This window comes from Microbacterium sp. WCS2018Hpa-9, from assembly GCF_031843745.1.
GTDB lineage: Bacteria > Actinomycetota > Actinomycetes > Actinomycetales > Microbacteriaceae > Microbacterium.
In genome coordinates, this window is the sequence record NZ_JAVTIY010000003.1 from 57,441 (window position 1) to 286,007 (window position 228,567).

Sequence of the window (228,567 nt, forward strand, 5' to 3'; positions counted from 1 at the left end):
TGCCCGATCTGTTGAATTCTGTATTCTGAATGCAGAGCGATGAGGCTTGCACGCGCGGGACTCGGATACTCCACTGCCTGGGACTACGCCCAGCGGCCTGACGGGACGAGCGCGCCATGAGTATGACGATCTATGAAAACTGCGTCATTGGACGCGGGGGAGGAGCCTCAGACGCCGAGGCAATCCTTCTTGCTGATGGACGCATGCGCGTCGTAGGGACACTCGAGCAATGCATCAACGCGGCTACCGGCGCAACTGAGCGGGTGGACTTGCAGGGAGGCTTCCTTTCGCCGGGTTTCATCGACGCGCACGTCCATACCGTCCAGCTCGCTACACGATCCATGGAGCTCGACGTATCCGAAGCCGACGGGTTCGCCGAACTCGCACTACGAGTTGGGCAGGCTATGCCTGGCCCCGACGCCGTAGGGCTGACGAAGTCAGGCTGGATGCTTGGCGCAGGATGGAACGAAGGCGGCTGGGACGATCGACGCCCAGCGTCCCTCGCCGCTCTAGATCTCGCCACAGGCGAGTGTCCGACCGCGCTACACTCGGGTGACTTGCATGCCTACTGGCTGAATTCCGCCGCGATCAGGTGTCTTGGCCTCAACCCGGATGAGGTACCCGACGGGCTCGTACGCGAAGAAACCGCTTTCGCCGTCCAGCACGAGATTGAGCGCACAGTGCAAGACGAGCTTCAGTCGCGCATTGCGGACGTGCTCACACGGTTCCTGGCGGTTGGCGTAACGGGCGTACATGACATCGACAACCACATCGCGCTCGATGCTTTCCGCCATCTCGCCGACCAGCAGGCGCTGCCGCTACGCGTGCATAAACTCACCATCGCTGATGAGCTGGAGCGGGTGGTGGGGAGCGGAATCTTCACCGGGGCAGGCAACGAATGGCTCGACTATGGAGGCATCAAACTCTTCTCGGATGGATCTCTCGGATCGCACACCTGCTACCTGACTGAACCTTTCGCCGACCGGCCCGACACCCGGGGGCACGAAGCTCTCGATGTGTCCCAGCTGCGCCACGCGATCCACAGTTGCGCGAAATGGGGATTCTCGGTCGCCATCCATGCCATCGGAGATGGCGCGGTGCGAAACGCGCTTGAAGCACTCACTACCGCCCCACGCATGGTCGTTCCCAATCGGATTGAGCATGCACAACATATCCGAAGAGAGGATCTCGTCCGCTTCGAGCGGAGCGGAGCGACCGCGGTAATGCAGCCGGCATCGTGCGTTTCAGATATCGCAATGGTTCAGCGCCGCCTCGGCGGCCGAGACCTGTTCTCGTACCCGTGGCGGAGCCTACGCAATCGGGGCGTGGAAGTCGCTTTTAGCTCGGATGCCCCGGTAGAAAATATCAATCCGCTCGCGGGCATAGCTTCTGCTGTGACCAGACAGCGAGTCGATGGCACTCCTACCGGTGGATGGCAACCCCAAGAGAGATTGAGCCTCGCCGAAGCATGGCGCGCTTACACCCTGGCGCCCGCGCTCGCCGGGGGGCACAAAGACCGCGGGCGCATAGCGCCCGGCATGTTGGCGGATCTGGTCGTGCTCGACCGCGACCCACGAACCGTCGATGATACTGCATTAAACCAGACGCAGGTGCTTCGTACCATCGTTGGCGGAGTCACCCGCTGGACCACCGCGGCATAGTCCGCGTAGACCAAATCACAAAGAAATGAGGCAATGAGATGAACACCAAAAAGGCCAAAGCCGTCCTGACAAGCGCTGTTCTCGTCGGGGCACTGATGCTCAGCGGGTGCGGAGGCCAGCCTATTGGAGGATCGCAGACCTCCTCGCCGGAGAACTCAGGATCCGCGTCCCGCGTGGAGGTCCCCGCGGGCGATCTGGCATCCGACGTGCTTGCGAATCTCGAAACGGACCCAGAGCTGGCGGAGCGGGTTCCCGAATCAATCAAGTCGAAGGGGCTCATTGTCGCGACGGCAGACGGGTACCCACCTATGGAGATGTTCGACACCGATGGTGAGACGATGATCGGCGTCGACATGTCCCTCGCCCGTGCGCTTGCGGCAATGTGGGGCGTGAAAGTTGTCATCGAAAACTCAGATCAGAACGCCATGGTGCCCGGCGTAGCTTCTGGTCGTTTCGACATGGTGATCTCGGGTCTGAACGACACTGAAGCACGCCGGGAAAAGGTAGCCTTCGTCGACTATGCGAAGTCTGCAGGGGCATTCGTGGTCGCTAGTGGCAACCCCAAGAACATCGAAACTCCGGCCGATCTCTGCGGCAAAACCCTCGCGGTGCTCGACAACGGCTTCTATATGCAGCTAGCCCAGACGTACAGTAGCGACTGCGCGGCTAAAGGCGAGCCTGAAGTGACGATCATGGGTTTCGCGAACGATCCCGAAGCGTTGCTGCAACTGAAAAACGGGCGAGCGGACGCTGGCATGAATGACTTCCCGGTTGCGCAATACCGTGTCACCCAGTCAGAGGGGGCTCTTGAAGCTATCGAAATCTCGGGGGAGGCTCTGTTCGGTATCGGCATCGCTCCCACCGACGATGAACTCATCAGCCTCACCCAAGACACGCTGAACCAGATGATGACCGACGGCACCTACGCAGACATTCTCGAGGCGTGGGATCTTGGCGACATGGCCGTCGACGAAGCTACCGTGAACAAGGGGAACTGATGACCCTGCGTTCGGCATCCAATTCGGCGCAGGAACCTAAAGACCCGCGTGTAGTGCGATGGCCGCACCCGGGCAACACCACACCGCTGCGACATCCTGGGCGCATAGTCATCGCACTGGTCTGTTTGGCCGCACTAGGAGGATTCGCCTACGCGCTGGCCACGAACCCAAACCTCTCGTGGCCAGCCGTAGCGCAGTACATCTTCTTCCCCAAAATCCTATCTGGGGTCGGCGTCACCATCGCGCTATCGATCATCGCTACCGTGATCGGGATCGTAATCGGCGTGGTGCTGGCGGTGATGAAGCTATCTGCCAATCCGCTCGCCAGGTGGCTCAGCACCCTGTACATCTGGTTTTTCCGAGGGACCCCGGTACTCGTACAGCTCATCTTCTGGTTCAACCTTGCGTTTCTATTCCCCACACTTACCATTGCGATTCCCGGAACGAACCTCGGATACGAGTGGGACACCAACTCTTTGATGACTGGATTCAACGCCGCCGTGCTCGGGCTGGCGCTCAATCTTGGAGCCTACGCGGCGGAGATTGTTCGAGCAGGCATCCAGGCCATCGACATCGGTCAGTCCGAAGCCGCCAGCTCACTAGGAATGACCTCCGCACAACGACTGCGTATCGTCGTGCTGCCGCAGGCTCTGCGCATCATCATCCCTCCGTTTGGGAACGAGTTCATCGGGATGTTGAAAACGACATCCCTCGTTTACGTGGTTGCAGGCAACGACCTCATGACCAACGCAAGCCAGATCTACAAGGAGAACAGCAAGATCATGGAACTGCTGATCGTGGCAAGCATCTGGTACATGCTGCTCACAGCGATCGCGACGTACCTGCAAAGCAAGCTGGAGAAGAAGTTCGGCTACTCCAACCTCCCTCCCTCTCCCGGTAGGCGGCGACCTGCGCCCCCTGCCGACACCGGCGGCTTGTTCCGCACTGGGGTTATCCGCGTGCCGTCGGAGGACTTGACATGAGCGCCATGGAACCAGTTATCCGCGCAGAAGGGGTGCGTAAGTCCTTCGGTGACGCCCAGGTGCTACGTGGAATCGACTTCGAGGTCGCGCGCGGAGAGGTTGCGTGCATCATCGGCCCCTCCGGATCGGGAAAGTCAACTTTCTTGCGGTGTCTGAACGCTCTTGAGCTGATCGACTCCGGGCTCATACGTGTGAACGGCGAAAGCGTCGGTTATACCGCTCGCGGCGACCAATTCATCGAGTGGCGGCCCAGCCAGTTCGCTCAGTTCCGACGCAACATCGGCATGGTGTTCCAGCGGTTCAACCTATTCGGCAACATGAACACCTTGGAGAATGTGGTCTGCGCGCAGGTAAAAGTGAAGGGCGTATCGAAGACAGAAGCGATCGCTAACGCGACCTACCAGCTACAGAGGGTCGGGATGGGCGCGCACACCCAAAAGTATCCGAATCAACTCTCGGGAGGGCAGCAACAGCGCGTGGCGATCGCCCGTTCTCTTGCGATGGACCCGGCTGTGATGCTCTTCGACGAGCCGACCTCCGGTCTGGACCCTGAACTCGTCGACGAGGTACTTGAGGTCATGAAATCTCTGGCCGTAGCAGGGATGACGATGGTCCTCGTAACGCACGAAATCGCCTTCGCCCGGGAAGTTGCAGACTCCCTGACTTTCATTGATGGGGGAGTGGTGGTGGAGCGGGGGATCCCCCGTGAAGTGCTCTCGAACCCATCTAACGAACGCACTCAGAGGTTCCTCTCGAAGGTGCTCTGAGAGAGACGAGTAGCAGTAGGGCTTGACATGATGTCATTCTGTATACAGAATACGAGATGCCCCTCGAGGGCTTCAAGACGACCTTCCAATGATGAAAGAGGTAGCGAGATGGCACGTGCGAACCTGACGCGGTATCTGGCACTGGGTGCCGCCGGCGCTCTGACCCTGGGACTCGCCGCGTGCAGCGGGGGCGGCGGCGGCGGCGGCGGAGGGGTTGACGCCGATGGCAACGCCACGGTCGTCTGGTCGACCTGGGGCACCGCCGACGAACTCACCCGCTACGAGGAGTTCAACAAGGACTTCATGGAGCGCCACCCCGACATCAAGGTCAAGCTGCAGCCGGTCGCAGACTACGGCGATTACCACTCGAAGCTGCTCGCGCAGCTGACCAGCAACACCGCCCCTGACGTGTTCTACGTGGGCGACGACAAGATCGGGCAGTTCGTCGACTCGAAGCGCCTCATGCCGCTGAACGAGCTGATGGACTCGAAGGAGAGCCAGACCAAGAAGGACGACTTCTTCCCCGGCCTCTTCGGCGCTGCCGAGAACGACGGAGAGGTGTACGCCGCCCCCAACGACTCGAACCCCGACGTGTTCTGGTACGACAAGCAGGCACTGGCCGCCGCCAGCATCACCGAGGATCCCGCGACCCTGGCCGAGAGCGGCGAGTGGACCACCGACAAGTTCCTCGAGATGAACGCGAAGCTCCACGACGCGGGCCTCACCGGCACCATGTACTGGAACTACTGGGCGACCCACTGGAGCTGGCTGTCGTCGCAGGGTCTCGAGGCTCCCTACGACGATTCCGGCGCCTTCGTCGCGAACGAGGATGCCGACACGGTCGAGGCCGTGCAGCAGCTCGGCGACCTCTTCCAGGACGGCACCTTCGTCGTCGCCGACTCGCTCCCGGACGGCGCCGGCGCCGACAGCGTCTTCGTCACGCACAAGGCCGGCTTCTTCGTGCAGGGCCGCTACACGATCGGCACGGTCGACGCGACCGGAGAGCAGGACAGCTACGACATCGTCCCCTGGCCGACCCCCGACGGCGAGGCCGCCCCGACGGGCGTCGCGACCAGCTTCCTCGCGATCAACGGCAAGACGAAGGTGAAGGATGCGGCCTTCACCTTCTGGACCGAGTTCCTCTCCGCTGAAGGCCAGACGTTCCGACTCGAGGGCGGCGGCAACGCCGTGCCCTCGATCAAGGGCGCCGACGAAGTCGTGCTCGAGGGCGACTACCCCGCGCACGCGCAGACCTTCCTCGACATGCGCGACATCGGCTACGAGGACTACCCCGCCGAGGCCATGATCTCGGGCCTGCCGACCGCGGTGGCCGACGAGTTCCTGAAACTCTACCAGGGCAAGGCCGACGCTCAGGCGACGCTCGACACCATCGCCGACGTGGTCAAGGAACGGTCGGAGTAAGACGAGTGACCGCTCTCATCGAGAACGGGCGGATGCCGCAGGCAGCACCTGCGGCGTCCGCCCCGCCCCTGCGCAAGGAGGCGCTCTGGCGTCGTCGCGATCGCCTGTGGGGGTACGTCTTCGTCGGCCCGCAGATGATCGGCATGGGATTGTTCGTGGTGCTGCCGTTCGCCGCCAGCCTGGTGTTGGCGTTCGCGGACTGGGACGGCCTGAGCGACCTCACCTGGGTGGGGTTCGCCAACTTCGCCGATCAGTTGCAGGATCCGCTGCTCGGTCGCGCCATCCTCAACACGCTGATCATCGCGATCGTCACGGTGCCGATCGGTCTCGGCCTCTCGGTGATCGTCGCGGTCGCGCTGGAGAAGCTGAAGACGCGCACGCTGTATCTGGTCCTCTTCTTCGCCCCGGTCGTGACCTCGACGGTCGCGGTGGCGATGATCTGGCAGCAGATGTTCCGCGCCGACGGCCTGCTCTCCACCACGATCTCAAAGGTCTTCGGGATCACCCCGCCGGACTGGCTGCAGGACCCGAAGCTCGCTCTCCTCGCGGTCTGCATCGTCACCATCTGGTCGTCGATGGGCCTGAACGTCGTGATCTTCCTCGCCGGGCTGCAGAACATCTCGCCCTCGGTGATCGAGGCCGCGCGCATCGACGGTGCCGGTCCCTGGCGGCTGTTCACGGGTATCCGCCTGCCGCTGCTCTCGCCGATCGTGTTCTTCTCGTCGGTCGTGGCGTTCATCTCATCGCTGCAGACCTTCGACACCGTCTACGTGCTCGTGCAGAACGCCGGACCGGACAACGCCACGCGCACGATCGTTTATCACATCTTCGATCTGGGCTTCGGGCGCTTCGAGTTCGGTCCGTCCAGCGCCGCGAGCATCATCCTGCTCGCCCTCACCCTCGTCATCACGGCGATCCAGTTCGGCGCGCAGAAGAAGTTCGTCCACTACGAGGATGACCCCGCATGAGCCTCCAGACCCCTCCGCTGACCGGTCCCGCTCCGGCCACCGACTCGACCATCGCGATCACCGCTCCCGGCTATCGGCAACGCGGCCGCGGCGGTGCCGGTGCCGGTGCCGGTCGTGCCCGCCGCCGCGTCGGCGCGACAGCCCTGCACATCGTGCTCGTGATCGCCGGCATCGCGATGGTGTTCCCGTTCATCTGGATGCTGCTCACCTCCTTCAAGACGCTGCCGCAGCTGCTGAAGAATCCGCTGGAGTTCCTGCCGAGCCCGTGGACCTTCGACAACTACGCGGAGGCGTGGAATGCGGTGCCGTTCGCGCAGGCCTATCTGAACAGCGGATACATCGCGCTGCTCGTCGTCGTTGGCACGCTGATCACCGCGTCGATGGCCGGCTACGCGTTCGCACGCATCCGCTTCGGGGGCAGTCGCGTGCTGTTCATCGTGTTCCTCGCGACGCAGATGATCCCCAAGCAGGTCACGCTCATCCCGTTCTACCTGCTGATGTCGAACCTCGGCTGGGTCGACTCGCATCTCGCGTTGATCATCCCCGGAATCATCGCGAACCCGTTCGCCGTGTTCCTCATGCGCCAGTTCGTTCTCGCGCTGCCGCGGGAGCTCGAGGAAGCGGCCATCGTCGACGGCGCCGGTCGCTGGCGCATCTTCTGGAGCGTCGTGCTGCCGAACCTGAAGCCGGGCCTCGCGGCGCTCAGCATCATCGTCGCGCTCGACGTGTGGAACGCGTTCCTCTTCCCGCTCGTGCTGCTGAACTCGCCCGACCTGTTCACGGTGCCGCTGCTGCTGAACGCGTTCGAGAGTCAGCAGGGCTCCGTGAACTACGGCCTCGTGATGGCGGCATCCGCGATCGCGACCGTGCCGATGCTGATCGTGTTCGTGATCGGGCAGCGCAAGATCCTGAACAGCATGGCCGCCTCGGGGCTCGGAGGTCGTTGATGACGGATGCCGCGGCGCTCGCCGGCCGCCACCTCGACCTGGTCTCCGCGCCGTTCACTCTCCCGCGCTCGCGCGTGCTCGTGTTCCGCGAGGGCGACGGTCTCCGCGTGCACACCTCGGAGTACGAGCGGCGGCTCTCGGAATGCCGGGTGCTCGACGGGCTGACGGTGCTGGATGCCGCAGGGCATGCGCTTCCGGTGGCGGATGTGCTGCCGGGCAGGGTCACGTTCGGCCCTTCGACAAGCTCAGGGACCCAGGGTGGCTGGGAGAGCGTTTCGTCTCGCTCCGCTCGCTCAACGACCGAGGCGACGCTCACCTTCGCTGACCCCACGACATTGAGCATCGGCGGGAGCCCCGACGTCACGGTGCGGCTCGAACTGCCGGACGGTTCGATGCAGCAGCATCCGCTCGGTGACGGCATCCGCATCCGTATCGACGCGGACCGCAGCGTGACCGTCGGACCCGGTGACCACGACGCGGCGCTCGCCGCGACGGACCGCATCTGGTCCGACTGGTTCGCGAAGTGCCCGGTCGTGCGCGACGACCTGCAGGAGATGGCTGCGTTCTGCTGGTGGGTGCTCGGAGCGAACATCGTCGAGCTGCCGTCGCTGGGCGATTCGAGGGCGATCGTGCCCTCGAAGATCGGCTACGTCGGCCTCTGGCAGTGGGACGCCTACTTCATCGCGGTCGGCGTGCGTCACGGCGATCCTGGGCTCGCTCGCGAGCAGCTCGACATCGCCTTCCGGTTCCCGCAGCCCGACGGACAGCTGCCCGATGTCGTGCATGAGCTCGGAGTTCTCGCGACGAGCGACGACCTGCCCGAGAGCGACCGCGCGACCCTCCGCCGCGCCGGCTCGCAGATCGCCGACCCGAGCGCGCCCGTGCCGCTCACCAAACCGCCGCTCGCGGCGTGGGCGCTGCGCAAGGTGCTCGAAGTCGAGGATGCGCCCGACTGGGCGCGCGAGCAGTTGGCCCGTGTCATCCGCTCGCAGGATTGGTGGTTCGCGGGGAGCGACCTCGATCACGACGGGATGCCGGAGTACGGGCATCCGTACTCCTCCGGGCTCGATGACAGTCCGATCTTCGACGGACCGCTGCCGACCGCCGCCCCCGACCTCGGCGCGTATCTGGTGCGGCAGGACCGCGAGATCGCCGATCTCCTTGATCGCTACGAGCCGGACGCCGACGTCTCACGGTTCCGCGAGCGAGCTGCTCGCACGCAGGAGCTGCTGTGGACGATGTGGGATGCCGAACGCGGCCGCTTCCTCGCCCACGGGGGAGGGGAGCCGCAATTCAGCGACACGATCGTCGGGCTCATGCCCCTTCTGACCGGCACCCTGCCGGAACCGATCGTGGAGGCGCTGCGCGCGGCCGTCGACGACCCCGAGCGCTTCGGTCTGGAGTGGGGACTGCCCACCGTCGCGGCATCCGATCCCGACTTCTCCGACGAAAGGATGTGGCGCGGACCGGTCTGGGTGAACACGAATTCTCTCGTCGCAGAGGGACTCGAGGCCTCCGGGTACCCCGAGCGCGCGCGGGAGCTGCGCGAGCAGACCGTCGCCCTCGTCATCCACGGCGGCGGGCCTCACGAGTACTTCAACCCGCGCACCGGGCAGAAGGCGTGCACCGCCACGACCGCGTTCGGGTGGTCGGCAGCGCTCTTCATCGACCTCGCGGTCGAACTCTCCTAGACGCCCACCATCTCGAATGACTTGAGAAGTCTCACCGACTGTATGCAGTATTTAGCACGACGAAGGAGTCAGACATGAAGAATATGAGATTCGCTGGGATGGCCGTGTTCGCGGCGGTCGGGCTCGGCCTTGCCGGCTGCGCCACCGGGGGTGTGCCAAATGGGGGATCAGTCACCGTCCTAGACCCCGACGCGAAGCTTGACGGCGAAATCACGGTCTGGTCGTGGGACGTCGGGGCCGTGGCGCTCGAGCGCCTTGCCGCCGAGTTTGAGGATGCGCACGACGGCGCGACGGTGAACGTCGTCGACGTGGGCTACGACAACGCCTACGACAAGATGTCGGTCGGGTTCCAGGCCGGAACGGGACTTCCCGACGTCGTCACGATCGAGACGGATGCGGCCCCCGGCTACATCACGCAGTTCCCGAAGGGGATGCTCGACCTGAACCCGATCCTCGGCGGTGACGAGGCCGACTTCGACCCGTTCAAATGGTCGGCCGGATCGGATGCCGGTGGATCATTGCGCATCGCGCCCTGGGACTCCGGCACCGTGGGACTCTACTACCGTACCGACATCATTGAGGAAGCGGGCGTCGACCTCGAGACGATCGAAACCTGGGATGACCTAATTGCGGCGGGTATGACAATCAAAGAGAAGACCGGTCACACGCTGCTGTCCACCGACATCGCCGCGGGTGGCGGTTTCCAGATGTTGCTGCAGCAGCTCGGTCAGGGGCTCTTCAACGACGACGGTGAAATCACACTCGACTCCCCGGAAGCGGTGCGTGTGCTCACGATGCTGCAGGAGATGAACGCAGCCGGCCTCATCAAGAACGTCACCGGATGGGACGGCCGGGTCACCTCTGCGAAGGACGGCGATTCCGCCGTGACCGCCGAGGCTGTTTGGTGGATCGGCACGCTGCAGGGTGACGCTTCAGAACTATCCGGCAAGTACGCGGTCCTGCCGCTACCGGCCTTCGACGAAGGCGGCACCCGAACTTCGAACAACGGCGGCTCGGGGCTGGCGGTACCCACGCAGGCGAAGAACCCGCAGCTCGCCGCCGCGTTCGTCAACTTCGTCCTTGCTGATGCCGACAACCAGTTGTCGATGATGGCTGAAGAGGGCCTATTCCCGTCCTACCTGACCGCCCTGGAATCGGACTACTTCTCTGAGCCGGTCGAGTACTTCGGCGGCCAGCCGGTGTACGAGACGTTCGCCGAGCTCACCAGTCAGATCCCCCCGATCGTGTACACATCCGACAGCGCGGAGGCCACTGACATCGTCGCCAATGCCGTGTCCGCTGCGGTGCTGAACGGCGGCGATCCGGCGACGGTGCTCGCTGACGCGGCGAAGCAGCTCGCGACCTCGACAGGGCGAGAGGTCGCGGCGCAGCCATGACTTCCGCCACCTCGCCCGGGTCCAACCGCCGACGGCTGGATCCGGGCAGGGCGGGGCGATGGTTCGTGCTGCCGGCTGCCGCCCTGCTCCTGTTGTTCTTTGCCTACCCGCTGGGTGCGTCGCTCTGGCAGAGCCTGTTCCGCACTGAGGGCGGTGTCACGAGCTTCGTCGGCTTCGGGCAGTACGTCCGTCTGTTCTCCGATCCGCTGATCGCAAAGAGCCTTTTCAATGCAGGCCTGATTCTCGTGATCCAGGTGCCGCTGATGATGGCGCTCGCGGTGGGCCTCGCATATCTGCTGAATCAGTCGTGGCTGCGGTGGCGATCGGGTTTTCGCTTGCTCACGTTCCTCCCTGCGGTGACCACGCTCGTCGCGTACGCGGTGGTGTTCCGCGTGCTGCTCGCCACTGACGGCGGGGCCGTGAATCAGGTGATCGGCGTGATCGGCATCGCTCCGGTCGACTGGCTGAACAGCGAGTGGTGGGCGCGTGTCTCGGTCATCGCCGCAGTGACCTGGCGGTGGACCGGCTACAACATGGTCATTATCCTCGCGGGCCTGCAGTCGATCCCGCCGGAGCTGTACGAGGCGGCGAAGGTCGACGGGGCTGGACGTTGGCAGACGTTCTGGAGCGTCGTGATGCCGCAGCTGCGGCCGGTGCTGATCTTCACCGGAATCACCTCGACGATCGGTGCGCTGCAGCTCTTCGACGAGAACTTCATCCTCACCGGAGGCGGTCCCAACGATGCCACGCTCACCCCGGTGCTCTATCTGTACAAGGTCGGGTTTCGGCAGTTCGACTTCGGCTACGCATCCGCGATCGCATGGATGCTGGTGCTGATCACCGCGATCATCGCTGTGGTGCAATTCCGGGTCATGAGGGAGAAGCCATGACAGACCTCGATACCCAAACAGCGGTGACCTTAGGCCGACACAAAGGCAGCCTTGGCGCAGGGAAGCGCGGCGCCCGATCGAGGATGCTGCGGTTGCCGCTGTATCTTCTGCTAATCGGGGCCTCCGTGGTGTCGATCATTCCGTTCCTGTGGATGGTCATCGCGTCGTCGCATCCGTCATCCGAGCTGTTTGGCACTCCGCTGCCGGTGCTTCCCGGCGGCGCACTGTGGGAGAACCTCGCGCGACTGGAGGAGAGCATCGGCTTCAGCCGGGTAATGCTCAACAGTCTGCTGATCGCGGTGATCTACACGGTGTTCAGTTCGATCGTGAGCATTATGTGCGGTTACGGTCTAGCTACCTTCCGGTTCCGCGGTCGCGGCGTGCTGCTCGCGCTCGTGCTCGTGACGATGATGATCCCAATGCAGGTACTGCTCGTCCCGCTGTTCCAGATCATGGCGGGCATGGGATGGATCGACACCTACCAGGCCGTCATACTGCCGTTCCTGGCGAACGCGTTCGGAATCTTCCTCATGCGGCAGGGTTTCCTCGACTTCCCGCCGAGCCTGATCGAGGCGGCGCGGATCGATGGCGCGAGCGAGTTGCGCACGTTCTACCGGATCGTGCTGCCGGTCGCGAAGCCGCAGATCGCAGCGCTCGTGATTTACACGTTCATCAGTCAATGGAACGCGTTCATCTGGCCGCTGCTCATGCTGAACACCGAAGCGAACTACACGGTACCGGTCGCGCTGAACACGATGATCGGCATGAGCCGCGTAGATTACTCCGGTCTCATGCTGGGGTCACTGCTGGCGACGCTTCCCCTGCTGCTGCTGTTCTTGATCTTCCAGAAGCAATTCGTCGCGGGTCTGCTGGGCGGGGCCGTAAAAGGGTGAGAGCAGGCTCGTTTGACAGATTCTTTCATGACGCGGTGCGCTGGCCGCGAAGGGCGCGTTCTTCCGGAGCAGTTCGGTGTTCTCCCGTTCTCACTTCGCGAGCGTGCGTCCCCGTATGCTCGGGAGCCGCAACAGGGTGTGGGCCCGGAGATCGAATAGGATTTGGGCTCGGGCGTGTTGCTAAAGGGACAAGGGCGGCGTGCGGGCGACGCTTGCAGTTTGGCGTGTACCGAGATCTCCGATGAGGCCTGGGCTGTGATCGGCCCGCTGTTCCCAGTCGCGAGGACGATAGGGTGTCCACCTGTGGATCGTCGGATGGTGGTCGAGGCGACCGCGTGGCGGTACCGAACCGGCGCGCCATGGCGGGACGTCCCGGAGCGGTTCGGAAACTGGAACACGATCTACAGGAACTTGAATCGGTGGTCCGCGCAGGGTGGCTGGGCGGGGGTTCTCGAGAAGGTCCAGTCGCTCGTGCATCAGCGCGGCGAGCTGGACTGGGTCACGTCGATCGACTCGACGATCGTGCGCGTGCACCAGCATGGCGCGACCCTGAAGGGGGACATAGGGGTCTCTGTCGAACTACAAGAAGTTCGGCACGGAGTCCCCTGATCACGCGATCGGCCGCTCTCGCGGCGGGTTGACCACGAAGAACCACCTCGTCTGCGACGGGAAAGGTAGAGCACTCGCGTTCGTGCTGACGCCAGGGCAGACAGCAGACACGAGCATGCTGATCGACACGCTCTCCGAGATCCGCGTCCTCGGCCGCACGGGCAGGCCGAGGACCCGACCAGACCGGTTGCTCGCGCACAAGGGCTACCCATCGAAAGCGAACCGGGCCTGGCTGCGCGAGTTAGATATCGCCGCCACGATCCCCGAGCGCGACGATCAGATCGCCACCGCCGCAGGCGCCCCGGCCGACCCATCGACTTTGGGAGTGAACAGAGGGAGCGCTACAAGGGCCGCAACGTTGTCGAACGCTGCTTCACCAAGCTCAGGCAGTGGCGCGGCATCGCGATGCGCTCAGACAAGACTGCCCGCAACTACCACGCCGGTATCTGCCTCGCCGCGACTCTCCAATGGGCCACGTCGAGTGAACATCACTCATCAGTGACTATGACCTCCCACTCACCAAACTGCGTGAATCCCGCCGCTCGAGCGAGTGCGACAGAGGAAGCGTTATCGAGCTGACAGCGATACTGCGGCTCATATCCCCGCCCGAGCGCCTCGGCGCTAATCGCCCGAACGGTCTCGCGTCCCAGGCCTTGGCCGCGGAACGCTGGGAGCGTGATCACCCCCAGATCAGCGAGCTGGGTTCCGCTCCACGGATACATGCTGGCAACGCAGACCAGCTTGTCGCCGACAAAGGTGCCGAAGACGAGCCAGTGATCGAGCTCGACAAACGCCTCGTCGAGATCGACCTCGGGAGCTTCACCCGTGAACTCCTCGAACAACGCTGCATCGACGGTGGTGAGCTGGCGCGTCGCAGAGCCCTGAGCCGCGTCTCGCAGCGCCACCTGGTCGGGGAGAGTCACGTAGAAGAGGTGGTCGGGGTCGTTAAGTGAGATCCCTGCTCCCCTGAGCCGAGCGGCGACTTCCCCACCGTCAACACGTTCCCCATCGGTGAATCCGAGTTCATTCGCCCGTGCTGTCGAGAGTGAGAGCACCAAAGCTCCACTTTTGACTCGCAGCAGCGACACCGACCGATTTGCCGAGAGGGTCGGATCGACCGAGACCACCACCTCGCCCTCTGGCGAACCACCGAGAGAACCCGGAGCCCAATGCGAGAGCACAAGAGAAGAGAACACGACGGACGACCTTCCGAGCAGGTGGCGACTACCAGCAAGAGCCTAACCGTGCGCCAGGCCAACCGTCGAGCCGTTGCAACACCCTAGTAGTCCTCCGTTTTCGGCACGATATTGAACCTATCTCGACCGCGTACTGAGACTCGCTACGTCCACCGTCGAAAGTGTCAGCTCCTACGCGGTGAAGTAGCTACTCGACGCGTTGTCGAGGATGCGCTGCATGCCGTGCAGCCAGTTGAGCTTGAGCGCTTCAACGGCTCCGGAGATGTCACCGTCGGCGAGGTGACGCGCGATCTCGACGTGCTCTGCGGCGACGCGCTCGACCTTGACGTCTTCCGGCACGAGCAGAGACTCATACCGGTGGAACGAGCTGCGCACGTTTTCGATCACGGCCAGAAGTCGTGCGTTCGGGCAAGCCGACAGCATAACGCTGTGCCACTCGTCGTCTTTTGTGATGACGAGCTGGTGCTCGACGAGCTCGTCTGCGAAAGCGTCCGCCATTTCCTTCAGCCGAAGGCCGATTGCACGCAACGAATCCGGCGGGCTGAGCTCGAGGGCAAGGCTCTCAAGCGCGGCCATGACGGGCGCGAGATCGTGGAACTCGGAGGCGCTGAGTGGGACGAAGCGGAAGCCTTTGCCGTTCTCGCTCTCGATTTGACCCTCGGACTCCAGGGCTATCAGGGCCTCGCGCAGGGGAGTTCGGCTGACGCCCAGTTCTGTGGCGAGCTGCACCTCGTTGATGCCCTCGCCTGGCTCTACAAGACCCGCGCGCATGCGGTTGAGCAACTCCTGTCGAACCTGTGAGCGCAAGTTTTTGCGTTCGATTGCCATACGTCCCCTCTTCTGTCGCCTTGGCCGCCAGCCTATGGGTTGACCAAACTTGAGCAACGCCCTAATGTGTTGTATACAGAATACAACCAATCGTGACTTCCGCCAGTATTTCGTAGGGATTTGGCCGAGACAACTATGAGAGGAGCCGTCGTGCCCGTACCCGAATCAGCTGTCGGATCGCCCGAACAGCAGATCCGCCGCGTCCGACTCGACGCGCTCGCCTTCGGCGGCGACTACAACCCCGATCAGTGGTCGGAGGAGACCTGGCACGACGACATCCGTCTGATGCGCGAGGCCGGCGTGAACATGGTGAGCCTGCCGATCTTCAGCTGGCCCCAGCTGGAGCCCGCCCCCGGCGTCTACGACTGGGCGTGGCTCGATCGCATCATCGATCTGCTCTGGGATGCCGGTATCGCGATCGACCTGGCCACCGCCACCGCGACCCCGCCCTCCTGGCTGCTGCGTGCGCACCCGGAGATGGCGCCGTGGGATGCCGAGGGGCACCGGCTCGAGTTCGGATCGCGCCAGACCTATTGCCCGTCATCACCGGTGTGGCGCGAGAACGTCGCCCGCATGGCTCGCGCCATGGCGGAGCGGTACGGCCAGCATCCCGGACTCGCGATGTGGCACATCTCGAACGAGTACGGCGACCACGTCTCCCGCTGCTGGTGCCCCGAATCCGCGCGGCACTTCCGGCGCTGGCTGCAGGCTCGCTACGGCGATCTCGACGGGCTCAACGAGGCGTGGGGAGTGAACGTCTGGGGTCAGCGATACACCTCGTGGGAGCACATCGAGACGCCGAAGAAGGCGCCCGGTCCCGTCAACCCCACCAAGCTCCTCGACTTCGAGAGGTTCTCGTCCGACGCGATGCTGGAGCTCTTTCAGCTCGAGATCGACGTGCTCCGCGAGGTCACGCCGGACATCGCGGTGACCACGAACTTCATGAGCATGTTCCGTGACCTGGACTACTGGGACTTCGCGGCCGTCGAAGACGTCGTGACCGACGACGCCTACCCCGAGCCTGCCGATCCCACCTCGCACGTCGGCGCCGCGCTGAACTACGGGCTGATGCGCTCGCTCAAGGGCGGACAGCCGTGGCTGCTGCTCGAATCGTCGGCGAGCGCCACCAGCTGGCGCGACGTGAACGTGCCGAAGGCCCCGGGCAAGATCCGGGTGGAGAGCCTGCAGGCCGTCGCCCACGGGTCGGATGCCGTGATGTTCTTCCAGTGGAGGCAGGCGAAGTACGGGCAGGAGAAGTTCCACTCGTCGATGCTCGGCCACCGCGGCGAGCGGTCGCGCAGCTTCCGGGAGACCAAGGCGCTCGGCCTCGAGCTGAAGAAGCTCGAGCCGGTGCGCGGCACGCGCGTGCGCTCCCGTGTCGCACTGGTCGTCGACTGGGATTCGTGGTGGGGGACCAGCGCCGCCGAGTCGCTCCCCTCGCAGCGGCTGCAGTGGGCGCCGCAGGCGCGCGCCTGGCATCGCGCCCTCTACACGCTCGGTCAGCCGACGGATGCCGTGCGCGCGACCGGTCCGTTCGACGCGTATGACGTGGTCGTGGTGCCGAACCTCTACATCGTCGAGCAGCCGCAGGCCGACGCGCTCCGTGCGTTCGTCGAACGCGGCGGACACCTCGTGGTCGGTCCGTTCTCCGGCGTGGTGGATGCCACCGAGAAGGTGCACGACGGCGGTGCTCCCGGACTGCTGCGCGAGCTTCTCGGCGTCGAGGTCGACGAGCAGTGGCCGATCGCCGACGGCCTCACCTCGCGCATCGACTACGCCGGCTCGGCCCTGGCGGTGCCGCACTGGAGCGAGTGGATCGAGACGGATGCCGACGTCGAGGTGCACGGCTCGTACGCGGGCGGCGAGCTCGACGGTCTGCCCGCGGTCACCCGCCGCGCCGTGGGCGAGGGCTCGGCCTGGTACCTCAGCGCGATGGTGGAGCCCGACGGGATGCTGGCCATCTTCCGCGACGTCCTGCGAGGCGCGGGGCTGCCGGCCCGGGACGACACCGACGTCGACGTCGAGGTGGTCACCCGATCCGACGACACCACCGACTACACGTTCTACCTGAATCACGGCCGGACACCGGTCGCGTTCGCCCTGCCCGGCGCCGGAACCGATCTGCTCACCGGCATCCGTCATGAGGGCCGGCTGGAACTCGAGCGCTTCGGCGCAGCGGTGCTCGCGGCGCCGCGCTCCGGGTCCGCCCCCTTCGCCACCCTGACCACCCCGCTGCGCGTCGACGATCCGCGGCGCGACAACGATCTGAAGGAGGAAGCATGACGACGTTCGTGCATCCGTACATCCCCAACACGGCCCCGGAATCGCGCGACGCGATGCTCGAGGCTGTCGGCGCGGCATCCGTCGAGGAGTTCTACGCCGACGTCCCCGACGAGCTGCGTCTGCAGCGCGCGCTCGACCTGCCCGAGCCGCTGATCGCCGAGCAGGATCTCGCGCGTCACGTGCGCGGCATCCTCGCGACGAACCGCTCCACGGAGGAGCGGCTGAGCTTCCTCGGCGCGGGCACGTACAACCACTACGTGCCGGCGGTCGTCGACGAGGTGATCCGCCGCAGCGAGTTCCTCACCGCGTATGCCGGCGAACCCTACGAGGACCACGGGCGCTTCCAGGCGCTGTTCGAGTATCAGTCGATGATGGCCGAGCTGCTCGCGATGGACGTCGTGAACGTGCCGACCTACGACGGGTACCAGGCCACCGCGACGGGGCTTGCGATGGCCGGCCGACTCACGGGGCGCCGTCGCGTGCTCGCCCTCAGCGATGTGCTGCCCGAGAAGCACTCCAAGGTGCACGACTACATCCGTACGCATCTCGAGATCGAGCGCGTCGTCCCCGCCGACGGCACCGCCGACCTCGACGCGCTGATCGGGCGGCTCGACGAGAGTGTCGCCGCTGTGTGGATCGAGACGCCGAGCGCTACCGGTGCCGTCGAGACGCGGTTGGCCGAGATCGCCGCGGCTGCGCACGCGGTTGGCGCGATCATCGTGGTCGGCACCGACCCGATCGGCTACGGCGTCTTGACCCCGCCGTCGATGCAGGGCGCCGACATCGTCACCGGCGACATCCAGTCGCTCGGGCTGCATCAGTGGTTCGGCGGTGCGCACGCCGGCTTCATCGCGGTGCACGACGACGAGCGCTTCGTCATGGAGATGCCCTCGCGCCTGTTCGGACTCGAGTCCACCGACGTGGCCGGGGAGTACGGATTCGGCGACGTCGCCTACGAGCGCACCTCCTTCGCGCAGCGCGAAGAGGGCAAGGAATGGGTCGGTACGGCCGCCGCGCTGTGGGGCATCGCCTCCGGCGTCTACCTCTCGCTCATGGGGCCGGCCGGGATGGCAGAGCTGGGCGAACTGCTGCTGGCTCGTACGCGGTATGCGCAGCAGAAGCTCGCGGCGATCCCGGGGGTCGCGCTCGGCGACACTGCGCTGCATCTGCGCGAGTTCACGGTGACGTTCTCGTCGGTGCGTGCCGCCGATGTGGTGGCCGCACTGCGCGCGGAGGGGATCGAGCCTGGTGTCGTCCTCGGCGAGCGGACGCTGCTGGTGTGCGTGACCGAGGCCGTCTCCGCCGCGGACATCGATCGCCTCGCAACGGCTGTTTCCGCTTTCGTTTCCGATGACACCAAGGAGCACGGCGCATGAGCCTCCCCATCGCCCCGACCACCGGCCCCCGCCGCTTCCACCAGGCGAGCTGGAACGAGCCGATCATCTTCGAGCTGTCCACGCCGGGCGAGCGCGGGGTGTCGATCACGCCGGTCGAGCCGACCGTGCGTGAGGCGGTCGGTGATGTCCTCGCCGATCTGCCCGAGGGCATGCGGCGCCCTGCTCCGCCGGCGCTGCCCGAGATCGCGCAGATGCGCGTGCTCAAGCACTTCCTGCGGCTGTCTCAGGAGAACCTCGGCTCCGACCTGAACGTCGACATCGGCCAGGGCACGTGCACGATCAAGTACTCGCCGAAGATCAACGATCAGCTCATCGAGGTGCCACAGCTGCGTGCGCTGCATCCGGCTCAGGACCCCGCCGACACGCAGGGCGCGCTGGAGCTGATCTGGCGGCTCGAGCAGATGATGCAGGAGATCTCCGGAATGGATGCCGTCTCGCTGGCGTCGCCCGGCGGTTCGGCCGGCATCTGGACCAACATCGCGATGATCCGGGCGTACCACGAGTCCCGCGGCGAGGGAGATCAGCGGGACGAGGTCATCACGACGATCTTCAGCCACCCGTCCAACGCGGCCGCCGCGAAGGTGGCCGGGTACAAGATCATCACGATCTACCCGGATGCCGACGGCTACCCCGACCTGGATGCCTTGAAGGCCGCGCTGTCCGAGCGGACCGCTGCGATCATGGTGACGAACCCCGAGGACACCGGCATCTACAACCCGGCCATCAAGGAGTGGGTCGATGCCGCGCATGCGGTGGGCGCTCTCGCCTCGTACGACCAGGCCAATGCTGCCGGCATCCTCGGGATCACCCGTGCCCGCGACGCCGGGTTCGATGTCTGCCAGTTCAATCTGCACAAGACGTTCTCGGCGCCGCACGGCAGCGGTGGGCCCGGCGCTGCGGCGAACGCGGTGTCCGCGGCGCTCGCGCCCTTCCTTCCCGGGCAGCGGGTCGAGAAGGTCGACGGCCGCTTCGTGGTCCGCGAACCCGGTGAGCTCTCGATCGGGCACGTTGCACCGGCACACGGCGTCATCCTGCACGTGGTGCGTGCGTACGCGTGGATCATGGCGCTCGGTGCGGAAGGCCTGCTGACCGCGTCGCAGATCGCCGTGCTGAACAACAACTACCTGCTCTCTCGCGTGCTCGAGATCCCGGGCGCCTCGGCGCCCTACGCGACCGGCCGACGCCGCATCGAGCAGGTGCGGTACTCCTGGCAGGAGCTGTTCGAGGACACCGGCATCACGTCGGAGGAGATCGGCATCCGGATGGCCGACTACGGGTTCCACTACTGGACGAGCCATCACCCCTACGTGGTGCCGCAGCCGTTCACGCTGGAGCCCACCGAGTGCTACTCGAAGACCGAGATCGACGAATACGTCACGGCACTGGCCCGGGTGGCGCAGGAGGCTCGCGAAGACCCGGAGCTCGTCCGCACGGCTCCGCACAATCAGACCGTGCACCACACCCATCACGACTCCCTGGATGACCCGGAGTTGTGGGCGGTCACCTGGCGCGCGTACCGCCGGAAGTATTTCAACGAGGTGCCGGCGGACGACGTCGCGCGCTCGCTCGAGGAGTCCGTCGCCTCGTGATCGGACTGGTCGTCAACCCTGTCGCCGGAGTCGGCGGGCCTGCGGGTCTCGCCGGCTCCGACGGTGCGGACGTGCAGCGCCTCGCGGCTTCGCGTGGTGCGCGTTCGCACGTGCAGGAGCGGGCGGCCTTGGCGTTGACGGTGCTGGCCGCGCGGCATCCAGGACTTGAGGTTGTGACAGCTGCCGGGGCGATGGGGGCTGATGCCGTTCGAGCGGCGGGCCTCGTGCCTCGCGTCGTGTACGAGCCTTCCCTGTCGTCTCGAGGTCTCGCGGAATCAGGCGGACGCGCGGAATCAGGCGATTCCCCGCTGAATCGGCCTGACCTCGCACGAGTGCCTGATCCGACGCGCTCCACGGAAGCCGCCGACACGGCGCGCGCCGTCGCTGCGCTCGTTGAGGCAGGAGCCGATCTCGTGCTGGTCGTCGGTGGCGACGGGACCCTGCGGGACGCAGCGGCCGGACTCGGTGCGGTCGCTTCCGCGTTCACAATTCAGTCAGAACGTGGAGGTAGGCCCGTTCCGGGCCCTGAATCGGACCATGCGATGCCGTCCTTGCTGAATTATGAACGCCGAACCGGCGAGCCCGAGGCTCGGATGCCGGCTGTGCTCGGCGTTCCGGCGGGCGTGAAGATGTACTCACCCGTGTTCGCGGTCAGTCCTCGCGCGGCGGGAGCGCTCGCCGCCGACTGGGTGACCCGCGGCGGTCTGCCCACCGCCGACCGCGAGGTGCTCGACATCGACGAGGCCGCGATGCGCCGCTCACGGGTCGAACCCACCCTTTACGCGATGCTGCGGGTGCCGTACCTCGCCGGTCGCACGCAGGCGCGGAAGGCGGCGACCCCGGCGTCGGAAGCCGCGGCTGTCGCGGCGGCCGCCCGTGGCGCCGTGGCCCGGATGCGTCGCGGCATCCGGTATCTCCTCGGCCCCGGCGGCACGACCGCTGAGATCGCCAGGCAGCTCGGCGTCGAAGGCAGTCCGCTCGGCGTCGACGTGGTGCTCGACGGTGCGGTCGTCGTGCGTGCCGCGAGCGAGCAGCGGCTGCTCGCCGAGATCGCGCTCGGCCCGGCGCAGGCGGTCGTCACCGTGATCGGCGGCCAGGGGTTTCTGTTGGGGCGCGGCAACCAGCAGCTCTCGGCATCCGTTCTCCGTGCTCTCGGCGACGACCCGCTTCTCGTCGTCGCGTCGGAGCAGAAACTCCTCGATCTGCACGGCAGTCCCCTCCTCGTCGACACCGGCGATCTCGAGCTCGACGCCCGTCTGGCCGGGCACGTCCGCATCGTCACCGGCGTGGGCACGAGCAGCCTGTATGCCGTGACCGCCCCTGAACTCACCCCCGTCTGAAAGCACTCGAAAGGAACCCCATGCGTCTCGAGAACAAGAAGGCCATCGTCACCGGCGGAGCCGGCGGCATCGGTCGCGCCACGTCGATCGCGCTCGCCGCGGAAGGCGCCGCCGTCGCGGTCGTGGACCTGAACGCCGAGGCCGCCGAGGCCGTCGCGGCAGAGATCCGCGAGACCGGCGGTACGGCGGTCGCCATCGCCGCCGATGTGTCCAGCGAAGCCGACATCGAGCGCGTCGTTGCGACCGCGGTCGCCGAGCTGGGCGGGGTGGACGTCGTCTTCAACAACGCCGGCATCATCCGGCGCACGACCGCGGTCGAGACCACCGTCGAGGAGTGGGACCGTGTATTCGGCGTGAACGTGCGGTCGATCTTCCTCATGTGCAAGCACATCGTGCCGATCATGGAGGCCGCAGGCGGCGGCTCGATCATCAACACCGGCTCCGGCTGGGGGCTGAAGGGTGGGGGTCAGGCGATCTCGTACTGCGCCTCGAAGGGCGCCGTGGTGAACATGACCCGCGCGTTGGCGATCGACCACGGGCCCGCCGGCATCCGGGTGAACTCGGTCAACCCTGGCGACGTGAACACCGGGATGCTGCGCGAAGAGGCACGTCAGCTCGCGCAGGACACGAACGCGTTCCTCGCCGAGGCTGCTGACCGCCCGCTGCGCCGTATGGGCGAGCCGCATGAGGTCGCCCAGGCCGTGGTCTGGCTCGCGAGCGACGACTCGTCGTACGTTACCGGTACGGCGTTGGTGGTCGATGGAGGAGGAATCGCCTAGCGATCTCAGCACGCAGGCTGAACCTACCGTGCGCAACGATCAACAAGTCTCGGAAAGCGTGACGCTCGACCGCCGATTGAAATGGCCGACACGGCCAAGCGCTCTTAGCACGAATGGAAGGAAGACCGCGGCGCTAACGGCTTCACGTCCTCTCGTAGCAATCTAACAGGCTGTGAATCCGACTAAAGGTCGTGCGTAACCTTCCCGGCCGCCCGATGAAGACTTGACTGACGTGCGCCGTCCAGCCGGAGTGCTGATTCGAGCTGTCTGGGTGGGCCCGCGGCGAGTAAACTTGGGGGAGTGCGCCTGGTCCACGACTGCGGCCAGAGCGGTAGACAGCCGCGAGTGGCACGCAGAAGGCACGAGCAGACAGCAACTTGGCAGAAACCGCATGATTCCGCCCCTCCGATCCTCCGCCGGCAAGAACTGGGACTTCTGAGTCACTGGATGCGCGCCTACGAATCTCTTTCTTCCTACGACTTTGAATGTCTGATTCGCGACCTGTTGCAAGAGGAATGGGGTGAGCGGCTAGAGTCTTTTTCCCCCGGCCCGGATGGCGGGGTGGATGTCCGTCTGCTGACGGCCAACGCGTTACGCACAGTGCAATGTAAGCATTCGCCTTCAAAGACTCTCTCGCAGTTGAAGTCGAGTCTGGCGCGCGAAGCGGCGAAGCTATCCGGTAAGAAATTCGGGGAGTACTGGCTGGCGACCACCGCGACCGCAACGCCTGCCTCCAAGAGGTCGACTTCAGAGGTGTTCGCAAAGCAGGGGTTGAGGGACGAGCGAATCCTTGCTCGCGAAGACCTGGAGAATCTGCTGACGCGGCACCCAAGAGTTGAGCGCGCGCACGTAAAGCTCTACGTATCGAGTCTTGCGGTCCTCGAAGGCGTAATTAACCATGCTCTGTTTGAGCGGCAGCGTTACTTCCTGGACCGAGCGTCGGCGCGAGCGCGACTATTCGTGACAAGCAGCGCGACGCGGCGGGTCCAGGAGACCCTCGACCGATACGGTCTGTGCATCGTTACGGGCCCGCCGGGGGTGGGGAAAACGACGCTCGCGGAGTCTATCGGGCTCACTTATGCCGCCGACGGATACGAGGTCTTCGACGTCCGAAACGCGAGCGAGATTGAGGGAGCTTGGCGTCCGGGCGAGCGGCAAATTTTCCTCTATGACGATTTTCTTGGCCAGACGTCGCTGATGGAGAAGCTATCCCGCGGCGAAGATCACTCACTGGATGTGCTTGCTCGGCGCCTCGCTGAATCACCGTCGCACCGCATGATTTTGACTACTCGCGAGTACATACTCACAGCGGCTCAATCGACGTACAGCAAGCTGCGGAAAGCGGATGTGCTCGAGACAAAAGTAGTCGTCGACATCTCGGCTTACAGTCAGTTCCAGCGCGCTCACATTCTGTTGAATCATGTGTACTACTCGAAGCTGGGTAAGCGCGCTCGAGCGAGTTTGGTTAGCGGGTCATTGTACCGAGCGGTTATACGGCACAAGAACTATAACCCTCGTTTGATCGAGTCGGTAATTAATGCTGCCACGGCCAAAGGCGGAATCCCGGCGCAATCAGGGTTTGCCAAGTTTATGCTTGAAACGTTCGAAAATCCGGACGCATTGTGGCGTGACGTATTTGCCGTTGAGCTGACTCCCGCGCAACGAGCCCTCGCGGTCATGGCCGGGACCGGCGCTACCAGCATCGAGAGGAGCAAAGCCGTCGATTGTGCCGAGCGTATGTTGCGCGGCCGAGGTCGTGTCGACCTTCCGGTAGATCGCGACATTGATGTCCTGGAGGGAATCTTCTTGACCTCCACACATCGCCCTGACGGGGCGATCGCATTGGGGCCGAAGAACCCAAGTATCCGTGACTTCCTCTTGGGGCGTTTGCTCGAGTCGCCCCGCGACCTGGAAATCTACCTTCGCGAAGCGCCAGAATCATCGATTGTTGCTGTGCTCGTGATGGTCTCGGGGTCGGGAAGGAACGCGTCCAGGCCGTGGCGCACACTTTCTGGAGAAGATCAGTACGCAGCCTTGATGATGCTCCGGGCTGCGCTCGACGAAGTCCTGGAGCGAATAAGAGATCCGGACAACGTTGTGCGAGTCGTTTCTGCGTTGGCCGATGCCTTCTCCCAACGACAGAGTGTCCTCGTGACCGCTATTCCCTCTCTTCGTGACACCCTTTCCGCTGCGGCGAAGAGCGCGACCGACATCGATGCCCTCGTTGCAGCCTTTGATCGGTTGGAGCCATTGCTCGATGAGAAGGAGCTTGAGCAGCTAGCCCAATGTGTTCGAACGGCTTGGGATAACGAGTATCTTGATGTCTCTCAGTTTCCAGCTGCTCTCGATTTCGAGAGGAGACAGGAATCCGGTCTCGATATAGAACTCGAAGGCAGGATGGTCGGACAGATTGAAGTGGTGCTGGACAACCCCTCCAACTATGGGTATGACTCAACTTTCGAGATGCTCAGCTCGATGCAGAATCTGATGACATACGTCTCTGGTGACTACTCCGATCTCGAAGACCGAATTCGAGGTGAGCTGGAGGAAGTCTGGGAACCTGATGACGATGACGACAGGGGTCGCGGTTCCTGGGGGCAATCGGGGGTATCCATGGATGCAGAGGTTGACAGTCTCTTTCAACACTTGTGAGTGGACGAAGGGGGCGGATGCCGCAGCATCCGCCCCCTTCGTCGTACCGCCGGTCACGCCGGAGCGTCGTCCGGGTTGAGCGTGCGAAGCGAGTCGCGCTCGATCTCGTTGTCGGCGGTCAGCTGGTCCTCGGTGTGCTCGTCTCCCCCGAGCGCGGCGTCGCGGTCGGGGCTGGCATCACCCTGGATCGCTCCGCGAGGCGATTCGCCGTGCGAGCTGTCACCCTGGATCGCGCCACCCTGGGCTGCGCCCTGAGCGTTCGCTTCGTCGGCGTCGCCCTGGATGGCTCCGCGAGGGGAGTCGCCGTGTGAGCTGTCGCCCTGGATCGCGCCGCCCTGGTTCGCACCCTGCGCGTTCCCGCGGAGTTCGTCACGCTCGACGGACGACTGCCCATCGGGCGCGGTGTTGTGCTCCGGGTTCTGCGCGGTGGTGCCCTCGGCGGGCTCTTCGGCGTGCGGTGTGCGTCCTGTGTTCTGGTCCATGCGGCGAACGTATGTCTGCCCCGCCTGCACGTGGAGGGCATTGACAAATCGCTGCCACGCGCTCAGAAAGAGGGTCACTCCTTCTTCGATGTGCGGATCGGCGTCGTGACGGCCGCTTCGTCGCTGAACTCGACGGGGTCTGCCTTCTCGAGGATGTCGGCTTCATCGACGACGTTCAGAGGCCGCGTCTCGTCGAGAGTCATCAGGAATCGGCTGTCCTCCGAGCGGTGCAGTCGACCCGAGGTGAAGATCCAGATCGCGCCGATCGCACAGGCGACGAAGCCGGCGGTGCCTCCGAGCATGATCGCCGTGCGCGGGCCGAACGTGTCGGCCACCCACCCGGCGATCGGGGCGCCGACCGGCGTCGAGCCCATGATCACCGCCATGTAGAGCGCGAGCACGCGCCCACGCAGCGCCGGGGCCGTGGTCATCTGCACGTATCCGTTGGCGGTCGTGAGCAGCGTCACGATCATGAACCCGGTGAATGTCAGCGTGATCGCATAGGTCAGATAGGTCGGCATCGCCGAAGAGATGAAGGCGGCGACACCGAATCCGCCCGCCGCGAAGACCACGACCCGCACGCGAGCGCGGTCGCGCCTGGCAGCCAGCAGCGCCCCGGCGAGCGAGCCGATCGCGAGCACCGAGCTCAGCACTCCGTAGCCGTCGGCTCCAGCCCCGAACTCGATCGCCATGGTCGAGGCGAAGATCGGGAAGTTCATGCCGAACGCGCCGATCAGGAACACGGTCACGAAGACGACCCGCAGGTCGCTGCGACCCCACACGTAGCGGAAGCCCTCGGCGAGGCCGCCAGGACGGCGGTTCTTCAGTCGAGGGGCGAGCTGGCCGGTGCGCAGCAGCATGAGCGCGACGAGCATCGCGAGGAACGTCACGGCGTTCGCGATGAACACCCATCCAGAGCCGATCGCGACGATCAGCAGACCGCCGACGGCCGGGCCGATCATGCGGGCCAGGTTGAAGGATGCCGAGTTGAGGGCGACCGCGTTCGATGTGTCGCCGGCCGAGACCATGTCGGAGACGAACGCCTGCCGCGCGGGTGCGTCGAACGCGTTGACGACACCGAACGCGGCGGCGAAGCAGAACATCATCGGCAGTGTCATCACGCCGTTCAGCAGCAGCACACCGACGGCGATCGCGAGCAGCAGCAGGGCGCTCTGGGTGGCGAGCAGGATGCGGCGGCGCTCGAAGCGGTCGGCGACCCATCCGGTGAGGCTCACGAGCACGAGCGGCGGACCGAACTGCAGCGCCATGGTGAACCCCATGGCCGCGGCGTCGTTGTCGGTGAGCTCAGTGAGCACGACCCAGTCCTGCGCCGTCGCCTGCATCCAGCCACCGATGTTCGAGACCAGGGCCCCGGCGAACCAGATGCGGTAGTTGATGTTCGAGAACGAACGGAACATCGCGCTCATCGGTCGACCACCTTGCGCATCAGGGCGCTCGCTTCTCGCAGCGTCGTCAGCTCCTCTTCGGTGAAGTCGAGTTCGCCGAGCATCTCGGCCAGCAGCTCGTCGCGCCGACGGATGGTCTGCGCGACGATCTCGGTGCCCGCCTCGGTGATGTCGACCTGCACGCGTCGCCGGTCTTCGGCATCCGGAGTGCGGAACACGAAACCCTGCTCTTCGAGGCCGTTGATCATGTTCGTCATCGACGGCGCGGTGACCCGCTCTCGTTCGGCCAGGGAGGTGATCGTGCGGCGGCCGTGCATGCGCAGCGTCGCGAGCACCGCGAGCTGCGCGTCGCTCATCGCGTCGACGGCGCGGGCCGAGCGGAGGCGCCGTGCGAGTCGGAACGTCGCCATGCGCAGGTCTGTCGCGGTGAGCTGGAGGGAATCATCGGTCGCAGACATTACTTAGACAGTCTAAGTAATTTCCCTCCCGATGGGAAGCGTGCGTCGGATCGGCCGCCGCCGACAGGCCAGAATGGACGGATGACCCGACCCGTTGCTCTCGAGATCGCCGTGCAGGACCCCACCGGAGTGCGCATCGCCGGGGCCATCGGCGCCGCGCGCGTCGAACTCGCTCAGGCGCTCGCTCTCGGCGGCCTCACCCCGTCGTCGGCGACCCTCGACCTGTCGATCGATGCGGCACGGGCCGTCGGGGTCGAGGTGCATGTGCTCGTCCGCCCTCGGGCCGGCGGTTTCCGCTACACCGCCGACGAGATCATGATCGCCGAGAGCGACGTCCGCCGTGCGATCGAGGCGGGCGCCGACGGTGTCGTGATCGGTGCGCTCGACGACGAGGGGCTGCTCGACATCCCCGCCATGCGGCGACTGCGCGACGCCGCCGACGGATCATCCGTCACCCTGCATCGCGCGATCGACGTGACCCCCGACCCCGTCGCGACGCTCGTCGCCGCCCGGGATCTCGGTCTTCGTCGCGTGCTCACCTCGGGTGGCGCCTCGGTCGCGATCGACGGCATCGACACCTTGCGCGCGCTCGTCGCCGAGGCAGCCGGAGAGATCGAGATCATGGCGGGCAGCGGAGTGGATGCCGCCAGTGCTCCCGCCCTCGTCGCAGCCGGCGTCGATGCCCTGCACTTCTCCGCGAAGCGCATCGTGCACGAAGACGGCGGTGTGCGCATGGGGTCGGCGTCCGACGGCGTCGGGGGGTACGAGGTCACCGACCTCGAGATCGCGCAGGGCGTCATCGCCGCGCTCTCGAGCTGAGGCATCTCGGGCCTTCGGCCTGACGCACGTCGTGCACTCTCAGTAGGGTGGGGGCGTGACCGATACGCGTGAATTCACGGATGCCGACGGCATCGCCATCGTCTACGACGTGCACCCGCCGGTGGGCGATGCGCGGGGAGTCGTGCAGCTGCTGCACGGCGTGGGTGAGCATGCCGGTCGCTACGGGGCGCTGATCGCCGCGCTGACCGGGGCGGGGTTCATCGTCTACGCGGACGATCATCGCGGGCACGGTCGCACCGGCATCCGTCAGCACGGCGGACCTGAGAAGCTCGGCCGCCTCGGCAAGGGCGGACTGCGCGCGGCGCAGGCGGCGGTCTGGCAGCTCACCGGAATCATCAAAGACGAGCATCCCGACCTGCCGCTCGTGCTGCTCGGGCACTCATGGGGCTCGTTCCTCGCGCAGATGCTCGTGAACGACCACCCCGAGGCGTGGGATGCCGTGATCCTGTCGGGGTCGGCTCTGCGCACACCAGGGTCGCTCAACGCCGCACCGCTCAACGCCCGCTGGGCGGCGGACGACGCCACCGGCCTCGAATGGCTGAGTCGCGACTCCGCGGTGTGGACCTCGTTCGACGAGGATCCGCTCACCACCGACGTCCCTCTGCTGAAGCTGTTCGGACCCGTCGAAGCGGCCAAGCTCTACGGACGACCGCGCAAGGACCTCGGCCGCGACATCCCGCTGCTGCTGCTCGTCGGCCGCGACGACCCGGTCGGCGGCCCCCGCAGCGTGCACAAGCTCGCCGACGAATACCGCACGCGATCGGGGCTCACCGACATCACGACGCTCGTCTACCCCGATGCGCGTCACGAGATCTTCAACGAGCTGCAGCAGGACGAGGTCAGGGCCGACATCCTGTCGTGGCTCGACACCCGCATCCCCCCGCGCTGATCCACTCGCGCCGCGAGCGTCGCGCCGCGCACGTCGCGCGTCGGCGTGTTACGCCCCGTGAACCCGCGTTACAGCGGGTGAATCCGCGTGACGTCATCTCGGCATGTCTGCCACTCCTCCGCATAGATTCGCGGCGAGAGGCAGGTGCGGGGTGGGTTTCGAAGACGAGTGGCGTGCATGGCATGACTCGCGAGAGCGCTATGCCGGTGCCGAGTACGGCCCGGCCGCGCTCGAGTCGACGAACTGGCTCATCACCGAGCCCGCTGCCGTCGAGGGGGTGCCCGGACTCTGGGCGCTGACGGGAGACGGAGGGATCCGCGGCAGCGATCTCGGCACCGCAGGATCGGTGGTCACGCTGAGGGGCCGTGACACGCTGCGACTCGGACGCCGCGAGCTGCGCGTGTTCGACAGGCGAGGCGAGGTGGCGCTGCGGGTGTTCAACCCGAGGCGGCCGGAGCGGGAGCGATTCAGCGCGATCGACGCGTATCCGCCTCGGAAGGGATGGCGCATCGCCGCGGTGTTCGAGCCGACGCCGGGCGAGACGATCACCGTGACCTCTGTCGACGGTCGCTCGCACGAGTCCGACCTCGCCGGACGGCTGCGGTTCACGCTCGACGGCGTCGCGGTGACGCTCGCCGCGACGCGCACGCCCCAGGGCGGCCTGAGCGCGGTCTTCGCAGACGGCACCAACGGCACCGAGACCTATCGCTTCCGCTTCCTGCCCGTCGAAGAACCGGCATCCGACGGCTCCGTGATCATCGACTTCAATCGCGCCTACCTGCCTCCGTGCGCCTTCTCCGATCAATACGTGTGCCCCCAGCCGCCCCCGGGCAATCGCTTCTCGGCACCGATCCGCGCGGGTGAGCGGGCGGTCGTGCTCGGGCGGTGAATCCGCGGCGCACCGCGCCTGGGCGACGGCCTCGCCTTAAGCTGTAACCGTGCACGGTGAATTCAAGGTTCCAGGAGGAAAGCTCGTCGTCGTCGACCTCGAGGTCGAAGACGGCAGGATCGCCCGCTTCCGGCTCGCCGGCGACTTCTTCCTCGAGCCGGACACGGCACTCGACGACATCGACCAGGCGGTCACCGGGCTGCCGGTCGAGACGGATGCCACGGCCATCGCTGCGGCTGTGCGCGGCGCTCTGCCCGAGGGTGCGCAGCTGCTCGGATTCACTCCCGAAGCCGTCGGCACCGCCGTGCGGCGAGCACTCGTCACGGCTCCCGGATGGAACGACTTCGACTGGGAGATCGTGCACGAGAAGGCGGTCTCGCCGCGCATGAACCTCGCGCTCGACGAGGTGCTCACCTCTCGGGTCGGTGAGGGGCGGCGACGTCCGACGCTGCGCATCTGGGAGTGGGACCAGTCGGCCGTCGTGATCGGATCGTTCCAGTCGTACCGCAACGAGGTCGACCCCGAGGGCGCTGCCCGGCACGGCTTCGACGTCGTGCGCCGCATCTCCGGCGGTGGTGCGATGCTCATGGCCGCGGGGCAGATCATCACGTACTCGCTCTACGTGCCGGCGTCGCTCGTGCAGGGCATGACCTTCGCCGACTCCTATGCCTTCCTCGACGACTGGGTGCTGCAGGCGCTGCGCTCGCTCGGCATCGACGCGATCTACCAGCCGCTCAACGACATCGCGAGCTCGTCGGGCAAGATCGGCGGAGCAGCGCAGAAGCGCCTCGCCAACGGGGGAGTGCTGCACCACGCGACCCTCTCGTACGACATCGACGGTCAGATGATGACAGAGGTGCTGCGCATCGGCCGCGAGAAGCTCAGCGACAAGGGCACGACCTCGGCTGCGAAGCGGGTGGACCCGCTGCGCAGTCAGACCGGCCTCGCGCGGGCCGAGATCATCGAGCGCTTCAAGGACACGTTCCGCTCGCTCACCTCGGCCGAGGACGGCGCGATCACCGCCGACGAGTACGCGGACGCCGAGGCTCTGGTCGAGTCGAAGTTCGCCACCGACACCTGGCTGCATCGGGTTCCGTGACCGACCCCTCGCCTGCTCCGGCGGATCCTGCTCCCGTCGTCCGTGGGGATGTCTCGATCATCCAGGGCGACAACCTGGCGGTCACGGCGACGCTGCCGTCGGCATCCTTCACGCTCGTCTACCTCGACCCGCCGTTCAACACGGGTCGGACCCAGGAGCGGCAGGTCGTCACCGCCCGTCGCACGTTCACGACTCCTTCTGAATCCGATGCCGACGATGCCGCGTCGCCGGAATCCCGCGGGTCGGATGCTGCGGCCGATCCGATCCTGCTGACTACCGAACCGGTGGCCCCCGGGGCAGAGGTGCGGCACGGGTTCCACGGCCATGCGTACGAGCGGGTGCGCGGAATGCTGCGCACCTACGACGACCGCTTCGACGACTACGGCGCTTTTCTGATGCCGCGGCTCGAGGAGGCCTGGCGGCTGCTCGCCGACGACGGCACGCTGTACCTGCACCTCGACTACCGCGAGGCGCACTACGCCAAGGTCATGCTCGATGCGGTGTTCGGGCGCGACTGCTTTCTCAACGAGCTCATCTGGGCCTACGACTACGGCGCGAAGTCACGCCGCCGCTGGCCCACCAAGCACGACACGATCCTCGTGTACGTCAAGAACCCGCGCGAGTACGTGTTCAACGCCGACGACATCGACCGCGAGCCCTACATGGCGCCGGGTCTCGTCACGCCCGAGAAGGCGGCGCGCGGCAAGCTGCCCACCGACGTGTGGTGGCACACGATCGTGCCGACGACTGGCCGCGAGAAGACCGGATACCCGACGCAGAAGCCCGAAGGCATCCTGCGACGCATCGTCAGAGCGTCCAGCCGCCCCGGTGACCGGGTGCTCGACCTCTTCGCCGGCAGCGGCACGACCGGCGCCGTGGCCTCGGCGCTCGGACGCGACGCTGTGCTCGTCGACGACAACCCCGAGGCGGTGCGCGTCATGACAGAGCGGATACCGCACGCCGTGGTGTCGCGCGTCGGGGAGTAGGCGGGCATCTTCCGACGCGACCGCGAATGTCGGATGCTCTGACTGCTCTCGCAGTATGACCAGTTATACTCTTCCCATGAAGACGGCGATCTCAGTACCCGATGGCGACTTCGCTCGTTTCGAACGCGTGGCTGCGCGACACGGGATGAACCGGTCGGAGTTCTTCCAGCTCGCCGGGCGACGACTGGCCGATGAGTTGGAAGGCTCTTCGGACCTGACCCGTATCGCGAACCAGATCTTGGCTCAGGCCGATACCGATGCGGACGATGAGTTGTTCGTGCGTGGCAACGAGCAGCGGCTGCGCGAGAGCACCGACTGGTGATCCGCAGAGGCGACATCGTCTGGGTCGACTTCGGGATTCCGCGAGGTTCGGAACCGGCGAAAGCGCGTCCGTCCGTCGTGGTGCAAGAGGACTGGCTGCTCGATGCGAACATCAATACCGTCCTCGTTGTGCCGCTGACCTCGAACACCGCTCTCGAGGGGTTTCCCGGCAACGTGCTGGTGCCGGCCGCAGCATCAGGGCTCGATCGCGACTCGGTGGCGAACGTCAGCCAGATCGGTCCGGTCACACGCGAGTTCGTCGACACCTACCCGGCCGGCCATCTCGCGCCCTATCTGATGGCGCAGATCGGGACCGGCATCCGACTCGTCTTGGGGGTCTGAGGCGCCCGTCGTCTCGGTCACGCCGATCTCGTGGGCCGGGTCGCGGACGGATGGTCGCCCCTCGGGGCGGGCGTCGGCCGGTTGTCACAGGCGTCAGCGCGATCCGTGGTCGTTCGTGTACGCGTGGCAACGCGCGAGAAGGTCGGCGCGGCGTCTGATGGCGGCTTGGGCGCTCTCGGTGACGCTCCGTCCCACGCTGCTCGAGGTGGTCACATCGAGTTCGGGGCGGGCGAACAGGACGTCGTAGAACGGAGCGAGAGTCTCGTCGGAGAACTTGAGCGTGCGGCAGAGTGTCTGCAGCGGCGTGCCCCATCGACTGCCGCTGTCGGCATTGATGTCCGCGCCTTCATCGAGCAGGCGGGCGAGCAGAGCTGCTTCAGCGATGAAGTCGTGGGTCGTCGCGCTCAGCAACACGTGCAACGCGTTCACATGGCTCTCGGTCGCTGCGCCGGCATCAGCGCCGTCGTCGAGCAGTCGCGTGGCGATCGCGACCCGGCTGGCGGGGTCGCTGTTGCGCAGAGCCCGCATCAGCAGCGTCAATCCGTCCTCGTCGGCCCACGTCGCGAGCGATGGTTCGTAGTCGGCAAGGAACTCGGCCTCGTTCTGGATCGCGGAGAAGTAGACGCGGGGGTAGACCATGGTCTCGACATTAGGCGACGAGCTGGAGCAGGCCGGAGACGTGGGGCCGAGGATCGTCGTCACCGCGCGGCGCGCGCCGTAGTTTCGGCGAGGGAGAGTGTCGGCAGGAGAGAGTCTCGGCGTGAGAGTGTGAGGGTCATGACCGAGTACGTCGAGGTGCAGACCGCCGCAGGGCGGGTCCGAGGGTGCTGGCGCCCGACCACGGGAGGGCGAGGGACCCCGCGGTCGGCGGCCTTTCTCGGCATCCCGTTCGCAGAGGCGCCGATCGGTGACCTGCGGTTCCAGGCGCCGGTGCCGAATGCGCCGTGGGAGGGCGTGCGCGATGCGCTCGAGTTCGCCGCCACCGCGCAGCGCGGAGACCCCGGGGTGACCCTGATCCCGGAGCCGAGCGTCGAGGGCGATTCGACGCTGAACGTCAACGTCTTCACGCCCGACCCCACGGCATCCGGCATGCCTGTGCTGGTGTGGATCCACGGCGGAGGTTACTTCGCAGGGTCCCCGGCGAGTCCCTGGTACGACGGTCGCAACTTCAATCGAGACGGCGTCGTCACCGTCTCGATCTCGTACCGGCTCGGCTTCGACGGGTTCGGCTGGATCGAGGATGCGCCCTCGAACCGTGGTGTGCGCGACTGGCTGCTCGCGCTCGAATGGGTGCAGCAGAACATCGCCGCCTTCGGTGGAGACCCCGGTCGCGTGACGATCGCCGGGCAGTCCGCCGGAGGCGGAGCCGTGCTCACCCTGCTCGGCATGGAGGCGGCACAGCACCTGTTCCACAGTGTCTACGCGATCTCGGGCGCTCTCGGAGATGTCTCGGCGCCGCGGGCCGAGGCGTTCGGGCGAGCGCTCGCCGTGACGGCGGGCGTCGAGCCCACCGTGGCCGGTCTTTCGACCGTGAGCGAGGATCGTCTGCTTGCGCTGCAGAAGAAGGCGACCCAGCTCGGACCGTCGTCGATGACCGCCATGATCGATGAGGGCCTGCCGCTCGGGCCCGCGATCGACGGCGACCTTCTTACACGTCCGACCCCTGAATCGCTGCGAGCCGGAGTCGGTGCCGACAAGCCCCTCGTGATCGGTGCAGCGGACGACGAGTTCACGATGGCGTTCACCGGCAGTGCCGCGAAGGCGCTGCGATGGGTGCCGCAGGGAGTGCTGTTGACCCGGCTCGGGCTGCCCAAGAGCATTCGCGCCGAGTATCTCGCCGCGAACGCCGATGTCGCGCGCCTCGGCAAGGCGCGGCTCGCGGGACGGGTGCTCACAGACCGCATGTTCCGCAGTGGGGTTCCCCGCATCGCGGCGGTCCGTGGCGACGCGCCCACCTGGCTCTACCGCTTCTCGTGGCCGTCAGGGCACTTCGGCTTCGCCGAGCACTGCCTTGACGTCCCGTTCTTCTTCGATTGCCTCGACGGCCCCGCGATGGAGCCGCTGGCCGGGCCGAACCCGCCGCAGGAGCTCGCGGACGAGGTGCACGGCGCCGCCGTCTCCTTCATCACCGCGGGCGACCCAGGGTGGACGAGACACGAGGGGGATGCGGGGATCGTGCGGGTCTACGACAGGCCGACGCACGAGGTCGGCGACGCGTATGCGTCGGTGCGGTCGTTGCTCTGAGCACTGTCTCGCGTGACGGTGGCGCCCTCCGGGTGGCCTGCCGCTTTCACGTCACCCGGTAGGCGCGGTAGCGCACGGCATCCGCCTGTCGCTGCGCAGCCGAGAGGAACAGTGAGCGTTGCAGGTGGGCGAGCGCGGGAGCCTCGGCCTCGATCTGCACCGTGGTGCGGAAGTAGTACGAGCCGGGGTCGACGTCTTCACCACGGCGCAGCTGCTCGAGCACGTCGGGGGTGCCGGTGCGCAGTCCCTTGGCGTGCAGCAGCAGGAGGTCGCCGTCGGACGTGCGGGCGGAGTAGCGGCCGTCGATCTCGATCGTGCCGTCGGGGCGGACGATCTGCCAGTCGGCGCCTCCTGGGAGGATCACGGCGTCGACGGAGCCGGTGATACGGCCGCCGAGGATGGGCACGACGCGTCGGTGACCGACACTCGTGCCGCCGTGGTCTTCGAGCGGACCGAGATCGACGGTCACATCGAAGGCGAACTCGAACGTGGGCAGCGGGAGTGCGTCGTGCAGGGTCATCGTGTCTTCTCCGGGACGGTGGCGCGGCTCTCTGCGGTGGTCGGCTGCTTGGGGTCAGCGCCGCCGAGCAGGGCGCAGAGTCGTTCGAGGACGGGAAGGGCGGCATCGAGGGTGGCGAGCTCGTCGTGGCGGAGCTGCGCCGTCGCTTGAGCGACGAGCGCGGAGTTCGCGGCGTCGAAGCGGTCGAACAGGTCGAGCGCTGTGGCGGACGCGCGCACCACCACCCGGCGTCCGTCGGACGGTGCCGGTGTGCGCTCCACGAGGCCGTCGCCCTCCATCGCGGTGAGGAGGTTGCTCACCGTGGGCCTGCTCAGCCGCAGACGCTCGGCGATCTCTGCCGGGCCGCGGGAGGTTCCGCGAGGCAGCGCACGGATCACGCCGATCTGCGCATCCGGCAGCTCTGGCAGTCGGGCCTCGGCGCGTGTGGCGGCGAGCAGCGCCCGTCGCAGCGGAGAGATGACGGCGGCGAGGCGCGCGGCGTCGAACTCGCTCATCGCGCGACACCCGAGGGAGGGGTGAGCGAGGGGCGGTCGTTGAGGATTTCGGGCAAGAACCCGGCTGCGGTCTTGTAGTCGGCCGCGATCTGCGCACGCTCGGCATGCGGAATCACCTCGTCGATGTCGGAGAACCCCTGCGGCGCGCGTTCCCGGGCCAGCTGCATGACCCGTTCCGGCCCGGTCGCCCGAGTGCCGGCGAGCAGCGCGGTCATCGCGGGGCGTCGGGCCTGCTCGTAGGCGGCGAGACCCGCGTCGATGCCGTCGGCTGTCGCGAGATGGAAGGCGAGGGTGCGGGCATCGAGGATCGCCTGGGACCCGCCGTTCGATCCGTTCGGGTACATCGCGTGCGCGGCGTCACCGAGCAGCGTGGTGCGCCCGAACGTCCACTGGGGCAGGGCGTCGCGGTCGACCATGGGGTATTCGAGGATCTCATCGGCCGTCGCGATCGCGATCGGCACGTCGAGCCAGTCGAAGTTCCAGTCGCGGAAGAGCTCGGCGATCGGTGCGGGGTCGATGGCCCTGTTCCAGTCGGCGTCTCCCGTGCCGCCGACGCGGCGTTCGGCGATGAAGTTCACCAGCATCCGTCCGTCTGCATCTGCGGGGGCGAGGGGGTAGGCGACGAACTTCTGGTCGGCGTCTCCGGCCATGATCATGGTGCTCCCGTCGAGGAACGCGGGGATGCGGGTCACGCCCCGCCACAGGGTGAGGCCGCTCCAGGGCGGTGCGCCTTCGGCGGGGTACCGCAGCGCCCGCAGTGCAGAGTGGATGCCGTCGGCGCCGATGATCACGTCGGCAGTGGCCTCGACCGTGCCGTCGGCTGTGGCGAAGCTCGCCGTCTCGGTGCCATCGTCGTTCGTCGCGACCCCGATGAGCCGGTGGTCGAGGCGGATGGGTTCGGCGAGGCGCGCCTCGGCGAGGTCGCGGAGAGCGAGCTGCAGGCGCCCCCGGTGCACCGACAGCTGCGGCCAGCGGTATCCGGCCTCGCGACCACGCGGCTCGCTCCAGATCGGCTGCCCGAGGCGGTTGTAGTACGCCAGCGTGCGCGGTTCGACGCCCAGCTCGGCGATGGTGTCGGCGATGCCGAGCTCAGTCAGCTCGCGCAGTGCGTGCGGCAGCAGGTTGATGCCCACGCCGAGCCCGCGGATCGCGGTGCTGCGCTCGTAGACGGTGACGTCGTGCAGTCCTGCCTCATTCAGGCTGATCGCTGCGGCGAGTCCGCCGATGCCTGCGCCGATGATGATGATCTTCATTGATCTCTCCTGATCTGTGCTGCTGATTTCTGCTGTGAATGGGTGATGAGTGCGGGGCCCTCAGCCGCGCGTGTGCACGACGGTGCCGCCGACGACCGTGACGGCGGTGCCGACGCTGATGAGCGCCTCTGCCGGGATCGCGAACGGGTCGACGGTCGACACGGCGATGTCGGCGCGGGCGCCGACGCGCAGCATCCCTCCTCCGCCCAGGACGAGCTCTGCGGAGCCGCTGGTGTACGCGGTGAGAGCCTCGGTGAGGGTGAGGCGCTGAGTGGCATCGAGTGGTTCGCTCGGCTGCCCGTCTGGGCCGGGGAGCGTGCGATTGACGGCGACGTGGATCGCGAGCCAGGGGTCGGCGGGCGACACGGGCCAGTCCGATCCCATGGCGATCGCGGCGCCGCTGTCGGCGATCGCACGGAACGGATACCCGGCGCGCATGCGGGCGTCGCCGATCATCGGCACGACGGCCGGGTCGACCGATGCCCACAGCCCCTGGATGTTCGCGGTGATGCCGAGCGGGCCGAAGCGGCGGGCGTCGTCGGGGTGCACCATCGACAGGTGCGCGAAGTGGTGGCGCTGACCGGTGCCGTTGGCGCGGCGAGCGGCTTCGACGGCGGCCAGCGCGACGCGCACACCGCGGTCGCCCATGATGTGCAGGTGCATCGCGAAGCCCTCGGCGTCGAGTGAGACGACGAGCGCCTCCAATGCCTCGGCATCGATGTGCAGCTCTCCGCTGCCCGCATGGCTGCAGTATGGCTCGAGCAGTGCGGCGGTCTCGCCGTGGGGCACGCCGTCGACCATCGCCTTCGCAGTCGACGTGTCGAAGCCCGTCGCGGCGTTCTCGGCGCGCAGCGCGATGAAGCGCTCGACCAGTGCCGGCACCTGCGCGGCCGTCGTGCCAGGGGGCACCCACAGCGCGCCCGAGGTGCGACTGCGCAAAGTGCCGTCGGCGATCGTCGCGAGGTAGCCCGCAGTGCAGTCGGCCTTGCCGTTGTACTCACCGAGGATCGCCTCATGCCAGCCCGTGATGCCGAGGGTCCACAGGAACTCCTGCGCGTTGAGCAGACCGGCCGCGATCTCGGCATCCGTCGAAGGCGGAATCACCCGGCCGACGAGCTCTGCGGCCGTCTCGTTGAGGTACCCGGTGGGGTGGCCCTGCTCGTCGTGGTGGATGTGCCCGTTCGGAGGTGCGGGCGTCTCGCGGTCGACCCCGGCGAGCTCCAGCGCGCGCGAGTTGACCCACAGCGTGTGGTGCCCGGCATCGCTCAGCGCGACCGGTCGGTCGGGCACGATCGCGTCGAGCATCTGCCTGGTCGGGTGCGGCAACAGCTCATGGCTCCAGCCGCCGCCGGTGATCCATTCGGCATCCGTCGCGTCGGCCGCGGCCACGATCAGCGACAGTGTCTCGTCGATGCTCGTGGCCTTGGTCAGGTCGCAGCTGAGTCGTTCGACGCCGGCGAAGGCCGCGTGGATGTGCGCGTCCACGAACCCGGGCAGGATGCCGCCTCCCGCCGCCTCGATGATGCGGGTGTCGGCGCCGGCGAGCGCGCGGATCTCGGCATCCGTGCCGATCGCGATGATGCGCTCGCCGCGGATGGCGACGGCCGTGTCGGCGGTGCCCACCCGGCCGTCGAACACGCGGCCGTCGACGATGCACACGTCGGCGAGGAAAGTGCGGGTCATGGTCGTGCCTCTCGTCGTGCGGCTGCGCCGCTCGGGTTCTGCTCGTCGATCATCTCGTCACACCACTCGGAACACGCGGATGACGACCTGGTCGTCTCCGGGGCGCGCGTAGCCGACGAACTGCGACTCGGCGAGCCAGCGCAAAGGCTCTGCATCCGTCTGGAAGACGAAGGCCGTGCGGTAGTACAGATCCTGCTCGGAGGGGTGTCCGCCCGCCTCGAACTGGGCGATGGCAGCCTCGTTCGCTCGCCAGTAGCCGCGGTTCACGACGTCGACGAGGTGCCCGTCGATCTCGATCAGATAGTGCGCGTCGAGCTGGGTGGTCACGCCGTGGTCGACCCACCAGTCGCCGCCGCCGGACACCACACGTCCCTCGGCGCGGGGGCCGGAGAGCGCGCCACCCGTGATGGCGGTGAAATGCAGCCCGCCGCCCTCGCCGCGACCGATCCGCTGCGGCGGGGTCACGTCGACCCGCAGCTCGAAGCAGTACTCGAACGCGGGGGTCATCAGCTCGGTGTCGGTCATCGCCGTCTCCTCTTGGTGGGTCGGTCGAGCCCGATCGTGGGGATCGGGGTGGTGCGCACGGGAATGCGCCGCTGCGGCACCCAGCCGTCGCCGGGAATCGAGTCGAGCAGCAGGCGGGTGTATTCAGCCTGGGGGTTGTCGAGCACGGATCCCGTAGCGCCGCGTTCTTCGATGCGACCGTCGCGCATCACGACCACCTCGTCGCACAGGCGGCGGATCACGGTGAGATCGTGGGTGATCATCAGCAGGGCGACGCCGGTGTCGAGACGGATGCGCTCGAGCAGCGACAGGATCTCGACCTGCGTGGTGACATCGAGCGCCGACACGGCCTCGTCGAGCACGAGGATGCGCGGCTCGGCGGCGAGCGCTCGGGCGATGGCGACGCGCTGCCGCTGGCCGCCCGAGAGCGATCGGGGGCGTGCGTCGAGCAGGGCGACGTCGAGGTGCACCGACTCCATGAGCGCCGACACCCGCGCCGAGAGTGCCGCGCGGTCGTCGTCGCGGCGGTGCACCCGGATCGCCTCGACGAGGCACTGCCGCACGGTCTGGCGTCGATCGAGCGACTGGTACGGATCCTGGAACACCATCTGGGCGGTCTTCGCGCGAGTGCGTCGTTCGGCACCGGATGCAGCGGGCGTGCTCCAGTCGGCGCCGTCGACTCGCACGGTGCCGGCGTCGGCGCGCTCGAGGCCGCAGATCACGCGGGCGGTGGTCGACTTGCCGGATCCCGATTCGCCGACGATGCCGAGAGAGCCACCCGCCGCGAGCGCGAAGGACACGTCGTCGACCGCGGTGAGGATGTCCTGGCCTCGGCCGTGCGCGGCGCGCACCCGGAACGACTTCTTCAGGCCATCCACACGCAGCAGCGGCTCTGGGGCTGTGTCCGATTCTGCGGGCGCAACCGCGGGAGCCATCGGCACGGCGTCGAGCGAGGCCGACATCAGGATGCGGGTGTAGTCCTCGGTGGCATCCGCGCGCATGCTCGACCCGCGCAGCGTCTCGATCGTGCGGCCCTGCTTCATGACGACCACTCGATCACACACCGCTCCGGCCAGAGCCAGGTCGTGCGTGATGAACAGCAGCGACAGGTCGCGGTGGCGGCGCAGATCGCCGATCACGGCCATGACCTCCTCTTGCGTCGTGACGTCGAGTGCCGTGGTGATCTCGTCGGCGAGCAGCAGCCGAGGGTCCATCGCCAGGGTCGAGGCGATCATCACCCGCTGCAGCAGCCCGCCCGAGAGCTCGGCGGGGCGCTGCCGAAGACGTCGGGCGGGGGAGGGCACGCCCACCTCGTCGAGCAGCTCGATCGCGCGGCGCTCAGCGGCATCCGGGGTGAACCCGGCGACCGTGACCAGCGCCTCGGTGAGAAAGTCGCCGATCGTCCGCAGGGGGTTCAGGTGCGCTCTCGGCGTCTGAAACGCCATGCCGATGCGCAGCGCTCGCAGCTCGCGACGGCCTCGCGCGTCGAGAGCCGCGAGGTCTTGACCCTCGACGCGGATCGTGCCGCCCGTCGTGAAGCTCTCGGGCAGCAGGCCTGCGATCGCGCGGACGCTCAGGGTCTTGCCCGAGCCCGACTCCCCGACCAGGCCGACCGATTCGCCGAGGGCCACATCGAGCGTGCAGTCGTGCACCAGGGTGCGGGGGCCGTCGGGCGCCGGCATCCCGATCTCGAGACCCTGCAGTTCGAGCACGGGTGCCGTCATCGTTCCTTCTCCTCAGCCCAGGTGGTGGTGCGGGCGCCGATGATGCCGACGGCGAGCACGGTGATGACGATCAGCAGAGCAGGGAACAGCGACTGCTCGGGAGCACCTGCGAGGATCGCGGCCTGCCCGCCGGCGATCATCGAGCCCCAGTCGGCAGCGGGCGGCTGCTCGCCGAGGCCGAGGAACGAGATCGCCGCGAGGTCGAGCATCGCGTAGCCGAATCCGATGGTGGCTTGGGCGGCGACCACCGGGATCAGGGCGGGAATCAGATGGCGGAAGCAGATCGCGGCGCTCGAGACGCCCTGAACTCGGAGCGCCGCGATGTACGGACGCCCCAGTTCCCGCGAGGCGGCCGTCTGGGTCAGGCGCGCCACGACCGGGATGTAGGCGATCGACAGAGCCGCCACCGGGGCGACGAGGCCCTTGCCGAACATGGCGACCGCGAGCACCGCGAGCACGAGGCCGGGGATCGCGAAGATCACATCGATCATGCGGGCGATCGTTCCGCGCACGAATCCACCGAACCAGGCCGCGGTGATCGCGAGCGCCATGCCCAGCGACGTGGAGAGGGCCACGACGATCACCGGCGCCGCGACGCTGGCGGCCCCGCCGACCAGCACACGCGAGAGGATGTCGCGGCCGAGGTCGTCGGTGCCGAACAGATGGTCGAGCGACGCGGGGCCGTTGGTGGGCCCCGCGTAGAGCTGATCGGGGGAGTAGGGTGCGAGCCACCGGCCGGCGATCGCGATCACCGCGATGACCGCGAGCACGACGACCGCGACGACCACGAGCGGATCGCGTCGGGCCAACCGACGTGTGGCGGCGGGGATTCGCCCCGCGGCGAGCTGACCGACGCTCATGCGTTCCTCCGGGTTCCCGCGCTGTCGGGGTCGATGGCGGCGGCCAGCAGGTCGGCGATCGCATTGAGCACGACGAACAGGGCGACGAGCAGCAGTGAGACGACCTGCACGACCGGCAGGTCTTTGCGGGCAGCGGCCTCGGTGAGCAGCGATCCGATGCCGCCGAGCCCGAAGGCCTGTTCGGCGATCGCCGATGCGGCGAACAGCCCCGCGATCGTGGTGCCCGAGATCGCCAGGATCTGCGGGGCCGCGTTGTGGAACACGTGCCGGCGGAACACCCGCCCCCACGGGATCCCTCGTACCCTGGCGGTCTCGACGTGCTCGGAGTGCAGCTGGGCGACCAGGGCGCTGCGGGTCACCCGGCTGATGTACGCGATGAACATCAGGGCGAGTGACACCGCGGGGAGCACCAGATGCCAGAGCCGATCGAGTCCTTCCTCGCCCGCGCCGAACGTGGGGAACCACCCGAGAGAGGTGGCGAAGATCCAGATCAGCAGGATCGCGACGATGAAAGTCGGCAGCGCCATGCCGAGTGAGGTCGTGACCGAGACCACCATGTCGGTGCGACGGCTGCTGATGGCGGCGAGGATGCCGGAGCCGAGGCCGAACACCGCGATGAGGGCGGTGGTCAGCAGCACCAGCTGGAAGGTCACCCCGAACCGTGCCCCCACGAGCTCGGCGACGTCCGTCTTGTAGACGAACGACCGCCCGAAGTCGCCGGTGATGACCCCGCCGAGCCAGTGGAGGTACTGCAGCCACACCGGGTCGTCCAGCCGGTATTCGGCGCGGATCGCCGCGATCAGCTCAGGGGTCGGACGGGCCCCGCCCGCCAGCGCCGTCACCGGGTCTCCCGGCGTGAGCAGCAGCGCCGAGAAGATGATGACGCTGGCGAGGAAGAGCGTGAGCGCGAGTCCGCCCAGCTTGCCGAGCACCGTCCTGATCATGAGAGGATCCGTTCCGTCGTCGCAGACGACTCACTCGCCGCCGAGGTGCAGCGCCCAGGGGGAGCTGTAGATCGCGACAGAGGTGGTGATGCCGGTGAGGTCGTCGGACAGATAGGTGAGCTGGTAGGCGCCGGCGAGCGTGACCTGCAGCTGATCGGGAGCGAAGATCTCCTGGGCGCTGACGAACGCGTCGGCTGCGGTCGTGGCATCCGTCGCGGTGCGTGCCGTCTGGAGATCGGCCGTCACCTCGTCGTTCGCGTAGCCCGACCAGTTGAAGATGCCGCCGATCTCGGCCGGCAGCATGAACAACTGCGGGTAGCCGAGCACGCCGGGGACCTCGAGGTAGCCGGTCGTGGCGACGAAGTCGACGCCGTCGCGCAGCTCGGGCGTGTAGAACAGCGCCCCGAAGTCGGCCGGCTGACGCTCGTCGATCGTGACGGTGAGGCCGATGTCCTTCGCCGCGCTCTGGACGATGGATGCCGTCTGCGAGAACTCCTTGGCTCCGGCCGGCACGGCGAGCACCAGCGGCACCGAGGTGTCGATGCCGGATTCGGCGATCAGCTCTTTGGCTTTGTCGAGATCGACCTCGGGTGCGGGCAGCGCGTCGTAGGCATCCTGGTAGATCTCCTTCGCCTCCATGCCGCTCCACACGAACGGCGGGACGATCGTCTTCTGCACCTCGCCGAGGCCCTGCAGGACGGTGTCGATATAGACGTCGCGGTCGATCGCGAGGCTCAGCGCCTGCCGCACCCGCGGGTCGGCGGCCGCGCTGTCTGCCGACGCAGGCCCGAAGCTGTACGACGCGGTGGAGGGCCCGGCGATCAGCCGACCCTCGCCGCCGTCGGCCTCGAAGCTCTGGCGCGAACCGGGCGGCACGGTGAAGGCGCCGTCGATCTCACCGGCCGTCAAGGCCGAGGTGAGCGTGGGGCCGTCGGTGACGAACACGAAGCGGATGCGCTCGGTCAGCGGCGCGCCGTTCCAGTAGTCGGGGTTCGCGGTGACCGAGATCTCGGTGCCGGGCTTCCAGTCGTCGAGCTGATAGGGGCCTGCGCACATCAGGCCACCGCCGGAGGTGCCGAGATCCTGACCGACGGTGTCGCCGAAGGCCTTGCTCATCACGGCGCCGCCGCCGCCGCCGAGGGCATCGCGGAACGTGGTGTCTGGGGCCGTGAAGTGCACGATCACGGTGTCGTCGCCCGAGGTCTCAATGCTCGAGATCAGCGCGAACGCGGCGTACCACTGCGAGGCAGGCGTGCGGTTGCGCTCGAGGCTGTAGGCGACATCCGCGGCCGTGACGGGGGTGCCGTCCCAGAACGTGACGCCGTCTCTGACCGTGATCTCGAAGGTCACCGGGTCGATCCACTCGGCCTTCTCGGCGATGCCTGCTTCGAGGGTGAAGTCCGGTTCGACCGTGAGGAGGCTGTCGCAGAGGTTCGGGATGATGATGTTGGCCGATGACGAGGGGTCGAGCGTCTGGGGTTCGCCCTCGACGACCGCCCACGTGACCTCGTCGACGGCGGTGGTGGCAGCCGGCAGCGCGGTGACGAGTGACGAGGCGTCGATCTTGTCGGGCGAGGAGTCGGTCGTCGCGGTGCGCGGAGCGCAGGCGGTGGCGGCGAGAACGGTCACTGTCGCCAGTGCGGCGGCGACCGTGAGCCGGCGTCGGGTGGTGCGGGTCATGTCGGGTCCTCTCAGGTGCATGCGGCGGGGGCGTCGTCGACCCCGCCGGGAGTGGTGGTGCAGGCAGTGCTGGTGGAGCAGGTGATGCGAACAAGCGGGTGGTTCAGGCAGTGCGAGTGCTGCGGCTCATCGCACGACGTAGACGCGGATGCAGATCTGTTCGTCCTCATCGCGGGCGAGGCCGATGAACTGATTGCGACTCAGCCAGCTGTGCGCCGGTGCGTCGGTCTGGAAGACGGGGGCGGTGCGGAAGTACGACGTGCCGTCGGGCTCTTCGCGGTAGTAGCCGCGGTTGAGGATGTCGATGGCCGCGCCGTCGTCGGCCCGCAGCAGGTAGCGCGCTTCGAGCTGGAAGGTGCCGTCGCGCTCGACCGACCAGTCGCCACCTCCGGCGATCACGGTGCCGCGCAGCAGCGGACCGTCGACGGTGCCGCCGGTGATCGGTGTGAACGCGAGCACCTCGTGCGGGCCGCGGCCGAGATGGATGTCGGTGTCGACGTCGACGCGGATCTCGAAGGCGTACTCGAGGATCGGCTCGGGCAGAGCAGTGGGTGCGGTCATGACGGTTCTCCATCCAGAACGGGCAGGTGGATCGTGAGGCCCTCGGATCCGCCGATGATGAGGTGTTGCTGATTGGTCGCGGTCGACCCCCAGGCCCAGGGGTCGGCGCCGGTGCCGGGTTGTGGGATGAATTCGGGATAGTCGCTGCTCGACACGTGCACGCGCAGGCAGTGCCCGGCGTGCAGCCGGTATCCGATCTGACCGAGGTCGACGTCGAGAGTCGCAGGCGTGGTGGCGTCGGCCACTTGGCGCTGCCCGCGGGCGATGCGCAGCGCGGTGCCATCTGGTGCGACATCGAGCAGCCGGACGAACAGATCCATCACGGGGCCGTCCGAGCGGACGGTCGCGGTGGCGCGCACGGGGCCGGCGAGGTCGACATCGCTCGCGAGCGCAGAAGACGTGAAGACGAGCACGTCGTCGCGGGCGCCGATCGGCGCCTCGTCGGGAAGTTCGAGGAGGAACGAGAAGGCATCCTCGGCGCTCGACGGCACGAGGTCGTCGGGGTCGTGGGTCCACGTCAGCTCCGTCGGCTGCGCTGCAGCATCCGTCGTCAGTGCTCCGTCGGCGGTCGCGACGAGCATGACGGTGCGGACGCCGGTGGGCGGCCACGCCGCATCCGTCCGCTCCTCGGTGGTGCCGCCGAGGTTCCATCGCACGGCGGGGATGTCGGACGGAGCACCGTTTCCGCGCAGGTAGACGTCGAAGAATGCGAGGGCAGGATCGAGAGTGCGGGGGAGGAGCGCGCGGACCTGCTCGTCGGTGCGCTCGGCGACGCGGTCGGCGGGGTCGCTCAGCAGCTCGTAGCCCTCGTGGTCGATCGGCTCGATGCGCAGGTGATGATGCGCGGCCCAGGCCGGGCTCTTCGCGATGTCGGCGACGTCAGCCCACGACAGGGGAGAGCAGTTGTCCCACCAGCCGATCGTGTGCAGCGCCGGCACTGAGCGGGCAGCGAACGGATTGCCGAGTGGGAAGCGGGGCAGGTGCACCGGGCGCGGGTACCACTGGTCGTACGAGATCGAGCGCTCGCCTGCCTCGGCGAGGAACTCCTCTACCTGGGCCGCGAAATCGCGGCGAGTCCAGTCCGGCTCCCACATGTAGGTGTCGTTGCCGTGGAAGTGACTGACCGGGTACAGATAGGTGATCGCCCATTCGACATCGGAGGTGCGCTCGCCGGGAGTCTTGCGCACCGGCTCGCCGAGGCGGGTGCCGGTGACGCGGGGGGCGATCGCCTTGAGGGCGGGGTGCCCGCTCGCCGCGGCCGCCCACTGTGTGTAGCCGTAGTAGCTGTCGCCCCACATCGCCACCCGGCCGTTCGACCAGGGCTGCTGCACGATCCAGTCGAGGGTGTCCTCGCCGTCTCGCACCTCGTTGACGAAAAGCAGCGCCTCGCCCTCGGAGCGGAACTTGCCCCGTACGTCCTGGGCTACCACGCGGTAGCCGTGAGCCATCAGGTATTCGGCGATCAGCGGGATGTAGGTGTAGCTGCCGCTCTTGTCGTAGGGGAGGCGGATGAGGATGGTGTCGCCTGCGCTCTCGCCGCCATCCGAGGGGAGGTACACGTCCGCCGCGAGCAGCACGCCGTCGCGCATCCGGACACGGGCAGGGCGTGCCAGATCGCTCTCGGGAGCCGCGGGGATGCGGATGAAGCTGGTCATGACTCTCCTTCGGGACCTCGGCGCCGGGGAGACCGCGGTGCTCGATGAATCACAACGTAAGTCCGCAGAAGTTAATAGTCAAGTCTGACTAGACTAAAAACTTGTAACATCTATGTATCCTGCTGGTGCAGGGGAAAGGGGGCACCCATGGCACGTCCGACCGTGGCCGCACAACGCCGCGACCAGATCATCGAGGCCACATTGCAGACCGTGGCGGAGCACGGCATCGCAGGAACGTCTCTCGACCGCATCGCGGAGGCCGCAGGGATGTCACGTGGGCATGTGCGCCATTTCGTAGGCAACCGCGATCAGCTGCTCGCCGACACCGCGCGGCATGTGTTCGCCGACGAGGCGGGTACGCTGACGATCCTTCCGTCGACATTGGTGACGTTCACCGACGCACTCGACTACCTGTTCGGCGAGGAGTTCACTCGATCCGACACTGAGAACGCGGTCGTCCTGGGGTTCGTCGAGCTCTCCCGCACCAACCCGCCTATCGCCGAGGTGCTCACTGAGGCTTATGGCCACGCACGCACCACGCTGGCCGAACTCGCCGCAGCGGAGTATCCGAACGCCGATGCGGCGACCTGCGAGCTCGTCGCCGACGGCACACTCTCGGCCGCGCTCGGCAACGTCTTCATGGGCGATTTCAACCCTGACGAGGTGCGCACCGCACGGGTGCGCCGAGCCGTCGAGACCCTGCTCGCCGCGCTCTGATTCCGCGCGCTCGCTCACCATCGGGGTCATGGCGAGTCGAACGATCCACCCCGCCTGTCTTCCTCGACCTCGATCGTCGAAAGCGTGGACGGTTACGTGGCGGGTGTCCGCAGCTGCCGTTCAGCGCTCATCACGTGGCCCGTTCTACTGCGGTCTCGGTGAGGTTCGCCAACAGTTGGAGACGCTCCTGGGTGGCGGAGCCTGGTTCGCGGTCGGGTTCGCCCCGCTCGGCACGGCCTGGGCCGCGTTCCTGAGCCCGGTGATCGGCATCCTCGCGGTCGCCGTCGTCTACTGGGTGATCAAGGGCGCCGATGAGAAGCCGGCCGCGGCGAGGGCGGCAGCGCCCGCGCGCGCCTGAAGGGCAGCGCCTGCGCGACCCTGACACGCGTCAGGCGATATAGATCTTCCGCAGCGTCTCGGTGACGGTCCACACGGTGCGCTGGCCCTCGGCCAGGCGCACGACCGACCCGGGGTCGACCTCGATCGAGGGCAGCGCCGGTTCGACGAACTCGATGCGGGCGTGACCTGAGAGCACGACGAACACCTCGTCGACCTCGGTGTCGGATGCCGTGCCGGGCGTCATCTCCCAGATGCCGATCTCGACCTCACCGAGCGTCGCCAGCTCGTGCACCGCCGCTGTGGGCTTTCCGATCAGCACCTCGTCGGCCGGCAACGGCTCATGCACGAGGGGCACCGCACTGGCATCCACTCCCTCGCCGGGCGCGAGCCCGCTCACGAGTCGAATCCCATGCCGACGGCATCCAGCGTCTTGAGGAACAAGTTGCGCTTGCCCTCGTTGTGATCGGCTCGGTTCATCGCGGCGCGCACGAGGTTGACGCCGATCGAGGCGACGGGCTCGGGCGGGAAGGGGATCGGCTTCTCACGGACCATCGCGAGCTCGGTGCGCTCGGTCGGCTCGCCCGACAGCTTGTCGAGCATCACGTCGGCGGCGAAGCGGGCGGCGCCGACGCCGAGCCCGGTGAAACCGGTCGCGTACGCGACCCGACCCTTGCGGGCGGTGCCGAAGAACGCGCAGAAGCGGCTCGACGAGTCGATCGCTCCTGCCCAGCGGTGCGTGAAGCGCAGCCCCTCGAGCTGCGGGAAGGTCGTGAAGAAGTGCGAGGCGAGCTTGCGGTGGCTCTCGGCGCGGTCCTCGTATTCGGGGCGCACCTTGCCGCCGAAGTGGTACACCGCGTCGTAGCCGCCGAAGAGGATGCGGTTGTCGGCTGTGAGTCGGTAGTAGTGGAACTGGTTGGCGCTGTCGGCCAGGCCCTGACGGTTCGACCATCCGATCGACTCGAGCTGCTCGTCGGTCAGCGGCTCGGTCATCAGCACGTAGTCGTAGACGGGAACGGTCATCAGACGGTTGCGCTTGAGCAGCGAGGGGAAGACGTTGGTGGCGAGTGCCACGGCATCCGCTCTGACCCGTCCGCCGTCGCGCGTGACGAGCGTGATCGCACTCGACCCGTCGCCGATCACTTCGCGCACGAGCGAGTGCTCGTAGATCTCGACCCCGAGCTCGACCGCGACGCGGGCCAGCTCGAGACCGAGCTTCGCCGGATGCACGAGAGCGCAGGCATCGCGCTCCCAGGCGCCGGCGAGGAACGTGTCGGAGTGCACCTCGGCCTGCACGGCCTCGCGGTCGAGAAAGCCCTCCTCCTCGCGCAGCCACTCGACCTGGTGCGGCTCGACGGCCACGGCGAGCTGGCCGGTGCGCTCGAAGTCGACGTCCATGCCATAGCGCTTCACGGTCTCTTCGATGCCGTCGAGGTTCTCGATCCCCAGCTCTTCGAGGCGATCGATCTCATCGGGCCAGCGGGTCAGACCGTTCTCATGACCGTGGGTGAGGCTCGCCTCGCAGAATCCGCCGTTTCGCCCAGAGGCGGCCCAGGCGATGCGTGACGCCTCGAGCAGCACCACGCGACGCCCGGGGTCGCGCTCCTTCGCGCGTACGGCGGTCCAGAGCCCGGCATACCCGCCGCCGACGATGGCGAGGTCGGCCGTGATGCTCTCGGTGAGCGCCGGGTGCGCGACGCGCTCGACGTCGTCGAGCCAGAAGACGCTGAAGGCGGTGTCGCGCAGCGAGGCGTCGATCACGGCATCCGCGGGGCGGCGACGTTCGAAGACCGTGGTTCCCATGATGTGCTCCTGATTTCCAGACCCGCGCCTCAGCGCGTGCCCCAGTTGTAGAGGTCTTTATAGAGGCCGGCGTAGAGCAGGCTCTCGGTGTGCGTGATGCCGGGGATCGTGCGGATGCGGGTGGCGATCAGGTCGAGCAGATGGGTGTCGCTCTCGCACACGGCCTCGACGAGGATGTCGAAGGTGCCCAGCGTCACGACGACGTAGGCGAGCTCGGTGATCTTCGTCAGCTCCTCGGCGATGAGCCGCGGGTCGCCGGTGACGCGGATGCCGATCATCGACATGCGGTTGAAGCCGAGCTGCATCGGGTCGGTCACGGCGACGATCTGGATGATGCCGGCCTCGGTCATCCGCTGCACGCGCTGACGCGCCGCCGCCTCGCTGAGCCCCACCTCTCGACCGATCTCGGCATAGGGCCGACGACCGTCCTCCTGCAGCAGCTCGACGATCCGCTTCGAGATGTCATCCAGCACGGGCTGCTTCGCTGTGGCGCTCATGTGTCGATATTGACAGGGCTGGAGCTTTCTAGCAACTGATTCCATCGTTCAGGGCGGCTGGCTCTTCTGTAATCGTACTCCGATCGCTAACATGGCGACCATGGCCACAGAACTCCTTCAGAACTTCATCGGCGGGCAGTACGTTCCCGTGGGCGGGCAGGGGCGGATGCCGCTCATCGACCCCGTGACCGAGGAGACGTATGGCGAGCTGCCGGTCTCGGACACCTCAGACGTCGACGCGGCGTATGCCGCGGCATCCGCTGCGTTCCCGCTCTGGCGCGACACGACCCCGGCCGACCGCCAGCTCGCGCTGTTCCGCATCGCCGACGAGATGCAGGCGCGGGCCGAGGAGTTCGCCGACCTGGAGTCGAAGGACACCGGCAAGCCCCGGGCCAGCCTCGTCACCGACGAGATCCTGCAGTCGATCGACCAGCTGCGGTTCTTCGCCGGTGCCGCCCGAAGCCTCGAAGGCCGCGCGGCGGGGGAGTACCTCGCCGGACACACGTCGTTCGTGCGCCGAGAGCCGATCGGAGTGATAGGGCAGGTGACCCCCTGGAACTACCCGCTGAACATGGCCGTGTGGAAGATCGCTCCGGCGCTCGCCGCAGGAAACACCGTCGTGCTCAAGCCGGCCGAGTCGACGCCGCTGACCACGCTGCTGCTCGCCGAGATCGTCGCGCTGCACACGCCCGCCGGCACGCTCAACGTCGTGTTGGGCGACCGCGACACCGGTGTGGCGCTCGTCGAGCATCCGACTCCGCAGATGGTCGCGATCACGGGATCCGTGCGCGCCGGCATGGCCGTCGCGCGGTCGGCGGCGAACGACGTCAAGCGGGTGCACCTCGAGCTCGGCGGCAAGGCCCCCGCGGTCGTCTTCCCCGACGCGAACCTCGACAAGGCGGCGTCCGGCATCGTCACCGGAGCGTTCTTCAATGCCGGGCAGGACTGCACGGCAGCGACCCGCGTGCTCGTGCACTCGTCGGTGCACGACGAGTTCGTCGCGGCGCTGGTCGAGAAGGCGAAGGCGGATGCTCGCACCGGCAGCCCGCACGAGGAGGGGGTGCTCTACGGCCCGCTCAGCAGCGCGGCTCAGCTCGCCCAGGTGCAGGGCTTCGTCGACCGGCTGCCCGCGCACGCGAAGATCGAGACCGGCGGCTCGCGTCAGGGAGACAAGGGCTACTTCTTCGAGGCGACGATCGTGTCGGGTCTGCACCAGGACGACGAGGCCGTGCAGGGCGAGATCTTCGGCCCGGTGCTCACCGTGCAGTCGTTCGACACCGACGAGCAGGCGCTCGAGATGGCGAACGACGTGCCCTACGCGCTGGCGTCATCGGTGTGGACGACCGACCATGCCCGCGCGATGCGCTTCTCGCGCGACCTCGACTTCGGCTGCGTGTGGATCAATACGCACATTCCGTTCGTCTCGGACATGCCGCACGGCGGGTTCAAGCACTCGGGCTACGGCAAGGACCTCTCGCAGTACGGCTTCGACGACTACACGCGCATCAAGCACGTGATGTCGGCGCTCGACTGAACGCGGTTCGCAAGTCGGTCAGGAGTCGGTGAAGCGCTTGACCCGGCGGTGCTCCCGCAGGCTCATGTCCGGTCGCTCCTCGAGCTTGCGCGCGCCGTCGAGCTCCCAGCCGTGGCGGCCGTAGAAGGCATCGGCGCGCTCGTTCCCGTCGAGCACCCACAGGTACGCCCGCGTGTGCCCGGCGGCAGTGATCCGCTGCTCGGCCCCCGTGAGCAACGCGCGCCCGACCCCGGTCGACCACTCTGCAGGGTCGGCGTAGATGCCGTAGATCTCACCGTCGCCGGCGCCCTCGTCTTCGCGACCTGAGCCGAACGACGTCCAGCCGATGACCCTGCCTTCGCGCTCCGCGACCAGGATGCCGATGATCGTGGGCAGCGGGGAGGAGATGTTCCGTCGCCAGCCGTCAGCGCGATCGGAGATCGACAGGCCATCGAGGATCTCCTGGTCGATGAGGCCGCGATATGCCGCCTGCCACGAGCGCACATGCACTTCAGCGATCTGGTCGGCATCGGCCAGGGCACCGTCACGGATCAGCAGAGTCGTCATCCGATCACTCTAGAAGCCGAGTCGGTCGTGTGACGGGACGCAGATAGGGGCCCGGATTCCTCGACACGTATGACGCGATGTGTCAAGCTGGCCGCACGTCGAATCCGGGGGGATCATCTTGGCACGACCACTCGCGGGGCCCCAGACCCTGCTTCGAACGCTCAACGGCCGCGCGATCCTCGAGACGCTCGCGCGCCGGGGCCCGCTCACCCGCGCTGAACTCGTCGCCGAGACAGGTCTGTCGCGGACGGCGGTGACCCAGGTGCTGCGAATGCTCGAGGCTTCGTCGGCCGTCGCCGCAGCCGGGGTCGATCGTGACACCCGCGGACCGGCAGCGGGGCGCGTCGCACTGCATCCGCAGCTCGGGTTCGCCGCGGCCGTGCACGTCGACGCCCACGCGGCCCATGTCGCACTGGTCGACCCGACAGGGGCAGTGCGAGCCGAGACTCACGCCGCATTCCCCCCGCGCGGTGACCGGGTGCAGCACATCGCCGGGCTGGTCGACGCGTGTCTCCGCACGGTGAACGGGCCACTGCTGCTCGCCGTCGTCGGCATCCCCGGCATCGTCACCGCCGACGGAGGCATCCGCGACCACCAGGGTCCAGACGGCGGCGCGTTCAAGAACGGACTGGCCGCACGGCTCGACTGCCCGGTGCGGGTCGAGAACGACGTCAACCTCGCGGCGCTCGCCGAGCTCTCCGAAGGCACCGGCGCGGAACTCAGCAGCTTCGCGCTGCTGGTCCTCGACGACGGTCTCGGAGCCGGCATCGTCATCGACGGATCCCTGCACCGTGGATTCTCGGGTGTCGCCGGCGAGGTCATGTATCTGCCGCAGAGCCCGCTGCCGATCGGCGCTCCGGTGCTCGGCGACGCCGTCGTGCGCGACCTCGCGCTCGCCCACGGACGCGACCCCGACGAGACGATCGACCAGCACCTCGACGCCGCGTGGACCGGCGACGCGGCCGCTCTCGCCATGACAGCCGAGATGGGGCGCCGGCTCACACTGATCGCCGGCAGCATCGCGCTTGTGATCGACCCGGAGGCGTTTCTGCTCGGCGGCACAGCCGCGCATCCCGCCTTCGCCCGTGCGGCAGCCGAGTTCGCGGAAGAACTCGCTCCTCAACTGCCGCTCACGTTGGTGGTCTCGTCGTTCGGTCCGGAGGCGCCGCTGGTCGGCGCGGTCGGCGAGGCGGCGTCCGCCCTTCGGGCCTCGGTCTTCGCCCGGCTGCTTCCCCCATCGGACAGGACCCGAAGATGAGCTCAGACCTCGCGGATCGCCTCGGCCTCGCACCGGGAGCCAGGGCCGTGATCATCAATGCCGACGACTTCGGCATGTGCCACGCGGCCAACACGGCGATCATCGGGCTGCTGGATGCAGGCCACGTCGATTCGACGACACTCATGGTGCCGTGCGCCTGGGCGCCTGAGGCGATGGCGTTCGCTGCCTCGCGCACCGACCTCGACGTCGGAGTGCACCTCGTGCTCACGAGCGAGTGGACCGACTACCGTTGGCGACCGCTCACGGGCACGGCCACGACTCTCGTCGACGGAGGCGGGTACTTTCCCGCAGGCGTCCTGGCCATCGAAGAGCTCGCGACGGTCGCCGACGTCACCGCCGAGATCGCGGCGCAGCTGCAGGCGGCACTGGATGCCGGTGTCGACGTCACGCACCTCGACAACCACATGGGATCGGTCTACGGTCTGCTCACCGGGAGGGACTTCCTCGGCCCGGTCTTCGAGCTCGCCGCCCGCAATGGACTGCCGTTCCGACTGCCGCGCAGCATGGAGGGCACGGGCGACGACGCCGCGCTGCAGACGAAGCTCGCAGAGGCATCGGCCGCAGCCGACTCCCTCGGCGTCGAGATCATCGACCGGCTGTGGAGCCATCCGTTCGAAGAGATCCCCGGCGAATCGTACGAGCAGGTACGCGACGGCTTCATAGCGCTGCTCCGCGCTGTTCCGGCCGGGGTGACCGAGATCTACCTGCATCCGATGGTCGACGACGACGAGCTGCGCGCGGCCGTCGACTTCGCCGCCGCCAAGCGCGGGCACGAGCTTCGCCTGCTCTCCGACCCCGTGGTGCTGCAGGCGTTCGCAGACGAAGGACTCGTGCGAGTGGGCTGGCGCGACCTGCGCGATCTGCAGCGGAGTCGGCACGCATGAGCTCGATGGCGACGCGGCTGCGCGACCGACGGCTCGACGACGCTCCGACCGGGGCGCAGATGATCGCGTTCGGAGCCTCCGGGTTCCCGACGCAGCTCATGGCGCAGACTTTCTCGGCCTTCGTCGTCTACTTCTACGTCACGCACCTCGGCGTCGCACCGGGATGGGTCGCCGCGGCGATGATCGCGCACGGCATCCTGAACGCGGTGCTCAACCCCGTCGTGGGCGCGCTGTCCGACCGCATCCGCACGCCGTGGGGCCGCCGCATCCCCTGGATCGGCCTCGGCATCGTGCCGCTCGTCGTCGCCTTCGCGCTGGTGTGGATGCCGCCGGAGCTGCCGACCGCCGGACTGATCGTGTGGTTCCTGATCGTCGTCGCGGTGTACGACGTCGCGTTCGTGGTGGTGGTGCTGAACATATCGGCGCTGTTCCCCGAGATCTTCCGCACGACCGACGAGCGGGCGCGCGGCAATGTGCCCCGCCAGATCTTCGCGATCCTCGGGATCGTGCTCGGCACCGCGGGCGCGCCCGCGCTCTACGGGTCGATCGGCTGGCCGGGCATGGCGATCGTGCTCTCGACTGTCTGCCTCGTGCTGCTCGTGTGGTCGTTCTTCGGCGGCATGATCGAGCGCCCGGTGGCGGAGGCGGCATCCGAGCCGATGCGATGGCGCGACCAGCTGAAGTACACATTCGCGAACCGCGCGTTCGTGCCCTACGTGCTCGGCTCACTGCTCATCCAGACGTCGATCGCCGTCATCCTCGCCGCCCTGCCGTTCTACGTGCGTTACTCGCTGGGCGCCGCCGAGGGCGAGGCCAGCCTGCTGCTGGGCGCGATCTTCGTGACTGCCATCCCGTCGATCGTGCTGTGGAGCGCGGTCGTGCGCCGCACCTCGCCCCGCACGGCGCTGCTGTGGAGCGTCGCGGTCTTCGGCATCGCCGTGCTCGGCTATCTGGTGCCGTCGACCGTGCTCTCCGCTGCTCTCGTCGGGGTCGCAGTGGGCGTCGGGGTCGGTGGTCTGCTGCAGCTGCTCGAGGTGGTGCTCGCGCAGATCATCGACGATGATGCGACCCGCACCGGACATCGCCGAGAGGGCGTCTACTTCGGCGTCAACGGCTTCGTGGTGCGCGGCTCGGTCGTGCTGCAGGCCGTCGTCGCAGCGGCCGTGCTCACGGCATCCGGTTTCGACGCGTCGCTCGGCGATGCGCAGCCGGAGGCGGTCGACGGCGGCATCCGCGTGATGGTCGCGGTGGTTCCGCTCGTCTTCGCCGCCCTCGCGTGGCTGTGCTTCTGGGCCTACCCGATCCGCACGCGAGACCTCTGAGGCCGCACGCGAGACCTCTGACGTCAGGACGCGGCCTGACGCGCCTCCCAGCCCGTGCGCACCATCTCGTCGACCGTGTAGCGCATCTTCCAGTCGAGGTCGCGCGCGGCGAGCTCTCCGGTCGCGACGATGCGGTCGGGGTCGCCGGGGCGGCGGGGGCCGATCTCGGGGGTGAAGTCGATGCCGGTGACGCGTGCCATGGCATCCATGATCTGCTTCACGCTGAGGCCGTCACCCGAACCGAGGTTGTATGCCGCCTCGATCGGCTCGCCGGTGGCGAGCCGCTGGGCGGCGGCGACATGGGCGGCGGCGATGTCGCCGACGTGCACGTAGTCGCGCACGTTGGTGCCGTCTTCGGTGTCGTAGTCGTCACCGTTGATGCGCGGGGTCTCGCCCGCGATGAGCTTCTCGAACACGATCGGGAAGAGGTTGTGAGGGCTCACGTCGTAGACGGTCGGGTCGGCCGAACCGACCACGTTGAAGTAGCGCAGCGACGTGTGACGCAGCGGCGTGGCGGACTCGGCGGTCGCGATCGCCTGGTCGCGCAGCAGCCATTCGCCGATCAGCTTCGACTCGCCATAGGGGCTGGCCGGCTTCTTGGCGGTGTCTTCGACGACGAGCGCCACATCGGGGGTGCCGAACACGGCGGCCGACGACGAGAACACGATGTTGGCGACGCCTGCGGCCTCCATGGCCTCGAGGATCACGCGGGTGCCTTCGACGTTCTGCGCGTAGGTGTGCAGCGGACGCTGCACCGAGACTCCGGCGTACTTGTATCCGGCGACGTGGATGACGCCCTCGGCGTGGTGGTCTCGGAGCGTCTTCTCGACGAGGTCGCGGTCGAGGATGCTGCCCTGCACGAAGGCCACGCCCTCGGGCACGAACGACGCGACGCCGCTCGAGAGATCGTCGAGGATGACGGGCGTGAGGCCCGCATCCGCCAGGGCGCGTACGACGTGCGAGCCGATGTAGCCGGCGCCGCCGGTCACGATCCAGGACATTGTGCTCCTCAGGGTGGTGAAGTGTTCAGTATCTCAGGTCGCGATCAGCGGACCCTGACCCGGTCAGGCGTCGCGGTGCGCTCCGGCCGACGGGGTGACGGTGAAGATCACCGGGGCTGCGAACCCGGATGCGGCGAACGCGGCGTTCACGGCATCCGACACCTGATGCACGGCATCCTGCTCGATGAGGGCGATCGCGGCTCCGCCGAACCCGCCACCGGTCATCCGGGCGCCGAGCGCGCCGGCGGCGAGGGCGGCCTCGACCGCCGTGTCGAGCTCGGGGACCGAGATCTCGAAGTCGTCGCGCATCGAGGCGTGAGAGGCCACGAGCAGGTCGCCGACGGAGCGGGGGCCCTCTTCGCGCAGCACCTTCACGGTGTCGAGCACGCGCTGGTTCTCGGTGACCACGTGACGCACCCGACGGAAGGTCACGTCGTCCATCAGTTCTTCGGCGCGGGGCAGGTCGTCGACCGAGACATCGCGCAGGCTCGGCACGCCCATGATCGCGGCGCCGCGCTCGCAAGCGGCGCGGCGCTCGCCGTAGCCGCCGGTGGAGTGCGCGTGCTTGACGCGCGTGTCCATCACGAGGATCGCGAGGCCGGCCTCGGCGATGCCGACCTGCACGAGGTTGGCGTCGAGTGAGCGGCAGTCGAGGAAGATCGCCGAGTCGGGCTCGCCGAGCATCGAGGCCATCTGGTCCATGATGCCGGTCGGGGCTCCGACGGCCTCGTTCTCGGCTCGGCGGCCGACCCGGGCGAGGGCCGTGCGGTCGAGTCCGGCGGCCCAGAGGTCGTTGAGGGCGGTTGCCGTGGCACTCTCGATCGCGGCCGACGACGAGAGTCCTGCGCCCACCGGCACGTCAGAGGTGATCGCGATGTCGAGGCCCGCACCCTGAGCACCGGCCTGACGCAGCGCCCAGGCGACGCCGAGCGGGTACGCGGCCCATTCGGGCACACCGGGGGCGGTGCCCGACGGGGTGGGGAAGAGCTCGTCGAGCTCGTCGACGGCGACCTCGACCGGCTCATCGGCGAAGGTCGACGCGACGCGCACTCGGCCGAGGTCGTCGTCACGGACCCCGACGGCCGCGTACGTGCGGTGCGGGATCGCGAACGGCAGCACGAAGCCGTCGTTGTAGTCGGTGTGCTCGCCGATCAGGTTCACTCGCCCCGGCGCCGACCAGACGCCGTCGGGTGCGCGGCCGGTGAGGTCGGTGAAGAGAGTCGTCGCGGCCTCAATGGTGGTGGTCATGCGGATGCCTCGTCTGTGGTGTCTGCGGTGTCGGCGGATGCGTGGGCGGCGTCTGCCTTCGCGATGGCCTCGCGGATGCGGGCGGCGCCCTGTTCGGGGGTGACCTCGGCCGCCCAGGCCCACATGGCGGCCTCGGAGCCGGCGAGGAACTTGAGCTTGTCGGCGGCCCGGCGGGGGCTCGTCAGCTGCAGGTGCAGCCGCACGCTGTCGCGGCCGACGTTGACCGGAGCCTGGTGCCAGGCGGCGATGTAAGGGGTCGGGGTGTCGTAGAGCGCGTCGACGCCTCGGAGCAGACGCAGGTAGAGGGGAGCGAGCTCGTCGCGCTCGGCATCCGTCGTCTCGGCGAAGTCGGGCACGTGCCGGTGCGGCATCAGGTGCACCTCGAGGGGCCAGCGCGCGGCGAAGGGCACGAACGCCGTCCAGTGCTCGCCGCGGAACACGACGCGCTCGGACGCCTGCTCGGACTCGAGGATGTGCTGGAAGAGGTCGGGTGCGGTGCGGTCGATCGAGTCGAGCAGACGCGTGGTGCGCGGCGTCACGTAGGGGTAGGCGTAGATCTGGCCGTGGGGGTGGGGGAGCGTGACGCCGATGGCTTCGCCGCGGTTCTCGAACGGGAAGATCTGCTCGATACCCGGCAGCTTCGAGAGCGCTGCGGTGCGGTCGGCCCAGGCCTCGATCACGGTGCGGGCGCGGGTCACCGACTGCGTGCCGAACGATCCGGTGTGCTCGGGGCTGAAGCAGACGACCTCGCAGCGACCGACAGACGTGCGGGTGCGACCGAGGCCCAGAGCGCTGAGGTCGTCGAGTCCCCGCGGAGGGTTGCTCGCTTCGGGGGCTGTGCCGGTGGCCACGGACAGGGCGGGGCCGAACGCGGGCGAGCGGTTCTCGAACACGGCGACGTCGTAGAGCGACGGCACCTCAGACGGGTTGGTCGGCGACTGCGGTGCGAGCGGGTCGGCATCGGCGCTCGGCATCATCACGCGGTTCTGGCGGTTCGCGGCGACAGTGATCCAGTCGCCCGTCAGCACGTCGAGGCGCATCGTGGCGGTCTCGCCGCGGGCGTCGAGCGTGCGGGAGTCGACGGCGCGCTCGGCACCGAGCGTCGTGTCGGGGTCGTCGAAGTAGATCAGCTCGCGGCCGTCGGCGAGCGTGGTCGCGCGCTTCGTGATTCCGGCGGAGAGGGTCTCGGTTCGCAACTCAGGCAATTCGTGCGTGTTCACGTAAACATGGTACGCACATCGCCGTGGTAACGTCAACATTCCGGAGTTGTGGGCGGGCTGAGAATGACTGTGGACCGAGTGAGGGGTGGAGGATGCCGGTGAACGACGACGACCTCGCGCTCGGCCTCGACCGTCCGCGCCGCCGTCGACCCGCATCGGGCCGAGTGTCGATGGCGATGGTTGCCTCACGGGCCGGCGTCTCAGGACAGACCGTCTCGCGCGTCGTGAATGACAGCCCGCGCGTCGACCCCGTCACCCGTGAGCGCGTCGAGACGGCGATGGCCGAGCTCGGATACCGGCCGCATCGCGCCGCGCGGGCGCTGCGCACCGGCCGCTCGCAGACCATCGGACTCGTCGTCACGACTCTCGCGACCGTCGGCAACTCGCGGATGCTGCAGGCCACCGCCGAGGCGGCGGCGGAACGTGGCTATGCGCTCACGCTGGTGACGGCGGGCGACAGCGTCGCCGACGCCTTCGAGCGGCTCGCCGAGCAGGAGGTCGACGGGGCGATCGTGCTGAACGAGGCCTCGGCCTTGGTGCCCGCGGCCGAGCGCCCGGCCGGTCTGCGACTGGTCGTGGTCGATGCGCCGGCGTCAGCCGAACTCGCCGTCGTGCACAGCGACCACGTGGGTGGCGCGGCTGCGGCGACCGCCCACCTGCTTGGCCTCGGACACGAGACCGTACACCATCTCGCCGGGCCCTCCGACTCGTTCGCGGCGGCCGAGCGGGAACGGGGGTGGAGGCAGGCGCTCGCGCATGCGGGCATCGAGCCCCCGACCGTCGTCCGCGGCGACTGGACGGCCGAGGCCGGGTTCGTCGCCGGAGAGGCGCTGCGCGCAGCATCCGCCGTCTTCTGCGCCAACGACCAGATGGCGCTGGGACTGCTGCGCGCGCTCGCCGAGGCGGGGCGTCGGGTTCCCGAAGACGTCGGCGTCGTCGGCTTCGACGACGTGCCGGATGCCGCGAACTACCGCCCGCCGCTGACGACGATCCGCCAGGACTTCACGGCGCTCGCCCACCGGGCTGTCGGGTTGCTCGTCGCCGAGATCGAGGGCACGGACGAGCCCGCCGCATCCGCTGTGGTGCCGACCCTCCTTATCGACCGCGCCAGCACCCGCTGAGCCGGCTCCGCACCCTGCCTCGCGCCGCGGGGTCGAGCCGCGGGGTCAAGAACGCATCCGGCTCGCGCTGCGGGGCCAATAAGGCATCGCAAACGCCCGTTTCGGATGCGCAATTGACCCCGCCTGACACGGAGGATGCGCTTTTGACCCCGCACGGCGCGGGAGCTCGCGATCTTCTGGTATCTCGCTGACCTTCTCGGCATCTCGGGCGGACGCGGGTGTCGCATCAGAGCCGCGCATCGTCCGGAGCCTGCTGCACCGCTCGGCGGGCAGTGGGTTGTCGCCGAGTCCGCGGTGCGGGGTCACTTGCGCACCGGGGACGGCTGATTCGGATGCGGAATTGACCCCGCATGCACGAGCCCGCGGTGCGGGGTCATTTGCGCACCGGAGACGGCTGATTCCGATGCGCGATTGGCCCCGAGCGCACGAGTCCGGCGAAAACTCGCGCACCGCAACCGAGGAGAGCGTTTTCCAGCTCTTCTTGCGCACCGGGCCGCGGCATGGCATGCTGACGGAAAGCGCTTACCCGCGCAGGATCGCACACACGAGTTTCCCCGCAGAAGGTGCGGGATCTGAAAGAAGAGAACGGATCAGCAATGTCACAGGCGACGACCCGCGAGATCGGGATCATCATGAACGGCGTCTCCGGACGCATGGGCTACCGGCAGCACCTCGTGCGGTCGATCCTCGCGATCCGCGAAGAAGGCGGCATCGAGCTGCCCGACGGATCCCGCGTCACGGTGAAGCCGCTGCTCGTCGGCCGCAACGAGGCCAAGCTCGCCGAGCTCGCAGCCAAGCACGGCATCGAGGACTACACGACCGACCTCGACGCGGCACTCGCCGACCCGAAGTGGGAGATCTACGCCGACTTCCTCGTGACCAAGGCCCGCGCCTCGGCGATCCGCAAGGCGATCGCGGCCGGCAAGGCGATCTACACCGAGAAGCCCACCGCCGAGTCTCTCGACGAGGCCCTCGAGCTCGCCCGTCTCGCCGACGAGGCAGGCATCAAGACCGGTGTCGTGCATGACAAGCTCTATCTCCCCGGGCTGCAGAAGCTCAAGCGCCTGATCGACTCGGGCTTCTTCGGTCGCATCCTGTCGGTGCGCGGCGAGTTCGGCTACTGGGTGTTCGAGGGCGACTGGCAGCCCGCGCAGCGCCCCAGCTGGAACTACCGCACCGAAGACGGCGGCGGCATCATCGTCGACATGTTCCCGCACTGGAACTACGTGCTCGAGAACCTGTTCGGCGAGGTCAAGAGCGTCTACGCGCAGGCAGCCGTGCACATCGCCGACCGCTGGGACGAGAACGGCGAGCACTACACCGCAACCGCCGAAGACGCCGCATACGGCATCTTCGAGATCGAGGGCGGCATCATCGCCGAGATCAACTCCAGCTGGACGGTGCGCGTGAACCGCGACGAGCTCGTCGAGTTCCAGGTCGACGGCACGCACGGGTCCGCCGTGGTCGGACTCTTCGGAGCCAAGATCCAGCCGCGCAACGCGACGCCCAAGCCGGTGTGGAACCCCGACCTCGAAGACAGCCACGACTACGACGCCGACTGGCAGAACGTGCCCACGAACGACGTCTTCCTCAACGGATTCCGTCAGCAGTGGGAGGAGTACCTGGTCTCGTTCGTCGAGGGCACGAAGTACCCCTTCGACCTGCTCTCGGGTGCACGCGGCGTGCAGTTCGCCGAGGCCGGTCTGACCTCGAGCGCCGAGGGCCGCAAGGTCGCGCTCTCTCCGCTGACGCTGGGCTGAGCATGAGCACCCTCCGACTTCTCGACGCCGCAGGCGCGGTGACGGATGCCGAGCTGCACGAGGGCGGCGGGTACACCCGCCCGTCCTCGCCGCTGCAGAGCCGCGTCGCCTACGCCGCGGCCCACGTCGTGCCGAAGGTGCACGCCGACAACACCCCGGGGCAGCCGGCCGACATCGACTGGGACTCGACGCTCGCGTTCCGCCGCAACGTGTACTCGTGGGGCCTCGGCGTCGCCGACGCCATGGACACCGCGCAGCGCAACATGGGTCTGGATGCCGCGGCCACCCGTGAGCTCATCGCCCGCAGCGCCGAGGTCGCGCGCGAAGAGGGCGGCTCGGTCGTGGTCGGCGTCAACACCGACCACGTCGCCGACTCGCACATCTCGCTCGACCAGGTCATCGACGCCTACACAGAGCAGCTGCACTTCACCGAGGAGCAGGGCGCGGGTCCGGTTCTCATGGCCTCGCGTCACCTCGCGAGGGTGGCGACGGATGCCGACGACTACCGTCGTGTCTACCGCGAGGTGCTCTCGTCTGCCACGGTGCCGGTCGTGCTGCACTGGCTCGGCACCGCCTTCGATCCCGAGCTCGCCGGATACTTTGGCGCGCACGACTGGCAGACGGCATCCGCTGTGCTGCTCGATGTCATCGCCGAGAACCCCGACAAGATCGCCGGCGTCAAGATGAGCCTGCTGAACGCCGAGTCCGAGATCTCGGTGCGCGAGCGCCTGCCTGAGGGCGTGCGCATGTTCACCGGCGACGACTTCAACTACGTCGGCCTCATCGGCGGCGACACGGTGGGCCAGGGCGATGGCCACTCCGACGCGCTGCTCGGTGCGTTCGCGGCGATCACTCCGGTGGCGTCGGCAGCGATCCAGGCGCTGGATGCCGGAGACCCCGCCCGTTACCTCGAGATCCTCGGACCGACCGAAGAGCTCAGCCGTCAGGTGTTCGCCGCTCCGACGTTCTATTACAAGACGGGTGTCGCCTTCCTCGCGTGGCTCAACGGGCACCAGCCCGCGTTCCAGATGGTCGGCGGCCTGCACTCGGCGCGGAGCCTCGTGCACCTGAGCCGCATCGTCGAGCTGGCCAACGCGTCGCTCGCGCTGGAGAACCCCGAGCTCGCGCGCGAGCGCTGGCACGGGATGCTGCGCCTGAACGGCGTCGATACAGGGAGCGTGGCACTGTGACCGTCGATCCCCGCCTGTCGATCAACCAGGCCACGATCAAGCACGCCGACCTGGCGACCGCGCTGCGGGTGACGGCGGATGCCGGCATCCAGGCGATCGGTCTGTGGCGCGAACCCGTGAACGAGGTCGGACTCGACGTAGCCGCGCGGATGCTCGCCGATTCGGGGCTGCGATTCACGACGCACTGCCGCGGCGGCTTCTTCACCCTCCCAGAGGGGCCCGAGCGCATTGCGGCACTCGACGACAACCGCCGCGCGATCGAAGAGACCGCGGCCCTCGCGGCCGCCGGTGCCGATGGGTCGACCGCGGTGCTCGTGCTCGTCGCCGGCGGCATCCCTGCCGGTTCTCGTGATCTGATCGGCGCGCGTGAACGTGTGCGTGACGCGATCGGCGTGCTCGCGGCCGACGCGAAGGCGGCGGGGGTGACACTGGCGATCGAGCCGCTGCATCCGATGTACGCGTCCGACCGGGCCGTCGTGTCGACGCTCGGCCAGGCGCTCGACATCGCCGCCGACTTCGACGCCGACGTGGTGGGCGCGGCGGTCGACACGTTCCACATCTGGTGGGATCCGCAGGTGCTCGAGCAGATCGCGCGCGCCGGTCGAGAGGGCCGCATCGCGACCTATCAGGTGTGCGACTGGAAGACCCCGCTCGCCGCAGACGTGCTGCTGTCGCGCCATTACCCGGGCGATGGCGTGATCGACTTCGGTTCGCTCACCCGCGCCGTGATCGAGACGGGGTACGACCGCGACATCGAGGTCGAGATCTTCAACGCCGACATCTGGGCGGATGCTCCCGAGAACGTCGTGCGGCGCACGGCCGAGACTTTCGGGGCCGCAGTCTCGCCGCACCTGCGCTGACGGCCCGGCCTCGGACGTCGGTGCTGGCGCACCACCTGCGTGCCACCTGCAGGACTCGAGCACGGATGCCGGACCGGAACGCGGTTTCTGGTCCGGCATCCGTGCCTCGGTCCTGCAGACGGTACGGGCTGCCGACCCGACGCGAGCCGCCGGGCGCAACCCCCGAGACACCGGCGCAGCCCCTTGAGAGGATGACCCCATGACAACGATCCGCCCAGGACTCTGCTCGGTGACCTTCCGGTCGCTGAGCGCCGAACGAGTCGTCGAGCTCGCAGCCGAGGCACGACTCGAGGTCATCGAGTGGGGTGCCGACGTGCATGTGCCGGCCGGCGACGTCGAGCAGGCGTCGAGGGTGGCGAAGCTGACGGCGGATGCCGGGCTCGTGTGCTGCTCCTACGGCTCGTACTTCCGCGCCGGCGCCGAGGAGCCGATCACTCCTGTGCTCGACACCGCCGAGGCTCTCGGTGTCGACCGCGTGCGCGTCTGGGCAGGGCCGGTCGGATCCGACGAGGCCGCACCGCAGGATTGGGCGTCAACGGTCGCCCGACTGCAGGATGCCGTCGACGAGGCGCACGCCCGGAGCATCTCGCTCGCGCTCGAGTTCCACTCGGGAACGCTCGCCGACACCGCGCCGACGACCCTCCGGGTGCTCGCAGAGGTGGCGAGGCCGACGCTCAGCACCTACTGGCAGCCCACTGTCGGTGCCTCGGTCGACGCAGTGCTCGACGAATATCGCGCGGTCGCAGATCAGGTGAGTGCCGCGCACGTCTTCTCGTGGTGGCCCGATCACGACAGGCTTCCGCTGCGGGCACGGGACGCCCTCTGGACCCGATTCTTCGGAGAGGCGCAGTCTGCGCCCACACCCCCGAGAGACGCTCTGCTCGAGTTCGTGCCCGGTGATGATCCGGCGATGCTGCGCGGCGAGGCGGCGACGCTCCGCTCGTACCTTTCGCTCTAGGGCCGAGATGCACGTCTGCACTCGGGATGCCGTCGCCCACCGCTCCTCGGCGTCGCCCGCACCGCACAGTATGCTCAGGGCATGAGTCAGCAGGAAAGCCCTTCCCGCGTGCGTCAGCCGCGGCACTCGCGAGGTGCGGCCCCGACCCTGCACGACGTGGCCCGCGAGGCCGGGGTCTCGCTCGCCACAGCATCCCGCGTTCTCAACGGATCCGAGCGCAAGGTCGCCGAGTCCTTCCGCGAGCGCGTCGAGCAGGCGGCGGCCGAGCTGGGTTATACCGCGAACGCGTCTGCGCAGGCCACCGCTCGCGGCAGCTCGCCCGTGATCGCACTGCTCGTCGCTGACATCGCCGACCCCTACTTCGGACTCATCGCCGCCGGCGTCGCCCGCGGAGCCGACGAGCAGGGTCTCGTCGTCACTATCGCGATCACCGAGCGCGACCCGGCCCGGGAGGCACGCATCGTGCGAGCGCTGCGCGGACAGCGGCCCCAGGGCCTGATCCTCGCCGCGTCGCGCACGAACGAGCCGACCGACTCCGACACCTCGCGCGAGTTGGCCGAGTACGCCCGGTTCGGCGGGCAGGTGGTCACGTTCGGGGCCGGCAGCGCAGAGAACCGCCACGTCGAGATCGACAACCGCGCCGGTGCCGAGGCGCTGGGCCGCCGCATGGCGTCGCTCGGCTATCGCTCGGCGATCGCGATCGGCGCGGCCGAGGGAGTGCTCACCTCAGACGAGCGTCTCGCCGGGTTCCGCGCAGGTTTCGAATCAGGCGGAGGCTCGATCGATCGGCTGATCCGCGGCGATTTCCGCAGGGAATCGGGTGTGCAGGCGATGTCGGCGGCGGTCGCCGACGGCGTCGAGCCGGGCACTCTCGTGTTCGGCATGAGCGATGTCGTCGCGATCGGAGCCATGTCGGCGATCCGCGACGCAGGTCGCGAGATCGGATCCGACATCGCTGTCTGCGGTTTCGACGATGTGCCGTCGTCGAGCGACGTCACCCCGGCGCTCACCACGGTGCGAGTGCCGCTGAGCGAGGTCGGCTACCAGGCCTTCCGCGCGACGGTCGACGCCGACTGGCAGCAGGCGGCGCTGCTGCTCGAGGTCATCGTGCGGTCGAGCACCCCCGGTATCTCCTGATGACCAGGGTCGTGCTGGCACCCGACAGCTTCAAGGGCACGATCACGGCGGCGGATGCTGCGGCATCCCTCGCCGAAGGCTGGTCGTCGGTCGACCCGACCGCGACGTTCGTGCACCGCCCGATGGCCGACGGAGGCGAAGGCACCGTCGCCGCGTTCGCCGCGGCCGTGCCGGGGGCACGGCGCATGCCGGTGGTCGTCGACGGGCCTGCGGGCGTGCCGCTGGAGACCAGCTGGCTGCTGCTGCCCGTATCGGCGGGTTCCCCGGGCGGCACCGGCGTCGTCGACCTCGCCTCGACCTCGGGCATCGAACTGCTCGACGACCTGCGCCCGTGGGACGCCGACACGACCGGCTTCGGCCAGGCGATCGCCGCGGCCCTCGACCGCGGCGTCACACGACTGGTGGTCGGCATCGGATCGAGCGCGTCGACCGACGGCGGCACCGGGATGCTGTCAGCGCTCGGCGCGCGATTCCTCGATGCATCCGGTGAGCCGGTCGCCCGCGGTGCGCGCGGACTCGCCGACATCGCATCCGTCGACCTGAGCGCCCTGCGCACCGCGCCTCAGGTGCGCGTGCTCACCGACGTCACCAACCCGCTCGTCGGCCCTAGGGGTGCCGCAGCTGTGTTCGGGCCGCAGAAGGGTCTCGACGCCTCCGAGCTCTCACAGGTGGATGCCGGGCTCGCCCAGCTCGCCGACTTGCTCGACCTCGACCCCGCACTGCCCGGCACCGGAGCCGCCGGAGGCACGGGTGGTGCGCTCGTCGTCTGGGGAGCGACGCTCGCTCCCGGAGCCGCCGAGGTGGCAGAGCTCATCGGACTCGCGAACGCGATCGCCGACGCCGACGTCGTCATCACGGGAGAGGGCTCGTACGACGGTCAGTCCGGCGACGGCAAGGTGCCCTCGTTCATCGCGGGCCTCGCGGCATCCACCGGCGCCACTGCGCTGCTCGCGGCCGGGCGCATCACCGCGGACTCCGATGTGGCGCTGTTCGCGGCATCCGCATCTCTCACCGACATCGCCGGATCGTCGGATGCTGCCCTCGCCGACCCCGCCCGCTGGCTGCGCGAGGCCGGCGCGGCGCTCGCCCGGTCGGCCTGACCGGTCGCTGTCTGCCGCATCTGCCCCATCTGCCCCATCCGCTCTCGGGGCGGCCCTCGTGCAGCATCCGATCGCGCTCGTCTGCGGCATCCGCTCTTCGGGGCGGCCCTCGCGCAGCATCCGATCGCGCTGCGGTGGTCAAAACCGCATCCGAACCGCGGTGTCCGGTGGTTCTTTGACCACGCACGTCCGTGCAACCCCGGATGGCGCGCAGTCACGGTCTGCGGTGGTCGAAACCGCATCCGAAATCGCTGGTTCGGGTGCGCTTCTGACCCCGCATCCGCGCCGGGTGTGTGTTTCGACCCGGCCTGCGTATCGCGTCCGCCAGGTGGGGTCAGTTTCGTATCGGGGATGCCAGGCGGGGTCAGTTTCGCATCGGGGATGCCAGGCGGGGTCAGTTTCGCATCGGGATCGGCCGTTTCGGGTGCGAAAGTGACCCCGCCTGCGCCTGCGCCTGCGCCTGCGCCTGCGCCTGCTCCCGGATGCACTTCTGCCCCCGCACGCGCGACGTGCGGGGGCAGAAGACAGACGGAAAGGTGGCCGGGTCAGCCGCCGAGGGCGGCCGACACCACGGCACGAGCCTCGGCCTGCACCTCGGCGAGGTGCTCGGGTCCGCGCAGGCTCTCGGCGTACAGCTTGTAGACGTCTTCTGTGCCCGAGGGCCGGGCCGCGAACCAGGCGTGCTCGGTCTGCACCTTGAGGCCGCCGATCGCCGCGCCGTTGCCCGGGGCGTGCGAGAGCTTGGCGGTGATCTCCTCGCCGGCCAGGGACGTCGCCGAGACGGCATCCGGGGCCAGCTTGCCGAGTGTCGCCTTCTGCGCGGGCGTCGCCGGGGCGTCGACGCGCTGGTACGCCGACGAGCCGAAGGCCTGCTCGAGCTCTGCGTATCGCTCCGACGGCGTCTTGCCGGTCACGGCGATGATCTCGGCCGCGAGCAGGCACAGCAGGATGCCGTCCTTGTCGGTCGACCAGACCGTGCCGTCCTTGCGCAGGAACGATGCTCCGGCCGACTCCTCGCCGCCGAAGGCCACCGAGCCGTCGAGCAGCCCTGGCACGAACCACTTGAAGCCGACGGGCACCTCGAGCAGGCGGCGTCCGAGCGACTCGGCGACGCGGTCGATGATCATCGACGACACGAGCGTCTTGCCGATCGCGGCGTCGCGCGGCCACTCGGCGCGGTGCGAGAACAGGTAGTCGATCGCGACCGCGAGGTAGTGGTTCGGGTTCATCAGCCCTGCATCCGGGGTGACGATGCCGTGTCGGTCGGCATCCGCATCGTTGCCGGTGAGGACGTCGTAGTCGCCCTTCTTGGCGACGAGCGAGGCCATCGCCGAGGGGGATGACGGATCCATGCGGATCTTCTCGTCCCAGTCGAGCGTCATGAAGCGCCACGTCGGGTCGACCTCAGGATTCACGACGGTCAGGTCGAGGTCGTAGACCTCCTTGATGAGCGCCCAGTATTCGACGGACGCCCCACCGAGCGGGTCGGCCCCGATGCGCACACCGGCGGTGCGGATCGCGTCGATGTCGATGATGGTCGCCAGGTCGCGAACGTAGGCATCGCGGAAGTCGTAGCCCGGAAGCGAATCCCAGTCGACGTCGGCGAAACGCTCGCGCTTGACCTCGACCAGGCCACCGGCGATCAGCTCGTTGGCGCGGTCGGCGATCCAGCCGGTCGCGTCGGTGTCTGCCGGTCCGCCGTGCGGCGGGTTGTACTTGAAGCCGCCGTCGCGCGGCGGGTTGTGCGACGGGGTGACGACGATGCCGTCGGCGCGGCCGGCGGCATCCGGTGCGAGGTCGCGGTTGAAGGTGAGGATCGCGTGGCTGAGCGCCGGGGTCGGCACCCACGCGTCGCGCGAGTCGACGCGGAGGTCGACGCCGTTCGCGACCAGCACCTCGATGGCGCTGCGCTCGGCAGGCAGCGACAGGGCGTGCGTGTCACGACCGAGGAAGAGAGGGCCGGTGATGCCCTGCGCCGCGCGGTAGTCGACGATCGCCTGGGTCGTGGCCAGGATGTGGTTCTCGTTGAAGCTCTTGGTGAGCGATGACCCGCGATGACCGCTCGTCCCGAACGCGACCCGCTCGGCGGCGACGCCGGGATCGGGAATGCGATCGTAGTAAGCGGCGATCAGCTCGTCGACATCGATCAGATCGGATTCTTCGGCTGGTAGGCCGGCACGGCTCGTCATGCAGACAGTCTGCCCCCATCTCGGCATCCGCGCATCTTCTGGGCGCCCACCGGTGCCCTAAGGTGAAACGCGTGACTGAACGCCGCACCTACAGCTATCTCGGCCCCGCCGGAACATTCACCGAAGCGGCGCTCGAACAGGTCGCCGAAGCGCGAGGCCAGGACTGGCGGGCCGTGCACAACGTCGGCGAGGCTTTCGCGGACGTGCTCGAGGGCCGCAGCGACGCGGCCATGATCGCGATCGAGAACTCGATCGAGGGCGGCGTCTCGACCACGCAGGATGCTCTGGCCACGCTGCCCGGCCTGCGGATCATCGGCGAATACCTGGTGCCGGTGAACTTCGTGCTCGTGGCACCCCGAGGCACGACCCTGGCGGACGTGCAGGTGATCGCGGCCCACCCTGTCGCCTACGCGCAGTGCCACGGCTGGCTCGGAGCGAACGTGCCCTCGCACTCGCACGTTCCCGCGGCGAGCAACGTCGCCTCGGCGATCGGCGTGCTCGACGGATCCCTGCCCGCGCAGGCGGCCATCGCCGCCCCCGGCATCGTGAAGCACCTCGACGTCGACGTGCTCGCTTCCGACATCGGCGACAACGCGCAGGCAGTGACCCGCTTCGTGCTCGTCACCCGCACCACCTCTGCACCGGCCCCGACCGGCGCAGACAAGACCTCGCTGATCGTCGAGCTGCCGCACGATCACCCCGGATCCCTGCTCGAGATGCTCGAGCAGTTCTCGACCCGCGGCATCAATCTGTCGCTCATCGAGTCGCGTCCGATCGGCGACGAGCTCGGTCGCTACCGGTTCGTGATCGACGCCGACGGTCACATCGAGCACGAGCGCATGGCCGACGCCCTGCTCGGCATCCGTCGCTTCAGCCCGCGCGTGGTCTTCCTCGGGTCGTACCCCCGGGCCGACCGGCAGATCGTGCAGTACCCCGACCGCTACTCCGACGACGTGTTCGTCGAGGCACGCGACTGGCTGCGCGGCATCCTCTCGGGCGAACCCGAAGACTGAGACCGGCTCCGGGGTCAGACCGCGCTCAGCTGCACCAGCGCCCGTTCGAACTCGGGCATCGCCGAGTGCGGATCGACCCGGTCGTGGTGAGCGGAGTCGCGATCTCGGCATCGGGATGATGGGGCATCGCGACCACGATGGGGAGCACCTTCCGTGCGACCATGTCTCGATCACATCGGGGAGGTCGGCGATGAGGGAACTTCAGGAATCGTCGTCATCGGCGCGCCAGGATGCCGCCAGTGCGGTGATCGTGGCGACCGCCGTGGCGGTGTCTTCGCGGCTGCCGCCGGCGCGCCCTGCGGCGAGGCCGGCGAGATAGGCGCTGAGCGGCGCGGCAGGGCGGGCGACGCCATGCGCGACGTCGCGGGCCAGATCGAGGAGCAGGGCGATGTCGACCGACTCGTGGTCGATCTCGAGGGCCGCGCACGCGGCGGAGGTCCAGTCGTCGAGGGCCTCGACCGGAAGATGCTGCGGCTTGTCGGTCATGTCGTCTCCTCGTCTGGTGCGCTGTCGCGCCGGGGCTTCTATGCCGTTGCGGTGTCTGCGCGGTTGCGGGTGGGTGCCGTCGCCGTGGCGCGGGCTCGTTCGAGATCGTCCCACGTGTCGACGTCCGTCGCCAGGTCTCCCGCCGGCAGGGCGTTGATGGCGAGGCCCGAGAGCAGCGAGCGGATGGAGGCGTCTCGGCCGCCGTCGGGGAGGGCTCCGACAGCTCTGCGCAGCGCGTCGGTGCGATAGAGCCCGATCAGCCACTGCATCCGTCCGGAGTCGTCGGTCAAGCAGATGCCGTCTTCGCCCACGGCGAGGTGCGGATGCCGGCGCAGCAGCGCGACCGCCCCTTCGGCGTTCGGCAGATCGGCCGCCAGTACGAACACGTCAGCGCTCTCGGTGCTTGCGAGCCCGGCAGCGATGCCGGCGACCGGGCCGCCGAACTCGGGGGTCTCGCGGGTCCAGACGACCTCGCCGTGCACGGGTGCACGCGGACCCACGATGATGATGGGGTCGCAGCCTCTGACGGCCGCGACCGCCCGATCGAGCAGCGTGCGACCGCCGATCTCGAGCAGGGGCTTGGCGGCGCCGTCGAGTCGAGAGCCCCGCCCGCCCGCGAGGATGATCGCTGCGGGGGCTGCGGGGGCTGCGGGGGCTGCGGGCGCTGCGGGTGCTGCGGGTGCTGCGTTGGACTCGCATGCCGTGGTCATGAGAGCAGCATCACGTCGACGAGGTCGCCGCTGCCCACCGCCGATACCTCGGCGGGCACCACGACGTAGGCATCCGCTCTGGCGAGTCCTGCGGCGAGGTGCGCCCCGGACGACCCGTCGGCGGCTGCCGGGCGCACCGACCACGCGGCGGGGTCGGATCGGTCGAGAGTCACCGGCACATACTGCTGGCGCCCTGCCGGGCTGCGCCACCCGGCAGCGGTCGCGAGACGCAGCATCGGGCGGTGCACCGATTCGCGCCCCTGGAGTGCCAGCAGCGCCGGGCGCACGAAGGCCTCGAACGATGTGGCGACGCTGGCGGGGTTGCCTGGGAGGCCGAAGATCATGGCGTCGTCGATGCGTCCGAAGGCCTGGGGCCTGCCCGGTTGCATGGCGACCGCCACGAACTCGATGCGATCGCGCAGCACGTTCTTGACGACCTCGTGGGCACCGGCGCTGACTCCGCCGGACGTCACGACGACATCGGCACGGCCGGCGTGCAGCGCACGGTCGAGGAGGGCGGTGAAAGCGGCATCCTCGTCGGTCACCGTGTCGACCGAGATGACGTCGGCGCCTGCCTCAACGCACATCGACGCGAGCAGCACCGAGTTCGACTCGGGGATCTGCCCGCGAGCGAGGTCTGTGCTGGGGGCAGCGAGCTCGGTGCCCGTCGAGATCACGGCGACCCGAGGGCGACGACGCACGTGCACGGTGTCGATGCCGGTGGCCGCGATGGCCGTCAGCTGCAGCGGCCCGAGCACGGCGCCTGCCGGTGCGACGAGCGCACCGGCGCGCAGTTCCTCTCCACGGCGGCGGATGTGGGCGCCCTCGCGGAGCGGAGCCGTGGTCACGATGGTCGGGGCGTCCCAGGCCTGCAGCCCGTCACGCGTGTGCTCGAAGGGCACGACGGCGGTCGCCGTGCGCGGCACAGGAGCACCGGTCATGATCCGCGCGGCCAGCCCCGTACGCAGCTCGGGCTCGTCGGCCGACCCTGCGGGCAGGTCGGCGATGATGCGGAGTTCTGCAGGGTGCTCGGCGGTGGCAGCCTCGACGTCGGCGAAGATGACGGCGTATCCGTCCATCGCGGAGTTGTCGAACATCGGAACATCGACCCGGGCGTGCACGGCGGCGGCGAGGGTGCGACCGGCTGCCTGTGCGATCAGCACCGGCTCTGCGTCGAGAGGTCGCGCGGCGGCCAGCACCTTCGCCTGCTGCTCCTCGACCGTCAGCATGGTGGGAGCGAGGGGCGAGGCAGTGCGCATGAAGTCAGCGTACGACGGTCGCGGGGATGCCCCGCGACCGCGTCGCCCCCTCTGCCCCTTGTTTCCCCGCTCTAGAGTCAGTGCTCGCGGAACATCGGCCAGCCGCTGCCTGGCAGCATGTGCGAATGCAACGCGCCCTTGGCCGATTCCAGGCTCGGGTACGTGCCTGTCGCGGCATCCGCCCCGGCCATGACGACCGTGTATCCCTCATCATCGTGTCGGATGCTGCCGACGACTCCATTCGTGCCGTACGCCACCCAGAGGGCCAGGGTCTTGGTCGTGCTCATCATCGAACCCCTTCCGTTGCTGGTGACGCTACGCCCAGGCGCACCGGAATACCACCCCTTGTCGCAGTGCTCGTACGAGGCGCAGGGCGCCGTTGCGAGGCGCAGGGCGCCGTTGCGAGGCGCAGGGCGTGCGCCGTTGCCGGGTCACTTTCGAATCGCAAGATCGGGCGGGGTCACTTTCGCATCCCAAGATCGGGCGGGGTCATTTTCGCATCCCAAAGAGGCGATTCAGGTGCGAAAGTGACCCCGCTCGCGGTCTGGGTGCGAAAGTGACCCCGTCTGGAAGCGTTGAGGAAGGGTCGGGATCGGCAGGTTCTGGGCCCACCGTGAGTGCTATCGGCATTCGTGAGCGGGGTCACTTTCGCATCCCAAAGAAGCGATTCAGGTGCGAAAGTGACCCCGCTCGCGGGCTGGGGTGCGAAAGTGACCCCGCTCGCGGGCCTGGGGCCCGGGGCCCGGAGGTGGGACGGGAGAGGCGCAGTGAGGGGAACAATCAGCGGCGGGATGATCTCGCCCGACGGATGCGGTCGAGCAGCGGTCCTGGGTCGCCCGCCAGGTCGAGCTGGGTCACGCGGATGACGATCCATCCGAGGTCTTCGAGCTCGCGTTGTCGCTGGATGTCGCGCCGCCACTGATCGCGGCTCGTGCGGTGGCCGTCGCCCTCGTACTCGATCGTGATCTTGAGGTCGGGGTAGGCCATGTCGCACCGCGCGATGAGAAGGCCGTTCTCATAGACCTCGTGCTGCACGACGGGTTCAGGCAGACCCGCTGCCACGATGAGCAGCCTCGTCTCGGTCTCCTTGGGCGATTCCACTCCTTCGCGCGCACGGGACAGCGCGTCCCGCACTCGGCGAGAGCCCGGAAAGCGGCCCCACACCTGCAGACGCTCCTCGATGTCGGTCGCGGTGAGAGGCGGACGCCCCGCACGCAGCCCCGGATAGTTGTCTGCCGCGCTGATCATGGCGTCGAGTGCGATGACCACCTCATCCTCGGTCAGCGCCGCGGCGCACATGAACAGAGCCGCGATCGGATCGATGATCGGGATTCCGCCGATCCGCCAGGGATGGGCGCGTCCCTCTGCCAGGCGTCGACCGGCGACGCCGCTGCGCCGGACGCGCGAAGAACCCGTCGCCACGACAACGACGATCGGCGCATGGACGCTCCAGACGCCGGGATGCGGATACCCCCACACCCTCATCGCCGCCTCGCCGCCGATGAGCTGACCACGCTGCAGGCGGGGCGCCAGGGCGGCGACTCGATCGAGCGGCGTCTCCGCAGCCGTGACCGAGCGCACCCCGCGGAAAGGGCGGTCGAGATCGCGTGCGGAGACGCGGCCCCGACCTATGCCCGCAGCCGCGGCCTGCTGCACGGTGAAGTGGCGGCCGAGTTCGTCGGGCAGAAGTATCCGATGGCGCATCCGATCAGGTTTGCTGATCGGATGCCCCGTTCACGTCCGGTGATCGCGCGGATGTCGAGGGATGTGGAGAAGTCGCGCCTGTGGACAGCATCCGCTACCGAGTGAACAGGCGCGATCCTCCGGTGCGATGCGGGGTCACTTCTGCATCTGGCGCCGCGATGCGGGGTCACTTCTGCATCTCCAAGCGGCTTTTCGGGTGCGAAAGTGACCCCGCACGGGCGCGGCGGGCGCGGCGGGCGCGACGGGGGCGACGGGCGCGACGGGGGCGACGGGGGGGACGGGCGCGCGGCGGCGCCGCGAAGCGCGCTCCTACAGTGCGGCGGCGATGAGCTCGAGCGTCTGTGCGCGGCCGGCGGCGGAGTCGCGCGGTTCGGACTCGTAGGCCCCGGCGACGGGCGAGAGCATGACCTCGTCGACGCCGTACTTCGTCGCGAACTCGCGCACCTCTGCGGCGACGGACTCACCCGTGCCGACGAACCACCGCGAGCGTGCGGCCTCCACGACCTGGTCGGTCGCGGCATCCGACTCCGCCGCGAGCGCCTCTTCGACGGTCTCGAGCGCGATGAGCGGCTTGTTCAGCCGCAGGCGCGACATCATGCGCAGCTGCGGCAGGGCACGGGCCTCGGCCTCCTCCTGGGTCGGCGAGGCGACGACGTTGACCGTGAGGAAGGTCCGTGGCTCGGGGTGCTCTTCGCTCGGCTGATAGCCCGTGCGGTACAGGTCGAGCGCTCGTTCGAGGCCCTGGCCCGAGAAGTGGTTCGCGAACACGTACGGAAGACCATGGGATGCGGCGAGCTGGGCCGAGTAGTCGCTCGATCCGAGCAGCCAGACCTCGGGGCTTCCGGTCGCGGCGGGCGTCGCGTGCACCGTGTACTCGCCACCCGACGTGAAGCGCACGGTGGCGCCCTCACCCGAGACGAGCGCGGCGATGTCCTGCACGTTGCGGGGGAACTGCTCGACGTCGCTCGTGGTGCCCGATCCACGCAGCAGCTGGGTGATGACCGGGTCGCTGCCGGGGGCGCGGCCGAGGCCGAGGTCGATGCGTCCGGGCGCGATGGCCTCGAGAGCGGCGAACTGTTCGGCGACGATGAGCGGTGCATGGTTCGGCAGCATGACGCCGCCTGACCCCAGCCGGATCTTCGTCGTGCGCATCGCGGCGGCGGCGATCAGCACCGGGGGAGTGGTGGATGCCACGGCCGGCATGTTGTGGTGCTCGGCGAACCAGTAGCGGCGGTAGCCGAGGCGGTCGGCGGCGGCGGCGAGGTCGAGGGAGGAGGAGATCGCCTCGGCACTGGTCTGGCCGGTGCGAACCGGGACGAGGTCGAGGACGGAGAGCGCGGTGGAAGTCATCCCCGAATGCAACGGCGGGGGCGGGCGGGGAATTCCCGCCCGCCCCATCGTCGCTGGTGGGTCGTCACGCTGCGGCGAGGGCGGAGGATGCCGACGGCGAGAACTCCTCGGCCAGAGCGTGTCGCGCGACGTGGTAGCGGATGTGCCAGGCCGCGCTGAAGCTCTGCTCGGGAAGCTGAGCGAGCACCGCTCGATCGTCGGGGCCGAGACCGTCACGGGCTGCTTCGCGCAACAGGTCGTCGCGCGTCGCCGGGTACTCCATCCCGCGCAGGAAGCGGTCGAGTGCAGCGGAGTTGTGCATGGGTCGTCCTTTCCAGAGGAGGAAGCGGGGGCCGGGTGCGCCCCGGCCCCCGTGCTGTCAGGCAGCGATCGACTGTCGGTTGTCGCTCGACTCGACCTCGATCTTGCGCGGCTTCGCCCGCTCGCTGACCGGGATGATCACCGAGAGCACGCCGCTCTCGTACGAGGCGCTGATCGCGTCGAGGTCCACGCCGTCGCCGAGCGAGAACTGACGCAGGAACGAGCCTGCTCCGCGCTCGCGTGCCAGCCAGCGGACGCCCTCGCGACCGTCGGCCGTGCGCTGCGCGCGGATCGTGAGCTGGCCGCCGTCGAGGTCGACGTCGATGGAGCCCGGATCGATGCCGGGGAGGTCGGCGTGCAGGACGTACCTGTCGCCGTCGCGGTAGAGGTCCACCGGCATGAGACGCGGTGCGCGGACGGAGTCCAGCACGCTCGCAGCGAAGCGGTCGAGCTGACTGAACGGATCGAAGGACATGGCCATGGGTGTCTCCTTTCGTGTGGCCCGGATGGGCGATGTGGATGCAGATTATCTGCATCTGTTTCTATAGATTTGTTATAGAACAACTTCAGATAGAATGCAAGTGCCACGAGAGGGAGGTGCGGATGACTGATCGTGATCCGAGCATGCCTGTGTACGGCATCGCCGTGGCCTCCCAGCTCAGCGGCGTCCCCGAAGCGAGCCTGCGGCTCTTCGAGGCGAAGGGCCTGGTCACGCCTGCGCGCAGCGACGGGGGCACGCGCCGGTACAGCGACGACGATCTCGCCCGCATCCGTCGGGTCACGGGCCTGCGTGTGGAGGGCATCAACATCGTCGGCATCCGACGAGTCCTCGATCTGGAGGACGAGAACGCGGGACTCCGCGACGAACTCGCGGACGATCGTCCCTGACCCAGTCGGAACCGCCCGACCCCGTCGGAACCGCCCGGCGGCGACGCGGCAGGGCAGTACTTTAGGGGCATGGATGCCGAGATCTTCTACGTGCTCGTCGGTGCTGTGGTCGTGGCGGCGATCGCCCGATGGCGCGGGTGGCCGGCTCCGCTGCTCGTCACGGTGGTCGCGCTCGCGGCATCCTTCCTGCCGTTCGTGCCCGAGGTCGAGATCGACGGGCACCTGCTGCTGAACCTCGTGCTGCCGCCGCTGCTGTACTCGGCGGCGCTCGACGTGTCGTTCGTCGGCTTCAAGCGCAGCCTGCCCCAGATCCGTCGACTCGGCGTCACCCTCGTGCTGCTCACCGCAGTCGCGGTCGGGCTCGTGGCGTGGTGGATCCTGCCCTCGCTGACCCTGCCGGGCGCACTGCTGCTGGGGGCGATCGTGGCGCCACCCGACGCGGTCTCGGCCGCGGCGATCGGCCGCAAGCTCGGTCTTCCTCGCCGCATCATGACGGTGCTGTCGGGCGAGAGCCTGATCAACGACGCGACCTCGCTGACGCTCTACCGCGTGTTCGCCGCGATCATCGCGGGCGCCACCGTCGGCATCATCGACGGCATCGGGCAGTTCCTGCTCGCGGTCGGCGTGGGCGTGGCGGTCGGTCTCGTCTTCGGCATCGTGCTGCATCAGCTGCGCATGCGCATCAGCGATGCGGTCGTGATCGGCACCTTCGGTCTGCTCGCCCCGTTCGGGGCATATGCGATCGCCGAGCACCTGCTCGGCTCGGGCGTGCTCGCGGTCGTCGCGATGGGCCTGTACGTCGGATACAACTCGCCGCGCACCGACTACACGACCCGTCAGCAGGAGGCGCCGCTGTGGTTGTCGGCCGACCTGCTGCTCGAGAGCTTCGTCTTCGCGTACATCGGTCTGCAGTTCCCGCGGGTGCTCAGCGACCTCGGCGGCGAAGAGGTCGGTCGCATCCTGATGCTGTCGGGGGTCGTGCTTCTGGTCGTGTTGATCGTGCGGCCCCTCTACGTGTACCCGGCGAACGGGTGGGCGAACTTCCAAGACCGCAAGCGGCTCGAACGCTGGGATCGAACGGTCGAATCCGGAGCATTCGACGAGCGCCGCCGTGACTCGAAACGCTGGAAGCAGTACAGCGCCGAAGAGCTGCGCTCCAAGATCGTGCGCGACCGCATGGCGGGACTGCAGCTGACCTGGAAGGACAACGCCGTCATCTCGTGGGCGGGCATGCGCGGCGTGGTGACGCTGGCGACCGCGCTCGCCGCGGCTGACCTCGCTGCTCTCGACACCGAGCCGTCGCACGCGATCGTCGTCGTCGCCTACGTCGTCACTGTCGGCACACTGCTGCTGCAGGGCCTGACTCTGCCGTTACTGATCCGCGGTCTCGGCATCGCCAGTGACGTCGATGACGAAGACGACGAGCGCGCGATCGCCGAGGTCAAGGCCAAGAGCCGCGAGGCAGGCAAGGCGTTCCTGGCCGAGAAGCGCGGCGAGTGGGTCGACAAGTACGGCAGCGTCGACATCGGCGTCTTCGACGCGTTCACGAAGCGGATGACCAGGGTCGAGCAGGCGGCAGACGAGGCGCAGGAGGCTGAGGAAGCGGTGACGCGACCCTCGTACGAAGACCTCGCAGCGCTCACCCGCGGATGGCTGCAGGTGCGCCGCGACATCCTGCTCGCGGAGCGCGACGCCGGCAATCTCGACGAGGAGGTCATGCGCGAGCTGATGGCCGCGATGGATGCCGAGGAGCTCGCCCTCGACACCCGCGCCGCCACGCGTCTGCAGGGTCGCGCGTAGCAGGAGACAGACGAGCGCCCCGCCCCGGTGAGGGGCGAGGCGCTCGACGAGACGGCGGGTCAGCGGGTGCCGACCGGCTCCTTCTCGGATGCTGCGGCATCCGCCTCGGGTGCCTCGTCGTCGTCCGAGTCGTCGGCGAACGGCAGGCCCTCGCGCGGGGCGTTGTAGAGCTCCTCGTCGAGGATGCCCTCGCGCTTGGCGACGATGGTCGGCACGAGCGCCTGACCCGCGACGTTGACCGCGGTGCGGCCCATGTCGAGGATCGGGTCGATCGCGAGCAGCAGTCCGACGCCCTCGAGCGGCAGGCCCAGGGTCGACAGCGTGAGCGTGAGCATGACGGTCGCGCCGGTGGTGCCGGCCGTGGCGGCCGAGCCGACGACCGAGACGACGACGATCAGCAGGTACTGGACGATGTTCAGCTCGATGCCGAAGAACTGCGCGACGAAGATCGCGGCGATGGCAGGGTAGATCGCGGCGCAGCCGTCCATCTTCGTGGTCGCACCGAACGGCACGGCGAACGAGGCGTACGAGCGGGGCACGCCGAGGTTGCGCTCGGTCACGCGCTCGGTGAGGGGCAGCGTGCCGATCGACGAGCGGCTGACGAACGCCAGCTGCACGGCCGGCCACACACCCGAGAAGTACTGCTTGATCGAGAGGCCGTTCGTCTTCACCAGGATCGGGTAGACGACGAACAGCACGAGAGCGAGGCCGACGTAGACGGCGATCGCGAACCAGCCCAGCGACGCCAGCTTCTCCCAGCCGTACTTGACGACCGCGGCGCCGATGAGGCCGAAGGTGCCGAGCGGGGCGATGCGGATGATCCACCACAGCACGCGCTGGATGACCTTGAGCAGTGACTCGGTGAAGGCGAGGAACGGCTCGGCCTTCTTGCCCGCCTTGAGCGCCGCGATGCCCACGGCGACCGCGATCACGATGACCTGCAGGATGTTGAAGTTGACGCTCGACGAGAACGTGCCATCGGTGGCGCCGGGGTTGGTGCTGACGCTGAGCCCGAGGAAGTTCTGCGGGATCAGACCCAGCAGGAAGTTCCACCACGTGCCGACCGTGTACGGTTCGCCGGGCTCGAGACCCTCGCCCGCGCGGTTGCCCGGCTGGATGACCAGGCCGAGCGTGATGCCGATGATCACGGCGATAAACGCCGTGATCGCGAACCACAGCAGGGTCTGGCCCGCGAGACGAGCGGCGTTCTGCACGCGGCGCAGGTTCGAGATGCTGGCGACGATCGCGGTGAAGATCAGCGGCACGACGGCCGCGCGCAGCAGCGTGACGTACGAGCTGCCGATCGTGTCGAGGGTGGCGGACAGGCCGTTGGGGCTGTCGGCGGTGGCGCCCAGCTGGCGGGCGATCAGGCCGGCGGCGATGCCGAGGACGAGGGCCGCGAGGATCTGGAAGCCGAACGACGTCAGCAGCTTCCGGACGGGACCGCGAGTGTCGGGCGCCTTCGTGGGGCGGGCGGTGGTGCTCATGGGATCGGGGACTCCAGAATCGGTGCGCGCCGTGTGCGCGCTATAACGCTCAACGCTATGAGGGCGAGCGAATTCCGAGGCCGACATGACGAAGGATGACGGATGCCGCGGCATCCGTCATCCTTCGGTCATGCGGACCGGTGCGGGTCAGGCCGCGCACTTCTCCAGGTTGTCGGTCAGGATCTTCGTGGTCAGAGCCTTGTCGTCTTCGCTCGACTGCTTGTCCTCGCCGTTCGCGATGTAGGTGAGGGTCTCGTTGCTCAGATCGGAGTCGACGAGCGCCTCGGCGAAGCAGGTCGCGACGTCGTCCGTCACGGCATCGCCGAGGCCCTGGTCCTCGTAGACCCTCTGGATGCCGTCGGCGACATCTTCGACAGCGGGGCGCGACGTGCCACCGCAGGCGGCGAGCGAGAAGGCCAGTGCTGCGATGGGGAGTGCCATGAGGATGCGGGAGGGTGTGCGCAGGTTCCGGTCGTTGAGCGTCATGTCCCCGACGCTATCGACCCACAGCAAACCCATAGAGGGGGTTGCGCCGGGCAGGGTGTTCGTGATGCAGCCTGGTCGCGTTCGCGGGGTTCTGACACGATGGCCTCATGTTCATGGTGACGACGAACGACATCCCCGGCTACCGCATCACCCAGGTGCTGGGGGAGGTCATGGGCCTGACAGTGCGGTCGACCGACTTCGGGCAGGGTTTCGCCGCCGGGTTCCGCTCGCTCGGCGGTGGCGAGATCCCCGAGTACACGCAGGTCATGTACGAGGCGCGCCAGGTCGTGATGGGCCGCATGTGGGCCGAGGCGCAGCAGCGCGGCGGCAACGCGATCGTCGCGATGCGCTTCGACGCCGGGTCGATCCAGAACTTCACCGAGATCTGCGCTTACGGCACCGCCGTGGTCGTCGAACCTCTCGCACCGGTCGCGCAGCCGCCGCAGGCGCCGCAGCCGCCGCAGGGCTGACGGCTAGGCGAGCACCAGTAGGTCGCCGACCTCGCATCCGAGTGCGTCGCAGATCGCGCGCAGCGTCGAGTACCTGATCGCCCGCGCTCTGTCGTTCTTCAGCACCGACAGGTTGACGATGCTGACGCCGACGCGTGCGCTCAGCTCGGTCAGCGTCATGCCGCGCTCCGCGAGCAGCTCGTCGAGACGGCAGTGGATGCCGGTGAACTCGTCGTCGTTCTCCGCCGGGCTCATACGAGACCCCTCGTGTCGTCCTCGAGCACTGCCTTCTCGCGCTGCAGGCGGATGCCCTGACGGAACGCGGCCGCGATGAGGCCCACCGCGACGCCCGTCGCGAAGATCGGGACGATCGACCAGAACTCGATCGGATGCACCGGTTCGCCAGAGCCGAGGCCCACCGCGGCAGACACCCCGTTCAGTCCCAGTTTCTCGAGCAGCACGATGAACATCGGAGCGAGCACGAGGGTCCAGCCGATCGCGTCGAAGGCCCGTGCGTTGCTCCGCACGAAGAAGCGTCCGCGGAGGAAGTTCCAGGCGACGAGCATCACGCCGACGATGACGATCAGCGGGGCGACCGCCCAGAGCGCGAGTGAGCCGATGATCGCTGCGGTCGAGGCGGCATCCACTCCGGTGGCGAACACCATCGCCTGCTGAGCGATCCCCTCGACCGACGCGGCTCCTGAGCCGACGGTCGCGTCGATCGGCTGCTCGTCGATGGGGATGGACCACGCGATGCCCTGATCTCGGAACGTTCCGAGCACGCGCAGGACGGTGCTGATCGCCGTCACCAGCAGGGCGGCCGCACCGAAGAGGATCACGGTGATCGCATCGGCGGTCTGGGAGCGTGTCGCGGTGGTAATGCTCATCAGACGAGCCCGTCGGTGTCGCGCTGCAGGCGATCGCCGATCACGAACACCGTGCTGATGAGCGCGAAGACGAACGCCGCGAGGACGAACATGAAGGGCTCGACGCTGATCACGGCGTTGCTGACGCCATTGTCGGTGATCCGCGCCACCGTCGCGTTCGCGAGCATGTTGTCGAAGAAGCGCACAGCCGCGAAGCCGACGAGTCCGGCGATGCCGGCAGTCGCGACGAGAGCGGTGTTGCGGCGGCTGAACACGCGGTCGGTCAGCACACTTCGTGCCAGCAAAATCAGGCATCCGATCACGATGACGATCGTGAGGATCTGCGCCACTTGGCCGATGATGCCCGGCACCGCGGCGATCGCCGGCAGCTCCGGCGCGGTGATCACGGCGCTGTCGACACCGACGGGGATGCTGGTGCCGGTGCTCAGCGGCAGGTCGACCGGTGTCTTCGAGCTGATGAACTCGACCAGCACCGGCACGTCGACGCCGCGGGCGAGCTCGATGATCCGGAGGATCGAGAACACGGTGATGTAGGCGGCGATCAGGGCTCCTGCGATGCAGAAGCCGATCAGGGCCCCGCGGTCGCCTCGGGAGATCGGGCGGTTCTTCGTCGACGTCATCATCCACTCCTTATCGAGAGTCGTTATTACCGATAATCGTTAACATAACGACAGTCGATAACAAGGTCAACCCCCGCCCCTGCGAAGCGCCGTCACTGGCCGTCACGGCGCTATGCCGACGGCGAACACGGGCATACAGCATCCGCACGGTGGTTACTCTCGATGTACAGGCGCGGAGACCCGTCGAGGACTCAGCGCTTCGCCCCGTGCGAATAAGGAGTCACAGCATGTTCGAGAGATTCACGGACCGAGCCCGTCGAGTGGTCGTCCTCGCCCAAGAAGAGGCGAAGATGCTCAACCACAACTACATCGGCACAGAGCACATCCTGCTCGGCCTCATCCACGAGGGTGAGGGTGTCGCAGCCAAGGCGCTCGAGAGCCTCGGTATCTCCCTTGACGCCGTCCGCGAGCAGGTGCAGGACATCATCGGTCAGGGCCAGCAGCAGCCCACCGGTCACATCCCGTTCACGCCGCGCGCCAAGAAGGTGCTCGAGCTCAGCCTCCGCGAGGCTCTGCAGCTCGGCCACAACTACATCGGAACCGAGCACATCCTGCTCGGCCTCATCCGCGAGGGCGAGGGTGTCGCAGCCCAGGTGCTCGTCAAGCTCGGCGCCGACCTCAACAAGGTCCGCCAGCAGGTCATCCAGCTTCTGTCGGGTGCTCCCGGACGCGAGCCGGCAGCCGTCGGCGCGCAGTCGAACGACACCCCGAGCGCCCAGGGCGGCTCGCAGGTGCTCGACCAGTTCGGTCGCAACCTGACCCAGGCCGCGCGCGACAACAAGCTCGACCCGGTCATCGGGCGCGAGAAGGAGATCGAGCGGGTCATGCAGATCCTGTCTCGCCGCTCCAAGAACAACCCCGTGCTGATCGGTGAGCCCGGCGTCGGCAAGACCGCAGTCGTCGAGGGCCTCGCCCAGGCGATCGTCAAGGGCGATGTGCCCGAGACGCTCAAGGACAAGCAGCTCTACTCGCTCGACCTCGGCTCGCTCATCGCCGGTTCCCGCTACCGCGGTGACTTCGAAGAGCGTCTCAAGAAGGTCACCAAGGAGATCCGCACGCGCGGCGACATCATCGTCTTCATCGACGAGATCCACACCCTCGTGGGTGCGGGTGCCGCCGAGGGCGCGATCGACGCGGCCAGCATCCTCAAGCCGCTGCTCGCTCGTGGTGAGCTCCAGACGATCGGCGCGACCACGCTCGACGAGTACCGCAAGCACTTCGAGAAGGACGCCGCTCTCGAGCGCCGCTTCCAGTCGATCCAGGTGAACGAGCCGAGCCTCCCTCACACGATCAACATCCTCAAGGGACTCCGCGACCGGTACGAGGCGCACCACAAGGTGCAGATCACCGACGGCGCGATCGTCGCGGCATCGAACCTCGCCGACCGCTACGTCTCCGACCGGTTCCTGCCCGACAAGGCGATCGACCTGATCGATGAGGCCGGCGCACGCCTGCGCCTCAGCATCCTGTCGAGCCCGCCCGAGCTGCGCGAGTTCGACGAGAAGATCGCCAAGGTCCGCGAGCAGAAAGAGGTCGCATCCGAAGACCAGGACTTCGAGAAGGCCGCGTCGCTGCGCGATGAGGAGAAGAGCCTCCTCGCCGAGCGCCTGCGCCTCGAGAAGCAGTGGCGTTCGGGTGACGTCGCGACCCAGGCGGTCGTCGACGAGGGCCTGATCGCCGAGGTGCTCGCACAGGCCACCGGCATCCCGGTCTTCAAGCTGACGGAAGAGGAGTCCTCGCGACTCGTCTTCATGGAGAAGGCGCTGCACCAGCGCGTCATCGGTCAGGAAGAGGCCATCGCGGCGCTCTCCAAGACGATCCGTCGTCAGCGCGCCGGACTCAAGGACCCGAAGCGTCCCTCCGGTTCGTTCATCTTCGCCGGCCCCACCGGTGTCGGAAAGACCGAGCTCGCCAAGGCGCTCGCCGAGTTCCTGTTCGATGACGAAGCTGCTCTCATCTCGCTCGACATGAGCGAGTTCGGTGAGAAGCACACCGTCTCGCGTCTGTTCGGTGCCCCTCCCGGATTCGTCGGATTCGAAGAGGGCGGGCAGCTCACCGAGAAGGTGCGCCGCAAGCCGTTCAGCGTGGTGCTGTTCGACGAGATCGAGAAGGCCCACCCGGACATCTTCAACTCGCTGCTGCAGATCCTCGAAGAGGGTCGTCTGACCGATGGTCAGGGCCGCGTGATCGACTTCAAGAACACCGTCATCATCATGACCACCAACCTCGGTGCTCGTGACATCGCCGGTGGTCCGGTCGGATTCCAGATCGAGGGCGTCAACTCGACGAACTACGAGCGGATGAAGGGCAAGGTCAACGAGGAGCTCAAGCGCAACTTCAAGCCCGAGTTCCTGAACCGCGTCGACGACATCATCGTGTTCCCGCAGCTGTCGAAGAGCGAGCTCGTGCAGATCGTCGATCTGTTCACGAAGCGCCTCGGAGAGCGTCTGCTCGACCGCGACATGACGATCGAGCTCTCGCAGTCGGCCAAGGAGCGTCTCATCGAGATCGGGTTCGACCCGGCACTCGGTGCCCGCCCCCTGCGTCGCGCGATGCAGCACGAGGTCGAGGACCGTCTGTCCGAGAAGATCCTGCACGGCGAGCTCAACCCGGGCGACCACGTGAAGGTCGACTCGAAGGACGGCGAGTTCCTCTTCGAGCACGGCCCCCGTGGCGAGAAGGTCGCGGTCGGCGTCAACACCGGCGGAGCGATCTCCGGCACCCCCGACCTGGCGGTCGCCAGCGGGGAGTGACCTGATCGCAGAAGGGGCGGATGCTGCGGCATCCGCCCCTTCTGCGTGTCTGCTGCCGTTCGGAACCGTGCTTCTCCTCGGTCTTTCGTCGCCGTCTGCTCGGCCGTGTCGGGCACAGCTTCGGAGACCGGGTGGGACGCGCCGGTCTTGGCGCCGCCTCCTCGGTGTGTCGGCCCAGGACTCCGAAGCTGTGCCCGGAGCTGACGGGCTCGGGCTGGGATCGTCCAGCACTCCGGCATTCCGGGTCCGCTCAGGGTCTCGGCAGGTCGCGGGTTCTAGGCTTGACGTGTGAGCGAGTACATCGTCCGGCCGGCGCGCAGCACCGACATCATCGGCATCCGCAACCTTCTGCAGCCGATGGTCGAGCAGCGCATCCTCCTCGGCAAAGACCTGGCCGTGCTCTATGGCGCGGTGCAGGAGTTCGTCGTGGCCGAGGCCGACGGCGAGCTGATCGGATGCGGTGCTCTGCACGTGTTCTGGGAGGACCTCGGCGAGGTGCGCACCCTCATGGTCCGCGCAGACTGGCTGCACCATGGCGTGGGCGGCGCGATCGTGGGCGCGCTCGAGGACCACGCGCGCGAACTCGGCCTCAGCCGACTGTTCTGCCTGACCTTCGAAGTCGATTTCTTCGGTCGGCGCGGCTATTCGATCATCGGAGAACAGGTCGTCGACCCCGACGTGTACTCCCAGCTGCTGCGCAGCGGCGACGCGGGTGTCGAGGAGTTCCTCGATCTCGCTCACGTCAAGCCGAACACGCTCGGCAACACCAGGATGCTGAAGCGCCTCAACTAACCTGAACTAATGCCTCGTCACTCCGCCGCCGTATATCGTCGCCGGAGATTGGTGACCCTCGTCGCGGTGATCCTGTTGGTCGCGGTCGTCGGCGTCGCGGTGTGGCTGCTCGTGGCACGCCCGTGGGCGAATGCTGCCGAGGCGACGCCGTCGCCGAGTGCGTCGGCGTCTGAATCGTCTTCGCCTGATCCGACCGCGGGCGAGTCTCCTGCGGCCGAGTCACCCGCGCCCGAATCGTCGGCCGAGGAGACTCCCGGAATCGTCGCGTGCGAGGCCAAGGATGTCGAGGTGGCTGCTGTCACCGATGCCGATACGTACGATCCCGGGGTCATGCCGCAGCTGTCGATCTCGCTGACGAACCGGGGTTCCACCGACTGTGCGATCGACGTGGGGTCGACGACCCAGAGGCTCACGGTGTCGAGCGGATCCGACGTCTGGTGGACGTCGACCGACTGCCAGGAGAATCCGAGCAGCATGGTCGCCACGCTCACCGCTGGCGCGACCGTGACGAGCAAGGTTCCGGTGGTCTGGGATCGCACCCGGTCGAGCGTCGAGACCTGCGCCGACGAGAATCGTCCGCGCGCACCCGGCGGCGGGTCGTCGTACCACGTCGCTGTCGAAATCGGCGGCTTCAAGGGCACCACGACGAAGCAGATCCTGCTGTATTGACCTCGAAACTGGCCAAACGTCTCGAATACAGTCCTGCACTCAGTTTCGGGTGACACTGCTCATTCTTTGGGATACCATTAGGGTGACCCTCGCAGACTTGCGGCGCATGCCATCCCCAGTGGCGTCGAGCACAGCGTCCCCAGCGCTTCGACATGCCGCCCGAGGGTCCGAGGGCCCTCTCGAGTACCCCAGTCCCCAATGGATGACTCGAGAGGGCCCCTTTCCATCTCGACTCCCGTTTCGGGGCGTGCATCGGCATCCGCTGAATATGCTGGATGCATGGCAGCGAAGAAGTCGAAATCGTCGAAGAGCACACCCGCACCCGAGGATTTCCGGTCGGACGCCCTCGCTCAGGCGCTGGAGAAGCAGGACATCGCTGCGGTTGCTCTGGCTCTGCGCCATGGCACCACGGTCGTGCCGCTCGTGAAGCCCGGTGCGCGCGACAACCCGCTCGACAGCGGAGAGGTCTGGACCTATCGCGACCCGAAGTCGGGCGATCTGGCGTTGCTGCTGTTCAGCGATGCCAAGAACAAGCCGGCGAATCTGCCCCCGGGGGTGGGGATCTACACCGCCGACTGGCTGCGCAAGTTCCTCGCCGCGCACCCGATCACGACCGTCTTCCTCGACATCGCAGGTCCGCATCCGATGCAGGCCTCGCCCGACGAGCTGCTCAAGGCGCTCGACGCCTGACCCCACCTCGTCGGCTTCTGGCGGACGCCGACTCTGCCGAGGCTTCGACGGACGCGGGTTCTGTCGAGGCTTGACGGACGCGGGTTCTGTCGAGGCTTGACGGACGCGGGTTCTGCCGAGGCTTGACGGACGCGGGTTCTGCCGAGGCTTGACGGACGCGGGTTCGCCGCGCGATGCGGGGTCACTTTCGCATCTGCGGTCTGGGCGGGGTCACTTTCGCATCCCAATCGCCCGATTCGGGTGTGAAAGTGGCCCCGTCTGGGGAGTCGGGTGCGAAAGTGGCCCCGTCTGGGGTGGCGGGTGTGAAAGTGGCCCCGTTTGGGGTGGCGGGTGTGAAAGTGGCCCCGTCAGGGGTGCAGTGCAAAGTGCCCCCGCCTGGGGCGGTGCGAAAGTGGCCCCACCTGAGGTGGCGGGTGCGAAAGCGACCCCGTCTGGGGTGTGCGGGTGCGAAGGTGGCCCCGTTTGGGGTGTGCGGTGCGAATGTGGCCCCGCCCAGACCGTGTGCAGTGCGAAAGTGACCCCGCCTGGGGTGCGGGGCGGCAGTAGACCGTTCTGAGTGGCCGTCGGTCCTCTCGCCCGGGTCAGAACGGCGGGATGTCTGCTTCGCTGCGCCGGGTGGTGTTGCGCGCCCGAACGTCGTTCAATGCTGCGCGCAGAGTCTTCGAGCGGTCGTCGACCACCTGGTCGTAGCCGAGCCGCGCGGCCTCTGACCGGCGCTGCGCCGATTGGGTCACCGGGCGGATCTCGCCCGCCAGACTGAGCTCGCCGACGGCGGCGACGGTTCGCGGCACGGAGATCTGCTGGATGGACCCCGCCACGGCGATCGCGATCGCCAGGTCGGCGGCCGGTTCGGTGAAGCGCACACCGCCGACGGTCGAGACGTAGACATCGAGATTGCTGGTCTTGATGTGCGCCCGTCGCTCGAGGATCGCGAGCACCATCGCCACACGCGAGGAGTCGAGTCCGTGCACGACGCGACGGGGATTCGGCGCCGTCGTGTTGATCGTGAGCGCCTGCACCTCGACGGGCAGCGCCCTGCGGCCTTCGAGCGAGATGGCGACGCATGTGCCCGGCTCGGTCGCGCCCTGCGAGAGGAACAGGCCAGAGGGGTCGGGGACCTCGGAGATGCCCGCACCGGTCATCTCGAAGCATCCGACCTCGTCGGTCGGCCCGAACCGGTTCTTCAACGCTCGGATGAAGCGCAGCGATGTCTGTCGGTCGCCCTCGAAGTGGCAGACGACATCGACCAGGTGCTCGAGCACGCGGGGACCCGCGACCGTGCCGTCTTTCGTGACGTGGCCGACGAGGATGACCGGCAGTCCGCGGTCTTTCGCCACCCGGATGAGGGTCGCCGCCACCTCGCGCACCTGACTCGGCTGACCGGCCGCGCCGTCGATGAGCGATGACGAGACCGTCTGCACCGAGTCGACGATGACCAGCTGGGGCGCCACCTCGTCGATGTGGCCGAGGATCGTCGCGAGATCGGTCTCGCTCGCGAGGTACAGCTCGTCGTGCAGGGCGCCGGTGCGCTCTGCACGCAGGCGCACCTGGGCGGGAGACTCCTCGGCGCTCGCATAGAGCACACGACGCCCCGATCGGGCCGCCTGAGCCGCGACCTCGAGCAGCAGCGTCGACTTGCCGACACCCGGTTCGCCGCTGAGCAGGATCGCCGCACCGGGCACGATGCCGCCGCCGAGCACGCGGTCGAACTCGCCCACCCCGCTGGTGCGACGAGGAGCGTCTTCGGTGGTGATCTGCGTGATCGGACGAGCGGCCTTCGCCGCAGTCGGCGCGAGCGGGGTGATGCGGCTCAGGATGCCGGTCTGCGCACCCTGCTCTTGCACCGTGCCCCACTGCTGGCACTCGGCGCACCGACCCACCCACTTGGCCGTCGTCCACCCGCATTCGGTGCAGACGTACGCGGGAGGGGCAGGTTTTCGGGTGGCCATGCAGCCAGGCTATCGCCGGGATCAGACATCCCTATCGGTTCGGGCATTATTCACGGCCCAACCCCTCGATGTCGCCCAGCCGCCACGGAATACTGGAGTCATGGCCAACGGCGGGCCCGTCTGCGGGCCGATCTCGACCTTCTCGCGAGTGCGGATTCTGCACGCGCTGTTCGAGGGCGGCTCGGGGCAGAACGACACCGCGCCGGCGCGCGGGGAGCTCACGATCGACGCACTCTGCGACGCCACGGGACTGCACCCCAACACGGTGCGAGAGCACCTGCAGCGCCTGATCGAGGGTGGCTACGTCATCCAGGCCAGCGAGCACCGCACCACCCGCGGTCGCCCGCGCACGCTGTACAGCGCCGTCACGGGCGCGGCGGATGCCTCCAGTCCCATCGCCCGCAACAAGGCGAAGGCGGCCGCCGTCCGCGGTGACCTGCTGCGTCGCGTGCATCCTGCGTCGGCATCCGCTCTGGGTCGCGACGCCACCTACCAGCTGGATGCGCTGATCGAACACTTGGAGGAGAGCGGCTTCGAGCCCGTCGTCGATGACGAGCAGCTCACCGTCGATCTCAGCCCGTGCCCGCACGCCGCGGGTCGCGCAGAAGACCGTCCGATGCTGTGCTCAGTGCACCTCGGCCTCATGCAGGGGGTGCTCACCGAAGCCGGTGGGCCGCTCGCTGCCGAGGCCGTGCGCACCTCCGCCCTTCCGGCGGATTGCACCGTGCAGCTGCGCCTGACGGAGATGACCGCCGCCTAGGCGAGCATCTGTCTTATTCACGGTCGGCGGCCCATCGGGGGCGGCGGATCCGTCGTTAGCGTGGCACCCGGCGCACAGAAGAACAAGGGCACGGAAGAAGGAGTGGCTCATGGAATGGCTAGACCCGCTGGTCCTGTCTCGATGGCAGTTCGGTCTGACGACCGTCTACCACTACCTGTTCGTGCCGCTGACGATCGGCATGGCGCTCGTCGCCGCGATCTTCCAGACCGCGTGGGTGCGCACCGGCAAGGTGCAGTACCTGCACCTCACGCGCTTCTTCGGCAAGATCTTCCTGATCAACTTCGCCATGGGCGTGGTCACGGGCATCGTGCAGGAGTTCCAGTTCGGCATGAACTGGTCGGACTACTCCCGCTTCGTCGGTGACGTCTTCGGCGCTCCGCTGGCCTTCGAGGGCCTTCTCGCGTTCTTCTTCGAGGCGACGTTCATCGGCCTGTGGATCTTCGGCTGGGACAAGCTCCCGCAGAAGCTGCACCTCGCGACCATCTGGTGCGTCTCTATCGGCAGCATCCTCTCGGCGTACTTCATCATCGCCGCGAACGCCTTCATGCAGAACCCGGTCGGCTACGTCTTCAACCCCGAGACCAACCGCGCCGAGCTCACCGACTTCTGGGCGCTGCTGACGAACCCCGTCGCGCTCGCCGCCTTCCCGCACACGATCTTCGGTGCGCTGATGTTCGCCGCCGGCGTCGTGATCTCGGTCTCGGCCTGGCACCTGGCACGCGGCCAGCACTTCGACACCATGCGCATCTCGCTGAAGTTCGGGCTGTGGGCGATGATCGTGTCGACCGCCGGCGTCGTGCTCACCGGTGACCAGCTGGGCCTCGCGATGTACGCCGCGCAGCCCATGAAGATGGCCGCCGCCGAAGCGACGTTCAACACGGTGTGCGGGCCCGATGCCTCGTTCAGCCTGTTCACCCTCGGCACCCCCGACGGCAGCTCCGAGCTGTTCTCGATCCGCGTGCCCTACCTGCTGTCACTGCTGTCGACGCACACGTTCGACGCCTGCGTGCACGGCATCAACGACCTCAACGCCGAGTACGCCACGACCTTCGCCGACACCGGCCTCACCGAGTTCGCCCCGATCCTCTGGGTCACGTACTGGGCGTTCCGCTGGATGATCGGCCTCGGCATGGCCGCAGCCCTCGTCGCCGTGGTCGGTCTCTGGGTCACTCGCAAGGGCGCCAAGAACCCGCCGGCGCCGTGGATGTGGAAGCTCGCGATCTGGTCGTTCCCGCTCGCCCTCGTCGCCAACATCATGGGCTGGGTCTTCACCGAGATGGGCAGACAGCCCTGGATCGTGTTCGGTCTGATGACCACGCAAGACGGCGTCTCGCCAGGCGTCAGCGGACTCGAGGTGCTCATCTCGCTGATCGCGTTCACCGCTATCTACGCCGCGCTCGCCGTGGTCGAGATCCGCCTCATCATCAAGGCGGCCCAGAAGGGCCCCGACACCGAAGAGCAGCCCCACGAGGAGACGGCCCAGCTGCCGTCGGTCGTGTACTGAGAAAGGGATCAGTCATGGAATACATGTGGTTCTGGATCGTCGCCTTCCTCTTCGTCGGCTACTTCGTGCTCGACGGGTTCGACTTCGGCGTGGGCATGTCGCTGCCGTTCCTCGGCAAGAACGACGTCTCTCGTCGCCAGGTCATCAACACGATCGGACCGATCTGGGATCTCAACGAGACCTGGGTCATCGTCGCGGGCGCCTGCCTGTTCGCGTCGTTCCCCGAGTGGTACGCGACGCTGTTCAGCGGCTTCTACCTGCCGCTGCTCCTGATCCTGCTCGCGCTCATCCTGCGAGGCGTGTCGTTCGAGTACCGGCACCAGCGCGAGTCGGCGAAGTGGAAGCGCGGCTTCGACCGGATGATCGTGATCGGCTCGGCCGTGCCCGCGCTGCTCTGGGGCGTCGCCTTCGGCAACATCGTGCAGGGGGTGGCCATCAACGAGAACCACATCTACGTCGGCGGCTTCTTCGCCCTGCTGAACCCGTATGCGCTGCTGGTCGGCGTCACGACGCTGCTGCTGTTCTTCCTGCACGGTGTGCTGTTCGTCTCACTCAAGACCGACGGCCAGGTGCACACCGACGCCCGTCGCCTGGTGAAGCTCGCAGCGGGCCCTACGGTGCTCGCCGCCGCGGGCACGGTGATCTGGACCATCGGCATCGCCTGGGGGCGTGACGCTCCACTGCTGCTGATGGTCGTCGGATGCGGTCTCGTCGCGGCACTCGCGCTCGTGGCGTCAGTGCTCTTCTCGATGCGCGGACGCGACGGGCGGGCGTTCACGGCGGGCGCTGTGACCGTGGCATCCGCTGTCGTGATGCTGTTCGCAGCGCTGTTCCCCTACGTGATGCCGTCGACCATCGACCCGGCCTTCAGCCTCACGATCGAGAACGCGTCGAGCACGCCGTATACGCTGACCATCATGAGCTGGACCGCCCTGATCGCCCTGCCCCTGGTGCTCGCGTACCAGACGTGGACGTACTGGATCTTCCGCAAGCGGGTCACCCGCAGCTCGATCGAGGGGGCTCCGGCGCACGCGTGAGACCGCCCGCAACGCACACCCTGCCCCGGCCTGCACACCTTCTCACCGATTCGCTGTGCAGATCGGGGCATCGTGTGCGCCCTGACTCGAGCGGAGCTGAGGCATGAAACCGGTCGACATCCGCCTGCTGCGGTATGCGAGCGCCGCGCGCGGGTTCCTGCTGCTGTCGGGCGTGATCGGCGTCGTGCAGACGGCGGTCACGGTCGCGTTCGCATGGATGCTGACGGATGCCGTCACCGGCGTGCTCGCCGGGCGTGACGTCACGGCATCCCTGCTGTGGCTGCTCGGACTGGCGGCGTTGCGGGGCGTGCTGATCGCGGCCTCGGATGCCGCCGGAACCCGAGCTGCGGCGAAGACCGGGATGCAGTTGCGCGCCGCGCTGATCGCCGCAGTCGGTCGGCTCGGACCGGGCTGGCTCGCGCGGCGCAATCAGGCCGGTCTCGCCGTGACGGCGGGGCACGGACTCGAGGCGCTCGACGCGTACTTCGCCCGATACATCCCGCAGCTCGTGCTCACGGTCATCGCGACGCCGGTGCTGGTCGCGGTGATGTGGTGGCAGGACTGGCCGAGCGGACTCACCGCGGTCATCACGCTGCCGCTGATCCCACTCTTCCTGATCCTCATCGGCATCGCCACCCGCACCGTGCAGCGCACGCAGTGGCAGACGCTGCAGCGGCTTGCCGCCCGGTTCGCCGACACGGTGCAGGGGCTGTCGACGCTGCGGCTGTTCGGGCGCGAGCGCCGCGCCGCTGCGCAGATCGAGCACACCGCCGATGAGTACCGCCGCGAGACCATGAAGGTGCTGCGGTTCTCGTTCCTGTCGGGCTTCGCGATGGAGCTGCTGGCGTCGCTCGCCGTGGCGCTGATCGCGGTGGCAGTCGGATTCCGCCTGCTGTCTGGCGACCTGTCGCTCGAGGTCGGGCTGTTCGTGCTGCTGCTCGCCCCCGAGGCCTTCCTGCCGATCCGACAGGTCGGTGTGCAGTTCCATGCAGCGTCTGAGGGGGTTGCGGCGACCGAGGACGTGTTCGAGGTGCTGGATGCGGCCGGGGCTCGGGCCGGAGTCGTTCACGACTCAGCAAGGAGTGCCGGGTCGGCGCCGTCTGGCGGCGTGGCGAGCGATTCTGATGACGTCCATGCTGAATTGCGAACGGCAGGAGCCCGTGGCCTCGTCGTCACCGACCTGCGGGTGCGCGATCTGCCGCCTGTCTCGTTCACGGCGGAGCCCGGAACCGTCACCCTGATCGAGGGGCCCAGCGGCGCGGGCAAGTCGAGTCTGCTCGCGGCGCTGCGCGGCGCGGTAGAGTTCGAGGGCTCGGCCGTGGTCGGCGGCGTCGACGTGCGCCAGCTCGCGCCATCGGAGTGGCTGGCCTGGAGCGGACAGCGGCCGCAGCTGAGCCGCGGCACGATCGCCGCGAATGTGGCGCTGGGCGATCAGGCCCCGGATGCCGACGGCATCCGCCGGGCGCTCGATGACGCTTGCGCGAACGACCTCGACCCCGCGCTCGAGCTCGGAGTGCAGGGCAGCGGGCTCTCGGGCGGACAGGCGCAGCGGGTCGCAGTTGCGCGGGCGCTGTATCGGCAGGCCGGTCGGCCCGACGCGGTGCTGGCGCTCGACGAGCCGTCCAGTGCGCTGGACCCCGACACCGAGGAGCGGCTCTGGGCGTCGCTGCGGGCACGGGCGGATGCCGGTGCCACCGTCATCCTCGTCTCGCACCGCCGCTCGGCCAGGGCCATCGCCGACCGCGTCGTCGAGCTGGGGGTGAGCGTATGAGCACCGACTCCGCGCGCATCCGCGGCATCCTTCGTCTGGCTCAGCCGCCCGTGCGTCGCTTCCTCCCCGGCCTGATCTGGGGCTTCCTCTCGGCGGGTGCCGCGGTGAGCCTGCTCGCCGTCAGCGGTTGGCTGATCGTCAGCGCGTCGATCGTCGACTCGCTCGTGCCACTGTCGATCGCGGTGGTGGGCGTACGGTTCTTCGCGGTGTCGCGGGCGGTGACGCGCTACCTGGAGCGGCTGAGCGGACACGATGCGGCCCTGCGCCAGCTCGCCTCGACCCGCGCCGACATGGTGCGGCGGCTGACTCCGCTGTCGCCAGCGGGACTCGGCCGCACCGACCACGGCCGGGTGCTCTCGGCCCTGGTCGACGACGTCGAGAACCTGCAGAACCTGCCGCTGCGCGTCGTGCAGCCGCTCACCGTGTCGGGGCTCGTGGCCCTCGGCGCGGTGGGGTTCCTCGCGTTCGTGTCGGTGCCGGCTTCACTCACCCTCGCGGCGTGCCTGGTGATCGCCGCGGCTGCAGCCGTCGGTCTCGGCTGGTTGTTCGGGTCGAGGGCCGAGGCAGCCGTGTCGAGTCGCCGCGGAGACCTGTCGGCCGCACTCACCGACTACTTCGGTTCGCTCGACGTGCTGCTGGTCTATGGAGCCGAGTCGCAGGCGCGCGAGCGAGTGCGGGTGGCGGATGCCGAGCTGCGCCGCGCCGTGAGCACGGCCTCCCTGGCGCAGGCCATCGCGGCCGGGGTCGTGTCGGCCGTCGCCGGGGCTGCATCCGTGTGGGCAGTGGCGGTTGCGGCCCCGGGCCTCCAGACCGGCGCGATCGACGGGCCCTGGCTCGCGGTCGCCGTGCTCGTGCCCATGGTGGTGTTCGAGGTCTTCGGTGCGGTGCCGATCGCTGCAGCATCCTGGCGCAGTGTGCGTTCGAGCGCCGAGCGCATCGTCGATGTGCTGCCGTCCGAAGTGCCGGACGAGCTGCGGTCGGATGACGGCGAGGATGCCGAGATCGTCGGCGTTCCGGCGCTGCGGCTGCGGGGTGTGAGGGCATGGTGGCCCGGCGGGGCGCCCGCGCTGCGCGGAGTGGATCTCGACCTGCATCCGGGCGAACGGGTGCTCGTGGCGGGGCCGAGCGGTGCGGGCAAGAGCTCGCTGGCTGCGGCGCTCGTCGGATTCCTTCGGGTCGAAGGCGAATATTCCGTCGGAGGCATGGATGCTGCGGCTCTCTCTGGCTCCGCGTTGCGACGCACGATCGGGCTGTGCGAGCAGAGCCCGCAGCTGTTCGATGAGGACATCCGGCAGAACCTGCTGTTCGCGCGCGACTCGGCGAGCGATGAGGAACTTCTCGCCGTGCTCGACCGGGTCGGCCTGGGGGCGTGGGTGCGCGAGCGTGGGGGGCTCGATGCGCGGGTCGGCGACCGAGGCGGCCTCGTGTCGGGTGGTCAGGCGCAGCGCATCGCCCTGGCCCGGGCTCTGCTGCGGGGCTTCCCGGTGCTCGTGCTCGACGAGCCGACCGCGGGGGTCGACCCCGAGGCGTCCGATGCCCTGCTGCGTGATCTGCTCCAGGCGGCGGGGGAGCAGTCCGTGCTGCTGATCTCGCACGTTGCCCCGCCGGCCGGGACGGTCGACAGGGTCGTGCGGCTCGAAGAGGGGCGCACCGTCTCGGGATGAGTGGGGGCCGTCTTCCCCGTCCATGAGGTCGGCCCGCGGGCACAACTTCGGATGATGGGCGCGCCGCGCCGTGGCATCCGTCGTCCCGTGCGGTGTGTCGGGCCTGGCGTCCGAAGGTGTGCTCGCTGAAGCGGCGAAGCTCTCCGTGCACACTCTCCGTCTGCAGGACGCAGGCACGGATGCCGGTGGACAGTCCCCGGGTCAGACGGGGAGAAGACTCCGGCTCAGACGTTGAGGTCGGCGCGGGGTTCCATGACGATGCCCTGGGCTTCGAAGACTCGGCGGCGTTCTTCGATGCGTCGGTGCAGTTCGACCTGCGCGTCGTCGACGAGCTGCGGGTCGAGGTCGACGGTCGGCGGGTGCGGGTCGCCGTGGTGGGCCTCGATGTAGGCGTCGAGCTCGGGGCCAGACGTCCATGACGTGATCAGGGCGTAGCGCGGGGTCGTGCCGCGGTGCCAGACCGCGTGCCAGAAGCGCTGGGTGTCGACGATGATGCGCGAGCCCTCGCGCAGCGGCAGGCGGATCTCGGTCGCCGGGTCGAAGCGATCGGAGCGCAGGAGCAGCAGCGAGTCGGTGTCGTCCGACAGGTTGTAGTAGCCGCGCACGACCCAGCCGGTGCCGTCTTCGTTGAGACGGTTGTTGTCGTCCTGGTGCAGGTTGTAGACGGCATCCGCGTACTCGTTGGGCTGCAGTTCGATGACGCGGCAGCGGCCGACTCCGGCACCGGGCTCGAGGGCGCGGCGCTGCAGGGTCGGGGCGATCGCGACCTGCGACTCGATCCACACGCCATCCTTGTCGGTGCGGGGAGGGGTCTGGTTCCAGAACCCGTTGCACTCGATCGCGCCGGCGTAGCTCGCGAGCGGAGCGAAGCGCGTGACGCCCGACGAGCGCCAGCCGATGTACTCGAGTTCGAGCCACTCGGCAGGGTCGGATGCCTGGTCGTGGTCGTCGAGGACGACGTAGCCGGTCTCTGCCAGCGCCTCTGACGTGATGAAACCCATTGCGTCCCCTCCGTGCCGATGCCTTAGGCCATCCTAACCAGCGGCTCGATTGCCGCAGGGAGCGCGACCGGAGAAAACGCCGCGTCGATACTCTGCTGCCTACTCGATTCGCGCCGTGGCGCGGGTTGTCGTAAGCTAGTCCGCGGTGACGTGTCCGAGCGGCCGAAGGTGCAACTCTCGAAAAGTTGTGTAGGGTAACCCCCTACCGTGGGTTCAAATCCCACCGTCACCGCCACCACGAAGGCCCCGCATCCCCTGGAAACACTGGGATGCGGGGCCTTCGTCATGCCTGGAGTCTCGGTTTCGGTAACGCAGCGGTAACGGACTTCTGCGAACGCCTAGGGCTCATCCCCGGCGGTTCAGGCCGCGAGTGCCGCCTCGAGAGTGGTCGTTGCCATGCCGAGAGCTTCGCCCACGAAGGCATTCGTGAGGTGACCCGCGTGGGTGCTGAGCCCCTTGGCGAGTGCCGCATCGGCCCGCACCGCCTCGTGCCAACCTCGGTCGGCCAGAGCGACTGCATACGGCAGGGTGGCATTCGTGAGCGAGATCGTCGACGTGCGCGGAACCGCTCCGGGCATGTTCGCCACGCAGTAGTAGATGGCGTCATGTACCGGGAAGGTGGGGTTATCGTGAGTCGTCGGACGTGACCCTTCGAAGCAACCGCCCTGATCGATGGCGATGTCGACGAGGACCGATCCGGGCCGCATGCGCGCGACCATGGCGTCGGTGACCAGCTTGGGGGCGGCTGCGCCCGGGATGAGAACCGACCCGATGACGAGATCGGCATCCGCGAGGTTCTCTGCGATCGTGTAGGGATTGGAGCGAAGAGTCGTGACTCGACCATCAAAACGCGCTTCGAGGGCACGGAGCCGGGAGAGGTTCACGTCGAGAATCGTGACCTCAGCCCCGAGCCCGACCGCCATCGCTGCGGCGTGCTCGCCGGCGACGCCACCGCCGATAACGACGACCTTGCCCTTGGGGGTGCCGGGCACTCCACCCAGAAGAAGACCTCGACCGCCTTGGGTGCGCATCAGCTGGTTCGCGCCGACCTGGGCAGACAAGCGCCCTGCGACCTCTGACATGGGAGAGAGGAGGGGCAGGCTGCGATCAGGCAGCTGCACCGTCTCGTAGGCGATCGCCGTCGTCCTGCTGTTCAGCAGAGCCTGTGTCAGGGGTGCGTCCGCTGCGAGATGCAGATAGGTGAAGAGGATCTGCCCGTCCCGCATCAGGGGGTACTCGCTGCCGATCGGCTCCTTGACCTTGAGAATCATGTCGGCAGCGGCCCAGACGGCCGAGGGGTCAGCGGCGAGCGTCGCCCCCGCCTGCTCGTACTCGTCGTCGGAGAAGGCGCTTCCCAATCCTGCGCCGGATTGCACGATGACGAAGTGGCCGTGGTCGACGAATTCGGCGACCCCCGCTGGTGTCACCGCGATCCGATTCTCGTTGTTCTTGATTTCCGTGGGGACACCGACGATCATCTCGTCCTGCTTTCTTGGTGTTGTTCGTGGTCTGACGATGCGCAGGCGCAGCGCTGCACCCGGAGGTCGACTCTGCGGCAGGTCTGCCACCGAGCTGTGGGCGCACGGCACCGCATCGAGCGCAGTGTCGTCTCCCGAGATCATGCGCGGCGCATCCCCCGGGCAGAGGTGCGCGCGGCACGGTGATGTCGAGAGGGATGTGCTTCACGCACACGTGTTGCGTCGCGCTAAGCGGTGAGGTGGATGTGGCCACGCACTGCTTCGCGTCGACGCGTCGAAGCAAGCGACCGAGTGATCGGTACGCGTTGCACCGCAGGCAGTGAAACCATGTGCGTCATGCACATGACGGCGATTCCCGAGCAAATATAGTCTCGCTGCACGCTCTAGAGATTCATTCACGTCACAAGACACAGCTGAAAGGCAGGGCACATGAACGATGAGGTTCTGATCGAGGATCCGAAACGCTACGTCGAAGAGTTCGTCGCCGAGCACGGGATCAAGGTGATCAAGATCGGTGCGCCCGACATCGACGGTCTGTGGCGAGGGAAGCGCTTGTCGGCGCAGTACTTCGTGGAGTCAGCGTTCCAGGCAGGCACGAATATCTGCAACATTCTCTTCGGATGGGATATCCAGGACGCGAGTATCCCGAACCTGACGTTCACCGGCTGGCACAGCGGATATCCCGACGTGAACCTCCGCCCGGATCTCACGACGCTCCGTACGGTTCCCGGGGAGCCGGGAGTGGCGTCGGTGATCTGTGACATCTACCAGCCCGATGGAACGCCGCTGGCATTGTCTCCACGAGGCGTGCTCCGGCGGGTGCTCGACCGGGCCAAGTCACTCGGCTATGAACCGGTGTGCGCCTACGAGTTCGAGTTCTATCTCTTCGAGGGAACGCCGCGGGAGCTTGCGCGTCGTGGCTGGCGCGATCTCGAGCCGATCTCGAGCGGGAACCACACCTACAACATGTATCGCGATTCCGGCACTGAGTATGTGATCGGACTCATTCGCGATCGCCTGGCGGAGCAGGGCGTCTTCATCGAGGCGAGCAACAGCGAACATGGCGCAGGACAGTTCGAGGTGAACATCCACTACGGCGATACGTTGCGGGCCGCGGACAGTGCGCTGATCCTGAAGCATACGGTCAAAGAGATCGCGGCAGCTCACGGACTGACTGCGTCGTTCATGGCGAAGATTCGGCCGGATCAGGCCGGCTCATCGGGACATGTGCATCAGAGCCTCGTCAGTGTCGAGGATGGTGATGCACTCTTCGCCAATCCGGAGAACCCCATCGAGCTGAGCGAGATCGGTCAGGCGTATCTCGCCGGACTTGTAGCCGGCGCCAGAGACTTCACGGCGCTTTACCTTCCGACGATCAACTCGTACAAGCGCGTTGAGGGCGGTCAGTGGGCCGGCTCGAGCGCCACGTGGGGTCTCGACAACCGGACGGTCGCCATTCGCAGCATCCCGTCTGCCGGACCGGCGGCGCGTGTGGAGAACAGGGTCCCGGGTGCCGACGCCAATCCGTATCTGGTTCTCGCGGCGAACGTCGCTGCCGGGCTCAGCGGGATCGAACGGAAGTTGACTCCGCCTCCGGCCGTCACCGGCAATGCGTACGAGCAGGACGACGACGCGTCGCCGCGACTGCCGCATTCTCTGGAAGCCGCCACGGAGGTCTTCGCTGAGAGCGCGCTCGCGAAGGAGTACTTCGGGGAGGACTTCGTGCAGCACTTCGCCGAAACGCGCAGGTGGGAAGTACGACAGTTCCAGAAGACCGTCACCGAGTGGGAGACGGCGCGCTACCTCGAGCACATCTAGATCCATCCCACACCACCGTTCTCGAAAGAAAGCAGAAAAGTAGAATCATGGGAAACCGACTTGAAGGACGTTTCGCCGCAGTCACCGGCGCCGCCAGCGGTAATGGACGTGCGATCGCGGAGAAGCTCTTGGCGGACGGCGCGAAGCTCGCCGCCATCGACCTCAACCTGGACGCGCTCGAAAAGGTGTTCGGGGGCAGGGACGACGTCATCAACATCCAGGCGAACGTCGCCGATGAGGTCAGCGTGAGGGCAGGGTTCGCGAAGATCGGTGAGGAGTTCGGTCGTCTGGACGTCCTCGTCAACAACGCCGGTATCGTAAAGTTCGGCACGTTCGAAGATCTCTCGGTCGCGGAATGGGATCAGGTCTTCGCCGTCAACTCGACTGGCCCGTTCATCGTCTCCCGTGAGGCGTACCCGCTGCTGAAGGCGGGCGACGCGGATCACACCCGTGCGATCGTGAACATCACGTCCGTCGAGGCGCATATCGTGATCTCTTCGAGCGGACATCCTCAGATCCACTACAACGCGTCCAAGGGTGCCCTGCTTCAGCTGACGCGTGCTCTTGCTGTCGAGGCTGCCTCATCGGGAATCCGCGTGAACGCGGTCGCTCCCGGATTCATCGAGACGCCGTTCACCGCCGAGACTCTGGGGAACGAAGAGGTGCGCAACTGGCTTCTCGAGCGCACTCCGATGGGACGTATCGGCAAGCCGGAGGATGTGGCAAACGGTGTAGCCTTCCTCGCCTCGGATGACGCGAGCTGGGTAACGGGAACGACGCTGTTTGTCGACGGTGGTTGGACGATCTACTGATGTCTCGTCCTCTCATCGCCGTCACCGCAGACCGGAGTTCTCAGCCGTCGGCCTTCGGCCCGCGGGACTCGACCCTGCAGGTGCTCAACTACTCCGAGGCGATCGTCTCGGCCGGTGGGCGGCCTGCACTCCTTCCCGCGACCGAGGTCATTCCTGAGGACCTTCTCGACGGCTTCGACGGTCTCATGCTCACGGGAGGGGGAGACCTGTCGCCTGAGATGTACGGGCAGGAGGCGGCTGACGCCGCTTACGGCATCAGCCCGATCCGAGATCGTTTCGAAACCGCGCTCGTGCGCGAAGCGCAGGAGCGCGGAATCCCGATCCTGGCCATCTGCCGTGGCCTTCAGCTGGTCAACGTCTTGCGCGGGGGCACGCTCGTTCAGCACCTCGACGGGCACTGGCAGTCGCGCGCCTCCGATGAGGCGGATCACGACGTGGAGATCGAGCAGGGGTCACGATTGGCCCAGATTGTGGGCGGCACATCAATGGGCGTCAACAGCTACCATCACCAGGCCATCGACCGCCTGGGTGCAGGCCTCGTCGTGACAGCCCGCGCCGGTGAGGTGGTCGAAGCCGTCGAGGATCCGACGGCCGACCTCGTCGCGGTGCAGTGGCATCCAGAACATCTGTTCCGCACATCGATCAACAATCACGCGCTCTTCGACGACCTGGTTCGCCGCGCCAGCGTGTGCAGGGAAAGGAAACCGGCTCATGTCTGACAACGAAACCCTCGCCGAGTTCGACTTCCACGGGAAGGCTCTCGACACCATCTTCGACGAATACGCGAAGATGCACGAGGCGAAGCCGGTGGGACACAGCTCCAAGTACGGCGGCTTCTGGTACATCTCCAAGAGCGATGACATCTTCGACGCCGAGCAGGATCCGGAGACGTGGTCGGTTGGCCCGTCGATGCTCCTCCCCTCGTTCGGCACCGACATGCCGCTCATCCCGATCGATATCGATCCTCCCACCCATGGGGGGTTCCGAAAGCTGCTGCTTCCGATGTTCACCCCGATGGCGATCGCGAAGCTGGAGCCGGGGATGCATGCCACCGCGGTCGAGCTCTCGAACCAGGTGAATGCAGCGTTCCAGTCAGACGGTGTGGTCGATGTCTCCTCGGCGTTCGCGCGACCGTACCCGACGATCATCTTCAGTCGGCTCGCGGGGTATCCGGAAGCGGATTGGCCGCTCTTCGATCAGTGGGTCGACGACATCATCTACGAGCGCACGGTGTCTCCGGAGACAGCGGCCGCGGCGTCGAACGACCTGATCGCCTACGTGCAGCGACTTATCGATGACGGCCGTTCGGGAACCGAGTTGCAGGGCATCAGCGGAGAACTGCTTCGGGCGACCATCGACGGTCGCCCTCTCACCGATGACGAGCTCACCTCCTACGGCTACCTGCTCTTCCTCGCGGGGCTGGATACCACGGCGTGGGCGATCCGTTCGTCGCTGTGGTATCTCGCGGGGAACAAGGAAGCACAGGCGCTGTTGCGTCGGGAGCCGGAGCGCATACCCGATGCGACAGAGGAGTTCCTCCGCACCCTGTCTCCGGTTCAGGCTATGGCGCGGACTGCCTTGCGCGACACGACCGTTCGCGGGCAGGAGATCAAGGCGGGCGAGCGGGCGATCCTCGTCTTCGGAGCGGGCAACCGCGACCCGGAGACCTATGAGAACCCGAACGAGATCGACATCACGCGGGAGAACAATCGCCATCTGGCGTTCGGTGGGGGCATCCACCGTTGTCTGGGTTCCAATCTCGGGCGCAAGGAAGTGAACATCTCGATGCAGCATTTCCTCGCGACGATTCCGGAGTTCGAACTCGCTGAAGATGCACCCTGGCATGGCGTCGGTCCCCTTCGCCTGCGACTGACCGGAGGTGAGTGATGACTGAGGTATGGGTCGATCCAGCGCGCTGTCAGGGGCATGCCCGGTGTTACATGTTGGCACCGGAGACGTTCTACATCGATGACGAAGGATACGGGCACGTGATTGAGGGGCGCGAAGGCTCCTACGAAGAGGAGAACGTCCGTAAAGCCATCCGCAACTGCCCTGAGCGCGCTATCAAGCTAGTGGAGTCGGGAGCATCGTGACGGGGCCTCTCGTGGTCGTCGGGGCTTCGGTCGCGACGACCGCCTTCATCGAACGGCTCCGTGAGCTTTCCTGGACTGATCCGGTGAGGGTGATCGACAGCGACCCGGATGCTCCTTACGACCGACCACCGCTGTCGAAGCACTACCTGATCGACGGCGAGGTTGAGGACATCGCCGTCGACTGGACCGATCTTGACGTGGAGCTCACCCGAGGGCGGGCGACCGGCGTCGATGCCGTCGGAGCGACCGTCACGGTCGAGCATCCGGACGGCACCGAGGAGGTCGTACCCTTCGGTCGACTCGTCCTCGCCACAGGGGCTCTACCGGTGCGTCTGCCGATCGAGCCGGAGGAGACGACTGTGCTGCGCAGCGCCGCTGACGCCAGGAGCCTCCGAGCGAGGACGTCGGCAGGGGAGTCGGTGGTGGTCATCGGGGCAGGTGCGATCGGCGTCGAGCTCGCGTCGTCCCTGGCCGCGCGCGGCTCTCGCGTGTCGCTGCTCGATCGCGCATCCGGTCCACTCGAGCGACTGCTCGCCGGCCACTTGAAAGAGGAAACCTCAAGGTGGCTCAGCGAGGCGGGGATTGACTGTCACTGGGAGGCCGACATCTCGCGCATCAGCGCCGTAGAAGGTGGATGGGTGGTCGAGCTTGCAGACGGCGCCGAGCTCTGCGGAGACGTTCTGATCAGCGCAGTCGGTGCGAGGCCGGCAGTCGAATGGTTGCGGGAGAGTGGGCTCCTCACCGGAGGGGCGCTGGTCGTCGACGATGAAGGGCGCGTCATCGCGGATGGCACCGCCCTCCCGAACGTCTTCGGGATCGGCGACGCGATCAGTTTCCGAGGGCTCGACGGTGCGCTGTGCCGCACCGAGAGCTGGGCGGAAGCACGACAACACGGCACACGACTCGCAGAGAACATCAGCGGGAGCGAACCTCAAGCTGCGCCCTTGCCATACTTCTGGACCGAGATCGCCGGGCGGAAACTTCAGGTGGTCGGAACCCTCCGCATGGGTGCGGTCACGTCGCTCGAGATGGAGAACCCCGACCGCCGCGCGGCGCTCTATCGTGTGGGGGACGAGGGGGCGGAGCCAGCCTGGATCGGGGTGAACGCCCAACCTCGGATCGCGAAGCTCCTCATGGGCGTGTAGATCGAAGCGGAGGGAAGAAACGGGGGCATGTGCATCACGCACATGCCCCCGTTTCTTTGGGTACTTCCTGCACGCCGCTCGCGGGCCCGCGTCGGGGAGGGTTGATCTGTGATGGTGCGGAGGACTACCGCTCCCCGGTGAGAAGAGGATCGATGACGAACCTGGCTATTCCCGTATGGAATCCTGCAACCGAACTGCAGTTCGATTCCGTTCGTTCATTCAGCCGCGATGAAGTCGATGATGCGATCGCGCGGGCAGTCGAAGCGCAGAAGGCGTGGGCGCGTCTGCCTATCTCCGGCCGGCAGCAGTTCCTCTACGACCTCGCGGACTCCATCTCCGCGCATCGCGATGAGCTCGCCTCGTTGGAGTCGCGCGACGTCGGCAAGCCCCTCAGAGCTGCGCTCGCCGAAGCAGACAGCGTGGCCGCGGTCTTCCGCTACTACGCAGGCGTGATCGACAAACTCACGGGAGAGACGATCCCCGTCGACGGGGGCGTCGCCATGACCTTCCGTGAGGCAGTCGGCGTCGTCGGTGTGATCACCCCTTGGAACTTCCCGCTTCCGATCGCGAGCTGGAGCATCGCGCCGGCGCTCGCCGCTGGCAACGCCGTCATCGTCAAGCCCGCCAGCATGACGCCGATGTCGACCAGAAGGCTCGGAGAGCTCGCGGCAGAGGTCTCGCCGATCCCGGACCTGCTCCAGGTGGTCACCGGCAGCGGCGCCGAGGTCGGAGGGACGTTGATCGATGACCCCCGCGTCGGCAAGATCAGCTTCACGGGATCGACAGAGGTGGGACGTTCGATACTACGATCCAGTGCCGACACCATGAAGCGGGTGACGCTCGAGCTGGGGGGCAAGTCTGCCAACGTCGTCTTCGCGGACGCCGATATCGACCAGGCAGCCGCCGCCGCTCCCTGGGCAGTCTTCGACAACACCGGTCAGGATTGCTGCGCCCGAAGCAGGATCCTGGTGCAGAGGCCGGCCCTCGAGCGCTTCATGGAGGGCTTCGTAGAAGCAACCCGGGCGCTCCGCATCGGAGACCCATCCGACCTTTCCACGGATCTCGGGCCGCTGGTCTCGGCCGAGCATCGGCAGACCGTCTCATCTTTCGTCGATGATCGGCTGGATCTCGTCTACCGCGGTGAGACGCCGACTGGACCCGGTTACTGGATGGCACCTCATATCGCCATCGACGAAAATGCAACCACCCGAGCGGCTTCAGAAGAGATCTTCGGCCCGGTCGCGGTCGTCATCCCCTTCGACACGGAGGAGGATGCGATCCGTCTGGCGAACAACACGATCTACGGGCTGAGCGGCTCGGTCTGGACGCAGGATGTTGGACGTGCGTTCCGCGTCGCTCGTGGCATCGAGAGTGGCACGATCTCGGTCAACTCGAACTCCTCGATCCGCGTGCAGGTGCCGTTCGGTGGGTTCAAGCAGTCCGGTATCGGTCGCGAACTGGGAATGGAGGGCGTCAGGGGATTCACAGAGCCCAAGTCGGTCTTCATCTCGACGGGATCATGACGATCGATCTGGGCATCGACGAGGGGGGACGCACGATGACCGATAGCGAGACGGCTGAGCTGAGCATCCTGTTCGGAAGCCAGACGGGCAATGCCGAGTACCTCGCCTACCAGATCCATGCGAAGTCCGTGAAGAATGGCCTGGATGCAGGTTACGCATCTCTGAATGACTGGCTTGCCGACAGGGCGAGCGGAGTCAAGAGACTGCTCGTTGTGACCTCCACTCACGACAACGGCCACATGCCGGACAACGCCGCGGAGTTCTGGTCCTGGTTGCAGACGCTCGAGCGCGGCGCGCTGGACGGCTTGCCCTATGCGGTGCTGTCGATCGGTGATTCGATGTACGAGGACTTCTGCAAGGCGGGCCATGACATCGATCAGCGTCTGGAAGAACTCGGTGCCGTTCGCATCGTGGAGAGCATCGACTGCGACATCGACTTCGAGTTCAGCGCGGAGCGATGGGCGACACCGGCTGTACAGTCGCTCATCGACGCAACCGCATGGGATGGGTCGCTGCCGACGGAGTTGCCGCACGAGGCTGACGAAAAGCAGAGCCAGAGTGCGATCGGCGATCAGGCGTGCACAGCACGTATCACTGCATCGCGCGTGCTCTCGGCGCCGGGATCGACGAAGCGCGTCACCCATTACGAGCTGAGTTTCGATGCTGGCGGCTTCGACTACGCGCCGGGCGACTCCCTTTCCGTATTCGTCCAGAACAGCGATGCGCTTGTCGACCGGTGGATCGGACACTTCGGGGACCAGGAGCTCGCCGGAGGCTCCTTGAGGCAGGTACTCACTCACGAAGTCGAACTGCGACTTCCGCATCCCGGTCTCGTGGTCGGGCTGGCACGCCGGTGCCCGGAGAGTTCCCAGGCGGCAGCGATCGTGGCGCTCCTTCAATCGGGCGATCGGGAGGCGCTCGATGCATGGCTCTGGGGGCGAGACGTTCTGGATGTGGTGATCGACCTCGGGTGCGCGGACCTGTCCGTTGTGGAGATCATGCAGGAACTCCGCCCCCTGCAGCATCGGGACTACTCGATCTCATCGAGTCCGCTCCGAGATGACGGGCAGGTGCATCTCACGGTCGCCGGTGTGGAGTACGAGAGCCCGTACGGCCGCCACGCGGGTGCTGCGACGGACTATCTTCGAGCCCGGGCGGAAGACGGGCGAGAGTTCGAGGTGAGGCGCGTCCCGGCTCACGAATTCCGCCTCCCCGCCGATGACGTCCCCGTGATCATGATCGGTCCGGGTGTGGGCGTCGCGCCGTTCCGCGCGTTCCTCCGTGAACGAGACGCGCGGGGGGCTGCCGGCGACAATTGGTTATTCTTCGGAGATCAGCACCGCGCGTTCGACTGGTTGTATGAGGATGAGTTCGGTGATCTGCAGCTGCGGGGCATCCTCAGCCGCGTCGATCTCGCCTTCTCGCGCGACCAGGCCGCCAAACGCTACGTTCAGCACGCGATGCGCGAGAACGCGCGGGAGCTTCGCAAGTGGGTGGACGCGGGGGCGTACATCTTCGTCTGTGGTGACAAGGCCCGGATGGCTGCCGATGTCGATCGAGCGCTCGCGGAGATCCTGGGGGCCGGAGACGCGGTGGCGGGGGACACGTTGGTCGCCGAGCTCAAGCGTGCCGAGCGGTACGTCAAGGACGTCTACTGAGCGTCTGAAGGTGCCGCTTGCGAGCGAAGGGGTGGCGGTCCTGTCCAGACCGCCACCCCTTCGGTGTTCAGGCAGGACGCTCCGACGTGGAGAGTGCGAGCCAAGTCTGGACCACGGTGTCCGGGTTCAGCGACACCGACTGGATTCCCTGACGGACCAGCCACTCGGCGAACTCCGGATGATCACTCGGGCCCTGCCCGCAGATTCCGATGTACTTGTCGTTGCGTGCGCACGCGTCGATCGCCAGCGACAGGAGCTTCAACACGGCTGGATTTCGCTCGTCGAAGAGGTCCGCGACGATCGCACTGTCGCGGTCCAGCCCGAGGGTGAGCTGGGTCATGTCATTCGAGCCGATCGAGAACCCATCGAAGTACGCGAGGAACTCGTCCGCGAGCAACGCATTCGCGGGGAGCTCGCACATCATCATGATCTTGAGCCCGTTCTCTCCTCGACGAAGTCCGTGCTCGCCGAGAAGCTCCGTCACCGCGGACGCTTCCTCCACTGTGCGCACGAACGGCACCATCACCGCGACGTTTTCCAGCCCCATCTCATCCCGGACGAACCGGATGGCTTCGCACTCCATCTCGAAGCACCCGCGGAAGCCTTCGGATATGTACCGAGACGCACCGCGGTAGCCGAGCATCGGGTTCTCTTCGCGGGGCTCATACCGTTCGCCGCCGAGGAGGTTCGCGTACTCGTTCGACTTGAAATCCGAGAGGCGGACGATCACCGGCGCGGGAGCGAAGGCGGCCGCGATCGTCGACACGCCTTCAGCGACGCGCTGCACGAAGTATTGACGCGGACCGGCATACGCGGATGTGCGCTGCTCGATCTCCTCGCGAAGCGTATGCGGAAGTGATGACAGCTCGAGGAGCGCCTTCGGATGGATGCCGATCTGCCGATTGATGATGAACTCGAGCCTTGCGAGGCCGACACCGTGGTGAGGGAGTCGGGAGAAGGCGAATGCCTGGTCCGGTGTGCCGACGTTCATCATGATTCGCACGGGCGGGTCGGGCATCTCATCGAGGTGAGTCGTCTCCTCGACGAAATCGAGGAGACCGGCGTAGATTCGGCCGACGTCGCCCTCTGCGCAGCTGACCGTGACATCGATGCCGTCCGTGAGGATGTCAGTCGCGTCTCTCACGCCGACGACAGCAGGGATACCGAGTTCTCGTGCGATGATGGCGGCGTGGCAGGTGCGCCCTCCGCGATTCGTCACGATCGCGGAGGCACGCTTCATGATCGGCTCCCAGTCGGGGTCCGTCATATCTGCGGCGAGGACGTCCCCCGTGCGGAACTGGTCCATGTCTGCGATGTCGTTCAACACCTTCACGGGTCCTGACCCGATCCGCTGACCGATCGCCCTTCCTTCCGCGACGACAGAGCCCGCCGTTATCAACCGGAATCGAGAGATCGTGTTCTGCGTGGCTCGGGAGACAACAGTTTCAGGGCGCGCTTGCAGGATGTAGAGCTCGCCATCCACGCCATCCTTGGCCCACTCGATGTCCATCGGCCTGTCATAGTGCTGTTCGATCGTCAACGCCTGGCGGCCAAGTTCTTCGACTTCAGCATCGGTGAGCGAGAACCGCCTTCTGTCGGAATCGCGGACGTCTGTGAAGACCGTGCTGGCGCCAGGCTCGCGACTGTCGGTGTATCGCATCGCGATCGCCTTGTCGCCCACAGTCCGCTTCAGGATCGCGGGTCTCCCGGCGCGGAGCCCCGGCTTGGAGACGTAGAACTCATCGGGGTTGACCGCGCCCTGCACGACGGCCTCGCCGAGTCCGTAGGCGCTGGTGATGAAGACCGCCTGATCGAAACCCGACTCGGTGTCGACGGTAAACATGACCCCTGAGGATCCGACATCGGAACGAACCATTCGTTGCACTCCCACGGAGAGCGCAACCTCCTCCTGGTCGAAGCCCTGGTGCACCCGGTAGGCAATCGCGCGATCGTTGTAGAGGGAGGCGAACACCGATCGCACTGCGATCAGGATGTTCTCGATCCCTCCGACGTTCAGGAAGGTCTCCTGTTGCCCGGCGAATGAGGCGTCAGGAAGGTCTTCCGCGGTCGCGCTGGAACGGACAGCCCACGTGACCGAGTCCGGCTCCGGATCCGACTCCACGAGCCGCTGGTATGAGTCGCGGATCTCGCTCTCGAGTGACTGCGGCAGCGGATGCTCCATGATGAGGCGCCGGATCTCTGCACCGATACGGGTGAGCTCGCGGATGTTCTCGATGTCCACTCCGGCGAGCATGCCGTCGATGGTGCCGGCGAGAGAGTCGTGCGCCAAGAAGTCCCGGTAGGCCGATGCTGTCGTCGCGAAGCCACGCGGCACCCGTACGCCGAGTGCGCTCAAATGGGACACCATCTCGCCCAATGAGGCGTTCTTGCCTCCGACCTGAGGCAGATCGGCCATACCCAGTTGCTCGAACCAGAGGATGTTGGTCATGGTGGTCTCCTTCGACGGGGTCACTTGCGCAGATTCAGGGTTTGCATCACGACAGCGGACATCTCTTCCACGCTTTTCGTGGCGGAGTTGAGGAAGGGGATGCCCGTGCTGCGATAGAGGTTCTCCGCACGCCGCAGCTCAGCGGTGCACTGGGGCAGGCTGGCATAGTGCGAATTGGGTCGTCGCTCGTGCCGGATCTGGCTCAGACGTAGAGGAGTCGTGGTCAGCCCGAAACAGCGATCGGCGTACGGAGCTATGCGGCCAGGCAGGTCCTCGTGAGGGAGGTCGTCGTCTGTCAGCGGGTAGTTGGCGACGCGAAGGCCGTACTGCAGCGCGAGGTACATCGACGTGGGGGTCTTGCCGCATCTGCTCGGCGCGATGATGATCACCTCGGCGTGCTCGAGAGCCCGGTAGCTCTGTCCGTCGTCGTGCTCGATGGTGTACTCGATCGCCTTCATGCGGCGGAAATACCGTTCGGCATCGGCGAGTGAGTGGTAGCGTCCGAAGCCCTCTGATGAGGTTGCGTCGAGGGCGGCCTCGAGATCAGTGAGATGACCTCGCAACAGGTCGATCCGCACCGCGGGCACGTCGGCGAAGGCGCGGCTGATCTCGGCATCCTTCACGGTGAAGAAGACGATCGGTGGTTCCTGTTCTGCCGCGACGCGACGGATCGTCTCGACGACTTGGTGCGCTTCCTTCACGCTCTGGACGAACGACATCGTTCGGCGCACGAAGTCGAAGTCGGGGAAGTTCGCCAGCAACGCGTCTCCGAGGGTCTCCGCCGTGATGCCAGTGCTGTCGGATACGAAGAACACCATGCGTGGTCGGGAAGGAGTCGTCATCGGCTATCACCTCGCCACCACCCTCGTGGAAGCGAATGCTTCGGATGTGTGCGCGGCGCACTGCGTTCCTCACCTGCTTGTGCATCGGCTCCACAGGTGGAGGGCGCCGCGTGGCGAGACTCGGTCGACGTGGCGCTCGTGCGACGGCGACCCTGCCGGGTTCAGGTCCGCGGGTGCGGAGCCTGCCACGGCACATGGTCTTGAATGTGCCCGCGTAGTTGGACGGCCAGCTCCTCTAGTTGCGGGGCAGCGTAGTGATTCCTGTCCCAGGAGGCGTAAAGCGAGATCTGCAGCGGCTGACCTGCCGCATGCGCGGGGGCGGACTGGAGGCCGAAACGAGCCGGTTCCGTCACGAGAGCCCAACCATGCCCGGCTGCCGCGAGCGCTTGGGCGACGGTGCCGGTCGCGGCATCTCGCATGAGCCACGAACGTGATGGTGTCGACAGGCGTTCGCGCACTGCGGGCTGCACGCCGGTGCGGGGAACGATGAGCCATTGATCGTGGAGGGAGTCGAGATCCACTGGATTCGCATCGCCCCAACTGCCGGGCCGCTGAACAGTGATCGGAATGTCAGCGACGCAGAGCGAGGCTCGATCGTTCGGGGGTCGCATCGAGCTCACGCCGAGGTCGGCGTCACGTTCGATCGCATGGTTGATGTCGGGGGCTTCGGTGAGTCGCAGGTCGACCACCGGTGGGTTGAGGTCGGCCATGTACGGGGCGATCACCAGGTCTGCCGTGGTGGGTGGGCACGCGATCACGAATGAGGATTGACCGTGCTTCGAGCGCATGAGGGCTTCGCCTCGTCGGAGCGCCTCGAGGACGCTCGTGCTGATGCTGAAGAGGGTCGCACCGGACGCGGTGAGCGCCATTCCCGTGTGCATCCGCCGAAAGAGGGCGGCTCCGAGGGAGTGCTCGAGTTGAGCGATCTTCTTCGACACAGCGGGCTGTGTGATGTGCAGGGAATTCGCTGCTGCAGTCACCGAGCCGAGCCGCGCGACCGCGACGAAGTAGGTGAGGCTTTGACTATCCATTCCCGAAGGTTATCGCCAACCGTCCTATTATTCATTGGACGTAATGGCCTGCTCTCCCCGAGACTCATCAACATCGCACCGACACGCGTGCGCATTCGAAGGGGAACGGTTATGCAAGGACGCTCGACCAGCCGCGAACGAACATCGGTCATCGGCGCTTTCATCGGCAACTCGCTCGAGTGGTTCGACTTCTTCGTGTTCGGCACGGCCAGTGCGCTCGTTTTCGGCCGCGTGTTCTTCCCTGAGATAGATGCGGGCGCCGCGCTGCTGGCTTCCTTCGCCACGCTGTGGGTCGGTTTTCTCACTCGGCCGCTGGGGGCGTTGATCTTCGGACACTTCGGCGACCGAGTCGGTCGCAAGAATGTGCTTCTCGTGACCCTGCTGCTCATGGGCACGGCGACGGCGTTGATCGGAGTGCTCCCGGGATACGCGCAGATCGGAATCCTTGCGCCGATTCTGCTGGTCGTCCTGCGCGCAGCACAGGGGCTGGCCGTCGGAGGCGAATGGGGTGGCGCTGTCCTCATCGCCACCGAGAACGCAGCTCCGGATCGCAAGACGATCGCGGCCGCATGGGTGCAGCAGGGGAGTCCCGTCGGGTCCCTGCTGGCCACCGGATCGTTCGCGCTCGTGGGGATGCTGCCCGATGAGCAGTTCTTCGAGTGGGGGTGGCGGATCCCTTTCCTCGCCTCGACGATCCTGGTCGTCGTCGGCATCGTTCTGCGGCTCCGGCTTCAAGAGTCAGAGGAGTTCGTCACGGCGAAGGCCGAAGGAAACGTCGAGAAGGCTCCGGCGCTTGCCGTGCTTCGTCGTGCCCCTCTCGTGCTCGTGCTGGGAATCGCGGCATCGGTCATCGCGATTGCAATGGCCTACTTCACCAACACGTTCCTACTGGCCTGGGCGACCGGCCCCCTGGGTATCGAGCGTCAGGTCATACTGAACGTTCTCGTCGGCGCCACGGTCGTGCAGTTCATCGCACAGTGGCTCGCGGGCCATGCGGCACAGAGGTTCGGTCGACTGCGGGTGATCTTGATCGGGCTCGGGCTGTCACTGGTCTTCGCGGTGCCGTTCTTCGCGGCCATCGACAGCGCGAACGTCGTACTCATCGCTGTGATGCTGTACGTCTCGTTCGCCGGCGTCACCATCTACTTCGCCGTGTACGCGAGCTTCCTCGCCTACGCGTTCCCGCCGGAGCTGCGGTACTCCGGAGTCTCACTCGCCTATCAACTGTGCTCGTCGGTGATCGGGGGATCGACGCCGCTGGTCGCCCAGTGGATCCTGAACGCCTCCGGCAACAACCCGTGGGCTGTGATGGCCTACTACGTCGCGCTGCTGCTGGCGACGACAGGTGGCGTCATCGGTCTCTACCGCGTCGGTTACCGGCGCCAGGCTTCGCTCGTCGCGGAGGCGGCACACGAAGGGGTGTCCGGCAAGTGACACGAGAGCATCTCGAGGTCTCGGGCGGGCCCTCCTACGCGCGCGGTAGCAGTCGCGGGCTCGCGCTGAGCACACGGCTGGGTGACGTCGTGGGGGGATACCTGTCGCTGTTCGCGATCGGGGGGCTCGACACCGACCGTGTGCGTGAACTGGCTTCGCGGATCGAAAAGAACACGGCGCAGTGGGACTCCCGGTACGTCGACGAGATGCACGGTATCGCGGCGGGAGCAGGCATCCCAGCATGGCAGGTGATCGCGTTGAACGGTCGGACCGAGATCATCTCCCAGTCCACCGCCATGTCGCCGGCCGAGTGCTCCGTGCTGGTCCGTGAGCGGGGCGCTCGGGGTCCCGTCGGGATTCAAACGTGGGATTGGCAGGACGAGTTCTCCTCGTTCTGGCATACCCAGACGGTTCATGGCAGTGCCCGGAGTTTCGTGGGGCTGACCGAGCATGGAATCCTCGCCAAGATCGGTGTGAACGATGCCGGGCTGGGTGTGTTCCTGAACATCCTCTCGAGCGCGAGTGACGAGGTGAGCGGGGTGCCGGTTCACCTTCTGCTCGCAGCGATCCTGGAAACCGCGGCGACTGTCTCAGACGCGATCGACCTGCTTCGCTCCGCTCCGATCGCCAGCTCGAGTGCGATCACCCTGATCGATCCGCACCGAGCCGTCACCGTGGAACTCAGCCCGGTGGGTATCGCCGTCATCGAGATGGGGGCACAGCGCCATCTCGCGCACACGAACCACTTTCTGAGCGATGGGCTCGTATCCGGCGAGAATCCCGGCAGCTTCGGCGACGACACCTATGCGCGATTGCAGTTGATCGACGAGCGGGCTGACGAAACGGAGTCGCCGTTCAGCCCGAGCGAGCTGGTTCCGCTGTTGCTGTCCGGCCCCGGCGAACCGCACCTGTGTTGCGTCCCAGAATCGGATGCACGATTCGGATTGAGATGGCGAACGCTGGCAACGGCGACCATCGACCCGTTGGGCCCTCTGATAAGCATCTTGGACGGAGCCCCGGCCGTGGCGGGTGACCTGCCCTGGCGCGACTTGTTCCCACGTCGCCCGCAAGCGATCAGTCGCTGAACGTCCACTCATCGAGAAGCGCATCCATCGCCGGAAGCGCGGCGGACAGGCGATCGAGGAGGTCGACGATCTCTTCCTCCGTGATGGTGAGCGGAGGGCAGATCATGATGGCGTTGTTGTACGGAGCGATCCCCGCGGGGTACACGATCAGTCCGTGCTCTCTGCAGAGCCGCACGAACGCCCCCGCCGCATTCCGGGAAACATCAGGGGTGCGCAGTGATTCGGCATCCGTCACGAACTCGAAGCCCCAGAGGAGGCCCCGACCGCGGATGTCTGCCATGCGTGGGTGCACGGCCTGGAGTTCGCGCAGCCCAGACTCGAGCTGCCGTCCGCGCTGTCGAGCGTTGTCGAACGCGTCTTCGCGTTCCAGGATGTCGAGCACAGCCAGGCACGTGGCGGCGCCGAGCGGATTTCCCGAGAAGGTATGTCCGAACGGGGCGACGCCGCTGCCGATCGCGAAAGCCTCGACGATCGGCCGGCGCAGGAGCACTCCCGCCACCGCTGCATAGCCACCGCTCATGCCCTTTCCCAGGAGCAGGAGGTCGGGCACGACTCCTTCGCCGCCACACGCGAACCACTCTCCAGCGCGCCCGATACCCGTGATCACTTCATCGACGATCAGCAGCACACCGAGGCGGTCGCACATCTCACGCAGCGCGGCGAGATAGCCGACAGGTGGGACGAGTACTCCGCCTGCGGCTCCCACGATGGGCTCGACGATCACCGCAGCAACCGTGTCAACATCTTCGGCGCGCACGGCGGACTCGAACTCTGCGACCACGCGGCGTCCGTACGCTTCCTCCGTTTCGCCGTCAGCGGCGAAACGCCAGGCGTGGGCGGGGGGCGCGACGGCGAACGGATGCAGCAGATCACCGTAGTCGGGACGACGGGCAGCGTGACCAGACATGGACAGCGCACCCATCGTCATGCCGTGGTAGCTGGTTCCACGGCCCAGGATCTTGGTCTTCCGCGGAAGACCCTTCTCCCGCCAGTACCCCACGGCTGTGCGGATGGCGTATTCGGAGGCTTCGGACCCGCTGTTGACGAAGAACGCGAAGTCCAGGTCGCCCGGAGCATGAGCGGTGAGACGCTCTGCGAGCTGTTCCGCAGGCCCGTTCGTGAACTGCGTGCGGTACGTGAAAGCGACGCCGCTGGCCTGGGCGCGGATCGCGTCGCCGATCTCGGCGACGCCGTGTCCGATGCTGGCCGTCATCGCACCACTGGACCCGTCGAGATACACCTTGCCGTCCGTGTCGTAGAGGTACACGCCACTGCCGTGAGTCACTTCGGGGTAGTGCTCGCGGATGTTCTGCTTGAGCAGTGCGCTGGAGGGCAGCTCGATCATCAGTCGTGCTTCTCGCTTTCGGTGGTCGTGGCGGCGTTGGCGAATGAACGAGTGGGGATGCGGACGGTGAGAGGGGCGAGTTGCTCTCCCTCTGCGTACGATCCGCCGAAGTGTTCAGGTCCCACCCCACTGAGGCGCACAGCGCAGTTGAGCCACATGGTGACGTCTCCGTCGTGGATGCGCGGAGGCAGGTCGATCGCGGCGATCTGCTGCTCGACTCCCCCCACCTCGGTGGTGAGGCGGGCCAGCCCATCGCCGACGGTGATCCGAGGTCGGCTCACGGAGACGGACAGGAGGCCGTGGTGTGCCGTGAAGCTCACGGTGCCGCGGAACGACAGAATCATCGTTTCCCCGACGTGCGCGACGCCCGCCAAGGGAAAGAAGAACTCGCCGGTGCTCGTGACCGCCGCTCCCGCATTCCAGCCGATGTCTCCGTCGCGCATTCCGCGGATGTACTGCAGGAAGCTGTCCTTCACGCTCCACGCGAAACCCAGGTCTGCTCTGGCCGGGAAAGGGGATGCCGCGGGTGATCCTTCGTCGGCCGGCGCCGAGGCGCGAGACGTTCCTTCGATGCTCATGCTGCTCCTGCTTTCCTGCGCTGATTGCTTGTGCGGATGCTCATCCCGGATCAGACGGGAAGGTCGATCGCATCCACTCCGACGACGCGGCGTCCCTGGGAGAATGCCACCCCGTGTGCGGGGTCATGACCGCCGACGCCCGCGCTGCCCCAGAAAGTCTGCTCTGAGCCATCGGCGAGGTCGGCCATGAAGGTGCCGTTGATCCGGACTTCACCGGCGCGTATCCGCGAACCCGTCTGCAGAGCAGCTTCCTCGTCTTCGCCGAACACGTATCCATCGAGGCCTCCACCGGGGAGATTCGCGATCTCGACGGCCTCATCGACGGACTCCACCGCGTGCACCGAGAGCGCCGGACCGAACAGTTCGGTCCGAGCCGCAGTGGCATCAATATCGGTCACGATCGCGGGCTGGAAGAACCATCCGCCCAGATCGGGCAGAGTGCCTGCACGCAGAACCGTCGCACCGCCGGCGGCGTATTCTGCGAGCTGGGCTTCGAGCCGATCGTGGTGGACCCGATAGGCGAGCGGTCCGAGTTGGCTGTCGCCCGCGAACGAGTGGTCGATACGCAACGCGGCGGCCTGCAATACGAGAGCTTCCACGAGGTCGTCTCGGAGCTCCTTCGGAACGAGCACCTTGCCCGGCGCCTCGCACCACTGTCCGTTCAGGCGCGTTGTGCCCGCGATCAGCAGCGCTGCCGTGCGTTCGATGTCGGCATCCGGCTGAACGATCGCAGGATTGTTCGATCCCAACTCCAGCTGCACGACTGCCAGTGTCTCGGCGGCGGCCCGAGCCACCGCCCGACCGGCGGGGAGTCCGCCGGTGAAGCTGATGGCTCGAACCCGCGGGTCGCTCGCCAAACCGCTGCCGACGGCGCCCGCGCCATGGACGAGCTGTGCGGTCGCCCGGGGGAAGTCGTGTTCGTGCAGCACGGACTGCAGCAGTTCGAAAGCGATCTGAGCCCCGCTGGGTGTCCACTCTGACGGCTTCAGGATCACAGGAGAAGCCGCGCCGATCGCCCCGCTGACCTTCGAGACCGCAACGAACGTCGGAGCGTTCCACGGTGCGAGCACCAGCGTCGGCCCGAGTGCTCGGTGCAGCAGCCGAACGGCACGCCCTCCCGCTTCGAGCGAGTGACCATCGCCGATCTCATTGGTCTGTCGTGCCGTGGAGCGCACACGTGCACCGAGGAAAGACGCGAGCGTGCGCGTCGTCGCGATCGGATTGCCTGTGGAGATCGCATCCTGCACGGCGATGTCTTCGACGTGGGCATCGAGCGCATCCGCCCACGCCTCGAGGGCTGCGGCGCGGATGGCCGCGGGAATGCGGTCGAGTACCTGGGAGGTGTGGAGAGCATCGGCGGCGCGCAGCGCATCGTCCACGTCCCGCGCGGTGGCGCCCAACTGGGATGTGCGCTCGGCGCCGGAGTTCGGGTCGTGCAGCATGCCGAGCCGGTCGGCGGCCACGCGCCACTGGCCGTCGATGTAGAGGCGGGTCTCGACGATCGGGATCTCGTACATCACCAGGTCCCTTCTCCGAGCGCCACGACATTTCGAATGGACGAACGACTCGCCATGGCGGTGAATCCGTCATTGATCCCCGCGAGCGACACGGAGCCGGTCACCATCGCGTCCAGGTCGAGGCGACCCGAGCGGTAGTGGTCGGTGAGCGTGTCGATGTCGGCGAGGAAGCGGTTGCCGCCCATGTATGCGCCTTGCATTCGTCGATCTCCTTCGATGAGTTCGGAGGCTTCTATCGTGATCTGACTGCCAGAAGGCATCAGGCCGAGGATCGTCGCGACGCCGCCCGAGGCCAGCAGAGAGAACGCCAGCTCGGCGGTCGCTGGTCGTCCGACCGCTTCGAACGCGTGGGTGACCCCTCCCGGGACGAGGCTCAGCACCGCGCTCCGCACATCGTCGGCTGAGGACCTCAGGACATCTGTGGCGCCGAGTCGGCTCGCCAGCGCGAGCTTCTCGTCATGCAGATCGATGGCGATGATGCGTCGTGCGCCGCTGAGTCGGGCCCCCTGGATCGCCGCCATGCCGACTCCACCGCATCCGATGACCGCGACGGTGTCGTTGGGCCCGACGTGGGCGCCGTGAATCACGGCTCCCACGCCAGTGCTCACGCAGCATCCCAGCAGGGCCGCCACCGAAGGGGGGAGGTCTGCGCCGACGACGGCGAGCGCGGATTCGGGAACCACGATCGCCTCGGCGAACGCCCCGATGGAGCCGAGCGAGGTAATCGTTTCGCCGGCCTCATCGACGAGGAGGGGCTCCGGACGCTCGCGCATCTGACTGACGCGTGAGCAGCGAGTGGGCGTTCCCGATACGCACGCGGGGCACTGGCCGCAGCTCGGCGTGATGGTGACGACGACCCGGTCGCCGGGAGTGATGCGATTCACGCCGGGGCCGCAACGCTCGACGACTCCCGCAACCTCATGACCGAGAACCGCGGGAAGTGAGATGCCCATCGTCCCCTTGAGATAGTGGAGATCGCTGTGGCACAGGCCGGCCGCCATGGTTCGCACCAGCACCTCACCGAACCCGGGCTCGTCCAGGTACACGGTCTCGAGCGCGAGCTGCTCGCCCGGCTCCCTCAGTACCGCCGCCTTCACCGGTATGCGTGGCATGTCATCCCCTTCAAGTTCACTCAGGGAATACTTGCGTGAACGCTCGAGTCGCTCACGTGCAGGATGCACGTAGTGGACCGCTGCGGTGTGCGTGAGCGACATGGAATGAGCCGATCGGCTCCGCATGCTGGGAACGTTGTGGACGGCGTTCAGGTTCCAGGCGCCGAAGGCCTGACTATGGAGGATTTCGACATGGGTGATGACCAGCCGATCCGGATTACCGTGATCCAACCCGATGTGAAGGGCGACATCGATCGGATGGGGCGGTGGCTCAGCGAGGAAGGCGTCATTCTTCGCATCGTGCGGCCATTTGACGGTGACCTTGTCCCCCGCTCGGTCGAGGGCGACGGGCTGATCGTTCTGGGTGGGGCTATGGGAGCGCTCGACGAAGGTGAGTTCCCGTACCTTGCAGACATCAAGTCGCTGCTGCGCACTTCAGTCTCCGCCCAGATCCCCGTGCTGGGTGTCTGTCTAGGCGCACAGATGCTCGCCGACGCGCTCGGGGGAGAGGTGGCGGTCGGCGCTCGCGGACTCGAAAGCGGGGTCGTGAGAGTCTCCTTGCTCGAAGCGTCCGCAAACGATCCGCTGATGCAGGATATGCCGGCCGAGTTTCACATGCCGGCTCTGCATTTCGACGCGGTCACCCGGCTGCCCGAGGGGGCAGTTCTCCTCGGCACCGGGGACCGGTACCCGAACCAGGTCTTTCGCGTCGGCTCCGCTTGGGGCGTGCAGTTTCACGCAGAGATATCTCCGGAGCGCTTCCTCGAGTGGCGCGATGAGGTACCGGAGGCGATGCTGCCGCTGATCGATGAGCAGGCCCGCGAGTTCACGGCGGCGGACGAGACGATCAGCGCCGACGCTAAGAATCTCGCGCACCGGTTCGTGAGCGTGGTGCGTGATCGCGTCGCATCCAGGAAGGCACGCTGAACGAGTGATGCCGCCCCCGAGTAGGCGACATGCACACTCGGGGGCGCGATGATGGTCACCGATCACATCGGTGACCTCAGGGAACGTCGCTACGTTGCCTCCAATCCCGAGAACGAGTTGAGCTCATGGGGCCCGATTCCCACTCGTCAGCGGGGCTGACCGCACATCAGGCTTTACGCACTGAGAGGTAACCCGAATGTCCACACACGCCACGAAGCGGAGTTCCGCCGAGTCGTCGACCGACCTCATGAAAGGGTCGATTCGATTCCTGACTATCGTGCTCATGGTGACGGCGGCGGCAGCGCCGCTGGTCGTCGTCTCCACCTACATTCCGATCTCGTATGCCTACGGGTCGGGATTCGCAACAGCGCTCACGTACGTCGCCGCGACGTTGATCCTCCTCGTGTTCTCCGTCGGCTTCGCCCAGATGGCCAAGCGGATCACGGCCGCCGGAGCGTTCTATAACTTCACCACGCAGGGCCTGGGTAAGCCCCTCGGCCTGGGTGCCGGCTGGACGGTGATGGCTGCGTACAGCATGATCGTGCCGGCAATCAGCGGAGGATTCGGCTACTTCACTGCTCTGACGCTGAAGACCTACCTCGGTTGGGACGTGCCCTGGTGGATCTGCAGCATCCTCGGCATCGGGCTGATGTGGCTCATCTCGTACTTCAAGGTGACCGTGGCAGGCCGCGTCCTCGGAATCGCGCTGTCGTTGGAGATCTTCGTGATCTTCATCCTGGCCACCTCCATCATCGTTCAAGGCGGTGCCCAGGGGCAGATGCCCGAGGTCTTCGACCCCTCCGGGTTCCTGGTCGCTCCGGCGATCGGCATCGGGTTCTTCTTCGCGTTCTGGTCGTGGATCGGTTTCGAGACGACGGCGATCTACGGCGAGGAGACCACCGATCCGAAGAAGGCGGTCCCTCGTGCGACGTACATCGCGGTGATCACGCTGGGCGTGTTCTACACGTTCGTCGCGTATGCCGGGCTCGTGGGGTTCGGAGATGAGTCGATGAGTCAGGCCGAAAGCCTGCTGGGTGACTACTTCTTCGTTCTGGCTGATGCGTACACCTGGCACCCGATCCGGATCATGCTCGACTTCCTCGTGATCACCAGCTTCTTCGCCTGCGCCTTCGCCTTCCATAACAACGCGTCGAGGTACCTTTTCTCGATGGGTCGTGACGGGATCCTGACCGAACGGCTGGGGCGCACGCACCCACAGCACAAGTCGCCCTATGTCGCCAACGGCGTGCAGGCTGTCGTGGCGATCGTCGTGGTCGCGCTGTTCGCGATGGTTGGCGCTGACCCGCTTCTGCAACTGGGCACGTGGCTGCCGATCTTCAGCACCGCGGGTGTGGTGTTCGTGCAGTTCCTCGTATCGCTGGCGGTGATCGCCTACTTCAACCGGGTCGGGCGAAGCGGGGCCGGCGATATCTGGAAGACGCTGGTCGCACCCGTCGTCGGGGCGGTCGCGCAGGCCATCGTGCTGATCCTGCTTGTGACGTACATTCCGTTCCTCGCCGGTGCTGATGAGGTCGTCGTCAACTTGATCCCCGTGTATGTCGCCGCGATCGTTCTCGCAGGGGTCGGATTCGCGCTCTACCTGCGCAAGCGAAGCCCTTCGCGATACGAACGCATCGGTCAGATCTACGACGAGAACGAGATGCCGGACGCGATGGACGTTCCGACGCGCGGTCCAGACGTCGAAGCCTGACCGACATAACGAGCGCGTCCCCTGTGCTGCCCTCATAGCGGGCGGAGCAGGGGACGCGCGCTATGAGGCTAGCGGCGCTGAGCGCGCATCGCGTCTACACGATCCGCAGCGACGAGAGTCGCGAGTGACAGCACTGTCCAGTCGATCGCTGGGTCGATGGGTGTCCCGAGAATCTGCTCGATGCGCTGGAGGCGCTGACGCAGCGTGTTGCGGTGGATCACCAGCTGTGATGCCGTCTCGTTTACGGATCCGCCGCACCCCGCCAGCACCGAGAGAGTCCGGACGAGCTGCGAACCCTGATCGATGTCGTACCTCGTCAACGGCTCCAGCGTCCTCAGCCTGTCCAGCAGCGAGGGGGCGAGGTTTCCCACGATGCGCGTCAGAGGAAGGGCTTCTTTGACCTCCTCGTAGACAGCGAGTGTCACCGCCTCGTCAGAATCGTATGCCTCGGTCCAATCGAGCGCCTCGCGTGCGTGCGTGAGGGATTGACGGATATGAGCGGCTGAGTGCGCGACGCTGCCTACGCCGATCGACGCGACGAGACCCTCCTCGGCGGCCACACGGCGTGTCGTCTGAAGGATGCGGGCGGAAAGCTCGGGCGCGATGCGTCCGCCGGGAGCGTCGGCGAGCACCAAACCCCAGGTCGAGTCCAACAAGACCACAGCTCTGTTCCCGGCTGCGACCGCGAGGGCTTCCTTGAGGGTGCGGCTTGCTGCTCCCCAGTCGCCGCGCACCGAGTGGACGCGAACCAGAATCGGGCAGATTGAGCCGTCGATCCCCAACTCGCCGATGATGCTCCCGGCTTCCACGTCATCCTGAGTGAACCGCAGGCGCGTCGCCAGTGTGGAGCCGACGGAATTGAGGTCGACTGCTTCGAGAAGCACGCTCAACTGCATGGCGAGGGCACCGAGCCTGTCGAAGTCGGCCGCGCGGAATCGAGCGCCCCGGTAGCACGAGAGCACGCCCCGTGACGCCCCCATCCCGAGGGCGACTGAGGCGCGTTCCATTCCGGCGCACTGCTCATCGATGCTCGCCTGCGCAGCGGCGCGCGCATGAGTCGACCAGAGGCGGTGGGTGCCGCCTTCCGAGCGGAAGGCGAACATGATCGGTGCGGCTCCGCTCTCGCGCCTGCTCATGTATTCCAGCACGCAGACATCGGCGTTCAGGAGCTCCAGCAGCCTGCCGGCGGCGAACTCCAGAGCGGGGACGAGAGAAGTGCGCGAGGCCGTGGGGAAGTCCAGCAGGAAATGCGAGCTTGCTGACTGTCGCGCGAGGTTCGCCACCGTCTCGGCACGCATCAGGCCGGAGGCGAGGAGTCTTCCGACCTCGACCGCGATGGCGAGCTCGTCGTCGCCGAAGGCGTTCTCTTTCCTCGAGTACAAAGCGAAGACACCACGGAGCTGGCTCTGCTCGTCGGCGATCGGGGCGGCGAGGACCGAATTGAACTCATCTTCGTCTATTCGATCGACGCCGATGAAGCGCGGATCCTCGCGCGGATGGGAGTTGATGATCACGGACTTTTGGCGCAGCGCTGCCCACCCGGAGATGCCCTCGCCGAGACGGAGCCGAATCTCATCGACGCCGATCTGCTGCGGCACGTCTCCCGCGACGCGGAGCACGAGCCGCTCCTGCTCCTCGTCCCACAGATAGAGGAACACGGCCGCGGTGTCGGTTGCTGCGGCGACCAGGCGAACGGCTTCGTCCGCGAGTTCGGCGGGACTGCGCCCCTGTGTGAGCAACACAACGAGCTGCGAGAGGACGGCGGCTCGGCGCTCGGCGAGGGTTCCGCGTTCTGCTTCGGGCACGGTGTCACCTTCTGATCTAGCGCCTCCGAGGTCGAGGCCCATCGGAGAATCTACGTCGTCGATATGTCGCGGACATGTGCGACTGACACTTGCAACGACTCCAATGTGTGCGCGATGCACATCTTATCCGAGGTCGATCGTGAGAGTGTCATAAGATCGCCTCTGGCCCGGATGCGCCGTCGCGGCGATTGCCGAGAGAGGGCTCCTCATGGTTGAGTCGAGTGGTGCGGTTCCGAACTTCGAGGGTGGCCCTGATGGCTGGTTCCCGCCGACTGAGTACTATCCTGTCTCGCTTGGCGCGCGACTGATCGCCGATCGATGGACCGTCCTCATCATCCGGGAGATTCTCGTCGGTGCGACCGGATTCAACGCGATCCATCGAGGACTGCCGGCCCTGTCGCGAACGCTGCTGTCATCGCGGCTCCGATACCTCGAGCGTATCGAGGTGATCTCACGCCTGGGCGCGACATCGCCCGGGAGTCGGAGTGAGTACAGGTTGACGCAGTCAGGACTTGCATTGCGTCCGGTCCTGGAGGCTCTGGGTGTATGGGCGCGCGACTGGCACCTCCCTCCGACGTCCGCCGGGGAGGTCAACGTCGCGACGTTGATCTGGCAGATGTACCAGGGCATCGTCCCTGAGGTTCTGCCTCTGAGTGAGCTCACGCTCGCGTTCCGGTTTCCTGACTCGCGACTCTCCAGCGCCTGGATTCATGTGGGCCGTGAGGGCTCGCGGGCGTCTGTCGGAGTGCCGGAGCGGCAGCCCGATCTGACGGTGATCGTCGACGCGGGCGTACTCAACGAGCTGTGGTGGGGCAAGCGCGCCTGCGCGGACGCGATCGCGCGCGGCGACGTCGGGTTCGAAGGCGCACCTGATCTGGCCGCGTCGTACACCGGGTGGTTCCGCCCCGCAACACTCACGGCCTGACCGGCTCCTGAAAGGGTGTGAGAGGCGGTGGGGGGCTGACTCACACCCTTTCAGGTTGCGTTCGGAATCAGAGCGTCATGGTCTCGCCGTCGGCGGGGATAAGGACGCGGTGTGCGAGGCCCATTGCTTCGAGGTGGGCGCGAAGCTCAGCGCGGGAGGTCGTCGCGTGGGCGACGGCATCCAGATGGCTCGCGATGATGATCGCACCCGGGGCCGCCTCGCAGACCTTGACGACGTCTTCGGGCGACATGATGATCGAGTCGTCGATGCCCGGGAGCTTGGCGTTGCCGGCATTGACCACGATGATGTCCGGCTTGTACTCGGCGATGTTCGCCTCGACGTATTGGTTCCACGTGGTGTCGCCTGCGATGTACAGGGTCTTCTCGCCGGGGGAGGAGAGGACGACACCCATCACCTCGGCGAGGATCTGGTACGCGGCTTGCACGGCGAAGTCAGAACCATGCTGGCCGGGAACCTTCTTCATCTTCACGCCCTTGAACTCGGGGTTGCCCGTGAGGACCGTGGCATTCTCGAACCTCTTGCCTTCGACGTGCGTGTACCAGACCTCTCCGGTAGCTTCCACGATCATCGCCTGCCCGTCGTGAACTCGATCGCGGTCGGCAGCGTGCTGAGTGAAGATCGGAACCTCGCTCGCGAGATTCTCGATCGCCGTCGGGTCCCAGTGGTCGGGGTGTAGGTGGGTGAGGATGACGGCATCGACGTTGACGATCTCCTCCATCGGGACGACCAACGAGACGGTCGGACCGGGGAACACGGTGGTGGCCTCGACGGACAGCCACGGATCCACGAGGATACGGGCGTCACCGATGTCCAGGACCAGTGTGGCGTTGCGGATCTGGCGGATCTTCATTGCGTACTCCTTCTGCTGTTGCCGTCATGTGCCGCGGCCTTCCATCGGAGCCCGCGGCGATCGGATGTTCAAGGTCATTCCACTCCTCGCTATGCGTTCACGGCAGTGCATGATCTGTACCTCTTCCCGCTGAATCACGCAGTACAGATTCGCGACTGGTTGCGCTGTGACGATCGGGTGGAGTCTGGAAGCACTGCATCCCCATTGAGAAGGAGAAGAACATGGAACCGACCACCGTCGACACCGCCCAGCTCGGGCGCATCTTCAACGCGCTTCCGGAGTCCTACGTCGTGGTTGATCGCGAGGGGGTGATCGTGGCGGCGACCGACTCGTTCTTCGCCGCGACCGGCTCTTCCCGTGAGCGCGCTCTGGGCGTCGACATTCTGCTGGTGTTCCCCGACAACCCCGATGACCCGGACGCGAAGGGGACTGAGGTGCTCCACGGCGCGATCAGCACGGTGATTGAGACAGGGCAGGAGGCCATCGTGCCGCCGGTGCGATATGACATGGAGCAGCCGGACGGTTCCTTCGACATCCGCTACTGGCAGCCGACATTCCTCCCGGTGGTCGCCGCCGACGGGAGTGTGGAGTTCGTCCTGCATGGTGCGAATGACGTGACGGCGCAGATCCTCGCCGATCAGGTGTGAGCTGCGCGCAGTGGTGAAGTGCCGTGGAATCGGGGCCTCACGCCCGCGCGCCGTCACGTGCAGACCAGTGCATGCACGGGAACCATCTCGTACGAGTACTGGCCGGAGCGCCCGGTTCCGGTGACGAACGCAGTCTCTTCTCCCCGCTCATCTGGCGCAAGAGGCTGCGTTCTCACGGTTGCTACGCAGCTCGACGCGTTCACGAGTGCGCAGAACCAGCGGCGTCTAGGACTAGGCCGGAGCGCGGAGCGCCGGCTTCGTCGTCGGCGACCCTGGTTCCGGGACCTGACCTCTTGTCGATCCGCGCCAGCGGACCGCAGGGACGATCTTCCGGCCTTCGTTCGCTGACCCGCTCAACTGTCCGAGGAGGTTCTCGACAGCTCTTTTGCCGGCCTCCGCGGCTTGCACGTCCATCGCGGTGATCCCCGGCTGTGCGTGGGCTGCCAGAGGGCTATCCGTGAAGGCAGCCACCTCGACCTCCTCGGGAACGGCGAAGCCGAGTGAGTGCGAAGCGTCCAACGCGCCGAGAGCGAAGCGGCTCGGCCCGACCAGGATTCGTCGCGCCCCATCGTGAATCAATCCCTCTATCAGTTTTCGCGCTCCCTGGACTCCCTCGCCTTCGTACAGGGAGATCACATCGAGCTGGCTTCCCTCTTCGTGGAAAACTTCGATGACGCTCTTCTTGACCTCTTCGTTCCATCGATTCGGTTCGGTGCCTGTGACGAGCGCCGTGTGAGTGTGGGCGCGATGGTCCAGACCGCCCAGAAGCTCCCGCACTCCGTGAGCGTGATCTATCCGCACGTCGTACTGATCGTCCTGATCGTCGAACCCATCGATGGTCACGACCGGCTTTCGAGCTCGATGCAACTGAGCGAGGACGGGATCGTCCCGAAAGGGGTGGGCAACGATATAGCCGTCAACCGGCAGGGACAGGTCGCACTCGCTCGCTGTGTTGGGCACGTGGACGAGTCCCCATCCCTGCTCGAGTGATGCGATGGCTGCTGTCCCCATGAGCTCCAGGAACCCCGCAGCGCCTTGTAGCGAGCCTTGCACTGCATCGCGGGGTCGTAACACCAGGCCGATGAGGCGGGTCGAGCCGCGTCGCAGGGCCGTCGCAACGGGGTCTGCCGCATACCCCAAGGCGTCGATGGCCTCCCTGATTCTCTGAGTCGTGGACTCGGAGATCTTTCGACGCCCTGATAGTGAGTGCGACACGGTCGCCGGCGAGACGCCAGCCAGCGCTGCGACATCTTTGATGGTGACTTGACGGCCGAGGCGGTCCCGCGCGGGCGATGATCCCGCCATCTCCTGCAACTCCTTCGGTGATCGCTTTAGAGGAGCTCCGAACTCGTGGTGAGCCAAGCGATCGCCATGGCCCGCAACAGGGGCTTCACATTTCCATATTGACACGGATGGCCAGTTGATCTAGCTTTCCATCATGGGCCACAACGATTTGACAGGCATGAGGAACACGATGCCGACCACATCGATCACGGTCGCTGCCGGTCAGTTCACTTCCACGTCCGATGTTGCAGAGAATCTCAGGACGATCGATCTCCTCGCCATGAGAGCGTCTGCGGAAGGAGCGTCTCTACTCACATTGCCGGAGTCGTCGATCGTCGAGTGGACGTCGAACCCTGCCGAGATTCGACTCGTCGCCGCTCAGCACTCGGAGACGTTCGCCGATCGGATTCGCTCCATAGCTGTCCGGCACGAGATCCACGTCATCTTCGGTACCTATGCGCCGGACGCCGCGCACGAGCGGCCGTACAACCGGTTGCTCGCCGTCAACCCCGACGGTGAGATGTCGGCGTCATACGACAAGGTTCATCTCTACGATGCGTTCGAGTATCGCGAATCGGAGTACATCTCACCTGGGCCTGTTCTGGGGGACTTCTCGGAACTCTCGGTTGTCGAGATCGCCGGCTGGCGCGTAGGTCTGTTGAATTGCTACGACCTCCGTTTTCCTGAGTTGAGCCTCGGGCTCCTCCAGAGAGGAGTCGACGTCATCTCGATGAGCTCCGCATGGGCTGAGGGGCCGAGCAAGGCGTTCCAACTGCGTACTCTGGCCTCGGCCAGGGCGATCGAAACGACCTCGTACTTCATGCTGAGCAATCAGGCCGGCGCAGCCTCGACGGGCGAGAGCGCTGTCATCAGCCCGCATGGACAGCGCATAGCGGAAGTGCTCACGGACCAGGGGCTCGCCATCGCCACGCTCGATCCAGACTTTCTGCGGAGAGCTCGAATCGCTCAGCCCGTGGAAACAAATCAGCGCTATCGACTGACAGGTCATTCGCGCTGATCTCTCCCCCCTCGCACAAGTTAGAAGGAGTACGCGGATAATGACGTCCAAGAACACTGATGAGCTGTCGGCATCGAAAACCCCAGATCGAACGCAACTGCGCAGAGTCCTCGCTTCAGCTGCCATTGGGCAGTTCGTCGAATGGTACGACTTCGTCGTCTATGCGTACTCTGCCACGGTCATCGCAACTCTGTTCTTCCCGGCGGAGGACCGTGTGGCTTCCCTGCTGGCGGTGTTCGCGGTGTACGCGGCCGGATTCGTCATGCGTCCCCTGGGCGCGATCATCTTCGGTCATATCGGGGACACCGCCGGGCGACGCAATGTACTCTCCGCGGTGATTCTGATCATGGGCGGAGCGACGGTCGCAATCGGTCTGCTCCCCACGTACGGTCAGGTCGGAGTCATCGCCACCGTTCTTCTGGTCGTGTGCCGATTGGCGCAGGGTCTCTCCGCAGGGGCGGAGACGACAGGCTCGAACACCTTGGTGGCCGAGCATGCACCTGCTCACCGTCGTGGCTTGGCGGTCGCATTCACTCTGTCATTTTCGACTGTTCCCGCTGTGTTCGCTTCACTTCTCATCCTCCTTCTTTTGAGCGGGTTGGGGAGTGACGCGTACGGTGAGTGGGGGTGGAGGGTTCCGTTCCTACTGGGTGGCGTCTTCGCTCTCGTCGGGCTCTACATCCGACAGAAGGTCGACGAGTCCCCCGAGTTCCAGGCCACGCGCAAGGGCGAATCTCCGGCGCTGGGCGGCAAACGAAGCTTCCCCCTGTGGACGGCGATCAAAGAATCTCCTCGTGCTGTCTTCTACGCATTCGCGCTGGCATCGCTCTCCAGCCTCGGCTTCTACACCTTGACCGGGTACCTGCCGACGTATCTCAGCGAAACGGTCAACCTCGATCAGGGCGTCTCTCTGGCGTCCAACGCGATCGCCCTGCTCGCCGTCTTCTTCGCGATGCCGCTCACGGGACTGCTGTCCGATCGGATCGGTCGTAAGCCCGTCCTGATCGCGGGCGCGGCGCTCTCCGCAATCGTCGCCGTCCCGGCCTATCTGCTCGCGAGCAATGGCACAGCTGTCGGGGCCATCTCAGGGCAGCTCCTCCTGGCCCTTGCGATCAGCGTGTTCTTCGGCCCCTTCGGCGTCGCGTTCATCGAGTTGTTCCCTGTGAAGAATCGGCTCAGCGGCGCTGGAATCGGCTACAACGCGGGCTATGTCCTGTTCGGTGGAACCGCTCCGTATGTGAGCACCTGGCTTGTGCAGGCCACCGGCGACCTGCTCGCTCCTGCTTATTACATGCTGGTGGTGGCGGCGCTCGTCGCTGTGGTCACCTTCGCGCTCCCCAAGGCGGTGCGGTAGCTGCAGCAGTGCGGGCGGGCGACCGCTGCTCCGGGGGCGATCGTGCTCGCTCGCGGCGTGCACTCCGGAAGACCAGCTGTGGTCGTCGCGATGATCACCCCCGACGAAGCTGACGCTCACGCTCGAGCGTCGAACCGCCGCCGATAGCTGGACGGCGTGCTTCCGAAGGCGGACATGAAGTTCTGGCGGAGGGTGATCGGGCTCCCGAAGCCGCAGGCTGCCGCGATCTGATCGATCGAGAGGCTCGCGGCCTCCAGAAGGCGTCGAGCCTCGTCGAGACGTCGCGATCGCACCCATGCCGCGGGCGTGGCGCCGGTCGATGAGCGGTCGGGCGGACACGTGCTGATCTCCTTCTTCTCCGGCATCGTGGACGAGCACGATCGGGTCATCCCCGGCGGGTACCCGGGTGGCCTGTTGCCGCTCATCGGCGGACGCGTGCGTGAGTTCTCGCCGCTGCCGCCGGAGGAGCGTGTGCGGGTGCGGGTGCACGGATCAGAGGTGGAAGCCGGTGTCTGGCAGGACGACCTCGTCGCCGATCGCGCAGCGGTGCTGGCGACCTACGTCGACGGCTATCTGCAGGGAGAGGCGGCGGCTCTGCACCACGAGCTCGGCGACGGCGTGGTGACCTATCTCGGCACTCTGCTGGACGAGGCAGGCATGGATCGCATGTTCGACACCGTGCTCGACGAGGCGCAGGTAGCCCCTGTGCTCGAGACGCCGAGCGGCGTCGAAGCCGCCGAGAGGCACGGGGCAGAGGGCTCCTATCTTTTCCTCCTCAACCACGGGCAGCGCGAGGCAGAGATCACTGTTCCCTGCGGCTCGACCGACCTGCTCTCGGGCGGCGCTGTCTTCGCTGCGGGCGACACGCTGACTCTCCAGGCCGCGGCGGTCGCAGTGCTGAAGTACGACCGGTAGTAGACGAGTGAGGGTGCCGACGGAGTGATCCGGCGGTGCCCTCACGGCTCGGCGGCGAGAGTGTCGCTGCGGTGTCCGACGGGGACGACCGATGACGTCGAGGCGCGCAGGTGCACGGTCGGGACGACAGTGGTTCCGTCATCCGTCTCGCCGTCGACCAGCATCGCGTGCAGCCGCTCCCAGGCGAGACGCCCGAGTTCCTCGGCCGGAATCGCCGCCGTCGTGAGCGGCGGATTGGTGAATTCGCTGAAGGTGATGTCGTCGAAGCCGGTCACCGACAGCTGATCGGGAACGGTGATGCCGCGCCGCTGCAGTGCGCTGAGCAGGCCCATCGCGACGACGTCGTTGAAGGCCATCACGGCGGTCGCCCCGGTGGCGAGCACATCGTCCGCTGCGGCGAATCCCGCCTGGATGGTTCCCCCGCCGGTCACACGGCTGACGCGCACTTCGGGGTGGTCTGCGCAGAACTCCTCGAGAGCGGCGAATCGACGGGCGCCTGATCTTGACTTCTCGCCGCCGTCGAGGAATGCGATGTGACGGTGCCCGAGCTCGTGCAAGTGCTCAGCGAGCAATCGCACCCCATGCTCGAGGCTGACGGCGATGACCGGAACTCCGGGAACCGGTACAGAGCGATAGATCATCACGACCGGGCCGAGGCGTGCGACCAGCGTCGACAGCTCAGCGTCGTCCATTCGCGGCGAGCAGAGGACGATCGCATCGCATCGGCGCCGCAGCTCGGTGATCAGCTCTGCCTCGTTCGCGAGTCGCTCCGACGAGTCAGCGATCAGCACCTGATATCTGTCCTCGCCGGCGGCCTGCGAGAGGCCGGTGAGCGTGCGCTGAAAGATGGGATTGTCGAGCTCGGGGACGAGAATGCCCACCGAGTGTGTCCGGCCCTTGGCGAGACCACGAGCGATCTGGCTGGGTGAGTAGCGCAGCTTCGCCGCAGCGTCATGAACCTTCTGCGACAGCAGCGGGTCGACGGTCACCGTGTTGCTGAACACCCGCGAGACCGTAGTTCTCGATACGCCTGCGAGCTCGGCGACGTCGTCCATGGTGGGCGTGCGCTGGGCCAGTCTCGCCATCTTCAATCCTCTGCGGCTCGGGGCATCGGGCTCCGGATGCTGCCGCTCAGCATAGCGGAGGAAGCGCTTCCTGGGAGCGCCGGCTCTCTCCGCTCGTGCGGGTTCGCGTCCGAGTCGGGCCACATTCACCCATGCGAATGGTCCGGCGATCACAGGATCGCCGGACCATCTGCGGGAGAGTTCAGAATGCGTCGGGGTGCGCGGCGCGTGCGATCTTCTCGATCGCCGCGGCGTTCGTCGGGCCGACGTACACGCCGTCGGAGACGGTGACGTAGTTGTTGTTCTTCGCGGCGTCCCACTGCGGGTACTCGGCGAAGAGGGCGGCGGCTTCAGCGTCGAGATCCTCGCCCGGCATGAATCCGCCGACGACGAGAACGTCGACGTCGGCCGTCGCGAGGTGCTCGGCGTCGATCGTCGACGTGAAGGTCAGGTCGCTGTCCTGGAATGATCCGACGACACCGGCCCGATTGAGAACGTCGTCGAAGATGCCGCCGAGGAAGACCGCGGGCATGCCGTTGGTCGTCATCATCGACATGCCGGGGAAGACGATGAGGCCGGTCGGCGTCTCCTTGCCTTCCACCGCAGACGACACTGCGTCGATCTGAGAACGGAGTTCGCTGACGAGCGCTTCAGCCTCGGCCTGGCGATCGAAGACGTTGCCGACGAGGTTGAGGAACCCGAAGGACGACTCGACGGTCGCGTTGTCGAAGGCGGAGAACTCCTCTTCCGTAGCGTCTTCCTTGCCCATGGCGCAGTTCGCAGGATTGACGATCGTGTTGATGCCTTCGGCAGCGAGTTCGTCGCGGGATGCCTGGCCGTTGGCCGAGTCGAAACCGCCTGACGTTGTCGCGATCACCAGGTCGGGCTTGAGGGCGAGCAACTGCTCGGCCGGGATCTCGAAGCTCCCGGCCATGTCCAGGTCGCCCGTGGGAAGCGCGTCGATCTGCGCGACCAGTTCCGGCTGATCGGACATCCCGTAGTTCTGCATGTTCGCGAGGATGGTGTCGTCGAGCCCGAGCAGAAGGAGGGATTCGACCTCGGCGACGGAGGCGCCGTTCATGAGCACCACGCGCTCGGGCCTTTCCGTGAAGGTCTGCTCGAAGCCGCAGTTGTCGATCGTGAGGGGATACTCCGTGCTCCCGCCCGTCAGGGTGGTTCCGTCGACGGTCGGCGCTTCGGTCTTCGTCGCATCGGACGGGCCGGCTGCGCACCCGGCCAGGACGCTGAGAACGACGAGAGACGTGAGCGCGGTCGCAGCTCGGGTTTTCGTGATGTGCATCGGACGAACCTTCCTGGGTGTCAAGTGGCTTAACTCTACAATACGTAGCGTTAAGGATCTGCCTGACAGGCTCGAATGCCGCCATTAACTCTACGTACCGTAGAATACGACCGAGCCGTGCATCCCGATCCCGTCCTCCGGTCGGTAGGCGTGAGCCGCTCGTCCTTGCTCTGACGGCCCGGTCTCCCGTTCGCCGCCTCATTCTCTCCAGGCCCAGGAGGCCGCATGTCTGCCGTCGATACTGGTCCGATCAAGATTCCGGCCGCCACGTCAGGGACGATCCCGCGCTCTGACATGCGTGTGATCTGGCTGCTGCTGGTGGCAGCGTTCGTCTCGATCCTGAACGAGACCACGATGGGGATCGCGATCCCTGATCTCAATACCGATCTCGGCATCCCGCCCGAGTTGGGGCAGTGGTTGACGAGCGCGTTCATGCTGACCATGGCCGTTGTCATCCCGACGACCGGATTCATCCTGCAGCGGTTCACGACCCGCCAGGTCTTCATCGCCGCGATGATCGCCTTCTCGCTGGGCACCCTGGTGGCGCTTGTCGCCCCTGGCTTCACGATGCTCCTCGTCGGACGCGTGATCCAGGCGGCCGGCACCGGTGTGATGATCCCGCTGCTGATGACGACCATCATGAACGTCGTTCCGCCGCAGTCGCGCGGACGAATGATGGGCCGTGTCGGCCTGGTGATCTCGCTCGCTCCCGCGATCGGCCCGACGCTCGCCGGCGCGGTACTCGAGCTGGCCAACTGGCGTGCACTGTTCGCGATCATCCTGCCGATCGCGCTGATCGCGCTCGCCATGGGGGCGAAGTGGATGACGAACCTCGGCGAGACCCGCAGGGTTCCGCTCGACGTGCGCTCGATTCCGCTCGCCGCGCTCGGCTTCGGCGGCCTCGTGTTCGGCCTGAGCCAGTTCGGTGGCGAGGGCGGATCGGGCGAAAACGCCGGCATCCTCTCGCTCGTCGTCGGCGGCGTGTCGCTCGGCCTGTTCGTCTGGCGTCAGCTCCTGCTGCAGCGCAAGGACGACGCGCTGCTCGACCTGCGTGTCTTCCGTTCGGGGAACTTCACTCTCGCGGTGATCATCATGACCATCCTCGCGCTGTCGATGTTCGGCACGCTGACCCTCCTTCCGCAGTATCTGCAGAACGTCGCCGGGCTCAATCCGCTTCAGTCGGGTCTGGTCCTGTTGCCCGGTTCTCTGCTGATGGGCCTGCTCGGACCGTTCACGGGGCGCATCTATGATGCACGCGGCACCCGCATACTGCTGATCCCCGGCACGATCCTCGTGACGGCCGCGCTGTTCTATTACTCGACCGTCGGTGAGCACACGGTGTGGTGGGTGCTCATCATCGTGCAGGCGGTGATGTCGGTCGGGCTCGCGATGTCGTTCACCCCGCTGTTCTCCGCCTCGCTGGGGTCCCTCCCCCGCCCGCTGTATTCGCACGGCACCGCGGTGCTGAACACGCTGCAGCAGGTCGGCGGTGCGGCCGGAGTCGCAGTGATGCTGGTGACATACTCGTCGATCCTGCACGCAGGTGAGAGCGACGGTCTCACGGCCGCCACGGCAGGAGCGCCGGGAGCACGCGCGGCGTTTCTGATCGCCGCACTCATCTCCCTCGCGACCATCGCTCTCAGCCCCTTCGTGCGCAGACCCGCGGACGACGCCGGCGGAGAGCTCGTCCTGCCTTCGCACCCGTGACGCTCTCGGAGACGGCACCCGTTCGCGGCCGCCGACCTCGCATCGCCGCAGTGGTGCCCTTGTCGCTGTGGGTGATCGTGATGGCTACCGTGATCCTGGTCGCTGCAGTGGTCGCCGTCTGCATCGGGAGCGTCAACGTCAGTATCGATCGCGTGATCGGGGTGGTGTGGGCGAATGTGACCGGCGACTCCGGTGCAGTCGATTCGATCGATCAGAGGATCGTCTGGGAGCTGCGCGTCCCTCGGGTGCTGATGGCGGGCGTTGTCGGGGCCGCGCTTGCACTGGCCGGCGCAGCTCTGCAGGGTCTGCTTCGGAATCCGCTGGCGGATCCGTACATCGTCGGTGTCTCGTCAGGAGCGTCGCTCGGTGCGGTGCTGGTGATGACCTTCGGTTCGGGTGTGCTCTTCGGACTCACCACTCCGGCGGCGGCGTTCGTCGGCGCACTGGTCATCCTCGTGCTCGTCTTCGCGTTCGCCCAGCGATCGGGCTCCTTCACCGATATGCGACTCGTGCTCTCGGGTGTCGCGCTGGGATACGTCGCCATGGCGGGAACCAGCTTCGCTCAGCTGCAGGCCGAGCCAGGGCAGGTGCGCGGGATCCTCTTCTGGATGATGGGGAGCGTCGCGGGAGCGAGATGGGACGGTCTCCTGCTGCCCACTGTCGTCATGGTCATCGCCGGCGCCTGGCTGCTGAGCCAGGCGCGAGGGTTGAACGCGCTGGCGCTGGGCGACGACGACGCGGTGGCGGTCGGCGTGAATCTGCGCCGCTTCCGACTCGGACTCCTCATCGTCGCCGCACTCCTCACGGCCGTGACCGTCGCGGTCGCGGGCGGCGTCGGCTTCGTCGGTCTGATCATTCCGCATGCCGTGCGCATGATCGTCGGGGCGGACTATCGGCGGTTGCTCCCGGTCGCCGCGCTCGCGGGGGCGATCTTCCTGATCGCCGTCGACCTGGTGGCCCGTACCGTGGGAAGCCCGAACGAGTATCCGCTGACGATCTTCACCGCGCTCGTGGGAGGACCCTTCTTCCTCTGGCTGATGAGATCATCGGAGGGCCGCACATGAAGATCGCGATCACGGACCTCGACCTCAGTGTCGGCGGCGCGCGCCTCATCGAGGAACTCTCGCTCGAGGTCGCTTCGGGTGAATTCGTCGCGATCGTCGGTCCGAACGGTTCGGGAAAGTCCACGCTCCTGCGTGCGATGTATCGAGCGCTCAAGCCGGATGCCGGCTGCATCCTCATCGGGAACGCGAACGTCTGGGATATCGCGCCACGGCGAGCGGCGCTGTTGCGCGCCGTGGTGACGCAGCATCAGACCAGCAACGACAGCATGCTGGTTCGCGACATCGTCGCGACCGGGCGTCATGCCCACCAGTCGTGGTACCGCGGAGAGACGAAAGCCGACCGCGATCATGCTGACGCCGCACTGGTGAGATGCGGGGCCGCGCACATGGCCGACCGCAAGTACGCCACGCTCTCCGGGGGTGAGCGGCAGAGGGTGCTCCTCGCGCGCGCGCTCACTCAGGATGCCCCGGTTCTCATGCTCGATGAGCCGACGAACCACCTCGACATCACGGCGCAGCACGACCTCTTGAATCTTCTGGAGTCCGTCGATCTCACGCGTGTGGTCGTTCTGCATGACCTCAATCACGCGGTCGCCCATGCCGATCAGATCGTCGTGATGAATGAAGGGCGGATCAGGGCGGCCGGCATCCCTGCCGAGACGCTGACATCGGAGCTGACGCGAGAGGTCTTCGCCGTCGACTCGCGACTCATCGAGCATCCGATCACGGGCCGACCGCATCTGCTCACCGCGCCGATGCGTTGATAGGTGAGCGCGCGAAGGCGCAAAATCATCGATAGATGTCATTCGGGCCAATGGTATGCGGGGGCGCGGGCAGGCAGGCTTGATTCATCGAGGTTCCTCGATCGCGCCTACGCTCGGCTGTCGAGCGCTTCCAGGAAGAACCATGAAGTCTCTCTATGCCCGTCGCCTCTCGCTCTTCGCGCTGTTCGCCCTGCCGGGGCTTGCGATCTCCTCGTGGGTGACGCGCACCCCGACGATCCGGGACGTGCTCGGTGCATCCACCTCGGAGATGGGGTTGATCCTGCTGGGGCTCTCTGCGGGATCAATGATCGGAATTCTCTCTTCGGGGCCGGCGGTCTCGCGCTGGGGTGCGCGACCGGTGATGATCGCGGGGACCCTCGGTGTCGTCATGAGCATGCCGATGATTGGAATCGGCGTCGCCATGGGCTCGACACCGGTGACCGTTCTCGGGCTGTTTCTCTTCGGGCTCGGCATGGGAGGTGGGGAGATCGCGATGAACGTCGAGGGGGCGGATATCGAGAAGGCGATCGGTCGGCCTGTGCTGCCGGCTCTGCACGGCTTCTTCAGCCTCGGCACGGTGGTGGGAGCCGTGGTGGGTATTGCATTCACTGCTCTTCAGGTGCCGGTGTTCTGGCATCTGATGCCGATCGGCGTGATCGCGCTGGGCGCTCTCATCATCGCCGCGAGAAACATTCCTCGCGGCACGGGGCGCATCGAGCGGGACACCGGAGAGCGGATCGCGCGGGCGACGAAGACTGCAGGGTGGCGGGATTCTCGGTTGCTGCTGATCGCTGCCATCGTGCTCGCGATGGCGCTGGCAGAAGGCACCGCAGGCGACTGGCTTCCCCTGGTCATGGTCGACGGGCATGGATTCGATCCCGCATGGGGGTCGGCGGTCTATGCGGCCTTCGCCGCCGCGATGACCATCGGAAGGTTCGTGGGCGGGCGTTTCGTGACCCGCTTCGGGATAGTGCACGTGTTGCGGGTCAGCATCCTTCTGGGCGCGGCGGGGATGGCGCTGGTCATCTTCGTCGACAACCCGCTCGTCGCGGCGTCCGCGGTGGTGCTGTGGGGGCTCGGTGCGTCGTTGGGGTTCCCCTTGGCGCTTTCAGCGGCGGGCGACGGGGGAGCGGACTCTGCGAGGCGGGTCTCTTTCGCGGCAACGGTGGGGTATGTCGCGTTCCTCGTCGGACCTCCGGTCATCGGCTTCCTGGGGGAGCACAGCTCGTTGCGGGTGGCTCTGCTCGCGCCCCTGGTCCTGGTGGCCGCGGCGGCGTTCATCGCTCCCGCCGCGCGAGCTCGCGATTCACATTCGAGTGCGATGGCCTTGATGGCCGACGCGGGGCAGGGACGGAAGGACTGAACGGCCTCGAGGTGGGGTGCGTGGAGAGACGGCCGGCTCAGGTACGCGCATCGAAGCGATGGCGGTAACTGGATGGTGTGCTGCCGAACGCGGTCATAAAGTTCTGACGCATCGTGATGGGACTTCCGAATCCGCAGGATGCCGCGATCTGATCGATCGACAGGTTCGTGACCTCGAGGAGTCGTCGTGCTTCATCGAGGCGGCGAGATCGGACCCAGGCCGCGGGGGTGGAGCCGGTCGAGTCGCGGAAGGCGCGCACGAAGGAGCGGCGACTCATGTGCGCAGAACCGGCGAGGGTATCGATCGTGAGGTCATCTGCAAGATGAGCAAGCGCCCAGGCGGATGCTCTCGCGATCGGGTCATCCGCTTCGTGCACCGCGATGGGGCGTTCGATGTACTGAGCCTGCCCGCCCTCGCGGTGGGGCGCCACCACCAGGCTTCGCGCCACGCGATTGGCGGCTTCGGCGCCCAGCCGTTGACGCACGACGTGCAGGCACGCATCGAGACCTGAGGCGGTGCCCGCCGAGGTCAAGACATCGCCGTGATCGATGTAGAGCACGTCTGCATCGATGTCGATCTCCGGATGCCGCTCGGCGAGATTGCCCAGTGAGCGCCAGTGCGTGACAGCACTTCTGTCTTGGAGTAGGCCGATGTCTGCGACAGCGATCGCGCCGAGACAGAGACCGGCGACCGCGGTGCCGTTCTCGTGCGCGGCGACGACGGCCTTTCGGAGAGCGGCACTCGGCGCACGCCCGTCGTCCACCCAAGACGGGATGACGACAAGGTCGGCGCCGGCGACAGCGGCCAGCGGCTGAATGCCGCCGATCGAATAGCCCTCGGCGGTGCGGATGGATCCGCCCCGCTCGGAGAAGAGGACGGATGACCACTCGCCGAGACCCATCCGGGCGACCTCGTCGAAGACCATCTGCGGCACGGAGAGGTGGAACATCGTCACGCCGGTAAAGGCATAGATCGCGATCTTCATCTGGTTCTCCCTGTTGGCCCGTTCCCATCGTACATTGGCTCATGAGCCACCGCCTCGCATACCCCATGGGGTATATGGTCGAGCCATGGCCACTCACACGATCACCGCGACGAACTTCGATGAGACCCTGGATGGCGGGGGGATCGTCCTGCTCGACTTCTGGGCGGAGTGGTGTGGTCCGTGTCGCATGTTCGGGCCGATCTTCGAGGCCGCATCGGAGAAGTACCCGGACATCGTGTTCGGCAAGGTCGACATCGAGGTGGAGCGCGAGCTCGCCTCCGGTTTCCAGATCACCTCCATTCCCACGCTGATGGCATTCCGTGATGGAATCCTGGTGTTCGCGCAGCCGGGCGCGCTGCCGGCGGCCGGTCTGCAGCAGGTCGTCGACGCGGTCCAGGGGCTCGACATGGATGATGTGAGGGCGCAGATCGCCGCGCAGCCAGACGCCTCCGCATGAGGATCGTCATCGTCGGGGGTGTCGCAGGCGGTATGAGTTGCGCGGCGCGAGCCCGTCGTCTCGACGAGTCTGCGGAGATCGTCGTGCTCGAGCGTGGTGCGCATGCGTCGTTCGCCAACTGCGGGCTTCCGTACTTCGTGGGAGGTGAGATCGAGGACGAGGGTTCGTTGCTGGTGCAGACGCCCGAGATGCTGCGTGCGTCGTTGAACCTCGATGTGCGCACGGGGCATGACGTGGTGCGTGTGGATCCAGACGCGCAGACGCTCGTCGTACGCACCTCCGCGGGCGAGGAGCGCATCGGATATGACGCCCTGGTGCTCGCACCGGGTGCGCGAGCCGTGCGACCGGACATCTTCGGTCTCGACTCACCACGGGTGCGAACGCTGCGCAGCGTGGAGGATGCGGTGCACCTGCGCGCACACGTCGAGGCAGGCGTGCAGCGGGCCGTCGTCCTCGGGGCCGGATTCATCGGGGTTGAGGCAGCAGAGGCGCTGGCGCTGCAAGGCGTCGAGACCACTCTGATCCAGCTCGCCGACCAGATCCTCACACCGGTCGATGCCGAGTTCGGCTGGCTGGTCGCGGAGGAGCTGCGACGTGTGGGCGTGGATGTGCGAACAGGAGTCGCCGCCGAGACGATCAGCCAGGGTGAGGACGCCGACGTCATCACCCTGTCTGACGGGACGGAAGTGAGCGCCGAGCTCGTCGTGCTCTCGATCGGCGTCCGGCCCGATATCGCTGTCTTCGAAGCTGCGGGGGTCGCCTGCGAGCGGGGCGCGATCATCGTCGATGAGCACGGACGCACGTCTGTGCGGCAGGTCTGGGCTGTAGGGGATGCCGTGCTGAGCCAGGATCCCGTGACCGGCGTCCGCCGGCCGGTGGCACTCGCCGGACCAGCCAACCGTGCGGGGCGCCTGGTGGCCGACGCCATCCTCCGCCCCGGCCGTGCGCGGCCGATCCCGCAGCCGCTGGGAACGGCCGTCGTCCGGGTCGACCGATTGACGATCGCACTGACCGGCGCGAGTCGCGCCGCGCTGTCGCACGCGGGGATAGATTTTCGGACGATCAGTCTGCATCCGAATCAGCACGCCGGGTACTTCCCCGGAGCGGCTCCGGTCCATCTGAACGTGCATTTCAGAGGGGACGACGGGCGAATCCTCGGCGCGCAGGCGTGCGGAACCGGCGGCGTCGACAAGAGAATCGATGTGCTGGCGACGGCCCTGCGCGCGGGCATGTCGGTGGACGATCTGATCGATCTGGATCTCGCCTACTCCCCGCCATACGGCCAGGCGAAGGACCCCGTGAACCTCGCGGGCATGCTCGGTGCCAACGTTCTCGACGGCACGATGCGGCTGTGGGATGCGCAGGATCTCGACCTGGTGCGGGAGACCTCTCTCGTCCTCGACGTGCGAGGCGACGCAGAAGTGGCAGAGGGCATGATTGCCGAGGCGCTCCACATCCCGCATACACAGCTGCGCGAGCGTCTGAGAGAGGTGCGCCTGGCCGCGGCCGGCAGGCCGGTACGGGTGATGTGCGCCTCCGGCGTCCGATCGGCAATCGCGCACCGGGTCCTCGACCAGTCAGGGTTCGATTCCGCATCGCTCTCAGGGGGGATGACGACGCTACGCATGGTGCTTGCGGACCGAGCAGATCAGGCGCTGACAAAGCGGGGACCGTCACATGATGTCTGATCGATCCGCGCGTGTGGTCTGCCGCGCGACACGGGGCGAGCGGCTTGCCTACCTCGCCGTCGCCGTCGTCATCGCCGCGTTCGCGGCGTCGATGGCTCCATCGTCGCCGGTGGTCGCGGTCGTGGCGGGAGTGATCGCGATCGCGATCGCGGTCATGGCAGCGACGGGACGCTGCGCCTCCTCCTGGGTGCACCCGGCCGAGCACTCACCGACGAGTGTGCGCCTGCTGAAGGGCCAGATCGACTCTGTTCCGCTGCCAGAGAAAGAGAGAAGCTCCGATGGATAGTGCAGATCTCGACGCGCAGCGGCGCGTCGTCAACCGGCTCCGCCGGGCAAGAGGCCAGCTGGACGCGGTGATCACCGCGGTGGAGACCGAAGCGTCGTGCCGCGACATCGTGACTCAGTTGGCCGCAGTGACGCACGCACTCAACAGGGCCGGCTTCGTCATCGTCGCGGCGGCGCTGCAAGAGTGCGCCGGTCGCGATGACGACGCCGAGGGGCCGACCGTGGAAGAGCTCGAGAAGGTGTTCCTCAGCCTCGCCTGAGACGGCGCCCTGCGGCGGTCAGACATCAGAGGTCGCGCACTTCCTTCGGTCAGCCGATGCCCGCTCCGTAGTGATCGGCGATCAGCTCGAGGGTGGTGGACCGGCCTCCGAGACCGTGGCTGCCGGTGACCAGCATCAACTCCTCGGCGTCGGTGATCGACTGGAGTTCCTCCAGCTGAGCGGCCACATCGGTCGCTGTGCCGTGGAACGTACGATCGGTCCACTCATCGAGGAACCGGCGTTGCGCGGACGACAACGGTTGGTCCCGTACCGCATCCGGCGATGGAAGTGCGAACGTCTCGCCCTGGAACATCCGCATCATCCCCATCGCATTGGTCGTCGACTCTCGACGGGCCCGCGCCGGATCTTCCTCGGCGACTGCACCGACGCTGACAATGGCGTATGGCTCGTTCAGCGCAGGGGAGGGTCGAAAGTGCTGGCGGTAGATGCGCAGCGCATTGACGACGTCGGGGCTGCCGAACTGCAGTGCGAAGGCGTACGGGCGCCCGAGTGCGGCGGCGAGTTGCGCCGAGTACAGCGAGGATCCGAGAATCCACAGTTCAGGGGGAGAAGTTGGAGCAGCCGTGGCATTCTGCTGCTCCTGCCACGGGCCCGGAACTGCATGCACGTTCACGGGCGCAGCGCAGGGATCGTCATTCAGGAAGGCCATCAGCTCATTTACCTGCTGAGGGAACTCCTCGTTGGCAGAGCTGTGGCGCCGCAGGGCTGCGGCTGTGGTGTGGTCGGTGCCGGGTGCCCGCCCCACGCCGAGATCGATGCGTCCCGGAGCCAGCGCTTCGAGCATGCCGAATTGCTCGGCGATCACCAGCGGTGCGTGGTTGGGCAGCATGACTCCTCCCGCGCCGAGGCGAATCCGGTGCGTCTCGCTGATCAGGCGCGCGGCCATGAGCGGGGGAGAGGCGATCGATGCGCCGGGCATCGCGTGGTGTTCCGACATCCAAAATCGTGCGTAACCGCGCGTATCTGCGATGCGCGCGGCGGTGATCACCTCATCGAGCACGAGGGCAGCGGAAGAGCCGACACCGGTGAGGCCGCCGTCGAGAACCGACAGGGCGAACGGGGCGTTTCCGAAGGGAGTGGGACGAATCACAATGGGCCTTTCATGGCGATGGCCGGACGCCACGAGCGGGTGGTGTCCGGCCGGAACGAGCTGATCAGGCGTGTGCGGACGCGCCCATGGCGGCCGACTCGCCCAGGTTGCTCTTGTCGAGCGCCGTCCTCGACGCCACGGCATCGACCCAGGCTGCCGTCGGAGCGACAGCCGCCCAGTTCGAGTTCAAGAGCGCCATCAGCGTGGTGTGCACGGTCTTGGCGTCGACGGATCCTGCAGCGTTGGTGATGTCGATCGCGCCGGTGGCATCGACGAGTACCTCCGCGGCGATGCCGCGGGTCTCGGCGTCTGCGGCGGTGGCGACGACGCAGTTGTTGGTCATATAACCCGCCAGCGTGATGGTGTCGATGTCGTTCTCGCGGAGCCAGTCGTGCAGGCCGGTCTCGGGGAAGACAGAGCTGTACTGCTTGACGACGTGCTTCCATGTGCTGCCGTCGCGCTGTTCCAGAGATTCGTGCAGTCGGAACTCCGGCTTGGTCGGGTTGAACACCGGGGCGCTGTCGCCGGCCGTGTGCTGCACCATGACGACGGGGATTCCGGCTTGCTCGGCGGCGTCGATGGCATCGGCGATGCGCTGGATCGACTCATCGCGCGGCGGGTGCTGGATGGCGAGGAGGCCGGTGAAGTACTCCTGCTGAGGATCGATGACGATCAGTGCGCGGCGTGGGGCTGACATGTGTCCTCCTGAAGACGGAAGTGGTGTGAGCTTCCAGCATCCTCGAGGAGGAAGCCGATGACCATTGGCGTGAATGCGTTTTAACGATGAGTTCGGGCCATCGAGATGATCTCCTCGACGCTCGTTCCGCCGGAACGCGCCAAGAGGCTCTCGTGGTGCCGTGATTCCGAACCGATATGCTTCTACAAGAAGTAGAGCTGTCCCGTTCCCCGAAGGAGTCCCATGCGACCCACCGTCCGACGATCCGTATTCAGCACCGCAGCGGTGGCAGCTCTTCTGCTCCTGACCACCGCGTGCGCGGGAAACAGCACCCCGGCATCGACCGCATCCGCTCCGGGCGAAGCAACGACGGGCTATCCGGTGACGCTGGAGAACTGCGGCCGCGAGATCACGGTCGACTCCGAACCGGAGCGGGTGGTGAGTCTCTGGCAGTCGACCACCGAGGCGCTCCTCGCACTCGGCCTCCGCGACAAGATCGTCGCGGTCCAGGAGAATTATTCCCCGTACCCCGACTCAGTGGCCGAGGCCGCGGAGGGCTTGAAGCCCATCGGCAACATGATGGGCTTTCCCTCGAAGGAGGTGCTGCTGAGCGAGCAGCCTGACTTCGTGACCGGCCAGGTGTTGGACGGGTACGCGTTCGACGCCTCGCAGGGGTACGCGTCGGTCGAGCAGCTGGAGGAGGCAGGGGTGACTGTCTACGGCGCCAACCTCTGTGGCGCGACGGACTCTGTGAGTTCGGATATCTGGAACGTCGACTCCGCCTCGAAGGTGCTGCGCGACTACGGGACGATCTTCAATGTCTCGGACAAGGCCGACGAGGTCATCGCGGAGCTCGAGAGCGCGAAGGAGAAGGTCGTCACGGCGGTGAAGGGTGAGCCGACGGTGAAGACCGCGTACTTCAACGGAGGAACTGGCCCGGTGATCGTCCTCGCCGGCGGCATCTACGACGATCTGATCGAGACGGCGGGTGGCGCGAACGTCTTCCCCGCAGACACCGTCTACATCAGCAAGGAGGAGTTCGCGGCATCCGACCCCGACGTGATCCTGGTCGGCACGTTCGTCGGCCAGGACTTCGCGTCGCAGAAGGCGTTCCTCGAAGAGAACTTCCCTGACGTCCCCGCAGTGAAGAACGGTCGCATCAGCGAGGTTCCGACACAGGAGACCGACTCGTCGATCTCCGTGATGGTCGGCCTGACGAAGATCGCGAACGCACTCCACCCCGACCTCGATCTCGCGATTCCCGCCTCGTGACACGTGCGGCCGGGCAGGCCCGGTCGGGTGCGCCCGCCGGGCGGCGGTCGCGGCCGGTCATCGGAGTTCTCCTGGTCGCATGCATCGTCGCAGTGGTGCTCTCTGTGGCCGTCGGGAGCGTGAACATCGCACCGAGCCGTGTCATCGAAGTCATCGGTGCGCACTTGCTGCCGTGGGGCGGCGGTGGTGTCGAAGGGCTCGACGACCAGATCGTGTGGGAATTCCGTCTGCCCCGCGCGCTGCTCGGCTTCGCCGTGGGTGCAGCGCTCGCGGTCGCCGGTGCGGTGCTGCAGGCCGTGGTGCGAAATCCGCTGGCGGACCCGTTCGTGTTCGGCGTCTCCTCCGGCGCATCCGTGGCTGCGGTCGCCGCACTCACGCTCACGAGCGGGCTGTTCGCGTCGGTGTCGACGCCGATCGCTGCCTTCATCGGAGCTTTCCTCGCGACGGTGCTCGTCTTCGCGCTCGCGCAGCAGGGCGGGCGGGTCGCACCGAACCGGTTGGTCTTGGCCGGGGTCGCGATATCGTACTTGCTCAGTTCGATCACGAGCTACCTCGTCCTGCGATCCAGCGGCGCCAATCAGGGCGTCGGACAGGTGTTGTCGTGGCTCGCCGGCAGCCTGGCGGCGGCGACATGGCAGGACCTCGGTGTGCCCACGCTCGTCCTCGTCGCGGCGACGATCGTCCTGGTGCTGCTCGCTCCCGTCTTGAATGCGTTCCTCACCGGCGACGAGACGGCAGCGAGCCTCGGCGTCGACGTCGGACGGATGCGGCTGATGCTGTTCATCATCACCTCGCTGCTCGTCGGGGTCGCAGTCGCGGTGAGCGGGTCCATCGGATTCGTCGGGCTGGTGGTCCCGCATGCAGTTCGCATGATGATCGGTTCCGATCACCGATGGGTGCTCCCCGCATCCGCACTCGCCGGCGGGTTGCTCCTGGTGGTCGTGGATATCGGGGCACGGCTGCTTCTCGCGCCGACAGAAGTGCCGGTCGGTCTCCTCACCGCGGTCGTCGGGGCCCCGTTCTTCCTATGGTTGCTGCGACGCTCCGGTCGGAGCGAGAGATGAGCGAAGGGCAGGGAGCGCCGCTCGAAGTTCAGGGCATCAATGTCGACATCGCCGGTCGACGGATCATCGACGATGTGGTGTTGCGCGCGCAGGGGAACATCGTCGGGCTCGTCGGGCCCAACGGCAGCGGTAAGTCAACGCTCCTGCGAACGGTTTATCGGATGCTGCGTCCCGCCGCAGGACAGGTGCTCACCGATGGTCGCGATGTCTGGTCGATGCGGGCCCGGGATGCCGCCCGCATCACTGCCGCTGTCGTGCAGGACAGTCCCGCGGACCTCGAACTCACCGTCGCCGAATGCGTCGCAACGGGACGTCTCCCGCACGGCCGACTCCTCGCAGGGGACCGCGGGGAAGACCGGCGAGCCGTGGATCGGGCTATGGCGACCGCGGGCGTCGCGGAGTTCGCCGACCGTGATGTAAATACGCTCTCCGGCGGTGAGCGTCAACGTGTCCAGCTCGCACGGGCACTGGCGCAGGAGCCGCAAATCCTCGTGCTGGACGAACCGACCAACCACCTCGACATCCGACACCAGCTGCAGCTGCTCGCGCTGATCCGGGACCTCGAGATCACCACCCTGATCACCCTGCACGACCTGAGCCTGGCCGCGTCTTACTGCGACGAGATCGTCATGCTCGAATATGGCCGCGTCGTCGCATCCGGCGGTCCGGACGAGGTCTTCACGCCCGAGCTGCTGCTGCGCGTGTTCGGCGTGCGCGCCGACACGCTCGTCAACCCGCTCACCGGACGCCTGCAGCTCGTCTTCGCAGACGGCTGATCAGCCGGAGTGCTTCGAACGTCGACACCACCCACCCCCGCGCCGACAGTATGTCGGCCATGAGAAATGAGGAGCACCCCATGAACGAAGACCGTCACGACCTTCCGTGGACAAGCGATCTCCCGGGCCACTCGACCGGGTCCGACCCGTCTGCCAGCACGCTGTTCTCGGTGATCGGAGATGATCCGGCCAAGCAGCAGGCCGTCGATCGATCCATCGCCGCCCACCACGCCCTGGTCGCGCTGCCCGGAGTCCGATTCGCGACCGACAAGACGATCCTGATCGTCTTGCACCCCGGATTCGAACTCCTCGACGTGGTCGGGCCCTTCCACTTCCTCGCGGGAACGGGAGCGACGGTGCAGTTCGTGTCCACCGGCCCCGCGGGCGAGTCTGTCGTCAGCGGAAGTGGTGTGGCGCTCGAGGCCGCGTTGACACTCGACGAGGTGACGACTTCGCCGTCCGTGATCCTCGTGCCCGGCGGCGACACCGGGATCCTCCTGCGGGATGCCCGTGCCATGGAGCACCTGCGTCGGATCGGTCAGGATGCCGAGTACGTGACCAGTGTGTGCTCCGGCTCCATCGCTCTCGCTCATGCAGGGTTGCTCGACGGTCGACGGGCCACCTCGCACTGGGCCGTACGGCACCTGCTCGGCGACTATGGCGCGATCGAGGTCGACGAACGCCTGGTCGAAGACGGCAACCGTCTGACGGCGGCCGGTGTGACCGCAGGAATGGACCTCGGCATCCGGCTCCTCGCGTACCTCTCCGGTGAGGAGATGGCGCGGTTCGCAGTCTTGGGTGCCGAGTACGCTCCCGAGCCGCCGTTCCACACCGGAACCCCCGAGCTGGCGGGCGCAGCGCTGACGGAGTTGTCTCGGGACTTCCTCGCTCCGTTGGAGGAGGAGCTTCGAGCGCCCACGAACTGAAGAACCGGTATATCTACATCACGTAGAGTAAATGCATGCATTCGACATTTCTTCTCCAGCGGTGGGCGTGGGCATTCATGTCCTCGCCCACCGCTGACGTTCCTCGGCAGGGTCATCGCTCTCGCGACGTGACCGCGCCGGAGACGGAAGGCTCCGGTGCGGTCAGCTCTCCATCTCGATGACGATCTCCTTGACGGCCTCGATGAACGAGGTGATGTCGTCATCGGTCATCGCCAGGGAGAGGGAGATCTCGCCGCGCGCGACAGGGAAGAAGCCGCGGTTCGCGAGCTCGAGTGAGAAGGTCTGGGTCTTGTCCGCATCGACGTTGCGCCACAGGTCGCGCTGGGTCTCCACTGTCAGACCCGGCTCGGTGCGGTAGGCGTACGCGAGCGAGGAGTATCCACCGCCGTAGATCGTGAACGGGCTCTTGCGCGCCGCTGTCCATTCGCCGACCTCCGACAGAATGCGCGCCGCCATCGTGTTCAGTCGGTCGTAGGCATCCTCGTCCAGCGCGCGCATGCACGCGATTCCCGCGACCAGTGCCAGACGGTGGCCGTGGTGCGTGCCGGAGATCGGTACGGTGCCGTCGGCCATGACCTGCATGATCTCGGCCTTCCCGCCCACGGCTCCGAGGGGGAGTCCGCCACCGATGATCTTGCCCATGACGGTGAGATCGCCAGCGACTTCGTAGAGGCTCTGCATGCCGTTGTAGGCGCCGCGAAGATTCATGGTCTCGTCGAGGACGAAGAGGATGCCCAGTTCCGCTGTCACGCGACGGATCATCTGCACGAACTCTTTGCGCAGGACGACGTGGCCGCCTGCGCCGCTCTCGAGCTCGAGGATCACGCACGCGAGGTCGGACCCGTGCTCGCGCAGGATCCGCTCGGTGCCGACCATGTCGTTCTGAGTGAGGATCACGACCTGTTCGACGACCGCCGCCGGGATGCCCGCACTGTCGGCCACGGGAAGCGGGCTGTCGTCTGACCCGTACTCGGCCGCGTCGTGCGGGTGGCCGGAGATGCTCACCGGGTCGGTGAAGCCGTGGTAGCCGCCCTCGAACTTCGCGATCTTGGTGCGGCCGGTGTATGCCCGGGCGACCCGCACTGCGCTCAGGATCGACTCCGATGCCGAACAGGAGAACTGCACCATGTCGATCGACGCGATGCGGTCGATCAGGATCTGGGCGAGCTCGGCTTCCTCGGTGACGGGATTGCCGAACGAGGCGCCGGACGGAATCGCGGCGATCAGAGCATCGCTGATGACGGAGTCGCCGTGGCCGAGGATGTTGACCGTGAAGTTGTTGTTCAGATCGAGGAGGCGGTGTCCGTCCACTGTGTCGATGTAGGCGCCGTCGCCACCGGTGACGAAGACGGCATGCGGGCCGAAGTTGAACGACGTCCGGCTGTAGCCGCCGGGAATCACACCCCGTCCGGCGACGGTGAGCTGTGCGGACTCCGAGAACTTCTCGGTGAATCGGCGGGTGGCGGTTTCAAGGGTGAGCATCGTCTTCTCCTGGGTGGGCCGGCAGGCTTGGCGGCCATGGGACATCGGGATCGGGGTGTCACGGCCCGAGAGGGCTGCGTGGTCCTTCCAGGGTGCGGGCCGCTTTGCCGCCGATCAATGGCCGGAATGCGAACAATCGATCCGTGGAAGCGAATGATCGCGGGGGCTTCCGAATCGCTGGATGGCGCGACCGACGGGTGCCGACACGGGTCCGAGCGTGTTGTGTCAGCTGACGAGTGAGACGGCCCCGAGCACGGCGTCGAGCTCGCTGCTGACGACATCGGCCACGACTTCGCGGAAAGCCTGTACCAGTGGCTCCCGCGAGTCCGCTGCGGAGATCAGGGCGAGGCTCGTGGGGCGGGCGTCGGGGAGTGGCAGGAATCGGACGCCGGGATGATTCCACAGTGCGGCCGAGTTCGTGGACATGGTGTCCACGGTCCCGCTGTAGGCCACCGCGGCGAGGGATTCGCGTGCCGAACTCACTTCGATCGAGCGGAGCGGTGGACCGCCGCGGTAGGCGTCGAGCGACCAATGGGCCCGCCATTCGCGCGGGGTCCCTGCGGCGGCGAGGGCGAACGAGTCGCCGAGCAGGTCGTCGACGTGCACCCGCGCCTCATTCGCGAGGCGATGGGTGGAGGAGAGAGCGGCGACCGGCATCTCGGAGTAGAGCGGATCGACCGTGACGCGCGGGTCGTCGACCGGGAGCCAGACGAAGGCGAGGTCGACGTCGCCCTCGATCACGCTGGAGACCTGGTGTGAGATGGAGAGTTCGACATAGCTCAGCGGAACCCGGGGATAGCGGCTGCGAAAAGTGGAGAGGAATCGATGCGTCAGAGGATCATCAGCGAAGGATCCCACCCGCAGGCGCTGCATCTCCATCATGCTTCTGCGTGCGGCCGCAGTCCCGGCGTCGAGGGATGACAGCGCATTCTCGGCATGCTCGCGAAAGCTGTCACCGGCGAGGGTGAGGGTCACGCGCCGACTCGTTCGTCGGAACAGGTCCATGCCGAGTTCGCGCTCGAGTCGAGATATCTGTGTGCTCACCACGGAGGCGGCGATGTTCTCCTGTTCGGCGGCTCGTCCGAAGTGAAGGGTCTCCGCAACGCGGAGGAAGTAGCGGAGTTGGCGAAGTTCCATCCGCCCCACCTCCGTTCGTCGGACCCGGCACGGGAATCATGCCGGGTGAGCCACACCGTACGCGCGGAGCGTTTCCCGGCCGATTCCTCCGCATGACGGATGTGTTACATATTGTTCGGTTTTCTCTTCCTGGCTGGTGTGATCACCCGGGCGTTGCGCCTTCCCCGGCAGTGCGCTATGGTCATACCGACCGAGTGCTCGGTCTGTACGTAGAACTCAATGAGGAGCGCCATGATCGACGACACCGCTGTCGGTGACTCACCCCAGCCCCCTACTTTCGCCGCACCCACGGTGCGCGCCCGGCCCGCCGTGGTCACCACGATGGTGCTCGCCCGCCTGGGCCTCATGCTTCCCCTGTCGACAGTCATCTCCGCCGCACTCGTGCTGAAGCTGCAATCTCTGATGCCGCAGGACGAGGTGATCGGCACGCTCGGTCTGATCACGTCGATCGGCGCGCTGTCCGCGCTGTTCTTCGACCCGGTGTTCGGGCGAATCAGCGACCGGACGATGAGCCGGTTCGGGCGGCGTCGGCCTTGGATGATCGTCGGCATGGCGGGTCTCCTGGTCGCATTGCTGATCATGGCCATCGCGCCTACGGCTCTGGTCGTCGGCGCGGGGTGGATCCTCGCGCAGATCACGGCGAATGCGGCAATCGCCGCGCACACCGCATCCATCGCCGATCAGCTCCCCTCTTCGCAGCGCGGCAAGGTCGCCGGAGCCATCGGCATCGCCCAGCAGGCCGCGACCCTCGGCGCCGCCTACGCCGCGCAGTTCTTCGCCACGCAACTGCTGCTTCTCTTCCTGATCCCCGGAGTGGTCGGTTTCATCCTGGTGCTCATCTACGCGATCATGCTGCCCGACAAGCCGCGGCCCTTCCCCGCCCGTTCCGGCGGAGGCATCAGCACGGTGCTGAAGACGTTCTGGGTGAACCCGATCAAGAACCCCGACTTCGGACTCGCCTGGTGGTCGCGCTTCCTGGTCGTGCTGGCGAACTTCATGTTCATCACCTTCCGGCTGCTATGGATCCAGCACGAGATGAACCTCGAGCCTGCCGAAGCGGTGCGCATCATGGCGACGGGCGTCCTGGTCTTCACGATCGCCCTGATCGTCAGCGGCCAGATCGCCGGATGGCTCTCGGACAAGCTTGGACGGCGCAAGGTCTTCATCGTCGTCGCAGCGCTCATCTTCGCCGCCGGCACGATCCTTCTCACGCAGACGACGGAGCCCATGATGTTCTTCGTGGCGGAGGCCATCATCGGGGTCGGGTTCGGGGCCTACGTGGCTGTCGACCTCGCGCTCGTGCTGGATGTGCTGCCCGACCCGGAGGAGACGGCGAAAGACCTCGGTGTCTTCAATATCGCGATGGCCGGCCCCCAGGTGGTGGCGCCTGCGCTCGCCGCCTGGATCGTCGGCTTGAGCAGCGGGACCAACTACGACATCATGCTCATCATCGCCGGCGTGATAGCCGTTGTCGGTGCCGTGCTGATCATTCCCGTCCGAAGCGTGAGGTGAACCGATGACGATCCATGAGGAGGACGCCGCAGGAGTCGCCGCACTCGAGTCGGTCATCGCCGGTCTCGTTCGACGGCTGACGCTGGAAGCGAAGGTGCGGTTGCTCTCCGGCGCCGACAACTTCTCGCTGCACGCAGATGCGTCGATCGGTCTCGAAGGTCTCGTGCTCTCGGACGGCCCGACTGGGGTGCGTGGTGAGATCGTCGTCGGGGGTCGTGAGAGCTGTCTGCTGCCGAATGCGAGCCTGCTCGCGCAGACGTGGAATCCCGAGGCGCTCGCCGAAGCCGGGGGGATCCTGGCTGAGGAAGCAGAGGCGCAGCGTACGCACGTCGTGCTGGGGCCGACCATCAATCTGCACCGGTCGCCCCTGGGTGGCAGGCTCTTCGAGGCGTTCAGTGAGGACCCGCTGCTCACCGGCCGCCTGGCGAGTGCGTACATCAACGCGCTTCAGGAGCGGGGCGTCGGTGCCAGCGCCAAGCACTTCCTCGGCAATGAGTCCGAGACCGAGCGGACGACGGTTGATGTGCGGATGACGGCGAAGACGCTCAGGGAGGTGTACCTGACGCCCTTCGAGATCGCGGTCGACGATGCGAATCCTTGGACCGTGATGGCGGCGTACAACAGCGTGAACGGGGTTCCCTCGACGGAGCACCATGAGCTCATCACCCAGGTGTTGAAAGACGAGTGGGGCTACGACGGACTCGTCCTGTCGGACTGGTACGCCACGAAGACGGCCGCCGAGAGCGCTGCCGCGGGGCTCGACCTCGTGATGCCGGGCCCGACGACACCCTGGACGGAGTCGTTGCTGGAGGAGGTGCGCGCGGGCGCCGTCTCAGAAGTCGCGATCGATGATCACGTGCGGCGCCTGCTCCTGCTCGCCCATCGCGTGGGAGGCCTCGCCGCACCCCGCAGCTGGCCCGACTCCGTCGAGGCGCCCGCCGGTGCGCTGCGGCGCGCGCAGCTCCGGCGACTCGCAGCAGGTGGCATGGTCGTGATCAAGAACGTCGATGACACCCTTCCCCTCCGTGAGGATGCCGCGTACGCCCTCATCGGTCGCCATGCCACGGACACGATCGGTCAGGGCGGCGGATCCGCTCAGGTTCGCGCTCCGCACGTCGTCACGATCGTCGAAGGGATGACGGCGCGCCTCGGTGCCGACCACGTCATCTTCACAGACGGCGTGGAGACGCGTAAGACGCTGCCCACCGTGAAGCCCACGCTCGTGCGTGATCCCGAAACGGGGGAGCACGGCATCCGCGTGCGGGTCTTCGACGACGCCGGCGATTTCGTGCACAGCCGCCATCTCGAAGTGGCGGAGCTCGAGGACAGCCAGATCGGATGGCTCGAGGGGGCTGCCCGCATCGAGCTGAGCGCGACTCTGGACATCCGGGAGGGCCGGATGGTGCAGCTCGGAACTCGGGGCCCCGGGAACTGGCATCTGGTCACCGAGGGGCATGAGAGCAGCTACCGGATCGACTATCACCCCGGTCCTGGGGGCGGTTTCTTCCGCCCGAAGAGTCATGCCACGGCAGTGCGAGTGGAGCCGGGGCAATTGGTTACTGCGACCGTGGAGAGGGATTCGCTGCCGCGCATCCTCGGCCTGGTCGTCAGCGAGGCGGTGCGATCGTCGGCCTCCGCGATCGCCGCCGCCTCTGCAGCGGCTCGGACCGCCGATGTGGCTGTCGTCGTCGTGGGCTTCACTCCCGACCAGGAGACCGAAGGCGAGGACAAGAACACGCTGTCGCTGCCCGGCGATCAGGATGCTCTCGTCGCGGCGGTCGCGAACGTCGCGGCGCGCACCGTGGTCGTCATCAACGCCGCCACACCAGTGCTCATGCCCTGGATCGCTGATGTCGACGCTGTGCTGTTCACCGGTCTCCCCGGTCAGGAAGCGGGGGATGCGGTCGCGGCTGCGCTCCTGGGTGACGTCCTTCCGGAGGGTCGTCTGGTCACCACCTTCCCCGTGGGCAACCACCGCGGACCGGCGTGGAGCACCACGCCTCGACGGGGTGTCCTGGAGTATGCCGAGGGAACGTCGATCGGCCATCGCGGCTGGTTCGGGAGTGGGGAGGCGCCGGCCTTCTGGTTCGGGCACGGGCTGGGGCTCACCACGTGGGAGTACTCGGAGGCGCAGATCGTGCGGTCGTCCGATGGGCGGATCGATGCTGTCGACGTCACGGTGCGCAACTCCGGTCGGCTCGACGGTCGTGAGACCGTGCAGATCTACTTCGACCCGGAGAGCGATGACGAGCCGATCCGCCTGATCGGCTGGGGGCAGTCTGATGTGCTTCCCGCTCAGGAAGTCAGGATTCGAGCCACATGCGACCTCCGGCTCCAGCGTCGCTGGGACCAGGACGCGCAGCGGTGGGTACCGCTTCGAGCGGGATCTGTGCTCATAGGTCGAGGCTTGGGAGACGTCCGCGTTACGATTCCCTGAGGCCGGTTGACAGTGCACCGTCAGTCGGTTTCGATCCCCGTCGAGAGAGGCATCCTTGTCCTTCCCCCCGAGATACGCGCCTGACACCCGCAAGCGTCGTGTGAGACGATCTGCCGCGGAGACGCAGCAGCAGATCGTCGGCACCGCTGTGGAACAGATCGCCGAGGTCGGTTTTCATAAGATGTCGATCGCGGATGTCGCGGCCGCCAGCGGAATCTCCCAGTCGGGTCTGCTGCATCACTTCCCCTCGAAGGTCGCATTGCTTGCAGCGATTCTGGAGCAGCGTGAGCGGGACGACAATGGTTTCCTGTTCGGCGACGGCACGGTTCCGCTCGGGTGGGACGCGTTCGAGGCTCTCGTGCCTCTGACGGCCCGCAACTCGACCCGCCCGGAGTGGGTGGGCGTGTTCGTCCGCGTGTCGGCGGAGGCCACCGAGCCCGACCATCCGGCAAATGAATGGCTGCGAGATCACTACGCCAGCGCACGAGCGTGGTTGGGTGACGCCGTGGAACAGGGGAAGCAGTCGGGCGTGATCCGCGCGGATGCTCCCACAGAGCTGCTGGTCGGAAACACGATCGCGGTGCTCGACGGCATTCAACAGCAATGGTTGGTCGACCGGCGCATCGACATGGTGAGTCAGGTATCCGCTCACATCGCCGGTCTCCGAGTGTGCTGGGAGCTCGGTCCTTCGTCTTCGTGACGGCGCTGAACGGCGCACTCGCCGGTCAGGGCAGAAGCACCTGCGCCACCGTGATGGCGGCGACTGTCAGGACCATGATCGCGAAGGCCTTCTGCAGGAACACATTGCTCATGCGCTTCGCGAGCAGCGCTGTCCCGAACGATGCCACCATCGAGGGAACGACGAAGGCGATGATCAGCCCCCAGTCAAGGTTCGACACCCCCGCGTGCGCCGTGATGCCGGCCAATGAGTTGATCATGGCGATGACCAGTGAGGTGCCGATCGCCAGCCTCATGGACATTCCGAGCAGGAAGACCAGAGCGGGAACGGTGATGAAGCCGCCTCCGATGCCGAGCAGGCCGGTCAGGAAACCCACGAGCAGCCCGACAGCGATTCCCCGCAGGGCCCACAGTTTCGGTCGGCGGTCGTTGCCTGTGGCATGAGGCCGTCCGCGGAGCATCTGCACGCCGGAGGCCACCATCAGAAGAGCGAAGAGTAGGAGGAGCATCTCCTCCGAGATGAGCCGGCCGACGAGCGTGCCGCCGAATGCCGCGACCACGCCCGCTCCCGCGACGGGCAACACCATCTTCCAGTCGACGCCGCCTCGCAGGCGCGGCACCAGTGCGGCCAGAGGGCCGATCGCTCCCACGACGAGGGAGGTCGATATCGCCGAGGAGACCGGGAGCCCCACGATGTAGACCAGGGCGGGGACGGTCAGAATTCCGCCACCAGCCCCCAGCAATCCGGTGAGTGCCCCGATGACCACTCCGAGAGCGATGATCACGATGAGCACTGGGGTCTCCTTCTGTCAGGCGTCTCGACAGCCGAGGTGACAGCGTCGCGGCGTCGCGTGGAAGCCACTGTAACATACAGACCGTGCGCACGGTCTGTATCGGGGTCACTTATCGCCGCCGATACATGGCGCGGAGTCGCGTCGATCGCGTGTGCGAATGTAAAGCTACATGTTGTAGAGTTAAGATGCACGAAAACTGAACAGACTACGGCGGGCCATGGTCGTCACCAGGGCTCGCCGTCGTCGTCTGTTCGTGCAGAGCGCGGACCGCGGGCACCCCGCACGTGGCCGCTCACATGAGAGGAGCGGAAGATGGGGCTTCTGGGCGCGGTGCGCAGGCGGAATCGGCAGGATGCGGTGGCGGGGAGCCGATCGCGGTCCTCGCGCCTCGAAGTGGTCGTGTCCCAGCGGACGGTCGTCTCCGACCGTGCAGTGCTGCTTCACCTTCGGCTCATGCGGGCCGATGCCACGATCACGATCGAGCCGGGCTCTCATGTCGACCTCCACCTGACGGGAACGCTGATCCGTCAATACTCTCTCGTCGACGCGTCGCCTGAAGAGGGAGTCATCTCGGTGTGCGTGCAGAAGGAGGATCTAGGGCGCGGCGCATCACGTCACGTGCATGACAATGTGGGCGTCGGCGATCGGCTGCACATCTCTCCGCCGCGCAACACCTTCGCATTGAAGTCCGGAGCGTCGAGATCATTTCTGCTCGCGGGCGGAGTCGGAATCACTCCGCTTGTGTCGATGGCCGAGTCGCTGCATCGCAGCGCGAGTGCCTTCGAGCTGCACGCGTACGCCCCACGTGCTGCTTCCCTCCCGCTGCTCGAGCAGCTGCGGTCGGGCTCGTTCGCAGCATCGGTTTTCCCGCACTTCAGTGATGAGGGTGACTCCTTCCGTGAGAGTGGGCCGCGCGGCCTCCTCGAGCCGACGGCCGACGGCATGATCTACGCGTGCGGGCCGGAGGGGTTCATCGCGCTCGCGCGAGAGCGGGCACTGGAGTATGGGTGGCGCGACGACCAGTTCGTCACGGAGCGCTTCTCCTCGGCAGCGCCGCCTCGCTCTTCTGCGGATGGGGCGTTCACCGTGGTCGCCGCATCGACCGGACAAGCAATGAGGGTGGAGGCCACCGAGTCGATCGCTTCCGTGCTCGAGCGCCACGGGTATGAGACGTACCGCAGCTGTGGGCAGGGGGTCTGCGGATCATGCATCGTGCCGGTGCTGGCGGGTGTGCCCGATCATCGGGACCACGTGCAGAGCGAGCGGGAACACGCCACGCACTCTCAGATCAACGTGTGCTGTTCGCGTTCACTCACCGCCGAGCTGACGCTCGACATCTAAGTGATCAGGATCGGTCCAAACTCCATTAATGCAGTTGACATAACCGATGCATCGTATGCACTAATGGGATCATGACAATCATCGTTCACGGCGCCACCGGCGCTCAAGGTTCCCCTGTTCTTGCTGCTCTGCTCGCGGCGGGACACACCCCGACGGCTGCAGTGCGCGACAGTGCCAAGGCGACCGCACCTGCAATCTCCATTGACAACACCTCTGTGGAGTCGCTGGTGCAGGCCTACACCGGTGCGGACGCGGTCTTCGTGCACCTGCCGCTCGCCAGCCCCGACCAGCAACTCGCTTACGCCCAGGCGATCGGTGAGGCTGTCTCTCAGGCGCGTCCTGGTCGAGTGGTGTTCTCGACCAGCGGCTATCCCACCGAGCTTCCCGACGGAACGCTGACGGCGCACGGCGTGCTCGCGGCGGCCCTGGCGGAGTCGGGTGTCTCGTACGCGGTCATCGCTCCCCGTATCTTCCTGGAGAACCTCCTGCTGCCGGTCACGCTGGGCCCGGCTCGGGAAGACGGAGCGCTGCACTACCCGATTCGCGATGACTACCCCGTCTCTTGGGTGTCGCACCTCGATATGGCCGACATCGCCGTCGCACTGCTGACGGACGACTCGGTCACGGGTGTTGTCACTGCCGGCGCGCTTCCTCCTCAGCTCGGAGCAGATCTCGCCGAGGGCTTTGCTCGGTACTTCGACAAGCCCGTCGTGTTCGAGGCACAGGAGCCCGAGGCTTACGGCGAACTGATCATCCCGATGTTCGGGGCGGATGCTGCGCGCCCCGTGGTCGACTCGTACCACTTCCGGTGGACCCAGCCCGGAGAGGTGATCGACGAAGAGCGCTCCGCGCAGAAGCTTCTCGGCATCACTCCGCGGACCGTCGAGGCCTGGTTGCGAGACCTCGCCGTCTGATCGCTGTGACTGCACGGATGGTCTCGGTCGCTGTGGCAACCGAGACCATCCCCGTTCACACGGCGTTGAAGAACTTCCGCCAGGCGGGGATACGCCGGATCAGCAGCTGATCTACGGCCAGGATCACCAGCACGGACAGCCCGAACATGGGCAGGAAGACCCCCAGGGCGACCACGCTGACGAGCAGTGCGATGTTCCCGAACAGGGGCAGACGCGCGCGCGGCGCTGCCATGCCGCTCGCGGTGCCGCGGCGACGCCACCACATGATGGGTGCGGAGATGCACATGAAGATCACGGCAAGGCAGAAGAGCGTCGTCAGGATCGTGTTGATGGGGCCGAAATGCCGCCCTTCGTGGATCGCGATTCCGTGCGAGACGACCTGGGCGAGCGGGCTGTAGTCGTCGTAGCCGTATTGCGCGACGACCTCGCCGGAGTACTGATCGACGTGCACCGTCTGCTCGAGGGTGACATCGGACTCCGCGGGGTTGCCCTGCTGGTACCACTGGCTGCTCATCACGCTGAACACCCCAGTCTCGTCCACGGGGTAGATCACGTAGTAGGGGCTCGGCGCGCCCTCGGCCTCGGCGGCAGCGATGGCGGCGTCGATCGAGACGCCTGCACCCTCTCCGTCGCTTTGCCCGGTCGGCCCCATGCCCACCGCCCAGCCGGCGGGGGCGTTGGATCCGTCGGTCTGTTCGATCAGGTCCTTCATCGTCGACTCAGCCCCGGGGTCGGCGCCCCACAGCGAGGACCCGCCGGTTGCTGCGACCTTTTCGGACACGCTGCCCCACAGGCCGGTCCAGGGGAGTCCGGAGATGACGAGCATCAGGATTCCGAGGCCGACCGGAAGGCCGACGAGCGCATGCGCACTGCGCAGCCTCGCACCCTTCAGCTTCTTCTGCGCGGCCAGCTTTCGCGGCTTGCGCCCCAGGAAGAAGATCAGGAATCCGGTGATCGTCAGCACGATGGCCCAGCTGGCACCGAGCTCCATCAGCCGATCGCCGAAGTCTCCTGCAAGGAGATTCCCGTGGATTCGGATGAAGACGTCCGAGATGAGTTGATCGTCAGTCAGCGACCCGGTGACCACGGCCCGGTACGGGTCGACGTAGACATTCTGGGTGGTACCGTCGGGGAGCTCGGTGACGAAGACCGTCGAGCGGTCACCGAGACTGTCGAACAGTGAGACGACCGATCGGTCGGGGAACTCCTGCGCAACCGCCTCCTGCTGGGCGGACAGAGGCAGTCGTTCCGCGCCGTCCGGAACGGCGACCGTGATGACGCCCGGGTGCATCGTCGCGTCGATCTGCGCGCGGAACAGGTACGTCATGCCCGTCACGGCGAGCACGAAGAGGACGGGGATGACCAGGAGTGCTCCGTAGAAGTGCCAGCGCCAGAATGCGCCGAACCAGTTGATCCTTCTGGGGCGAGCACGCCCTGTCTTCTCTGGTGCACCGGTCGACTCGAAGTCGATCGTGGTCATCGTCGGGCCTTTCACTGGGCGGAATCAGATATCTACATAATGTAGTACTAAACTGAAGCCGTGATCGCCGCACCCTGGAACATCCTCCTCACTCTGCTCTTCGTGATGACCGCCATCATCTGTTTCTGGGGACTCGCCGCACGCTCGCGCACGCGGTCGGAGGGTTCCGCACTGACGGACACGGACCTGATCGACATCACGCACGGCATCATGAGCGTCGCGATGATCGTCATGACCTGGTGGACAGTATGGGATGCAGTAACCTGGGCGCAGGTGGCCATCTTCGCCATCCTGGCGTTGGCCCTGGTGCCCTCTTTCCGTGGGGCGAACGGAGCGAAGGCGGTCGACCTCGTCGGCCACATCGTGCTCGACGCTGCGATGATCTGGATGCTCGCCGCGATGCCCCTGCTCATGGCCGGGATGGACATGTCTGACGATGCCGGTGGGGCTCATGCGGAGCACCACGGCGGTGGCGGATTCGCCCTTGAGTCGACGCCTGTGTGGGCGGACGCTGTCAATGGGATGTTCATCGCCTTGTGCGTCGCCGCCACGGTGTGGTGGATCTGGCGCCTGTTTCGGTCGTCGCATCATCGCATTCACTCTGTCTGTCACATCGCGATGGCGGCGGGCATGGGGTGGATGCTGGTGCTGATGAACGGCTGACTGCGCGGCGAAGTCACGCGTGCGGGTGAGGCGGGAGTCCGGCCTCACCCGCACGCGTGACTGTCGATCAGCTTTGGCCCCAGAAGGCGTCTTCGCTGGTGCCGTCTTCGGAGAACAGGTGGACTGCGACGATCTTGCCGTCGCGAACCGTGAGCAGGTCGACGCCGGCCATGTCCATCGAGGTGCCCGTGCGGGTGCCCGAGAATCGCACGGGAAGCGCGACCATCTCGCCGTTGACCATCGCCGGACCGGTGACGACGAGGGCGAAGCTTCCTTCGCTCGCCTCCATCATGCCGCCGAGGAGGGCGCCGACGCCATCGATGCCCGTGTGCTGGCCGGAGAACCGGTGGCCGCCGGGCTGGTACCAGACGACGTCGGGGCTGAACTGCGCCATCACGGTGGGAATGTCACCCTTGGCGAGCGCGTCGAAGTACGTGGTGGCGATGCCGGCGGGGGTGGTGTCAGTCATGATTCTCTCCTTGGATGAGTGGTACGTCACCATGGTTACATATGGTAACCTGTTACCTCAACGTAACTAAGGGAGTGGGTTTCCGAAATGGCTGATCCTGTCTGGAACGTGATGCTGGCGACGTGTCCATCGCGCACATCGTTGGCACGGGTGGCCAACAAGTGGACAGCCATGATCGTGATCGCTCTGAGTGACGGGCCGGCGCGGTTCGGAACGATCCGAGATCGCGTCGGCGGCATCAGCGCGAAGGTGCTCGCGGAGACGCTTCGCGATCTGGAGCGCGATGGTCTTCTGACGCGCACGGCCTACGACGAGATGCCGCCCCGTGTCGAGTACGCGCTGACTCCGCTCGGGCTCACGCTGCGCGAGCCGTTGACCGCGCTGGGATTGTGGGCGGAGAGTCACATCGAAGAGGTGCTCGTGGCGCGAGAGGCGTACGACCTGCGTTAGTCAGGGGAGTCAGCGCGAGCCGCGCACCTTCTGGATACGGAGGCTGTTGTAGACGACGAACACCGAGGACAGCGACATCGCGGCGGCGGCGATCAGAGGGTTGAGCAGGCCCGCGGCGGCGATAGGAATCGCCGCGACGTTGTAACCGAACGCCCAGACGAGGTTCATCTTGATCGTCCGCAGCGTTTTGCGCGAGATCGCGATCGCGTCGGGAATGACGAGCAGGTCATCCCGGACCAGGATGATGTCGGCCGCTTTGAGGGCGATGTCCGTGCCGGTGACGATCGCGAGGCCGAGGTCGGCGGTGGCCAGAGCGACCGCGTCATTGACGCCGTCGCCGACCATCGCGACGCGCTTGCCCTGAGCCTGCAGTGTCGAGATCACGTCCGCCTTCTGCGCCGGAAGCACCCCGGCGTGGACCCCATCAACGCCGAGCTCGGCAGCGATGCGCGCCGCAGCCGCCGGAGAGTCGCCGGTGAGCAGCAGGATCTCCAGCCCCTGCTCGCGGAGAGCCTTGACAGCGTCAGCCGCGCGAGGGTTGAGGGAATCCGACAGCGCGAGCACGCCGATCACGACATCGTCAGCGGCGACGAGCACGGTCGTGTGGCCATCGTTCTCGAAACGTTCGACGGCCGCGCGGGCCTCGGCCGGGAAGCGCACCGCCTCGCTTTCGATCAGTGAGACGTTGCCGATGACGACACGGGTGCCGTCGATCGTGGCGACAGCGCCGAGTCCTGGCTTCGCCGTGAATTCGCTGAGCGGGCGCAGATCGGTCGAGAACGGTGCGGCCGCACGCTCGATGGCGCGTGCGATCGCGTGCTCCGAGCCGCGTTCGGCGGAGGCGGCGAGCATCCACATCTCGTGCGGCTCCACGTCGAACACCGCCGTGTCCTGCACCGTCATCGTGCCGGTGGTGAGTGTGCCCGTCTTGTCGAGAACCACGGTCGTGACCGTGCCTGATGCCTCCAGAGCGTCGTGCCCCTTGATCAGGATGCCGAGCGTCGCAGCGCGCCCGATGCCGACCATCAGCGCGGTGGGGGTAGCGAGTCCGAGCGCACAGGGGCAGGCGATGATCAGCACGCTGATCCCGACGCCGATTGCCTTGTCGTCGGGGGCGCCGCTCAGTGCCCACGCGATCCCGACGACGATGGCGAGTCCGATCACTACGGGAACGAACCAGGTCACCACGCGGTCGACCAGCTTCTGCACATCGGCCTTGCGGGCCTGCGCCTGCTCGGTGAGCGCAGCCATCTGGGCGAGCTGGGTGTGCGCGCCGACTGAGGTCGCCTGCACCTCGAGCCGGCCGTCGGTGCTGATGGTGCCGCCGGTGATGGTGTCTCCGCTGGTGACCGAGATCGGCATCGGCTCGCCCGTCATCATGCTCGCGTCGACGGCTGCGCTACCGCTCAGGACGACACCATCAGCGGGGACGGTCTCGCCAGGCAGGAGCACGAACACGTCACCGGAGCGCAGCTGGCCGGCCGGCTCCACCGTCTCGACCCCGTCGCGCAGCACTCGCACATGCGTGGCAGCGAGTGCGCTCAGTGCGCCGAGCACGTCTCCGGCCTTCCGGCGGGAGCGTGTCTCGAAGTATCTGCCTGCGAGCTGGAAGGTGGTCATGCCCGCGGCCACATCGAGGTAGATCGAGTCGGCGCCCTCGGGGGTCGAGCCGAAGCCGAGCCAATAGCCCTCCGACCCGGCACCCACGCCGAACAGCAGCGTCGCCACCGCCCAGCCGAACGACGCCGCGATGCCGAGGGACACCAGCGTGTCCATGCTCACCATGCCGTGACGCAGGTTGCGGAAGGTGGCGCGGTGGAACGGCCACGCGGCCCACGTCACGATCGGCAGTGCGAGCAGGACGCAGACCCACTCCCAGCCGGGGAATCGCCATCCGGGCACGAGGGCCAGGACCAGGGTGATGTCCATCAGCGGGACGGTCAGGAGGGCGGCCACTGCCAGCCGTCGCCGGAGCGAGGAGATTCGGAACTCGGTGGCACGCTGCGACCAGGCATCATCCGACCCGTCTCGCAGATGGGCGCCATAGCCCGCGCTCTCGATCTGCGCGATCGCGCGTGCCGACTCCTCGGTCGAGATGCCGGTCAACACTGCCCGCTCCGTCGCGTAGTTGACGGTTGCGGTGACGCCGTCGAGCTTGTTCAGAGCGCGTTCGACACGGCCAGCGCACGCCGCGCAGGTCATGCCGGAGACGTCGAGCTCGAGGGGGGTTTCGAGCAGCTGCACGGTCTGAGTGTTCATCGCTGTGGCTCCTTCTCGGGCTCCGGGCCCGGGCGTAGTTCATCGCTCGCTGCGGAGCGGGCGGAGAGCTGGCGCAGCATCTCGTTGTAGGCGTCGAACTCCACATCCCTCCCCGTGTCGAGGTGCCGGTCCTTGCGCCGTGCTTCCTTCGAGTCCTGGCGACCCCATTGGATCAGAAGCACGATGATGACGATAAGGAGCGGGATCTCTCCTCCCGCCCAGGCGACGCCGCCCGCGAGATACTGCTGTGCGGGAAGGTCGGCCCACGGGAGCTTGAGGTAGAGGTAGAAATTCTCGGCGATCAGGGTCGTGCTCGTCATCAGGATGATGCCGAAGAACGCGTGGAAGGGCATGGCGGCCAGCGCGTACCCCAGCTTTCCCACATGGGGGAGTGGGCGGGGCGGGCGATCGACGCCGATGATGAGGCTGTAGTACAGGTAGCCGACGATCAGAAAGTGGAGATTCATCAACTGATGCGCCCAGTGGAAGCGCATGTACTCGCCGAAGATCCCCGTGAGGTACAGCCCGTAGTAGGAGCCGATGAACACCACGAACACGATCAGGGGGTTGTAGAGGAATTGGAGGACCCGCCAGTGCAGCACCCAGGTGATCCAGTCGTGCGGCCCCACGGCTGATCCGGGCACCGAGCGCGTGGCGCGCAGCAGCAGCGTGACGATCCCGCCCAGCACGAGCATGCCGGGGGCCAGCATGTTGAGGCTCATATGGACGATCATGTGGATACCGAAGTCCGGTGCGGAGTACTTGCCGAACCCTGAGCTGGTGGCGAAGATGATGATCGCCCAGCCCAGCAGCCAGGCGACGGTTCTGCCGGGGGGCCACTGGTCGCCGCGCCGGTGGAGCGCGCGCACTGCCAGGAGGTAGACGACGACGGCTGCCGTCGCGATCGTCAGGAACAGAACGTTCGGTCGCCAATGGCCGAACAGCACCTCGATGCTCGGTGGATCCGCGACCTCGAAACCCATGAACGTCTGCGAGATGCTCGTGGGCACGAAGTACTGCGGCGGGGGCTGCCGGGTCATCGCGGCTGTGGCGCCTATCCATGCGATGACGCCGAAGGATGCGACCGAGAGGCAGGAGACGATGTGTGCCGCGCGAACGCGTGCGCGACGCCAGAGCGAGCGAAGCGTGATCAGGGGGAGCGCGACGATGAGGAGGGCAGCCCATCGCCCCACGATCAGCCAGCCGGTCAAGGACCCGAGAAGGGGCGTTCCGGCGAGCTTGAAGAAGGTGATGACGACGTCCGAGGCGGCGATGACCGGTAGCAGGATCGCCGCCAGGACGAAGAGTCGCCGAAGGGACTCCGGGTCGATGAATCGACCGGAGCACACCCGCAGCCAGTAGACCGCGACGACGCCGAAGAGCAGATTTATCGCGAGCGATTGGAAGACGGCGGCATCGCCGCCGAAGTCATGATCGGGGCCGACGAGGATCTGGCCCGACACGACGGGAGCCAGCGTGGCGAGGAACGATGCCCACAAGGGGATCAGCATCCCTGTCCAGCGGTCGACGAAGAACGATGCGAACAGCACCACAAGAGCTCCCGCACAGCTGATCGTCCAGGCGGCGGGCGGGTAGCTCGCCTCGAACAGGAACGCGATCGTTCCCGGTTCGAGGATGCGGGAGAGGGGCACGCCGCTGGTGTCGAATGCTTCGAACACGGCCAGCCCGGCGGCGCTCGCTGCCCAGACCGACGCGGTGACTCGGAGAACGCGGAGCTCGAAGCCGTGCTCAAGACGCATCGCGCGCTTCGCAGGCGTGGCGCGGAGGAAGAGCAGGTGAGTGAGGATGCCCATGCTGAGCAGAATCCCGGTGTCGGCCGCCACCAGGAGAGCGGTGGTCGTCATACCGACGTCAAGGCCGGGAAAGGATTGGAAGAGTTTCTTGTATGGCGCGTCTCCGAGTGCGACCGTGATGCCAACAGGCAGGCCGACGCCGAAGAAGGCAGTGGCCAGGCCGCCCGCGATCAGGAGATGACGGGATGGGCGTAGCAGGGCGGGATCGCGGGGTACGTTCGGCGCAGGCTCTTCACGCATCGTGGCTTACAGGCCACGAACCCACTTCGTACCCGGCCTCACCCACCGCGGCTTCCCAAGAGCTCCGGTCCACCGGGAGATCGTGGGTGACGCTCACGCGTCCCGTTGCCGCATCAGCGACGACATTCTGGACGCCGGGAAGTCGGGACAGCTCTGATCCCACCGCATGCTCGCAGTGCTCGCACGTCATTCCGGTGACCTCAAATGTGAACTGCGACATTTTCACTCCACTCGCTTTGCTGGGAACAAGTCTACATCGTGTAGTTTTAGCACCGCGCCGCGAAGGCGAAGATAACTACCGGATGTAGCGTTAACACTACCTGCTTCGGATCTCGATGAGGTCCGTATCGCAGTTCCCAGAGAGGCGGAAGTGGAGAGGTGAGTCAGAGAGCGGAGTCGGAGCAGTGAGCATGACCTCGGCCATCATTCATCTGGTGGCGCTCCTGGTGCTGATCCTTGTCATCGGACTCACCGCGCCCCCGCGGGATCAGGATGACCACCCGTCCACTCTCGCTGAGGAGTGGGGCGAGGCGAGATTTCTCATCTATCGGATCCGCCGCAGGGTGCGCTCGGCGTGGTCATGGGTGCTCCGTGTATGCGGCTGGAAGCCTCGGGCCTGAGTAACTCCGTAGCGGAGGTGGCGCGAGCCGGATCGGTCCCGAGAGCCACCACGTCAACTCGAGGAATCGCGAGCGAAGGCCGCAGGGGGCCGGCGACGCTTGACGGCGCCGGGCCACCTTTTGTCCACGAGTCTCTCGGCGCGAAGCTCCAGGCCGGCGTCGTTCGATGCTGCCGCGAGCGTCGAAAGCGCGTTCGCCAGATGCGCGGGGCCGGCGAGACGTGCCGCCTGGTCATCCGCCGCCAATTCGACAAGAAGCGTGGTTGCTCTTCGCAGCGCGCGCGCGGAGTGCGTTCTGGGGAGACAAAGAGCGTTGATGCGAGCGATTCGGGTGGCCCACGCATGATGTTGCCTCAGGTGCGCGTATTCATGAGCGAGGACGGCTTGCAACTGAGCGGAAGGGAGAAGCGACTCCATGCCCGTCGAAAGCAGGATCTCGGGCGGTCTGCCCGGTGCGGCGAAGGCGATCGGCTGATCCGATTCGAACCGGACCAGCGTGAACCCGCGTCGCTGTTCGCGGCTGATGGCGATCGGCGCCAGCGAATGCAGCGCGCCTGTCTCGGAGGAGAGCACCGGCTCGGCGGACACGGCGACGAAAGCGGCGATCGCGCCGAAGGCTCCCAAGCCTGCCCAGCCGAGGATCGTCATCAGCAGCGTCTCTGAACCGGTCGGGGTATGCGAGGCGGCGACGGCGCCCGCAACGCCGATGATCAGCCCGGCGAGGGCCAGTGCGATGCCTATGAAGAACGCCCCGAACCACACTGAGAGGGCGGTACGCGGGTGCAGAAGTTGCCAGCGTCCCACGGTGAGCAGAAGGGGTGCGAGGAGTGCGACCATGATCGATGCGATGCCGCAGGCCAGCACAACCCAGAAGAGCATCTGCTAGCGCTTCGAGGACTTCCGACCGAAGGCGGATTTCAGCAGGGCGACGTCGTCGTCGTCAAGCGTTCCGGCGAAAGCGAGCAGTGCCGCGTGGCGGTCTCCCGCGCGGTCCAAGGCGGAGAGCATCGAATCGCTCGTGAACTCTTCTCCCGAGCGTGCGGCCTGAAAGCGCACCTTGCGGGGAGAGTCTCCCGATCGGACGACCTGCCCCTTTTTCTCCAAGCGGGTGAGCGCCGTGAGAAGGGTCGTGTACGCGGGCACTTGTCCGGTGAAAAGCTCCTGCAGGTCGCGCGCGCTCATGGGATCCACGTGCTGCCAGAGCAGCCGCATGATCTCGCCCTCGAGCTCGCCTCGCTCTCGAGTTCTCTCTCCGGCCATAGTTCCTCCGTACGACTGGGGTATGAGGTCCGAATCGGCTTACTCTACAAACCTGGTAGCTACTGTATTACACCTTGGAGGATGTGCGCTCATCCGGCGCGTGCGCTTCGTCAGGGATTGCGCTCCTCGCGGCCGGGGTGATTCCCAGGGATGTCTGGATGTGATGATCCAGCTGTGCGGGGAGATCCATGTCGTCAGGACTCAGGATCAGTTGATACTGCAGTCCGTCCCACAGTGCGACGAGCCACACGGCATCGAGCCGTGGATCCGAAGACCCGGAGTCGCTGTTCGCGATGAGGCCCTCGAAGTAGTCGATCGTGCGGGAGAAGCGATCGGTGAAGTAGGCGTGCGCCGGATGGTCGGGGTGAATAGCCTCGGTGGAGAGGACGGCGTACATGTCTACGAGCCCTCGCTCCACGTTCAGATCCCGGCGCGCCTCATTGCCGAGCTCCGCGAGCTCCGTGCGCGCATCCATGTCCCGCTGACCGCGCCTATGAACGAGCTGCTCGTCTCTGTGGCGAAGCACCTCTGCAAGAAGGCCCGCCTTGTGTCCGAAGTGGTGGAGCAGTGTGGACGCGGAGATGCCCACCTCGGATGCGAGCTGCCGGATGGTGGTTCCGTGGTATCCGTTGCGGGCGAAGAGCATGGTGGCGTCTTCGACGATCTGCCGCCGGCGGGAGCGACCACGCGCATAGCCGAACTCGGCGGGTATCAGCGATTCCGGAGGTGCGGGGGCCGTGCGGGAGGAGGGCGCTGACGGCTGGGCGCGCGCCGGGTCGAGGCGCGCCCGGAGGATTCGGGCGGGATCGAGTGACGGGAAGTACGCCTGCAGTACGAGCAGCCCCTCCCACGCGGCGACGAGCCCTTGAGGGGTCAGCGAGGTCGAGCGGGAATGCTGGATGAGGAGGCTCTCGGTCGACTCGAGGAGCTGCCGGTGGTGGCAGGCCGCGGACGGTGATGATGATGGTGAACCGTTCATCAGTGCGAGGTTCAAGAACTGCACCGAGATCGAGCGATAGTCGGGGATCTCCAGCAGACTCGCCCACGAACGGATGCCAGCCGACATCCGCAGCCCGGTCTCGACGCAGAACTCGGCTTCCACTGCTGTCATCAGTGCATTCATCGAGCGGAAGTGGCCGAGGAGCCCGGGGCGCGTGATCTCCGATTCGGCTGCGACGTCCTCGAGTGAGACCTGTGCGGCGCCTCGCGAGCCGATCAGTGCTCTGGCCGAGGCGAGAATCCGCCGTCGCGTCAGCGCGGTCGATGCGGTGCGGGACGAAGCGTGCTCGGAAGATCTCACCGTCTCATGATCGCACGCACGCTTCAGCTACAAATAGATCGATATTGACTTACATTTTGTTCGAGTTTGCGTTACTCTGGCCCGAACCCACCCCCTTCGGGCGCGACCAAGGAGTCGACGATGACTGAACCCTCCACCACCACACCTCTCACCCGGACCGTACCGGCCGGCCCCGTGTCTCCGGCCTACTTGCCGACGCTGGGTCTCGCCAACTTCGGCGTGTACCTGGCGCTGCTCACACCCGTGTTCGTCTCACTGGCCTTCAAGCTCGAGCACATCACCGCGAACCGCGGCGAGTCGGTCGCCGCGCTCAGCCTCGTCATGGGCGTCGGCACACTCTTCGCGATCATCTTCAATCCGCTCGTCGGGCGTCTGTCGGACCGCACCATGTCGCGCTTCGGCATGCGGCGGCCCTGGCTGATCCTCGGTGCCGTGGTCGGATTCGCGGCTCTCGTGACGATCGGTCTGGCGAGCGAGGTCTGGATGGTCCTCGTGGGATGGTGCGTCGCGCAGGCTGCCCTCAATGGCACGCTGGCAGCGTTGAACGCCACCATCGCGGATCGCATGCCGGTATGGAAGCGCGGCCTCGCGTCAGGAATCATCGGGATCACCACGTCGCTCGGCATCCTGGGCGGAACGTTCGCGGTCAACTTCCTCGACTCGGATCTCTCGCGATTCGCGGTACCCGCGCTCATCGGTCTGGTGTTGACGGTGCTGTTCGCGATGCTGCTGAAGGATGGGGTGCGTCTCACCCCGCCGTCGACGAGCTACGGCTGGAAGGACTTCGCCGGATCCTTCGTCTTCAACCCTCGCAAGAACCCCGACTTCGGTTGGACCTGGATCACGACATTCCTGGTGATGTTCGGTTACGCCGGTATCGCCACGTATCTGCCGCTCTATCTGACCGACAAGTTCCTCCTGACGGAAGCAGAGGCCATCACGGCCGTCCTGATCTGCAACCTCGCGGCAGTCGGCGCGCAGGCGATCTCCGGGCCGCTCGCGGGTTACCTCTCCGACAAGCTCGGGCGCCGGAAGCCGTTCGTCCTCGCCGCCGGCATCATCATGGTGGCCGGGCTCGTCGTTCTCGCCTTCGCGCCGACCGTCGAGATGGTGATCGTCGGTCAGGGACTGATCGGACTCGGCATCGGGTCCTTCCTCTCGGTCTCGCTCGCCCTGGCGACGCAGGTGCTCCCCGATGTCGAAGACACGGCCAAGGACCTCGGCGTCATCAACATCGCCAATGCGCTGCCGCAGTCCATCGCTCCGGCCATCGCACCTGGAGTCATCGCGCTGGGCGCGGCGACCGCGATCGGCGGCTACTCGTTGTTCTACCTGGTCGGCGCGGCTGCCGCATTGGCGGGCGCAGTTCTCATCTTCCGAGTCAAGGGCACGAAGTAAGGCGCACTCATGGATTCCGACAATCAGAGCATCGACGTACGCTTCCGCGACAGCAGTCTTCCGGTCGAGGAGCGGGTGGAGATCCTCCTCGCCCAGATGACGCTGGAGGAGAAGGCCGGCCTGTTCTTCCACGCCATGATCTCGATGGGGGAGGACGGTGCACTCTCCGATGGTGATGAAGAGTTCGACCTCCCATCGAACGCGGAGTATGTGTCACATCGGCACATGAGTCACTTCAACCTCCTCACCGGAGGGTCGCCGGAGGCGATGGCGCGCTGGAACAATCACATACAAGACCTAGCGCTCACCACGCGGCTCGGGATTCCGGTGACGGTGTCGACCGACCCTCGGAATTCCTACAGCGACAATCCGCTCGCCGGACTTCTCGCCGGGGCGTTCTCCGTGTGGCCGGAAGCCCTGGGGCTCGCCGCGATCCGAGACGAGGGCGTCGTTCGGCAGTTCGCTGACATCGCTCGCCAGGAGTATCTCGCCGTCGGCATCCGTGTTGCTCTGCACCCGCAGATCGATCTCGCCACCGAGCCGCGCTGGGCGCGCCAGCTCGATACTTTCGGTGAAGACGTCGAACTGACGAGTCGGCTCGGTGTCGCGTACATCCAGGGCTTCCAGGGCGAGGCGCTCGGACGGGACTCGGTCGCGACGATGGCCAAGCACTTCCCGGGCGGCGGGCCGCAGAAGGATGGCGAGGACCCGCACTTCGCCTACGGACGCGAGCAGGTGTATCCCGGCGGTCGGTTCGATCTGCACTTGGAGCCGTTCCGTGCGGCGATCGCCGCAGGTGCGTCGCAGATGATGCCGTACTACGGCATGCCGGTCGGCACGGAGTACGAAGAAGTGGGCTTCGGGTTCAACCGCTCGATCATCACGGAACTTCTTCGCGAACAGCTGGGCTTCGACGGAATCGTCTGCACAGATTGGGGTCTGATCAACGACGCGACGGTCGAGGGAGAACCATTCCCCGCGCGGGCCTGGGGTGTGGAAGACCTCACCCCGCGGCAGCGGATGCGCAAGGCCGTCGATGCGGGCGTGGATCAGTTCGGCGGAGAAGCATGTCCCGAGATGCTCGTCGAGTTGGTTGAGGCGGGTGAAATCTCGGAATCTCGGCTCGATGTCTCGGCGCGCAGGCTCCTCGCCGAGAAATTCGTGCTCGGTCTCTTCGACGACCCGTACGTCGATCCGGTGGAGGCGTCTCGTGTGGTCGGTGCGCCCGCGTTCATCGCCGCGGGCCTCGCGGCTCAGCGTGCGTCGTTGACGCTGCTCACGAACCGTTCCGAGGGTGGGCGCTCCGCTTTGCCCGCCGCGGAGGGACGGCGCCTGTACGTCGAGGGCATCCCCGAGGATGTCGCTGCGGAGTACGGCACTGTCGTCACCGATCCGCTCGAGGCGGACCTCGCCATCGTGCGCATCCATGCACCGTATGAGAAGCGCTCCACGGCCTTCGAGAACTACTTCCATGCGGGCTCGCTCGCGATGGATGACGAGACCGTGTCGCACATCGCTCAGCTGAGCGCGTCGACAACCACGGTCGTCGATGTCTTCCTCGATCGTCCGGCGATCCTCACCCCGATCCTGGAATCGGCGCATGCGGTCGTCGCCAACTACGGTGCCCACCCGCGCGCGGTGCTCGACGTGCTGTTCGGTCACGATGCGCCGAGGGGTCGCCTCCCCTTCGATCTGCCGTCCAGCATGGCGGCGGTCGAAGCATCGCGCTCAGATGTTCCGTTCGACACTGCTGACCCGCTGCTGCGCTTCGGACACGGATTGGGGTACGGGGTGCGCTGACCCGCCCGCCCGCACGAACGACCCTGTCCGCGTGATCTCCTCACGCGGACAGGGTGCCAGCAAGAATGAGCAGCATGGGGATCGTGGCGACGGCGAGCACGGTCTGAATGCCGGTGATGGCCGCCACGAGCCGAGTGTCGCCCCCCATCCGCGATGCAAGGACGGTGGCGCTGGGCGCAGTCGGGACCGCCGTGATGAGAATGATGCTCGTGAGGGTCGCGCCGGTGATTCCGAACGCCAGCGCGATGGACATCGCCGCGAGCGGCAGCGCGAGTAGTTTGAGGAGAACAGCGGTACCGACATCGACCAGGTCTCGCGGGCGGAACGTGAATCGCAGTGCGGCGCCGGCGACCATGGTGCCGACGACGAGGGCGGGGGCCGCGATCATCTCGATCGTCGTCTGCAGGACCGCAGGCATCTCGATGTCGCCCAGATTGAGCGCGACTCCGGCCAGGCAGGAGAGGATGAGGGGATTCGATGCGAGATCTCTCCACAGCGCGAGGCGCCGCCGTCCTGTGTCCCTTTTGCCGAAGAGCGAGAGCGTCGTGACGCAGATCACGTTCACCAGCGGTACGACGATGGCGCTGGCGAGTGCGAACGTCGCCACTCCTTCTTGCCCATGCAGCGCTGATGCGAAGACCAGCCCGACGTAGGTGTTGATGCGGATGGAGCCCTGCATCAGGGAGGTGAGCTGGGGGCCATTCGCTCGGGTGAGGAGCGCCACACCGACCGACAGTGCGGCTACCAGCAGCGTGGGAATGCCGACGCTGAGCGCAAGCGGCCCCGCGGGCACGGCCGCGAGATCTGCGCCGCTGATGGAGGTGAGAAAGAGCGCGGGAGTGAAGACCCAGTAGCTCATCCACGACAGTCCCGTCCAGAACCCGGCGTCTGTCAGCACGCGCCACCGAAGGATCAGACCGCCCCCGAGGAGCAGGATGATCGGGGCGATCCCCGTGGTGATGACGTTCATCTCCTCACTGTGATGCAATGGGTCAATGCAGTTCAACCATGACAATATGACCGGCCCGCTGCTCGCCGCGGATCTCGTGACCCTCGCACGGCGGGGCTGGGACGTCGGCGCTGCGGCCACCGTTCTTGCGGACCATGAGATCCGGCGTGCAGAGCTGGACAAGCATGACGGCGAGCAGCTACGGGAATGGGCGGATCAGATCGTCCCGGTGTTCCTCGCTGCGACAGCAGACGAGCGTTGCGACACCATCAATCGCCTCCTCCTGGCCGGCGCAACGAGTCCGTATCTCACGACGCACGACGGGCTCCGTCCGCACCTGCACTTCGCCCCTGATGCTCAGGATGTCGTCGCACGTGTGCGTGCTGTCACCGCCGGTGGGCTCGCGCTCTTCGTCGTCGAGTCGGAGGGGTCTCGTCTGGGCGTCTGCCTACGGGATCGCTGCCCTGTTGTGTACGTGGACACCAGTCGTAATGGACGGCGCTGTTACTGTTCGGCGAAGTGCGGCAACTACGATGCCGTTCGCCGCCACCGGGCCCCGGTCAGTCAGCGGTGAGCGTAGGCGTCGGTTCCTCATCGAGGCCGAAGAGGTGGGGCGGGACGGTCATTGCCCAGGCATTCATCGCGTCGAGCACCGGGCGCAGCTGCATCCCCACCGGCGTCAGCTCGTAGACGACGCGAGGAGGGATCTCGGCGTAGGCGGTGCGGGTCACCAGCTCGTGCGCTTCGAACTTGCGCAGCCGGCTCGAGAGCGTGTGGGCACTGATTCCCGGCAGTGCCGAGAGGAGCTCGTTGAACCGGTGCGGCTTCTTCAGAAGCTCGCGCACGATGAGCGTCGCCCAGGGGCCGTCGAGCAGGCTGAGGAACCGCGCGACGCCGCACTCCTGCAGTGCGCAATGATCGAATCTCATGGGCTCAGGATACGGCCTTCAGTGCATGAGATGTACTCGTTGCGTTCGGTGCAGCAATGGCCTCTACGCTTCTGAGCTGCCGGTGGGATGACGCGTGAACGCGGCCGCGAGATAGCGACCGGTCGCGCTTTCCGTCGCAGCGGCGATCTGCTCGGGAGTGCCAGTCGCAACGATTCGTCCCCCGGCGACTCCGCCGCCAGGCCCCATGTCGATGACGTAATCGGCGTTCGCAATCACGTCGAGGTCGTGCTCGATCACGATCACCGTTGCTCCGCGTTCGAGCAGTCGATCGAGCACCCGCAGGAGCACGCGCGTGTCCGACGGATGAAGACCGACACTGGGTTCATCCAGAACGAAGAGCGAATCGGACTGATCGCGCCCGAGTTCTGTGGAGAGTTTCAGCCGCTGCGCCTCTCCACCGGACAGCGCGGGGGTGTCTTCGCCGAGCGTGAGATATCCGAGCCCGAGATCCATCAACGTCTGCAGCTTCTTCCGCACCTTCGCAAGGTCCGTCACGTGCGGCAATGCCTGTGCGACGGTGAGCCCGAGAAGTGCGGGAAGCGAGATCGGCGGAGCATCGGATCCGGCTCGCCGGATCGCGTGGCCCTCAGCGCCGTACCTGCTACCGGCGCAGTCGGGGCACGAGATGTCGACATCAGGAAGGAACTGCACATCCAGGACGACTTGGCCGGTGCCCTCGCAACGTGGACAGCGCAGAGACCCGGTGTTGTAGGAGAAGTCGGCGGCCTTGAGTCCGTGCGCCCGAGCATCGGGTGACGCCGCATAGGCCTTGCGGAGATCGTCCAGGGCTCCGCTGTACGTGGCGATGGTGGAGCGCACGTTCGTGCCGATCGGCGCGGCATCCACGATGTGTACGTGCGCGATGCCAGGCGCGGTGAGATCGAGGACATGTGCAGGGCGGCTCGTATCGCCGATGAGCGATTGCAGCGCCGGGACCAGGCTCTCCAAAACCAGGGTGGTCTTCCCCGAGCCTGACATCCCCGTCACTGCGGTCAGGCGACCGCGAGGTATCGCGCTGTCGAGGGGGTGCACGGTGTGCAAAGCCCGCGTGCGCAGTTCCATGCGGCCATGAGCGAAGACATCTCCCTCTTCGGCGCGGTCGCGCACCAGCAGCGGCTCACGATCGGCGAGGAATCCGCCGATCAGCGATTCGGGCAGTGTGCCGAGGTCTGCCACAGTGCCGGCGGCGAGGATAGTGCCGCCGGCAGCCCCTGACCCCGGGCCGATCTCGATCATCCAATCCGCCTCGCGGAGCACCTGCACGTCGTGGTCGACGAGTACCACCGAGTTGCCGTTCGACAGCAGATCGCGCATCACTCCGATCAGGCCGTCGACGTTCGCCGGATGGAGTCCCACGGACGGCTCGTCGAGGACGTAGAGGACCCCCGTGGTCTCATTGCGCACGGCTCTGGCCAGTTGCACTCGCTGCCGTTCCCCTGTCGAGAGGCTCGAGCTGGAGCGATTGAGGCTCAGGTAACCCAGACCGAGTTCGATCAGTCGCGTCGCCATCTGCGCGAACTGGCCGATGATCGACATGGTCATCGTCTGCATCTCCTGCGGGAGAGTCGCGGGGATGCTCTGCAGCCACGGCGTGACGTCGTCGAGAGACATCGCGGTCACCTCGGCCAGATTCCTGCCGGCGACGCGGGGGAGTCTCGCCGCGTCGCTCAGGCGCGTGCCCTGGCAGGCCGTGCACGTCTGCGACGTGATGAACCTGTTGACTCGGGCCAGCCCCTTCTCGCTCTCCGCATTGTTGAGCGCCTCCTGAACCGCGAGTCGCGCGTTGCGGTAGGTGAAGTCCAGCTCGAAGAGCTTGCCGTTCTTGGAGCGCACGGCGATGTGCTTCTTTTCTTCCGGACCGTGCAGAACGATCTCCCGCTCAGCGTCGGAGAGCTCTGCATAGGGAACATCGGTGCGCACGCCGAACTCGGCGACGACCTGCGGCATCACGGTGAGGCCGAACATTCCCCACGGGGCCACGGCGCCCGCGGCGATGGTCAACGACGGGTCGGGTACGAGGGAGCGATCGTCGACGGCCCGGACGATGCCCGTCCCGGTGCACATCGGACACGCACCTTCGGAGTTGAACGCGAGCGTCTCTGCACCGGGCGGGGTGAAAACCGCCCCGCATTCGGGGCACACCAGGTCGAGGTTGGCGGCGACGTCGATCGTCGGCTCGAGTCGGTGCCCCTTCGGGCACACATGCGAGCCGAGCCGGGAGAACAGCACCCGGATGACGTTCAGCAGTTCAGTCGACGTGCCGAAGGTCGACCGCACACCCGGAACTCCCGGACGCTGTCGGAGTGCCAGAGCGGCCGGGACGTGGCGCACGGAGTCGACATCCGCCCGCGTCGCCTGCGACATCCGTCGCCGCGTGTAGGTGGAGAGCGCTTCGATGTAGCGCCGGGAGCCCTCCGCGTAGAGCACTCCCATCGCGAGCGACGATTTGCCGGAACCGGATACCCCGGCGATCGCCACCAGGCCGCGCAACGGGACATCGACGTCGATGTTCTTGAGGTTGTGGACGCGTGCCCCGCGGACCTCGACGACATTGGGGGACCCTGGCTGATGTGTTCCGTCATCGGCGAATCGCATCCGTGGCCTCCTCGGGATCAGTGCCGGGTCGACGCGGCTTCCTCGTGAACTTTACCGTCGGCGACGTGGGTGGCGGATTCGGCGTAGTCAAGACCATGCCCGCACCGGAAGAGCGGCTCCTCGGTATCGAAGGGCACATCCTCCCGGCTCTGCTCGACCGCTTCCATGGAGGAAGGGAGATCGAACGGCAGGCGCCCCTTCGGGGTGACTACTCCCGTCAGAACATCGATCACGGCCGCATCCGACGCCCCGTAGTTGACGACGATGGCAGCTGCGTGATCCGCCAGCGGTCCGAGCACGGTCGCGCGATCGAGGGTGATCGCGACGATGGTCGGTGCTGCCTCGCACACAGCGACGAGCCTGTCCATCTCCGCCGTGGGGAACTCGAGAGAGCCCGCGTGGAAGAAAGCCTCGAATCCCACCCCTCGCGATTCGAACGGTGAGCTCAGGCGGAGGATGCACAGATCGGCGGCAGCAGGATCATCGACGATGTCCCAATCGAGTCCCGGCGGAACAGTGAGGTTCTCCGCGTAGACGCGGCGCCGTCCTTCGGTGACGGGCAAGGTGGGTGTGCCGCCGGGATCGCGTCGATTGGTGAGAACTGTCATGGCTTCGCGTTGAGCCTTCTCGCCCTCCTGCCGGAAGTCTGCGGAGCCGGCGATCTGAATCGCTTGCTTCGGGTCGGCGTAGGGGGATTCGAAGAGCCCCAGACGCAGCTTGAGAGTCATGAGGCGCACAACGGATTCGTCCACACGAGTTTCGGAGACCAGCCCCTTGCGCACGGCCGCGACCAATTCTTCCGTGCACATCTCTCCACCGAACTGGTCGACGCCGGCATCGATCAGGCGGGCGATCCGTTCCTGGCGGGTGGTGCTTTCGAGCCCCCACGCCCGAGCGGGCATGTCGCTGCCGAGGATCTCGACATCGGTGAGCAGCCCGAAGTCTGTGCACACAGTCCCGGTGAAGCCGAGTTCCTGTCGGAGGAGACCCGTGACGATCGCCTTCTCGAACGCGAACCCCACTTCGTCGAACTTCGTGCCTACCGGCATGCCGTAGTAAGGCATGATCTCCGCGACGCCTTCATCGATCGCTGCTCGGAACGGCTTCAGATGGTACTCGAACCGACCACCCGGATACACCTGTTCCTTGCCGTAGACGAAGTGTGGATCCTCGCCGTCTTTCTGAGGGCCGCCACCGGGGAAGTGCTTGGCCATGGCAGCGACGGAGTGCGACCCGAGCTCGCCTCCCCGGAGCCCGCGGATGTACGCGGCGCCGAGTGCCGACGTGAGCTCGGCATCTTCACCGAACGTGGCTCCCGCGCGAGCCCACCGCGGCTCGGTGGCGACGTCGATCTGTGGGTGCAGTGCGCCGCGGAGTCCCACCGCCACATACTCCTGTCGAACGATGTCGGCGAAGCGTTCGACGAGTTCCGGTGAACGCAATGCCGCGAGACCCAAGCTCTCGGGCCACTGGGAGAACATGCTCGAGAGCGCAGCGGTGCCGGGATTCTCGATGAACCCGTGTCGGGGATCGCTGGAGAATGTGATCGGAATCGGCAGGGTCGATCCCAACGCGAGCTCCTGAGCCTCGTTGACCCATTTCACGAATCCCGCGGCATCGTCTGCGTCGCCGACGACATAGAGATCGGTGATGCGGTGATTGATGACGAGCGAGGTCAGCGAGGGGAAACTGAATGCCGACGAGGGACGGCCCACGGGACCGACCGCGACGATCGCTCGGAACATGGCTCCGGCCTTGTCCTCGAGGGTCATCCGCGAGACCAGATCCCTTGCGCGTTGCTCGGGGCTGAGGGTCGGATCCTGGTAAGGATGGCGAAGGGTGGGCATCAACGAACTCCTCTGACTCGGAAGACCAGTACGCCGCCGGCGATGGCGACAAGCCCCGCGACGACGAACCACAGTGTGTAGCCGGCGCCGAACAGCGTCTGTCCCAGGGGGATGAAGATGACGCCGGCGATGAGCGGTGCGACCATCGCGGGCAACGTGTTGGCGATGTTCAGGATGCCGAGGTACTTCGCGGTGTTCCCATCGTCCGGAAGCACGTCGATGCACAGGGCGGCATCCACCGCGAAGAACAGACCCATGCCGGCGCCGATAAGGGCTTCGGCGACAAGGATCACCGTGAGACCGCCTGTACCGAAATTCGGAGAGACGGCGAGAAGCAGGATGCCGGCGCCTGCGAGGACGCCGCCGATCGAGACGAACACGCGACGCCGTCCCGCGACATCCGACAGCTTCCCGCCGATGATGCTCACCGCGATCATGAACGCGACCGAGACGAAGGTGGCTGAGAGGTTGAACTGCAGCTGCTCAGGGATGTCCATGTCGTAGCTGGTCGCGAGGAAGAGAGTCAGGTAGGTGCCGACCGCCCCGTACCCGAGCATGATCATCGCCTTGGTCAACCACGCCCATCCCAGATCCGGCATGCGTCGAGGGTTGAAGAGGAACGTGCTGATGAAGTTGAAGAACGTCATCGGTGCGTTGGGGCGCTTGGAGCGCACCTTGTCCTTGAGGGTGAGTGCGAACAACAGCCCGAAGATGAGCCCCACCGCTCCCGGGGCCGCGGCTCGCCAGAAGTCGTTTGGGAGGAAGTTCAGGCTGGTCGCTCCGGCGAGGATCGCGATCGGAACCGCTGCTCCAGCGAGTCCCGAGACGTATCCGCGTCGTCGCACGGGAACCTGATCGGCGAGCGACGCCGCCTCGGCGGCCTGAGCGAAGTTGGTGAAGGTCTGAGCGGCGCACCAGGCGACCGTGAGCACCACGACATTCGGAGCGAGTCCGACGCCGACGAGGCTCAGGAAGGTACCGACCACGCCGATCACGATCCACGGTCGGCGCATGCCCCAGCGCGAGATCGTCGCATCGGAGAGTCGCCCGGCGATCGGCTGCGCCACAAGCGCGAACAGAGCGCCGATTCCCGTGACGAGGCCGAGCTGGAGAGGAGCGTCCTCGAGGCCGACCAGCGACTGCAGCTTCACCGAGAGGCCGCCCAGGATCGGCGTGAGTATCGCGAAGAAAAGGCCGGTGTACGCCAGGGAGAAGGTGATGGCATAGCCGCGGGGTTCCCGTGGGCCACGGGGCCCTGAGGTGGAGTGGGCCTCGGGGGCCGAGGGGGCCGGAGGCGCAGCGGATTCGGTGGACACGGAGACTCCTTCGTCAAAGTGAACTGCGGGCGCCGGACGGGTCATCGGCGAGAACGCCACGCTAGCACAAAACCTACACTAGTGTTGGTTTTATGATCCCGATTAATGTTTACCCTGCAGAAGGAGAGTGGTGACACTGAGTACGGGCACGTATCCGAAGGGTGTGGCGCGGCGCGCAGAGATCGTGGAGGCCGCAACCCGCAGCTTTTCGCGCGCAGGCTTCGACGGCACCTCCATCCTCGAGATCGCCGGGGACGTCGGAATCTCGCGCGCGGGCCTGTTGCATCACTTTCGATCGAAGGAGGATCTGCTTCTTGCCGTTCTGGCTGAACGCGAGCGGATCGACAGGGCCGTGTTCGTCGAGAGCGGATCGCAAGAGCCTGGAGGTCTGGGTGTTCTTCGGGGGATGGTCAGGTTGGCTCGGCTGAATGAGGGCAGGCCGGCGATGGTTAGACTCTTCGTCGTGCTCAGTGCTGAGGCCACCGAGATGTCCCACCCTTCACACGAATACTTCCGCGAACACTTCTCCCGGATCATCGCCGGCACCTCGCGCGCGCTCACTCAGGTGCGAGGCGTCGGACTGCTTCGCCCTGGCATCGATCCCGAGAGCTTCGCTCGGGACCTCATCGCGTTGCAGGAGGGTCTGCAGTTGCAATGGCTCATGCATCCCGAGCGTGTGTCGATCGCGCGGCCGCTGGAAGAGTGGATCCAATCGGTCTTGCTCTGTCCGTTGTGGGGTGATGGGGGCTGAACCACCGTCACGCGGGTGTGACTGCGCCCTCGCGCCCGAGACTCGACGACCGTCGCGGCAGGTAGCCTGAGCGGGTGTCAGAGACTCCGCCTTTCAGTCCCACGATCGCGCTGCTCACCGTAGCTGCGGGTTGGCAGGAATCTTTCGCTGATGTCCTGAAGCCACTCGGGCTCACATCGCGCAAATACGCGTTGCTCGGACACATCCGTGCCACCCCGGGTATCTCGTTCAGCGAGCTGGCGCGCCGGTCGCGAATCACGGCGCCGAGCGCCCATATCGCGGTCGCCGCGTTGAAGGATGCCGGATTGGTCGACGATGCCACGGCACGTGCCGGTGCAGCGTCTCACCTGGAGGTCACCGGTCGAGGTGGGCGGCTCCTGTCGGATGCTGCTGCGAGGATCGCCGTGCTCGACGAGGAATTCGCCGCGAAGTATCCGCAACTCTCCGATGCCTTGCACGCCCATCTGATCGCGACGTTTGCGGGAGACCAGAACCTTTAGGTAATCTAAAGGTGTGGAAAACGTACTCCTGTCCGTGCACGTCGTCGCCGGCATCCTCTTCATCGGCCCCGTCGCCGTCACCACGAGTCTCTTCCCGCGATTCGCTCCCTCCGCGTCGAGCACTGCATCGGCCGCTGACGCTCCGGTCGGTGGAGTCGAACCGGCCAAGCTGCTGCATCGAATCACTCGTACCTACGGCATAATGGCGCTGACTGTTCCTCTCGTCGGCCTTGTTCTCGCCGCCGTGCAGGGGAGGCTCGGCGAGATCTGGATCACCATCGCCATGGTGCTCACCGCCGTCGCCGGAGCCCTGCTCGTGTTGAGGATCGTGCCCGCGCAGCGTGATGCGCTGGGCTCCGCGTCTGATCCCCGGCGACTCGCGAACCTGCGTGCACTGACGGGAGTCTTCAACTTGATGTGGGTCGCTGTCGTCGTGATCATGATCGTTCGGCCGGGTGCGGAATGAGACCCTTGCTGCGTACCCTCGAGGTGCTTTCCGGGCTCGAACTGCTGAGCATCGTTGTTCTGCTCGTCAATCTGTTCCTCGTACATGCTGACGGGGTGGCGCCTGCGATCGGCCCGGTTCACGGCGCACTCTACGTCGCCGTGGCGGTGACGGCGCTGTTCGGGCGCGATCTGATGCTGCGGACGCGCCTAATGGCTCTCGTTCCCGTGCTCGGCGGCATCCTTACGCTCATCAACGTGCGCGCGGAGAATCGCCGGTGACGTCGGCCCGACACTTCTTCCGCCGACCGTGCGCGGTGAGCGCCGCAGAGGCGCGGGTGCTCGTGACGGCCGGCGCCCTCATCGTCGACGTCCGGCGAATACAGGAGTGGCGGCGGCATCACATCCCGGGGGCGGTGCTGATCCCGCTGGCGCAGCTCGAGGAACGCGCGGGTGAGCTGCCAGAGGACCGGTTACTCATCACGTTCTGCACAGGCGGTTTGCTGTCGAGCGGAGCGGCGAACCTGCTTGGGGAGTTCGGGTACGACGCGGTGAACATGGCGCGTGGCCTGGTCGACTGGCGCGCCACGGGAGGCGAACTCGTTGCTGGGGATTGACCGTGATCCTCCTGCTGGCATCGGGGTGTGTGGCTAAGAAAGTGCGACTCAGGGAGATAACCGGGTTCTGAGCCACGTAGGTATGCGCCGAATAGTTGCGATAAGTGGTCTTATCGTCGGGAAAGGGCCAGACAGGGGAGTGGGATGGGACTGCGCCGATAGTCGGGATAACTGGTCTTATCGTGGCCAATGGGCCAGACGTTGAAGTGAGATGGGGCTGAGTAGGTATCTGGCGTCTGAGCAGTGCTCGAGCGGGATCGCGGGGGTGCGAGCGTCTGCAAAGAGGATCAGAGGTCCTGACGCCGCGATTAGGCTCACGACATGGGACAGGCTCAGCACTCAGGTGGCCCGCGACCGGTTGACGCGAATGAGTGACAGCTGGCTGCCGGAGCATCAAGAGCATGCGCTGTACACCGCTGCGCACGTAGATGCGCAGATTCTGCGGCTCGGGCAGATTCTGCATCCATACTTGGCTGCCGACCCCCTCAAACTGGCTCAGAGGCTGACGCCGACCACCGAGGAGGTCGTGCTCGCTTCGATCGCACCGCTGCCGCAAGCAGTGCCCCGGCTGTTCGCGGACGCTCTCAATCAGACCCGCAACCTCATGGAACACTGCCTGTTCGCGGAGGTCGAGTCGCAACTGGGGCGCGATCTGGATCGCAAAGAGGCTGCCCTGATCGAGGTACCGGCGAAGCTCTCAGCGGAAGCGTTCGATGCCTGGGCCTCCGATAAGCGACGCAGACCGTTAGGCGTCTTCGTCCGCGGGAGCGAGCTGTACGAACGCCTTCACCGGCTCCAGCCTTTTCACCGCCGAGACGTGGACATGCACCCCCTGAGACGTCTCGCAGAGCACACGAACTTCGCGAAGCACCGAGAGCCGAGCGTCACGCTGACCCGAGTCGGTCGGGTCGACCTCGAGGATGGGTCACACACCGCCTTGCTCGCCGGCGAGCAACAGGTCGCTGAGGTTGGCAGCGTTCTTGCTTCCGTTCCTCGAGGTACGAAGATGGGCGTCTCCATCTGGCCGGAGGTGGTTGTCCGGAGACCTCACACCGGTACGGTGTACACCCTCATGCACGAGGTGGGGCAGTTGGAAGAATGGGTCCGAGAGCAGGCCGTTCCAATCCTGGTGAGAGGACGCACAGACCTGCCGAAGATCCCGCCGAACCTCGACCTTTCACGCGGGTACGCGTCGTTCTCCGACGCGTGGAACGCCGCCAGCCGGGACGTAGCCCACACGCGCCTCACCCGACGTATGGCTGGTGAAGGCGTTAGACGCGATCTCCTCGAAATGCTCGCCGAATCCTACGGCGATGACAAGCGAACCGCCTTCGCGGGCTGGCTCAGCACCCTCGACGAATCGGAGGTGCTGGTTCTTTTCTCACCCGGCAGCGAAGCCGCGCTTCGGGGAGATCATGCAACCATCGAGCATCACCTGCAGCTCTGGCGTGAGCGAGCTGGCGTCGCGATTGACGCTGACTCCGCCCGGTAGCAGCGCACTGCTACCGTCAAGCCATGCCGAAGCAGATGGCCATCGAGGCGTTCCGTGAGCAGCAGTGGGCTGATCGCTACGCGGCTCACGTCGCGCCTGTGAACGAGTACGTCGACGAACTACGCGAGGTGGGTCGAGGCTGGGCGCCGTACGTCGCTCCCCTCCATGGTGGAGTCGAGGCCCGGGTGCTGAGCATCCTGCGCGACCCAGGCCCGGCCACGCAGGACGAGGTCGGCAGTGGGTTCATCTGCGTCGAGAACAACGACGGCAGCGCCGAGCTGCAGGCGGTCTTGCTCGAGGAGGCCGGGGTCTCGCCCTTCGAGTTGCTCCCGTGGAACGCCTACCCCTGGTACATCAACCGCGCTCCGAAGGCGTCAGAGCTGGATGCCGGAGTCGAGACGATCCTGCATCTGCTGGAGCTCGCGCCGAAGGTGAAGATCGTCCTGCTTCAGGGCGGTGACGCAGACCACGCCTGGCGGCGACTCTTGCACATCGCCCCGACTATCGAGCGGGATCGTGGGCTCACGGTCGTGCGCACGTTCCATCCGTCGCCGCAGGCGTTGTTCGTGCGCGATCTCGAGGAGCGGGCAGCCCGCGTGGCGCGGCGACGCGAGGCATTCCACGAGGTGGCGGCGCTGCTCGCCTGATCATCGCGAGGGCGTCAGCGCGAAATCGAGGCCTCACGTACTCTCGCGGCGTCCGCCTGGCGGTCGAAGCGCTGCAGCCACTGGAGGTGGTAGCCGGAGGCTGAGTGACGGCGACCGCGGTGGTTGCCCGCGATGACGAGGTCGGCGTATCGCGAGAGGAGCCCGTCCCAAGAGGTCGCGATGGCCGGCGGGACGAGCTGCACCTGGGGGAGTGACTCGGCAGCGAAGCTGGACTTCCGGGTGTTGCACATCGCGTGCAGGGTGGTGAGGTTGTCGACGTCGCTTGAGCCGCCGCTGGCGTGGGCGAGCTTGTGGTCGGCTTCGGGGGCGAGGGCCCAGTATGCCGGGTGCACAGTTCCTCGGCGGTAGTGGGCGTAGTAGGGGAGCGCTTCGGGGAAGACGTCGCTGATCGCGACGAGGACGCAGCGGGGGATCGTCTGGCCGCCGCAGTAGGTGCAGAGGAATCCGTCTCGGAGGAACACCCGCGCTCTTGTGCGGTCGGAGACGCGGCGCGACGAGCGATCGGTGATTCCGGCGGCGGTCGTGCCGTGGAGGGTCAGCATACCCGTCCACACTTCGCCGGCGATGGGGGGCAAGGCGCTGCTCAGCCAATTCGAGCGACGGCAGAGCCTCGGCGACGCCGGCGAGAGTCTCGCTGTACAGGGCGACGGCGTCGTCAGGCAGAGCATCAACCGCGACCGTCACGCGGGATCCAGCTCTGTCGTCGAGGGGTCATCCGTCGCGAACTCCCGAGATCGCATGACGGCACCGACTCCGAGGAAGCCCGCAAGGCGGACGGCGTCGTTGCCGCCTCGGAGCCTGTTCAGGGTGAACTTCGCGGGGAACTGCTCGAGCAGATCGTTCTCGTCAGCGAACGAGCTCTCGGTTTTGAGGGCGAAGATGCGGGTGGTGTCGAGCGCGCGGAAGCTGTCGATCGAGATGATCGACTTGTCGACGTCGCCGAAGATGAGGCGATCGAACTGCTTCTGGGTGGTCCAGTGCTGACGGACGCGCTTGGCGATGCCGGTCCAGCTGTTCGTTGCGCCGACATAGACCTGTGCGTACTCGTCGAGCACCATCACGTAGAGCCCGGCGACGCCGTCCCACTTCGTCAAGTCCTTCACCTCGACCATGCCGCGCTGGCTGGCGACGGCCGATCGCAGAGCTCGCTCAAACTCGTCGCGGTCGAAGGATGCGAAGTGGGCCATGTTCAGGTCGAAGTTCTGAAGGGCGCGCTCTCGGTGCTCCTCGCACCACTCGTCAGTGAGGATGCGGTGCTCGGCGTCTTCATAGACGCTGTCGAGGGCGTCCCAGAGTTCCGGGTTGTCGTCGCGGTGCCAGCGAGGTGACGACGAGCGCTTGTTGATCGTCGCGTAGACATCGCGGGAGATGCGCAGACCGAGGCCGCGGGTGCTGCGCACCGTGGTGCCGAAGTGCGTCGCGGTCTCGGTGCCGCCGGCGCGCGGTCGGCCTCGGCGGGGGATCGCCACCGGGACTCCCCAGACCTTCCGAGAGAGCCGCGTCTGCCAGCGATGCCAGATCAGCGTGTGTCCGGAGTCGACCAGCGCATGCAGGGTCGCGTTCGCGTCAGCGCCGATGCCGACGTCGAAGATGCGCGCGGGGTCGAACTCTAGGTGCTCGCCGTCAGGGATGAGACCTGCGGTGTCCAGACCCCACGGGTCAGCGTCACGGACGAGGTAGCCGGCGTCGGTGAGTTCCCGGCGCAGCTCTTGAGCCGCTTGGGTTCGCGGCGCCCACACGTGGGTCTCGCGCGGGGTGACGGTGACCTCGAGTTCTATCACCATCACCGCGATTTGATCTTGCAGAGCACCTGAGCGGCCTTGAAAGCCGCGTCGTCCTCGAGGATCGGCTCGGTGCGGATCACCTTCGCCGGCTCGTCCAGTCCGCTGTCGACCTGACGCATCCAGTACGCCCAGCACAGACCAGAACCGTCGGCCGGGCGGCCGTGCTTGGAGAGGAACTGGATGCCGAGCGGCAGCGTGCCATCGTCGAGCTGGACGTGCTCTCGAATCGCGGCGGCGATCGCGGTGGTGAGCACACGGTCATCACCGGTGAGGTCGGACAGCGTGAGAGGCCTCTCTGACTCGCCGTCCTTCGTGGGCCAGGGGCCGGCGAAGAGGTCATGGATGGCAGCGATCGTCTCCGTTGCCGAGGCGTCGATCCACCAACCATCCGGATACTCGATCGTGTACAGCGCACGTCCGTCGCGGAAGGCGCGGGGGAGCCATGAGGCCTTCATGTGATCAGACTCGTCCCACTCGGTGACGATCTCGTTCCAGTAGTCGTCGAGGCTCTTCCCCATCGCATCTGCGGCCGGCTGCAGCGCGCGGCGTTCGGCGTTGATGTCGGTGCGATAGGTCGCCAGCAGCTCCATGAACGCGGTGACGCGGTCGGCGCTGCTGTAGATGGTTCGTCCGATGGTGTCGTAGCGACTCCAGTTGCCGGGGTCATCGCTGGCTTCTCGCGGCTTCGGCGCCAGGGCCCCGTACGACTCTCGGGCGATCCGGAACGAGGACACCGGACCCGCAACGAGTGCGAGTCCGGTGTCCTGGCAGATCCGCCGTGTGCCCGGTTCAGCCACTGAAGCTGTCATCGATCAGGGCCTGAGCGGCGTTGCCCACGTCCTTGAAGCGGCCCTCGCGGATCGCCATGATCGGGGTTTCGTACTCGATCCAGGGGTTCGCGCCGATGAACCAGACTCGAGCGACGTGCTCGCCCTCAGCCTCAGCGACCTTCTGCCACTGCTCGTACGCGAACACGAGGCGCTTCACGACCTCGGGACCAGGCTGGGAGCCGGTCTCTTTCGCCCACTTGTAGGAGGCCTTCGTGTCCTTGGAGCCGGCGAGGGTCGAGACGAGCGTGCCACCCAGCGCCGCGTTCAGGCGACGGGTGACCTCGCGAACGTCGAGCTTGATCACTCTCTTGTGCGCGCCGTGCTTCGTGGCCGTTGCGATCGTCTTGCCGCTCATCAGCGTGCCTCCTGTCCCTTGACTCGTAGTCACACTCTACTCCCGTGACACTGGGAAAGCTATGAACGTGCCACTAAAAAACCACTACATCGACACGAGGCTACGCGGCGCGCACACGTCACGCGTCAGCGGTCCCGGCGATGAATGACTCGACGGCGTCGGCGACCTCACCATGACGGCCCTCGCGGATCGCCGTGATCGGGGTGTCCTCGCGCAGGTGCGGGTTCCCGCCGATGAACCACTGCCGGGCAACGTGATCGCCGTCTGATGCAGACAGGAGAGTCCACTGACGGTGAGCGAACGTCAGACGGTTCGAGGCGTCCGAGCGCGGCTCGGGGCCGTCGGCCCTTGCCCAGCGGATCGGGAGCTTGCGGTCCTTGGATCCAGCGAGGCCTGCCACAAGCGTCGGGCCGAGGGCTGCGTTGAGCTCGCGCACGATGTCGTGGATGTCCATACGCATGGTGCGGCCGTGTGCTGTCGTCGGGGTCAGGGTTTCCATATCGCCAGTTTACCGCCGTACTACCCTATAAGCCACCCTAGTTACACCCATGTGGTGGGGTCGACGGCGGAGCCGTTCATGCGACCGGCTCCGGCGGCGTTGGGTCATTGGGCTCGGCGGTGCGGGAGTTGCAGTTGCTCAGTAGGAAGAGTGAAAGTCCTTCCCTTTGCGGCTGTACTCGTTCTGTTTCTCCGAACACATTCTGGGCGATGTACCGTCGTTGAAAATCCATCGGCGGTACACGCCACCTACGGATAATTACCAGTTCAGAGATTAAATACGAGTTCGAACGTGGGAGAAGTGTGTACCGGCGATTGAAGGCGAGAGTCCATCGGCGGTACACGCAGGGGGCGTGTTTTGGCCTGATCTTTCAAGGGTTTGAGAGGAAGAGAGGAAGGTATGTGACCGATGTACCGCGAGATCCGAGAAAGTCCACACATGCGCGCATGCGCACACGTACGCATATAGTTCCGCCGAAACTGCGGTACATACGGTGCATAGCGCATTTTTCGCAGGTCAGCGTTCAGATCGGCCACAGTGGCGCTGGTACAGAAGTGGTTACACGGCGGCGCTGCACACCCCCGGCGAGCAAATCGTTAGTATCGCTGAACAGGGGTTCTTGTGGCCTCAAGAGGTTGCTCTCCGCGTACCAAATCGGCGGTACACGCCCCGAGACAGAGAAGAAACCCGCGAGGAGCAGATGTTCCCCGGGGCTTCATGGGCCGTCCTGGCGCTGCGCGTTCAGCTCGGAGTGAGCGCGTGAAGATCCGACTGCCTCGGAATCTCCATCTACCGCCGGTAGACGAGATATGGGATGGTCTAGCGATCCCGTAACGGCACGCCACCGCGCCTCATATGCGGCGCGGTGGCGTGCGGTCTCCTCCTCGGCGGTTGCCTCATCTCTGCCGCCGCGGCCAGACGTGCGGCGTCGATCTCAGCAATGATGTGAGCGGCTTCCATGGCCTGGCGGCGAACCCATCGGCTAGCTCGATTCGTCTATCTCGTGCTTGACGATCTCCTGGAGTGCTTCGTTCATCTCCACTCGCGCGTCCTCAGGGCTAAGCTCGCCGGTCAACACGCGTCGGGCGAGTTCCATCGCGCTCGGTTCGGGATAATTCCCTCCGAGCTGCGCGCCCTTTTCGATCAGAGCAAGCGCTCGTTTGACTTCATCAGGGGTCAGTGGAGGCACCGCTCTATTCTCGCTCCAGACACCGCTGCGAGGGAAGCGGGATCACGGGTGATCTCTTTGCATGCGCGTTCTGGACGCCGCGCACTTTCACGACGGCCAGTCGGCGGAAGCACCTCATAACGAGCCTTTTGTGCGACACCGCGACACGGACGAGCTATTGACTGCGATCGTTCGCCGAAGAGGCGAGCGGATGCCTTTGCTTCCCCGAAAGACTTTTCGGGAAGGAAAGACTTTCGGGAAGGAAAGGCTTTCGGGAAGGAAAGGCTTTCGGGAAGGAAAGGCTTTCGGGAAGGAAAGACTTTCGGGAAGGAAAGACTTTCGGGAAGGAAAGGCTTTCGGGAAGGAAAGACTTTCGGGAAAGAAAGGGTTCCCGGGATGGAAAGGTTTTCAGGCGTCGCGTCCGCGAAGCCCCGCTGACCGATTCATTTTCTCCCCGGCGAACCGCTATACAGAGAGGATGCTTCGCACTCGTCTTCTCGCCGCATCGGGCGCTCTCATTCTCGCGGTCGCCGTCGCCGGCTGCTCCGCCCCCGACGCTGACTCGGCGGCTGATTCCTCGCCCTCGGCCTCGGCGAGCACCGTACGCGAAGTCACGCCTTCGCCCTCGGACACCACGGTCGAGCCCGTGCCGTCCGAGTTCCCTCCGGCGCTGCAGCTCGTGAATTATTTCCAAACCCAAGGCCTCGTCGTCGAGGATCCTCGCGACAACACCGCCAAGGGGTGGTGTGACGCCGACGTCTGGGACTGCTCGGAGTTCTTGACCTCCGAGCAGGTGTCGATCGTCATCCTGCCGAGCGCGGATGGCGCCGAGCGGCTGATGGCCACCGGCAGCGCCTACGTCTCCAGCGACGGTCGAGTCGGACTCTCCTTCGCCGCGCAGCGCACACCCGTCGAGCAGCAGGACCAGTTCACCCGCGCGCTCGAGGACTACCTCCTCACGGTGCCCGCTCAGGACTGAGCTTCACTCACCTCACACTTCTACTAACCGCCCGTTGCCCTCCGGTATCGGGGGTTCTTCTTTCGCCGGTGTCCGGCGCTCGTCGCGCGCCTGAGTGGCCGCCGGCAGTGGGGACCGCTCCTGGCCTCGTGGTGGCCTTGACGTGGACTCGCGGCGGTCACTTCGCGCCCACGGAGGGGCGCTCGATGGGGTCACGAGACATGGTTCGGTGCAGATGACCAGCGGGAGGCCACCTGGCGACCAGGGGGAGGCCCGCAGATGGTCACTGCGTGGCCACCCTTGCGTCTCGGGGTCAAGTGTCCTCAAACGGCGCCTCGACTGCGCTCCCGACGGTCGCGCGGTGGACTCGGATTGGTCACTAGACGGTCACAAGGGGGCGTCTAGTGGGCGGGAAGTGACCATCAGTTCCCGACGCTGCCGCGCCGGATTCAGTCAAGAGTCCGACCGATACGCCCCCATCGATGGTGTGACAGCCGTCAGCAGAGAGGCCGCAGCAAGCTGCAGCCTGCGCTGCGCGAGTGGCTAAGGCACCCGCCTCCGGGCGGCCGCGTCGAGGTTGAGTCAGGCTCGCTACGCTCCCCTGGCGTCGCTTCGCTTGAGCTTGTCAACACGGTGCCACTTCGTTCTAAACCGTGTTAACAAGCAAGCCCCGGCTTTCCGGGGACAGAGGATGACCCTGTTGACAGGCTGCCTCCGTCGTTCCTCCTGAGTCAACCTGCCAACAATGAGTTTGAGTCATTCTCTTTACCCCGATCACGCAGCAAATTTGACTCCGATTCCTCGCTGAAGCTCGGCCTCGGGGCCAAAAGAGGAAAAGAGCATAAGAGGAGGTGGCACCGGGCTGCGTTTCTCACCTCGCTTCGCTCGGCGGAAACTTGACCGGTGGTCGGCGTAGCCGACACCTCCCAGGGCGCTTGGCTGTCGCTTCGCTCGGCCCGCTGACGCTGTAGATCTCTCGACCCGGTCTTCTTCTGACTTGTCGAAGGCTCACAGACAGAAGCCCCGCAAGCTGCGTCCAACGTCATCTCGCTGCGGGGAGTGGTTCGTCGTGACTTCCGTGCCGATCGCTGCAGGTTCTGGTGGCAGGTGACTTTGCAAGAACCGCGGGATTCGATATGCGGGTCCTCGGCAGACAGGTTGACCGCTGGTGAGCGCGTGTACCTGCACATGTTCCTGCAACGCCAGGTACGTGGCCGAGGGGCAGAAATCCCAGTTCGTGGGAGGTTTTCGGGCCGTCGGGACGAGGTGATGCAGGCTTTGCACTATTTGCGTCTGATCTGCGATTTTCACAAATGTACCTGGTGTACCTGCCCTCGAACGCAAACCTCTATATAGGAGGCCTACTGGCTCAGGCGAGATGGAGATGTGGACAACGACAATGTCTTTCTCCTTTTCTAGTTAGACCAGGTACACCAGGTACACACCGGGGGAGAGGAGCTTTGAGGTGCAGAATGACGCCGATCTTGATGTAACTGGTGGTGTAACTGGAAGCTCTGATTCCGCAGGTACGTACCAGGTACACACCGCGTGCCGCGCTAGCGGAGGGGCGACGCGAGTGGCAACGCATCGACGGTTGGCATCGGTGTACACGTCGAAGTGTCTGCGGTGCTGTGTACAGTCGTGAGCAAGCCTGAATGACAGTAAAAGGGCAGGGCCAAAGCAGGTCCGACCGGTGGATACGCCAAGCAACCGCTAACGGGTTCGGCTACGAGGTCCTCTTGGAAGTTTGACTTCTAAGGGAGATCCATGTCTTTTTCCACCCCTGTGAGCACGAGCCTGCTGGACTCGTTGATCACGCCGGCAACACTAGCCGAACGACTCGGCACGACCGAGCGCAGCCTGAGCGAATGGCGTATCACTGGCCGCGGACCGAAGTTCATCCGAATCGGTCGCAGCCCCCGCTATCGTCCCGAGGCTGTCGACGAATGGTTGCTCGCGCAAGAGTATGCAAGTACGTCGGAGGAAGCCGCCTGATGGGCAGCGCATACTCGTACGACACAAAGAACGGTAAACGCTGGGAAGCGCGATATCGCAAGCCAGACGGAAAGACCGCTCGCAAAGGCGGATTCACGCGTAAGCGGGACGCTGAGGCGTACATCACCTCGGTGGAGTCCGCAAAGCTGCAAGGCGCGTATATCGCCCCGGGGGAGTCTCGAGTCACGGTCGGTGAACTCGGTGCTGCCTGGCTGACCGCGCATGCCGTCGCGGTGAAGCCGTCCACGTTCCACAGTGACGAGAGTGCGTGGCGCGTGCACGTCGAGCCAGCGTGGGGAACCCGCCGTGTCGGAACGATTCGGCACACCGAGGTTGCTGCTTGGATCGCCGAGCTGAGCGTTGACCGTTCAGCCACGACCGTGAAGCGGTGCCATGGGGTCCTCGCATCGATCCTTGATGGAGCGGTTCGCGACCGCCGGCTCCAGTCCAATCCGGCGCGGGAGGTGAAGACCCCGCGGAAGGTTCGGAAGCAGAGGGCATACCTTACGCATCAGCAGGTCGAACGGCTCGCAACGGCGTCGCTCTATCCCGACGTGGTGCGCTTCCTCGCCTACACAGGTCTCCGTTGGGGTGAAGCGACGGGACTCACGGTTACAGATGTCGATGTGGCGCGACGCCGATTGAACATCTCGTCGAACGCAGTCATCGTCAACGGACATGTGGTCGTCGGGACGCCGAAGACGCACGAACGTCGTACTGTTGTCTATCCGGCCTTCCTGGATGCGGCGATGGCTCAAGCGGTCACGCTCAAGCGACCGGACGAACTGATCTTCCCTGCGGAGACCGGTGGCTACCTTCGGCCGGGCAACTCGAAGTCCGGGTGGTTCGCAGGGGCATGCAAGCGCGCTCGGCTGGAGGACGCGTCTGCTGCTAGGGCGAGCGAGCGCGGAGGGGCGCTTCGTGCGGTCATGCCGCGCGTGACACCCCACGATCTTCGGCACACCGCGGCGTCGCTCGCGATCAGCGCCGGCGCCAACGTCAAAGCGGTCCAGCGCATGCTCGGGCATGCGAGCGCAGCGATGACCCTCGACACGTACGCCGATCTGTTTGACGACGACCTCGACGACGTCGCATCAGCACTCGACAGCGCGCGGGCAGAAGCGTTCGGAGGGGGGCTTCACTACTCGTCTGACGCTAACTGATTCGCGCAGCCTGCATATCGTGGTCGTGCTACTCGCCCAATGTCCCCGCGTCATGCAGGGCTCCGAGAGTGACGAACGGCGGCTGCGCGCCAAGCAGAGGCGTTGACTTGGAGCTCGTGTGAGAGTGACCGCGTGAGAAGTCGCCGCACGCACGGCGCATCTGAATACTCGGGCTGTACTGCGCGTGGACGAGCGATTGTGACCAGTACGGTGAGAGCATGCTCCGCAGACTCGAGATGAAAGAACAATGGCGATTGTTCGAGAAGGGCATGTGGCCCGAAGATCGCCCGCTGGGTCACGCGACCGTCGTGTACGGCCATAACGGCAGCGGCAAGTCCACGCTCGCCGAGCTGCTCTTGAGCCTGGGCGCAGGAAAGGCCGCCACCGGAGTTGTATGGGAGACGAGCGATCAGGTGAAGGTCGCAGTCCCCGCTGGCGGCAGTAGTCCCTCGCCGGCGATGGCTGTCTTCACCCGGGCGTGGGTTCAAGCAAATCTCTCAGAGTTCCTGGCTGGCGAGAATGCCGAGGCCATCGTCACCCTGGGGCAGGAAGCCATCGACTCGAAGGAGACGCAGAAGAGTCTCGAAGAGGAGATCGCCGGCTTGCGCGACAGCGCAGTCGAAGCTGAAGATCTCCGAACCAAGCTCGAGAAGCGCGCAGCCAAGCTTGTGCGCGACGCGCAAGACCGCATTGTCAGCGAGCTTCAGCGATTCGACTACAGCCACTACAGCCGAAACCGCTACTCGGTGGTCAGGGTCGGAGAGATGTTACGAGCTCCGAGGACTGACTTCCCAGACGACGGCGCCCACGCGGACGCTCTCGTGCAACTTGGCGAGGAACCGCCCGTTGCCATTAGTCCAGTACTGGTTGCGCCCCTCGCGCTGAGGGGCGAGCTGAGTGAGCTGGGGTTCATATTGAATCGTACGCCGACACGGGTTGCGCTCGGCGCTCTTGAAGCAGCGCCACACGCACAGACATGGGTTGAGCGGGGCCTAGCGCTCCATGAAGAGCGGGACAACTGCCTTTTCTGCGACGGAGAGATAACGAGTGCGCGGCGACAGCAACTCGCTCAGCACTTCGATAAGAGCTGGCTGGAGATCCGAAGCGCGGCGCAGCAGTTGCTTCGAGTTGTGACCGGACGCAAGCAAGACCTGGAGGCTTGGCTCGACTCGTTGCCGGCTCCGTCGGAACTTGTGAGGGACTTGCAGGTTGTCTATGAACAAGCGGTCGAGCGAGCGCGCGGCGACGTCGACGCACGAGTTAGGAGTCTCGAGCTTGTTGAGGCCGCTCTCGCAGCCAAGGTCGCTGATCCAAGTGCGGTCCCTGACGAACCCGACTGGTCTGTTCTCGGCGACGCAGTCTCCGCAACCGTTCTGTCAGAGGCCGTACACGACCACAACGAACAAGCGAAAGGCCACCGAGAGCTTACCGAACAGCGCAAGTCGGTTGTTCTGGACCACATCGTCGGATCCCACGGCCAGGCCTTTCGCGATTTGGAGAAGCAAGTAGCAGATGCGAAGAGCGCCAGCGATACTGCTGCCAAGTCGGTCGAACTAGCCAGCCGCAATCTGGATCGCGTGCGGCAGGAGCAGTTCACGACGAAGGATATGGCCGACAAGCTCACGCGCGATCTGGCACGTGTCTATGGGAAGGCACATCTCAGCATCGCCGTGACCGATGATGGCAAGTCCTACACCTGTCGACGGGGTGAAAAGGCGGGCACCAATTTGAGCGAGGGAGAACGCACCACGTTGTCGCTGCTCTACTTTCTCCGGAACCTTGAAGATCAGCAGACACACGGTATCGACCCGCGGGAACGCATCGTTGTGATTGACGACCCTTCCAGTTCGCTTGACCGCGAAGCATTGTTTGCCACCCATCAGTGGCTTTTTAGCACTCTTCAGAACTTCGGTCAGTACGTCGTTCTGACTCATGACTTCAATTTGCTACGCCTCTTCATCACATCGCATAGGAGCAGGTGGAGCGCATCTGCCAAGGCTCTGCGCGACGGCGATACCAATGAGGCGAGATTCCCGAGGGTCGCGTTCCTGGAAATGTTCGCAGCCACGAAGGAAGGGAAGCGGGCGACGAAGGTCGGCCCGTTGCCGGATCTCCTGCGGAACAGCACATCCGAGTATGCGTATCTCTTCTCGATGGTGATGAAGGGGGTCCACGACGGCGAGGATCATGAGCGCCTGTTCTTGCTCCCCAATGCCGCCAGGCGGGTACTCGAGTCATTCGCTAGCTATAAGGCACCGCATCTGCCGAACTTCCTCCAGCAGCTGGAAGCACTAGTGCTGGCTGACCCCGATGAGCCATATCGTGACGTGTACGACTTCTGCAATCGCTTTTCCCATGGCGAGGGTAACGAAACAGTCGAAGTGCTCGATGCGAGGGTTGTGCATGGCCAAGTCCGCCGTTGTATGGAGTTCCTGCGGGCGGTTGACAGAGAGCACTTCGACAACATGTGTAAGGCCGTGAAGGTGGACCCCGAAGCGCTCTCGTAGTCGCTTCGATATGTAAGGTGCTCGGCCCGGCGAACAGCTCCAGACCTTGGCGACGCTCGTCCATGTCAGCCCCGCGACCCCAGCGGCCGATGGACGTCGTGACCTGCAACGAGACTGGCCACAGGGGTGCAGCTCTACGTCACGGGCAGATTCACGAGGTGCATACTCAGGCCCCCGTCACCGCTCCCGAGCAGCATTTACGTTTGATGATGGGTGGGGCGACCAAGGTCGCCCCACCCATCATGTTGGCTGCAGGCTTATGGGCCTATCCGACAACGTCGCCGTCCACGTTCTCCTGTGTTTTCAGCAGTAGCGAAGCTCGCACGAGAGTGCTTCTCAGCCCTCGGGCCGCGACCGCGAGCTCTCCCTAGTCGTCGTCGCGGAAGATGACTTCCAGCACGAGTTGCCGATCAGGATCCGGTAGAAGCTTTACCTTCCCGAGGAGCAGGGTCGCTGCAAGATCGGTAGGGAGGATTGATCGCAAACTTCCCCAGTGTGCGGTCACTGCTTGGCGAAACGCAGGGTACCAACGATCCGTCGCTGCCTCCCGCAACCCCTTGAAGATGAACTGAAGAACGTGCGCCGCAGTCCACGACATCGTTAGGGCCGCTCGGATGAAGAGCGCGAGGTTGTCGACTGCTTCTTCTTCTGTGCCCGCGATCCCCGTGACATATCTGGCGCCTACGGCTGCCCAATCCTGCATCGCATCCGGTTCGGCTACGCATCTTTCCATGCCACGAACGATGATCTCGATTTTGCTGGCCGCGGACGTCGGACCGCCGTGCAAGATTGCCTGCCCCAGCCCGGCGGGTGCGAGGCCAATAGCAGCCGCCAGTTCCCAAGGGTTTTTCCTGTAGCGAATCCCAACGAGATGTTCACGAATAAGAGCCGCGTCGATGACGTCAGCTTGCTCTTCGGTGAGCTGCCCGGCGGCACGCATGTACTCCACAACTGTCGGCGTCCCGAAGGATGATATTCCGAAGGCACCAGCTATCTGTCTAGTCGCAGCATCATCGCACCAGAGGGGAACGTCCGCTTCGGCAGCCCGGAGGATCGCCTCGGACCACGCTCCTAAGAGGTCTTCGAATTGTTCGGTCGGAGGCGCCAGCTGTGGCGGATCCGATCGTTCGGCGAGCCGGAGGAGAACGATCAGCTTTTCTGTTAGGCGACGGCGCTCCGCGACCTCCTCCTCGGGAATGAACATGACGGTCGGACCCTGATCGACGGTGCTCGGGACGAAGACATCGCCGGCCCGCTCAAAATCGATCCCCGCATCATTCGCGTCGCGAAGTTGACCATATGTGCCGAACAGTCGTTTGGGAACACGGCTGAGCACTTCCGCGAGGTCGTCATCAAGAGTTGCGAGGGTTAGGGCTGCCGTTGTGTCCAGGGCGGCGCCCCGCAAGCTGGCTACTTCGACGGCCGTGTAGTCCACGGGTCTCTCATCCGAACCACCCGCGAAGCGAGGCGAATGGCGGCTCTTGACGAGTATCTCGGCAAGGCCCCGCCGCGAGAAGTGGGCGATCAACCCGACGGGCAACGACCCATCGCGCAGGTGGGCATCAAGGTCATTGGTAGGGCGGGGACCACCGGCAGCTCGATCGATCGCAGCAAGCAGCTCCTTCGGATCATCTCCCTCCATCGTCACGGCCCAAACCAGACGGGGGCGATCGGGGAAGTCCGTGTGATATTCGTCAGCTAGGGCGAGTAGCTGCACTTCGGTGTCTCGATACTCGATGGGGGCGATTAACAATGCGCCCACTGCTAGCCGTCGAACCTGCTCGTGAGAAGAGAATCTATGGCTCAGACTGAGAACTTCGCTCACCTGCGCCATCTCTGTGCCGAAGCGCTGGAAAAGATGCAGCCACATAGACGCCTGACCGGCGTCATGAGGGACACGGCACACCGGGTGTGCTTTCCATTCCTTGAACGCCTGGAGGTCGTCGGCAGCGTGATTGTAGGCAAAGACCAATGACCAGGCTGCGTCGGCTGCATCGGGTTCGATGCGCAGCAGAGCTCGCGCTGGCAGGATGAGCTCTTCCCACTGCCTGTCCTGATACATCGCCTGGATTTGTAGTCGAAGGGCACGCGCACGTGCCCCCCAGGCTTGTCCGCCCGCAACGATAGCCCGTTGTGCCCGATCGACGGCCTTCTCATGGTCGCCGCGATCGAGGTGATACCGCGCTGCCCGGAACCATTCGTCAGGATCGCCCCACCGACGCGCTGATTGTTCGGCGAGGCGGAGAGCGTCATCGGGTCGTTCGTGTTCGGCGTAATACTGGCCCAGGGCGCGGGCGAGCCTCGGGTTATCTAGCGCCGCGGATGCCGCGCGCGACTCAGCGCCGGGCTGCTCTCGAAACAGGGCCGCAATACTGTCAATCTCGTCGCACAACTGGGCGTTGAGCGGGCGCATGATCTCGACGAAGGGATGCACGATGCCGCGATGAGCAAGAACAGAGCAGATCGCTGCTTTCTCGTTCCAGTCCTCGGTGGCATCTACCGCTTCGGACCATAGTCGGACGGCCTTGTCACCCTCCACTTCGAGTTCAGCCTCACGTGCTGCGAGTTGCAGTCGCATCGAGGCTGATGCGGTTTCGCCCATTAGTGTGTGCGCGCCTGACAGCTGTCCCGTGTGGAGAAGCGCGAGCGCCGCGGCGTTGCGAACACTAGCGTGAGCGGCTTCGGCAGCGGTCGCCTCTCCTTCTGGGGTAGCAGTGAAAAGCGCCTTCGCGCGGTCATAGTCTTGAAGCAGCATGGAGGCTTCGATGGCAAGCACGACTGCCTCAGAGTTGGGAACTCCGGTCCGTCGCTGGCTGTTTCTGATATCGATCGCGAGGCGCCGCGCCGCCGACAGATCTTCGGTTTGAGTGTGAAACTCACCCACCAGGGACCGCGCGATGAGAGCACGAACGCCGATTACGCCTGCGGCTCCAAACCCGTCGGCTTCGAACGCATCTACCGAGAACTCGATAGCCTCGTCGAGTCGTCGCGCCTCGATTAGCTGCTGCGCGCGAATGGAGGCCGCGAGAGCTCGTTGCATCGCTGTCTGCGGAGTCCAGTCCAGCAGGTGCTGCTCTCGCTCGGAGAGCTCGTTGTCCGTTAAGATCGCCTCGATCAACGGGTGCCCGCGATCGTGGGCGAGGAGGTCAAGTGCGTCCGACTCCGAACGATTGATCCCCACGATCTGCACAAGCCAGTACGCGCGTGGAGTGGCTCCGCCTTCGAGCGCACGCTCGATCCAGGCGCGCGCGTTAGTGTGGTTCCCGCAGGTGATCGCTAGGAGACCGAGCCACCCGTCCACAGCTTCGCTCTCTTCGAGCCACGACGGCCGGGCACGAAGCCAATCCTTGAGAGTCTCGCCACGCTCCTGCGGCTTGGCAAGCGTTCGAAGCATCCGGAGCAAGGCCCGCTCGCCGATCGCACCCTCCAGCGCTCGCGCATCCTCCGCGAGCGCCGCGGGAAAGTGGGCAAGAGCGGACTCCATCGTGTCCTTGCCAAGCTCCGCCATCTCTGTGATCGGAACGATAACTTGCTCGTACACCAGCGCTTGGGAGTCACCAGCGCTTAGTTGTCGTGCGGTCGCAGTCCGCAGAAGAGGGAGCAGAAACCCGCTTGGAGGCCCCTCGAGGCCGTCGCATCTAATCGTGTCGAGGAGTTCTCTGGCAGCCGTACCAGCAGGACCATTTGTTTTGCAGGCGGTCATCAAATCAGAGTTCATGAGCGCAGCGCGGAGGGGCTTTAGTGGCACTTTCACGCCTAGCTCTTGCGCCGCGGATGCAGCGCTCCTCGCGATGCGCCATTCAAGCGTCAGCTTCTTCCCGAGACCGACGGCAGCAGAAGTAGCCACCTTGCCGCCGGCAGAGATCGCCGCCCCAGTTATCGGATCAATCACGTTGGCCTCCTTGAGGCGAGCATACGATGGGCAACCGACATGAATAGCGAAAGGCCGAACTGAGCGATCGGGTGCTCCGGTACCACGCCGAGTCGGTCGCTGAGGGTACGGGTCGCGACGTGCGCGACTCACGTCACTCTCGTAACCCGGCGTGTTGAGTCGTCTTCACGCTCACGTTCGTAACCGACTTCTGCCCTGAGCGTTAGCGGTAACGCAGCAGTAACGGAACTCGTGCGGGACTAGGTGAGCTGGTGTGAGCAGATGTGGGTCGCTTCCTTGTTTTTCCGCTGTTCCGCAAGAGCTGGACCCAGGGTCTGGACTGCAGAATGGGTTCAAATCCCACCGTCACCGCCATTTAGGAATAGCCCCGCTTCCCTTTGACTCATTGGGAATGCGGGGCTTTTTCTTTGCCTAAATTCAGTCCGTGGACACGTCCTTGGACCCATTCACCTTGGAACGGGCTCGATCGAGTGCGACCGCCACTGAGTTGAGGTCGTCGTCGAACAGGTCGCTGTACACGTCCAGGGTCATGGCCGCCGAAGCGTGCCCGAGCATCCGCTGCACGGCTTTCACGTTCGCCCCGGCGGACACCGCGAGTGATGCTGCAGTGTGGCGCAGACTGTGCGGCGTCACGCGAGGAAACTTCGGATCTTCGGCCTGAGCCCGCTTCACGGATGCCGCGAACCAGCCGTCACGAGAGTTGGGCAGGCGAAGGTGATCGAACCCGTCCCCGAAGATCAGCGAGTCAAGCGACGGTCGAGACGCGACGGTCGAGTGCAGGCGATCGTCGCCCCGAGCCGATGGCCGAGCTGGGGGCGAATCCCCACGCCCAGCCGGGGCTTACACCGAGAGGGTGTCGATGTGTCGCTGCAGCACCCGGTCGGCCTGGCCGGCGGGATCGTCTGAGGTGTTCCACAGCAGGTGGAGCGCAAGTCCATCGAGCAAGGCGTGCAGTCGTGCCGTCTCGAGATCGGCATCGAGAGCCGGGTCTGTCACTCCCGCCTCTGAGAGCTGTCGCAGCACGGACGAGCACACTCGGCGGACGCCGTCGTGAAGGTCGGCCGCGCTTCCCCTCAGGCTCTCGTCGGTGAGGGCGAGCCGGCTCAGCTGTAGCTGCACGACGAGCTCCGTGCGTCGTGTGTCGTCGAGGGGGAGCAGTTCCCGCATCCACTGCATCGCTCTCTCGCGACCATCTCCCGTGACGGCGCGCAGACGGGCTGCGACGGAGTGTTGGATGCGGTCGAAGCAGAACCGGCGGAGGGCGTCCTGCGTCGGGAACGCGCGTCGGAGCGACGCCGTGGCGATCTCCGCCTCCTCCGCGACCTTGCGCACCGACAACCCGGCGATGCCAACGCGCACCAGTACGCGGAAGGCCGCCGCCTCGATCTCGTCGTTGCGGTCGTCGTGGTCGATGAGACGGGGCATGACCTCATTCTCGTGCAGTGACGGGTGCTCGCTTGGGCCAGATCGAGTAGCTGACGGCCCAGAGCAAATCTATCGCCACGATCACGCCGAGGATCGGGAAGAAGCCGAGCAGCTCGGCGGTGCGCGCCGCGTCGCCGACGAGAGCGATGAGGACCCCGAGGAGCCCCGCTGCGATCGCGGCGGCCAGCATCGTCCGCGCGACATCCTTCCAGCAGGAGATCGTGTATGCAGAGCCGAACAGACGCGGTCGAGGCGCCGCCCCACGAAATCGCGCGGCGAACTTCGCATCCGCCCACGCGATCATCCGATGGCCGTACGCGACCGAGATGCCGATGTAGAGAGCAGCCAGACCGTGGTGCCACGAGGCCGTTCCCCCGCTCATGAGATCGAGGGCGACGAGCGCCAGCAGCACCAGGTCGATGATCGGCGCCGCGAGCAGCAGCATCCTGCCCAGTCTCGGGCGATCGAAGGCGTAGCGGGCGGTGAGGCCGGCTGCGATCGCGATCCAGAAGCCCACCTCGCACGCGATGATCGCAGCAAGGATCATGGGCGGCCCTCTCGGTGATGGTCCGATTATGGTAGCACGGGTGTGCTACCAAAAACCCCTCACTCCTGCCGTAGCGTAAATGCGTGGATATCCCCTCGATGATCATGGGTGCCTCGATCGTCTCGATCGGCTGGATCGCGTTCTGGCCGTGGGCGCAGCTCAAGCGGCTGCGCGAGCTCGAGTCGAACACCGAAGCCCCGATCCTGGTGCTTCCGCCTAGAGGATGTCACCTCCCTGCTCGCGGAGTGGCGCCGTCGTCGATCCGGAGCGCGCGGCGCCAGCGATGCTGGCCGTGGCTGGTCAGGCCGTAGAAGACCGGCAGGATCAGGAAGACGACCGACGCCACCAGCGGGTGCACGAGAACTCCGGCCGCTCCTGCGGCGAGGTACAGGACGACCCCGATGAGGGCGCGGGGGCGCTCCCGCGCGAAGTAGAGCTCGTCGACCTCGTCATGGGTGAGGTCGGGATGACGCGCCAGGTAGGCGAAGAACACCAGCCAGGCTGTGCACAGCAACGCGCCGATGACCGCATAAAGCGCGACCGCGACCCGCTCGTCGGTGAGATCGCCCGTGCGAGCGGTCTCGGCGATCACCGCCGTCGGCCAGGGTATGAGGCCAGCGCGGCGAGCAGTCCGAGGTTCGCCCACTGCAGCCCGACGTCCATCTCCTTGATCCGGAGGAAGGCCGCCTTGTGGTTCATCCAGATCACCGCGAGGTAGACGTATGACGCGGCATACGCCAGGTACGTCGGCCACTCCTCGAGCAGCCCCCGTAGCAGATCGCCGGGCTCGGTCTCGGGCGGCCTGAGGTCGAGGACGAGGAGGGTGATGACGATCGCGATGATCGCATCGCTGAATGCCACGGCGCGCCCAGGGCTCGCTCGTTCCGCCGAGTTCCGGCGCCGTCTCGGACTCCCACGACTCTCTGATGTCATCGTCCTGCCGCCTTCCTCGGTATCCGGGTATGGAGGCGGCAATCGTGCGCGTCTGAGGTCGGTCCACTCAGGGCCTTCCCAGAGCCGGGAGAAGAGAGGACAATGCCCGCGGGACGGGGTCAGGCAGCGCCGTCGGACTCCGGTCGTGTCGGCGGCTGGGCGGCGATGAGCTTCATGAAGGTCGTGAGCAACGCGAGGACGTCGCGTGACGGGTCGAGCAGCGCCTGGATCCGCAGCCCGTCGACCATCGCGAGGACGAGGGTGATCTTCTCGTCCGCCGTCAGAAGCTCGTCTTCTGCGGTGGGCAGCGGGCCATCCGTGAAGCGCGAGCGCATGCGCTCCCGGCGCCCGAGGAAGAAGTCGTGCGCCGGATGCTCCGGGTTCGTGGCGGCCACACTGAGCGCCATCCAGTTGCGCTGGAAATCGGGGTGCGCGAACTCGTCGGCGAGCACCGCGCTCAGGATCTGCTCGCCGGGCACATGCGCGGTCATGATCCGCGCCGCGAGGTCCTCCTCGTGCTCCTCCCGCTGCGCGAGGGCGGCGGGCAGCAGCTCTTCCTTGCCGGAGAAGTGTCGCAGGAGAGCGGCGTGGGTGAGGCCCGCGCGGCTGGCGATGTCGCGGAGCGAGGCCCGCTCGTACCCGTGCTCGGCGAAGCTCGCGAGTGCAGCCTCCGCGATCTCCGCGCGTCTCGCCGGGGTGGTGGCGCTCGGTCCTCGGCGGCGGGGAGTGGATTCGGCGCTCAGTGGAGACGTCATGCTCACACCCTCTCACTTTTGCCTTCTGTTACCAAAGTGGTTACTATCGCTCAGGATTGCAATCGGTTGCCACACGGATTCCGACCGCATCTCACGACGACGCCCAGTGGAGGGCGCCGCGGATCACTGAACGATGAAGGAGTCCAGGTGACCAAGAGCGAATACGACCGCAGCGACACGATCGACTCGATCGCTGCGGCCCAGCCGATAGGCGGGAACACCCCGGACGGCACTCCGCTGGAGCCGATGGCGGTCGCCTCCGAGCCGACCGCCAAGGTCAGTGGTGGCTACATCTTCTGGCTGATGCTGGCCAACTTCGGTGCATCCATCGCGATGATGGTGCCGCTCGCCTACGGGCTCGCGCTGCGCATCACCGAACTCGCCCCCGGGCATGAGGAGGTGCTCGGCTACGTCACCGGAACCGCGCAGCTGATCTTCCTCGTGCTGAGCCCGATGATCGGCATCTGGAGCGACCGCACCCGGTCGCGCTTCGGTCGCCGCACGCCCTTCCTGTTCCTCGGTGCCGCCCTCGGCCTGGTCGGTGCTGTCATCATCGGATTCGCTCCCAACCTGCTGCTCGTCGGCGCTGGATGGGTCGTGGCGATGACCGGCTGGTCGACCGCCGGAGCCGCGATCCAGACCCTGCAGGCCGACAAGCTCCCCGAGGAGCAGCGCGGCAAGGTGTCAGCGCTGACCGGACTCATGACGCAGGTCGCACCGGTGCTCGGCATCGGGATCGCCTACGCGGTGTCGTACAGCACCTTCCTCGTGTTCTTCGTCCCCGCCGTGATCGGCGTCGTCCTGCTCGTGCTGCTTCCGACGTTCAAGAAGGAGGGAAGCTCGAAGGATCTCGTCGTCGACTCCACGGTGACGCTCAAGAAGGTCATCTCGGGCTACGGCTTCAACGCCCGCAAGTACCCCGACTTCGCCTGGAACTGGGTCGGCCGCATGGTCTTCTTCATCGGTCTGTACTTCAACACCACCTTCGGCACGTTCTTCTACGCCCAGCGACTCGACCTTCCCGTCCGCGAGGTGGCCGGGGTCGTCGCCACCGTCGGAATGCTCGGGGTCGTCGCTGCCGCCGGTGGCGCGCTGCTCGGTGGCTTCCTCTCCGACAAGCTCAAGCGACGCCGGCTCTTCGTGCTCATCGCGGCGTTCATCTTCATCGGCGGCGCGCTGGCCGAAGCCTTCGCGTGGTCTCTGCCCCAGCTGATCCTCGGCGCCGTGCTCATGCAGCTCGCGATCGCCGTCTTCGCGACAGTCGATCAGGCCATCGTCTACGCGATCATCCCCGATCGTGCGGAGTCCGGCAGATACATGGCCGTGGTCGCCTTCGCACAGAAGATCCCCAGTGCGATCGCGCCCCTGCTCGCTCCGCTCATCATCACGATCGGTGCGGTGGGCGCCGAGAAGAACTACACGCTGCTCTACCTCATCGGCGCGGTGTTCGCACTCGTCGGCGGTCTGATCATCATGTTCAAGGTCAAGGGAGTGCGTTGAGATGACGCTCGCATCGAACCCGGCATCCGTGCCCACCGTCCCGTACGACCTGCGGATCGACAGCGGAGGCGACGAGTTCATCGTCTCCGAAGCGACGCCCCGGCTGTCGTTCACCGTTCCCGTCGAGCTGGGGGCGCAGACCGGGTTCGAGCTCGAGGCGACTGTCGACGACGAACGTCGAGCGCGTGTCGCCCTCGAGCCCGACACTCATCTCTTCATCGAGTGGCCCTGGGTCCCGCTGTCGAGCGGACAGCGTGTTCGATGGCGCGTGCGCGTGAAGACCGGCGACACGTTCTCTGAGTGGTCAGACTGGGCGTCGTTCGAGTGCGGACTGCTCGACGCGGACTGGACCGCTGAGTGGATCAGTCCCGTCGAGAACACGGATGCGGGTTACGGCGCGCGAGGGGCTCACATGCTCACCCGTCAGTTCGAGGCGACGAGCGTCGTGTCGGCACGGCTGTACTCGACGGCGCTCGGTGTCTACGAAGCTCTGATCAACGGGCATCGCGTCGGTACTGCCGAACTCTCGCCCGGTTCGACGTCGTACGACCGCACGCTCTATGCGCAGGCCGCCGACGTCACGACGCTGATGGCCGATGGTTCGAACTCGCTCGAGATCGAGCTCTCCGATGGCTGGTACCGCGGGCAGGTGGGGGCCTTCCGCCTTCCTGCGGGGTGGGGCACGACCCTCGGGGCGCGGGCCGAACTGCATCTTGAGCTCTCAGATGGGTCGCGACAGGTGATCCGCACGGACGGCGACTGGACCAGCGCGCCGTCTGCGGTGATCCGCGCCGACCTGATGGACGGGCAGACGACGGACTTCCGTGCCCGCGGGGGAGTCGCGGAGTCCGTGATCGTCGGTGCTGTCAGCGGCCCGCCCATCTCCTGGTCGCCTGCACCCCCCATCCGGGTCGTCGAGACGCGCGACGTCGTGCGGGCGTCCCATGTCTCCGACGACGTGTGGGTGCTGGATTTCGGTCAGAATGCCTCGGGCTGGCTGCGCGTGACGGATCTCGGGCCCGCAGGCACGCGCACGGTGATCGACTACGGAGAGCACATCGGACCGGATGGCGATCTCGACACGACGCATCTGGATTCGACCAAGCCGGGCGAGCCGACGGTGGTCTTCCTCCAGCAGGATGAGGTCGTGTCCGCCGGTGGCGGCGAGATCTTCGAACCGCGCCACACGGTCCACGGATTCCAGTACGCGAGGGTGCGCCGGGAAGGTGCTCCCTTCGACGCGGCGACAGCGCAGATGCGCGTCGTGCAGTCGGATCTCCGCCGCACGGCCTCCTTCGAGTCGAGCGACCCTGCGCTGAACCGGCTGCACGACATCGCCGACTGGAGCTTCCGGGGCAATGCCGTGGACGTCCCGACGGACTGCCCGACCCGCGAGCGCCTGGCATGGACAGGCGACTACCAGGTGTTCGCGCCGACCGCCGCACGCCTGTACGACGTGCTCGGGTTCACCCGCAAGTGGCTGCAGTCGGTGCGCGACGATCAGCTCGACGACGGTCGGATCGCGAACTTCTCTCCGGACGGGCGACGCATCAAGCTCAACCTCGACGATCAGTTCGCGATGATGACCGGTTCATCCGGCTGGGGAGATGCGATCACCTTCGTGCCCTGGGAGATGTACACGGCATACGGCGACACCCGAGTGCTCGAGGAGAATTGGGAGGCGATGGTTCGCTGGGTCGAGTGGGTCCTCGGGGCTGCTCGCACGACCAGGCATCACGCCCGAGTCGAGCGTTCGGCCGAGCCACTGCCCCATGAGGCGTACCTGTGGGACGGCACATTCCACTGGGGCGAGTGGACCGAGCCTGTTCCGAAGGCCGACGACGGCTCGCGCCTCGATCCGATCAAGACCAACCCGATGGCCTGGTTCATGGCAGACAAGGGAGAGGTCGGCACGGCCTACCTGTACCGCTCGACCCGGATCCTGGCAGATGCCGCAGCCGTGCTGGGCCGCTCGGAGGAGGCCGTGAGCTATGCGGCGATCGCCGATCGCGTGCTCGACGCATGGCGCGCGGAGTTCGTCACGGATGAGGGGCGCACGGTGCAGGACACCCAGGCGGCTTACGTGCGCGCCCTGTCGTTCGGTCTCATCCCCGAGTCGCTGCGGTCGGCCGCTGCAGACCGTCTCGTCGAGCTGATCCGCGACGCCGGGACGCACCTCGGCACCGGCTTCCTCTCGACGGGCGATCTGCTGCCCGTGCTCGCCGACACCGGTCATGCGGATGTCGCCTACGAGCTGCTGTTCCAGCGCAGCGCTCCCTCCTGGCTGCACATGATCGACAAGGGTGCGACGACGGTCTGGGAGGACTGGGAGGGGATCGATGAAGAGGGCGCTGCCCACGAGTCGCTGAACCACTACAGCAAGGGTGCGGTGATCCGCTTCCTGCACACCCATACCCTCGGTCTCCGGCAGGATGCTGGGTCGATCGCGTGGGAGTCCTTCGTGATCGCTCCGGTTCCCGGCGGCAGGGTCGATTGGGCCAGGGGGCACCTCGACACCCCGCAGGGGCGCATCCGTGTCGAGTGGCGGATCGAGGGTGGCGAGCTGCACCTCGACGCCGACATCCCTGCCGGTGTCAGCGCCACCGTGGTGTTCCCCGACGGCACGACTCGCACTGCACTGCCGGGTTCGTTCGCCGGTGTCGGGGGTCTCGACGCTGTCTTTCGCTGACGGATGTGATGCGCGCGCGGGTGTGCAGACCTAGCGGGTGCGGACGCTCGGCGCCGCTGTCGACTCGCGAACGACCAGCTCGAGGGGGAGCACGACCTTCGAGGGCACCCGATTGCGTTCGGGGTCGATGAGCGTCTGCATCGCGCGCGTTCCGATCTCTCGGAGCGGTGATCGCAGCGTCGTGAGAGCGGGGGCGGCGAGCTCGGCGCTGAAGATGTCGTCGAAGCCGATCACGCTGAAGCTCTCGGGCAGCTGCACCCCGCCACTGCGCGCGGCTCGAAGCAGGCCGTGCGCGACGAGGTCGTTGTATGCGAGCACGGCCGTGACACCGCTCGCCCGCACACGGCGGAGCGCGTCGGCGCCGCCCGCGACGGTCGGGGCATCGACCGTGATCTCGACTGCGGAGATGCCTCGAGTGGTCGCAAGGTCGAGGGTGAGGTCCCAGCGGGCGCGGTTGATCTGGATGTCGCCGAGCCCCAGATAGGCGACGGACCCGTGGCCGAGATCGTGCAGATGGTCCATCGCGGCGGTGAGCCCCATGACGAGGTCGGGGATCACGCTCGGAAGCGACGGCGCCGAGTGGTTCGCCGCGACGATCGGCTTCTCGCGAGCCAGGGCCGCGAGCTCCTCGTCGGCCAGTCTCGACGCGACGACGAGGAGCCCGTCCACGGAGGGCTGAAGAGTCTCGATCGTCTCGAGTTCGAGGTCCGCGGAGGCTTCCGTCTCCGAAACGATCAGCGTGAAGCCGCTGGCGCGCGCGACCTGCTCTGCACCACGGATCAACTCGAAGTGGACCGGGTTCGTGATGTCGGGAAGGACGATCGCGAAGGTGCCGGTCAGCCCGGTGGGCAGTGATCTCGCCATCGGGTTCACCCGATAGCCGAGCTCGGCTGCTGCAGCGCGGATCTTCTCTTCGGTAGCCGCGTTGGTGCGCCCTGGCTTGTTCAGCGCACGAGAGACGGTCGACGGATTGAGGCCGACCTTCTGGGCGATGTCGTAGATCGTCGGACGTCTGCCAGCCCGACCCTCGGTCGCCACCGGCTCGTCGGACGCGTTCGGTTCGTCTCTCGACATCGACGTGTCTTCCCCTCATCGTCGTGGTGACCGGCATCCGGTTTCTCATCGTAAGGCCCGGTCGTCGCAATCGCCGGACGGACAGGCCCACAGAGCTTGGCAACCGATTGACAAATGGTGTTGAAACCGTTCCAATAGGGGGATGCTCCAGCCGCACCGCCGCGACCGCGATCGCCTGCTTCCCGCCGACCCAGCGATGCGCATTGTCGCGCGCGCCCTGTACGAGCGGGTCGCCGACGCCCCGATCATCTCGCCGCACGGCCATGTCCCGGTCGAGTGGCTCGTCGACGACCGCCCCTTCGCTGATCCCGCCGCACTGCTGATCAGTCACGATCACTATGTGACCCGCCTGCTCCATGCGTCCGGTGTCGGGCTCGACGAACTCGGCGTCGGCGGAAGCGCGGCGGACCCGCGCGAGATCTGGCGGAAGTTCGCCGAACGCTGGTCGCTCTTCGCCGGAACGGCATCGGGATACTGGCTCACTGAATCGCTCGAGAACGTGCTCGATGTCCGGGTGCCGCTCAGCGCAGCGACGGCGGATCAGAGCTACGACCACATCGTCGAGCAGCTCGCGACCCCGGCTCTCAGGCCACGGGCGCTGTTCCAGAGTTTCGGCATCGAGGTGCTAGCGACCACTGACGACCCGCTCGACGATCTGTCCGGACATGCGGCGCTCGCCGCAGAGGGACGCGTCGGCAGGGTCATCCCCACGTTCCGGCCCGATCGCTATCTCGACCCGGATGCCGGGGGATTCGCCGACAACGTCGCGAGGCTGCTCGCCGCGACGGGCAACTCCAGCACTTTCGCCGGGTACGTCGCCGCGCTGGAACAGCGGAGGCAGTACTTCATCGAGCACGGTGCCGTCTCAGCCGATCACGGCGTGGAAGTTCCCGAGACCCTCGACCTGACCGCCGCGGAGGCTGAATCGCTGTTCGCCCGAGTGCTGGCCGGCGATGCCGATGCCGATGACCGCCAGGCGTTCCGGGCGCACATGCTCTTCCAGATGGCGAGGATGAGCGTTCAGGACGGTCTCGTCATGACCGTCCACGCGGGTGTCGTGCGCAATCACAACGCCGAGACCTTCCGCCGATTCGGGCCCGACACCGGGCACGACATCCCGCGGCGCACCGACTTCGTCGGTGGGCTGCGTCCGCTGCTCGAGAGATTCGGGCTCGAACGTGACCTGCACCTCGTGCTGTTCGCCGTCGATGAGACCGTCTACTCGCGTGAGATCGCGCCACTCGCGGGCTTCTATCCGAGTCTTTACATCGGGGCGCCGTGGTGGTTCCTCGATGCCCCGGACGCGATGGCACGATTCCGCTCGGCAGTGACCGAGACCGCAGGGTTCTCTCGCGGATCCGGGTTCATCGACGACACCCGTGCGTTCCTCTCGATCCCCGCGCGCCACGACACGGCACGCCGTGCCGACGCCTCGTTCCTCGCTCGACTCGTGATCGAGGGGCGGGTGGATGAGGAGGCGGCCGGTGCGATCATCGACGACATCGTCGGGCCGCAGCCCAAGCGGGTGTTCAAGCTGTGAGCGCTCTCGCCGTGAACCTCCTCGGCACCCGCGCCACGCCGGCGCCTCCGGTGCGGATCGTGCATCTCGGGCTCGGCGCCTTCCACCGTTCGCATCAGGCGTGGTACACCGCGAATGCGGCCGACGCCGAGCAGTGGGGGATCGCCGCCTACAGCGGACGCAGCTCGTCGCTCGCTGAAGCGCTGACTGCGCAGGACGGCCTGTACACACTGGTCGTCCGGTCGCCGGAGGGGGATCGGGCCGAGCGCATCGGCAGCATCGTGCGCGCCCATGGCGGATCGGAGCTCGCTCGCTTCGTGGACGATGTGTCGGCCCGCACGACGGCGATCCTGTCGCTCACGATCACGGAAGCCGCGTACTCGCCGAGGGAGACATGCGCCGACGTGGCAGTGCTGGGCGCCCTCGCAGACGGTGCCGAGCTGTCGCAGATCGAGCCGAGCACGGCTCTCGGACGTGTCGTACTCGCTCTGGAGGCGCGTCGACGAGCCGGAAGCGGCCCGCTCGCCCTGGTGTCGTGTGACAACCTGGCCGACAATGGCGGAGTGCTGCGCGCATCGGTCGGCTCTCTCGCGGAGGCGGTTCCCGGACTCGGCGACTGGATCGACAGCACCGTGTCCTTCGTGTCGAGCTCGGTGGATCGGATCACTCCGAGACTCTCCGACGAGGAGACGGCGGCGCTGGCTAAGGTCTACGACGACTGCGCGCCGGTCGTCGCCGAACCCTTCTCCGACTGGGTGGTCGCAGGCTCGTTCCCTGCGGGACGACCGCAGTGGGAGGCGGCGGGGGCGCGCTTCACCGACGATCTCGACCCGTGGGAGGCGCGCAAGCTCTGGCTGCTGAACGGTGCGCACAGCCTGCTCGCCTCGCTGGGGCGACTCCGTGGTCATCGCACCGTCTCCGAGGCGATCGCCGATGCCGAGTGCCTGCGGGCCGTCGGGGCGTACTGGGATGAGGCGTGCGCGCATCTTCCGGACGAACTCGGTCTGTCGGCGTATCGCTCGGCACTGCTCGACCGGTTCCGCAACCCTCGCATCCAGCATCTGCTCGCCCAGATCGGTCTCGATGCCGACACCAAGGTGCGTGTCCGGATAGCGCCGGTCGCCGAACGGGAGCGGCGTGCCGGTCGCTCCGGTGCGGCGTGCGCTGTCGTCATCGCCGCGTGGTTGGCGGTGGAGGGGCAGGCGGTCGACCGCGAGTCGGTCGCGGGCACGGTCGGCATGCTCAGCGCAGCGCTCGGTGCAGACGCTGCCTTCGTCGAAGCGGTGCACAAGGCCCTTCAGCAGGTGGGGAACCTCACGCTTCGGTAACAAGTTGGCAATCGGTTGTCAAACGATTGATTACCTGCTTTACTGGCGTCTGAGGCCACCCATCTCGTTCGCGTCATCCGCGTCGACAAGCGGTTGCGCATCAACCGTTTCATCCAAAGGAGTATGAACAATGTGGAATACCCGTAAGCACCGTCGCCGCGTGGCGTTGCCCGCTGCGCTGCTCGTCACCGCGCTCGTCGCCACCGGCTGCGCTGCCGGAAGCGACCCCGAACCCGCAGGCACGTCGTCGGCCGTCGAAGAGAAGGACCTCGCCGTCGCGGCGGTGTCTGCTCCGAACTCACTCGACCCGGCGCAGCTCGTCGATGGTCAGCAGATGTTCGTCTGGTCGTCTGTTCTCGACACGCTGCTTCGCAAAGACCCCGAGAACGGTGAGCTGCTGCCCGGCGCCGCCGAGAAGTGGGAGTACAACGAAGACGGCACGCAGTTGACCCTCACGCTGCGCGACGGCATGACGTTCAGCTCGGGAGATCCGGTCGATGCAGAGGCCGTCTCGGCCACGCTTCTGCGCTCGAAGGCCACCCCGGGCGCGGTGCAGAGTCGTCTCGCGGCCATGACCGACGTCGTGGCCGAAGACGAGAAGACGGTCGTCATCAGCTTCTCGGCGTTCGATCCGCAGTTCCTCGACAACCTCGCCCAGGGGCCCGGTGCCATCGGCGACCCGGCGACCATGGACGAAGAACGCACGGCCACGGACCCGATCGGCTCAGGCCCGTTCACGCTCGACGTCGAGAAGACCGTCCCCGGTAGCAGCTACGTGCTGGTCAAGCGGGACGACTACTGGGATGCCGAGAACGTGCCGTTCAAGACGCTGACCGTGAAGGTGCTGCAGGACCCGACCGCCTCTCTCAACGCGCTGCAGGCAGGCGAGCTCAATGCCGCGACCGTGCAGTCGCAGGTGGTCTCGCAGCTCGATGCCAACAAGTTCACAGTCACGGTGAACGATGCGGTGGCAGTGGGGTACCTCAACATCCTCGACCGCGCCGGCGACAAGTTCCCGGCTCTCGGTGACGTGAAGGTTCGCCAGGCCATCAACATGGCGATCGACCGCGAAGGCGTGCTCAAGGGGATCTTCAGTGGAGTGGGCATCGCCACCACGCAGCTGGTCAGCCCGTTCGGCGAGATCTACGACGAGAAGCTGAACGACGAGTACGAGTACGACCCCGAGAAGGGCAAGGAGCTCGTCGAAGAGGCCGGGTACGCCGGCGAATCGTTCCAGATCCCCAGCACCTTCCTTTCGACGACCATCGAGCCCGTCCTCACCCAGGCGTTCGCCGACATCGGACTCACGCTCGAGTGGGTCACGGTGCCGCCGCAGCAGGCGCAGGCGGCCGCGAGGTCGGGTGACTACGGTCTCTACTACCAGATCCTCGGGTTCAACTCGGATTCCGCCGACCTCGCCACCACCTTCGGGGCGGCCGGATTCGGAAACCCGACCGGCTACACGGATCCGACCCTCGACGGGTACTTCGACGAGATCAACAACACCGTGGAGTTCGCCGATGCGCTTCCTGTCTACAAGGAGCTGAACGAGTACGTGGTGGACCAGGCGCTGGTCGCACCTATCGCCTACATCGGATCGACATGGGCCACGGCTGACGGCATCACCTATGTCGGCAAGGCCAACACGCTCGCCACCATCCGCCAGTTCGACGTCACCGAGTGAGTGACCGGCGGGGGTGCGGTTCGCCGCACCCCCGCCACACACCGGGAGCCCCTTGATGCTCAGCTACATCCTCCGCAGACTCGGCGCCGGCGTCGTGCTCGCGATCCTGGTGACCTTGATCACCTTCCTCCTTCTCAGCACGTCGTTCGACGATGTCGCCCAGGCCATCCTCGGCACGTCGGCGACACCGGATGTGGTCGACGATCTCATCGCCGAGAAAGGGTGGGACCGTCCGGTCATCGTCCAGTACTTCGACTGGCTGATCCATGCCGTGCAGGGCGACTTCGGAGTCTCCGTGTACACCTCGCTCCCGGTCGGACCCTCGGTTCTGCAGCGACTCGCGGTGACTCTCTCGATCATCGTCCCCGCGTTGATCCTGACGGTCATCATCTCCGTCGTGCTCGGTGTCTGGGCGGCATCCCGTGGTGGTGTCGTCGACCGCATCGCGCAGGGGATCTCGTTGATCGGCTACATCGTGCCCGGCCTGCTGCTGGCGATCGTCCTCGTGGTGGTCTTCGCGGTGCAGCTCAAGTGGCTTCCCGCAACGGGATTCACTCCGTTCGCGGAGGATCCCGCTGCATGGGTGCGGAGCATCACGATCCCGGTGATCGTGCTCACCATCGGCGGTGTGGCCAACATGGCGGCTCAGGTCCGTGGCCGCATGATCGACGAGCTCCGCCGCGACTACATCCGCACCCTGCGCACGCGGGGATCGTCGACGACGTCGATCGTCATCAAGCACGCGCTGCGCAACGCCGCGAGTCCGGCGCTCACGGTGATGTCGCTGGAGTTCATCCAGATGTTCGGCGGCGCGCTCATCATCGAGAACGTCTTCGCTCTGCCGGGCTACGGCAGCTTCGCGTTCAACGCCTCCCTGCAGGGCGACATCCCCGTGATCATGGGCATCACCGCGTTCGGCGTGCTGCTCGTCACCGTCGTCAACCTCCTCACCGACCTGGCCAACGGTTGGCTGAACCCGAAAGCGAGAGTCCATTGAGCGACGAACGCCCACCCCAGACCAATACGGGCACAGTGACGCCGCCCAGCACCGAGCTGCTCGTCACGCTCGAGAATGCGGCGAAGACCCGCACGTCGACCTGGCGTCGGATCCTCCGCGACCCGCAGGCGGTCGTGACGCTCGTGCTCCTCGCCCTGATCTTCCTGCTCGGGCTGCTCACGCCGTGGCTCGCGCCGCACGGCCCGAACGACGCCGAGCTCTCGATGATCAACGCGCCCGTCGGAACACCGGGGTATCTCCTCGGCGCCGACGAAGCCGGGCGCGACATCCTCTCGCGGCTGCTCCATTCGATCAACACGGCGGCCATCTCCGCGCTGATCGGAGCCGGTGTGGCTCTGCTCGTCGGAGTGGTCGCCGGCCTCATCGGCGGCTACTTCGGCACCGTGACGCGAGCGACCACCGAGTGGCTGTTCAACCTCATCATGACGTTCCCCGGCATCCTGCTGCTGATCATCCTGATGCCGGTCACCGGGGGCGACTACCGCTTCACGATGCTGATCTTCGGCGTGCTGCTGTCGCCGGGCATCTACCGCATCGTCCGCAACCTCGTGCTCGGGGTGAAGAACGAGCTCTACGTCGATGCCGCCCGGGTGTCAGGGCTCGGCAACCTCCGCATCCTCGGACGACACGTGCTCTTCGTCGTGAGAGGGCCGATCATCATCGCCGCGGCATTCATGGCCGGTTCCGCGATCGCCGTGCAGTCGGGGCTCGCGTTTCTCGGCGTCGGCTCGCTGCAGATCCCGAGCTTCGGCTCGATGATCTCGTCAGGCTTCCGCAACCTCTACATCGCCCCCACGCAGTTCCTGTGGCCGAGTCTGCTGCTCGGCGTCATCACGGCGTCGCTCGTGCTGCTCGGCAACGCTCTGCGCGACATCCTCGAGGGCTCCATGCCGAAACCCGCCAAGGTCGGACGCGGCCAGCGTGTGCTCGACAGCGCCGGAGAGGCCACGGCTTCTCGGACAGGACTGCTCGAGATCAACGACCTCGCCATCGCCTATCCGCGTCCGAGCGGCGGCCTGAACGAGGTCGTGCGCGGCGTCGACCTGTCGATCGCCCGTGGGCAGATCGTCGGGCTGGTCGGTGAGTCCGGGTCGGGCAAGTCGCAGACCGCGTTCGCCTCGCTGGGGGTGCTGCCGAACGAGGCGGTCATCACTCGAGGGTCGATTCGCTTCGACGGACGCGAACTCGTCGGACTCACGGATGCCCAGATGCGTCCGCTCCGGGGCAAGGAGATCGCGTACATCCCCCAGGAACCCATGTCGAACCTCGACCCGTCGTACAAGGTCGGCGCACAGCTCGTCGAGGGCGTGCGGTCGGCGCTCGGCGTGACGCGTGCGGAGGCCTCTGCCCGGGTGCTGGCGCTGCTCGAGAGGGTGGGGATCGCTGATCCGAAGCGCACTTTCGACTCGTATCCCCACCAGATCTCGGGGGGCATGGCGCAGCGAGTGCTGATCGCCGGCGCCGTCGCGAGCCGGCCGAAGCTGCTGATCGCCGACGAGCCGACGACCGCGCTGGATGTCACAGTCCAGGCCGAGATCCTCGACCTGCTGCGAGACCTGCAGTCCGAGCTCGACATGGCGATCCTCCTGGTGACCCACAACTTCGGTGTCGTCGCCGACCTCTGCGATCGCATCGCGGTCATGCAGAACGGCGTGATCGTCGAGTCGGGCACGGCCGATCAGGTCTTTGCGCATCCGACGCACGAGTACACGAAGATGCTGCTCGGTGCGATCCTCGACGAGAGCACGGTCCGCACGGATCCGTCCGCCACAGCCTCCGATGAAAGGAACGAGCGATGAGCCTCCTCGAGGTCGATGAGCTTCGCGTCGCCTTCCCGGGACGGGGATGGCGGGCCAAGCCGGTCGAAGTGCTGCACGGCGTCTCTCTCGACGTCGCGCCGGGGGAGACCCTGGGGCTGGTCGGTGAATCCGGATCGGGCAAGACCACGATCGGACGCGCGGTGCTGGGCCTGGTGAAGCCGTCCGGCGGTGACATCCGGTTCGACGGGACGTCGATCGCCGGCATCTCACCTCGGGATCGGCGTCGCCTGTCTCGTGACATCCAGGTCGTGTTCCAAGACCCGTACACGTCGCTCAATCCCTCCATGACCATCGGCGACATCCTCGCCGAGCCGTTGGTGATCCAGGGCGCGACGGCGAAGGATGCCCGCTCGCGGGTCCAGACCCTGCTAGACCAGGTGGGGCTTCCGGCGGATGCCATCGAACGGTTGCCCCGGGAGTTCTCGGGCGGTCAGCGTCAGCGTGTCGCGATCGCGCGCGCTCTCGCGCCCGAACCCCGCCTGATCGTCTGTGACGAACCGGTGTCGGCGCTCGACCTCTCGACGCAGGCGAGGGTTCTCGACCTGTTCGTCGACATCCAGCGGGCGACCGGGGTCGCCTATCTCTTCGTGTCGCACGATCTCTCGGTCGTCCGCCACATCAGTCACCGGGTGGCAGTGCTGTACCGCGGCGACTTGGTCGAGACGGGACCTGCCGAGCATGTGACCTCGACCCCCGACCATCCCTACACCCAGAAGCTGCTGCTCGCGGCACCGGTCGCCGACCCCGCCCGTCAGCGCGAGCGGCGACTCGAGCGCCGCCGCATCATGGAGGCATCATGACCCAGAATCCGATCATCCCCGGCTACCACCCGGATCCCTCGATCTGCCGCGTCGGCGACGACTGCTACCTCGCGAACTCGAGCTTCGAGTACTCGCCGGGCGTCCCGGTGTTCCACTCCCGTGACCTGGTCTCGTGGACGCAGATCGGCAACATCCTCGACCGACCGGAGCACCTCGACGTGCGCACCGGACTCGCGGGTGCCAGTGGCGGGATCTACGCTCCGACGCTCAGGCACCACGACGGCCGATTCTGGATGATCACGACGAACATCCACGAGGTCGGCCGCGGTCACATCCTGACTCATACCGACGACCCCTCGGGCCCGTGGAGCGAACCCGTCTATGTCGCAGGACTCATCGGCATCGACCCCGACATCGCCTGGGACGACGACGGCACCTGCTTCGTCACCTGGAGCGACGTGATGCGTGGCGGCATCTCGCAGGCCGTCGTCGATCCGTTCTCCGGCGAGGTGCTGTCGGAACCGCGGTCGCTGTGGGCGGGGACCGGCGGCGCGCACGCCGAAGGGCCTCACCTGATCCGCCGCGGGGAGTGGTGGTACCTGCTCGTCGCCGAGGGCGGCACGGGGCCCGGCCATATGGTGACGATCGCGCGCTCCTCGAGCATCAGCGGGCCTTTCGAGCCGGCGCCGACGAATCCGATCCTCACCCATCGCAGCACGAGCGCGGCCGTGCAGTCGACGGGCCATTCCGATCTGGTCGAGCTCGCCGACGGATCCTGGGCGCTCGTGTTCCTCGCGACGCGGCCCCGCGGTACGTTCCCCCGCTGGCATACGAACGGGCGCGAGACATTCGTCGCCGGGGTGGACTGGATCGACGGGTGGCCGGTCGTCGACGAGGAGCGTTACGACGTCCCGCTCGCGAAGTCCTCGTTCGTCGAGGACTTCAGGGGAGAGCGACTGCATCCGCGGTGGATATCGCCGGGAATCTCGCCGTCGTCGTTCGCCAGGACGAGCGCCCGAGGCCTGCACCTCGAGCGGGGGCGCGATGCGCTCGGCTTGGGTGCCGAGCGGCTGCTCGCGGTGCGCGCCGAAGATGAGCTCTGGTCGGTGCGCCTGCATGCGACAGGCGACGTCGCGCTCTCGGTCCGGATGGACGACGCGCACCAGTTGCTGGTCGAGCGCGTAGGTGCAGAGGTGCGCGCGCGGATCGTCATCGGTCCGCTGAGCGACGTCGTCGCGAGAACGGACGCGCCGATGGATGCGGTGCTCGAGATCCGAGCCACGGAGTTCGAAGCTGAGCGCGGCGCGCGTCGCGGTCCCGACCTGCTGCGCGCCGGTCTCTCTTCGGCGGAGGGCTTCGTCGAGCTCGCCACCCTCGACGGTCGGTATCTGTCGACCGAGGTCGCCGGTGGTTTCACGGGACGGGTCATCGGTGTCGAGGCTCTCGGAGAGCAGGTCGTCGTCAGCAGGTTCGAGTACGAGTCGGGTGCTGCTGCGGCGGAGTGATCAGTCCTGCGCGTCGGTCTTCAGCTCAGGCACGAAGGTCGACATCAGCGACGTGACGCACGCATCGACGTCGATCGCCGAACGGTCGAAGAGCCACTGCGTGTGCAGCCCGTCCATCGCGCCGATCGTGATCGCTGCGAGGTGTGCCGGGGGCAGGTCCGTCGACAGGCGCCCCTCATCGCCGAGCCGGCTGAACAGGCGGGTCACGAACGAGCGGATGTTGCGGTAGCGCGTCTCGAAGTAGTCGTGCGCCGGGTGAGCGGGCGCCGTTGCCTCACCGGTGAGCACGGCGCTCAGCTCCACCAGGCCGACGCGCCGATCCCGTTCGATCAACGTCGTGGCCATGCCGCGGAGCACATCGAGCGGATCGGCTCCGGTGGTCAAGACCTCGTTGCGTGCGAGATAGTCGGCGCTGCGCTCGTCCTGCAGCGTGAGGACGGCCATGAGCAGATCCTCTTTACGGGGGAAGTGATGCAGCAGCCCGGTGTGGCTGATGCCCGCCCGACGAGCGATCTCGGCCATCGAGGCCCCGTGGAACCCGGACTCGCCGAAGATCGTGAGGCAGGCATCCAGGATGCCGCGGCGGACGGCTGCGGTCTTGGCGTACTGGGCCATCGACACCTCCGGCGATAAAAATAGTGAGGACTTACTATTTTATGTTACCGTTGGCTCGCAATCGGTTGTCACGATTGCTCACGATCGAGAGGATCCCTCAATGACGAACTTCCCCACCGGCTTCCTCTGGGGCGCCGCCACCGCCGGACACCAGATCGAAGGCAACAATGTCAACAGCGACTGGTGGGAGCGGGAGCTGACCATGCCGGGCATGGAGCCCTCTGGCGACGCCGTCGACAGCTACCACCGCTTCCGCGAGGACATCGACCTGCTCGCCGATGCCGGCCTCGACACCTACCGCTTCAGCCTGGAGTGGTCGCGCATCGAGCCGATCGAGGGGCAGTTCTCGCGCGCCTCGCTCGCGCATTATCGCCGTGTGATCGACCACTGCCTCTCGCGCGGAGTCACGCCCTTCGTCACGCTGCAGCACTTCACGACGCCGCGCTGGTTCGCGAACGACGGCGGGTGGACGTCGCCGAAGGCGAAGGATCGCTTTCTGAGCTTCGTGACCCAGGCCACCACGATCCTCGACGGCGTCGAGTGGGTCGCCACCATGAACGAGCCGAACATGCAGGCGGCCATCATGACAGCGATGCGCCGCATGGCCGAGACTCAGGGTGGCCAGTGGACGAGCCCCACGGTCGAGAGTGACACCGAGCGCGAGGGTGGCGAGGAGACGAAGCTCGAGAAGAAGCAGCACGGTGCCTTCCTGCAGGACGCAGACCCCGAGATCGGCCGCGCGTTCGTCGAGATCCACCATGCCGCCCGAGAGATCGTGCGCGCCCGCACGAACGCCAAGGTCGGCTGGACCATCGCGGCGGGCGCGCTCACCGCAGCCCCCGGTGGTGAGGAGAAGCTGAAGCAGATCCGGTACGGCAAGGAAGACGTCTACTGGGAGGGGTCGCGCGGCGACGACTTCGTCGGCGTGCAGGCGTACTCGTCGCAGGAGGTCGACGCGGACGGGCTCGTGCCGCACCCGCCGCACCCCGACAACACGCTCGTCGGCACCGCGTTCCGCCCCGACTCTCTCGCCATGGCCGTGCGCCACGCGTGGGAGGTCTCCGAGGGCGTCACGGTCATCGTGACCGAGAACGGCATCGCCACCGCCGACGACACCCAGCGGATCCGCTACACGGATGCCGCGCTGCGGGGACTCGCCGACACGATCGACGAGGGCATCGACGTTCGCGGGTACCTGCACTGGACGCTGCTCGACAACTTCGAGTGGGGTCACTGGGCCCCGACCTTCGGCCTGATCGCCGTGGATCGTGAGACGTTCGTGCGCAGCCCCAAGCCGAGCCTCGGCTGGTTGGGCGAGGTCGCCCAGCGCAACGGTCTGGCCTGACTGAAGCCGCGTACAGAGACCGAGCAGATGACCGTCGACGTCGACGATCCCCAGGGTGAAGGCCCTGCGGAGGCTGCGGGGCGCGTTCCGGAGGGCAACCTCGCGCTCCCGCAGCCGCCCTCCTTGGCCCCCGCGCCGGACGGCGCGGGGGCCGGGCAGGCGTCCGTCTCGGTGTGGTCGATCGCCCTGCTCGTCGCCGCGACCTTCGGGGCCGGCATGGCGATGATCGTGCCGATGGCCTACTCGCTGGCGGTGCGGCTCGACCAGCTGGCACCCGGGCGCACCGAAGCCCTCGGCATCGTCCTCGCGGTCGGCTCGGCGGCCACACTCGTGCTTGCGCCGCTCACCGGCATCCTCAGTGATCGCCTGCGCAGCCGCTGGGGGCGGCGGCGTCCGTTCACCGTGATCGGTCTGCTGATCGGTGCGGCCTCGGTGCCGGTCATGGCCCTCGCCCCGAATCTCACCGCCCTCACCATCGGATGGACGCTCTCGACCGTGGGGTGGGGAACCGCGGCTGCGTCACTCGGAAACTGGCAGGCGGATCGCCTGCCGCCGCATCAGCGTGGCCGCGTGTCGGGTCTCACCGGTGTCACGATGCAGGTCGCGCCCGTCGTCGGCATCATCCTCGTCGGATTCTTCCGCGACCAGGTGCTCCTCGTCTTCGCGCTGCCTGCCGCGATCGGCGCCGTACTCGTGGTCGCATTTCTCGCGGTGGTGCATGACCCTGACAGCAGGGGGATGGTGATCGAGCGGCGGCTGACCGTCGGCGCACTGCTGCGGAGTTACGGCTTCGATCCGCGCAAAGCCCCGGACTTCGCATGGAACTGGCTCGGGCGCTTCATCTTCTTCTCGGGGCTGACCCTCACCACCAGCTTCACCGTGTTCTTCGTCGCTCAGCGGCTCGAGCTTCGCGTGCCTGATGTCGCCGGAGTACTCGCGATCGTCTCGGCGTCGAGCATCGTCACGGCCACCCTCGGCTCCCTCGGGGGCGGATGGCTGAGCGATCGGGTGGGCAGGCGCAAGCCGTTCATCCTCGCGGGTGCCGCTCTCTTCGCGGCGGGATGCAGCGTCTCGGCGTTCGCCCACGACCTGCCGACCCTCATGGTGGGCACCCTGCTGAACTCCCTCGGCATCGCCACCTTCTCGGCCGTCGCCCAGGCGCTGCTGCTCGACGTGCTGCCCGATCGCGAGAGGGAGGCGGGTCGCTACATGGCCATCGCCCTGTTCGCCCAGAAGATCCCCGGCGTCTTCGCTCCGGTCCTGGGCGGCGCGGTGCTGGCGATCGGAGCCGGCGCAGAGAACTTCACCGCGCTCTACCTTCTCGCCGCCGCACTCGCTTTCGCCGGTGGCCTTCTCATCACCCTCTCGGTGCGCAGCGTCCGCTGAGCCCCCACCCTTCGAAACGGAGCAATGATGTCCTTTCCTTTCCCCGATGTCTCGTCGACCCCCCTCGCCTCGCTGACCGATCTGACAGGACGCACCGCGCTCATCACCGGAGGCGCTCAGGGCCTCGGCCGTGCCATCGCGGATCGGCTCGCCGAGGCCGGTGCGAGCATCGTGATCGCCGACCTCGACGAGGGGCGCTCTCACGCGGCGGCGGGCGAGATCGGCGAGCGCTTCTCGGTGCGGACGGTGGGCGTGCGCATGGATGTGACCGACTCGGCGTCGGTGTCTGCGGCGACCGACGCCGCGGCGGCTGAGGTCGGTGCCCCGGACATCTGGGTGAACAACGCGGGGATCTTCCCCAGCCAGTCCCTGCTCGAGATGAGCGACGAGACCTGGGAGCAGGTCTTCGCGGTGAACACGCGCGGTGTGCGCAACGGCGCCCGAGAGGCGGCGCGTCGGATGCCGCAGGGCGGCGTCATCGTCAACATCGTCTCGACGGCGGGCTTTCGGGGAACCGCCCCCGGCCTCTCGGCCTACGTCTCGTCGAAGCATGCGGTGCGGGGGCTCACGAAGCAGCTCGCTCTGGAGCTCGCTCCCCAGGGTGTCCGCGTGCTCGGTGTCGCTCCCAGCTATGTGCCGACCGAGGGGAACATGGCGATGGCGGCCGCGGCGATGGAGCAGATGGCAGCAGCCGGCATCGACCCCTCGACCATGCCTTCGGCGATGTCGCAGAGTCTGATCGGCCGTCAGGGCACGCCCGACGACATCGCGCGCGTGGTGCTGTTCTGCGCCAGTGACCTCTCGATGGTCATGACGGGCAGCACTCTGCTCGCCGACGCCGGGGAGACCATCTAGCTGGCAATCGGTTGCCATTTTCTCCGAACTCTGCTGTACTGAAACCAAGAACGCAAAGAAGCGCACGAAAGGCCCTTGATGCTCAAGCCCATCGCCACCGCGACCCGTGACCTCGTCAAGCTCGACGGAGTCTGGAAGTTCGGGATCGACTCCCGCCTCCCGGAGGAGCCCTGGCTCGCCGCTCTCGACACGCCTCTCGAAGCAGCCGTTCCGGCGAGCTACAACGATCTCTTCACCGATCCGGCGATCCGCGACCACGTCGGCTGGGTCTACTACCAGCGGTCGGTGCAGGTGCCGCGCGGCTGGGCGGGGGAGCGGATCCTCCTGCGCTTCGACGCCGCGACGCACTCGGCGAAGGTCTATGTCGACGACCAGCTCGTCGGCGGGCACGTCGGCGGCTACACGCCGTTCGACATCGACGTGACCGATGTCGTGAAGCCGGGTACCGCGTTCCGGCTCACTGTGGCGGTCAGCCCCGACCTCAGCAACACCACGATCCCGCCGGGAAAGATCGAGGTCGGCATGACCGGGGCCAAGACCCAGACCTACTTCCACGACTTCTACAATTACGCGGGCCTCGCGCGCTCGGTGTCGCTGTACTCACTGCCGCAGGTGCACGTCGACGACGTCACCGTGGTGACGACGTTCGAGGGCTCGACCGGATTCGTCGACTACCGCGTCGAGACCGTCGGCGGTGCTGAGGTGCGCGTCAGCCTGACGGATGCCGCAGGCGGCGTCGTGGCGACGGCATCCGGTCTTCAGGGGCGTCTCGAGATCGCAGACGTCGTGCTCTGGAAGCCGGGCGCCGCGTACCTCTACGAGCTGACCGTCGAGGCGGTCGACGGGGAAGACGTGCTCGACACCTACTCGCTCGCCGTGGGTGTGCGCACCGTCGAGGTGCGAGGCGAGGAGTTCCTCGTGAACGGCGAGCCTTTCTACTTCACGGGATTCGGCAAGCACGAAGACACGTTCGTCCGTGGCAAGGGTCATGACGACGCCTACATGGTGCACGACTTCCAGCTGATGGAGTGGACGGGTGCGAACTCGTTCCGCACCTCGCACTACCCCTACGCCGAGGACGTCCTCGACTTCGCCGACCGCCACGGCATCCTCGTGATCGACGAGACCGCGGCCGTGGGTCTCAACATGGGTGTCGTCGGCGGACTGAGCGGCACCCCGCCGTTCCCCACCTTCTCGGAGCAGTATGCCGGGGCGGAGACCCACGCGGCGCACGCGCAGCACCTGCGTGAGCTGATCGGACGCGACAAGAACCATCCGTCCGTCGTGCTCTGGTGCATCGCCAACGAGCCCGCCTCGAATGAGGACGGCGCGCGCGAGTACTTCGAGCCGTTGGTGAACCTGGTGCGCGAGCTCGACCCGACGCGTCCGATCACCTACTCGATGGTGATGTTCGCGACTTTCAAGAACGACCAGATCATCGACCTGTTCGACGTCGTGAGCCTGAACCGCTACTACGGCTGGTACATCAACGCGGGCGACCTCGCGACGGCGGAGCTGTATCTGCAGGGCGACATCCAGGGCTGGATCGACCGCACGGGCAAGCCGATCATGATGCTCGAATACGGCGCCGACACGATGCCTGGCCTGCATTCGGTGTGGGACCAGGTGTGGACCGAGGAGTACCAGACCGACCTGCTTGCGATGTACCACCGCGTCTTCGATCGCTTCCCGCAGTTCGTCGGTGAGCAGATCTGGAACTTCGCCGACTTCGCCACGACCAACGGCCTGCACCGCGTCGGCGGCAACAAGAAGGGCATCTTCACCCGCGAGCGCCGGCCGAAGTCCGCCGCATTCGCGCTGCGTCAGCGGTGGCGCGGACTCGACGGACGCAAGCCCGGCACAGACGCGGACACCGGCGCAGACGCCTGACCGACCGCCTTCACGACCAGGAGATACACATGACCATCGACAGGGCCGACGTCATCGTCACGAGTCCCGACCGCAACTTCGTCACGCTGAAGATCACGACCGCAGACGGCGTGACAGGCCTCGGTGACGCCACGCTGAACGGGCGCGAGCTCGCGGTCGTCGCGTACCTCACCGAGCACGTGGTGCCGCTGCTGATCGGGGCCGACGAGTCGCGCATCGAAGACACCTGGCAGTTCCTCTACCGCAGCGCCTACTGGCGCCGCGGACCCGTGACCATGGCGGCGATCGCGGCAGTCGACATGGCACTGTGGGACATCAAGGGCAAGGTCGCCGGCCTCCCGGTCTATCAGCTGCTCGGCGGGGCCAGCCGGAAGGGCCTGATGGCCTACGGGCACGCGTCGGGCAAGGAGCTTCCCGAGCTCTTCGATTCCATCCGGGCTCATCAGGCGCAGGGGTACAGGGCGATCCGGGTGCAGACCGGGGTGCCTACGCTCAAGGCGATCTACGGGATCGCCTCGCAGTCGGCCGACACCGGGGGAGGTGAGGCTCGATACGACCACGAGCCGGCCCGCCGTGGTGCGAAGCCGGTCGAGGAGGACTGGGACACCCGCGCCTACCTGAACCATCTGCCCGGTGTGTTCGAGGCGGTGCGCAACGAGTTCGGCCCGGATATCCCCCTGCTGCACGACGGGCACCACCGCATGACGCCGATCCAGGCTGCACGCCTGGGAAAGGATCTCGAGCCGTACGACCTGTTCTGGCTCGAGGACTGCACCCCGGCCGAGAACCAGGAGGCGCTGCGCCTGGTGCGCCAGCACACCACGACGCCGTTGGCGATCGGCGAGATCTTCAACACCGTCTGGGACTTCAAGGACATCGTCCGCGACCAGCTCATCGACTACGTGCGCGGAGCCGTCACGCACATGGGCGGCATCAGCGCGCTGAAGAAGACGCTCGACTACGCCGCGATGTACCAGATCAAGTCGGGCATGCACGGGCCGACCGACATCTCGCCGGTGGGTATGGCGGCGGCGATGCACCTGGGCCTCGCGATCCACAACTTCGGCATCCAGGAGTACATGCAGCACGGGTCGCGTACCGACCAGGTGTTCCAGCAGTCGTTCACCTGGAACGACGGCTACCTGCACCCCGGCGACAAGCCCGGTCTCGGTGTCGACCTCGACGTCGATGAGGCGGGCAAGTACCCGTACGAGCAGGCATACCTGCCCTACAACCGGCTGCTCGACGGCACCGTCCACGACTGGTGAGCGCACACGCATCGCCCCCGGTCGTGGTGATGGGGGTCTCTGCTGCGGGCAAGTCGACCGTGGGGCGTCTGCTCGCGGCGGATCTCGGCGTCGAGTTCCTCGACGCGGACGACCTGCATCCCGCATCCAACCGGGCGAAGATGAGTGCCGGGACGCCACTGACGGACGGCGACCGGATGCCGTGGCTCGACCGCGTGGGCGAAGAACTCGCCGCGCGGTCGGCATCGGGGGCAGTGATCGCGTGCTCGGCGCTTCGGCGCCGCTATCGGGATCGCATTCGCGCTCGGGTGCCGGACGTCGTCTTCGTGCACCTGCACGGCAGTGATGCGCTGCTCGCAGAGCGCGCGGCAGGACGGACCGACCATTTCATGCCGCCTTCTCTCCTTCGCTCGCAGCTCGACACCCTCGAAGCGATCGACGCCGACGAGGTCGCCGTCGTCGTCGATGTGGGTCGCCCGCCCGCGGAAATCGCCCGCGCCGCCGTCGAATGGGTCGAATCGCTCCGACCATGACACGCTGGGAGCTGGGAGGAACCATGGACGACGATCTGCCCGGCGAACTCGCGGAGCGCATCAGGCGCCGCGGCGGTGCCGCGACCATCTATGACATCGCGGAGCTCGCCGGTGTGAACCCGTCGACGGTGTCGCGGGCGCTGAGCAAGCCCGGGCGCATCAGCAAGAAGACGGAGGAGAGGATCCGTCTCGCCGCCGACCGCCTGGACTTCCAGTTCAACCCGATGGCGCGTGCGCTGCCGACGGGGCGAAGCCACACCATCGGGTTGATGGTGGCCGACATCACCAACCCCGTGATCTTCGGCATCGTCCGCGGTGCCGAGCACACCGCAGCCGCCGCGGGGTACACGCTGGTGATCGCCGAGTCGCAGGAGTCCGGTGAAGCGGAAGCCGAAGCCGTCTCGAGGCTGCTGCCGAGCGTCGACGGGTTGATCCTGGCGACCACCCGTCTGGCTGACGAGCGGATCCTGCGGGTGGCGGAGCGCAAGCCCGTCATCCTGATCAACCGGCAGGTCGACGGTGTGGTCGGCGTCCTTCCCGCGGTGGAACAGGGCGTCTCGGATCTCGTCGCGCATCTCGCCGACCTCGGTCACCGCTCGATCGCGTATCTCTCCGGCCCCGAGACATCGTGGATCAGCCGACGACGGTGGGAGGCGATGCTCGACGCCGCCGAGCGCCTCGGCCTCGCGGTCGTCGAGATCGGCCCGCACACGCCGACGATCGACGGCGGTCGCGAGGCTCTTCGACGGGTGCAGGCATCACGGGCGACCGCGGTGATTGCCTTCAACGATCTGATGGCGATCGGTCTGATCCAGGCCTCCGCCGCCGCGGGCATCCACGTGCCTGACGAGCTGAGCATCGCGGGCTTCGACGACATCTTCGGCAGCGAGCTCATCGTCCCCGCGCTGACCACCGTCCGCGCCCAGCTGCAGCTCGCGGGGGAGCGTGCCGTCGGCAAGGTGCTCGAAGCTCTGGGCGATGCGACCGAACCGGTGAGCGACGATCCTCTCGCGACGACCCTGGTGGTGCGGGGCAGTACAGGACGCGCTGCTCGGAGCTGAGTACCGTGCGGTCAGCTGTGCGGCTTCCTGTCAACGATCTGGCAATCGGTTGCCGAATGCACGGAACTCTGATTTGATGTAACTGTCTCGACAGTGAGACGGTCTGGAGACTTCGATGACGAAAGCACAGCTGGGGAAGCCGCGATCATGAGCGAGTCGATCACGCAGCCGACCGGAGAAGAATCGCGGTGGACTTCCAACATCGGCGTCCACTACGACTCGAAGAAGCCGCTGTCGCGGTACATCCGCTGGTACCTGCTGCTCTCGCTCGCAGTCTCTGCGGTGTGGGCGGCGACGAACGGCATCCTCATGCCGAACCAGATCCAGCTGCTGGAGTTCGGATCCTTCTTCAGCGGGGCAGACGCCGGCGTCGACCTGCAGGCGCTCACCGAACTCGGCCGCGCCGTCGCAGCCGGCGATGTCACGCCCACCGCCGACCAGACCAGACAGCTCGCCCTGCTCTCGGACTTCGAGGCAGCGCGAGCGAACGGACTCGCGCTCGTCACCACGACCAGCGCCATCATCGTGATGATCCTGCAGCCGGTGATCGGAGTGCTCTCCGACCGCACGCGCTCTCGCCTGGGGCGTCGAGCCCCCTGGATCCTCTACGCGGGACTCCTCGGCGCCGTGCTGCTGGTCGCCGTCCGCTACGCGCCCTCGCTCGTCGTGCTCGTCGTGCTGTGGTCTGCCGCCGAGCTCGCGCTGAACGTCGCAGGCAACCCCCTGCAGGCCACAGTCGCCGACCGGGTGCCGCGCGATCGGCGCGGCCGCGTGACGTCGTGGACGAGTATGGGCGCGATCATCGGCGGCATACTCGGCGGCATCGGTGCAGGTGCGCTGTTCGGACTCATCGGACTGGACTTCTACCTGATCCTCGGCCTGCTCGTGGCGATCGCGACTGTGCTTTTCGTCACCCGCAACCGTGACGCGTCGTCGGTCGATGTCGAGCGTGAGCCCTTCGCCTGGAAGCCGTTCCTGCTCGGTTACGCGAGCGCTCTCAAAGCCCGCAACTACCGGTGGCTGTGGATCTCGCGCGTGCTGTTCTTCTTCGGCTACAGCACGTCGACGGTACTCAACCTCTACATGCTGCAGAGCTACATCTCCCCGGCGCTCAGCGCTGCCGAGGCATCCGCGATGGTGCCGATCCTCGGGCTCGCGGGCATCCCCTTCACGCTCATCGCCGTCGCGATCTCGGGGCGGCTCTCCGACCGCGTCGGCCGTCGCAAGCCGTTCATCGTCGTCGCGTCGCTGCTCATGGCGGTGTCGATGGCGATTCCGCTGATCTCGCCGACCCTCCCGGCGCTCTTCGCCCAGGTGATCATCACCGGTCTCGCCTTCGGCATCTACCTGCCGGTCGACAACGCGATGTTCATCGACGTGATCCCCGATCCGGCGCGCGCGGGGCGGGACCTCGGGCTCGCCATCGTCGCCATGAACCTCGGTCAGGCGCTGGCGCCGGCGCTCGCCGCGGTCGTCGTGTCGGCGACCGGCGGCTATCAGCTCGTCTGGGGAGCCGCACTCGTGCTCGTCGCCCTCGCGACCCTCACGGTGGCACCGATCCGCGAGCGGACGGCCGCCGATGCTTAGGTGGGGCATCGTCGGCACCGGCGACATCTCCGATCGCCTCGTCTCCGATCTGCTCGCCCTCGGCGGTGAGATCTCAGCCGTCTGGGGGCGAACCGCAGAGCGCGCGTCGGACTTCGCGACGCGGCAC

General features: G+C 66.5%; 209 protein-coding genes, 1 tRNA gene and 1 pseudogene (1 of these 211 cut by a window edge). 123 read left to right on the forward strand and 88 right to left on the reverse strand.

Features of this window, described 5'->3' with window-relative positions; translation table 11 throughout:
- The first annotated feature begins 116 nt into the window (after positions 1-116).
- From RQG82_RS06955 to RQG82_RS20160, 13 genes are all read left to right on the forward strand, one after another.
- Positions 117-1,661: an amidohydrolase gene (locus RQG82_RS06955; protein ID WP_311258378.1), complete on the forward strand. Its 1,545-nt coding sequence runs from the start codon at positions 117-119 to the stop codon at positions 1,659-1,661.
- A gap of 38 nt (positions 1,662-1,699) precedes the next feature.
- Positions 1,700-2,659: a transporter substrate-binding domain-containing protein gene (locus tag RQG82_RS06960; RefSeq protein ID WP_311258379.1), complete on the forward strand. Its 960-nt coding sequence runs from the start codon at positions 1,700-1,702 to the stop codon at positions 2,657-2,659.
- Positions 2,659-3,642, forward strand: coding sequence for an amino acid ABC transporter permease (locus RQG82_RS06965; protein ID WP_311258380.1), 984 nt, complete (start codon positions 2,659-2,661; stop codon positions 3,640-3,642). Before RQG82_RS06960 ends, RQG82_RS06965 begins: the two co-directional genes overlap by 1 nt.
- On the forward strand, positions 3,639-4,409 hold the full coding sequence (locus RQG82_RS06970; RefSeq protein ID WP_396653571.1) for an amino acid ABC transporter ATP-binding protein: 771 nt from the start codon (positions 3,639-3,641) through the stop codon (positions 4,407-4,409). The genes RQG82_RS06965 and RQG82_RS06970 overlap by 4 nt, the downstream gene beginning before the upstream one ends.
- A 108-nt stretch (positions 4,410-4,517) precedes the next feature.
- Positions 4,518-5,831, forward strand: a complete 1,314-nt coding sequence (locus tag RQG82_RS06975) for a sugar ABC transporter substrate-binding protein (protein ID WP_311258381.1) — start codon at positions 4,518-4,520, stop codon at positions 5,829-5,831.
- Positions 5,832-5,836: 5 nt separating this feature from the next.
- The gene (locus tag RQG82_RS06980; RefSeq protein ID WP_311258382.1) at positions 5,837-6,799 is read left to right on the forward strand and encodes a sugar ABC transporter permease; all 963 of its coding nucleotides are present in this window, start codon (positions 5,837-5,839) and stop codon (positions 6,797-6,799) included.
- A complete protein-coding gene (locus tag RQG82_RS06985) occupies positions 6,796-7,746 on the forward strand; it encodes a carbohydrate ABC transporter permease (protein WP_311258383.1) in 951 nt (316 codons plus the stop codon). Before RQG82_RS06980 ends, RQG82_RS06985 begins: the two co-directional genes overlap by 4 nt.
- On the forward strand, positions 7,746-9,437 hold the full coding sequence (locus RQG82_RS06990) for an MGH1-like glycoside hydrolase domain-containing protein (RefSeq protein ID WP_311258384.1): 1,692 nt from the start codon (positions 7,746-7,748) through the stop codon (positions 9,435-9,437). Before RQG82_RS06985 ends, RQG82_RS06990 begins: the two co-directional genes overlap by 1 nt.
- Before the next feature lie 74 nt (positions 9,438-9,511).
- Complete coding sequence (locus RQG82_RS06995) at positions 9,512-10,834, forward strand: sugar ABC transporter substrate-binding protein (RefSeq protein WP_311258385.1); 1,323 nt, start codon at positions 9,512-9,514, stop codon at positions 10,832-10,834.
- A complete protein-coding gene (locus tag RQG82_RS07000; RefSeq protein ID WP_311258386.1) occupies positions 10,831-11,724 on the forward strand; it encodes a sugar ABC transporter permease in 894 nt (297 codons plus the stop codon). The genes RQG82_RS06995 and RQG82_RS07000 overlap by 4 nt, the downstream gene beginning before the upstream one ends.
- Positions 11,721-12,617 carry a carbohydrate ABC transporter permease gene (locus RQG82_RS07005; protein ID WP_311258387.1) on the forward strand — a complete coding sequence of 299 codons (897 nt, stop codon included), beginning with the start codon at positions 11,721-11,723 and terminating at the stop codon, positions 12,615-12,617. The genes RQG82_RS07000 and RQG82_RS07005 overlap by 4 nt, the downstream gene beginning before the upstream one ends.
- Before the next feature lie 174 nt (positions 12,618-12,791).
- A complete protein-coding gene (locus RQG82_RS20155; protein ID WP_396653572.1) occupies positions 12,792-13,226 on the forward strand; it encodes a transposase in 435 nt (144 codons plus the stop codon).
- A 7-nt stretch (positions 13,227-13,233) separates the two neighbouring features.
- Positions 13,234-13,728, forward strand: a complete 495-nt coding sequence (locus tag RQG82_RS20160; protein WP_396653588.1) for a transposase — start codon at positions 13,234-13,236, stop codon at positions 13,726-13,728.
- Here the strand turns inward: RQG82_RS20160 and RQG82_RS07010 are convergent.
- Both RQG82_RS07010 and RQG82_RS07015 read right to left on the reverse strand, forming a co-directional pair.
- Positions 13,715-14,353 (reverse strand): GNAT family N-acetyltransferase, encoded by a 639-nt coding sequence (locus RQG82_RS07010; RefSeq protein WP_311258388.1) that lies wholly within the window; start codon positions 14,351-14,353, stop codon positions 13,715-13,717. The two genes, RQG82_RS20160 and RQG82_RS07010, sit on opposite strands and share 14 nt — an antisense overlap.
- Positions 14,354-14,593: 240 nt before the next feature.
- On the reverse strand, positions 14,594-15,250 hold the full coding sequence (locus tag RQG82_RS07015) for a GntR family transcriptional regulator (RefSeq protein WP_311258389.1): 657 nt from the start codon (positions 15,248-15,250) through the stop codon (positions 14,594-14,596).
- Between the two features lie 150 nt (positions 15,251-15,400).
- Here RQG82_RS07015 and RQG82_RS07020 point away from each other — a divergent pair, with 150 nt between their 5' ends.
- The 6 genes from RQG82_RS07020 (at position 15,401) to RQG82_RS07045 (ending at position 25,290) form a co-directional block, all read left to right on the forward strand.
- Positions 15,401-17,533: a beta-galactosidase gene (locus tag RQG82_RS07020; RefSeq protein WP_311258390.1), complete on the forward strand. Its 2,133-nt coding sequence runs from the start codon at positions 15,401-15,403 to the stop codon at positions 17,531-17,533.
- On the forward strand, positions 17,530-18,909 hold the full coding sequence (gene gcvPA, locus RQG82_RS07025; RefSeq protein WP_311258391.1) for an aminomethyl-transferring glycine dehydrogenase subunit GcvPA: 1,380 nt from the start codon (positions 17,530-17,532) through the stop codon (positions 18,907-18,909). The genes RQG82_RS07020 and gcvPA overlap by 4 nt, the downstream gene beginning before the upstream one ends.
- A complete protein-coding gene (gene gcvPB / locus RQG82_RS07030; protein WP_311258392.1) occupies positions 18,906-20,519 on the forward strand; it encodes an aminomethyl-transferring glycine dehydrogenase subunit GcvPB in 1,614 nt (537 codons plus the stop codon). Before gcvPA ends, gcvPB begins: the two co-directional genes overlap by 4 nt.
- On the forward strand, positions 20,516-21,859 hold the full coding sequence (locus RQG82_RS07035; protein WP_311258393.1) for an NAD(+)/NADH kinase: 1,344 nt from the start codon (positions 20,516-20,518) through the stop codon (positions 21,857-21,859). Before gcvPB ends, RQG82_RS07035 begins: the two co-directional genes overlap by 4 nt.
- Before the next feature lie 20 nt (positions 21,860-21,879).
- Positions 21,880-22,638 (forward strand): glucose 1-dehydrogenase, encoded by a 759-nt coding sequence (locus RQG82_RS07040; RefSeq protein WP_311258394.1) that lies wholly within the window; start codon positions 21,880-21,882, stop codon positions 22,636-22,638.
- Between the two features lie 447 nt (positions 22,639-23,085).
- Positions 23,086-25,290, forward strand: a complete 2,205-nt coding sequence (locus RQG82_RS07045; protein WP_311258395.1) for a restriction endonuclease — start codon at positions 23,086-23,088, stop codon at positions 25,288-25,290.
- 53 nt (positions 25,291-25,343) lie between these two features.
- On the opposite strand, the gene RQG82_RS07050 is transcribed toward RQG82_RS07045, so the two are convergent.
- The 3 genes from RQG82_RS07050 to RQG82_RS07060 form a co-directional block, all read right to left on the reverse strand.
- A complete protein-coding gene (locus RQG82_RS07050; RefSeq protein ID WP_311258396.1) occupies positions 25,344-25,772 on the reverse strand; it encodes a hypothetical protein in 429 nt (142 codons plus the stop codon).
- 74 nt (positions 25,773-25,846) lie between these two features.
- Positions 25,847-27,190: an MFS transporter gene (locus tag RQG82_RS07055; RefSeq protein WP_311258804.1), complete on the reverse strand. Its 1,344-nt coding sequence runs from the start codon at positions 27,188-27,190 to the stop codon at positions 25,847-25,849.
- A gap of 5 nt (positions 27,191-27,195) precedes the next feature.
- Positions 27,196-27,636, reverse strand: a complete 441-nt coding sequence (locus tag RQG82_RS07060; protein WP_311258397.1) for a MarR family transcriptional regulator — start codon at positions 27,634-27,636, stop codon at positions 27,196-27,198.
- An 81-nt stretch (positions 27,637-27,717) separates the two neighbouring features.
- On the opposite strand from RQG82_RS07060, the gene RQG82_RS07065 reads away from it, so the two are divergent.
- The 7 genes from RQG82_RS07065 (at position 27,718) to RQG82_RS07095 (ending at position 33,002) form a co-directional block, all read left to right on the forward strand.
- Positions 27,718-28,455: a copper homeostasis protein CutC gene (locus tag RQG82_RS07065; RefSeq protein WP_311258398.1), complete on the forward strand. Its 738-nt coding sequence runs from the start codon at positions 27,718-27,720 to the stop codon at positions 28,453-28,455.
- A 55-nt stretch (positions 28,456-28,510) separates the two neighbouring features.
- A complete protein-coding gene (locus tag RQG82_RS07070) occupies positions 28,511-29,365 on the forward strand; it encodes an alpha/beta hydrolase (RefSeq protein ID WP_311258399.1) in 855 nt (284 codons plus the stop codon).
- A 151-nt stretch (positions 29,366-29,516) separates the two neighbouring features.
- The gene (locus RQG82_RS07075) at positions 29,517-30,254 is read left to right on the forward strand and encodes a DUF1684 domain-containing protein (RefSeq protein WP_311258400.1); all 738 of its coding nucleotides are present in this window, start codon (positions 29,517-29,519) and stop codon (positions 30,252-30,254) included.
- Between the two features lie 49 nt (positions 30,255-30,303).
- Positions 30,304-31,353: a lipoyl protein ligase domain-containing protein gene (locus tag RQG82_RS07080; protein WP_311258401.1), complete on the forward strand. Its 1,050-nt coding sequence runs from the start codon at positions 30,304-30,306 to the stop codon at positions 31,351-31,353.
- The gene (locus tag RQG82_RS07085; RefSeq protein ID WP_311258402.1) at positions 31,350-32,339 is read left to right on the forward strand and encodes a site-specific DNA-methyltransferase; all 990 of its coding nucleotides are present in this window, start codon (positions 31,350-31,352) and stop codon (positions 32,337-32,339) included. The genes RQG82_RS07080 and RQG82_RS07085 overlap by 4 nt, the downstream gene beginning before the upstream one ends.
- A 76-nt stretch (positions 32,340-32,415) precedes the next feature.
- On the forward strand, positions 32,416-32,661 hold the full coding sequence (locus RQG82_RS07090; protein WP_042537868.1) for a hypothetical protein: 246 nt from the start codon (positions 32,416-32,418) through the stop codon (positions 32,659-32,661).
- Entirely contained in the window at positions 32,658-33,002 is a 345-nt protein-coding gene (locus RQG82_RS07095; RefSeq protein ID WP_311258403.1) for a type II toxin-antitoxin system PemK/MazF family toxin, read from the forward strand. Before RQG82_RS07090 ends, RQG82_RS07095 begins: the two co-directional genes overlap by 4 nt.
- 93 nt (positions 33,003-33,095) lie before the next feature.
- Here RQG82_RS07095 and RQG82_RS07100 read toward each other — a convergent pair whose 3' ends face one another.
- Positions 33,096-33,641, reverse strand: coding sequence for a hypothetical protein (locus RQG82_RS07100; protein ID WP_311258404.1), 546 nt, complete (start codon positions 33,639-33,641; stop codon positions 33,096-33,098).
- A gap of 138 nt (positions 33,642-33,779) precedes the next feature.
- Here RQG82_RS07100 and RQG82_RS07105 point away from each other — a divergent pair, with 138 nt between their 5' ends.
- The gene (locus tag RQG82_RS07105; RefSeq protein WP_311258405.1) at positions 33,780-35,246 is read left to right on the forward strand and encodes a carboxylesterase family protein; all 1,467 of its coding nucleotides are present in this window, start codon (positions 33,780-33,782) and stop codon (positions 35,244-35,246) included.
- Between the two features lie 46 nt (positions 35,247-35,292).
- Here RQG82_RS07105 and RQG82_RS07110 read toward each other — a convergent pair whose 3' ends face one another.
- The 11 genes from RQG82_RS07110 to RQG82_RS07160 all read right to left on the reverse strand — a co-directional run bounded on the left by RQG82_RS07110 (position 35,293) and on the right by RQG82_RS07160 (position 47,124).
- Positions 35,293-35,766, reverse strand: a complete 474-nt coding sequence (locus RQG82_RS07110; protein WP_311258406.1) for a DUF3237 domain-containing protein — start codon at positions 35,764-35,766, stop codon at positions 35,293-35,295.
- On the reverse strand, positions 35,763-36,260 hold the full coding sequence (locus tag RQG82_RS07115) for a MarR family winged helix-turn-helix transcriptional regulator (protein ID WP_311258407.1): 498 nt from the start codon (positions 36,258-36,260) through the stop codon (positions 35,763-35,765). The genes RQG82_RS07110 and RQG82_RS07115 overlap by 4 nt, the downstream gene beginning before the upstream one ends.
- On the reverse strand, positions 36,257-37,513 hold the full coding sequence (locus RQG82_RS07120; RefSeq protein ID WP_311258408.1) for a flavin-dependent oxidoreductase: 1,257 nt from the start codon (positions 37,511-37,513) through the stop codon (positions 36,257-36,259). The genes RQG82_RS07115 and RQG82_RS07120 overlap by 4 nt, the downstream gene beginning before the upstream one ends.
- A gap of 60 nt (positions 37,514-37,573) precedes the next feature.
- Positions 37,574-39,196 carry an amidohydrolase gene (locus RQG82_RS07125; RefSeq protein ID WP_311258409.1) on the reverse strand — a complete coding sequence of 541 codons (1,623 nt, stop codon included), beginning with the start codon at positions 39,194-39,196 and terminating at the stop codon, positions 37,574-37,576.
- Positions 39,197-39,253: 57 nt separating this feature from the next.
- Entirely contained in the window at positions 39,254-39,721 is a 468-nt protein-coding gene (locus tag RQG82_RS07130) for a DUF3237 domain-containing protein (protein WP_311258410.1), read from the reverse strand.
- Positions 39,718-41,424 (reverse strand): ABC transporter ATP-binding protein, encoded by a 1,707-nt coding sequence (nikE, locus tag RQG82_RS07135; RefSeq protein ID WP_311258411.1) that lies wholly within the window; start codon positions 41,422-41,424, stop codon positions 39,718-39,720. The genes RQG82_RS07130 and nikE overlap by 4 nt, the downstream gene beginning before the upstream one ends.
- Positions 41,421-42,284 carry an ABC transporter permease gene (locus RQG82_RS07140; RefSeq protein ID WP_311258412.1) on the reverse strand — a complete coding sequence of 288 codons (864 nt, stop codon included), beginning with the start codon at positions 42,282-42,284 and terminating at the stop codon, positions 41,421-41,423. The genes nikE and RQG82_RS07140 overlap by 4 nt, the downstream gene beginning before the upstream one ends.
- Complete coding sequence (locus RQG82_RS07145; protein ID WP_259163005.1) at positions 42,281-43,228, reverse strand: ABC transporter permease; 948 nt, start codon at positions 43,226-43,228, stop codon at positions 42,281-42,283. Before RQG82_RS07145 ends, RQG82_RS07140 begins: the two co-directional genes overlap by 4 nt.
- Positions 43,229-43,258: 30 nt before the next feature.
- Positions 43,259-44,908 carry an ABC transporter substrate-binding protein gene (locus RQG82_RS07150; RefSeq protein ID WP_311258413.1) on the reverse strand — a complete coding sequence of 550 codons (1,650 nt, stop codon included), beginning with the start codon at positions 44,906-44,908 and terminating at the stop codon, positions 43,259-43,261.
- 126 nt (positions 44,909-45,034) lie between these two features.
- Complete coding sequence (locus RQG82_RS07155; protein WP_056313453.1) at positions 45,035-45,469, reverse strand: DUF3237 domain-containing protein; 435 nt, start codon at positions 45,467-45,469, stop codon at positions 45,035-45,037.
- Complete coding sequence (locus RQG82_RS07160; RefSeq protein WP_311258414.1) at positions 45,466-47,124, reverse strand: CocE/NonD family hydrolase; 1,659 nt, start codon at positions 47,122-47,124, stop codon at positions 45,466-45,468. The genes RQG82_RS07155 and RQG82_RS07160 overlap by 4 nt, the downstream gene beginning before the upstream one ends.
- Before the next feature lie 147 nt (positions 47,125-47,271).
- Between RQG82_RS07160 and RQG82_RS07165 the strand changes: the two genes are divergently transcribed.
- Both RQG82_RS07165 and RQG82_RS07170 read left to right on the forward strand, forming a co-directional pair.
- Entirely contained in the window at positions 47,272-47,841 is a 570-nt protein-coding gene (locus RQG82_RS07165) for a TetR/AcrR family transcriptional regulator (RefSeq protein WP_311258415.1), read from the forward strand.
- Between the two features lie 175 nt (positions 47,842-48,016).
- A complete protein-coding gene (locus tag RQG82_RS07170) occupies positions 48,017-48,199 on the forward strand; it encodes a hypothetical protein (RefSeq protein ID WP_311258416.1) in 183 nt (60 codons plus the stop codon).
- Between the two features lie 30 nt (positions 48,200-48,229).
- Here RQG82_RS07170 and RQG82_RS07175 read toward each other — a convergent pair whose 3' ends face one another.
- From RQG82_RS07175 to RQG82_RS07185, 3 genes are read right to left on the reverse strand one after another with little or no spacing between them, the layout of a single operon-like run.
- Complete coding sequence (locus tag RQG82_RS07175) at positions 48,230-48,577, reverse strand: cupin domain-containing protein (RefSeq protein WP_311258417.1); 348 nt, start codon at positions 48,575-48,577, stop codon at positions 48,230-48,232.
- Complete coding sequence (locus RQG82_RS07180) at positions 48,574-49,980, reverse strand: FAD-dependent oxidoreductase (protein ID WP_311258418.1); 1,407 nt, start codon at positions 49,978-49,980, stop codon at positions 48,574-48,576. Before RQG82_RS07180 ends, RQG82_RS07175 begins: the two co-directional genes overlap by 4 nt.
- A gap of 29 nt (positions 49,981-50,009) precedes the next feature.
- Positions 50,010-50,477 carry an Lrp/AsnC family transcriptional regulator gene (locus RQG82_RS07185; protein WP_140038142.1) on the reverse strand — a complete coding sequence of 156 codons (468 nt, stop codon included), beginning with the start codon at positions 50,475-50,477 and terminating at the stop codon, positions 50,010-50,012.
- A 100-nt stretch (positions 50,478-50,577) separates the two neighbouring features.
- Between RQG82_RS07185 and RQG82_RS07190 the strand changes: the two genes are divergently transcribed.
- A complete protein-coding gene (locus RQG82_RS07190) occupies positions 50,578-52,011 on the forward strand; it encodes a gamma-aminobutyraldehyde dehydrogenase (protein ID WP_311258419.1) in 1,434 nt (477 codons plus the stop codon).
- A gap of 18 nt (positions 52,012-52,029) precedes the next feature.
- On the opposite strand, the gene RQG82_RS07195 is transcribed toward RQG82_RS07190, so the two are convergent.
- Positions 52,030-52,557, reverse strand: coding sequence for a GNAT family N-acetyltransferase (locus RQG82_RS07195; protein ID WP_311258420.1), 528 nt, complete (start codon positions 52,555-52,557; stop codon positions 52,030-52,032).
- A gap of 118 nt (positions 52,558-52,675) precedes the next feature.
- Between RQG82_RS07195 and RQG82_RS07200 the strand changes: the two genes are divergently transcribed.
- From RQG82_RS07200 to RQG82_RS07210, 3 genes are read left to right on the forward strand one after another with little or no spacing between them, the layout of a single operon-like run.
- A complete protein-coding gene (locus RQG82_RS07200; protein WP_311258421.1) occupies positions 52,676-53,815 on the forward strand; it encodes an ROK family transcriptional regulator in 1,140 nt (379 codons plus the stop codon).
- Positions 53,812-54,720, forward strand: a complete 909-nt coding sequence (locus RQG82_RS07205) for a polysaccharide deacetylase family protein (RefSeq protein ID WP_311258422.1) — start codon at positions 53,812-53,814, stop codon at positions 54,718-54,720. Before RQG82_RS07200 ends, RQG82_RS07205 begins: the two co-directional genes overlap by 4 nt.
- Positions 54,717-56,042, forward strand: coding sequence for an MFS transporter (locus RQG82_RS07210; RefSeq protein ID WP_311258423.1), 1,326 nt, complete (start codon positions 54,717-54,719; stop codon positions 56,040-56,042). The genes RQG82_RS07205 and RQG82_RS07210 overlap by 4 nt, the downstream gene beginning before the upstream one ends.
- A gap of 23 nt (positions 56,043-56,065) precedes the next feature.
- Here the strand turns inward: RQG82_RS07210 and galE are convergent, their stop codons facing one another.
- The 3 genes from galE to galT form a co-directional block, all read right to left on the reverse strand.
- Positions 56,066-57,043 (reverse strand): UDP-glucose 4-epimerase GalE, encoded by a 978-nt coding sequence (galE, locus tag RQG82_RS07215; protein ID WP_311258424.1) that lies wholly within the window; start codon positions 57,041-57,043, stop codon positions 56,066-56,068.
- Between the two features lie 63 nt (positions 57,044-57,106).
- Complete coding sequence (galK, locus tag RQG82_RS07220) at positions 57,107-58,291, reverse strand: galactokinase (RefSeq protein ID WP_311258425.1); 1,185 nt, start codon at positions 58,289-58,291, stop codon at positions 57,107-57,109.
- Positions 58,288-59,511 (reverse strand): galactose-1-phosphate uridylyltransferase, encoded by a 1,224-nt coding sequence (gene galT, locus RQG82_RS07225; protein ID WP_311258426.1) that lies wholly within the window; start codon positions 59,509-59,511, stop codon positions 58,288-58,290. The genes galK and galT overlap by 4 nt, the downstream gene beginning before the upstream one ends.
- A gap of 170 nt (positions 59,512-59,681) precedes the next feature.
- Between galT and RQG82_RS07230 the strand changes: the two genes are divergently transcribed.
- The 7 genes from RQG82_RS07230 (at position 59,682) to RQG82_RS07260 (ending at position 67,637) form a co-directional block, all read left to right on the forward strand.
- Positions 59,682-60,632, forward strand: a complete 951-nt coding sequence (locus tag RQG82_RS07230; protein WP_311258805.1) for a LacI family DNA-binding transcriptional regulator — start codon at positions 59,682-59,684, stop codon at positions 60,630-60,632.
- 596 nt (positions 60,633-61,228) lie between these two features.
- Complete coding sequence (locus tag RQG82_RS07235; RefSeq protein WP_311258427.1) at positions 61,229-62,392, forward strand: Gfo/Idh/MocA family oxidoreductase; 1,164 nt, start codon at positions 61,229-61,231, stop codon at positions 62,390-62,392.
- 2 nt (positions 62,393-62,394) lie between these two features.
- Complete coding sequence (locus tag RQG82_RS07240; protein WP_311258428.1) at positions 62,395-63,582, forward strand: dihydrodipicolinate synthase family protein; 1,188 nt, start codon at positions 62,395-62,397, stop codon at positions 63,580-63,582.
- Positions 63,579-64,442 (forward strand): sugar phosphate isomerase/epimerase family protein, encoded by an 864-nt coding sequence (locus RQG82_RS07245; RefSeq protein WP_311258429.1) that lies wholly within the window; start codon positions 63,579-63,581, stop codon positions 64,440-64,442. Before RQG82_RS07240 ends, RQG82_RS07245 begins: the two co-directional genes overlap by 4 nt.
- A gap of 199 nt (positions 64,443-64,641) precedes the next feature.
- Positions 64,642-65,400 (forward strand): TIM barrel protein, encoded by a 759-nt coding sequence (locus RQG82_RS07250; RefSeq protein WP_311258430.1) that lies wholly within the window; start codon positions 64,642-64,644, stop codon positions 65,398-65,400.
- A gap of 81 nt (positions 65,401-65,481) precedes the next feature.
- Entirely contained in the window at positions 65,482-66,537 is a 1,056-nt protein-coding gene (locus RQG82_RS07255; protein ID WP_311258431.1) for a LacI family DNA-binding transcriptional regulator, read from the forward strand.
- Positions 66,537-67,637: a glycerate kinase gene (locus RQG82_RS07260; RefSeq protein WP_311258432.1), complete on the forward strand. Its 1,101-nt coding sequence runs from the start codon at positions 66,537-66,539 to the stop codon at positions 67,635-67,637. Before RQG82_RS07255 ends, RQG82_RS07260 begins: the two co-directional genes overlap by 1 nt.
- A gap of 545 nt (positions 67,638-68,182) precedes the next feature.
- On the opposite strand, the gene pgm is transcribed toward RQG82_RS07260, so the two are convergent.
- Entirely contained in the window at positions 68,183-69,826 is a 1,644-nt protein-coding gene (pgm, locus tag RQG82_RS07265; RefSeq protein ID WP_311258433.1) for a phosphoglucomutase (alpha-D-glucose-1,6-bisphosphate-dependent), read from the reverse strand.
- Positions 69,827-69,888: 62 nt separating this feature from the next.
- Between pgm and pheA the strand changes: the two genes are divergently transcribed.
- Entirely contained in the window at positions 69,889-70,839 is a 951-nt protein-coding gene (gene pheA, locus RQG82_RS07270; RefSeq protein ID WP_311258434.1) for a prephenate dehydratase, read from the forward strand.
- Between the two features lie 201 nt (positions 70,840-71,040).
- On the opposite strand, the gene RQG82_RS07275 is transcribed toward pheA, so the two are convergent.
- From RQG82_RS07275 to RQG82_RS07310, 8 genes are all read right to left on the reverse strand, one after another.
- A complete protein-coding gene (locus RQG82_RS07275; protein WP_311258435.1) occupies positions 71,041-71,325 on the reverse strand; it encodes a DUF6457 domain-containing protein in 285 nt (94 codons plus the stop codon).
- Positions 71,326-71,363: 38 nt separating this feature from the next.
- Positions 71,364-72,035 (reverse strand): molybdenum cofactor guanylyltransferase, encoded by a 672-nt coding sequence (locus RQG82_RS07280; RefSeq protein WP_311258436.1) that lies wholly within the window; start codon positions 72,033-72,035, stop codon positions 71,364-71,366.
- Positions 72,032-73,294 carry a gephyrin-like molybdotransferase Glp gene (glp, locus tag RQG82_RS07285; protein ID WP_311258437.1) on the reverse strand — a complete coding sequence of 421 codons (1,263 nt, stop codon included), beginning with the start codon at positions 73,292-73,294 and terminating at the stop codon, positions 72,032-72,034. The genes RQG82_RS07280 and glp overlap by 4 nt, the downstream gene beginning before the upstream one ends.
- Positions 73,295-73,371: 77 nt before the next feature.
- Positions 73,372-73,581 carry a methyltransferase gene (locus tag RQG82_RS07290; protein ID WP_311258438.1) on the reverse strand — a complete coding sequence of 70 codons (210 nt, stop codon included), beginning with the start codon at positions 73,579-73,581 and terminating at the stop codon, positions 73,372-73,374.
- A gap of 493 nt (positions 73,582-74,074) precedes the next feature.
- Positions 74,075-74,998 (reverse strand): hypothetical protein, encoded by a 924-nt coding sequence (locus tag RQG82_RS07295; protein ID WP_311258439.1) that lies wholly within the window; start codon positions 74,996-74,998, stop codon positions 74,075-74,077.
- 309 nt (positions 74,999-75,307) lie between these two features.
- Entirely contained in the window at positions 75,308-76,348 is a 1,041-nt protein-coding gene (locus RQG82_RS07300) for an LLM class flavin-dependent oxidoreductase (protein ID WP_311258440.1), read from the reverse strand.
- Between the two features lie 64 nt (positions 76,349-76,412).
- On the reverse strand, positions 76,413-76,649 hold the full coding sequence (locus RQG82_RS07305; protein ID WP_311258441.1) for a DUF2795 domain-containing protein: 237 nt from the start codon (positions 76,647-76,649) through the stop codon (positions 76,413-76,415).
- 57 nt (positions 76,650-76,706) lie between these two features.
- Positions 76,707-77,129, reverse strand: coding sequence for an Hsp20/alpha crystallin family protein (locus RQG82_RS07310; RefSeq protein WP_056374219.1), 423 nt, complete (start codon positions 77,127-77,129; stop codon positions 76,707-76,709).
- Positions 77,130-77,251: 122 nt separating this feature from the next.
- Between RQG82_RS07310 and RQG82_RS07315 the strand changes: the two genes are divergently transcribed.
- Entirely contained in the window at positions 77,252-77,536 is a 285-nt protein-coding gene (locus RQG82_RS07315; protein WP_311258442.1) for a MerR family transcriptional regulator, read from the forward strand.
- A gap of 69 nt (positions 77,537-77,605) precedes the next feature.
- Positions 77,606-79,336, forward strand: a complete 1,731-nt coding sequence (locus RQG82_RS07320; RefSeq protein WP_311258443.1) for a cation:proton antiporter — start codon at positions 77,606-77,608, stop codon at positions 79,334-79,336.
- Between the two features lie 59 nt (positions 79,337-79,395).
- Here RQG82_RS07320 and RQG82_RS07325 read toward each other — a convergent pair whose 3' ends face one another.
- Both RQG82_RS07325 and RQG82_RS07330 read right to left on the reverse strand, forming a co-directional pair.
- A complete protein-coding gene (locus RQG82_RS07325; RefSeq protein WP_311258444.1) occupies positions 79,396-80,823 on the reverse strand; it encodes a dicarboxylate/amino acid:cation symporter in 1,428 nt (475 codons plus the stop codon).
- 147 nt (positions 80,824-80,970) lie between these two features.
- Positions 80,971-81,309 (reverse strand): hypothetical protein, encoded by a 339-nt coding sequence (locus RQG82_RS07330; RefSeq protein ID WP_311258445.1) that lies wholly within the window; start codon positions 81,307-81,309, stop codon positions 80,971-80,973.
- Positions 81,310-81,416: 107 nt separating this feature from the next.
- On the opposite strand from RQG82_RS07330, the gene RQG82_RS07335 reads away from it, so the two are divergent.
- The gene (locus RQG82_RS07335) at positions 81,417-81,779 is read left to right on the forward strand and encodes a YbjQ family protein (RefSeq protein WP_311258446.1); all 363 of its coding nucleotides are present in this window, start codon (positions 81,417-81,419) and stop codon (positions 81,777-81,779) included.
- 3 nt (positions 81,780-81,782) lie between these two features.
- On the opposite strand, the gene RQG82_RS07340 is transcribed toward RQG82_RS07335, so the two are convergent.
- From RQG82_RS07340 to RQG82_RS07350, 3 genes are read right to left on the reverse strand one after another with little or no spacing between them, the layout of a single operon-like run.
- The gene (locus tag RQG82_RS07340) at positions 81,783-82,013 is read right to left on the reverse strand and encodes a helix-turn-helix transcriptional regulator (protein ID WP_311258447.1); all 231 of its coding nucleotides are present in this window, start codon (positions 82,011-82,013) and stop codon (positions 81,783-81,785) included.
- Complete coding sequence (locus RQG82_RS07345; protein WP_311258448.1) at positions 82,010-82,645, reverse strand: hypothetical protein; 636 nt, start codon at positions 82,643-82,645, stop codon at positions 82,010-82,012. Before RQG82_RS07345 ends, RQG82_RS07340 begins: the two co-directional genes overlap by 4 nt.
- The gene (locus RQG82_RS07350; RefSeq protein WP_311258449.1) at positions 82,645-83,265 is read right to left on the reverse strand and encodes a DUF2975 domain-containing protein; all 621 of its coding nucleotides are present in this window, start codon (positions 83,263-83,265) and stop codon (positions 82,645-82,647) included. Before RQG82_RS07350 ends, RQG82_RS07345 begins: the two co-directional genes overlap by 1 nt.
- Positions 83,266-83,492: 227 nt before the next feature.
- Between RQG82_RS07350 and RQG82_RS07355 the strand changes: the two genes are divergently transcribed.
- The 4 genes from RQG82_RS07355 (at position 83,493) to RQG82_RS07370 (ending at position 88,169) form a co-directional block, all read left to right on the forward strand.
- Positions 83,493-86,018 (forward strand): ATP-dependent Clp protease ATP-binding subunit, encoded by a 2,526-nt coding sequence (locus RQG82_RS07355; protein ID WP_311258450.1) that lies wholly within the window; start codon positions 83,493-83,495, stop codon positions 86,016-86,018.
- 288 nt (positions 86,019-86,306) lie between these two features.
- Entirely contained in the window at positions 86,307-86,810 is a 504-nt protein-coding gene (locus RQG82_RS07360; protein WP_311258451.1) for an amino-acid N-acetyltransferase, read from the forward strand.
- Between the two features lie 9 nt (positions 86,811-86,819).
- Positions 86,820-87,479: a hypothetical protein gene (locus RQG82_RS07365; protein WP_311258452.1), complete on the forward strand. Its 660-nt coding sequence runs from the start codon at positions 86,820-86,822 to the stop codon at positions 87,477-87,479.
- A gap of 279 nt (positions 87,480-87,758) precedes the next feature.
- The gene (locus tag RQG82_RS07370) at positions 87,759-88,169 is read left to right on the forward strand and encodes a dehydrogenase (protein ID WP_311258453.1); all 411 of its coding nucleotides are present in this window, start codon (positions 87,759-87,761) and stop codon (positions 88,167-88,169) included.
- A gap of 581 nt (positions 88,170-88,750) precedes the next feature.
- Here RQG82_RS07370 and radA read toward each other — a convergent pair.
- Complete coding sequence (gene radA / locus RQG82_RS07375) at positions 88,751-90,118, reverse strand: DNA repair protein RadA (RefSeq protein WP_140038109.1); 1,368 nt, start codon at positions 90,116-90,118, stop codon at positions 88,751-88,753.
- 100 nt (positions 90,119-90,218) lie between these two features.
- On the opposite strand from radA, the gene RQG82_RS07380 reads away from it, so the two are divergent.
- From RQG82_RS07380 to cydC, 5 genes are all read left to right on the forward strand, one after another.
- A complete protein-coding gene (locus RQG82_RS07380) occupies positions 90,219-90,878 on the forward strand; it encodes a helix-turn-helix domain-containing protein (RefSeq protein ID WP_311258454.1) in 660 nt (219 codons plus the stop codon).
- Positions 90,879-90,987: 109 nt separating this feature from the next.
- A complete protein-coding gene (locus tag RQG82_RS07385; protein WP_311258455.1) occupies positions 90,988-92,403 on the forward strand; it encodes a cytochrome ubiquinol oxidase subunit I in 1,416 nt (471 codons plus the stop codon).
- A gap of 14 nt (positions 92,404-92,417) precedes the next feature.
- The gene (gene cydB, locus RQG82_RS07390) at positions 92,418-93,440 is read left to right on the forward strand and encodes a cytochrome d ubiquinol oxidase subunit II (protein WP_311258456.1); all 1,023 of its coding nucleotides are present in this window, start codon (positions 92,418-92,420) and stop codon (positions 93,438-93,440) included.
- Between the two features lie 103 nt (positions 93,441-93,543).
- The gene (gene cydD, locus RQG82_RS07395) at positions 93,544-95,211 is read left to right on the forward strand and encodes a thiol reductant ABC exporter subunit CydD (protein ID WP_311258457.1); all 1,668 of its coding nucleotides are present in this window, start codon (positions 93,544-93,546) and stop codon (positions 95,209-95,211) included.
- Entirely contained in the window at positions 95,208-96,875 is a 1,668-nt protein-coding gene (gene cydC, locus RQG82_RS07400; RefSeq protein ID WP_311258458.1) for a thiol reductant ABC exporter subunit CydC, read from the forward strand. The genes cydD and cydC overlap by 4 nt, the downstream gene beginning before the upstream one ends.
- Before the next feature lie 224 nt (positions 96,876-97,099).
- Here cydC and RQG82_RS07405 read toward each other — a convergent pair whose 3' ends face one another.
- On the reverse strand, positions 97,100-97,876 hold the full coding sequence (locus tag RQG82_RS07405; RefSeq protein ID WP_311258459.1) for a hypothetical protein: 777 nt from the start codon (positions 97,874-97,876) through the stop codon (positions 97,100-97,102).
- 144 nt (positions 97,877-98,020) lie between these two features.
- Between RQG82_RS07405 and RQG82_RS07410 the strand changes: the two genes are divergently transcribed.
- Positions 98,021-98,111: transfer RNA gene (locus tag RQG82_RS07410), tRNA-Ser, on the forward strand.
- Between the two features lie 124 nt (positions 98,112-98,235).
- On the opposite strand, the gene ald is transcribed toward RQG82_RS07410, so the two are convergent.
- Positions 98,236-99,354: an alanine dehydrogenase gene (ald, locus tag RQG82_RS07415; RefSeq protein ID WP_311258460.1), complete on the reverse strand. Its 1,119-nt coding sequence runs from the start codon at positions 99,352-99,354 to the stop codon at positions 98,236-98,238.
- A 429-nt stretch (positions 99,355-99,783) separates the two neighbouring features.
- Here ald and RQG82_RS07420 point away from each other — a divergent pair, with 429 nt between their 5' ends.
- From RQG82_RS07420 to RQG82_RS07455, 8 genes are all read left to right on the forward strand, one after another.
- Positions 99,784-101,172 carry a glutamine synthetase family protein gene (locus RQG82_RS07420; protein WP_311258461.1) on the forward strand — a complete coding sequence of 463 codons (1,389 nt, stop codon included), beginning with the start codon at positions 99,784-99,786 and terminating at the stop codon, positions 101,170-101,172.
- A 47-nt stretch (positions 101,173-101,219) separates the two neighbouring features.
- Positions 101,220-101,984: an SDR family NAD(P)-dependent oxidoreductase gene (locus RQG82_RS07425; RefSeq protein WP_311258462.1), complete on the forward strand. Its 765-nt coding sequence runs from the start codon at positions 101,220-101,222 to the stop codon at positions 101,982-101,984.
- The gene (locus tag RQG82_RS07430) at positions 101,984-102,703 is read left to right on the forward strand and encodes a gamma-glutamyl-gamma-aminobutyrate hydrolase family protein (protein WP_311258463.1); all 720 of its coding nucleotides are present in this window, start codon (positions 101,984-101,986) and stop codon (positions 102,701-102,703) included. Before RQG82_RS07425 ends, RQG82_RS07430 begins: the two co-directional genes overlap by 1 nt.
- Positions 102,696-103,871: a cytochrome P450 gene (locus tag RQG82_RS07435; RefSeq protein WP_311258464.1), complete on the forward strand. Its 1,176-nt coding sequence runs from the start codon at positions 102,696-102,698 to the stop codon at positions 103,869-103,871. Before RQG82_RS07430 ends, RQG82_RS07435 begins: the two co-directional genes overlap by 8 nt.
- Positions 103,871-104,077, forward strand: coding sequence for a ferredoxin (locus RQG82_RS07440; RefSeq protein ID WP_311258465.1), 207 nt, complete (start codon positions 103,871-103,873; stop codon positions 104,075-104,077). Before RQG82_RS07435 ends, RQG82_RS07440 begins: the two co-directional genes overlap by 1 nt.
- Positions 104,074-105,222, forward strand: coding sequence for an NAD(P)/FAD-dependent oxidoreductase (locus RQG82_RS07445; protein WP_311258466.1), 1,149 nt, complete (start codon positions 104,074-104,076; stop codon positions 105,220-105,222). The genes RQG82_RS07440 and RQG82_RS07445 overlap by 4 nt, the downstream gene beginning before the upstream one ends.
- A 152-nt stretch (positions 105,223-105,374) precedes the next feature.
- Positions 105,375-106,745: an aldehyde dehydrogenase family protein gene (locus RQG82_RS07450; protein ID WP_311258467.1), complete on the forward strand. Its 1,371-nt coding sequence runs from the start codon at positions 105,375-105,377 to the stop codon at positions 106,743-106,745.
- Complete coding sequence (locus tag RQG82_RS07455; RefSeq protein ID WP_311258468.1) at positions 106,742-108,403, forward strand: sulfite reductase flavoprotein subunit alpha; 1,662 nt, start codon at positions 106,742-106,744, stop codon at positions 108,401-108,403. Before RQG82_RS07450 ends, RQG82_RS07455 begins: the two co-directional genes overlap by 4 nt.
- 67 nt (positions 108,404-108,470) lie before the next feature.
- On the opposite strand, the gene ppsA is transcribed toward RQG82_RS07455, so the two are convergent.
- The 3 genes from ppsA to RQG82_RS07470 form a co-directional block, all read right to left on the reverse strand.
- Positions 108,471-110,852: a phosphoenolpyruvate synthase gene (gene ppsA, locus RQG82_RS07460; RefSeq protein WP_311258469.1), complete on the reverse strand. Its 2,382-nt coding sequence runs from the start codon at positions 110,850-110,852 to the stop codon at positions 108,471-108,473.
- Positions 110,853-110,872: 20 nt separating this feature from the next.
- Entirely contained in the window at positions 110,873-111,694 is an 822-nt protein-coding gene (locus RQG82_RS07465; protein ID WP_311258470.1) for a pyruvate, water dikinase regulatory protein, read from the reverse strand.
- A gap of 161 nt (positions 111,695-111,855) precedes the next feature.
- The gene (locus tag RQG82_RS07470; protein ID WP_311258471.1) at positions 111,856-112,725 is read right to left on the reverse strand and encodes a LysR family transcriptional regulator; all 870 of its coding nucleotides are present in this window, start codon (positions 112,723-112,725) and stop codon (positions 111,856-111,858) included.
- 111 nt (positions 112,726-112,836) lie between these two features.
- Between RQG82_RS07470 and RQG82_RS07475 the strand changes: the two genes are divergently transcribed.
- Both RQG82_RS07475 and RQG82_RS07480 read left to right on the forward strand, forming a co-directional pair.
- Positions 112,837-114,159 (forward strand): MFS transporter, encoded by a 1,323-nt coding sequence (locus RQG82_RS07475; RefSeq protein WP_311258472.1) that lies wholly within the window; start codon positions 112,837-112,839, stop codon positions 114,157-114,159.
- A complete protein-coding gene (locus tag RQG82_RS07480) occupies positions 114,156-115,244 on the forward strand; it encodes a C45 family peptidase (RefSeq protein ID WP_311258473.1) in 1,089 nt (362 codons plus the stop codon). The genes RQG82_RS07475 and RQG82_RS07480 overlap by 4 nt, the downstream gene beginning before the upstream one ends.
- On the opposite strand, the gene RQG82_RS07485 is transcribed toward RQG82_RS07480, so the two are convergent.
- Genes RQG82_RS07485 through RQG82_RS07500 form a run of 4 tightly spaced genes read right to left on the reverse strand, consistent with a single transcriptional unit; the run spans position 115,234 to position 119,796 of the window.
- A complete protein-coding gene (locus RQG82_RS07485) occupies positions 115,234-116,589 on the reverse strand; it encodes an aminotransferase class III-fold pyridoxal phosphate-dependent enzyme (protein ID WP_311258474.1) in 1,356 nt (451 codons plus the stop codon). The genes RQG82_RS07480 and RQG82_RS07485 overlap by 11 nt on opposite strands.
- Positions 116,589-117,167 carry an HtaA domain-containing protein gene (locus RQG82_RS07490; RefSeq protein ID WP_311258475.1) on the reverse strand — a complete coding sequence of 193 codons (579 nt, stop codon included), beginning with the start codon at positions 117,165-117,167 and terminating at the stop codon, positions 116,589-116,591. Before RQG82_RS07490 ends, RQG82_RS07485 begins: the two co-directional genes overlap by 1 nt.
- 50 nt (positions 117,168-117,217) lie before the next feature.
- Positions 117,218-118,684 (reverse strand): aldehyde dehydrogenase, encoded by a 1,467-nt coding sequence (locus RQG82_RS07495; protein ID WP_311258806.1) that lies wholly within the window; start codon positions 118,682-118,684, stop codon positions 117,218-117,220.
- On the reverse strand, positions 118,684-119,796 hold the full coding sequence (locus RQG82_RS07500) for a Zn-dependent alcohol dehydrogenase (RefSeq protein WP_311258476.1): 1,113 nt from the start codon (positions 119,794-119,796) through the stop codon (positions 118,684-118,686). Before RQG82_RS07500 ends, RQG82_RS07495 begins: the two co-directional genes overlap by 1 nt.
- A gap of 192 nt (positions 119,797-119,988) precedes the next feature.
- Here RQG82_RS07500 and RQG82_RS07505 point away from each other — a divergent pair, with 192 nt between their 5' ends.
- Positions 119,989-120,723, forward strand: a complete 735-nt coding sequence (locus RQG82_RS07505) for a type 1 glutamine amidotransferase (RefSeq protein WP_311258477.1) — start codon at positions 119,989-119,991, stop codon at positions 120,721-120,723.
- A 196-nt stretch (positions 120,724-120,919) separates the two neighbouring features.
- Positions 120,920-122,434, forward strand: coding sequence for an APC family permease (locus tag RQG82_RS07510; RefSeq protein ID WP_311258478.1), 1,515 nt, complete (start codon positions 120,920-120,922; stop codon positions 122,432-122,434).
- A 68-nt stretch (positions 122,435-122,502) separates the two neighbouring features.
- Here RQG82_RS07510 and RQG82_RS07515 read toward each other — a convergent pair whose 3' ends face one another.
- Entirely contained in the window at positions 122,503-124,239 is a 1,737-nt protein-coding gene (locus tag RQG82_RS07515) for a helix-turn-helix domain-containing protein (protein WP_311258479.1), read from the reverse strand.
- A gap of 208 nt (positions 124,240-124,447) precedes the next feature.
- On the opposite strand from RQG82_RS07515, the gene RQG82_RS07520 reads away from it, so the two are divergent.
- A complete protein-coding gene (locus tag RQG82_RS07520; RefSeq protein WP_311258480.1) occupies positions 124,448-125,164 on the forward strand; it encodes a winged helix-turn-helix transcriptional regulator in 717 nt (238 codons plus the stop codon).
- Between the two features lie 67 nt (positions 125,165-125,231).
- On the opposite strand, the gene RQG82_RS07525 is transcribed toward RQG82_RS07520, so the two are convergent.
- Positions 125,232-126,035, reverse strand: coding sequence for an MBL fold metallo-hydrolase (locus tag RQG82_RS07525; protein ID WP_311258481.1), 804 nt, complete (start codon positions 126,033-126,035; stop codon positions 125,232-125,234).
- Between the two features lie 221 nt (positions 126,036-126,256).
- Between RQG82_RS07525 and RQG82_RS07530 the strand changes: the two genes are divergently transcribed.
- Positions 126,257-126,682, forward strand: a complete 426-nt coding sequence (locus RQG82_RS07530) for a PAS domain-containing protein (RefSeq protein WP_311258482.1) — start codon at positions 126,257-126,259, stop codon at positions 126,680-126,682.
- Positions 126,683-126,913: 231 nt separating this feature from the next.
- Here the strand turns inward: RQG82_RS07530 and RQG82_RS07535 are convergent, their stop codons facing one another.
- Positions 126,914-127,987: a LacI family DNA-binding transcriptional regulator gene (locus RQG82_RS07535; protein WP_311258483.1), complete on the reverse strand. Its 1,074-nt coding sequence runs from the start codon at positions 127,985-127,987 to the stop codon at positions 126,914-126,916.
- 169 nt (positions 127,988-128,156) lie between these two features.
- Between RQG82_RS07535 and RQG82_RS07540 the strand changes: the two genes are divergently transcribed.
- A complete protein-coding gene (locus RQG82_RS07540) occupies positions 128,157-128,984 on the forward strand; it encodes a nitrilase-related carbon-nitrogen hydrolase (protein ID WP_311258484.1) in 828 nt (275 codons plus the stop codon).
- Between the two features lie 40 nt (positions 128,985-129,024).
- Positions 129,025-130,338 (forward strand): MFS transporter, encoded by a 1,314-nt coding sequence (locus tag RQG82_RS07545; RefSeq protein WP_311258485.1) that lies wholly within the window; start codon positions 129,025-129,027, stop codon positions 130,336-130,338.
- A 116-nt stretch (positions 130,339-130,454) separates the two neighbouring features.
- On the opposite strand, the gene RQG82_RS07550 is transcribed toward RQG82_RS07545, so the two are convergent.
- The gene (locus tag RQG82_RS07550; RefSeq protein ID WP_311258486.1) at positions 130,455-130,763 is read right to left on the reverse strand and encodes a helix-turn-helix domain-containing protein; all 309 of its coding nucleotides are present in this window, start codon (positions 130,761-130,763) and stop codon (positions 130,455-130,457) included.
- On the opposite strand from RQG82_RS07550, the gene RQG82_RS07555 reads away from it, so the two are divergent.
- Positions 130,645-131,253, forward strand: coding sequence for a beta-galactosidase trimerization domain-containing protein (locus tag RQG82_RS07555; RefSeq protein WP_311258487.1), 609 nt, complete (start codon positions 130,645-130,647; stop codon positions 131,251-131,253). The genes RQG82_RS07550 and RQG82_RS07555 overlap by 119 nt on opposite strands.
- A gap of 41 nt (positions 131,254-131,294) precedes the next feature.
- Here RQG82_RS07555 and RQG82_RS07560 read toward each other — a convergent pair whose 3' ends face one another.
- Both RQG82_RS07560 and RQG82_RS07565 read right to left on the reverse strand, forming a co-directional pair.
- Positions 131,295-132,338 carry a LacI family DNA-binding transcriptional regulator gene (locus RQG82_RS07560; RefSeq protein ID WP_311258488.1) on the reverse strand — a complete coding sequence of 348 codons (1,044 nt, stop codon included), beginning with the start codon at positions 132,336-132,338 and terminating at the stop codon, positions 131,295-131,297.
- A 181-nt stretch (positions 132,339-132,519) separates the two neighbouring features.
- The gene (locus RQG82_RS07565; RefSeq protein WP_311258489.1) at positions 132,520-133,617 is read right to left on the reverse strand and encodes an ABC transporter substrate-binding protein; all 1,098 of its coding nucleotides are present in this window, start codon (positions 133,615-133,617) and stop codon (positions 132,520-132,522) included.
- Positions 133,618-133,842: 225 nt separating this feature from the next.
- On the opposite strand from RQG82_RS07565, the gene RQG82_RS07570 reads away from it, so the two are divergent.
- From RQG82_RS07570 to RQG82_RS07585, 4 genes are all read left to right on the forward strand, one after another.
- Positions 133,843-135,324 (forward strand): MDR family MFS transporter, encoded by a 1,482-nt coding sequence (locus RQG82_RS07570; RefSeq protein ID WP_311258490.1) that lies wholly within the window; start codon positions 133,843-133,845, stop codon positions 135,322-135,324.
- A gap of 80 nt (positions 135,325-135,404) precedes the next feature.
- Complete coding sequence (locus RQG82_RS07575) at positions 135,405-136,388, forward strand: iron ABC transporter permease (RefSeq protein WP_311258491.1); 984 nt, start codon at positions 135,405-135,407, stop codon at positions 136,386-136,388.
- Positions 136,385-137,152: an ABC transporter ATP-binding protein gene (locus RQG82_RS07580; RefSeq protein WP_311258492.1), complete on the forward strand. Its 768-nt coding sequence runs from the start codon at positions 136,385-136,387 to the stop codon at positions 137,150-137,152. Before RQG82_RS07575 ends, RQG82_RS07580 begins: the two co-directional genes overlap by 4 nt.
- A gap of 142 nt (positions 137,153-137,294) precedes the next feature.
- Positions 137,295-138,515 carry an MFS transporter gene (locus tag RQG82_RS07585; protein ID WP_311258493.1) on the forward strand — a complete coding sequence of 407 codons (1,221 nt, stop codon included), beginning with the start codon at positions 137,295-137,297 and terminating at the stop codon, positions 138,513-138,515.
- 37 nt (positions 138,516-138,552) lie between these two features.
- Here the strand turns inward: RQG82_RS07585 and RQG82_RS07590 are convergent, their stop codons facing one another.
- Positions 138,553-139,500: a helix-turn-helix domain-containing protein gene (locus RQG82_RS07590; RefSeq protein ID WP_311258494.1), complete on the reverse strand. Its 948-nt coding sequence runs from the start codon at positions 139,498-139,500 to the stop codon at positions 138,553-138,555.
- An 85-nt stretch (positions 139,501-139,585) separates the two neighbouring features.
- Here RQG82_RS07590 and trxA point away from each other — a divergent pair, with 85 nt between their 5' ends.
- Genes trxA through RQG82_RS07610 form a run of 4 tightly spaced genes read left to right on the forward strand, consistent with a single transcriptional unit; the run spans position 139,586 to position 142,190 of the window.
- On the forward strand, positions 139,586-139,957 hold the full coding sequence (gene trxA / locus RQG82_RS07595) for a thioredoxin (RefSeq protein ID WP_311258495.1): 372 nt from the start codon (positions 139,586-139,588) through the stop codon (positions 139,955-139,957).
- Entirely contained in the window at positions 139,954-141,645 is a 1,692-nt protein-coding gene (locus RQG82_RS07600; RefSeq protein WP_311258496.1) for an FAD-dependent oxidoreductase, read from the forward strand. The genes trxA and RQG82_RS07600 overlap by 4 nt, the downstream gene beginning before the upstream one ends.
- Positions 141,638-141,931, forward strand: coding sequence for a hypothetical protein (locus RQG82_RS07605; RefSeq protein WP_311258497.1), 294 nt, complete (start codon positions 141,638-141,640; stop codon positions 141,929-141,931). The genes RQG82_RS07600 and RQG82_RS07605 overlap by 8 nt, the downstream gene beginning before the upstream one ends.
- Entirely contained in the window at positions 141,924-142,190 is a 267-nt protein-coding gene (locus tag RQG82_RS07610; RefSeq protein ID WP_311258498.1) for a metal-sensitive transcriptional regulator, read from the forward strand. Before RQG82_RS07605 ends, RQG82_RS07610 begins: the two co-directional genes overlap by 8 nt.
- A gap of 49 nt (positions 142,191-142,239) precedes the next feature.
- Here RQG82_RS07610 and RQG82_RS07615 read toward each other — a convergent pair whose 3' ends face one another.
- Together RQG82_RS07615 and RQG82_RS07620 are read right to left on the reverse strand one after the other, a co-directional pair.
- Entirely contained in the window at positions 142,240-143,334 is a 1,095-nt protein-coding gene (locus RQG82_RS07615) for an LLM class flavin-dependent oxidoreductase (protein WP_311258499.1), read from the reverse strand.
- 31 nt (positions 143,335-143,365) lie between these two features.
- Positions 143,366-143,998, reverse strand: a complete 633-nt coding sequence (locus RQG82_RS07620) for an isochorismatase family protein (RefSeq protein ID WP_311258500.1) — start codon at positions 143,996-143,998, stop codon at positions 143,366-143,368.
- A 222-nt stretch (positions 143,999-144,220) separates the two neighbouring features.
- Here RQG82_RS07620 and RQG82_RS07625 point away from each other — a divergent pair, with 222 nt between their 5' ends.
- From RQG82_RS07625 to RQG82_RS07640, 4 genes are all read left to right on the forward strand, one after another.
- Complete coding sequence (locus tag RQG82_RS07625) at positions 144,221-145,249, forward strand: ABC transporter substrate-binding protein (RefSeq protein WP_311258501.1); 1,029 nt, start codon at positions 144,221-144,223, stop codon at positions 145,247-145,249.
- Between the two features lie 92 nt (positions 145,250-145,341).
- Positions 145,342-146,313, forward strand: a complete 972-nt coding sequence (locus tag RQG82_RS07630; RefSeq protein ID WP_311258807.1) for an iron ABC transporter permease — start codon at positions 145,342-145,344, stop codon at positions 146,311-146,313.
- Positions 146,310-147,089 carry an ABC transporter ATP-binding protein gene (locus tag RQG82_RS07635; RefSeq protein WP_311258502.1) on the forward strand — a complete coding sequence of 260 codons (780 nt, stop codon included), beginning with the start codon at positions 146,310-146,312 and terminating at the stop codon, positions 147,087-147,089. The genes RQG82_RS07630 and RQG82_RS07635 overlap by 4 nt, the downstream gene beginning before the upstream one ends.
- 80 nt (positions 147,090-147,169) lie before the next feature.
- Positions 147,170-148,015, forward strand: a complete 846-nt coding sequence (locus RQG82_RS07640) for a DJ-1/PfpI family protein (protein ID WP_311258503.1) — start codon at positions 147,170-147,172, stop codon at positions 148,013-148,015.
- 162 nt (positions 148,016-148,177) lie between these two features.
- On the opposite strand, the gene RQG82_RS07645 is transcribed toward RQG82_RS07640, so the two are convergent.
- Both RQG82_RS07645 and RQG82_RS07650 read right to left on the reverse strand, forming a co-directional pair.
- The gene (locus RQG82_RS07645) at positions 148,178-149,518 is read right to left on the reverse strand and encodes an aminotransferase class III-fold pyridoxal phosphate-dependent enzyme (protein WP_311258504.1); all 1,341 of its coding nucleotides are present in this window, start codon (positions 149,516-149,518) and stop codon (positions 148,178-148,180) included.
- 225 nt (positions 149,519-149,743) lie between these two features.
- On the reverse strand, positions 149,744-150,655 hold the full coding sequence (locus RQG82_RS07650) for a LysR substrate-binding domain-containing protein (RefSeq protein ID WP_311258505.1): 912 nt from the start codon (positions 150,653-150,655) through the stop codon (positions 149,744-149,746).
- Between the two features lie 231 nt (positions 150,656-150,886).
- Between RQG82_RS07650 and RQG82_RS07655 the strand changes: the two genes are divergently transcribed.
- From RQG82_RS07655 to RQG82_RS07665, 3 genes are all read left to right on the forward strand, one after another.
- Positions 150,887-152,167 carry an MFS transporter gene (locus RQG82_RS07655; protein ID WP_311243616.1) on the forward strand — a complete coding sequence of 427 codons (1,281 nt, stop codon included), beginning with the start codon at positions 150,887-150,889 and terminating at the stop codon, positions 152,165-152,167.
- 4 nt (positions 152,168-152,171) lie between these two features.
- Positions 152,172-154,604 (forward strand): glycoside hydrolase family 3 C-terminal domain-containing protein, encoded by a 2,433-nt coding sequence (locus RQG82_RS07660; RefSeq protein ID WP_311258506.1) that lies wholly within the window; start codon positions 152,172-152,174, stop codon positions 154,602-154,604.
- 100 nt (positions 154,605-154,704) lie between these two features.
- Positions 154,705-155,304, forward strand: coding sequence for a TetR/AcrR family transcriptional regulator (locus RQG82_RS07665; RefSeq protein WP_311258507.1), 600 nt, complete (start codon positions 154,705-154,707; stop codon positions 155,302-155,304).
- A 25-nt stretch (positions 155,305-155,329) separates the two neighbouring features.
- On the opposite strand, the gene RQG82_RS07670 is transcribed toward RQG82_RS07665, so the two are convergent.
- Complete coding sequence (locus RQG82_RS07670; RefSeq protein WP_311258508.1) at positions 155,330-156,076, reverse strand: sulfite exporter TauE/SafE family protein; 747 nt, start codon at positions 156,074-156,076, stop codon at positions 155,330-155,332.
- Between the two features lie 399 nt (positions 156,077-156,475).
- On the opposite strand from RQG82_RS07670, the gene RQG82_RS07675 reads away from it, so the two are divergent.
- Together RQG82_RS07675 and RQG82_RS07680 are read left to right on the forward strand one after the other, a co-directional pair.
- Positions 156,476-157,417: a PDR/VanB family oxidoreductase gene (locus RQG82_RS07675; RefSeq protein ID WP_311258509.1), complete on the forward strand. Its 942-nt coding sequence runs from the start codon at positions 156,476-156,478 to the stop codon at positions 157,415-157,417.
- Positions 157,418-157,488: 71 nt separating this feature from the next.
- Positions 157,489-158,331, forward strand: a complete 843-nt coding sequence (locus RQG82_RS07680; RefSeq protein WP_311258510.1) for an NAD(P)H-binding protein — start codon at positions 157,489-157,491, stop codon at positions 158,329-158,331.
- A 55-nt stretch (positions 158,332-158,386) separates the two neighbouring features.
- Here the strand turns inward: RQG82_RS07680 and RQG82_RS07685 are convergent, their stop codons facing one another.
- Positions 158,387-159,811 (reverse strand): PepSY domain-containing protein, encoded by a 1,425-nt coding sequence (locus RQG82_RS07685; protein WP_311258511.1) that lies wholly within the window; start codon positions 159,809-159,811, stop codon positions 158,387-158,389.
- Between the two features lie 60 nt (positions 159,812-159,871).
- Here RQG82_RS07685 and RQG82_RS07690 point away from each other — a divergent pair, with 60 nt between their 5' ends.
- Positions 159,872-160,474 carry a DUF5134 domain-containing protein gene (locus RQG82_RS07690; RefSeq protein ID WP_311258512.1) on the forward strand — a complete coding sequence of 201 codons (603 nt, stop codon included), beginning with the start codon at positions 159,872-159,874 and terminating at the stop codon, positions 160,472-160,474.
- 67 nt (positions 160,475-160,541) lie between these two features.
- Here the strand turns inward: RQG82_RS07690 and RQG82_RS07695 are convergent, their stop codons facing one another.
- Positions 160,542-160,943 (reverse strand): nuclear transport factor 2 family protein, encoded by a 402-nt coding sequence (locus RQG82_RS07695; protein WP_311258513.1) that lies wholly within the window; start codon positions 160,941-160,943, stop codon positions 160,542-160,544.
- An 87-nt stretch (positions 160,944-161,030) separates the two neighbouring features.
- On the opposite strand from RQG82_RS07695, the gene RQG82_RS07700 reads away from it, so the two are divergent.
- Positions 161,031-161,393, forward strand: a complete 363-nt coding sequence (locus RQG82_RS07700) for a helix-turn-helix domain-containing protein (RefSeq protein ID WP_311258514.1) — start codon at positions 161,031-161,033, stop codon at positions 161,391-161,393.
- 9 nt (positions 161,394-161,402) lie between these two features.
- On the opposite strand, the gene RQG82_RS07705 is transcribed toward RQG82_RS07700, so the two are convergent.
- The 3 genes from RQG82_RS07705 to RQG82_RS07715 form a co-directional block, all read right to left on the reverse strand.
- A complete protein-coding gene (locus RQG82_RS07705) occupies positions 161,403-163,652 on the reverse strand; it encodes a heavy metal translocating P-type ATPase (protein WP_311258515.1) in 2,250 nt (749 codons plus the stop codon).
- Positions 163,649-165,517 (reverse strand): cytochrome c oxidase assembly protein, encoded by a 1,869-nt coding sequence (locus RQG82_RS07710; RefSeq protein ID WP_311258516.1) that lies wholly within the window; start codon positions 165,515-165,517, stop codon positions 163,649-163,651. Before RQG82_RS07710 ends, RQG82_RS07705 begins: the two co-directional genes overlap by 4 nt.
- 181 nt (positions 165,518-165,698) lie before the next feature.
- Entirely contained in the window at positions 165,699-165,926 is a 228-nt protein-coding gene (locus tag RQG82_RS07715) for a heavy metal-associated domain-containing protein (protein WP_311258517.1), read from the reverse strand.
- Positions 165,927-166,116: 190 nt separating this feature from the next.
- On the opposite strand from RQG82_RS07715, the gene RQG82_RS07720 reads away from it, so the two are divergent.
- Positions 166,117-166,326, forward strand: coding sequence for a hypothetical protein (locus RQG82_RS07720; protein WP_285362853.1), 210 nt, complete (start codon positions 166,117-166,119; stop codon positions 166,324-166,326).
- 53 nt (positions 166,327-166,379) lie between these two features.
- Here RQG82_RS07720 and RQG82_RS07725 read toward each other — a convergent pair whose 3' ends face one another.
- From RQG82_RS07725 to RQG82_RS07735, 3 genes are all read right to left on the reverse strand, one after another.
- Positions 166,380-166,973: a M56 family metallopeptidase gene (locus RQG82_RS07725; RefSeq protein WP_311258518.1), complete on the reverse strand. Its 594-nt coding sequence runs from the start codon at positions 166,971-166,973 to the stop codon at positions 166,380-166,382.
- A 234-nt stretch (positions 166,974-167,207) separates the two neighbouring features.
- Positions 167,208-167,585, reverse strand: a complete 378-nt coding sequence (locus RQG82_RS07730; protein WP_285362851.1) for a BlaI/MecI/CopY family transcriptional regulator — start codon at positions 167,583-167,585, stop codon at positions 167,208-167,210.
- Positions 167,586-167,652: 67 nt separating this feature from the next.
- Positions 167,653-168,885: a TetR/AcrR family transcriptional regulator gene (locus RQG82_RS07735; RefSeq protein WP_285362850.1), complete on the reverse strand. Its 1,233-nt coding sequence runs from the start codon at positions 168,883-168,885 to the stop codon at positions 167,653-167,655.
- 120 nt (positions 168,886-169,005) lie between these two features.
- Between RQG82_RS07735 and RQG82_RS07740 the strand changes: the two genes are divergently transcribed.
- Positions 169,006-170,283, forward strand: a complete 1,278-nt coding sequence (locus RQG82_RS07740) for an MFS transporter (protein ID WP_285362849.1) — start codon at positions 169,006-169,008, stop codon at positions 170,281-170,283.
- 9 nt (positions 170,284-170,292) lie between these two features.
- The gene (locus RQG82_RS07745) at positions 170,293-172,083 is read left to right on the forward strand and encodes a glycoside hydrolase family 3 N-terminal domain-containing protein (RefSeq protein WP_311258519.1); all 1,791 of its coding nucleotides are present in this window, start codon (positions 170,293-170,295) and stop codon (positions 172,081-172,083) included.
- A gap of 40 nt (positions 172,084-172,123) precedes the next feature.
- Here the strand turns inward: RQG82_RS07745 and RQG82_RS07750 are convergent, their stop codons facing one another.
- On the reverse strand, positions 172,124-173,053 hold the full coding sequence (locus RQG82_RS07750) for an AEC family transporter (RefSeq protein ID WP_285362847.1): 930 nt from the start codon (positions 173,051-173,053) through the stop codon (positions 172,124-172,126).
- Between the two features lie 46 nt (positions 173,054-173,099).
- Between RQG82_RS07750 and RQG82_RS07755 the strand changes: the two genes are divergently transcribed.
- Positions 173,100-173,606: a CGNR zinc finger domain-containing protein gene (locus RQG82_RS07755; protein WP_285362846.1), complete on the forward strand. Its 507-nt coding sequence runs from the start codon at positions 173,100-173,102 to the stop codon at positions 173,604-173,606.
- On the opposite strand, the gene RQG82_RS07760 is transcribed toward RQG82_RS07755, so the two are convergent.
- The 4 genes from RQG82_RS07760 to RQG82_RS07775 all read right to left on the reverse strand — a co-directional run bounded on the left by RQG82_RS07760 (position 173,593) and on the right by RQG82_RS07775 (position 179,740).
- Positions 173,593-173,961, reverse strand: a complete 369-nt coding sequence (locus RQG82_RS07760) for a helix-turn-helix domain-containing protein (RefSeq protein ID WP_285362845.1) — start codon at positions 173,959-173,961, stop codon at positions 173,593-173,595. The two genes, RQG82_RS07755 and RQG82_RS07760, sit on opposite strands and share 14 nt — an antisense overlap.
- A gap of 63 nt (positions 173,962-174,024) precedes the next feature.
- Positions 174,025-176,577 carry an excinuclease ABC subunit UvrA gene (locus RQG82_RS07765; protein WP_311258520.1) on the reverse strand — a complete coding sequence of 851 codons (2,553 nt, stop codon included), beginning with the start codon at positions 176,575-176,577 and terminating at the stop codon, positions 174,025-174,027.
- Between the two features lie 17 nt (positions 176,578-176,594).
- Entirely contained in the window at positions 176,595-178,424 is a 1,830-nt protein-coding gene (locus RQG82_RS07770; protein ID WP_311258521.1) for a glycoside hydrolase family 3 N-terminal domain-containing protein, read from the reverse strand.
- Complete coding sequence (locus RQG82_RS07775; RefSeq protein WP_311258522.1) at positions 178,424-179,740, reverse strand: MFS transporter; 1,317 nt, start codon at positions 179,738-179,740, stop codon at positions 178,424-178,426. Before RQG82_RS07775 ends, RQG82_RS07770 begins: the two co-directional genes overlap by 1 nt.
- 130 nt (positions 179,741-179,870) lie before the next feature.
- Between RQG82_RS07775 and RQG82_RS07780 the strand changes: the two genes are divergently transcribed.
- From RQG82_RS07780 to RQG82_RS07810, 7 genes are all read left to right on the forward strand, one after another.
- On the forward strand, positions 179,871-180,491 hold the full coding sequence (locus tag RQG82_RS07780; RefSeq protein ID WP_311258523.1) for a TetR/AcrR family transcriptional regulator: 621 nt from the start codon (positions 179,871-179,873) through the stop codon (positions 180,489-180,491).
- 74 nt (positions 180,492-180,565) lie between these two features.
- Positions 180,566-180,991, forward strand: coding sequence for a helix-turn-helix domain-containing protein (locus RQG82_RS07785; RefSeq protein ID WP_311258524.1), 426 nt, complete (start codon positions 180,566-180,568; stop codon positions 180,989-180,991).
- A 13-nt stretch (positions 180,992-181,004) separates the two neighbouring features.
- Complete coding sequence (locus RQG82_RS07790; protein ID WP_311258525.1) at positions 181,005-181,457, forward strand: hypothetical protein; 453 nt, start codon at positions 181,005-181,007, stop codon at positions 181,455-181,457.
- Positions 181,454-181,717: a hypothetical protein gene (locus RQG82_RS07795; RefSeq protein WP_311258526.1), complete on the forward strand. Its 264-nt coding sequence runs from the start codon at positions 181,454-181,456 to the stop codon at positions 181,715-181,717. Before RQG82_RS07790 ends, RQG82_RS07795 begins: the two co-directional genes overlap by 4 nt.
- Positions 181,714-182,052, forward strand: coding sequence for a rhodanese-like domain-containing protein (locus RQG82_RS07800; RefSeq protein WP_311258527.1), 339 nt, complete (start codon positions 181,714-181,716; stop codon positions 182,050-182,052). Before RQG82_RS07795 ends, RQG82_RS07800 begins: the two co-directional genes overlap by 4 nt.
- Before the next feature lie 367 nt (positions 182,053-182,419).
- On the forward strand, positions 182,420-183,544 hold the full coding sequence (locus tag RQG82_RS07805; protein WP_311258528.1) for a hypothetical protein: 1,125 nt from the start codon (positions 182,420-182,422) through the stop codon (positions 183,542-183,544).
- Between the two features lie 23 nt (positions 183,545-183,567).
- Entirely contained in the window at positions 183,568-184,191 is a 624-nt protein-coding gene (locus RQG82_RS07810) for a uracil-DNA glycosylase (protein ID WP_311258529.1), read from the forward strand.
- Between the two features lie 14 nt (positions 184,192-184,205).
- Here the strand turns inward: RQG82_RS07810 and RQG82_RS07815 are convergent, their stop codons facing one another.
- The 6 genes from RQG82_RS07815 to RQG82_RS07840 form a co-directional block, all read right to left on the reverse strand.
- Positions 184,206-184,754, reverse strand: coding sequence for an HNH endonuclease (locus RQG82_RS07815; RefSeq protein ID WP_311258530.1), 549 nt, complete (start codon positions 184,752-184,754; stop codon positions 184,206-184,208).
- Positions 184,755-184,892: 138 nt separating this feature from the next.
- Positions 184,893-185,996 (reverse strand): hypothetical protein, encoded by a 1,104-nt coding sequence (locus tag RQG82_RS07820; RefSeq protein WP_311258531.1) that lies wholly within the window; start codon positions 185,994-185,996, stop codon positions 184,893-184,895.
- Complete coding sequence (locus tag RQG82_RS07825; protein ID WP_311258532.1) at positions 185,996-186,805, reverse strand: hypothetical protein; 810 nt, start codon at positions 186,803-186,805, stop codon at positions 185,996-185,998. The genes RQG82_RS07820 and RQG82_RS07825 overlap by 1 nt, the downstream gene beginning before the upstream one ends.
- Positions 186,786-187,181 (reverse strand): hypothetical protein, encoded by a 396-nt coding sequence (locus tag RQG82_RS07830; RefSeq protein WP_311258533.1) that lies wholly within the window; start codon positions 187,179-187,181, stop codon positions 186,786-186,788. Before RQG82_RS07830 ends, RQG82_RS07825 begins: the two co-directional genes overlap by 20 nt.
- Before the next feature lie 118 nt (positions 187,182-187,299).
- Positions 187,300-187,680: a hypothetical protein gene (locus RQG82_RS07835; RefSeq protein WP_311258534.1), complete on the reverse strand. Its 381-nt coding sequence runs from the start codon at positions 187,678-187,680 to the stop codon at positions 187,300-187,302.
- Between the two features lie 982 nt (positions 187,681-188,662).
- Entirely contained in the window at positions 188,663-188,869 is a 207-nt protein-coding gene (locus RQG82_RS07840; RefSeq protein ID WP_150115111.1) for a hypothetical protein, read from the reverse strand.
- Between the two features lie 457 nt (positions 188,870-189,326).
- Between RQG82_RS07840 and RQG82_RS07845 the strand changes: the two genes are divergently transcribed.
- The 4 genes from RQG82_RS07845 (at position 189,327) to RQG82_RS07855 (ending at position 195,471) form a co-directional block, all read left to right on the forward strand.
- Complete coding sequence (locus tag RQG82_RS07845) at positions 189,327-189,827, forward strand: hypothetical protein (protein WP_311258535.1); 501 nt, start codon at positions 189,327-189,329, stop codon at positions 189,825-189,827.
- A gap of 1,746 nt (positions 189,828-191,573) precedes the next feature.
- On the forward strand, positions 191,574-191,801 hold the full coding sequence (locus tag RQG82_RS20165; protein ID WP_267415933.1) for an AlpA family transcriptional regulator: 228 nt from the start codon (positions 191,574-191,576) through the stop codon (positions 191,799-191,801).
- Entirely contained in the window at positions 191,801-192,964 is a 1,164-nt protein-coding gene (locus tag RQG82_RS07850) for a tyrosine-type recombinase/integrase (RefSeq protein ID WP_396653579.1), read from the forward strand. Before RQG82_RS20165 ends, RQG82_RS07850 begins: the two co-directional genes overlap by 1 nt.
- Positions 192,965-193,182: 218 nt before the next feature.
- Positions 193,183-195,471 carry an AAA family ATPase gene (locus RQG82_RS07855; protein WP_267415931.1) on the forward strand — a complete coding sequence of 763 codons (2,289 nt, stop codon included), beginning with the start codon at positions 193,183-193,185 and terminating at the stop codon, positions 195,469-195,471.
- A 367-nt stretch (positions 195,472-195,838) separates the two neighbouring features.
- Here the strand turns inward: RQG82_RS07855 and RQG82_RS07860 are convergent, their stop codons facing one another.
- From RQG82_RS07860 to RQG82_RS07890, 7 genes and pseudogenes are all read right to left on the reverse strand, one after another.
- Complete coding sequence (locus RQG82_RS07860; RefSeq protein WP_311258537.1) at positions 195,839-199,363, reverse strand: PIN domain-containing protein; 3,525 nt, start codon at positions 199,361-199,363, stop codon at positions 195,839-195,841.
- 417 nt (positions 199,364-199,780) lie between these two features.
- Positions 199,781-200,110 (reverse strand): annotated as a pseudogene (locus RQG82_RS07865) (tyrosine-type recombinase/integrase); the annotation flags it as partial.
- A gap of 93 nt (positions 200,111-200,203) precedes the next feature.
- Positions 200,204-200,788 (reverse strand): TetR/AcrR family transcriptional regulator, encoded by a 585-nt coding sequence (locus tag RQG82_RS07870; protein WP_311258538.1) that lies wholly within the window; start codon positions 200,786-200,788, stop codon positions 200,204-200,206.
- A 4-nt stretch (positions 200,789-200,792) separates the two neighbouring features.
- Positions 200,793-201,335 carry a hypothetical protein gene (locus tag RQG82_RS07875; RefSeq protein WP_311258539.1) on the reverse strand — a complete coding sequence of 181 codons (543 nt, stop codon included), beginning with the start codon at positions 201,333-201,335 and terminating at the stop codon, positions 200,793-200,795.
- A gap of 226 nt (positions 201,336-201,561) precedes the next feature.
- The gene (locus RQG82_RS07880) at positions 201,562-201,927 is read right to left on the reverse strand and encodes a hypothetical protein (protein WP_311258540.1); all 366 of its coding nucleotides are present in this window, start codon (positions 201,925-201,927) and stop codon (positions 201,562-201,564) included.
- Complete coding sequence (locus tag RQG82_RS07885; protein ID WP_311258541.1) at positions 201,924-202,196, reverse strand: TMEM175 family protein; 273 nt, start codon at positions 202,194-202,196, stop codon at positions 201,924-201,926. Before RQG82_RS07885 ends, RQG82_RS07880 begins: the two co-directional genes overlap by 4 nt.
- A gap of 191 nt (positions 202,197-202,387) precedes the next feature.
- Positions 202,388-203,023, reverse strand: coding sequence for a helix-turn-helix domain-containing protein (locus tag RQG82_RS07890; protein WP_311258542.1), 636 nt, complete (start codon positions 203,021-203,023; stop codon positions 202,388-202,390).
- Between the two features lie 147 nt (positions 203,024-203,170).
- Between RQG82_RS07890 and RQG82_RS07895 the strand changes: the two genes are divergently transcribed.
- Positions 203,171-204,523 (forward strand): MFS transporter, encoded by a 1,353-nt coding sequence (locus RQG82_RS07895; RefSeq protein ID WP_311258543.1) that lies wholly within the window; start codon positions 203,171-203,173, stop codon positions 204,521-204,523.
- A gap of 1 nt (position 204,524) precedes the next feature.
- Positions 204,525-207,212, forward strand: coding sequence for a family 78 glycoside hydrolase catalytic domain (locus RQG82_RS07900; protein ID WP_311258544.1), 2,688 nt, complete (start codon positions 204,525-204,527; stop codon positions 207,210-207,212).
- Between the two features lie 30 nt (positions 207,213-207,242).
- On the opposite strand, the gene RQG82_RS07905 is transcribed toward RQG82_RS07900, so the two are convergent.
- Positions 207,243-208,286 (reverse strand): LacI family DNA-binding transcriptional regulator, encoded by a 1,044-nt coding sequence (locus RQG82_RS07905; RefSeq protein WP_311258545.1) that lies wholly within the window; start codon positions 208,284-208,286, stop codon positions 207,243-207,245.
- A gap of 142 nt (positions 208,287-208,428) precedes the next feature.
- Between RQG82_RS07905 and uxaC the strand changes: the two genes are divergently transcribed.
- The 7 genes from uxaC to RQG82_RS07940 all read left to right on the forward strand — a co-directional run bounded on the left by uxaC (position 208,429) and on the right by RQG82_RS07940 (position 217,921).
- On the forward strand, positions 208,429-209,826 hold the full coding sequence (gene uxaC, locus RQG82_RS07910) for a glucuronate isomerase (RefSeq protein ID WP_311258546.1): 1,398 nt from the start codon (positions 208,429-208,431) through the stop codon (positions 209,824-209,826).
- On the forward strand, positions 209,823-211,133 hold the full coding sequence (locus RQG82_RS07915) for a mannitol dehydrogenase family protein (protein ID WP_311258547.1): 1,311 nt from the start codon (positions 209,823-209,825) through the stop codon (positions 211,131-211,133). The genes uxaC and RQG82_RS07915 overlap by 4 nt, the downstream gene beginning before the upstream one ends.
- A 130-nt stretch (positions 211,134-211,263) precedes the next feature.
- A complete protein-coding gene (locus RQG82_RS07920) occupies positions 211,264-212,817 on the forward strand; it encodes an ABC transporter substrate-binding protein (RefSeq protein ID WP_311258548.1) in 1,554 nt (517 codons plus the stop codon).
- 55 nt (positions 212,818-212,872) lie between these two features.
- Positions 212,873-213,814: an ABC transporter permease gene (locus tag RQG82_RS07925; RefSeq protein ID WP_311258549.1), complete on the forward strand. Its 942-nt coding sequence runs from the start codon at positions 212,873-212,875 to the stop codon at positions 213,812-213,814.
- A gap of 35 nt (positions 213,815-213,849) precedes the next feature.
- Positions 213,850-215,634: a dipeptide/oligopeptide/nickel ABC transporter permease/ATP-binding protein gene (locus RQG82_RS07930; protein ID WP_311258550.1), complete on the forward strand. Its 1,785-nt coding sequence runs from the start codon at positions 213,850-213,852 to the stop codon at positions 215,632-215,634.
- Positions 215,631-216,455 carry an ATP-binding cassette domain-containing protein gene (locus RQG82_RS07935; RefSeq protein ID WP_311258551.1) on the forward strand — a complete coding sequence of 275 codons (825 nt, stop codon included), beginning with the start codon at positions 215,631-215,633 and terminating at the stop codon, positions 216,453-216,455. The genes RQG82_RS07930 and RQG82_RS07935 overlap by 4 nt, the downstream gene beginning before the upstream one ends.
- The gene (locus tag RQG82_RS07940; RefSeq protein WP_311258552.1) at positions 216,452-217,921 is read left to right on the forward strand and encodes a family 43 glycosylhydrolase; all 1,470 of its coding nucleotides are present in this window, start codon (positions 216,452-216,454) and stop codon (positions 217,919-217,921) included. Before RQG82_RS07935 ends, RQG82_RS07940 begins: the two co-directional genes overlap by 4 nt.
- On the opposite strand, the gene RQG82_RS07945 is transcribed toward RQG82_RS07940, so the two are convergent.
- Positions 217,922-218,536 carry a TetR/AcrR family transcriptional regulator gene (locus RQG82_RS07945; protein ID WP_311258553.1) on the reverse strand — a complete coding sequence of 205 codons (615 nt, stop codon included), beginning with the start codon at positions 218,534-218,536 and terminating at the stop codon, positions 217,922-217,924.
- Between the two features lie 100 nt (positions 218,537-218,636).
- Between RQG82_RS07945 and RQG82_RS07950 the strand changes: the two genes are divergently transcribed.
- The 9 genes from RQG82_RS07950 to RQG82_RS07990 form a co-directional block, all read left to right on the forward strand.
- Positions 218,637-219,881 (forward strand): family 1 glycosylhydrolase, encoded by a 1,245-nt coding sequence (locus tag RQG82_RS07950; RefSeq protein ID WP_311258554.1) that lies wholly within the window; start codon positions 218,637-218,639, stop codon positions 219,879-219,881.
- 27 nt (positions 219,882-219,908) lie between these two features.
- Complete coding sequence (locus RQG82_RS07955) at positions 219,909-221,267, forward strand: MFS transporter (RefSeq protein ID WP_311258555.1); 1,359 nt, start codon at positions 219,909-219,911, stop codon at positions 221,265-221,267.
- Positions 221,268-221,291: 24 nt separating this feature from the next.
- A complete protein-coding gene (locus tag RQG82_RS07960; RefSeq protein WP_311258556.1) occupies positions 221,292-222,122 on the forward strand; it encodes an SDR family oxidoreductase in 831 nt (276 codons plus the stop codon).
- Between the two features lie 78 nt (positions 222,123-222,200).
- Positions 222,201-224,012, forward strand: a complete 1,812-nt coding sequence (gene uidA, locus RQG82_RS07965; RefSeq protein WP_311258557.1) for a beta-glucuronidase — start codon at positions 222,201-222,203, stop codon at positions 224,010-224,012.
- Positions 224,013-224,041: 29 nt separating this feature from the next.
- Positions 224,042-225,280: a D-mannonate dehydratase ManD gene (gene manD, locus RQG82_RS07970; protein WP_311258558.1), complete on the forward strand. Its 1,239-nt coding sequence runs from the start codon at positions 224,042-224,044 to the stop codon at positions 225,278-225,280.
- Positions 225,277-225,792 carry a gluconokinase, GntK/IdnK-type gene (locus RQG82_RS07975; protein WP_311258559.1) on the forward strand — a complete coding sequence of 172 codons (516 nt, stop codon included), beginning with the start codon at positions 225,277-225,279 and terminating at the stop codon, positions 225,790-225,792. The genes manD and RQG82_RS07975 overlap by 4 nt, the downstream gene beginning before the upstream one ends.
- 23 nt (positions 225,793-225,815) lie before the next feature.
- Positions 225,816-226,853, forward strand: coding sequence for a LacI family DNA-binding transcriptional regulator (locus RQG82_RS07980; protein ID WP_311258560.1), 1,038 nt, complete (start codon positions 225,816-225,818; stop codon positions 226,851-226,853).
- A gap of 147 nt (positions 226,854-227,000) precedes the next feature.
- Positions 227,001-228,440, forward strand: coding sequence for an MFS transporter (locus RQG82_RS07985; RefSeq protein ID WP_311258561.1), 1,440 nt, complete (start codon positions 227,001-227,003; stop codon positions 228,438-228,440).
- Positions 228,433-228,567, forward strand: the start of a protein-coding gene (locus RQG82_RS07990; protein WP_311258562.1) for a Gfo/Idh/MocA family oxidoreductase. The gene runs 837 nt beyond the window's last position; only the first 135 of its 972 coding nucleotides appear in the window; it begins with the start codon at positions 228,433-228,435; its stop codon lies beyond the right edge, outside the window. Before RQG82_RS07985 ends, RQG82_RS07990 begins: the two co-directional genes overlap by 8 nt.

Bases quoted from the DNA above. Each gene is read 5' to 3' on its own strand.
- RQG82_RS06955 (WP_311258378.1), top strand. From the start codon at position 117: ATGAGTATGACGATCTATGAAAACTGCGTCATTGGACGCGGGGGAGGA.
- RQG82_RS06960 (WP_311258379.1), top strand. From the start codon at position 1,700: ATGAACACCAAAAAGGCCAAAGCCGTCCTGACAAGCGCTGTTCTCGTC.
- RQG82_RS06965 (WP_311258380.1), top strand. From the start codon at position 2,659: ATGACCCTGCGTTCGGCATCCAATTCGGCGCAGGAACCTAAAGACCCG.
- RQG82_RS06970 (WP_396653571.1), top strand. From the start codon at position 3,639: ATGAGCGCCATGGAACCAGTTATCCGCGCAGAAGGGGTGCGTAAGTCC.
- RQG82_RS06975 (WP_311258381.1), top strand. From the start codon at position 4,518: ATGGCACGTGCGAACCTGACGCGGTATCTGGCACTGGGTGCCGCCGGC.
- RQG82_RS06985 (WP_311258383.1), top strand. From the start codon at position 6,796: ATGAGCCTCCAGACCCCTCCGCTGACCGGTCCCGCTCCGGCCACCGAC.
- RQG82_RS06990 (WP_311258384.1), top strand. From the start codon at position 7,746: ATGACGGATGCCGCGGCGCTCGCCGGCCGCCACCTCGACCTGGTCTCC.
- RQG82_RS06995 (WP_311258385.1), top strand. From the start codon at position 9,512: ATGAAGAATATGAGATTCGCTGGGATGGCCGTGTTCGCGGCGGTCGGG.
- RQG82_RS07000 (WP_311258386.1), top strand. From the start codon at position 10,831: ATGACTTCCGCCACCTCGCCCGGGTCCAACCGCCGACGGCTGGATCCG.
- RQG82_RS07005 (WP_311258387.1), top strand. From the start codon at position 11,721: ATGACAGACCTCGATACCCAAACAGCGGTGACCTTAGGCCGACACAAA.
- RQG82_RS07015 (WP_311258389.1), bottom strand. From the start codon at position 15,250: ATGGCAATCGAACGCAAAAACTTGCGCTCACAGGTTCGACAGGAGTTG.
- gcvPA (WP_311258391.1), top strand. From the start codon at position 17,530: ATGACGACGTTCGTGCATCCGTACATCCCCAACACGGCCCCGGAATCG.
- gcvPB (WP_311258392.1), top strand. From the start codon at position 18,906: ATGAGCCTCCCCATCGCCCCGACCACCGGCCCCCGCCGCTTCCACCAG.
- RQG82_RS07040 (WP_311258394.1), top strand. From the start codon at position 21,880: ATGCGTCTCGAGAACAAGAAGGCCATCGTCACCGGCGGAGCCGGCGGC.
- RQG82_RS07045 (WP_311258395.1), top strand. From the start codon at position 23,086: ATGCGCGCCTACGAATCTCTTTCTTCCTACGACTTTGAATGTCTGATT.
- RQG82_RS07050 (WP_311258396.1), bottom strand. From the start codon at position 25,772: ATGGACCAGAACACAGGACGCACACCGCACGCCGAAGAGCCCGCCGAG.
- RQG82_RS07055 (WP_311258804.1), bottom strand. From the start codon at position 27,190: ATGTTCCGTTCGTTCTCGAACATCAACTACCGCATCTGGTTCGCCGGG.
- RQG82_RS07060 (WP_311258397.1), bottom strand. From the start codon at position 27,636: ATGTCTGCGACCGATGATTCCCTCCAGCTCACCGCGACAGACCTGCGC.
- RQG82_RS07065 (WP_311258398.1), top strand. From the start codon at position 27,718: ATGACCCGACCCGTTGCTCTCGAGATCGCCGTGCAGGACCCCACCGGA.
- RQG82_RS07090 (WP_042537868.1), top strand. From the start codon at position 32,416: ATGAAGACGGCGATCTCAGTACCCGATGGCGACTTCGCTCGTTTCGAA.
- RQG82_RS07100 (WP_311258404.1), bottom strand. From the start codon at position 33,641: ATGGTCTACCCCCGCGTCTACTTCTCCGCGATCCAGAACGAGGCCGAG.
- RQG82_RS07105 (WP_311258405.1), top strand. From the start codon at position 33,780: ATGACCGAGTACGTCGAGGTGCAGACCGCCGCAGGGCGGGTCCGAGGG.
- RQG82_RS07110 (WP_311258406.1), bottom strand. From the start codon at position 35,766: ATGACCCTGCACGACGCACTCCCGCTGCCCACGTTCGAGTTCGCCTTC.
- RQG82_RS07115 (WP_311258407.1), bottom strand. From the start codon at position 36,260: ATGAGCGAGTTCGACGCCGCGCGCCTCGCCGCCGTCATCTCTCCGCTG.
- RQG82_RS07120 (WP_311258408.1), bottom strand. From the start codon at position 37,513: ATGAAGATCATCATCATCGGCGCAGGCATCGGCGGACTCGCCGCAGCG.
- RQG82_RS07125 (WP_311258409.1), bottom strand. From the start codon at position 39,196: ATGACCCGCACTTTCCTCGCCGACGTGTGCATCGTCGACGGCCGCGTG.
- RQG82_RS07130 (WP_311258410.1), bottom strand. From the start codon at position 39,721: ATGACCGACACCGAGCTGATGACCCCCGCGTTCGAGTACTGCTTCGAG.
- nikE (WP_311258411.1), bottom strand. From the start codon at position 41,424: ATGACGGCACCCGTGCTCGAACTGCAGGGTCTCGAGATCGGGATGCCG.
- RQG82_RS07140 (WP_311258412.1), bottom strand. From the start codon at position 42,284: ATGAGCGTCGGTCAGCTCGCCGCGGGGCGAATCCCCGCCGCCACACGT.
- RQG82_RS07145 (WP_259163005.1), bottom strand. From the start codon at position 43,228: ATGATCAGGACGGTGCTCGGCAAGCTGGGCGGACTCGCGCTCACGCTC.
- RQG82_RS07150 (WP_311258413.1), bottom strand. From the start codon at position 44,908: ATGACCCGCACCACCCGACGCCGGCTCACGGTCGCCGCCGCACTGGCG.
- RQG82_RS07155 (WP_056313453.1), bottom strand. From the start codon at position 45,469: ATGACCGCACCCACTGCTCTGCCCGAGCCGATCCTCGAGTACGCCTTC.
- RQG82_RS07160 (WP_311258414.1), bottom strand. From the start codon at position 47,124: ATGACCAGCTTCATCCGCATCCCCGCGGCTCCCGAGAGCGATCTGGCA.
- RQG82_RS07165 (WP_311258415.1), top strand. From the start codon at position 47,272: ATGGCACGTCCGACCGTGGCCGCACAACGCCGCGACCAGATCATCGAG.
- RQG82_RS07180 (WP_311258418.1), bottom strand. From the start codon at position 49,980: ATGGGAACCACGGTCTTCGAACGTCGCCGCCCCGCGGATGCCGTGATC.
- RQG82_RS07185 (WP_140038142.1), bottom strand. From the start codon at position 50,477: ATGAGCGCCACAGCGAAGCAGCCCGTGCTGGATGACATCTCGAAGCGG.
- RQG82_RS07190 (WP_311258419.1), top strand. From the start codon at position 50,578: ATGGCCACAGAACTCCTTCAGAACTTCATCGGCGGGCAGTACGTTCCC.
- RQG82_RS07195 (WP_311258420.1), bottom strand. From the start codon at position 52,557: ATGACGACTCTGCTGATCCGTGACGGTGCCCTGGCCGATGCCGACCAG.
- RQG82_RS07205 (WP_311258422.1), top strand. From the start codon at position 53,812: ATGAGCTCAGACCTCGCGGATCGCCTCGGCCTCGCACCGGGAGCCAGG.
- RQG82_RS07210 (WP_311258423.1), top strand. From the start codon at position 54,717: ATGAGCTCGATGGCGACGCGGCTGCGCGACCGACGGCTCGACGACGCT.
- galE (WP_311258424.1), bottom strand. From the start codon at position 57,043: ATGTCCTGGATCGTGACCGGCGGCGCCGGCTACATCGGCTCGCACGTC.
- galK (WP_311258425.1), bottom strand. From the start codon at position 58,291: ATGACCACCACCATTGAGGCCGCGACGACTCTCTTCACCGACCTCACC.
- RQG82_RS07230 (WP_311258805.1), top strand. From the start codon at position 59,682: ATGGCGATGGTTGCCTCACGGGCCGGCGTCTCAGGACAGACCGTCTCG.
- RQG82_RS07235 (WP_311258427.1), top strand. From the start codon at position 61,229: ATGTCACAGGCGACGACCCGCGAGATCGGGATCATCATGAACGGCGTC.
- RQG82_RS07240 (WP_311258428.1), top strand. From the start codon at position 62,395: ATGAGCACCCTCCGACTTCTCGACGCCGCAGGCGCGGTGACGGATGCC.
- RQG82_RS07250 (WP_311258430.1), top strand. From the start codon at position 64,642: ATGACAACGATCCGCCCAGGACTCTGCTCGGTGACCTTCCGGTCGCTG.
- RQG82_RS07255 (WP_311258431.1), top strand. From the start codon at position 65,482: ATGAGTCAGCAGGAAAGCCCTTCCCGCGTGCGTCAGCCGCGGCACTCG.
- RQG82_RS07260 (WP_311258432.1), top strand. From the start codon at position 66,537: ATGACCAGGGTCGTGCTGGCACCCGACAGCTTCAAGGGCACGATCACG.
- pgm (WP_311258433.1), bottom strand. From the start codon at position 69,826: ATGACGAGCCGTGCCGGCCTACCAGCCGAAGAATCCGATCTGATCGAT.
- RQG82_RS07275 (WP_311258435.1), bottom strand. From the start codon at position 71,325: ATGACCGACAAGCCGCAGCATCTTCCGGTCGAGGCCCTCGACGACTGG.
- RQG82_RS07280 (WP_311258436.1), bottom strand. From the start codon at position 72,035: ATGACCACGGCATGCGAGTCCAACGCAGCACCCGCAGCACCCGCAGCG.
- glp (WP_311258437.1), bottom strand. From the start codon at position 73,294: ATGCGCACTGCCTCGCCCCTCGCTCCCACCATGCTGACGGTCGAGGAG.
- RQG82_RS07290 (WP_311258438.1), bottom strand. From the start codon at position 73,581: ATGAGCACGACCAAGACCCTGGCCCTCTGGGTGGCGTACGGCACGAAT.
- RQG82_RS07295 (WP_311258439.1), bottom strand. From the start codon at position 74,998: ATGCGCCATCGGATACTTCTGCCCGACGAACTCGGCCGCCACTTCACC.
- RQG82_RS07300 (WP_311258440.1), bottom strand. From the start codon at position 76,348: ATGACTTCCACCGCGCTCTCCGTCCTCGACCTCGTCCCGGTTCGCACC.
- RQG82_RS07305 (WP_311258441.1), bottom strand. From the start codon at position 76,649: ATGCACAACTCCGCTGCACTCGACCGCTTCCTGCGCGGGATGGAGTAC.
- RQG82_RS07310 (WP_056374219.1), bottom strand. From the start codon at position 77,129: ATGGCCATGTCCTTCGATCCGTTCAGTCAGCTCGACCGCTTCGCTGCG.
- RQG82_RS07315 (WP_311258442.1), top strand. From the start codon at position 77,252: ATGACTGATCGTGATCCGAGCATGCCTGTGTACGGCATCGCCGTGGCC.
- RQG82_RS07320 (WP_311258443.1), top strand. From the start codon at position 77,606: ATGGATGCCGAGATCTTCTACGTGCTCGTCGGTGCTGTGGTCGTGGCG.
- RQG82_RS07325 (WP_311258444.1), bottom strand. From the start codon at position 80,823: ATGAGCACCACCGCCCGCCCCACGAAGGCGCCCGACACTCGCGGTCCC.
- RQG82_RS07330 (WP_311258445.1), bottom strand. From the start codon at position 81,309: ATGACGCTCAACGACCGGAACCTGCGCACACCCTCCCGCATCCTCATG.
- RQG82_RS07335 (WP_311258446.1), top strand. From the start codon at position 81,417: ATGTTCATGGTGACGACGAACGACATCCCCGGCTACCGCATCACCCAG.
- RQG82_RS07340 (WP_311258447.1), bottom strand. From the start codon at position 82,013: ATGAGCCCGGCGGAGAACGACGACGAGTTCACCGGCATCCACTGCCGT.
- RQG82_RS07345 (WP_311258448.1), bottom strand. From the start codon at position 82,645: ATGAGCATTACCACCGCGACACGCTCCCAGACCGCCGATGCGATCACC.
- RQG82_RS07350 (WP_311258449.1), bottom strand. From the start codon at position 83,265: ATGACGTCGACGAAGAACCGCCCGATCTCCCGAGGCGACCGCGGGGCC.
- RQG82_RS07355 (WP_311258450.1), top strand. From the start codon at position 83,493: ATGTTCGAGAGATTCACGGACCGAGCCCGTCGAGTGGTCGTCCTCGCC.
- RQG82_RS07365 (WP_311258452.1), top strand. From the start codon at position 86,820: ATGCCTCGTCACTCCGCCGCCGTATATCGTCGCCGGAGATTGGTGACC.
- RQG82_RS07370 (WP_311258453.1), top strand. From the start codon at position 87,759: ATGGCAGCGAAGAAGTCGAAATCGTCGAAGAGCACACCCGCACCCGAG.
- radA (WP_140038109.1), bottom strand. From the start codon at position 90,118: ATGGCCACCCGAAAACCTGCCCCTCCCGCGTACGTCTGCACCGAATGC.
- RQG82_RS07380 (WP_311258454.1), top strand. From the start codon at position 90,219: ATGGCCAACGGCGGGCCCGTCTGCGGGCCGATCTCGACCTTCTCGCGA.
- RQG82_RS07385 (WP_311258455.1), top strand. From the start codon at position 90,988: ATGGAATGGCTAGACCCGCTGGTCCTGTCTCGATGGCAGTTCGGTCTG.
- cydB (WP_311258456.1), top strand. From the start codon at position 92,418: ATGGAATACATGTGGTTCTGGATCGTCGCCTTCCTCTTCGTCGGCTAC.
- cydD (WP_311258457.1), top strand. From the start codon at position 93,544: ATGAAACCGGTCGACATCCGCCTGCTGCGGTATGCGAGCGCCGCGCGC.
- cydC (WP_311258458.1), top strand. From the start codon at position 95,208: ATGAGCACCGACTCCGCGCGCATCCGCGGCATCCTTCGTCTGGCTCAG.
- RQG82_RS07405 (WP_311258459.1), bottom strand. From the start codon at position 97,876: ATGGGTTTCATCACGTCAGAGGCGCTGGCAGAGACCGGCTACGTCGTC.
- ald (WP_311258460.1), bottom strand. From the start codon at position 99,354: ATGATCGTCGGTGTCCCCACGGAAATCAAGAACAACGAGAATCGGATC.
- RQG82_RS07420 (WP_311258461.1), top strand. From the start codon at position 99,784: ATGAACGATGAGGTTCTGATCGAGGATCCGAAACGCTACGTCGAAGAG.
- RQG82_RS07425 (WP_311258462.1), top strand. From the start codon at position 101,220: ATGGGAAACCGACTTGAAGGACGTTTCGCCGCAGTCACCGGCGCCGCC.
- RQG82_RS07430 (WP_311258463.1), top strand. From the start codon at position 101,984: ATGTCTCGTCCTCTCATCGCCGTCACCGCAGACCGGAGTTCTCAGCCG.
- RQG82_RS07435 (WP_311258464.1), top strand. From the start codon at position 102,696: ATGTCTGACAACGAAACCCTCGCCGAGTTCGACTTCCACGGGAAGGCT.
- RQG82_RS07440 (WP_311258465.1), top strand. From the start codon at position 103,871: ATGACTGAGGTATGGGTCGATCCAGCGCGCTGTCAGGGGCATGCCCGG.
- RQG82_RS07450 (WP_311258467.1), top strand. From the start codon at position 105,375: ATGACGAACCTGGCTATTCCCGTATGGAATCCTGCAACCGAACTGCAG.
- RQG82_RS07455 (WP_311258468.1), top strand. From the start codon at position 106,742: ATGACGATCGATCTGGGCATCGACGAGGGGGGACGCACGATGACCGAT.
- ppsA (WP_311258469.1), bottom strand. From the start codon at position 110,852: ATGACCAACATCCTCTGGTTCGAGCAACTGGGTATGGCCGATCTGCCT.
- RQG82_RS07465 (WP_311258470.1), bottom strand. From the start codon at position 111,694: ATGACGACTCCTTCCCGACCACGCATGGTGTTCTTCGTATCCGACAGC.
- RQG82_RS07470 (WP_311258471.1), bottom strand. From the start codon at position 112,725: ATGGATAGTCAAAGCCTCACCTACTTCGTCGCGGTCGCGCGGCTCGGC.
- RQG82_RS07475 (WP_311258472.1), top strand. From the start codon at position 112,837: ATGCAAGGACGCTCGACCAGCCGCGAACGAACATCGGTCATCGGCGCT.
- RQG82_RS07485 (WP_311258474.1), bottom strand. From the start codon at position 116,589: ATGATCGAGCTGCCCTCCAGCGCACTGCTCAAGCAGAACATCCGCGAG.
- RQG82_RS07490 (WP_311258475.1), bottom strand. From the start codon at position 117,167: ATGAGCATCGAAGGAACGTCTCGCGCCTCGGCGCCGGCCGACGAAGGA.
- RQG82_RS07495 (WP_311258806.1), bottom strand. From the start codon at position 118,684: ATGTACGAGATCCCGATCGTCGAGACCCGCCTCTACATCGACGGCCAG.
- RQG82_RS07500 (WP_311258476.1), bottom strand. From the start codon at position 119,796: ATGCCACGCATACCGGTGAAGGCGGCGGTACTGAGGGAGCCGGGCGAG.
- RQG82_RS07505 (WP_311258477.1), top strand. From the start codon at position 119,989: ATGGGTGATGACCAGCCGATCCGGATTACCGTGATCCAACCCGATGTG.
- RQG82_RS07510 (WP_311258478.1), top strand. From the start codon at position 120,920: ATGTCCACACACGCCACGAAGCGGAGTTCCGCCGAGTCGTCGACCGAC.
- RQG82_RS07520 (WP_311258480.1), top strand. From the start codon at position 124,448: ATGGTTGAGTCGAGTGGTGCGGTTCCGAACTTCGAGGGTGGCCCTGAT.
- RQG82_RS07525 (WP_311258481.1), bottom strand. From the start codon at position 126,035: ATGAAGATCCGCCAGATCCGCAACGCCACACTGGTCCTGGACATCGGT.
- RQG82_RS07530 (WP_311258482.1), top strand. From the start codon at position 126,257: ATGGAACCGACCACCGTCGACACCGCCCAGCTCGGGCGCATCTTCAAC.
- RQG82_RS07535 (WP_311258483.1), bottom strand. From the start codon at position 127,987: ATGGCGGGATCATCGCCCGCGCGGGACCGCCTCGGCCGTCAAGTCACC.
- RQG82_RS07540 (WP_311258484.1), top strand. From the start codon at position 128,157: ATGCCGACCACATCGATCACGGTCGCTGCCGGTCAGTTCACTTCCACG.
- RQG82_RS07545 (WP_311258485.1), top strand. From the start codon at position 129,025: ATGACGTCCAAGAACACTGATGAGCTGTCGGCATCGAAAACCCCAGAT.
- RQG82_RS07550 (WP_311258486.1), bottom strand. From the start codon at position 130,763: ATGAGCGGCAACAGGCCACCCGGGTACCCGCCGGGGATGACCCGATCG.
- RQG82_RS07560 (WP_311258488.1), bottom strand. From the start codon at position 132,338: ATGGCGAGACTGGCCCAGCGCACGCCCACCATGGACGACGTCGCCGAG.
- RQG82_RS07565 (WP_311258489.1), bottom strand. From the start codon at position 133,617: ATGCACATCACGAAAACCCGAGCTGCGACCGCGCTCACGTCTCTCGTC.
- RQG82_RS07570 (WP_311258490.1), top strand. From the start codon at position 133,843: ATGTCTGCCGTCGATACTGGTCCGATCAAGATTCCGGCCGCCACGTCA.
- RQG82_RS07575 (WP_311258491.1), top strand. From the start codon at position 135,405: ATGGCTACCGTGATCCTGGTCGCTGCAGTGGTCGCCGTCTGCATCGGG.
- RQG82_RS07580 (WP_311258492.1), top strand. From the start codon at position 136,385: ATGAAGATCGCGATCACGGACCTCGACCTCAGTGTCGGCGGCGCGCGC.
- RQG82_RS07585 (WP_311258493.1), top strand. From the start codon at position 137,295: ATGAAGTCTCTCTATGCCCGTCGCCTCTCGCTCTTCGCGCTGTTCGCC.
- RQG82_RS07590 (WP_311258494.1), bottom strand. From the start codon at position 139,500: ATGAAGATCGCGATCTATGCCTTTACCGGCGTGACGATGTTCCACCTC.
- trxA (WP_311258495.1), top strand. From the start codon at position 139,586: ATGGCCACTCACACGATCACCGCGACGAACTTCGATGAGACCCTGGAT.
- RQG82_RS07600 (WP_311258496.1), top strand. From the start codon at position 139,954: ATGAGGATCGTCATCGTCGGGGGTGTCGCAGGCGGTATGAGTTGCGCG.
- RQG82_RS07605 (WP_311258497.1), top strand. From the start codon at position 141,638: ATGTCTGATCGATCCGCGCGTGTGGTCTGCCGCGCGACACGGGGCGAG.
- RQG82_RS07610 (WP_311258498.1), top strand. From the start codon at position 141,924: ATGGATAGTGCAGATCTCGACGCGCAGCGGCGCGTCGTCAACCGGCTC.
- RQG82_RS07620 (WP_311258500.1), bottom strand. From the start codon at position 143,998: ATGTCAGCCCCACGCCGCGCACTGATCGTCATCGATCCTCAGCAGGAG.
- RQG82_RS07625 (WP_311258501.1), top strand. From the start codon at position 144,221: ATGCGACCCACCGTCCGACGATCCGTATTCAGCACCGCAGCGGTGGCA.
- RQG82_RS07635 (WP_311258502.1), top strand. From the start codon at position 146,310: ATGAGCGAAGGGCAGGGAGCGCCGCTCGAAGTTCAGGGCATCAATGTC.
- RQG82_RS07640 (WP_311258503.1), top strand. From the start codon at position 147,170: ATGAACGAAGACCGTCACGACCTTCCGTGGACAAGCGATCTCCCGGGC.
- RQG82_RS07645 (WP_311258504.1), bottom strand. From the start codon at position 149,518: ATGCTCACCCTTGAAACCGCCACCCGCCGATTCACCGAGAAGTTCTCG.
- RQG82_RS07650 (WP_311258505.1), bottom strand. From the start codon at position 150,655: ATGGAACTTCGCCAACTCCGCTACTTCCTCCGCGTTGCGGAGACCCTT.
- RQG82_RS07655 (WP_311243616.1), top strand. From the start codon at position 150,887: ATGATCGACGACACCGCTGTCGGTGACTCACCCCAGCCCCCTACTTTC.
- RQG82_RS07660 (WP_311258506.1), top strand. From the start codon at position 152,172: ATGACGATCCATGAGGAGGACGCCGCAGGAGTCGCCGCACTCGAGTCG.
- RQG82_RS07680 (WP_311258510.1), top strand. From the start codon at position 157,489: ATGACAATCATCGTTCACGGCGCCACCGGCGCTCAAGGTTCCCCTGTT.
- RQG82_RS07685 (WP_311258511.1), bottom strand. From the start codon at position 159,811: ATGACCACGATCGACTTCGAGTCGACCGGTGCACCAGAGAAGACAGGG.
- RQG82_RS07695 (WP_311258513.1), bottom strand. From the start codon at position 160,943: ATGACTGACACCACCCCCGCCGGCATCGCCACCACGTACTTCGACGCG.
- RQG82_RS07700 (WP_311258514.1), top strand. From the start codon at position 161,031: ATGGCTGATCCTGTCTGGAACGTGATGCTGGCGACGTGTCCATCGCGC.
- RQG82_RS07705 (WP_311258515.1), bottom strand. From the start codon at position 163,652: ATGAACACTCAGACCGTGCAGCTGCTCGAAACCCCCCTCGAGCTCGAC.
- RQG82_RS07710 (WP_311258516.1), bottom strand. From the start codon at position 165,517: ATGACGACCACCGCTCTCCTGGTGGCGGCCGACACCGGGATTCTGCTC.
- RQG82_RS07715 (WP_311258517.1), bottom strand. From the start codon at position 165,926: ATGTCGCAGTTCACATTTGAGGTCACCGGAATGACGTGCGAGCACTGC.
- RQG82_RS07720 (WP_285362853.1), top strand. From the start codon at position 166,117: ATGACCTCGGCCATCATTCATCTGGTGGCGCTCCTGGTGCTGATCCTT.
- RQG82_RS07725 (WP_311258518.1), bottom strand. From the start codon at position 166,973: ATGACGATCCTCGGCTGGGCAGGCTTGGGAGCCTTCGGCGCGATCGCC.
- RQG82_RS07730 (WP_285362851.1), bottom strand. From the start codon at position 167,585: ATGGCCGGAGAGAGAACTCGAGAGCGAGGCGAGCTCGAGGGCGAGATC.
- RQG82_RS07740 (WP_285362849.1), top strand. From the start codon at position 169,006: ATGACTGAACCCTCCACCACCACACCTCTCACCCGGACCGTACCGGCC.
- RQG82_RS07745 (WP_311258519.1), top strand. From the start codon at position 170,293: ATGGATTCCGACAATCAGAGCATCGACGTACGCTTCCGCGACAGCAGT.
- RQG82_RS07750 (WP_285362847.1), bottom strand. From the start codon at position 173,053: ATGAACGTCATCACCACGGGGATCGCCCCGATCATCCTGCTCCTCGGG.
- RQG82_RS07755 (WP_285362846.1), top strand. From the start codon at position 173,100: ATGACCGGCCCGCTGCTCGCCGCGGATCTCGTGACCCTCGCACGGCGG.
- RQG82_RS07760 (WP_285362845.1), bottom strand. From the start codon at position 173,961: ATGAGATTCGATCATTGCGCACTGCAGGAGTGCGGCGTCGCGCGGTTC.
- RQG82_RS07765 (WP_311258520.1), bottom strand. From the start codon at position 176,577: ATGCGATTCGCCGATGACGGAACACATCAGCCAGGGTCCCCCAATGTC.
- RQG82_RS07770 (WP_311258521.1), bottom strand. From the start codon at position 178,424: ATGCCCACCCTTCGCCATCCTTACCAGGATCCGACCCTCAGCCCCGAG.
- RQG82_RS07795 (WP_311258526.1), top strand. From the start codon at position 181,454: ATGAGACCCTTGCTGCGTACCCTCGAGGTGCTTTCCGGGCTCGAACTG.
- RQG82_RS07805 (WP_311258528.1), top strand. From the start codon at position 182,420: ATGAGTGACAGCTGGCTGCCGGAGCATCAAGAGCATGCGCTGTACACC.
- RQG82_RS07810 (WP_311258529.1), top strand. From the start codon at position 183,568: ATGCCGAAGCAGATGGCCATCGAGGCGTTCCGTGAGCAGCAGTGGGCT.
- RQG82_RS07815 (WP_311258530.1), bottom strand. From the start codon at position 184,754: ATGCTGACCCTCCACGGCACGACCGCCGCCGGAATCACCGATCGCTCG.
- RQG82_RS07820 (WP_311258531.1), bottom strand. From the start codon at position 185,996: ATGGTGATAGAACTCGAGGTCACCGTCACCCCGCGCGAGACCCACGTG.
- RQG82_RS07825 (WP_311258532.1), bottom strand. From the start codon at position 186,805: ATGACAGCTTCAGTGGCTGAACCGGGCACACGGCGGATCTGCCAGGAC.
- RQG82_RS07830 (WP_311258533.1), bottom strand. From the start codon at position 187,181: ATGAGCGGCAAGACGATCGCAACGGCCACGAAGCACGGCGCGCACAAG.
- RQG82_RS07835 (WP_311258534.1), bottom strand. From the start codon at position 187,680: ATGGAAACCCTGACCCCGACGACAGCACACGGCCGCACCATGCGTATG.
- RQG82_RS07845 (WP_311258535.1), top strand. From the start codon at position 189,327: ATGCTTCGCACTCGTCTTCTCGCCGCATCGGGCGCTCTCATTCTCGCG.
- RQG82_RS20165 (WP_267415933.1), top strand. From the start codon at position 191,574: ATGTCTTTTTCCACCCCTGTGAGCACGAGCCTGCTGGACTCGTTGATC.
- RQG82_RS07850 (WP_396653579.1), top strand. From the start codon at position 191,801: ATGGGCAGCGCATACTCGTACGACACAAAGAACGGTAAACGCTGGGAA.
- RQG82_RS07855 (WP_267415931.1), top strand. From the start codon at position 193,183: ATGCTCCGCAGACTCGAGATGAAAGAACAATGGCGATTGTTCGAGAAG.
- RQG82_RS07870 (WP_311258538.1), bottom strand. From the start codon at position 200,788: ATGCCCCGTCTCATCGACCACGACGACCGCAACGACGAGATCGAGGCG.
- RQG82_RS07875 (WP_311258539.1), bottom strand. From the start codon at position 201,335: ATGATCCTTGCTGCGATCATCGCGTGCGAGGTGGGCTTCTGGATCGCG.
- RQG82_RS07890 (WP_311258542.1), bottom strand. From the start codon at position 203,023: ATGACGTCTCCACTGAGCGCCGAATCCACTCCCCGCCGCCGAGGACCG.
- RQG82_RS07900 (WP_311258544.1), top strand. From the start codon at position 204,525: ATGACGCTCGCATCGAACCCGGCATCCGTGCCCACCGTCCCGTACGAC.
- RQG82_RS07905 (WP_311258545.1), bottom strand. From the start codon at position 208,286: ATGTCGAGAGACGAACCGAACGCGTCCGACGAGCCGGTGGCGACCGAG.
- uxaC (WP_311258546.1), top strand. From the start codon at position 208,429: ATGCTCCAGCCGCACCGCCGCGACCGCGATCGCCTGCTTCCCGCCGAC.
- RQG82_RS07920 (WP_311258548.1), top strand. From the start codon at position 211,264: ATGTGGAATACCCGTAAGCACCGTCGCCGCGTGGCGTTGCCCGCTGCG.
- RQG82_RS07925 (WP_311258549.1), top strand. From the start codon at position 212,873: ATGCTCAGCTACATCCTCCGCAGACTCGGCGCCGGCGTCGTGCTCGCG.
- RQG82_RS07935 (WP_311258551.1), top strand. From the start codon at position 215,631: ATGAGCCTCCTCGAGGTCGATGAGCTTCGCGTCGCCTTCCCGGGACGG.
- RQG82_RS07940 (WP_311258552.1), top strand. From the start codon at position 216,452: ATGACCCAGAATCCGATCATCCCCGGCTACCACCCGGATCCCTCGATC.
- RQG82_RS07945 (WP_311258553.1), bottom strand. From the start codon at position 218,536: ATGGCCCAGTACGCCAAGACCGCAGCCGTCCGCCGCGGCATCCTGGAT.
- RQG82_RS07950 (WP_311258554.1), top strand. From the start codon at position 218,637: ATGACGAACTTCCCCACCGGCTTCCTCTGGGGCGCCGCCACCGCCGGA.
- RQG82_RS07955 (WP_311258555.1), top strand. From the start codon at position 219,909: ATGACCGTCGACGTCGACGATCCCCAGGGTGAAGGCCCTGCGGAGGCT.
- RQG82_RS07960 (WP_311258556.1), top strand. From the start codon at position 221,292: ATGATGTCCTTTCCTTTCCCCGATGTCTCGTCGACCCCCCTCGCCTCG.
- uidA (WP_311258557.1), top strand. From the start codon at position 222,201: ATGCTCAAGCCCATCGCCACCGCGACCCGTGACCTCGTCAAGCTCGAC.
- manD (WP_311258558.1), top strand. From the start codon at position 224,042: ATGACCATCGACAGGGCCGACGTCATCGTCACGAGTCCCGACCGCAAC.
- RQG82_RS07980 (WP_311258560.1), top strand. From the start codon at position 225,816: ATGGACGACGATCTGCCCGGCGAACTCGCGGAGCGCATCAGGCGCCGC.
- RQG82_RS07985 (WP_311258561.1), top strand. From the start codon at position 227,001: ATGAGCGAGTCGATCACGCAGCCGACCGGAGAAGAATCGCGGTGGACT.